The organism is Thiohalomonas denitrificans, from assembly GCF_900102855.1.
Taxonomy (GTDB): Bacteria; Pseudomonadota; Gammaproteobacteria; order Thiohalomonadales; family Thiohalomonadaceae; genus Thiohalomonas; species Thiohalomonas denitrificans.
On the sequence record NZ_FMWD01000001.1, the window covers coordinates 307,452 to 519,328 of the forward strand.

General features: G+C 61.1%; 203 protein-coding genes, 2 tRNA genes, 1 other RNA gene and 2 pseudogenes. 84 read left to right on the plus strand and 124 right to left on the minus strand.

Annotated features, from left to right (window positions below):
- Window positions 1-87 precede the first annotated feature (87 nt).
- The 3 genes from BLP65_RS01350 to BLP65_RS01360 form a co-directional block, all read right to left on the minus strand.
- On the minus strand, window positions 88-1,374 hold the full coding sequence (locus BLP65_RS01350) for an N-acetylmuramoyl-L-alanine amidase (RefSeq protein WP_092991825.1): 1,287 nt from the start codon (window positions 1,372-1,374) through the stop codon (window positions 88-90).
- Window positions 1,375-1,574: 200 nt separating this feature from the next.
- The gene (gene tsaE / locus BLP65_RS01355) at window positions 1,575-2,045 is read right to left on the minus strand and encodes a tRNA (adenosine(37)-N6)-threonylcarbamoyltransferase complex ATPase subunit type 1 TsaE (RefSeq protein ID WP_092991827.1); all 471 of its coding nucleotides are present in this window, start codon (window positions 2,043-2,045) and stop codon (window positions 1,575-1,577) included.
- Window positions 2,042-3,523, minus strand: coding sequence for an NAD(P)H-hydrate dehydratase (locus BLP65_RS01360; RefSeq protein WP_092992301.1), 1,482 nt, complete (start codon window positions 3,521-3,523; stop codon window positions 2,042-2,044). The genes tsaE and BLP65_RS01360 overlap by 4 nt, the downstream gene beginning before the upstream one ends.
- 19 nt (window positions 3,524-3,542) lie before the next feature.
- On the opposite strand from BLP65_RS01360, the gene queG reads away from it, so the two are divergent.
- On the plus strand, window positions 3,543-4,640 hold the full coding sequence (queG, locus tag BLP65_RS01365) for a tRNA epoxyqueuosine(34) reductase QueG (protein WP_245688195.1): 1,098 nt from the start codon (window positions 3,543-3,545) through the stop codon (window positions 4,638-4,640).
- Window positions 4,641-4,644: 4 nt separating this feature from the next.
- On the plus strand, window positions 4,645-5,520 hold the full coding sequence (locus BLP65_RS01370; protein WP_092991830.1) for a PfkB family carbohydrate kinase: 876 nt from the start codon (window positions 4,645-4,647) through the stop codon (window positions 5,518-5,520).
- A 69-nt stretch (window positions 5,521-5,589) separates the two neighbouring features.
- Here the strand turns inward: BLP65_RS01370 and nudF are convergent, their stop codons facing one another.
- Entirely contained in the window at window positions 5,590-6,258 is a 669-nt protein-coding gene (gene nudF / locus BLP65_RS01375) for an ADP-ribose diphosphatase (protein WP_092992303.1), read from the minus strand.
- 12 nt (window positions 6,259-6,270) lie between these two features.
- Here nudF and mobA point away from each other — a divergent pair, with 12 nt between their 5' ends.
- From mobA to lon, 4 genes are all read left to right on the plus strand, one after another.
- The gene (mobA, locus tag BLP65_RS01380) at window positions 6,271-6,876 is read left to right on the plus strand and encodes a molybdenum cofactor guanylyltransferase MobA (protein ID WP_092991831.1); all 606 of its coding nucleotides are present in this window, start codon (window positions 6,271-6,273) and stop codon (window positions 6,874-6,876) included.
- Window positions 6,873-7,412, plus strand: a complete 540-nt coding sequence (gene mobB, locus BLP65_RS01385) for a molybdopterin-guanine dinucleotide biosynthesis protein MobB (RefSeq protein WP_092991833.1) — start codon at window positions 6,873-6,875, stop codon at window positions 7,410-7,412. The genes mobA and mobB overlap by 4 nt, the downstream gene beginning before the upstream one ends.
- Window positions 7,413-7,480: 68 nt before the next feature.
- A complete protein-coding gene (gene moeA, locus BLP65_RS01390) occupies window positions 7,481-8,713 on the plus strand; it encodes a molybdopterin molybdotransferase MoeA (protein ID WP_092991835.1) in 1,233 nt (410 codons plus the stop codon).
- A 423-nt stretch (window positions 8,714-9,136) separates the two neighbouring features.
- Window positions 9,137-11,539, plus strand: coding sequence for an endopeptidase La (lon, locus tag BLP65_RS01395; RefSeq protein WP_092991837.1), 2,403 nt, complete (start codon window positions 9,137-9,139; stop codon window positions 11,537-11,539).
- 98 nt (window positions 11,540-11,637) lie between these two features.
- Here lon and hemH read toward each other — a convergent pair.
- From hemH to BLP65_RS01440, 9 genes and pseudogenes are all read right to left on the minus strand, one after another.
- A pseudogene (hemH, locus tag BLP65_RS01400) lies at window positions 11,638-12,609 on the minus strand (ferrochelatase); the annotation flags it as partial.
- A 337-nt stretch (window positions 12,610-12,946) separates the two neighbouring features.
- Window positions 12,947-13,603: an adenylate kinase gene (gene adk, locus BLP65_RS01405; protein ID WP_092991841.1), complete on the minus strand. Its 657-nt coding sequence runs from the start codon at window positions 13,601-13,603 to the stop codon at window positions 12,947-12,949.
- A 199-nt stretch (window positions 13,604-13,802) separates the two neighbouring features.
- Window positions 13,803-14,942: a hypothetical protein gene (locus BLP65_RS01410; RefSeq protein ID WP_092991843.1), complete on the minus strand. Its 1,140-nt coding sequence runs from the start codon at window positions 14,940-14,942 to the stop codon at window positions 13,803-13,805.
- Window positions 14,943-15,183: 241 nt separating this feature from the next.
- Complete coding sequence (locus tag BLP65_RS01415) at window positions 15,184-16,470, minus strand: vWA domain-containing protein (protein WP_092991845.1); 1,287 nt, start codon at window positions 16,468-16,470, stop codon at window positions 15,184-15,186.
- An 80-nt stretch (window positions 16,471-16,550) separates the two neighbouring features.
- Window positions 16,551-17,597, minus strand: a complete 1,047-nt coding sequence (locus BLP65_RS01420) for an AAA family ATPase (RefSeq protein ID WP_092991847.1) — start codon at window positions 17,595-17,597, stop codon at window positions 16,551-16,553.
- Between the two features lie 229 nt (window positions 17,598-17,826).
- Entirely contained in the window at window positions 17,827-18,270 is a 444-nt protein-coding gene (locus tag BLP65_RS01425; RefSeq protein WP_092991849.1) for an NUDIX domain-containing protein, read from the minus strand.
- 4 nt (window positions 18,271-18,274) lie between these two features.
- A complete protein-coding gene (gene trxA, locus BLP65_RS01430) occupies window positions 18,275-18,652 on the minus strand; it encodes a thioredoxin (RefSeq protein WP_092991851.1) in 378 nt (125 codons plus the stop codon).
- Window positions 18,653-18,777: 125 nt separating this feature from the next.
- The gene (locus tag BLP65_RS01435) at window positions 18,778-19,200 is read right to left on the minus strand and encodes an RNA-binding S4 domain-containing protein (protein ID WP_092991852.1); all 423 of its coding nucleotides are present in this window, start codon (window positions 19,198-19,200) and stop codon (window positions 18,778-18,780) included.
- The gene (locus tag BLP65_RS01440) at window positions 19,200-19,424 is read right to left on the minus strand and encodes a hypothetical protein (protein ID WP_092991854.1); all 225 of its coding nucleotides are present in this window, start codon (window positions 19,422-19,424) and stop codon (window positions 19,200-19,202) included. The genes BLP65_RS01435 and BLP65_RS01440 overlap by 1 nt, the downstream gene beginning before the upstream one ends.
- Window positions 19,425-19,612: 188 nt before the next feature.
- Between BLP65_RS01440 and rmuC the strand changes: the two genes are divergently transcribed.
- Window positions 19,613-21,148, plus strand: coding sequence for a DNA recombination protein RmuC (gene rmuC / locus BLP65_RS01445; protein ID WP_092991856.1), 1,536 nt, complete (start codon window positions 19,613-19,615; stop codon window positions 21,146-21,148).
- A gap of 23 nt (window positions 21,149-21,171) precedes the next feature.
- Here rmuC and BLP65_RS01450 read toward each other — a convergent pair whose 3' ends face one another.
- The 6 genes from BLP65_RS01450 to BLP65_RS01475 are packed head-to-tail and all read right to left on the minus strand — an operon-like array spanning window position 21,172 to window position 25,154.
- The gene (locus BLP65_RS01450; RefSeq protein WP_092991858.1) at window positions 21,172-22,518 is read right to left on the minus strand and encodes a sensor histidine kinase; all 1,347 of its coding nucleotides are present in this window, start codon (window positions 22,516-22,518) and stop codon (window positions 21,172-21,174) included.
- Complete coding sequence (locus BLP65_RS01455; protein ID WP_092991860.1) at window positions 22,515-23,180, minus strand: response regulator transcription factor; 666 nt, start codon at window positions 23,178-23,180, stop codon at window positions 22,515-22,517. Before BLP65_RS01455 ends, BLP65_RS01450 begins: the two co-directional genes overlap by 4 nt.
- A gap of 39 nt (window positions 23,181-23,219) precedes the next feature.
- Entirely contained in the window at window positions 23,220-23,573 is a 354-nt protein-coding gene (locus BLP65_RS01460; RefSeq protein ID WP_092991862.1) for a PepSY domain-containing protein, read from the minus strand.
- A gap of 4 nt (window positions 23,574-23,577) precedes the next feature.
- Window positions 23,578-24,183, minus strand: coding sequence for a diheme cytochrome c (locus BLP65_RS01465; protein WP_092991864.1), 606 nt, complete (start codon window positions 24,181-24,183; stop codon window positions 23,578-23,580).
- A gap of 12 nt (window positions 24,184-24,195) precedes the next feature.
- A complete protein-coding gene (locus BLP65_RS01470; RefSeq protein ID WP_092991866.1) occupies window positions 24,196-24,594 on the minus strand; it encodes a DUF1924 domain-containing protein in 399 nt (132 codons plus the stop codon).
- An 11-nt stretch (window positions 24,595-24,605) separates the two neighbouring features.
- Window positions 24,606-25,154, minus strand: coding sequence for a cytochrome b/b6 domain-containing protein (locus BLP65_RS01475; RefSeq protein WP_092991868.1), 549 nt, complete (start codon window positions 25,152-25,154; stop codon window positions 24,606-24,608).
- Between the two features lie 259 nt (window positions 25,155-25,413).
- Between BLP65_RS01475 and BLP65_RS01480 the strand changes: the two genes are divergently transcribed.
- A complete protein-coding gene (locus BLP65_RS01480; protein ID WP_092991870.1) occupies window positions 25,414-26,742 on the plus strand; it encodes a ferredoxin reductase family protein in 1,329 nt (442 codons plus the stop codon).
- A 217-nt stretch (window positions 26,743-26,959) separates the two neighbouring features.
- Here the strand turns inward: BLP65_RS01480 and htpG are convergent, their stop codons facing one another.
- On the minus strand, window positions 26,960-28,858 hold the full coding sequence (htpG, locus tag BLP65_RS01485; protein WP_092991872.1) for a molecular chaperone HtpG: 1,899 nt from the start codon (window positions 28,856-28,858) through the stop codon (window positions 26,960-26,962).
- Window positions 28,859-29,099: 241 nt separating this feature from the next.
- Between htpG and BLP65_RS01490 the strand changes: the two genes are divergently transcribed.
- The 4 genes from BLP65_RS01490 (at window position 29,100) to BLP65_RS01505 (ending at window position 35,258) form a co-directional block, all read left to right on the plus strand.
- Entirely contained in the window at window positions 29,100-30,731 is a 1,632-nt protein-coding gene (locus BLP65_RS01490; RefSeq protein ID WP_092991874.1) for an alpha-D-glucose phosphate-specific phosphoglucomutase, read from the plus strand.
- Between the two features lie 134 nt (window positions 30,732-30,865).
- A complete protein-coding gene (locus BLP65_RS01495; RefSeq protein ID WP_092991876.1) occupies window positions 30,866-32,806 on the plus strand; it encodes a sensor histidine kinase in 1,941 nt (646 codons plus the stop codon).
- A 151-nt stretch (window positions 32,807-32,957) separates the two neighbouring features.
- A complete protein-coding gene (locus BLP65_RS01500) occupies window positions 32,958-34,874 on the plus strand; it encodes a sensor histidine kinase (RefSeq protein ID WP_092991878.1) in 1,917 nt (638 codons plus the stop codon).
- A gap of 114 nt (window positions 34,875-34,988) precedes the next feature.
- Window positions 34,989-35,258 (plus strand): hypothetical protein, encoded by a 270-nt coding sequence (locus tag BLP65_RS01505; RefSeq protein ID WP_092991880.1) that lies wholly within the window; start codon window positions 34,989-34,991, stop codon window positions 35,256-35,258.
- A gap of 195 nt (window positions 35,259-35,453) precedes the next feature.
- On the opposite strand, the gene BLP65_RS01510 is transcribed toward BLP65_RS01505, so the two are convergent.
- The 5 genes from BLP65_RS01510 to BLP65_RS01530 form a co-directional block, all read right to left on the minus strand.
- Complete coding sequence (locus tag BLP65_RS01510; RefSeq protein WP_092991882.1) at window positions 35,454-35,870, minus strand: cytochrome c; 417 nt, start codon at window positions 35,868-35,870, stop codon at window positions 35,454-35,456.
- A gap of 31 nt (window positions 35,871-35,901) precedes the next feature.
- Window positions 35,902-36,765 (minus strand): HD-GYP domain-containing protein, encoded by an 864-nt coding sequence (locus BLP65_RS01515; protein WP_175452393.1) that lies wholly within the window; start codon window positions 36,763-36,765, stop codon window positions 35,902-35,904.
- Between the two features lie 73 nt (window positions 36,766-36,838).
- Window positions 36,839-37,234, minus strand: coding sequence for a hypothetical protein (locus BLP65_RS01520; protein WP_092991885.1), 396 nt, complete (start codon window positions 37,232-37,234; stop codon window positions 36,839-36,841).
- A 136-nt stretch (window positions 37,235-37,370) separates the two neighbouring features.
- Entirely contained in the window at window positions 37,371-37,964 is a 594-nt protein-coding gene (locus BLP65_RS01525) for a TetR/AcrR family transcriptional regulator (protein ID WP_092991887.1), read from the minus strand.
- Window positions 37,965-38,090: 126 nt separating this feature from the next.
- Window positions 38,091-38,765 (minus strand): YiaD family glycine zipper/OmpA-like lipoprotein, encoded by a 675-nt coding sequence (locus BLP65_RS01530; RefSeq protein WP_092991889.1) that lies wholly within the window; start codon window positions 38,763-38,765, stop codon window positions 38,091-38,093.
- A gap of 566 nt (window positions 38,766-39,331) precedes the next feature.
- Here BLP65_RS01530 and BLP65_RS01540 point away from each other — a divergent pair.
- Window positions 39,332-40,150 carry a sulfurtransferase gene (locus BLP65_RS01540; RefSeq protein ID WP_092991893.1) on the plus strand — a complete coding sequence of 273 codons (819 nt, stop codon included), beginning with the start codon at window positions 39,332-39,334 and terminating at the stop codon, window positions 40,148-40,150.
- Between the two features lie 17 nt (window positions 40,151-40,167).
- Here BLP65_RS01540 and lexA read toward each other — a convergent pair whose 3' ends face one another.
- Entirely contained in the window at window positions 40,168-40,629 is a 462-nt protein-coding gene (gene lexA / locus BLP65_RS01545) for a transcriptional repressor LexA (RefSeq protein WP_092991895.1), read from the minus strand.
- Between the two features lie 104 nt (window positions 40,630-40,733).
- On the opposite strand from lexA, the gene BLP65_RS01550 reads away from it, so the two are divergent.
- The 3 genes from BLP65_RS01550 to BLP65_RS01560 all read left to right on the plus strand — a co-directional run bounded on the left by BLP65_RS01550 (window position 40,734) and on the right by BLP65_RS01560 (window position 42,576).
- The gene (locus tag BLP65_RS01550) at window positions 40,734-41,393 is read left to right on the plus strand and encodes an SCO family protein (RefSeq protein WP_092991897.1); all 660 of its coding nucleotides are present in this window, start codon (window positions 40,734-40,736) and stop codon (window positions 41,391-41,393) included.
- A 5-nt stretch (window positions 41,394-41,398) separates the two neighbouring features.
- Window positions 41,399-42,256, plus strand: coding sequence for an archaetidylserine decarboxylase (asd, locus tag BLP65_RS01555; protein ID WP_399350784.1), 858 nt, complete (start codon window positions 41,399-41,401; stop codon window positions 42,254-42,256).
- 110 nt (window positions 42,257-42,366) lie between these two features.
- Window positions 42,367-42,576 (plus strand): DUF3330 domain-containing protein, encoded by a 210-nt coding sequence (locus BLP65_RS01560; RefSeq protein WP_092991899.1) that lies wholly within the window; start codon window positions 42,367-42,369, stop codon window positions 42,574-42,576.
- 153 nt (window positions 42,577-42,729) lie between these two features.
- Here BLP65_RS01560 and epmA read toward each other — a convergent pair whose 3' ends face one another.
- Both epmA and efp read right to left on the minus strand, forming a co-directional pair.
- The gene (epmA, locus tag BLP65_RS01565; protein ID WP_092991901.1) at window positions 42,730-43,689 is read right to left on the minus strand and encodes an EF-P lysine aminoacylase EpmA; all 960 of its coding nucleotides are present in this window, start codon (window positions 43,687-43,689) and stop codon (window positions 42,730-42,732) included.
- A 7-nt stretch (window positions 43,690-43,696) separates the two neighbouring features.
- Window positions 43,697-44,266, minus strand: a complete 570-nt coding sequence (gene efp / locus BLP65_RS01570; protein WP_092991903.1) for an elongation factor P — start codon at window positions 44,264-44,266, stop codon at window positions 43,697-43,699.
- Window positions 44,267-44,485: 219 nt separating this feature from the next.
- Between efp and epmB the strand changes: the two genes are divergently transcribed.
- Window positions 44,486-45,475, plus strand: coding sequence for an EF-P beta-lysylation protein EpmB (gene epmB / locus BLP65_RS01575; protein WP_092991905.1), 990 nt, complete (start codon window positions 44,486-44,488; stop codon window positions 45,473-45,475).
- Between the two features lie 81 nt (window positions 45,476-45,556).
- Complete coding sequence (locus BLP65_RS01580; protein ID WP_092991907.1) at window positions 45,557-47,632, plus strand: EAL domain-containing response regulator; 2,076 nt, start codon at window positions 45,557-45,559, stop codon at window positions 47,630-47,632.
- Between the two features lie 122 nt (window positions 47,633-47,754).
- On the opposite strand, the pseudogene BLP65_RS01585 reads toward BLP65_RS01580, so the two are convergent.
- The 3 genes and pseudogenes from BLP65_RS01585 to BLP65_RS01595 form a co-directional block, all read right to left on the minus strand.
- Window positions 47,755-48,126, minus strand: a pseudogene (locus BLP65_RS01585) (M48 family metalloprotease); the annotation flags it as partial.
- A 62-nt stretch (window positions 48,127-48,188) separates the two neighbouring features.
- On the minus strand, window positions 48,189-50,075 hold the full coding sequence (gene uup / locus BLP65_RS01590; RefSeq protein ID WP_092991911.1) for an ATP-binding cassette ATPase Uup: 1,887 nt from the start codon (window positions 50,073-50,075) through the stop codon (window positions 48,189-48,191).
- A gap of 151 nt (window positions 50,076-50,226) precedes the next feature.
- Window positions 50,227-50,811 (minus strand): DNA-J related domain-containing protein, encoded by a 585-nt coding sequence (locus BLP65_RS01595; protein ID WP_092991913.1) that lies wholly within the window; start codon window positions 50,809-50,811, stop codon window positions 50,227-50,229.
- A 147-nt stretch (window positions 50,812-50,958) separates the two neighbouring features.
- Here BLP65_RS01595 and BLP65_RS01600 point away from each other — a divergent pair, with 147 nt between their 5' ends.
- Window positions 50,959-53,598: a calcium-translocating P-type ATPase, PMCA-type gene (locus BLP65_RS01600; RefSeq protein WP_092991915.1), complete on the plus strand. Its 2,640-nt coding sequence runs from the start codon at window positions 50,959-50,961 to the stop codon at window positions 53,596-53,598.
- 190 nt (window positions 53,599-53,788) lie between these two features.
- Here BLP65_RS01600 and BLP65_RS01605 read toward each other — a convergent pair whose 3' ends face one another.
- From BLP65_RS01605 to BLP65_RS01735, 27 genes are all read right to left on the minus strand, one after another.
- The gene (locus BLP65_RS01605) at window positions 53,789-54,757 is read right to left on the minus strand and encodes a YihY/virulence factor BrkB family protein (protein WP_175452394.1); all 969 of its coding nucleotides are present in this window, start codon (window positions 54,755-54,757) and stop codon (window positions 53,789-53,791) included.
- Window positions 54,758-54,779: 22 nt separating this feature from the next.
- Window positions 54,780-56,315 (minus strand): class I adenylate-forming enzyme family protein, encoded by a 1,536-nt coding sequence (locus tag BLP65_RS01610; RefSeq protein ID WP_092991919.1) that lies wholly within the window; start codon window positions 56,313-56,315, stop codon window positions 54,780-54,782.
- Between the two features lie 282 nt (window positions 56,316-56,597).
- Window positions 56,598-56,674: transfer RNA gene (locus BLP65_RS01615), tRNA-Met, on the minus strand.
- Window positions 56,675-56,875: 201 nt separating this feature from the next.
- Window positions 56,876-56,951: transfer RNA gene (locus tag BLP65_RS01620), tRNA-Lys, on the minus strand.
- 66 nt (window positions 56,952-57,017) lie between these two features.
- On the minus strand, window positions 57,018-58,319 hold the full coding sequence (locus BLP65_RS01625) for a YeeE/YedE family protein (protein WP_175452395.1): 1,302 nt from the start codon (window positions 58,317-58,319) through the stop codon (window positions 57,018-57,020).
- A gap of 76 nt (window positions 58,320-58,395) precedes the next feature.
- Window positions 58,396-59,079 carry a 7-cyano-7-deazaguanine synthase QueC gene (gene queC, locus BLP65_RS01630; protein ID WP_092991921.1) on the minus strand — a complete coding sequence of 228 codons (684 nt, stop codon included), beginning with the start codon at window positions 59,077-59,079 and terminating at the stop codon, window positions 58,396-58,398.
- 124 nt (window positions 59,080-59,203) lie between these two features.
- Entirely contained in the window at window positions 59,204-59,881 is a 678-nt protein-coding gene (gene queE, locus BLP65_RS01635) for a 7-carboxy-7-deazaguanine synthase QueE (RefSeq protein WP_092991923.1), read from the minus strand.
- Window positions 59,882-59,889: 8 nt separating this feature from the next.
- Window positions 59,890-60,672: a tol-pal system protein YbgF gene (ybgF, locus tag BLP65_RS01640; RefSeq protein WP_092991925.1), complete on the minus strand. Its 783-nt coding sequence runs from the start codon at window positions 60,670-60,672 to the stop codon at window positions 59,890-59,892.
- Window position 60,673: 1 nt separating this feature from the next.
- Entirely contained in the window at window positions 60,674-61,213 is a 540-nt protein-coding gene (gene pal, locus BLP65_RS01645; protein ID WP_092991927.1) for a peptidoglycan-associated lipoprotein Pal, read from the minus strand.
- Window positions 61,214-61,224: 11 nt separating this feature from the next.
- Window positions 61,225-62,529: a Tol-Pal system beta propeller repeat protein TolB gene (tolB, locus tag BLP65_RS01650; RefSeq protein WP_317623044.1), complete on the minus strand. Its 1,305-nt coding sequence runs from the start codon at window positions 62,527-62,529 to the stop codon at window positions 61,225-61,227.
- A gap of 2 nt (window positions 62,530-62,531) precedes the next feature.
- A complete protein-coding gene (tolA, locus tag BLP65_RS01655) occupies window positions 62,532-63,497 on the minus strand; it encodes a cell envelope integrity protein TolA (protein ID WP_092991931.1) in 966 nt (321 codons plus the stop codon).
- Window positions 63,498-63,499: 2 nt separating this feature from the next.
- Window positions 63,500-63,922: a protein TolR gene (gene tolR / locus BLP65_RS01660; protein ID WP_217631866.1), complete on the minus strand. Its 423-nt coding sequence runs from the start codon at window positions 63,920-63,922 to the stop codon at window positions 63,500-63,502.
- 6 nt (window positions 63,923-63,928) lie between these two features.
- Window positions 63,929-64,609, minus strand: coding sequence for a protein TolQ (gene tolQ, locus BLP65_RS01665; RefSeq protein ID WP_092991933.1), 681 nt, complete (start codon window positions 64,607-64,609; stop codon window positions 63,929-63,931).
- Between the two features lie 45 nt (window positions 64,610-64,654).
- Window positions 64,655-65,059: a tol-pal system-associated acyl-CoA thioesterase gene (gene ybgC, locus BLP65_RS01670; RefSeq protein WP_092991935.1), complete on the minus strand. Its 405-nt coding sequence runs from the start codon at window positions 65,057-65,059 to the stop codon at window positions 64,655-64,657.
- The gene (ruvB, locus tag BLP65_RS01675) at window positions 65,052-66,116 is read right to left on the minus strand and encodes a Holliday junction branch migration DNA helicase RuvB (protein WP_175452407.1); all 1,065 of its coding nucleotides are present in this window, start codon (window positions 66,114-66,116) and stop codon (window positions 65,052-65,054) included. Before ruvB ends, ybgC begins: the two co-directional genes overlap by 8 nt.
- A 187-nt stretch (window positions 66,117-66,303) precedes the next feature.
- Window positions 66,304-66,915: a Holliday junction branch migration protein RuvA gene (gene ruvA, locus BLP65_RS01680; protein ID WP_092991939.1), complete on the minus strand. Its 612-nt coding sequence runs from the start codon at window positions 66,913-66,915 to the stop codon at window positions 66,304-66,306.
- Window positions 66,912-67,427 (minus strand): crossover junction endodeoxyribonuclease RuvC, encoded by a 516-nt coding sequence (ruvC, locus tag BLP65_RS01685; RefSeq protein ID WP_092991941.1) that lies wholly within the window; start codon window positions 67,425-67,427, stop codon window positions 66,912-66,914. The genes ruvA and ruvC overlap by 4 nt, the downstream gene beginning before the upstream one ends.
- Window positions 67,428-67,802: 375 nt before the next feature.
- Window positions 67,803-68,549, minus strand: a complete 747-nt coding sequence (locus tag BLP65_RS01690) for a YebC/PmpR family DNA-binding transcriptional regulator (RefSeq protein WP_092991943.1) — start codon at window positions 68,547-68,549, stop codon at window positions 67,803-67,805.
- A 203-nt stretch (window positions 68,550-68,752) separates the two neighbouring features.
- Window positions 68,753-69,127, minus strand: a complete 375-nt coding sequence (locus tag BLP65_RS01695; RefSeq protein WP_092991945.1) for an FHA domain-containing protein — start codon at window positions 69,125-69,127, stop codon at window positions 68,753-68,755.
- Complete coding sequence (locus BLP65_RS01700) at window positions 69,124-69,723, minus strand: FHA domain-containing protein (protein ID WP_092991947.1); 600 nt, start codon at window positions 69,721-69,723, stop codon at window positions 69,124-69,126. Before BLP65_RS01700 ends, BLP65_RS01695 begins: the two co-directional genes overlap by 4 nt.
- 27 nt (window positions 69,724-69,750) lie before the next feature.
- Window positions 69,751-70,470 (minus strand): Stp1/IreP family PP2C-type Ser/Thr phosphatase, encoded by a 720-nt coding sequence (locus tag BLP65_RS01705; protein ID WP_092991949.1) that lies wholly within the window; start codon window positions 70,468-70,470, stop codon window positions 69,751-69,753.
- The gene (locus BLP65_RS01710; protein WP_092991951.1) at window positions 70,467-72,776 is read right to left on the minus strand and encodes a protein kinase domain-containing protein; all 2,310 of its coding nucleotides are present in this window, start codon (window positions 72,774-72,776) and stop codon (window positions 70,467-70,469) included. Before BLP65_RS01710 ends, BLP65_RS01705 begins: the two co-directional genes overlap by 4 nt.
- Window positions 72,777-72,843: 67 nt before the next feature.
- On the minus strand, window positions 72,844-73,479 hold the full coding sequence (locus BLP65_RS01715) for an esterase/lipase family protein (protein WP_092991953.1): 636 nt from the start codon (window positions 73,477-73,479) through the stop codon (window positions 72,844-72,846).
- Between the two features lie 97 nt (window positions 73,480-73,576).
- Window positions 73,577-74,671, minus strand: a complete 1,095-nt coding sequence (gene nadA / locus BLP65_RS01720) for a quinolinate synthase NadA (protein WP_092991955.1) — start codon at window positions 74,669-74,671, stop codon at window positions 73,577-73,579.
- A 223-nt stretch (window positions 74,672-74,894) separates the two neighbouring features.
- Complete coding sequence (gene aspS, locus BLP65_RS01725) at window positions 74,895-76,685, minus strand: aspartate--tRNA ligase (RefSeq protein WP_092991957.1); 1,791 nt, start codon at window positions 76,683-76,685, stop codon at window positions 74,895-74,897.
- 305 nt (window positions 76,686-76,990) lie between these two features.
- The gene (locus BLP65_RS01730) at window positions 76,991-77,635 is read right to left on the minus strand and encodes a DUF502 domain-containing protein (RefSeq protein WP_092991959.1); all 645 of its coding nucleotides are present in this window, start codon (window positions 77,633-77,635) and stop codon (window positions 76,991-76,993) included.
- An 11-nt stretch (window positions 77,636-77,646) separates the two neighbouring features.
- Window positions 77,647-77,904, minus strand: coding sequence for an FmdB family zinc ribbon protein (locus tag BLP65_RS01735; RefSeq protein ID WP_092991961.1), 258 nt, complete (start codon window positions 77,902-77,904; stop codon window positions 77,647-77,649).
- A gap of 234 nt (window positions 77,905-78,138) precedes the next feature.
- On the opposite strand from BLP65_RS01735, the gene BLP65_RS01740 reads away from it, so the two are divergent.
- The 6 genes from BLP65_RS01740 to BLP65_RS01765 all read left to right on the plus strand — a co-directional run bounded on the left by BLP65_RS01740 (window position 78,139) and on the right by BLP65_RS01765 (window position 85,269).
- A complete protein-coding gene (locus BLP65_RS01740) occupies window positions 78,139-79,989 on the plus strand; it encodes an ABCB family ABC transporter ATP-binding protein/permease (RefSeq protein WP_092991963.1) in 1,851 nt (616 codons plus the stop codon).
- Between the two features lie 156 nt (window positions 79,990-80,145).
- Window positions 80,146-81,702, plus strand: coding sequence for a thymidine phosphorylase family protein (locus BLP65_RS01745; protein WP_092991965.1), 1,557 nt, complete (start codon window positions 80,146-80,148; stop codon window positions 81,700-81,702).
- 93 nt (window positions 81,703-81,795) lie between these two features.
- Entirely contained in the window at window positions 81,796-82,668 is an 873-nt protein-coding gene (locus BLP65_RS01750; RefSeq protein ID WP_092991967.1) for a ribose-phosphate diphosphokinase, read from the plus strand.
- Between the two features lie 353 nt (window positions 82,669-83,021).
- Entirely contained in the window at window positions 83,022-83,675 is a 654-nt protein-coding gene (locus BLP65_RS01755) for a DUF1614 domain-containing protein (protein WP_092991969.1), read from the plus strand.
- Window positions 83,676-83,791: 116 nt separating this feature from the next.
- Window positions 83,792-84,646, plus strand: a complete 855-nt coding sequence (locus tag BLP65_RS01760; protein WP_092991971.1) for an SDR family oxidoreductase — start codon at window positions 83,792-83,794, stop codon at window positions 84,644-84,646.
- Between the two features lie 119 nt (window positions 84,647-84,765).
- Window positions 84,766-85,269 (plus strand): retropepsin-like aspartic protease family protein, encoded by a 504-nt coding sequence (locus tag BLP65_RS01765; RefSeq protein WP_245688197.1) that lies wholly within the window; start codon window positions 84,766-84,768, stop codon window positions 85,267-85,269.
- A gap of 188 nt (window positions 85,270-85,457) precedes the next feature.
- Here BLP65_RS01765 and BLP65_RS01770 read toward each other — a convergent pair whose 3' ends face one another.
- Together BLP65_RS01770 and BLP65_RS01775 are read right to left on the minus strand one after the other, a co-directional pair.
- On the minus strand, window positions 85,458-85,784 hold the full coding sequence (locus tag BLP65_RS01770) for an EF-hand domain-containing protein (protein WP_092991975.1): 327 nt from the start codon (window positions 85,782-85,784) through the stop codon (window positions 85,458-85,460).
- A 121-nt stretch (window positions 85,785-85,905) separates the two neighbouring features.
- Window positions 85,906-86,364 (minus strand): hydrogenase maturation protease, encoded by a 459-nt coding sequence (locus tag BLP65_RS01775; protein WP_175452396.1) that lies wholly within the window; start codon window positions 86,362-86,364, stop codon window positions 85,906-85,908.
- A 362-nt stretch (window positions 86,365-86,726) separates the two neighbouring features.
- Between BLP65_RS01775 and BLP65_RS01780 the strand changes: the two genes are divergently transcribed.
- The 9 genes from BLP65_RS01780 (at window position 86,727) to BLP65_RS01820 (ending at window position 95,252) form a co-directional block, all read left to right on the plus strand.
- Window positions 86,727-87,092, plus strand: a complete 366-nt coding sequence (locus BLP65_RS01780; RefSeq protein WP_139181395.1) for a hypothetical protein — start codon at window positions 86,727-86,729, stop codon at window positions 87,090-87,092.
- Window positions 87,089-87,859, plus strand: coding sequence for a hypothetical protein (locus BLP65_RS01785; RefSeq protein ID WP_092991981.1), 771 nt, complete (start codon window positions 87,089-87,091; stop codon window positions 87,857-87,859). Before BLP65_RS01780 ends, BLP65_RS01785 begins: the two co-directional genes overlap by 4 nt.
- Window positions 87,856-89,727, plus strand: a complete 1,872-nt coding sequence (locus tag BLP65_RS01790) for a V-type ATPase 116kDa subunit family protein (RefSeq protein ID WP_092991983.1) — start codon at window positions 87,856-87,858, stop codon at window positions 89,725-89,727. The genes BLP65_RS01785 and BLP65_RS01790 overlap by 4 nt, the downstream gene beginning before the upstream one ends.
- Window positions 89,728-89,968: 241 nt before the next feature.
- Complete coding sequence (locus BLP65_RS01795; RefSeq protein ID WP_092991985.1) at window positions 89,969-90,319, plus strand: ATP synthase subunit C; 351 nt, start codon at window positions 89,969-89,971, stop codon at window positions 90,317-90,319.
- 1 nt (window position 90,320) lies between these two features.
- The gene (locus BLP65_RS01800) at window positions 90,321-90,617 is read left to right on the plus strand and encodes a V-type ATP synthase subunit F (protein WP_092991987.1); all 297 of its coding nucleotides are present in this window, start codon (window positions 90,321-90,323) and stop codon (window positions 90,615-90,617) included.
- Window positions 90,614-91,288 carry a hypothetical protein gene (locus BLP65_RS01805; RefSeq protein WP_092991989.1) on the plus strand — a complete coding sequence of 225 codons (675 nt, stop codon included), beginning with the start codon at window positions 90,614-90,616 and terminating at the stop codon, window positions 91,286-91,288. The genes BLP65_RS01800 and BLP65_RS01805 overlap by 4 nt, the downstream gene beginning before the upstream one ends.
- On the plus strand, window positions 91,281-93,035 hold the full coding sequence (locus tag BLP65_RS01810) for a V-type ATP synthase subunit A (protein ID WP_092991991.1): 1,755 nt from the start codon (window positions 91,281-91,283) through the stop codon (window positions 93,033-93,035). The genes BLP65_RS01805 and BLP65_RS01810 overlap by 8 nt, the downstream gene beginning before the upstream one ends.
- Window positions 93,025-94,401 carry a V-type ATP synthase subunit B gene (locus BLP65_RS01815; protein ID WP_092991993.1) on the plus strand — a complete coding sequence of 459 codons (1,377 nt, stop codon included), beginning with the start codon at window positions 93,025-93,027 and terminating at the stop codon, window positions 94,399-94,401. Before BLP65_RS01810 ends, BLP65_RS01815 begins: the two co-directional genes overlap by 11 nt.
- A 236-nt stretch (window positions 94,402-94,637) precedes the next feature.
- Entirely contained in the window at window positions 94,638-95,252 is a 615-nt protein-coding gene (locus BLP65_RS01820; RefSeq protein ID WP_092991995.1) for a V-type ATP synthase subunit D, read from the plus strand.
- Window positions 95,253-95,305: 53 nt separating this feature from the next.
- On the opposite strand, the gene BLP65_RS01825 is transcribed toward BLP65_RS01820, so the two are convergent.
- Window positions 95,306-95,722, minus strand: a complete 417-nt coding sequence (locus tag BLP65_RS01825) for a hydrogenase expression/formation C-terminal domain-containing protein (RefSeq protein WP_092991997.1) — start codon at window positions 95,720-95,722, stop codon at window positions 95,306-95,308.
- A gap of 342 nt (window positions 95,723-96,064) precedes the next feature.
- On the opposite strand from BLP65_RS01825, the gene BLP65_RS01830 reads away from it, so the two are divergent.
- Both BLP65_RS01830 and hypB read left to right on the plus strand, forming a co-directional pair.
- Window positions 96,065-96,457 carry a hydrogenase maturation nickel metallochaperone HypA/HybF gene (locus BLP65_RS01830; protein WP_092991999.1) on the plus strand — a complete coding sequence of 131 codons (393 nt, stop codon included), beginning with the start codon at window positions 96,065-96,067 and terminating at the stop codon, window positions 96,455-96,457.
- A gap of 179 nt (window positions 96,458-96,636) precedes the next feature.
- Entirely contained in the window at window positions 96,637-97,416 is a 780-nt protein-coding gene (hypB, locus tag BLP65_RS01835; RefSeq protein WP_092992001.1) for a hydrogenase nickel incorporation protein HypB, read from the plus strand.
- An 88-nt stretch (window positions 97,417-97,504) separates the two neighbouring features.
- Here hypB and BLP65_RS01840 read toward each other — a convergent pair whose 3' ends face one another.
- The 3 genes from BLP65_RS01840 to nfi all read right to left on the minus strand — a co-directional run bounded on the left by BLP65_RS01840 (window position 97,505) and on the right by nfi (window position 100,374).
- On the minus strand, window positions 97,505-99,166 hold the full coding sequence (locus BLP65_RS01840) for a potassium channel family protein (RefSeq protein ID WP_175452408.1): 1,662 nt from the start codon (window positions 99,164-99,166) through the stop codon (window positions 97,505-97,507).
- A gap of 39 nt (window positions 99,167-99,205) precedes the next feature.
- Window positions 99,206-99,589, minus strand: a complete 384-nt coding sequence (locus BLP65_RS01845) for a DUF6394 family protein (protein WP_092992005.1) — start codon at window positions 99,587-99,589, stop codon at window positions 99,206-99,208.
- Between the two features lie 116 nt (window positions 99,590-99,705).
- On the minus strand, window positions 99,706-100,374 hold the full coding sequence (nfi, locus tag BLP65_RS01850) for a deoxyribonuclease V (protein WP_092992007.1): 669 nt from the start codon (window positions 100,372-100,374) through the stop codon (window positions 99,706-99,708).
- Window positions 100,375-100,607: 233 nt separating this feature from the next.
- Between nfi and BLP65_RS01855 the strand changes: the two genes are divergently transcribed.
- The 4 genes from BLP65_RS01855 to BLP65_RS01870 all read left to right on the plus strand — a co-directional run bounded on the left by BLP65_RS01855 (window position 100,608) and on the right by BLP65_RS01870 (window position 105,578).
- Window positions 100,608-100,952 (plus strand): thioredoxin family protein, encoded by a 345-nt coding sequence (locus BLP65_RS01855; protein ID WP_092992009.1) that lies wholly within the window; start codon window positions 100,608-100,610, stop codon window positions 100,950-100,952.
- A 152-nt stretch (window positions 100,953-101,104) separates the two neighbouring features.
- Window positions 101,105-101,794, plus strand: a complete 690-nt coding sequence (locus BLP65_RS01860; RefSeq protein WP_092992011.1) for an ABC transporter ATP-binding protein — start codon at window positions 101,105-101,107, stop codon at window positions 101,792-101,794.
- Window positions 101,791-104,313: an ABC transporter permease gene (locus tag BLP65_RS01865; protein WP_092992013.1), complete on the plus strand. Its 2,523-nt coding sequence runs from the start codon at window positions 101,791-101,793 to the stop codon at window positions 104,311-104,313. The genes BLP65_RS01860 and BLP65_RS01865 overlap by 4 nt, the downstream gene beginning before the upstream one ends.
- 161 nt (window positions 104,314-104,474) lie before the next feature.
- Window positions 104,475-105,578, plus strand: a complete 1,104-nt coding sequence (locus BLP65_RS01870) for a lipocalin-like domain-containing protein (RefSeq protein WP_245688198.1) — start codon at window positions 104,475-104,477, stop codon at window positions 105,576-105,578.
- Between the two features lie 209 nt (window positions 105,579-105,787).
- On the opposite strand, the gene clpB is transcribed toward BLP65_RS01870, so the two are convergent.
- The 7 genes from clpB to rluD all read right to left on the minus strand — a co-directional run bounded on the left by clpB (window position 105,788) and on the right by rluD (window position 112,953).
- A complete protein-coding gene (gene clpB, locus BLP65_RS01875; protein WP_092992017.1) occupies window positions 105,788-108,376 on the minus strand; it encodes an ATP-dependent chaperone ClpB in 2,589 nt (862 codons plus the stop codon).
- 114 nt (window positions 108,377-108,490) lie between these two features.
- Window positions 108,491-109,150, minus strand: a complete 660-nt coding sequence (locus BLP65_RS01880; protein ID WP_139181396.1) for a lysophospholipid acyltransferase family protein — start codon at window positions 109,148-109,150, stop codon at window positions 108,491-108,493.
- A complete protein-coding gene (gene def, locus BLP65_RS01885) occupies window positions 109,147-109,674 on the minus strand; it encodes a peptide deformylase (RefSeq protein ID WP_092992021.1) in 528 nt (175 codons plus the stop codon). The genes BLP65_RS01880 and def overlap by 4 nt, the downstream gene beginning before the upstream one ends.
- A 6-nt stretch (window positions 109,675-109,680) precedes the next feature.
- A complete protein-coding gene (locus BLP65_RS01890) occupies window positions 109,681-110,202 on the minus strand; it encodes a glycine cleavage system transcriptional repressor (protein ID WP_092992023.1) in 522 nt (173 codons plus the stop codon).
- A 236-nt stretch (window positions 110,203-110,438) separates the two neighbouring features.
- Window positions 110,439-111,224: a ZIP family metal transporter gene (locus BLP65_RS01895; RefSeq protein WP_092992025.1), complete on the minus strand. Its 786-nt coding sequence runs from the start codon at window positions 111,222-111,224 to the stop codon at window positions 110,439-110,441.
- Window positions 111,225-111,229: 5 nt separating this feature from the next.
- The gene (gene pgeF, locus BLP65_RS01900; protein WP_245688199.1) at window positions 111,230-111,988 is read right to left on the minus strand and encodes a peptidoglycan editing factor PgeF; all 759 of its coding nucleotides are present in this window, start codon (window positions 111,986-111,988) and stop codon (window positions 111,230-111,232) included.
- Window positions 111,985-112,953: a 23S rRNA pseudouridine(1911/1915/1917) synthase RluD gene (gene rluD / locus BLP65_RS01905; protein ID WP_092992026.1), complete on the minus strand. Its 969-nt coding sequence runs from the start codon at window positions 112,951-112,953 to the stop codon at window positions 111,985-111,987. The genes pgeF and rluD overlap by 4 nt, the downstream gene beginning before the upstream one ends.
- Window positions 112,954-113,010: 57 nt before the next feature.
- On the opposite strand from rluD, the gene BLP65_RS01910 reads away from it, so the two are divergent.
- Both BLP65_RS01910 and BLP65_RS01915 read left to right on the plus strand, forming a co-directional pair.
- A complete protein-coding gene (locus BLP65_RS01910; RefSeq protein WP_092992028.1) occupies window positions 113,011-113,778 on the plus strand; it encodes an outer membrane protein assembly factor BamD in 768 nt (255 codons plus the stop codon).
- A 9-nt stretch (window positions 113,779-113,787) separates the two neighbouring features.
- A complete protein-coding gene (locus BLP65_RS01915) occupies window positions 113,788-114,309 on the plus strand; it encodes a nitroreductase family protein (protein ID WP_092992030.1) in 522 nt (173 codons plus the stop codon).
- Between the two features lie 164 nt (window positions 114,310-114,473).
- Here the strand turns inward: BLP65_RS01915 and BLP65_RS01920 are convergent, their stop codons facing one another.
- The 4 genes from BLP65_RS01920 to sucC are packed head-to-tail and all read right to left on the minus strand — an operon-like array spanning window position 114,474 to window position 118,534.
- Window positions 114,474-114,812, minus strand: coding sequence for a P-II family nitrogen regulator (locus tag BLP65_RS01920; protein ID WP_092992032.1), 339 nt, complete (start codon window positions 114,810-114,812; stop codon window positions 114,474-114,476).
- 37 nt (window positions 114,813-114,849) lie between these two features.
- Complete coding sequence (locus BLP65_RS01925; protein ID WP_281180139.1) at window positions 114,850-116,478, minus strand: NAD+ synthase; 1,629 nt, start codon at window positions 116,476-116,478, stop codon at window positions 114,850-114,852.
- A 14-nt stretch (window positions 116,479-116,492) separates the two neighbouring features.
- Window positions 116,493-117,365: a succinate--CoA ligase subunit alpha gene (gene sucD, locus BLP65_RS01930; RefSeq protein WP_092992036.1), complete on the minus strand. Its 873-nt coding sequence runs from the start codon at window positions 117,363-117,365 to the stop codon at window positions 116,493-116,495.
- Window positions 117,365-118,534 carry an ADP-forming succinate--CoA ligase subunit beta gene (gene sucC, locus BLP65_RS01935; protein WP_092992038.1) on the minus strand — a complete coding sequence of 390 codons (1,170 nt, stop codon included), beginning with the start codon at window positions 118,532-118,534 and terminating at the stop codon, window positions 117,365-117,367. The genes sucD and sucC overlap by 1 nt, the downstream gene beginning before the upstream one ends.
- A 66-nt stretch (window positions 118,535-118,600) precedes the next feature.
- Here sucC and BLP65_RS01940 point away from each other — a divergent pair, with 66 nt between their 5' ends.
- The 11 genes from BLP65_RS01940 to BLP65_RS01990 all read left to right on the plus strand — a co-directional run bounded on the left by BLP65_RS01940 (window position 118,601) and on the right by BLP65_RS01990 (window position 130,380).
- A complete protein-coding gene (locus tag BLP65_RS01940) occupies window positions 118,601-118,906 on the plus strand; it encodes a PP0621 family protein (RefSeq protein WP_139181397.1) in 306 nt (101 codons plus the stop codon).
- Entirely contained in the window at window positions 118,906-120,513 is a 1,608-nt protein-coding gene (locus tag BLP65_RS01945; RefSeq protein WP_092992042.1) for a sensor histidine kinase, read from the plus strand. Before BLP65_RS01940 ends, BLP65_RS01945 begins: the two co-directional genes overlap by 1 nt.
- 11 nt (window positions 120,514-120,524) lie before the next feature.
- A complete protein-coding gene (locus BLP65_RS01950) occupies window positions 120,525-121,871 on the plus strand; it encodes a sigma-54-dependent transcriptional regulator (RefSeq protein ID WP_092992044.1) in 1,347 nt (448 codons plus the stop codon).
- Window positions 121,872-122,191: 320 nt separating this feature from the next.
- Window positions 122,192-122,680 carry a pilin gene (locus BLP65_RS01955; RefSeq protein WP_092992046.1) on the plus strand — a complete coding sequence of 163 codons (489 nt, stop codon included), beginning with the start codon at window positions 122,192-122,194 and terminating at the stop codon, window positions 122,678-122,680.
- Window positions 122,681-122,754: 74 nt separating this feature from the next.
- Window positions 122,755-124,485, plus strand: coding sequence for a PglL family O-oligosaccharyltransferase (locus BLP65_RS01960; RefSeq protein WP_139181398.1), 1,731 nt, complete (start codon window positions 122,755-122,757; stop codon window positions 124,483-124,485).
- Window positions 124,486-124,694: 209 nt separating this feature from the next.
- A complete protein-coding gene (gene pilB / locus BLP65_RS01965; RefSeq protein WP_092992049.1) occupies window positions 124,695-126,407 on the plus strand; it encodes a type IV-A pilus assembly ATPase PilB in 1,713 nt (570 codons plus the stop codon).
- 3 nt (window positions 126,408-126,410) lie between these two features.
- Window positions 126,411-127,631: a type II secretion system F family protein gene (locus BLP65_RS01970; RefSeq protein WP_092992051.1), complete on the plus strand. Its 1,221-nt coding sequence runs from the start codon at window positions 126,411-126,413 to the stop codon at window positions 127,629-127,631.
- A complete protein-coding gene (locus BLP65_RS01975) occupies window positions 127,631-128,503 on the plus strand; it encodes a prepilin peptidase (protein WP_092992053.1) in 873 nt (290 codons plus the stop codon). Before BLP65_RS01970 ends, BLP65_RS01975 begins: the two co-directional genes overlap by 1 nt.
- Window positions 128,504-128,770: 267 nt before the next feature.
- Complete coding sequence (gene coaE / locus BLP65_RS01980) at window positions 128,771-129,367, plus strand: dephospho-CoA kinase (RefSeq protein WP_092992055.1); 597 nt, start codon at window positions 128,771-128,773, stop codon at window positions 129,365-129,367.
- Window positions 129,368-129,421: 54 nt separating this feature from the next.
- Window positions 129,422-130,186, plus strand: a complete 765-nt coding sequence (gene zapD, locus BLP65_RS01985; RefSeq protein WP_092992057.1) for a cell division protein ZapD — start codon at window positions 129,422-129,424, stop codon at window positions 130,184-130,186.
- Complete coding sequence (locus BLP65_RS01990) at window positions 130,183-130,380, plus strand: DNA gyrase inhibitor YacG (RefSeq protein WP_092992059.1); 198 nt, start codon at window positions 130,183-130,185, stop codon at window positions 130,378-130,380. Before zapD ends, BLP65_RS01990 begins: the two co-directional genes overlap by 4 nt.
- Before the next feature lie 394 nt (window positions 130,381-130,774).
- On the opposite strand, the gene BLP65_RS01995 is transcribed toward BLP65_RS01990, so the two are convergent.
- The 4 genes from BLP65_RS01995 to BLP65_RS02010 form a co-directional block, all read right to left on the minus strand.
- Window positions 130,775-131,746: a Nudix family hydrolase gene (locus BLP65_RS01995; protein ID WP_092992061.1), complete on the minus strand. Its 972-nt coding sequence runs from the start codon at window positions 131,744-131,746 to the stop codon at window positions 130,775-130,777.
- 145 nt (window positions 131,747-131,891) lie between these two features.
- Entirely contained in the window at window positions 131,892-133,106 is a 1,215-nt protein-coding gene (gene argJ, locus BLP65_RS02000; RefSeq protein WP_092992063.1) for a bifunctional glutamate N-acetyltransferase/amino-acid acetyltransferase ArgJ, read from the minus strand.
- 120 nt (window positions 133,107-133,226) lie between these two features.
- Complete coding sequence (secA, locus tag BLP65_RS02005) at window positions 133,227-135,938, minus strand: preprotein translocase subunit SecA (protein ID WP_092992065.1); 2,712 nt, start codon at window positions 135,936-135,938, stop codon at window positions 133,227-133,229.
- A gap of 513 nt (window positions 135,939-136,451) precedes the next feature.
- On the minus strand, window positions 136,452-137,369 hold the full coding sequence (locus tag BLP65_RS02010; protein WP_092992067.1) for a M23 family metallopeptidase: 918 nt from the start codon (window positions 137,367-137,369) through the stop codon (window positions 136,452-136,454).
- Window positions 137,370-137,442: 73 nt separating this feature from the next.
- Between BLP65_RS02010 and BLP65_RS02015 the strand changes: the two genes are divergently transcribed.
- Window positions 137,443-137,889: a DUF721 domain-containing protein gene (locus tag BLP65_RS02015; RefSeq protein WP_175452397.1), complete on the plus strand. Its 447-nt coding sequence runs from the start codon at window positions 137,443-137,445 to the stop codon at window positions 137,887-137,889.
- A 54-nt stretch (window positions 137,890-137,943) separates the two neighbouring features.
- On the opposite strand, the gene lpxC is transcribed toward BLP65_RS02015, so the two are convergent.
- The 19 genes from lpxC to rsmI form a co-directional block, all read right to left on the minus strand.
- On the minus strand, window positions 137,944-138,855 hold the full coding sequence (gene lpxC / locus BLP65_RS02020; protein WP_092992071.1) for a UDP-3-O-acyl-N-acetylglucosamine deacetylase: 912 nt from the start codon (window positions 138,853-138,855) through the stop codon (window positions 137,944-137,946).
- 100 nt (window positions 138,856-138,955) lie between these two features.
- Window positions 138,956-140,098 carry a cell division protein FtsZ gene (ftsZ, locus tag BLP65_RS02025; RefSeq protein WP_092992073.1) on the minus strand — a complete coding sequence of 381 codons (1,143 nt, stop codon included), beginning with the start codon at window positions 140,096-140,098 and terminating at the stop codon, window positions 138,956-138,958.
- Between the two features lie 58 nt (window positions 140,099-140,156).
- Entirely contained in the window at window positions 140,157-141,386 is a 1,230-nt protein-coding gene (gene ftsA, locus BLP65_RS02030; protein ID WP_092992075.1) for a cell division protein FtsA, read from the minus strand.
- 17 nt (window positions 141,387-141,403) lie between these two features.
- Window positions 141,404-142,153 (minus strand): cell division protein FtsQ/DivIB, encoded by a 750-nt coding sequence (locus BLP65_RS02035; RefSeq protein WP_092992077.1) that lies wholly within the window; start codon window positions 142,151-142,153, stop codon window positions 141,404-141,406.
- Window positions 142,153-143,082: a D-alanine--D-alanine ligase gene (locus tag BLP65_RS02040; protein ID WP_281180140.1), complete on the minus strand. Its 930-nt coding sequence runs from the start codon at window positions 143,080-143,082 to the stop codon at window positions 142,153-142,155. Before BLP65_RS02040 ends, BLP65_RS02035 begins: the two co-directional genes overlap by 1 nt.
- Window positions 143,079-143,984, minus strand: a complete 906-nt coding sequence (gene murB, locus BLP65_RS02045) for a UDP-N-acetylmuramate dehydrogenase (protein WP_092992080.1) — start codon at window positions 143,982-143,984, stop codon at window positions 143,079-143,081. Before murB ends, BLP65_RS02040 begins: the two co-directional genes overlap by 4 nt.
- A complete protein-coding gene (murC, locus tag BLP65_RS02050) occupies window positions 143,981-145,375 on the minus strand; it encodes a UDP-N-acetylmuramate--L-alanine ligase (protein WP_217631879.1) in 1,395 nt (464 codons plus the stop codon). Before murC ends, murB begins: the two co-directional genes overlap by 4 nt.
- Before the next feature lie 71 nt (window positions 145,376-145,446).
- Window positions 145,447-146,544 carry an undecaprenyldiphospho-muramoylpentapeptide beta-N-acetylglucosaminyltransferase gene (murG, locus tag BLP65_RS02055; protein WP_092992084.1) on the minus strand — a complete coding sequence of 366 codons (1,098 nt, stop codon included), beginning with the start codon at window positions 146,542-146,544 and terminating at the stop codon, window positions 145,447-145,449.
- Window positions 146,541-147,656: a putative lipid II flippase FtsW gene (gene ftsW / locus BLP65_RS02060; protein ID WP_281180142.1), complete on the minus strand. Its 1,116-nt coding sequence runs from the start codon at window positions 147,654-147,656 to the stop codon at window positions 146,541-146,543. The genes murG and ftsW overlap by 4 nt, the downstream gene beginning before the upstream one ends.
- Before the next feature lie 59 nt (window positions 147,657-147,715).
- Window positions 147,716-149,065 (minus strand): UDP-N-acetylmuramoyl-L-alanine--D-glutamate ligase, encoded by a 1,350-nt coding sequence (gene murD, locus BLP65_RS02065; protein WP_092992315.1) that lies wholly within the window; start codon window positions 149,063-149,065, stop codon window positions 147,716-147,718.
- 39 nt (window positions 149,066-149,104) lie between these two features.
- On the minus strand, window positions 149,105-150,187 hold the full coding sequence (gene mraY / locus BLP65_RS02070; RefSeq protein ID WP_092992088.1) for a phospho-N-acetylmuramoyl-pentapeptide-transferase: 1,083 nt from the start codon (window positions 150,185-150,187) through the stop codon (window positions 149,105-149,107).
- Window positions 150,187-151,560, minus strand: coding sequence for a UDP-N-acetylmuramoyl-tripeptide--D-alanyl-D-alanine ligase (locus tag BLP65_RS02075; protein ID WP_245688201.1), 1,374 nt, complete (start codon window positions 151,558-151,560; stop codon window positions 150,187-150,189). The genes mraY and BLP65_RS02075 overlap by 1 nt, the downstream gene beginning before the upstream one ends.
- On the minus strand, window positions 151,553-153,067 hold the full coding sequence (locus BLP65_RS02080; RefSeq protein WP_092992090.1) for a UDP-N-acetylmuramoyl-L-alanyl-D-glutamate--2,6-diaminopimelate ligase: 1,515 nt from the start codon (window positions 153,065-153,067) through the stop codon (window positions 151,553-151,555). The genes BLP65_RS02075 and BLP65_RS02080 overlap by 8 nt, the downstream gene beginning before the upstream one ends.
- Window positions 153,064-154,776: a peptidoglycan D,D-transpeptidase FtsI family protein gene (locus BLP65_RS02085; RefSeq protein WP_092992092.1), complete on the minus strand. Its 1,713-nt coding sequence runs from the start codon at window positions 154,774-154,776 to the stop codon at window positions 153,064-153,066. Before BLP65_RS02085 ends, BLP65_RS02080 begins: the two co-directional genes overlap by 4 nt.
- Window positions 154,773-155,039: a cell division protein FtsL gene (gene ftsL, locus BLP65_RS02090; protein WP_092992094.1), complete on the minus strand. Its 267-nt coding sequence runs from the start codon at window positions 155,037-155,039 to the stop codon at window positions 154,773-154,775. The genes BLP65_RS02085 and ftsL overlap by 4 nt, the downstream gene beginning before the upstream one ends.
- Window positions 155,036-155,977 (minus strand): 16S rRNA (cytosine(1402)-N(4))-methyltransferase RsmH, encoded by a 942-nt coding sequence (rsmH, locus tag BLP65_RS02095; protein ID WP_092992096.1) that lies wholly within the window; start codon window positions 155,975-155,977, stop codon window positions 155,036-155,038. Before rsmH ends, ftsL begins: the two co-directional genes overlap by 4 nt.
- A gap of 3 nt (window positions 155,978-155,980) precedes the next feature.
- Window positions 155,981-156,439 carry a division/cell wall cluster transcriptional repressor MraZ gene (gene mraZ, locus BLP65_RS02100; protein ID WP_092992319.1) on the minus strand — a complete coding sequence of 153 codons (459 nt, stop codon included), beginning with the start codon at window positions 156,437-156,439 and terminating at the stop codon, window positions 155,981-155,983.
- A gap of 316 nt (window positions 156,440-156,755) precedes the next feature.
- Window positions 156,756-157,125, minus strand: an RNA gene (gene rnpB, locus BLP65_RS02105) — RNase P RNA component class A.
- 164 nt (window positions 157,126-157,289) lie between these two features.
- On the minus strand, window positions 157,290-158,123 hold the full coding sequence (gene rsmI / locus BLP65_RS02110; RefSeq protein WP_092992321.1) for a 16S rRNA (cytidine(1402)-2'-O)-methyltransferase: 834 nt from the start codon (window positions 158,121-158,123) through the stop codon (window positions 157,290-157,292).
- Between the two features lie 122 nt (window positions 158,124-158,245).
- On the opposite strand from rsmI, the gene BLP65_RS02115 reads away from it, so the two are divergent.
- Genes BLP65_RS02115 through BLP65_RS02135 form a run of 5 tightly spaced genes read left to right on the plus strand, consistent with a single transcriptional unit; the run spans window position 158,246 to window position 163,053 of the window.
- Window positions 158,246-160,096 (plus strand): penicillin-binding protein activator, encoded by a 1,851-nt coding sequence (locus BLP65_RS02115; protein ID WP_175452398.1) that lies wholly within the window; start codon window positions 158,246-158,248, stop codon window positions 160,094-160,096.
- Complete coding sequence (locus BLP65_RS02120) at window positions 160,083-160,454, plus strand: YraN family protein (RefSeq protein WP_092992100.1); 372 nt, start codon at window positions 160,083-160,085, stop codon at window positions 160,452-160,454. The genes BLP65_RS02115 and BLP65_RS02120 overlap by 14 nt, the downstream gene beginning before the upstream one ends.
- A 13-nt stretch (window positions 160,455-160,467) precedes the next feature.
- Window positions 160,468-161,067: a phosphoheptose isomerase gene (locus BLP65_RS02125; RefSeq protein ID WP_092992102.1), complete on the plus strand. Its 600-nt coding sequence runs from the start codon at window positions 160,468-160,470 to the stop codon at window positions 161,065-161,067.
- Window positions 161,064-161,648 (plus strand): BON domain-containing protein, encoded by a 585-nt coding sequence (locus tag BLP65_RS02130; RefSeq protein ID WP_092992104.1) that lies wholly within the window; start codon window positions 161,064-161,066, stop codon window positions 161,646-161,648. The genes BLP65_RS02125 and BLP65_RS02130 overlap by 4 nt, the downstream gene beginning before the upstream one ends.
- Before the next feature lie 10 nt (window positions 161,649-161,658).
- A complete protein-coding gene (locus BLP65_RS02135; RefSeq protein WP_399350722.1) occupies window positions 161,659-163,053 on the plus strand; it encodes an FAD-binding oxidoreductase in 1,395 nt (464 codons plus the stop codon).
- 53 nt (window positions 163,054-163,106) lie between these two features.
- Here BLP65_RS02135 and BLP65_RS02140 read toward each other — a convergent pair whose 3' ends face one another.
- The 6 genes from BLP65_RS02140 to BLP65_RS02165 all read right to left on the minus strand — a co-directional run bounded on the left by BLP65_RS02140 (window position 163,107) and on the right by BLP65_RS02165 (window position 167,828).
- Window positions 163,107-163,502: a ClpXP protease specificity-enhancing factor gene (locus BLP65_RS02140; RefSeq protein ID WP_092992106.1), complete on the minus strand. Its 396-nt coding sequence runs from the start codon at window positions 163,500-163,502 to the stop codon at window positions 163,107-163,109.
- A 75-nt stretch (window positions 163,503-163,577) separates the two neighbouring features.
- Window positions 163,578-164,204, minus strand: a complete 627-nt coding sequence (sspA, locus tag BLP65_RS02145; protein WP_092992108.1) for a stringent starvation protein SspA — start codon at window positions 164,202-164,204, stop codon at window positions 163,578-163,580.
- Between the two features lie 145 nt (window positions 164,205-164,349).
- Window positions 164,350-165,084 (minus strand): cytochrome c1, encoded by a 735-nt coding sequence (locus BLP65_RS02150; RefSeq protein WP_092992110.1) that lies wholly within the window; start codon window positions 165,082-165,084, stop codon window positions 164,350-164,352.
- Window positions 165,081-166,292, minus strand: coding sequence for a cytochrome b (locus tag BLP65_RS02155; RefSeq protein ID WP_399350790.1), 1,212 nt, complete (start codon window positions 166,290-166,292; stop codon window positions 165,081-165,083). Before BLP65_RS02155 ends, BLP65_RS02150 begins: the two co-directional genes overlap by 4 nt.
- Window positions 166,293-166,300: 8 nt before the next feature.
- Window positions 166,301-166,894 carry a ubiquinol-cytochrome c reductase iron-sulfur subunit gene (gene petA, locus BLP65_RS02160; protein WP_092992114.1) on the minus strand — a complete coding sequence of 198 codons (594 nt, stop codon included), beginning with the start codon at window positions 166,892-166,894 and terminating at the stop codon, window positions 166,301-166,303.
- A gap of 184 nt (window positions 166,895-167,078) precedes the next feature.
- The gene (locus BLP65_RS02165) at window positions 167,079-167,828 is read right to left on the minus strand and encodes a Nif3-like dinuclear metal center hexameric protein (RefSeq protein WP_092992116.1); all 750 of its coding nucleotides are present in this window, start codon (window positions 167,826-167,828) and stop codon (window positions 167,079-167,081) included.
- Window positions 167,829-167,953: 125 nt separating this feature from the next.
- Here BLP65_RS02165 and BLP65_RS02170 point away from each other — a divergent pair, with 125 nt between their 5' ends.
- Entirely contained in the window at window positions 167,954-169,120 is a 1,167-nt protein-coding gene (locus BLP65_RS02170) for a S1C family serine protease (RefSeq protein ID WP_092992118.1), read from the plus strand.
- Between the two features lie 40 nt (window positions 169,121-169,160).
- Here the strand turns inward: BLP65_RS02170 and hisC are convergent, their stop codons facing one another.
- The 11 genes from hisC to BLP65_RS02225 all read right to left on the minus strand — a co-directional run bounded on the left by hisC (window position 169,161) and on the right by BLP65_RS02225 (window position 178,030).
- Window positions 169,161-170,240, minus strand: a complete 1,080-nt coding sequence (gene hisC, locus BLP65_RS02175; protein WP_092992325.1) for a histidinol-phosphate transaminase — start codon at window positions 170,238-170,240, stop codon at window positions 169,161-169,163.
- A gap of 136 nt (window positions 170,241-170,376) precedes the next feature.
- Entirely contained in the window at window positions 170,377-171,681 is a 1,305-nt protein-coding gene (gene hisD, locus BLP65_RS02180; protein ID WP_092992120.1) for a histidinol dehydrogenase, read from the minus strand.
- A gap of 238 nt (window positions 171,682-171,919) precedes the next feature.
- Window positions 171,920-172,558, minus strand: a complete 639-nt coding sequence (gene hisG, locus BLP65_RS02185; RefSeq protein WP_092992122.1) for an ATP phosphoribosyltransferase — start codon at window positions 172,556-172,558, stop codon at window positions 171,920-171,922.
- On the minus strand, window positions 172,555-173,856 hold the full coding sequence (murA, locus tag BLP65_RS02190; RefSeq protein WP_092992124.1) for a UDP-N-acetylglucosamine 1-carboxyvinyltransferase: 1,302 nt from the start codon (window positions 173,854-173,856) through the stop codon (window positions 172,555-172,557). Before murA ends, hisG begins: the two co-directional genes overlap by 4 nt.
- Window positions 173,857-173,877: 21 nt before the next feature.
- Complete coding sequence (locus BLP65_RS02195) at window positions 173,878-174,132, minus strand: BolA family protein (RefSeq protein WP_092992126.1); 255 nt, start codon at window positions 174,130-174,132, stop codon at window positions 173,878-173,880.
- A gap of 134 nt (window positions 174,133-174,266) precedes the next feature.
- Window positions 174,267-174,560 (minus strand): STAS domain-containing protein, encoded by a 294-nt coding sequence (locus tag BLP65_RS02200; RefSeq protein ID WP_092992127.1) that lies wholly within the window; start codon window positions 174,558-174,560, stop codon window positions 174,267-174,269.
- A complete protein-coding gene (locus BLP65_RS02205; RefSeq protein ID WP_092992129.1) occupies window positions 174,557-175,186 on the minus strand; it encodes an MlaC/ttg2D family ABC transporter substrate-binding protein in 630 nt (209 codons plus the stop codon). The genes BLP65_RS02200 and BLP65_RS02205 overlap by 4 nt, the downstream gene beginning before the upstream one ends.
- Entirely contained in the window at window positions 175,183-175,668 is a 486-nt protein-coding gene (gene mlaD, locus BLP65_RS02210) for an outer membrane lipid asymmetry maintenance protein MlaD (protein ID WP_175452409.1), read from the minus strand. Before mlaD ends, BLP65_RS02205 begins: the two co-directional genes overlap by 4 nt.
- Window positions 175,665-176,462 (minus strand): lipid asymmetry maintenance ABC transporter permease subunit MlaE, encoded by a 798-nt coding sequence (mlaE, locus tag BLP65_RS02215; protein WP_399350735.1) that lies wholly within the window; start codon window positions 176,460-176,462, stop codon window positions 175,665-175,667. Before mlaE ends, mlaD begins: the two co-directional genes overlap by 4 nt.
- Window positions 176,453-177,283 (minus strand): ABC transporter ATP-binding protein, encoded by an 831-nt coding sequence (locus tag BLP65_RS02220; protein ID WP_092992133.1) that lies wholly within the window; start codon window positions 177,281-177,283, stop codon window positions 176,453-176,455. Before BLP65_RS02220 ends, mlaE begins: the two co-directional genes overlap by 10 nt.
- Window positions 177,284-177,409: 126 nt before the next feature.
- Window positions 177,410-178,030, minus strand: coding sequence for a DUF72 domain-containing protein (locus tag BLP65_RS02225; protein ID WP_092992135.1), 621 nt, complete (start codon window positions 178,028-178,030; stop codon window positions 177,410-177,412).
- A 213-nt stretch (window positions 178,031-178,243) separates the two neighbouring features.
- Here BLP65_RS02225 and BLP65_RS02230 point away from each other — a divergent pair, with 213 nt between their 5' ends.
- From BLP65_RS02230 to yjgA, 19 genes are all read left to right on the plus strand, one after another.
- On the plus strand, window positions 178,244-179,026 hold the full coding sequence (locus tag BLP65_RS02230; protein WP_217631868.1) for an MlaA family lipoprotein: 783 nt from the start codon (window positions 178,244-178,246) through the stop codon (window positions 179,024-179,026).
- Window positions 179,027-179,381: 355 nt separating this feature from the next.
- On the plus strand, window positions 179,382-180,371 hold the full coding sequence (locus BLP65_RS02235) for a calcium/sodium antiporter (RefSeq protein ID WP_317623045.1): 990 nt from the start codon (window positions 179,382-179,384) through the stop codon (window positions 180,369-180,371).
- Window positions 180,372-180,403: 32 nt separating this feature from the next.
- A complete protein-coding gene (locus BLP65_RS02240; protein ID WP_092992139.1) occupies window positions 180,404-180,604 on the plus strand; it encodes a heavy-metal-associated domain-containing protein in 201 nt (66 codons plus the stop codon).
- Between the two features lie 20 nt (window positions 180,605-180,624).
- Complete coding sequence (locus BLP65_RS02245; RefSeq protein WP_092992141.1) at window positions 180,625-181,629, plus strand: KpsF/GutQ family sugar-phosphate isomerase; 1,005 nt, start codon at window positions 180,625-180,627, stop codon at window positions 181,627-181,629.
- 152 nt (window positions 181,630-181,781) lie between these two features.
- Window positions 181,782-182,306: a 3-deoxy-manno-octulosonate-8-phosphatase KdsC gene (gene kdsC, locus BLP65_RS02250; RefSeq protein WP_092992143.1), complete on the plus strand. Its 525-nt coding sequence runs from the start codon at window positions 181,782-181,784 to the stop codon at window positions 182,304-182,306.
- Complete coding sequence (gene lptC, locus BLP65_RS02255; protein ID WP_092992145.1) at window positions 182,303-182,869, plus strand: LPS export ABC transporter periplasmic protein LptC; 567 nt, start codon at window positions 182,303-182,305, stop codon at window positions 182,867-182,869. Before kdsC ends, lptC begins: the two co-directional genes overlap by 4 nt.
- Entirely contained in the window at window positions 182,853-183,359 is a 507-nt protein-coding gene (lptA, locus tag BLP65_RS02260) for a lipopolysaccharide transport periplasmic protein LptA (RefSeq protein WP_092992147.1), read from the plus strand. The genes lptC and lptA overlap by 17 nt, the downstream gene beginning before the upstream one ends.
- On the plus strand, window positions 183,356-184,102 hold the full coding sequence (lptB, locus tag BLP65_RS02265; RefSeq protein WP_092992149.1) for an LPS export ABC transporter ATP-binding protein: 747 nt from the start codon (window positions 183,356-183,358) through the stop codon (window positions 184,100-184,102). The genes lptA and lptB overlap by 4 nt, the downstream gene beginning before the upstream one ends.
- Window positions 184,103-184,356: 254 nt before the next feature.
- On the plus strand, window positions 184,357-185,829 hold the full coding sequence (locus BLP65_RS02270) for an RNA polymerase factor sigma-54 (protein WP_092992151.1): 1,473 nt from the start codon (window positions 184,357-184,359) through the stop codon (window positions 185,827-185,829).
- Between the two features lie 31 nt (window positions 185,830-185,860).
- On the plus strand, window positions 185,861-186,175 hold the full coding sequence (gene hpf / locus BLP65_RS02275) for a ribosome hibernation-promoting factor, HPF/YfiA family (RefSeq protein WP_092992153.1): 315 nt from the start codon (window positions 185,861-185,863) through the stop codon (window positions 186,173-186,175).
- A 25-nt stretch (window positions 186,176-186,200) separates the two neighbouring features.
- Window positions 186,201-186,665: a PTS IIA-like nitrogen regulatory protein PtsN gene (gene ptsN, locus BLP65_RS02280; protein ID WP_092992155.1), complete on the plus strand. Its 465-nt coding sequence runs from the start codon at window positions 186,201-186,203 to the stop codon at window positions 186,663-186,665.
- Window positions 186,666-186,746: 81 nt separating this feature from the next.
- The gene (gene hprK, locus BLP65_RS02285; RefSeq protein WP_092992157.1) at window positions 186,747-187,676 is read left to right on the plus strand and encodes an HPr(Ser) kinase/phosphatase; all 930 of its coding nucleotides are present in this window, start codon (window positions 186,747-186,749) and stop codon (window positions 187,674-187,676) included.
- Between the two features lie 2 nt (window positions 187,677-187,678).
- Entirely contained in the window at window positions 187,679-188,539 is an 861-nt protein-coding gene (rapZ, locus tag BLP65_RS02290) for an RNase adapter RapZ (RefSeq protein ID WP_092992159.1), read from the plus strand.
- On the plus strand, window positions 188,539-188,949 hold the full coding sequence (locus BLP65_RS02295) for a PTS sugar transporter subunit IIA (RefSeq protein WP_092992161.1): 411 nt from the start codon (window positions 188,539-188,541) through the stop codon (window positions 188,947-188,949). Before rapZ ends, BLP65_RS02295 begins: the two co-directional genes overlap by 1 nt.
- Window positions 188,942-189,211, plus strand: a complete 270-nt coding sequence (locus BLP65_RS02300) for an HPr family phosphocarrier protein (RefSeq protein WP_092992163.1) — start codon at window positions 188,942-188,944, stop codon at window positions 189,209-189,211. Before BLP65_RS02295 ends, BLP65_RS02300 begins: the two co-directional genes overlap by 8 nt.
- A 133-nt stretch (window positions 189,212-189,344) precedes the next feature.
- Complete coding sequence (gene ptsP, locus BLP65_RS02305; protein WP_092992165.1) at window positions 189,345-191,069, plus strand: phosphoenolpyruvate--protein phosphotransferase; 1,725 nt, start codon at window positions 189,345-189,347, stop codon at window positions 191,067-191,069.
- 511 nt (window positions 191,070-191,580) lie between these two features.
- Window positions 191,581-192,939 (plus strand): magnesium transporter, encoded by a 1,359-nt coding sequence (mgtE, locus tag BLP65_RS02310; RefSeq protein ID WP_092992167.1) that lies wholly within the window; start codon window positions 191,581-191,583, stop codon window positions 192,937-192,939.
- Between the two features lie 41 nt (window positions 192,940-192,980).
- Window positions 192,981-193,175, plus strand: a complete 195-nt coding sequence (locus BLP65_RS02315) for a hypothetical protein (RefSeq protein WP_092992169.1) — start codon at window positions 192,981-192,983, stop codon at window positions 193,173-193,175.
- Window positions 193,176-193,206: 31 nt separating this feature from the next.
- A complete protein-coding gene (gene yjgA / locus BLP65_RS02320) occupies window positions 193,207-193,731 on the plus strand; it encodes a ribosome biogenesis factor YjgA (protein ID WP_092992171.1) in 525 nt (174 codons plus the stop codon).
- Between the two features lie 162 nt (window positions 193,732-193,893).
- Here yjgA and BLP65_RS02330 read toward each other — a convergent pair whose 3' ends face one another.
- The 6 genes from BLP65_RS02330 to argE form a co-directional block, all read right to left on the minus strand.
- Complete coding sequence (locus BLP65_RS02330; protein ID WP_092992175.1) at window positions 193,894-194,727, minus strand: carbon-nitrogen hydrolase family protein; 834 nt, start codon at window positions 194,725-194,727, stop codon at window positions 193,894-193,896.
- Between the two features lie 37 nt (window positions 194,728-194,764).
- Complete coding sequence (locus BLP65_RS02335; RefSeq protein ID WP_092992177.1) at window positions 194,765-195,091, minus strand: hypothetical protein; 327 nt, start codon at window positions 195,089-195,091, stop codon at window positions 194,765-194,767.
- A 31-nt stretch (window positions 195,092-195,122) separates the two neighbouring features.
- A complete protein-coding gene (locus BLP65_RS02340; protein WP_092992179.1) occupies window positions 195,123-198,713 on the minus strand; it encodes a YhdP family phospholipid transporter in 3,591 nt (1,196 codons plus the stop codon).
- 140 nt (window positions 198,714-198,853) lie between these two features.
- Window positions 198,854-200,326: a ribonuclease G gene (rng, locus tag BLP65_RS02345; RefSeq protein WP_092992181.1), complete on the minus strand. Its 1,473-nt coding sequence runs from the start codon at window positions 200,324-200,326 to the stop codon at window positions 198,854-198,856.
- 136 nt (window positions 200,327-200,462) lie between these two features.
- Window positions 200,463-201,071, minus strand: coding sequence for a Maf family protein (locus BLP65_RS02350; RefSeq protein ID WP_092992183.1), 609 nt, complete (start codon window positions 201,069-201,071; stop codon window positions 200,463-200,465).
- A gap of 522 nt (window positions 201,072-201,593) precedes the next feature.
- On the minus strand, window positions 201,594-202,751 hold the full coding sequence (argE, locus tag BLP65_RS02355) for an acetylornithine deacetylase (RefSeq protein WP_092992185.1): 1,158 nt from the start codon (window positions 202,749-202,751) through the stop codon (window positions 201,594-201,596).
- 334 nt (window positions 202,752-203,085) lie between these two features.
- Here argE and argA point away from each other — a divergent pair, with 334 nt between their 5' ends.
- Together argA and BLP65_RS02365 are read left to right on the plus strand one after the other, a co-directional pair.
- Window positions 203,086-204,414 (plus strand): amino-acid N-acetyltransferase, encoded by a 1,329-nt coding sequence (gene argA / locus BLP65_RS02360; protein ID WP_092992187.1) that lies wholly within the window; start codon window positions 203,086-203,088, stop codon window positions 204,412-204,414.
- 149 nt (window positions 204,415-204,563) lie between these two features.
- The gene (locus tag BLP65_RS02365; RefSeq protein ID WP_092992189.1) at window positions 204,564-205,424 is read left to right on the plus strand and encodes a Dam family site-specific DNA-(adenine-N6)-methyltransferase; all 861 of its coding nucleotides are present in this window, start codon (window positions 204,564-204,566) and stop codon (window positions 205,422-205,424) included.
- A 447-nt stretch (window positions 205,425-205,871) separates the two neighbouring features.
- Here BLP65_RS02365 and ptsP (BLP65_RS02370) read toward each other — a convergent pair whose 3' ends face one another.
- From ptsP (BLP65_RS02370) to BLP65_RS02380, 3 genes are all read right to left on the minus strand, one after another.
- The gene (gene ptsP / locus BLP65_RS02370; protein WP_092992191.1) at window positions 205,872-208,142 is read right to left on the minus strand and encodes a phosphoenolpyruvate--protein phosphotransferase; all 2,271 of its coding nucleotides are present in this window, start codon (window positions 208,140-208,142) and stop codon (window positions 205,872-205,874) included.
- A gap of 111 nt (window positions 208,143-208,253) precedes the next feature.
- Window positions 208,254-208,778, minus strand: coding sequence for an RNA pyrophosphohydrolase (locus BLP65_RS02375; RefSeq protein WP_092992193.1), 525 nt, complete (start codon window positions 208,776-208,778; stop codon window positions 208,254-208,256).
- On the minus strand, window positions 208,771-209,052 hold the full coding sequence (locus BLP65_RS02380) for a hypothetical protein (protein ID WP_092992195.1): 282 nt from the start codon (window positions 209,050-209,052) through the stop codon (window positions 208,771-208,773). The genes BLP65_RS02375 and BLP65_RS02380 overlap by 8 nt, the downstream gene beginning before the upstream one ends.
- Window positions 209,053-209,079: 27 nt before the next feature.
- On the opposite strand from BLP65_RS02380, the gene BLP65_RS02385 reads away from it, so the two are divergent.
- The 3 genes from BLP65_RS02385 (at window position 209,080) to BLP65_RS02395 (ending at window position 211,835) form a co-directional block, all read left to right on the plus strand.
- Entirely contained in the window at window positions 209,080-209,733 is a 654-nt protein-coding gene (locus tag BLP65_RS02385; RefSeq protein ID WP_092992197.1) for a histidinol-phosphatase, read from the plus strand.
- A gap of 345 nt (window positions 209,734-210,078) precedes the next feature.
- Window positions 210,079-211,065, plus strand: coding sequence for a FecCD family ABC transporter permease (locus BLP65_RS02390; protein WP_092992199.1), 987 nt, complete (start codon window positions 210,079-210,081; stop codon window positions 211,063-211,065).
- The gene (locus BLP65_RS02395; RefSeq protein WP_092992201.1) at window positions 211,062-211,835 is read left to right on the plus strand and encodes an ABC transporter ATP-binding protein; all 774 of its coding nucleotides are present in this window, start codon (window positions 211,062-211,064) and stop codon (window positions 211,833-211,835) included. The genes BLP65_RS02390 and BLP65_RS02395 overlap by 4 nt, the downstream gene beginning before the upstream one ends.
- Window positions 211,836-211,877 lie beyond the last annotated feature (42 nt).

Here is a 211,877-nt window from a genome sequence, read left to right on the forward strand (position 1 = left end):
TGGCAATCAGAGCCCCGCATGGACCGGGCTACTAGCTACTAGCTACTCGCTACTCGCCACTCGCCACTCGCCACTCGCCACTGAGCGTTATCCACCACCAGGGATCTGCAAAACCTGTCCGACACGGATGGTGTTGTTGCTGAGGCCGTTGAAGCTGCGGATGGCATCGGCACTGACACGATACTGACGGGCGATCTCGGACAGCGTATCGCCACGGGCGATCACATGAGTCTGGCGTTCGGCCATTAGCGTGCCGGGCGGAGGATACTGCTGAAAATAGTTGTGAATACCGTTTTTAATGGCTCGCGCCATTTTATACTGATGATCCGGCGAGACCAGTGCACGCTCATCGGAAGGGTTGGAAATGAAGGCAGTTTCTATCAGCAGGGAGGGAATATCGGGAGCCTTCAGAACCCGAAACGCCGCACGCTCCACCTTGCGCTTGTGGATCTTTCCGACCTGTTTGATGTCACGGAGAACCTGTTCAGCGACGTGATAGCTAGCTTCATTACTCGCGGTCTGCGACAGATCGAGGAGCACGGAGGCAAGTAGATTATCCTTGCCGTCGAGGCTGACACCACCGATAAGGTCCGACGAGTTCTCTTTATGGGCGAGTAGTCGGGCGTGTTCACTCGAAGCGCCGTTATTGGAGAGTATGAAAACCGAAGCACCCTTCACGCGCGAATCCCGGAAGGCATCGGCATGGATGGAAACAAACAGGTCAGCATTGGCCTGCCGCGCCTTTTCCACCCGCTTGAGCAGACTGAGATAGTAATCGCCATCCCGGGTCAGAATTGCCCGCATTCCCGGTTCTTTGTTGATCAGACTGGCCAGTTTGCGGGCAATCGCCAGAACCACGCTCTTTTCCCGAACCCCGCTAGGCCCCGAGGCCCCCGGGTCCTCGCCGCCATGACCGGCATCGATGGCCACCAGCACTTCTCGCGCACGGGCTACCTGATTCAATCGCCGCACAGGCGATGATCCCCCGGATTTTTCCAGGTCGATCACCAGCCGATGTCCGTACTGGTCATTCGGGCTCAGTGCGAAACTCTTGGGCCGCGTCTCTTCATCCAGATCCAGGACGACACGCAAATCGGTTTCGTTACGGATGCCGGAGCGAATGCCTTTCAGCAACTTTCCGAAATCTCTGTCTTTCAGGGAAGTGGTCAAGGCGGCGTCTTCGATATCGATGACCACCCGCTCGGGGTTGGAGAGGGTGAAGAGTTTATGCTTTACCGGACCGCTCAGATCGAAAACAAGGCGGGTGTGATCGGGTGCCGGCCACGCTCGCAATCCATCTATCCGTTCCTGGGCGAAGCCTGAGGTACCGAACAGCAGCAGAACAAACGTGCATAGCACTTTGAACCAGCGCATCTCCCGTCTCCCGGTGTCAGGTCGCTGTCATTCCATTCGAAAGCACCCGGCACCTAACAATGATTTTTCTTGTTAACTAACGACTTAGGAAGTCTTCTTCGATTTCTTCATGAGCTTATGATGCTAACTTAGAATGAAAGGTACAAAAAATCAATATGAATAACCCCGAACCATTGTGACGGGAGCCTCACCCCTGCTGCTTACTGGTAGTTCAAACAGGTGATCAATCGCCGCGCAGCCTCCGTATAGGCCCGCAACGTCAGGTGACGTCCCGTCCCGGCGTATTCAATGAGTATTTCCACGTCAGGCGCCGGCAATACACCCGCGCCCCGCTCAGGCCATTCGATCAAACGCACCGTGTCGCCCTCGAAATAGTCACGGATTCCGAGAAACTCCAGCTCTTCGGGATCGCCGAGGCGGTAGAGATCGAAATGATAGACCGGCGGTTCGGTTGGATAGGGTTCAACCAGTGTGTAGGTCGGGCTCTTGACGGCCCCGGTAAATTGCAGCCCGCCCAGAAAGCCGCGCACCAGCGTGGTCTTTCCCGCCCCCAGCTCGCCATACAGGTAGACGGTCAGCGGTGCAGGCGAACACCTGGCCAGACGCTCCCCGAACGTCATCATTGCATCCCCTGACGCGACGGAGTATTCACTCACGTTTTGCTCACTCATGGATTCACCAACCTTCGCAGTTGCGGGATGAGGTCCGTGGCCAGCAGGCCGCGCTCGCCCGCTTCGGCCGCGGCCCGATCGCCCGCCATCGCATGCAGGTACACTCCCACCCGGGCCGCTTCCGCCAGTGAACACCCCTGCGCCAGAAGGCCGGCGATCACACCGGTCAGCAGATCACCCATTCCGCCCGATGCCATGCCGGGGTTACCGGCGCTGCAGAGCGAGATCGAGCTGTTTTCATCCGCCACCAGGGTCCCGCTGCCCTTGAGCACCACCACTCCGCCATAACGCTGCTGAAGGTTGCGGACCGCCTCGAAGCGGTCCGCCTGCACCTCGCCGGCTGCGTTGTTCAACAACCGGCCGGCCTCTCCCGGATGCGGGGTAAGTACCCATCGGCCCCTGGCTACCGGCTCGGCAGCGAGGGCATTAAGGGCATCGGCATCCACCACCAGAGGCTTTCGGGTTTCCAGCACCCGCGCCAGCATCTGCCGCCCCCAGGCGTCCCGGCCAAGCCCCGGACCGATGGCGATGACGGAAGCCCGCTCCAGCAGAGGCGACAGCTCCGGTCCCGGTTCCACACCGTGGGCCATGGCCTCCGGATACACGGCGCTGATCCAGGCGGCATGCTCCCGCCGCGTGGCGATGCTGACCAACCCGGCACCGACCCGGCCCGCTGCCTCGGCCGCCATGCGCGCCGCTCCGGCCATGCCCCGGTTGCCCCCAACCACCAGTACATGACCAAAGTATCCCTTGTGGGCGTTACGGGAACGTGGCTTGAGAGCAGCGATCAACGCCCCGGCGCCGATACGTCGGGCCGAAGGTTCGATAGAGGCGTAAACCGAAACTGGGACATCGAGGGCATCGAACCGCAACTTGCCACACTGCTCGGGGCCGTCGCCGGTCAGAAGACCCTGTTTGAGGCCAATAAAGGTAATGGTCGCCTCGGCCTTCACGGCGGCACCGAGTACCGTTCCGGTATCGGCCCCCAGCCCGGAAGGGATATCCAGGGAATAAGCCGGCGCCGGTGCAGCATTCAATGCCTCGATGGCCTGCCGAAAATCCCCCGCCACCTCTCCGCTCAACCCGGTTCCCAGCAACCCATCGACCAGCAAATCCTGACCCACCAGCATCGTTGGCGAACAGATCGCTTCCGGAACGCCGGCAGCGAGGGCGGCTTCCCGGGCCTGTGCGGCACTACCGCCCGGCTCGCGAACGCCGGCTATTTTCAGGACCATCGGCTCCAGACCGGCCTCACGGGCAAGCCGCGCCACCACATAGCCGTCACCGCCGTTATTGCCGGGGCCACAGAGCACGGCCAGCCGATTGGCGGCGGGCCAGAGCAGGCGCAACCCGTCGAATGCCGCCCTGCCGGCACGGTTCATCAGGGTGAGGGCACTGATTCCGCACTCCTCGATGGCAATGCGGTCCAACTCGCGAACCTGTTCTGCTCGATAAAGTTCCAGCGGTAATTCGGTCATAACCGTTATCATAGCGACTATGGCAATCTCATATAACATGGACCGGCAGAACCTGGAGCCGAACGACCTCGCCCGGCACATTCGCAGCTGGGGCCGGGAACTGGGCTTTCAGGCGGTCGGCATTACGGACATCGATCTCTCTGCTGCGGAACGGCGCTTCCTCGATTGGCTCAAGGCGGGTTTTCACGGCGAGATGGAGTACATGGCCCGCCACGGCACCCGACGTTCACGTCCCCCGGAGCTGGTGGAGGGTACCTGTCGGGTCATCAGCGTGCGAATGGACTATCGACCCGCAGGGGCGGCCGATGCCGATGCCGTACTCGCGGATTCACGCCAGGGCTATATCTCCCGTTATGCACTGGGCCGCGACTACCACAAACTGATGCGCAAACGGCTGGCCAATCTGGCCAAGCGTATCGAGGCGGCAGTGGGTCCGTTCGGCCACCGCGTGTTCGTCGACAGCGCGCCGGTACTGGAGAAACCGCTGGCCGAGAAGGCCGGGCTTGGCTGGGTGGGCAAGCACTCCAATCTGCTGCACCGTGAGGGTTCGTGGTTCTTTCTCGGCGAGATCTATGTGGATCTGCCACTGCCGATCGACACCGCAACCGAGCCACACTGCGGCTCCTGCCGGGCGTGCATCGACGCCTGCCCCACCCGGGCCATTGTCGCCCCCTATGTGGTCGATGCCCGGCTCTGCATCTCCTATCTCACGATAGAACTGCACGGCTCGATCCCCGAAGAGTTGCGCCCGCTCATCGGCAACCGCATCTACGGCTGCGATGACTGCCAGCTGTGCTGCCCCTGGAACCGCTTCACCGCGAATACGGCCGAGGGTGATTTTGAGCCACGCCACGAACTCGACAGCACTTCGCTGGTGGAGCTGTTTGCCTGGGATGAAGCCCGCTTTCTGCAGCGCACCGAAGGTTCGGCGATTCGCCGACTCGGGCACGAACGCTGGCTGCGCAACATCGCCGTGGCGCTCGGTAATGCACCTGCGGAACCGGCCATCATCGAGGCCTTGCAGGCCCGGCGCGAGGCTTGCTCGCCCCTGGTACGGGAGCATGTGGAATGGGCCTTGGGCCAGCATGGTATCGAAACCCCCGAATCAGCAGGATAAGGCAATGGCAAACATCCTGGGAGTGGGAAACGCCACCCTGGACATCATCAACATCGTCGACGGCTACCCGGCCGAGGACGACGAGGTCCGCGCCGAGGCCCAGCGCGTCTATCGCGGGGGCAATACGGCCAATAGCCTGGTGGTGCTCAGCCAGCTCGGACACCGCTGCCGGTGGGCAGGCACACTGGCCGATGAACGGGACGCCCGGCCCATTCTGGATGATTTCGAACGCCACCACGTCGATACCGCTGCCGCCGCCACCATCTCCCAAGGCAAAGTGCCGACCTCCTACGTGATTCTCAACAAGAGAACCGGCTCGCGCACCATCGTCCACTACCGCGACCTGCCGGAGTACGCATTCAAGCACTTTGCGCGCATCGACCTGCAGGAGCTGGAGTGGGTTCACTTCGAAGGCCGCAATCCGGAGGCGGTAAAACGAATGCTGCAACGGGTAAAGGCCGAACGCCCGGAACTGCGCTGTTCGCTGGAGGTGGAGAAGCACCGACCGGGAATCGACGCGCTTTTCCACCACGTTGATCTACTGCTGTTCTCGCGCACCTTTGCGGAAAGCCGAGGGGCGGACTCCGCGGAGTCTTTCCTCGACAGCATCCGCAATGAGGCACCGGAATCCGATCTCGTCTGCGCCTGGGGCGAACAAGGCGCCTGCGGATTGACCCGGCGGGGTCAGCCGGTGGCCACGCCCGCCTTCGTACCTCCCCGGGTGGTGGATACCCTCGGCGCCGGTGACGTCTTCAATGCCGGAATGATCGATGCCCGGCTTCGGGAACAATCGCTGCAGTCATCACTGGTTGCAGCGGCAAGGCTGGCGGGCCACAAGTGCGGGCAGGAGGGGATTGAAGGGCTTGTGGGTAGTGGGTAGTGGGGAATGGGGAATGGGGAATGGGGAATGGGGAATGGGGAATGGGGAATGGCGAGTGGGGAGTGGAAATCAAGGCGCTGCACACCAGAGGCGCTGTAATCGCTGCCGGTTCAGTCGCAGCCACTGCAGGGCAATAATGGGACCGGCGGAGTTGATGACGCCTTCTTCCAGCAAGGCAAGGACCTGTTCGAACGGCACCACGCTCACCCGGATATCTTCATTCTCGCTCTCCAGCCCATGGATACCGCCCAGGTTCCGGCTGTCCACGCGGCCACAGAACAGGGTCAATGTCTCCGAGGTGCCGCCCGGGCTGACGAGATAGCGACAGATCGGCTCCAAATCGGTCACGGTGCAGCCCGCCTCTTCCTGCGACTCCCGCCGCACCACATCCTCGGCCGATTCGCCGGGCTCAATGATGCCGGCCACCGCCTCCACCAGCCACGGACCTCCGGGCATATAGAGGGCGCCGATGCGGAACTGTTCCAGAAGAACAACCGTGTCCCGCACCGGGTCGTAGGGCAGCAGGGCCGCGGCGTGTCCGCGCTCGAACAGTTCCCGCTCGATAACCGGGCTCATACTTCCGTCAAACAGGCGGTGACGCAGCCGATAGCGCTCCAGGCGGAAAAAACCCTCGAACTCGACCTCTCGATCAATGATCTTCACACTCGGCCTCTCGGGTCCGCGACTTCCGCTCACTGCTGACTCCCTATATTCTTTCGGCCTACGGTAATCATCCATCATTGTTCCCATATGCCCCCGACTGCCGAAAACATCACCGCCATCATCCTGGCCGGAGGCCGCGGACAGCGTATGGGCGGCCAGGACAAAGGGCTGCTGCCGCTGGCCGGACGTCCGCTGATCGCACACGTCATAGAGCGCATTCGTCCCCAGGTGGGCGAAATCGTAATCAGTGCCAACCGAAACCACGAACACTATAGCCGCTTCGGTTACCCGGTGTTCGCGGATGCGGCTCCCGACTGGCCCGGCCCCCTCGCCGGCCTGCTGGCCGGTTTTGCGGTAACCGACTCGGAATGGGTCCTGACCCTGCCCTGCGACACTCCGCGACTGCCACAGGATCTCGCGGCACGCATGATCTCGGCTACCATGGAAGCGGACGCAGAGATCTGCACGGTGCAGGCAAGCGGTCGTATCCAGGCCGCCTTCATGCTGGTTTCACGCCGCCTGGAAGCGGACCTGCGCGACTATATCGATGCCGGAGGTCGCCGCGTCCAGAGTTGGCAGGAAGCCCATCACCGCGCCTTGGCCGAGTATCCGGAAGCAGATCGCGCATTTGATAACATCAACACCCCCGAACAACTGCAGCAACTGGAAAGGGAGTTGAAAGACAACCGATGAAGGACCTTTCGCCGACACCCGTCCTCGGCTTTATCGCGTTCAGCGGCACCGGCAAGACGACGCTTCTGGAGCAACTCATCCCACTCCTGCGTAAGCGCGGACTGGAAGTGGCACTCATCAAGCATGCCCACCATGATTTCGATATCGATATTCCGGGCAAGGACAGCTATCGCCTGCGCAAGGCAGGGGCGAGCCAGACGCTGGTGGCCTCCCGGAAACGTTGGGCCCTGATTTCAGAGCACGGGGAACTACCCGAGCCCGATCTGGACAGCCTGCTTCGTCAGCTCGACCACGACCGCCTGGATCTCATCCTGGTGGAGGGATTCAAGCACGAGGCCTTCCCGAAAATCGAAATCAGGCGCGAATCCCTGGGCAAGCCGAGACTCTACCCGGACGATGACGCCATCATCGCTGTGGCCACCGACCGGCCTGCAGCGATAGCCACCACTCGTTCTCTGTCGGTGCTGGATCTCAACCAACCGGATGCCATCACCGATTTCGTTCACCAATGGGTTATCTCCTCCGGCGAGGCATAACACGGTTTAGCCGCACGAGGGGATTGGGCATAATGGCCGCAAACCCAACCGCCATACGAGGTTACTGCATGAGTTCACAAGGTTCCGGGCTACTGCCCCTGGATGAGGCACTGGAAAAGATCCGGGCTGCGCTGAAGCCCGTTGCGGGCTACGCGCAAGTGACCCTTGCCGAGGCACTGGGACGGTTCCTGCACGAGGATATCCTTTCCCCCATCGATGTCCCCGGCCACCGCAACTCGGCCATGGACGGGTATGCCGTGGCGGGCAGTGCACTCCCCGAATCGGGAGAGAAGCGCTTCCGGGTGGCGGGAACCGCATTGGCGGGCGCGCCCTACGCCGGCAGCGTCGGCCCGAATGAAGCGGTCCGGATCATGACCGGTGCCGTGGTTCCCGAGGGTACCGATACCGTCATCATGCAGGAGAAGGCGCGCCGGGAAGGTGAAGACGTCTATTTCGAGGCGGGACACCGCAGCGGCGAAAACGTCCGTCACCCCGGAGAGGATATCGCCCGCAACACCGTGGTGCTCTCCACCGGCCGCCGAATCACACCCTCGGATGTCGGTTTGCTCGCCTCCCTGGGGATTGCCGAAGTGCGGGTCAACCGCCGGCTGCGGGTCGCCATCTTCTCCACTGGTGACGAGCTGGTGCCGCTCGGTCAAAGTTTGGGCGAAGGCGAGATCTACGACAGCAATCGCTATACCGTCGCTGCCATGCTGCGCCGGATGGATGTCGATGTACTCGATATGGGCGTTGTCCGCGATGACCCGAATGCCATCGAGCAGGCCTTCACCAGCGCTGCAGAAGTTGCCGATGTCGTCATCACATCGGGCGGGGTTTCGGTGGGCGAGGCTGATTTCGTCAAATCCACACTCGACAAGCTCGGCGAGGTGGATTTCTGGCGCATCGCCATGAAGCCCGGCAAGCCGCTTGCGTTCGGTCGACTCGGCAATGCCGCCTTCTTCGGCCTGCCGGGCAATCCCGTCTCCGCCGTGGCCACCTTCTACCAGGTGGTCCAGCCCAGTCTGCTGCACCTGACGGGAAGCAGCGATACCGGAAGATTGCGGGTAAAGGCGCACACGACCGAAAAGCTCAAAAAGCGACCCGGCCGGGAGGATTTCCAGCGCGGCATACTGGAGTCCGATGCCAGCGGCAATCTGGTCGTCCGCGGTACAGGCATGCAGGGCTCCCACGTACTCAGTTCCGTGAGTCGGGCCAACTGCTTCATTGTCCTGCCGGCCGAATCAGGCGATGTGGAGGCCGGCGATGAGGTGACCGTCGAGCCCTTTGCCGCGTTCATGTAATTCGTGCAAAAGGCCGTTGTTATGAAACGACGGCCTTTCTTCTCTCGATGTCGCGAGCCGTATCCCCCTGCTGCGCGGGCCCGAATCAATGAAGAACTGGTAACCACGGGGTACACGGGGACCACGGGGTAAAATAGGTTGTTCGGTTTTTTTCTCCCCCGTGCGCCCCGTGGTTCGAAATTCAAGGGGATAAATCGTTAAGTGCTTCAGGAGTGGCTGTCCTGCGGCTGCAGACACCCTTTCTCATCGACGCTGCATCCCCCTCCCGGTGTCGAATTTCCTCTCTGCAACTATGTTTGGCTTATTCGAAAGCATCCCCCGAAGCGTTGCAATCGGTTGGTTTCGACACAATGTAGTGGGTACAGCAAGCGCCCGTTAAGGACGGGTTCTACAATCGCCAGTGGACAAAAACGAGGTCGCTTCATGACGGACAAAGAGCCACTCGATGCCGAATATATTGATGAGGAAGGAGGCGCCGGCACCTCTTCGGAGCTCGCCCTTTCCGCCAACGTACTGCCCCATACGCTCCACCTGTTGCCGCTTTCGGAGCGGCCCTTTTTCCCGGCACAGACCTTCCCGGTGCTCATGGAGGAGGAGCTTTGGCTGGAAACCGTCGAAAAAATCGGCGAAACCACCCACCACATGGCCGCTCTTGCCCTGCTTAAACCGGGTGCCGATCCGGAGAAGATGAAACCGGACGATTTCCATCGGGTCGGCAGTGCGGTGCGCCTCCACCATCCGGCACGCTCCGATGGCAAACTGCAATTTATCGCCGAAGGTACCCGTCGCTTTCGCATCGTCAAATGGCTCTCCAAAACACCCCCGTTTGTCGTCCAGGTGGAGTATCCACGGGAGGAGAAACTCGGTAAAACGGACGAGGTGAAGGCCTACGGGATGGCCATCATCAACACCATCAAGGAGTTGCTTCCGCTCAATCCGCTTTACAGCGAGGAACTCAAGTACTTTCTCAACCGCTTCGGGCCTAACGAACCGTCACCACTGACGGACTTCGCCGCCGGACTGACCACCGCCGACAAGGAAGACCTGCAGGAGGTTCTGGAGACCTTCGCGGTCATTCCCCGCATGCAGAAGGTGATGGTACTGCTCAAAAAGGAGCTGGAGGTCGCCAAGCTCCAGAGCCATATCCGCGAGCGGGTCGAGGAGCGGATGACCGAACAGCAGCGCAAATTCTTTCTGCGAGAACAGCTCAAGGAGATCCAGAAGGAACTGGGTCTGGAGAAGGATGATCGCACCGCAGATATCGAACGCTTCAAGGGGCGCACGGAAAAGCTGGAACTTCCGGAGCAAGCCGAAAAACGCCTGGAGGATGAGTTGCAGAAGCTCTCGGTGCTGGAATCAGGTTCGCCGGAGTATACGGTCACCCGCAACTATCTCGACTGGATCACCGCCCTGCCCTGGGGCGTCTGCTCGGAGGATAAGCTGAATCTGAAACGGGCACGGCGGATTCTCGATGCGGACCACGATGGTCTGGAGGACGTCAAGGATCGCATCATCGAGTTCCTCGCGGTCGGTTCGCTGAAAGGCGAAGTCTCCGGCTCGATACTACTATTGGTCGGGCCTCCCGGTGTCGGCAAGACCTCCATCGGCCGCTCCGTGGCCAATACCCTCGGACGAAAATTCTACCGCTTCTCGCTGGGCGGGATGCGCGACGAAGCCGAGATCAAGGGCCACCGCCGTACCTATATCGGAGCCATGCCGGGCAAGTTTGTCCAGGCCATCAAGGACGCAGGGACCGCCAATCCGGTCATCATGCTGGATGAGATCGATAAAATCGGCGCTTCCTATCAGGGCGATCCCGCTTCGGCACTGCTGGAGGTGCTCGACCCGGAACAGAACCACCACTTCCTCGACCACTATCTGGACCTGGGTTTCGACCTCTCCAAGGTGCTGTTCATCTGCACAGCCAACCAGCTTGACACCATCCCGGCGGCGCTGATGGACCGTATGGAGATCATTCGCCTCTCCGGCTATATCGCCGAAGAAAAAATGGCCATTGCCAAGCACCACCTGTGGCCGCGGCAATTGGAGAAAGCGGGGCTCAAACCGAGCAAGGTCAAGCTCTCGGATGCCGCCCTGCGCCGGATCATCGAGGATTATTCCCGCGAAGCCGGGGTAAGGAACCTGGAGAAACGGCTCGGTGCGATCATCCGCAAATCGGTCGTGCAGCTGGTGGAGGGCAACAAGGGCCCGATCCGGGTGAGCGGCAAGGATATCGACAAGTATTTGGGCAAACCGCTTTTCCAGAGAGAGAAACCACTTACCGGGCTGGGTGTGGTCACCGGGCTGGCATGGACGGCCATGGGTGGTGCCACATTAAGCATCGAGGCCACCCTGGTACACAGCAAGAACCGGGGCTTCAAGCTGACCGGAAAACTCGGGGAAGTGATGCGCGAATCTGCCGAGATCGCCTACAGCTATGTCGCCTCGCATCTGGAGGAGTTTCAGGGACGGCAGGCCTTCTTTGATGAAGCCTTCGTGCATCTGCACGTTCCGGAGGGGGCTACGCCCAAAGATGGTCCCAGTGCCGGCGTCACCATGGCCACCGCTTTGCTCTCCCTCGCCCGCGGCCAGAAGGTCAAGCGCCCTATCGCCATGACGGGAGAGCTCACCCTTACCGGCAATGTCTTTCCGGTCGGCGGTATCCGCGAAAAGGTCATCGCCGCCAAGCGCTCCCGCATCAAGGAACTCATCCTCCCAGAGCCCAACCGTGGCGACTTCGAGGAGCTGCCAGACCATATCCGTGAAGGGATTACCGCCCACTTCGTCAGCCACTATCGGGATATGGTGCCGATCTGCTTCGGGTAGCGGCTGCGCCGCTAAACTTCTTTTGCCACAGAGCACACACGACTGCATGAATGCAGTCGTGTGTGCTCTGTGGCTGTCCTTACCCGTATTCAGTCGAGCCAGCTGCAGACGTTACGTTCGATCAGGCCTGCCAGGGCCTTGATGTGATCGCTTCGGTCATTCAGGGCAGGGATATAGTGGTAGGACTCGCCACCCGCACTCAGGAATAGATGGCGGTTCTCTTCGGCAATCTCCTCCAGGGTCTCCAGACAGTCCGCCGAGAAACCCGGGCATACCACATCCACGCTCTTGATCCCCTCCCCGGGGAGCCGTACCAGCGTCTCGTCGGCATACGGCCGTAGCCACTCTTCACGGCCGAAGCGGGACTGGAAGACCACCTGCCACTCCGCCGACTTGAGCGCCAGCCTTTCAGCGATACCCCTGGCCGTTGTCAGGCACTGCTGATAGTAGGGATCGCCTTCGCTGCGAAATCGCAGGGGCGTGCCATGGAAGGAGAAAAGTAGCCGTTGCGCGGCAGGCCGCCCCTCTCTTGCCTCGAGGATGGATGCTGCCATGGCATCCAGATAACCGGAATCGGTGTGGTAATCCCGGATGAATCGCAGGCCGGGCACATCCCGTTGCCGGCGAACCGCTGCGGCGATCGCATCCAGGGTCGAGGCGGTCGTGGAGCCGGAGTATTGCGGATAGAGCGGCAACACCAAAAGCCGGTCCACCCCCTGCCCGTGCAGTTCCTCCAGGGCCTTGGCAATGGAAGGGTTCCCGTAGCGCATGCCCAGAACCACGGGCACCTCCCGGCGCAGGCGCGCTGACAGTTCCGTCCGTATCTTGTCGGTCTGGCGTCGGCTGATGGCCATCAGCGGCGACCCCTCTTCGGTCCACACTTTCCGATAGGACGCAGCAGAACGTCTGGGCCGCGTACGCAGGATAAAGCCGTTGAGGATCAGCCACCATAGCGGCCGCGGCACGTCCACTACCCGGCGATCCCAAAGGAATTCGGCGAGGTAACGGCGAAGTGCCTTCGGTGTGGGGGCGTCGGGCGTGCCCAGGTTAGTTACTAGGATACCGAGCATGGCTCGCAAGTATACGGCCTGGAGGGGTTAGGTGGAAATACAGAAAACCGAATATGGGCAACACGGCAATACGACGGCCACGACCGAGGAGCCTAAGATGACGATATCCGGATCCCGGGATCTGCCTTGAACCCGGTTCGGGCGATCCTTCATCAGTGGCGCCGTTCGGCTCGAAGGTGGCTGATCAACGCCCCATTCTCTGCCGTATCTGCCGGTGATTCATTACACCTCGCATCGCTGCCATCGGCCCCGTAAGTTCGATGGAACGAACCGGCGCCGCCGCAACGAAAAACAGGCCCCGTAGGGCCTGTTTTTTATCATTCCGGAACGATAGCCCTCAAGAGAGCGCGGCCATCACCGCATCCCGGTTCTCCTCGACGCTCTTGCCGGTGCCCTCCACCTTGACGTACTTGGGCGCATTTGTCTCGCCACTTGCCGCCCACGTGGAGTAGAAATTCACCAGGGGCTTGGTCTGAGAATGATAGACATCCAGGCGCTTGCGGACAGTCTCCTCGGCGTCGTCGTCGCGCTGGATGAGCGGCTCGCCAGTGACGTCGTCCTTGCCCTCCTCCTTGGGCGGATTGAAGATCACGTGATAGGTGCGCCCGGAGCCGGGGTGTACCCGCCTGCCGGCCATGCGCTTGATGATCTCCTCATCGGCGACGTCGATCTCCACCACGTAGTCGACGCCGATATTCTCTTCCCGCATCGCTTCGGCCTGGGGAATGGTGCGGGGGAAGCCATCAAACAGGTAGCCATTGGCGCAATCGGACTCTTTGACCCGTTCCTTGACCATGCCCATGATGATGTCGTCGGAGACCAGGCCGCCCTCGTCCATGATCTTCTTGGCGGCCACACCCAGCTCCGTACCGGACTTGACGTGCGCACGCAGCATGTCGCCCGTAGAGATCTGCGGGATATCGTATTTTTCACAAATGAACTGAGCCTGTGTCCCCTTACCTGCCCCCGGGGCACCGAGAAGGATCAACCGCATGATTAGGTTACTCCCTTGTCTGTTTTATCAAATTCTTCGAATTAACAGCTAATTATGCCGCGCCCTCGCGTTCGGGACCAAACAGCCGTTTGAATGGGCCGATGCGGGATATTTATACCCACGCCCGGACCCGTCGTCCGAGCTGTACAAATCCGCTGCGCCGCGACCGCCATGCCACCGTTTGCCATCTTTGCAGCCGTCAGCCAGTGGCGCGCAGAATGGAGACCGCCCGGTTGACCGGCGTGGTCACCGGCTCGATCTTCTTGCGCATCACGGTTCCAATGGCATCGCTCAGGGCAAACACCGGAATCACAACCCCTTCATCGATGTGTGCCAGCTCGAGCATGGCGCGGAGTTCTGTCTGTAGTTCGGGAACTGCCGCCAAAACGGCCGCCAGTTCCTCATCCGGTTCGCTGAGCATCGACTCCGCCTGCTCCTGAACCGTCTCGATTTCGCGCAACTGCTCCGGGTTGCGTCTGGCCGCTGCCAGATACCGGCCGATGGCATTGAGCAGGGCCCCGACCACCTCCTGATCCGCCGGCCGGCGCAGGGCATCCAGAGCGACTGCCAGGAAGGTCTGTCCGGAGCTGTCCAGCAGTTTCAGAAGCAGGACCGCATAGGGATTGCCGGCTTCGGCCAGAGGCCCCAGCGCCGTCTGTGCCGCTGCCAGATCGTGGCGTGCTTGCATGGGCTCCGGCAGGTCATCCGGAACAGCCTCGAGAAAGCCCACGCGATAGGTCTTTCTGGAACGTCCGGCCTCCCAGAGCCGAAGGCGCCGCTCCTCGCTCAGCAGATCGGGCTGAAGCACCAGGCGCACGGTGTCCAGTATGTCACGGTGCTCGGTCTCGAACGGCAGGTGCTCGACCAGATGCTCGGCCAGAATACGGCCCATCTCGCTACGGACGATTTGCGGGCGCTCCAGCATCCGGCGGGCGTGCTCCGAGTAGGGAGCCACCCACCAGGCGCGGCGCGCCAACTCGTTATCGAGGCCCGGCGAGCAGACCACCGCCATCACCGCCTCCGGTTCACCAATCTTGAGCAGGCGATCCAGCTGTTCATTGTCGACCTGTCCCATTCGCGTCCAGCGGCGCAGAAATACCGGGTACCCGCCCGGCGAGTCCAACACCACCGCCGCCAATGTCTCACGCACACAGGTCAGATACTTGTCCGAGCGGCAGGTGGGATTGAGCGGCACTTTCATCTCCTGCTCACCGTTCAGTCCATAAACCGTCATCGCGCCCTCATCGATGCGTACCGCCTCGGCATTGGCGATAAGGACATTGAGACGCAGCGCATCCTCGCTGGAGAGTTCGACGTTTTGCCTTCGACTGCTTTTCAAGACCTGGCTCCTGAGAAAATTCGGCTTTTGTAAGGGTAAACCACAGAGGACACAGAGGGATTTTTAAACCGGAGAACACGGGGCGAAGGAAAACGCGCGTCTCCTGTAGGAGCGACGGAAGTCGCGATAATGACGGAAGTCGCGATACCGGTCAGCTTCGCGGCTTCCGCCGCTCCTACAGAAATCCGTTCTCTTTCTCTGTGTTCTCTGTGGTTTACATGCGAGTGTTAAGAGTACCGGCTCAGTTCAACTGGATCCGCTGGCCCCACGGCACCTGGCCTTTGCCCTTGACCAACCAGACGACGGGAAAAGTCGGCTCCCGCTCGGGGAATTCGCCCTGGCCGTCGGTGAAATAGATCAGCAGGTCCGGCGGCATGACCGAACGATCGACGGTCTCGAACACGGGCCGGAAATCGGTTCCGCCTCCACCCTTGAATTCCCGGGGCAACCGGAACTCGTCCCACGGCTCATAATGCCAGGGTCCGCCCTCGGCCATCTCGGTGTCGCACGCCATCAGGGTGATCTTCGCCCTGACCTGCCCCTTGATGGCATTGACCTCGGAGAGAAACTGGCGCATCTCGTCATCGCTTACCGAGCCACTGGTGTCGAGCGCCACGACTACCGAGACTTCGTGGCTACGCAGGCTGGGGAAAATCGCACTCCCTTCACGACGCGAGGGACGCGAATAATTGTAGTCGTCACGGGCAGTGACATTCATGTACTTGGCCAGCAGCATCCGCCATGGCAACTGCGGCTGCAGCAGATGATCAATCATGCGCGCCAGGGCGCCACCCATCTTGCCTGCCTGCATCGCCTGCTGGGCGGCCCCTGCCATTCGCTGTCGCCAGCTCACCGCGAGCTTGTCCCGCTCCTCCCTGGACAGGGGCGGAGGCTTGCCCGCCTTGCCATCACTACCGTCACGCGGCTGATCGGACCCGCCTTTTTCGTTCTCTCCCTCGCGGGGCTCTCTCCCGCCGCCCTCGCCGGTCTCCGTCGGCTTATCCGGTCGGCCCGTGCCGGCGCCGCGCTCGCGTCCCTCCTCACCGCTGCCGCCGCCGCGTGTTCCGCCTTCGCTGGAGTCATCGTCGTAGAGGTGCTGATCCGGAGTCTGGGAATCGGGATGATCATCGAGGCAGGGATAGATCTCCTCGGCAGTCATCTCGTTGAACTCTTCGACATAGAGCGCATCCTGGGTGGGGGTAAGCCCCTCGCTAATCAGGATGGGATTGACCGCAAGATCACAGGCGACGTCCCAGCGATGTTTCTGCCGATGCAGGCGTCGGGCGAAGTGCGACAGACCGCAGTGCAGGGCCTCATGGGCCAGGATGAACTTGGTCTGCTCAAGGTTCATCCCTTCGATATAGTCCGGGTTGTAGTAAAACGCACGCGCGTCCGTTGCGGTGGTCGGGCACCAGCCCTTGTCCGCCGCGATCATCGGCAACCGAAGTACCAGAGCACCGAGAAACGGCTTATCCAGGATAAGCCGTGTCCGCGCTGCACTCAGTTTGGTTTCAACATCGTTGCTCATGGCAAATTCCAACCACGGAGAATCATTTTATATCCGGGAACCCCGTGGTCCGAGTGCGTCCCGTGGTTAACAACAACCCATCACAGGTCATACAGCATCACGTCGGCGACGGACTGCGCCCAGGGGGCGAACTCCGGGACGGAGAAGAGATCCTGGCCGATGGCCCGGTGCAGATCCGATACCAGCATCACGCCCATCTCCCGTTCGGAGAAGCGGCCGGCGTAGTCGAGAATGGGTCCGTACACCGCCGGTCCGCTACCCTCGTTCCTGGCGCGCAGGGCACGACCGACCAGGGCCGACGCAACCGCGTACTGCAGATCGATTTCGCGGGGCACAGGGACCGCCTGGCGCTCCAGGATGGCGTCGATGTCGGGCAGGTTGTCCATGTTCTCGACAAAGGCCAACAGCTCTATCCCGGCAGCGGGGCCCACGCAGGCCTGCAGCGAACTGAGCAGCAGCTCGGGATAGTCACCGAATTTCTGCAGCGCCCGATGGGTAAATTCCCAGGAACGCGGCGAGGGGAAAGCCATGGGATTATGGGCCGGATCGAAGTCGAACAGCAGTTCCGGCCGGAAGCGCAGGAAGGCGATCACCCGCTCGTCAATGCCGTTGGCGTAGGCCCAGCTCACCCAGTCGTCCAGGTGAGTGTCCACCTCGAAGTGGGCAAAGCGATTCGCCAGCGGTGCCGGCATGACATAGGTCACGCCGCGATCCCCCTGGCGGTTACCCGCGGCGAAGATCGCCCAGCCGTCCGGGACCTGGTATTCACCCAGTCGCCGGTCGAGAATCAATTGATAGGCAGCGGCCGATACACTGGGTGGAGCCGACGTGATCTCGTCCAGAAAAAGAATGCCCTCGGGTCCGTGCCGCCGGGCATCCGGCAACAGGGCCGGCGTCGCCCACTCGACGTGCTCTCCGCTGCGGAACGGGATGCCGCGCAGGTCGCTCGGCTCCATTTGCGAGAGCCGGACGTCGATGACCGGGACCTCATGTCGCTGTCCCACCTGGGTCACCATCTGGGATTTCCCCACGCCGGGCGGACCCCACAGCATCACCGGAGTGTGATGTCCCTCGCGAGTACTGGAAAATTCACGCTCGAGAACACTGGTCACGTGTGCAGGACGCATGGACACTCCCCAAAAATATTCAAATCAGAAAAAACTCCGCCCCAAATAGCAGGATCACTCGACGGAGAAACCAACCAATAGTTTAGCAGAATTGTCGGAATTACGAAAAACCCTTTCGACCATGGGGAAGACGGAGCGCACGCCCGAAAAACCTGTTGTACCCCGTGGTTACAAGTTCTTCATTAATTCGGGCCTGCGCAGCAGGGGGGATACGGCTCGCGACCGGGACTCATCTTTCCGAACGAAGCGGAGCTAACTCGCCCGTGACGCGGAAGCGCCGATAGTCATCCAGGATGGTGGCATGATCAAAGGCAAGCGGGCCGGGCGGCTGGTCGGGGTCGTAGACTCCCAGTGCCTTGGCGTCGTCCCGCGCGACCGGTTCTCCACGGGCCTCGGCGACATAGACCGCGCTCACGGTATGCCCCCGTGGATCGCGCCCGGGGTCAGAATAGCAGCCAAGCAGCGTCTTGAGAGTGATATCGAGGCCGGTCTCTTCCCTGGCCTCGCGGACGGTCGCCCTCTCGAGGCTTTCTCCGACATCGACAAAACCACCGGGCCAGGCGTAACCGTGGGGTGGATTGCGCCGTTCGATGAGGACGATGGGACGCCCCGGCCGATCCACCAGTTCAATAATGGCGTCGACGGTCACCAACGGTGTCTCGGGGCGCCCCATTGGACTAGCCCTCCTGCTGACCTTCCTGCTGCTCGGCCACCTGCTTGCGGACATCGTCCATATCCAACTCGCGAGCCTTCTCGATCAGCTGCTCCAGCTGCGAACCCTGCAGTGCGCCCGGCTGGGAGTAGATAATGATCTGATCGCGGAAGATCATCAGGGTCGGAATCGAGCGAACCTGGAAATGAGCAGCCAGCTCCTGTTCCTGCTCGGTGTTCACCTTGGCAAAGACGATATCGTCATACTTCTCCGAGATTTCCTCGAAGACCGGTCCGAAAGACTGACAGGGACCACACCAGGTCGCCCAGAAGTCCACCACGACGAAATTATTACCGCCGATGATTTCGTCGAAGTTGTCTTTGGTTAGTTCTACAGTCGCCATATTGCATCTCCCCGTCGGTGAGCTCGGCGGTAATCACACCGCCCACAAAACAAAAGCAGGCCGAAGCCTGCGTCCTTTACTGATATCCCAGTATACACAAGGGGTCCGTTTCTAGCAGGTGCGGCTCACTCCTGCCCCTTGTTGAAGCGGATGATATGGCGACGTTGGCGCTTGTCGGGCCGCCTCTCGGGGCGGGGTTCACCAGCAGCCATTAACCTACGATTCTCCGCCTGGGCTGCACGACGTTTGCGGCTCTCCTCTGTCTCGTCATAGAGCTCCTGCGCCTCGGAGGCGGGACCGCGTCGGCCGGACAACTTCGTTACCACGATATCGAAACGGGTGGTCCCCTTGGTGATGGTGAGCTCGTCTCCAACACGTACGGAACGCGACGGCTTCACCCGACCCCCGTTCAGATGCACATGGCCGCCATTGATCGCCTCTGAGGCCTGGGGACGGGTCTTGAAAAAGCGTGCAGCCCAAAGCCACTTGTCGAGTCGGACCTCCTCCCGCCCTTCGTTTTCTGGCCCCTGCTTACGCTGTCTGGCCATCAATTCTCTCCGTTGGCTTCGGCTCGCACCAGCAGTTCCCGGTAAAAATCGAGGGGCAGCAGCGAGTGATCGACGGTTTCGCAGGCAGGGCAGCACTGCAACAACATGACCCCTAGTGCGTTGTCATCATCGTAGACTTCGCCCTCCAGATGGCGATACTCGATCATTCCCTCGTAGCCGCAATCGGTGCAGACACCCCACACCGAAAGCTCAACAGGTTTCATACAGATTCGATCCGGAATGGGCGATGGTTTAGTGTACCGGATCCACCCTGGCCACCCAATTTCAGAACAGGTCGCGGGAACGGAGGCGCGATTTGCATCACGGTTCGCGCCGGGCACGGCCCACGTCTGCAAGCCGCAGCCACATCCCGTTATAATCGCTCCACATCCAGCCATTGGCGAAATCACCCATGGAAGTTCTCTATCCCGCCCTTGCCCTGTTGATCGGTGCCGGTCTGGCCGCCGCCATCACTCATTTGCTGACGAAATCCCGCCTGCACGATGCGGTGACGGCGGCGGAGAACCGTGGCAGAGCGGAAATCGTTCACCTGGAACGGCTGCTCTCCGAGCGAGAGCAAACGCTCAGTCGCGTCGAACAGGAGACCGGTGAATTACGCGAACAGAAGGCGCGACTGGCGGAGGAAAAGGCCCGCCTGTCAGAAAAGGCCGAGCAGTCATCGGGGCTGAAGGAAGAACTCGAGCAGCTGCGGCAGAACCACCAAGCCGAGACGCGGGAACTGAACCAGGCGCTGGCGAAGGCCGGCTCCACCATCTCCACACTCAACACGCGACTCGAGGAACAGGAGAAAGCCAACGCCGAACGCTTCAAGCAACTGGAGGAGGCCAAGAGCAAGATGGCCGCCGAATTTGAAAACCTGGCCAACCGCATCCTCGATGAAAAGAGCCGCAAGTTCACCGATCAAAACCAGACGCAGCTCGGCACACTTCTGAAACCCATGCGTGAACAGTTAGACGGCTTCCGAAAGAAGGTGGAGGAGATCCATGTCGCCGATGTCAAGGAGCGCAGTTCACTGGGCGAGCAGCTCAATCAGCTGAGAGAGCTGAATCAACGGATTAACCAGGAAGCTATCAATCTCACCCGCGCCCTCAAGGGTGACAAGAAGGCCCAGGGTAACTGGGGTGAATTGATCCTGGAGCGGGTGCTGGAACAGTCGGGTCTGCGCAAGGGTACCGAATACGAGACCCAGGGGGCCTTCCGCAACGACGAGGGCAAGCTGCTAAAGCCGGACGTGGTGATTCACCTGCCCGAAGGCAAGGACGTGGTAGTCGACTCCAAGGTGTCGCTTCTGGCCTACAACCACTACGTAAACGCCGAAGACGACGAAGCCCGCGGGCTCGCCCTGCGCGAACACGTGCAGGCCGTCCGCCAGCATATCGATCAGCTCTCCGGAAAGGATTACGGCGCCCTGAACGGACTGCGCTCGCTCGATTTCGTGCTCATGTTCATGCCCATCGAACCGGCCTTTGTCGCCGCATTCCAGGCCGACGAAAAGCTCTTCGCCGACGCCTTCGAGCGGCGCATCGTCGTGGTGACCCCTACCACCCTCCTCGCCACCCTGCGCACCATCGAGAATATCTGGCGATATGAGCGGCGGAACGAGCATGCCCGTGATATTGCCGACCGGGCGGGAGCGGTCTACGACAAGCTGCGCGGTTTCGTCGAGGATCTCGAAAAGCTCGGCAACCAGCTGGACACCGTCCATGGCACCTACGAAGGGGTGATGAACAAACTCACCCGCGGGCGCGGTAATCTTATCAGCCAGTCACAGAAGTTCCTGGAACTGGGCGTCAAGGTCAAAAAGGAGTTGCCCAAGACGATTCTGGAGCAGTCCGATATCGGTCCGGAAGAGAACCGATCGCAGGAGACCGACCAGGCGGAGCCCAAAGAGATACCCGCGGTGCTGGCCGGGAGCGAAACGAAGTAAATCCCGAGAAAGGTGGCAGTCTGTTACCCCGACGATTCGCCACCATCCGGCAAGGGAAAGTGCACTTCCGAACGCAGGCCGCCAAGCGTCCTCGAGCGCTCCAGTTTCAAGGCACCCCCGTAATCCACGACGATGGCACTGACAATGCTCAGCCCGAGCCCATGACCGGGGCTGGACTCATCCAGCCGCTGGCCTCTCTCCAGCAGTGCCTTGCATTCGTCGGGTGGACACCCGGGACCGTCATCCTCGACGACCGCCTCCAGTACGTTGCCGCTCTCTGCCAACGAAATCCGGACCCGATGCTGGGCCCATTTGGTGGCGTTATCGATGAGGTTGCCGAACAGCTCGAGCATGTCGTCCCTATCCAGCGGGTAGGCCTTCCTTGAGGAGACCGACAGATCGACGTCCAGTTGCCGACCGCGGTGGAGCCGCTCGATGGTATTCACCAGGGGCGGCAGATCCTGTACGGGTCGAAACAGCTGACCCGGGCGACCGGCACCGGCCACCCGCGCCCTGCGCAACTCGCGGTCGATACGCTGGGTGATGGTATCGAGGGCCCGATGGATGGAGGTTCGATCCTCAGCGGGTAACGGCAAGGTGGGGTCACCCGCAATCTGGTTGAGATGACTGAGCGGGTTCTTCAGGGCATGGGTGAGATTACCGAGAGCATCACGGGAGCGCTGCAGCCGTTTCCCGGTGACGGTGAGCAGATGATTGATCTCGTCGACCAGCGGCCGGATCTCTTCGGGCACGTCGGTTGCGAGCTGATCGAGCTCTCCCGAATTGAGCCGTGATACCTGCCGGCGCAACCGGACGAGCGGAGCTAGCCCCCGCTGCACCAGCCGGCGCTGGATCAATAAGAGCCCGATCAGGGCCGCCAGAGTGACCAGGCCATAGGCGAGCTGAAACCCGCGAATGGGGGCGGCCAGCGGGGAGAGGTCCTCGGCCACAATAATCCGCACCGTTTCACCGCCCTTCTGGTATCGACCGGCAACCGCGATGAGCGGTTGGTCCTGCGGCCCGGAAATCTCAAAAGCCTGCTCACGTACGCTGGTTTGCGGCACCTGGAGGGTATCGTCCCACAAGGAGCGGGAATAAAACTCCCGGCCGGACATTTCGAGCTGATAGTAGTGTCCGGAAAATGGCCGCCGATAGACCGGGCTGATGGCTGTTTCGCTCAACTGCAGCTGCCCGTCGACACCCGGCTCCAGCAAGGCCAGTATGCCTTCGGCATCATGGAAAAGCCGTTCCTCGACATAGCTCTCGACAAGGTCGCGGGTGAAGAGGCTAATCGCCCCCCACTGAATCAGGAACAGCAGCACCAGGCTGATGCCGAGCCCGAGATCAAGACGACGCCGGAGCGAACTCACTGGGAGTCCCGAAAGACATAGCCCTGTCCACGCCGTGTCTCGATGTGCTCTTTGCCGAGCTTGCGACGAAGGCGATTGACGTACACCTCGATGACATTACTGTCGCGGTCGTCGTCATACTCATAGACATGGTCCGAAAGACGCAGCTTGGAAAGCACCTTGTTCGGATGGAGCATGAAGTAGCGCAGCAGGCGGAATTCGGTGCCGGTCAGTTCGTGTGAATAGCCCTCTTCATCAATGACCTGCTGCCGCTCCTCATCCAGCCGCAAACCGGCGCACTGCACGGAGCCCTCGGCCCGGCCGGCCATTCGACGCAGCAGTGCGGAAATACGCGCCAGCAACTCCTCGGTGTGGAACGGCTTGGCGACGTAGTCATCGGCGCCCGCCTGCAGCCCATCCACCTTCTCCTGCCAGCTATCACGAGCCGTCAAGATAATGACCGGCACCCGGTTTCCCGCCGAGCGCCACGCCTCCAGTACTTGCAGCCCCGGCTTTTTCGGCAACCCAAGATCGAGAATAATCAGGTCGTAGGGCTCTTCTTTTCCGAGGAATTCCGCCTCGATGCCGTCTGCCGCGATGTCGACGACGTACCCGGCCCGCCCCAGGCTCTTCTTGAGCCGGGTGGCCAGTTCGTTGTCGTCTTCAACCAGCAGCAGGCGCATGCGGATAACTATCGGTCATTCCGGAAGCGGAGATCTGCATCAGTCCTCGTCCTCGAAGCCGAGAAACTCCCCGGTGCCGGCATCGAACAGCAACTCCTCGACACGTCCCTCCGGAGTGAGCAACTTCAATTCGTAGCAATAGCCCTTCCGGCACTCCGGATAGTCGCGGTCCTTGCGGGGCTCCTCCAGTTCAACCTCCAGCACCTGGCCACTTTGAACCGCTCGTGCAGATTCGAGGATCTGTTCGAGGGACAGGAGCTGGCCCGACTCACGCAGCCGGCGTGCCGTTTCATGGTCGTCATCAGCCACAAGCGGCGGGCTGAGCAGTACGGCCAGAACAAGGATTGCCAGGATTCCCAAGAGCCACAGTGGTCGGCGGATGATCGTCGTCATCGGATTAGTCTACCCGCCCATATCCGGGGATCACAATCGAGTCATCATCGTAGATCCCCTTTTCCGCGCCCCGATGGCAGGCCCCACAATTGCTGAAGCTGCGGACTTCGGGATTGTCCTCGACCAACCGGCGCGGGACCTCATCGTGCTTGGCGAAGAAATAGCGGGTCTCGACAATGCTGATCGGACGCTCATCCGGAGCGATGCTGCGGCTGAACCGGCGGGAACGTTTGGCATCGGATTTTTCCGCAGAGTTGGCAACCATATAGGCAAGCAGTTTCTGATGCAGATCGGGCGGCAGTTCTGCGTTATCGCCGAAATGATCCGCCAGTCCCTCCATAAGCCGCTCCCAGGAGCGGGCTGGTAGCAAGCCGGGCTGATAGGCCATATGACAGGCACCACATTCGGATTGATACAGCTCGTTGTCCACCGGTACTACCCCGGGGGTGCTCTTGCCCCACGAGAAGAAACCTCGGTCACGGCCCTGTTCATACTCTTCCGACTGACGTTCCCGATAGTCGTTTTCGTCGCTCTGGACCATGCCGCTGAAGGCAAACAGTCCCAGAAGTCCAATTACCACCGCGCCCACCGTCATCATTGGTCCGTCCATTATGGTCTCCCCCTATTGCGTTCGGATGTAACTGAGAAAATCACCCTTTTCCTGGGCCGTGCAGGCGCGGCCCAGGGTCCACTTGCAGTTGCGATAGAGCCACTTGGTAATCTCCCGCCTTTCGGTCAACTGTTCCGGATTGTTCGATGGAGCCAGGGGCTCGATGGGCTTGCCGGTCCGGGCGTGCTTTCCGGACGCAGTCAGATCGTCGGTATGGCATGAGGCGCAACTGCGTCCCTGCTCGCCTTCGGCACGCCACAGGCGACGCCCCTCCTCGGCACTGAATTCACCGGCGCCGTCCCTCTGATACTCCTTGAGCAGGCCATCGACCGGCGCGCCGGCCCCAAGGACCGGCGCCGTTACCAGCAAACCGAAAAGGAACAGTGAACATGTGGATAACAAGCGATACATTTGCGTACTCCCTATTCGGGTTTGCGCCCTGTAACCATGGCGCGGATCAGATTTTCGCGATGCAGCAGGCTGCTGCCGACTACAGCCCCGATATGGATGATCACCAGCAGCAAGGTGAAATTGGCGAAGAACTCGTGGATATCCTCAAAGGCGCCACTCGCCAGTACCGTGCCCGCCAGCGGGCCGCCGCCTTCCGCACCGTAGGTGGCCAACCCGGTAAAAGTGGTTAGCAAGAGGCTACCGAGCAGAACCAGAATCATCGCACCACCGGCCGGGTTGTGGCCGATATAACGCGGCGCCCGTAGCAGCAGCAGCTCCTTCAGGTAGGCAAGCACCGCGGCCGGCGCGTACACGAAATCGGAAAAGCGGGCGTGGCGGGTACCGATGAAGCCCCACACCAGACGAAACAGCACCAGGCCGCCAACCAGATAACCCGCATAGACATGCAGCGTCATGAAGTCGTCTTCGGTGAGGTAGGCCAGGGTAAACGCCGCCACCAGACTCCAGTGGAAGAGCCGGATCAGCGGGTCCCAGACCTTGATGTCATTTCGTGCGGTCATCGACTCGCCCTCCAGTTCAACTGTGCAGGCAAGCCTAAGGGGTGAGCCTTAAATCAAGCTGAAAGCAAAACTCCAGAAAGAAATCTCAGAACAGCTCCGCAACGGTTCCGGCCCAACCATAAAGTAGTGCAAAGAAGCGCAAAGGCACCTCAGACCGGTGCCGCGAATTCCGGGTCGTACTGGTACAGTATGCGCACCCGGGTGGACCCGTCCGGAATCGCACTCCGGCGGCAAACCAGTTTGTTCAGGTATCAACGATATGAAGCGTATTCGGACAATCTATCTCTCGGCCCTGCTGTTGCCGGTCCTCCTCTGGGTGGCATCCGACCCTGAAATCTGGTCGGCCAGCGGCTTCTTCCCGATCCGCAAAACGCTGGTGCAACTGACCGGAATCATCGGCATGAGCGTAATGAGCGTCGCCCTGTTTCTTGCCATCCGACCCGCCCGCATAGAGCCGCTGTTCGGTGGGCTCGACAAGAGCTACCGCCTGCATAAATGGCTGGGTATCACCGCGCTGGTCGTTGCGGTGATTCACTGGCTCTGGGCGCAAGGCCCCAAATGGGCGGTGGGCTGGGGGTGGCTGGAGCGGCCGGCCAGGGGAAGGGCGGGCCCGCCGGCAGACGCTCTGGAACACTTCATGCGCAGCCAGCGGGGACTGGCAGAGAGCATCGGTGAATGGGCATTTTATGCCGCTGTGCTCCTGATTGTGCTCGCACTTCTCAAGCGTTTTCCCTACCGCTACTTCCACAAGACCCATCGGCTAATCACCATCGTCTACCTGTTCCTGGTCTTTCATGCGCTGATACTAATCAAAACCGATTACTGGGGAAGCGCCATAGGGGTGTTATTGGGGCTGCTCATGGCGGTTGGTGTGATTGCCGCCTTCACCTCGCTGTTCGGCAAGGTCGGTTACCGCCGCCGCGTAGTAGGGGTAGTGGAAGAGCTGGAGCACCATACAGAGGATCGCGTACTGAAGGTGGTGATTCGACTGATAGACCGCTGGGCGGGGCACAAGGCGGGACAGTTTGCGTTCGTCACCTTCGATCGCAGCGAAGGTCCCCATCCCTTTACCATCTCCTCGGCCTGGAGTGGTGATGGAAAGCTCCGGTTTCACATCAAGGCGCTCGGCGACTACACCACGAACCTGCCGCAAATGCTGCAGGTTGGAGACCTCGCCACGGTCGAGGGACCCTACGGCTGTTTCGATTTTCGCGGTAACAAACCGGGCCAGATCTGGGTGGCAGGCGGTATCGGCATCACCCCCTTTATCGCGCGCATGCAATCGCTGGCCGGACAGATGCACGGGCAGCCTGTGCATCTGTTCTTCAGCACCAATGCCCCGGATAAGCGCTTCATCGCAGACCTTCAGCAGCTGGCGGATAACGCGGGGGTGCGACTGCATGTCTACGTCCCTCACCGCGACGGTCATTTGACGGCGGAGCGGCTACTCGCGACGGTCCCGGAGTGGCAGCAGAGCGACGTCTGGTTCTGCGGTCCCGCTCCGTTCGGTGCCAGCCTGCGCCGGAGCCTCATGGCGCTCGGGTTGTCTGCCGACAACTTCCACCAGGAGCTGTTTTCCATGCGGTAAACCGGGCCGGAGCCCGTTTAGGAAGAACTGGTAACCACGGGGGACACGGAGACCAAGGGGTAAGACAGGTTATTCGGTTTTTTCTCCCCGTGCGCCCCGTGTTCCCCGTGGTTCCGAAATTCAAGGGGTGAATCGTTGAGTTCTTCAGGAGGGCGCCTATAGGCTCGAGCGGATACGAAAGAGGCGGCCGATTGGCCGCCTCTCCGTTCCTGGCTGGCTACCGCAGTTCCAGTAGCAGTTCGTTCAGTCGCCCAACGAAGGCGGCGGGATCTTCCAGTTGCCCGCCCTCGGCGAGCCAGGCCTGGTCGAACAGGATGTTGGTCCAGTCTCCGAACCGCTTTTCGTCCTGTTCCTCCTTGAGCCGCGACACCAGCGGATGCTCGGGGTTGAGCTCCAGGGTCGGCTTGATGTCCGGGGCGTTCTGGCCGACGGACTTGAGGATGCGCTCCAGGTTGGCGCTCATCTCGTCTTCGCCGGTGACCACACAGGCCGGCGAATCGGTCAGGCGGTGGGTGACCCGTACCTCATTGACCTTGTCGCCCAGGGTATCCTTTACGCGCTTGAGGACGTCTTCGAAGTCTTTGGCGACCTTCTCCTTCTCCTTTTTCTCCTCTTCGTCCTCGAGTTCGCCCAGATCGAGTTCACCCTTGGTGACGGACTTGAGGGGCTTGCCGTCATACTCGGTAAGCGAGGAGGTGAACCACTCGTCGACGCGCTCGTGCAGCAGCAGCACCTCGATGCCCTTCTTGCGGAAGATTTCCAGGTGCGGGCTGTGCTTGGCGGCGGCGAAAGAGTCAGCGGTGATGTAGTAGATCGCTTCCTGACCCTCTTTCATGCGCTCGATGTACTCATCCAGCGAGACGCTCTGCTCCTCGGTGTCCTTGTTGGTGGAGGCGAAGCGCAACAGTTTGGCGATCTGCTCGCGGTTGGCGAAGTCTTCGCCGGGGCCCTCCTTCATCACCGCACCGAACTGCGCCCAGAAGGTGGTGTACTTCTCGGGCTCGTTTCTGGCCATGGACTCCAGCAGGCCCAGCACCTTTTTCACGGAACCGCCGCGCATGGAGTCGATGACCTTGTTGTGCTGCAGGATCTCGCGGGAGACGTTGAGCGGCAGGTCGTTGGAGTCGATCACACCGCGCACGAAGCGCAGATAGGAGGGCATCAGCTGTTCGGCATCATCCATGATGAATACACGCTTCACGTACAGCTTCACGCCGCGGCGGCGCTCCCGGTCCCACAGGTCGAACGGCGCCCGCCCGGGAATGTAGAGCAGCGAGGTGTACTCGAGCCGTCCCTCTACCTTGTTGTGGATCCAGGCGAGGGGATCCTCGAAGTCATGGGCGACGTGCTTGTAGAACTCGTTGTACTCCTCATCCTTTATCTCGCTCTTGGGGCGGGCCCAGAGGGCGGAGGCCTGGTTGACCATTTCCTCTTCGGGTTCGGCCTTTTCCTCCTCTTCGCCGTGCTGCTCTTTCGGCATCAGAATGGGCAGCGTGATGTGGTCGGAGTATTTGCGGATAATGTTGCGCAGGCGCCAGCCGTCCAGGAATTCATCCTCACCCTCGGTCAGGTGCAGGGTAACGCTGGAGCCCCGATCGGGTTTGTCGATCGTTTCCAGGGTGTATTCCCCCTGGCCGTCGGACTCCCAGCGCACCCCGTGCTCTTCGGTAAGCCCGGCACGGCGCGTGGTCACAGTGACCCGATCGGCGACGATGAAAGAGGAGTAGAAGCCAACGCCGAACTGACCGATGAGCTGGGCGTCCTTGGCATTGTCACCGGTAAGCGACTCCAGGAAGGAGCGGGTACCCGATTTGGCGATGGTACCGAGGTTCTCGATGACCTCCTCCCGGTTCATGCCGATGCCGTTGTCCGAAACCGTGATGGTGCGGGCGTCCTTATCGTAGACAACGCGGATCTTCAGGTCATTGTCGCCCTCATAGAGGGCATCGTCCCCCAGGGCCTCGAAGCGCAGCTTGTCGCAAGCGTCGGAGGCGTTGGAAACCAGCTCCCTCAGGAAGATTTCTTTATTGGAATAGAGGGAGTGGATCATCAGGTGCAGGAGCTGTCTGGTTTCCGTCTCGAAACCGAGGGTCTCCTTGTGTGCTTCAACCGTCATGTTCGCTTTGTCTCCTCAAGTTGGTCTTGCCGGCCCCTGGGGCAGATGCAGGTTGGGCTTCGGCCCTATCGATGTATAGGCCTGAAGGCCGACCCGCAGGTGCCCTCACCGGCCCCCGAAAACATCGCAGAAGATGGGGGCATGGGGGTCGCGTTTCAAGCGGTCCGCTATGATTGGCCTGGAACGGCTTGAGGGCCTATCCTTCATAGTGCCGGAAATAACATCGATAAGAGGACATTGGATGAGCGTCAGCACGGTCAGCACACAGCCGTTCGAAGGACAGCGACCCGGGACGTCGGGCCTGAGAAAGAAGGTGGATGTGTTCCGCACAGGAAATTACCTGCCGAATTTCGTGCAGTCTGTATTCGATACCCGCCCCGATCTGAAGGGTGGCACACTGGTGCTGGGCGGCGATGGCCGCTTTTATAATCGCCATGCGGTTCAGACCATTCTCAAGATGGCGGCGGCAAACGGCATTCACCGGGTGCTGGTGGGCCGGGGCGGTCTGCTTTCCACGCCGGCCGTGTCGACAATCATTCGCAAACACCGGGCCGAGGGGGGGCTGGTGCTTTCAGCGAGCCACAATCCCGGCGGCCCGAACGGCGATTTCGGCATCAAATTCAATGTTTCGAACGGCGGTCCTGCTCCTGAAAGCGTCACCGAAGCCATTTACCGGCGGACGCAGGACATCGATCGTTTCTTCATTGATGACGCCGCCGATCTGCCCATCGACGAGACCGGTCACTACGCACTCGGTAGGATGCAGGTGACGGTCATCGATCCGGTGGCCGACTACGCCGATCTGATGGAACAGCTCTTCGACTTCGATGCCATTCGCGACCTGTTCGCCTCCGGCTTTCGCGTGCGCTTCGATGCCATGCACGCCATCACCGGACCCTACGCCCGCGAGATCCTGGAGCATCGGCTGGGCGCGACTGCCGGCACGGTCATCAACGGCGAGCCCCGTGAGGATTTCGGCGGCGGCCATCCCGACCCCAACCTGACCTACGCCGAGGCACTGGTCGAGGAGTTGTATTCCGACCAGGCGCCCGACCTGGGTGCCGCCTCCGACGGTGATGGCGACCGCAACATGATTCTCGGCCCACGCTTTTTCGTGACGCCCTCCGACTCCCTGGCGGTGATGGCCGCCAACGCCGAGCGTATCCCCGGCTATGCCGGTCGCATGACCGGTGTGGCCCGCTCGATGCCCACCAGCCAGGCGGTGGACCGGGTAGCCAAAAAGCTGGGGATCGCCTGTTATGAGACACCCACCGGCTGGAAGTTCTTCGGCAATCTGCTCGATGCGGGCCAAATCACCCTCTGCGGAGAAGAGAGCTTCGGTACCGGTTCGGATCACGTGCGGGAGAAGGATGGATTGTGGGCGGTACTCTTCTGGCTCAACATCATAGCCGAGCGGCGGGAATCAGTGATCGACATCGTCCGGGATCACTGGCGCGCCTACGGGCGCAACTTCTATACCCGTCACGACTACGAGGCGCTGGATGCCGGCAAGGCGACCTCCCTGTATACAGACCTCGCCGAAAAGATTCCCTCCCTGCGGGGGGGGACGCTTGCCGGCCGTAAGGTGCTATTGGCCGATGACTTCAGCTATACCGACCCGATCGACGGCTGCCAGGCCAGCGGCCAGGGGCTACGCCTGATCCTCGAGGGAGACTCCCGTATCGTATTCCGGCTCTCCGGCACCGGTACCGAGGGCGCCACCCTGCGCATTTATGTCGAGCGCTATGAGGCCAATGCCGGAAAGCATACGCAGGCAACGCAGGAGGCCCTCGCCGATCTGATGGAAGCTGCCACTGATATCTGCCAGCTCAAGGCGCGCACCGGCCGCAATACGCCCACCGTGATCACCTGATAGCAGCGATCGTTCGCCTGAGGTTTTTAGAAGGGGTATAAACCTAACATTTTGTTACAGTTTGTACCGATTACCCTCCGTACTCTAGGGCCATTGGACCACCAATGGTCTCCGTTCGGTACGAAGGGTGAGAAATGGAAACTCCGGCTGGAAATCTCATCTACTTTATCTACGGATTGGCCTTCATCCTCATGGGGCTGTCCATCGCCGTACAGCCCCGGCTGGAGTCGGACTTTGCCCTGGCTCGCCCCCTGCCTTTCCTGGCCGCATTCGGAATACTGCATGGCGTTCATGAATGGATGGAGGTATGGCATGTGGATGAGGGTTCGCCGGCGGCGAGGCAGACCGCCGCCGGCTTTCTGGCAGTTTCGTTCCTGCCGCTGCAGGAATTTGGTCGACGCCTGGTTCGCCTCAGCAGTCCGGCAGCAGGACGGTGGCAGAGAGTCGCCGAATGGTGCACACACCCCATCTGGTATCTGCCCGTAGCCCTCTTGCTGGCGCAGCTGGCCCTAAATTTCGAGCCCCATGACTTCGCCGTTGCCACACGTTATCTGCTGGCGTTTCCGGGTGCACTCACCAGTGCCATCGGGCTCCTCCTCTATTACCGGAGTGAAGCCGACAGGCTGCACCCAATGGGTCTCAAGCGGTACTTCTACTCGGCCGCCGGCGGTTTCGCCGGCTATGCGGTGGCTGCCGGGCTGCTGGTCCCACCGGCCGACTTCTTCCCCGCCAACCGCTACAGCAGCGAATACTTTTTTGATGCCGCCGAGGACTCTGTGGTGGGTCTTCGGACGCTGTTCGCCATTGTGGCCGCAGTTTCACTGGGCCTGATACTCCGGATGTTTCGCGCAGAAGTACGCTTGGGGGTGGAAAGGGCTATCGAACATGCCAGCCACTGTCTGTCGGAACTGACCGAGGTGACGCAGCGGCATGAACAGATCCTGCGCATCGCCGGCTCGGGCCTGGTGGGCATCAATCGGAAAGGTCGGTGCGTTTTTGCCAACCCCACCACCCTCGAAGTGCTCGGCTTTCCCGAGGCCGAACTGATCGGGCGCCCCTGCACCGAGGTGATCCGCTGCTATGATGCCAAAGGCGAACTGAAGAACTGCCCCTTCTGCGAGGCACTGCGCACCCGAAAACCGACCCACCGGAGCGAGATGCTGTTCATTCGACGCGACGGCACGTCGGTTCCCGTGGAGTTTGTAGCCGAACCGGTCGATGAACCAGGGGAGCTCGACGGCGGTCTGGTGCTCTCCTTTATCGACATCAGCCAGCGCTGGAAAGCGGAGCAGCGCCTCCGATACACCACCAGTTCGCTGCAGGAAAAAACCCGCAAACTCGAACGTGCCAATGCCGACCTGGAACAGTACGCTTACATTGCGGCCCACGATCTTAAGGCCCCTATCCGCGCCGTATCCATGCTGGTTACCGTCATCGAAGAGGATTTCCAACATCGTGATCCTCAGTCACTGTCGAAGCATGCCGGCCTGCTCCGTGAACGCGTGACCCGAATGGATCGTCTCATCAATGACCTGCTCCGCTATGCCCGCGCCGGTAGCGTGAACGATCCCCCGGAGCCGGTTGATACCCGGGCCATGGTCCATGAACTCATCCACTTTCTCGCCCTGCCCTCCTCGTTCCGAATCGAGGTCGATGCGGCGATGCCGTCACTGGTGACCTGGCGCACACCACTCAGCCAGATTTTCGCCAACCTCCTTGGCAATGCCGTCGCCCATCACGACCGGGAGAACGGCCACATCCGCGTCACCGCACACCCCTGCGGAAAGTTCTACGAATTCGAGGTGAGCGACGACGGGCCCGGCATCAGGGAAGAGCATCGTGAAACGATCCTGCAGGTGTTCCAGGTACTGAATCCGGGAGAGGGAACGCAACACAGTGGACTCGGCCTGGCCCTGGTGAAGAAACTGGTGGAGAGCCACGAAGGAGAATTATTCGTCGAGTCGGGAGAGAGCCGCGGTGCCACTTTTCGATTCACCTGGCCTGTGGCGGCAAACAGTTTGGCAGACGCTGTACCCCCGGCAGACAACCGTTCTCAAAGGATATCTGAAGTCTGAGCGCCTCCGATCCCCCTTACCCACGGCCCTGTTTACGACCCAACTTTGAATTGGTCCCAGAGTCACTGTTTTTTGCGACATAACGCGATAAGATGCAGGAAAACACTGGCTCTCGACCGCCGCCGGTATACACCTCCACCGGGATTGACCAATGTACGCTCCACCCGGGAGTTTCATTTACTTCTTTTATGGCCTGTCCTTCATCCTCATGGGGCTTTCCATTGCCATACAGCCCCGGCTGGACTCCGATTTTGCCCTGGCCCGTCCTCTCCCATTTCTGGCAGGGTTCGGGCTGGTACATGGCGTCCACGAATGGCTGGAGATGTGGTATCTGGAAAGGGAGTTCCCATTCGGTCTGCAGGTGGCCGCCACTCTACTAACCATCTCGTTCGTCATCCTGCTGGAGTTCGGCCGGCGCCTGGTTCGCCTCAGCAGTCGGGCGGCAGGCCGGTGGCAACGGGCCACGGAATGGTTCACACACCCCGTCTGGTATTTTCCCGTCGTGCTCCTGCTGGTACAAGTTGCCTGGATGCTCGGACCGCATGACTTTGCCGTTGCCGTTCGTTACCTGCTGGCATTGCCGGCCGCCTCGTTCACTGCCATCGGGTTCCTCCTGTATTATCGCGTTGAAGCCGAAAGGCTCCGTCCCATGGGCCTCAAGCCGTACTTCCATTCAGCCACCGGTGCCTTCGCTGGCTATGCCGTTGCCGCCGGCCTGCTGGTCCCGCCGGCCGATTTCTTCCCCGCCAACCTGAATCACAGTCAACGTTTTTTCGAAGCCGCCGAAGTGTCGGTGCCGGCACTCAGGACCGTGTTTGCCATCATCGCCACGGTGTCGCTGGTTCAAATCCTCCGCATCTTCCGCACCGAGGTACACCAGCGGGTTGAAGCAGCCTTGACCAGCGCCAACCACTACCTGGACCGGCTGACTCAGATGACGCTGCAGCATGATCAAATCCTGCGTATCGCCGGCTCGGGGCTGGTCGGTATCGACCGGAATGGTCGCTGCGTTTTCGCCAATCCCACCACCCTGGAAGTTCTCGACTTTTCCGAATCCGAGTTGGTCGGGCACTGCTTTTTCGATGTCATCCAATGCTACGACACCAGCGGCATGGTCAAGCACTGCCCGCTATGCGATGTACTGGAAAACCGGGAACCAACCCATCGCAGCGAAATCCAGTTCGTCCGCCGGGACGGTACCCCGGTCCCGGTGGAGTATGTGGCCGAACCGGTCGACGAGCCGGGTGAGCTCGATGGTGGCATCGTGCTCTCCTTTATCGACATCAGCCAGCGCTGGGAAGCGGAACAGCGCCTTGGGGAGACCGCCCGTTCGCTACGGGAGAAGACCCGCAAGCTTGAACGTGCCAATGCCGAACTGGAACAGTACGCCTATATTGCGGCCCACGACCTCAAGGCCCCCATCCGGGCCGTCTCCATGCTGGCTACCGTGATCGAAGAGGATTTTCGGCAAGGTGATCCCCAGTCACTGTCGCGGCACGCCGATCTGCTCCGCGATCGGGTGACCCGAATGGATCGCCTCATCGACGATCTACTCCGTTACGCGCGGGCCGGCTGCGCCGGAGACCCCCCGGAACCAGTCAATACCCGGGCCCTGATCACGGATGTCATTCACTTTCTCGCCCTGCCCGCCTCGTTCCGAGTCCAGGTCGATACGGCAATGCCTTCACTGATAACCTGGCGCACGCCGCTCAGCCAGATTTTTGCCAACCTCATCGGCAATGCCGTCGCCCACCACGACCGGGCGAGTGGCCACGTCCGCGTCGCCGCGCGGCCCTGCGGCGAATTCTACGAATTCGCGGTAAGCGACGACGGACCCGGCATACTGCAGGAGCACCAGCAAACCGTCCTTCAGGTCTTCCAGGTGCTCGAGCCGGGAGAGAGCGCGAAACACAGTGGACTTGGGCTGGCTTTGGTCAAAAAGCTGGTAGAGAGCCACGATGGAGAGCTGTTCATCGATTCGGGACAGGGCCGCGGGACAACCTTCCGGTTCACCTGGCCCGTGGTCGCAAAATGCATCCCGGCCGAAACGGCATCGCGCCCGAACTAATCCTGCGACTACCGGCGCCTACCCCTTTGGGATTAGTGCTTACCGGCAAAGGTGAACGCACAGCTGACGTGGTAGTCTCAAATTCAGTTTTAACGCCGATAACGGAGTGGAATCATGGGCAAAGGCGTAGCATTTGCATTTCAGATTGGAGGCCGCGAACTCGACCCGGCCCAGATGGAGGACCCGCAAGAGGCAGCCCTGCTTCAGGAGATTGTCGAAAGCGTGGTCGACCGGACCGAGTTGCTCCAGTGCTCCGAGCATGGCGAGCCACCGCGCTTCCTGTGCTCCGGCGAAAATATCAACGAACTTTCGCTCGAAGTCTTCGGTTGCTGTGAATCGCTGGTCGGTGAAGTCGAAAAACTGCTGAACGAGGCGGCGGAGTAGGTCGCGAACTCGGCAGCGTCCCTTATCGAAGCTGAAGGCCGACCTACAGCGGCACATCCCGTAGTTCGGGCTTCACGCCTTCGCCGAAAAAAAGCGGAACAAAGCGGGAAGGCCAGCCACAGCCACTGCAGGTCAGACTTTAGCCCGTCAACTCGAAAGCGTTAACAGCCTGAAACCCAACCTGCAGCCGCGCCGCTACTCCCTCATCAGCTCCCGTACCGGTTGGCGGTACTGGTCGTGGCAGGCAATGCACGCCTCCACGAGTTCGAAATAGTGCTTCACGACCCCCTCCCGATCTCCGGCACGGGCCACCTCACCCAGTTCAACAGCCTGGTCGTGAACCCGCGCATCCGCCTGCCGGAAGCCTTCCAGCTCATTGCCCATCCCCTGCAGGATCCGCCAGCGCTGTCCCAGGGAGGGACGCGGATGGTCGGCCACTGCCTGCGCGCCCTGGGCCACCTGCTCAAGGTCGTCTTGCATGATGCCGTCACTGACCTGGTGCATGTCACGGCCGAGCTGCGCCATGATATTTTTCAGATCGGCCGCGACGGCCAAGCCGGAAATGCCGGTAAGAGCACCGGTAATCAGAACAGCGAAAAACTTGCCTCCCATGATAACCCTCCTCTATTGAGTAATTAATTGCTCACTTTCGAGGCATAAAAGCCACCGAATCTTTAGCAGACGGAACTGCCGACCCATTAGTCCATCGCAGTGCGTCGATTTCCAAATCCATATACGTTTCCAGCGCGCGGGCGACCTCTTTAGCTAGTGCACAATCGATGACGGCCGGATCGAAATGGCTGCCGCGGGCTTCGCGGAGGAGCGCCAGTGCCTGTCCGGCGGTGCTAGCGCTACGGTAGCTTCGATCGCTGGTGACCGCATCAAAGACGTCGGCAACCGCAATAATCCGTGCCCCAAGGGGAATGGCCTCGCCCTTTAGTCGTGCGGGATAGCCGGCCCCGTCCCATCGCTCATGATGGTGGCGAACCAAGGGTGCCAATTCGCATAATTGTGGCAGCCCCTGCAGAATGTCAGCCCCTTTATCAGGGTGGCTGCATATGATTGCGGACTCACACTCAGTCAGTCGCCCCGGTTTGGTCAAGATGGCGTCCGGAATACCGATTTTCCCGATATCGTGGAGCAAGGCGGCCTGGTACACCTGTTCAAGCTCATCCTCCGAAAGCGACATCGCTTCGGCAATAGTCGCCGCATACAAAGCGACGCGCCGGCCATGCCCGCCGGTGTAGGTATCCTTGAGCGTTAAAGCGGAGTCATAAGCCTTGAGCACTGCTTCATAATGATGGCGATTGCGCTCCATTAACTGTTGAATCCTTATCCGGTTCACGTGCAGTAACCAGGCCCATAATGCCGCAGTTATGGTGATGTAGAACACGCCGCGCAAGAGAAACAGTTCGATCCCTATACGGTCCGCCACTTGAAAGTGTATCCCCAGCCACTCCGCCAGCGTGACGAACAGGAGACCGGCGCCGAAATAGAGCTGCAGCACACGGCGATCCCGCCGGACCAGCGCTTGTAATACGGGCGCATCGCGGAGTTGGCCGACTGGAAAGAGCGACATTTCAGCGACGTGCCCGCCGCTGCCTCAACTGCCAATAGGTGGCCAGCAGAACCAGCGTCAGTACACCACTTCGCAGCGACATAGCGGCTACTGTCCGCTCCTCGTAGGCACCACCGCCAGCTATGTGGAGTGCGAGAAGACCAAACACCACCAGTGATGCGACCCAAACGGCGAGGGCCCACGCAAAACCGGACGCCATATCGCGCCACAAGACAATGCCGATGAAGATATAGAAGAAACCGGTAAGAAAATTAAACCAGAGTACAAACGGCACGTAGTCGCCCGCGGCGCGTCGTGCTTCACCATCAAAAAACAGCACGCCGCCACCCTCTGTGAGGGTCAATAACCCGAACGCAACAGCGACGAGGGCAATACCCCTCAGCACATATTTGGACATTTTTTTCTCCCCTGACCCTCTTCACACAATGTGAGGTACTGCCGCTCGGCAAAGCAGCACCTGCGCGTGCATCTGACTGCCGGCGCGCATGCCACCGCCTCCCCAAAGGGCGGGCCGTAAACTTCGTCCCACAAACTCACCGATTATCCTTCAGGGCCGGTTCGATAAAGGCCCAAACCTCATCTGCCTTGTCCTCAAGAGGAAAGTCAAAGTCGTAGATCGACCACCGCATGACCAGGCCCTGAACAAGGGCGGCAATCCAGGAAGCGACCACATCCGGAGCGAGATCGGAACGAAAGCAACCGCTTTCCATCCCCTCCTGCAACAATGCCTCGATGCGTGCGATGTAGCGTTCCATTACCGTCCGCACCGTGCGTTTAAGCTGGGGAGACTCCAGGTGGAGCCGATCGGAGAAGAGTAAACGGGGAAGCCCTCTGGCACTTCCGATAAAGGCCAGTTGGCGGCGTATCAGCTGCTGCAACCGTTGGTCGGGGGGCGCCTTGCCGGCAAAGTCGCCCTCCAGGACCTGAAAGAGCCGTTCAGCTATGAACCCGATCGCTGCACTGAAAATGGCATCACGGCTTTTGAAGTGGCGAAACACAGTGGGCTGCGCGATCTTCACCTTGTCGGCAATCGCCTGAGTGGTCACCTTTTTGACGCCCCGCTCTCCCGCCAACTCGAGCGTTGCCTCGATGATTTCCTGTCGTCTTTCTTCGGTGGGTTTGCCCATGGCTCAACTTGTGAGTAATCAATTGCTTTAGTCTGCGTGCAAAAAAAGGGGACGTCAAGCATGGCCGGTCCCGTCCGGGAACGAAACCGACCCTTGGCTAGTGGTCCCGGAAAATAGTGTGGACCACTAGCGCTCGGCGAAATCCGCTTCGGGGCGCACAAAGACCTCGACGCGTCGATTCAGCTGCCGACCGGAGGCTGTGTTATTGCTTGCACGCGGCTCCGATTCACCACGCCCCTCGGCACGCAGGCGATAACGGCTGATCCCCTGATCCGTCAGATAGTCACCCACCGCGCTTGCGCGGCGTTCGGAAAGCCGCTGGTTATAGGCCTCCGAACCCACAGAATCGGTATGCCCCACGACGGTGACTTCCGTTCGGTCGTACTTTGCTAGCACGTTCGTCAGCTTGTCGAGACTCGGCTTGAAACTGGGTTTGATTGCCGCACTGTCGAAATCGAAGCTAATCTCACTGTCCAGGGTGAGTTTCAGCAGGTCTTCACGAACCCGCTGTACTTCGATCTGATTCTGACGCTGCTCTTCGGCCAGCGCTTCCTCAAAGGCCTGTTCCTGCTTGTCCATGTAATTGCCGACGGCAGCACCTGTCGCGCCACCGATAATGGCCCCGGCCACTGCACCACGGTCGCTGTCCATCTGGTGACCAATTACGGCACCACCTATGGCGCCCATGACCGCGCCGGCCGCTGTACGATTGGTCTGCGACTGACTATCGTCGCGAGGCCCCGGCGCAGCACACCCCACCAGCCCGGCTACGATGACCGACACAAGCAGTACTCTCTTCATATTCCAATCCCTCTCGATAGCAAAGCGGCCGTACGGGCCGTCACGACTTTCCGGATTAACCGACAAGCAACCACGAAGAGTACCGAAGGAGCCGCTGAAACGCACCCCGTAACAGCTGCCCCTCCAAACCACCCTATCATGCGCATGGCAGACAACCGCTTATCGTATCCGGAAAGTTTCGACGGCTTGTGAGGCGGGTCACGGTTTGCCGTTTCGGAAACATGGTGATTTCCGTATATTCAACGATAGAGCTTCATGACGGCAGGTAACCCCCCGCCCATTGAAAATGGCCTGCGGCAAGACTATCTAGTGTATGTTGCATGCTTGGCGATACTTTCAGAGCCCCCCAAAAACGTCAAGACAAGGCGCAGCGCGCAGGCAGTGTTATTCCATTGTCAAGCGCTGCACGAATCCGCCGGGAGCGGATTCCGACAGCCGAAGGCTGGCCCGAAGGGCGGACTCCAGGGATGGAGTCCGCAACGCCGTCATGGCGTTTTTGGGGGGCTCCCTTCGGACGAGCCAAGCATGCAACAGTACACGAGCGAGAAAGAGATGACGGAGTGAAAATGTCGCAAAAGCTGCCCCTCCTGGTAGAGCCCGAACAGTTGCAGCATCACCTGGGCGACCCGGACCTTCTCGTCGTGGACCTCAGCCAAATGTCGGTGCATACCGAAATTCACATTCCGGGAGCCGTACACCTGGATTACGGCTCGATCGTCGGAGGACACCGAAATACCGGCGGACTGCTGCCGGATGAGGGTGTACTCAGTGGGGTGCTATCAAACGTCGGTCTGAAGGCCGAACACCATGTGGTGGCCTACGACGACGAGGGGGGAGGCAAGGCTGCACGCCTTTTGTGGACCTTGGAGATACTGGGCCATGGGCGTTATAGCCTGTTGAACGGGGGTTTGCATGCCTGGGCAGGTGAAGGGTTTCCCCTGGAACGGGCGCCGACCCCCATCGAACCGAGTGCATACCATGCTGCACTGGACCGGGACTCCGAGGCCATTGCCGATGCCGACTACATCCTTGCCCATCTCGACGACCCTTCGGTAGCACTGCTTGATGCCCGCAGTCCCGGCGAGTTTGACGGCTCAAAGAAATTCGCCGCCCGCGGCGGCCATATTCCCGGTGCGGTAAATATGGAGTGGACCGAAGCCATGGATCAGAAGCGCAACCTGCGGCTCAAAGAGCCGTCCGCCTCCCGGTCCCGCCTGGAAAAGCTGGGGATTCGGGCCGAACAAACCGTGGTGGCCTACTGCCAAACCCACCACCGTTCCGCCCATACCTGGTTCTGGCTGAAATGGCTGGGCTATCGCGCCAAGGGCTATCCCGGCTCCTGGTCGGACTGGGGCAACCGGCCCGAGTTGCCGGTTGAAGGCTAGGAGCCTGAAGGCCAAACCTACCCCACCGACCGGATCACCCCGGTGACGATACCGAGGATCTGCACCTCTTCGTTCTTGAAGTAGATAGGGTCCATGTCGGGATTTGCCGGTTGAAGGCGAACGCCGTCGCGTTCAACATAGAACTTCTTGAGCGTGACCTGCTCGCCACCGATCATGGCGACCACGGACTGGCCATTTTCAGCCGTTTCGCGCTTCTCGATAATGACGATATCACCATCCTGAATGTTGTCATCGACCATCGAGTGGCCGCGAACCCGCAGCGCGTAGGTGTTTTTCCGCACCATGTTGTGCGGTACGGAGACACTCTGATTGTCTTCGTTGACCATTACCGGCTGGCCGGCCGAGATCCAGCCAAGCAGCGGAACCTCTAGGGTCGCAACCGGCGCAGCCGCCACTTCCATCAGATCGGGATGCCAGATCGACCTATTGCTCTTTGGGATGAGTATACTAACGGACATTTGAACGCCCTCAAGGGTCTACCCCGTCCAAATTACGTGCGATACCAGATGGCGTCAATACGGGCCCCGGTGCTCCACCCGCGTTTTTTGAGAGAATTACTGCTATGAACACAAATCACCAACTGCTGAAAACCGGTGCAATCGCCGCCGCACTACTCGTCATGATAGCGATCGGTCTATTGATGTTGCGCGGGGAAGCTGAAGCGCCTCCGCCACCCGAACTTCGCAACGCCCTCTATCCGGAACCCCGGGGACTTGGCGAATTCACGCTGATTGGCAGCGATGGGGAACCTTTCGGCCCCGCCAATCTCGAAGGGCAGTGGTCACTGATGTTCTTCGGCTATACCCATTGCCCGGACATCTGCCCAACCGCGTTGCTGACCCTGAATCAGTTCTACCAGGGACTCGAGGCACACCCCGAGGCAATGGCCAACACACGCATCGTGTTCATTTCGGTGGATCCAAAGCGCGACACTCCGGAGCATTTGAACCAGTATGTCGACTTCTTCCATAAAGACTTTCTGGCTGCGACCGGTGAGCGTGACCAGCTTGATCGCCTGGTGGAGGCCACCGGCGCGGTTTACATGTTCGAAGGGGATACTTCAGGCGACGACTATATCGTCAATCACAGCGCCGCCATCTCGCTGGTTGATCCCCGCGGCCGCCTGTATGGGCGATTTCCGCCGCCGCACGATGCAGGGGAGATGGTGCAAACCTTCCTGCAAATCCGGCGCCATTACGGCGACTTCTCGGATTCTGAATGATGCTCCTGATCGACTACCTCAAGGCGTGGCCGCAGTATGTGATGCCGGGTCACCTGCTCTCCAGGCTGATGTATGCGCTGACACGGGTGCGAATCCGGGCGTTCAAGAACCTGTTTATCGATACCTTTATCCGACTTTACAAAGTGGATATGCAGGAGGCGGTGGAGCAGAACCCGCACGCCTATGAGCACTTCAATGCATTCTTTACCCGAGCCCTGCGCCCGGAAGCACGACCGCTGGCCGATGGAGCCGGAGCGATTGCCTGTCCGGTGGATGGGTCCGTCAGTCAGACCGGAACCATTGCCGATGGCAGCATCTTCCAGGCAAAGGGCCACAGCTACAGCACGGAAGAGCTGCTGGGTGGCTCCCGAGAGCGGGCGGCGCCTTTCCACAACGGTTCATTCGCAACACTGTACCTGGCCCCGAGCAACTACCATCGCATTCACATGCCGTTCGATGGACGCCTGACCGGGATGGTGCATGTGCCCGGGCGGCTGTTCAGCGTCAGTCCGGCAACCGCACGTGCCATTCCACAGCTGTTCGCCCGTAACGAACGGGTGGTCGCCCTGTTCGAAACTGATGTAGGTCCCATGGCGGTGGTGATGGTGGGCGCAGTCTTCGTGGCGAGTATTGAAACGGTCTGGGCGAGACAGGTGACGCCACCGGCCGGCCGGATCATTCGCCAATGGAGCTATCCAGAGAACGAGGCACCCTGCTTCGCCAGGGGAGACGAGATCGGCCGTTTCAATATGGGTTCGACGGTCATCGTGCTGTTCGGCCCCGATGCCGTGAACTGGACTTCGGAAATCGGCCATGGCAGCGGGGTGTGCATGGGACAGCTGCTGGGGAAGACGCAGCGGTAATTACGGCCCCGCATTCTCAAGTGCTTGTGTCCGGGAGCGATGCAGTCTCGCGCCGGTGGTCGGCTTGGCTTATCCTTGGGAAAGAGCCGTCCAGACACCGGGAGACGTCCATGGATCCCAACAAGTTCAAGCGCCACGACCCAGAAGAGCCCGAACACGTCAGCTGTCACGTCTGCCTGAAGGAGATCCCCTCCTCCTCGGGCCACACGGCCGAAGGAGTGGACTACATCTACCATTTCTGCGGCGTCGAGTGTCTCGAGGAGTGGAAGCAGAAAGAGAAGCGGGATGAGGGGCCGCTCGACCACCCGGAAGATGTCTAGAGCACCGATCAAATAACAGTGGGACGGGGTGCAAGTCATTGATTTTCGGGACGCCATAAATACATCCCTGTAGGCTCGACGGCCCCAAATCAATGATTTGCACCCCGCTCGGGATTTTATCTGTTTGGTGCTCTAGGGGGAACGGAATCGGCTTCAGGCCCGCTCGACAGGAAAGGCGATTACGTCGGCGACTGAATCCAGGCCAAGGGTCCGCATGACCAGCCGGTCCACCCCGAGTGCCACACCGCTGCAGTCGGGCAGACCGTGCTCCAACGCTTGCAACAGGCGCCCATCGGCAGCGATATCCTCCTGACCCGCGGATCGCCGCTGCCCCCGTTCGGCGGCGAACCGGGAGCGCTGTTCCGCCGCATCGGACAGCTCATGGAAGCCATTCGCCAGTTCCACACCATCCACATAGAGTTCGAACCGTTCCGCCACCGGTGGATCGCCCTCACGTATCCGGGCCAGTGCCGCCTGCGACGTCGGATAGTCATGGACGAAGGTAAGTCCCTCAAGTACGGGCTCCACCCGATGGCTGAACAACAGATGGAGCCAGGCGTCCCGATCCCCCCCCAGATCGGGTAGCGATCCCAGGCCACTGGCGCACGCACAGGCAGCGAGCTGCGCGACATCCGCCCGGTGCGGGTCAAGTCCGACCACCTCTTCAAAGAGACGGGCGTAGGTAACCCGCCGGGCGGCAGGGTAGTCCAGGAAGCATCTGACCAGAGCCTCCACCTCATCCATCAATTGCGCCATGCCGAATCCCGGCCGATACCACTCGAGCAGGGTGAACTCGGGGTTATGCAGCCGCCCCGCCTCCCCCTGGCGGAAGACCTTAGCCATCTGAAAGATGGGTCCGCTGCCGGCCGCAAGCAGGCGCTTCATCGGGAATTCGGGCGAGGTATGCAGGTAGAGCGGGAGACCGCCAGCAGCACCGGGTCCCTGATAGCGGGAGACAAAGCTGTCGATGTGCGGATCGGTGGTCCCCGCCCGGGAGAGAATCGGGGTATCCACCTCCCACACCCCGCGCGCCTCGAAAAATGCCCGTATCCGGAAGAGGATACGGGCGCGCTCCTGCAAGGTGCCCAGCGAAGCCGCAGGTCGCCAATCCAAGCTACGGCTACTCCTTAGCGCGGGAGATGTATTGCCCCGTGCGGGTGTCGACCTTAAGCACGTCACCGATGTCGATGAACAGCGGCACTTGTACCACGGCGCCGCTCTCCAGCCTCGCCGGCTTGGTGCCTCCGGTCGCGGTATCGCCGCGGATACCGGGGTCGGTCTCGGTTACCGCGAGCGTCACGTGATTGGGCGGAGTGACACTGATAGGTGCACCGTTCCAGAGGGTTACGGTGCAGATATCCTGTTCCTTCAGCCACTGCCTGGCGTCGCCGACGGCAGCTTCATCGGCACTCACCTGCTCGAAGGTCTCGGTGTTCATGAAGTGCCAGTGTTCTCCATCGCTGTAGAGGTACTGCATTTCGGTGTCGAGAACGTCAGCAGCCTCGATGTTCTCACCCGATTTGAAAGTCCGCTCAATGACACGCCCCGTCTTCAGGTTGCGAATCTTGACGCGGCTAAACGCCTGCCCCTTACCGGGTTTGACGAATTCATTCTCGACGATAGCCGCCGGATCGCCGTCCAGCATCACTTTGAGGCCGCGTTTGAATTCGTTGGTGCTGTAAGTCGCCATACCTATCCTCTAGTGTTTAAACCCGAACACCCACTGCGAAAGGCCCAAAACCCGTTATGCTTTTGCAGCCTTTGGGTTTTTGCGGTGAATCATGAGGCCGAAAGACCTGCAGCCGCCGGGACTGTATAATCCGCCCGAACCTTCCGGCGCGGGTAACCGGCCGCCGAGTGAGACCCGAAAAGAGAGCGGTGCGGCACAAAGCCGCCGGATAAAGACGTAATGATAACCCGAAGCGAAGACTGGAAAAATGCCTTGGCCGACACAGTGCGGGATCCGGCCGAACTCATCGAGCTGTTGAATCTGCCACAAGAGCTTGTCGAGCCGGCCCGCCAAGCGGCCGCCGCCTTCCCGCTACGGGTGCCCAGGGGGTTTATCAACCGCATGAAGCCCGGCGACTCTTCAGATGCAGTGTTGCGCCAAATCCTTCCCCTCGGTGCGGAAAACACGCCACTGGCAGGTTATAGCACGGATCCGGTGGGTGACCGCTCGGCCGCGGCGCTACCCGGATTACTGCACAAGTATCACGGCCGCGTACTGCTGGCGATCACCGGCGCCTGTGCAGTTAATTGCCGGTACTGTTTCCGACGCCACTTCCCCTACAGCGCGGAAAATCCGGCTCAGGGGGATTGGCAGCAAGCGCTGGGCTACCTGCGGCAGCACGGGGAGGTGAATGAAGTCATCCTCAGCGGGGGCGATCCGCTGGTCTATGACGATGAACGACTGGCCGAACTGACGCAGCGACTGGCCGCTATTCCCCATTTGCAGACGCTACGCATTCATTCGCGTCTTCCGATCGTCCTTCCGGAGAGGATCAATGATCCGTTACTGACCTGGTTGACCGGCAGTCGACTGCAACCGGTGATGGTGGTGCACGTCAATCATCCGGCCGAACTGAATCACGAAGCCACTGCGGCGCTTGAGCGGTTGAGGAGTGCCGGTATTCCCCTGCTAAACCAGACAGTACTGTTAAAGGGCGTCAATGATCATCCCGATACCTTGGCTAAACTAAGTGATAAGCTTTTTGCCGCAGGAGTGATCCCCTATTATCTGCACCTGCTCGACCGCGTACAGGGAGCTGCTCACTTCGAGGTACCCGAAACGCATGCGATTGAACTCGTCGCGACTCTGCGGGCCCGTCTTGCCGGCTATCTGGTACCGCGCCTGGTACGCGAGATTGCAGGGGCTCCCGGAAAGATCCCAATCACCTGAGAAGTGGGAAACCATGGAGGGTTCCGATACAAGTAGGCCCCTGTCGAACCGGGGGAACCAGAACATAACGGATGAACGCCAGTGAAACACGAAGACATCATCCACATCATTGTCATTGACGACTCTTCGAACGATGCCGAAACCGTAGCGAACCGGCTGCGTAACGCCGGTCGTGTAGTCCGCGCCGTCCGGGCGGAGGATGACGAGGACCTGCGCAAGCACATGGCTGAGCACCAATGGGATTTGGTGCTCAGTAAACCCGAAATTCCCTATTTTACTGCCCATGACGCTCTGGACGTGATCGGCAAGATGAGAGTGGATCTTCCCGTCCTCATTATCGCGGATGATGCCTCTGATCAAACCGTAACCGACCTGCTAGAGTCGGGCGCCCGCGATGCGGTTTTGATGGCGCGTCCGCAACGGCTGCTGCAAACACTCCTTCGCGAGGTGGATGACGGCCACAAACGCCGGCAGTACCGAAATTGCGAACGGCTGCTGCAGGAAGCCAACAAAAGGGCCCAGGGACTGGTGGAAAGCTCGCGAGATGCGATTGCTTATGTCCACGACGGCACCCATGTCTTCGCCAATTCATCCTACCTCGGCATGTTCGGCTACTCCGATTTCACCGAGCTCGAAGGCCTTCCCATCATGGATATGGTTGCGCCGGAAGACCAGGGCAAATTCAAGCATTTCCTGCGCCGCTACACCAAGAGCAGCACCGGGGCCGGCACCATTGAAGTACAGGGTCTGAAATGCGATCAGTCCACGTTTAAAGTGGCCATGGAATTCTCTCCGGCAATGTACGAGGGTGAGAGCTGCATCCAGATCATCATTCGGGATCAATCCCTCAACAAGGCCCTGGAACAGAAACTGGATGCTCTCTCCAAACAGGACCTGCTGACCGGCGTCTACAACCACCAGTTCTTCCTCGACGCCCTGAAAAAGACCGTCGGAAGAACCGGGCAGCACGGTGCCGTGCTCTACATTCGACCCGACAATTTCACGGAGCTGCGGCGCAAGATCGGTATCGCCGCCAGCGATACGGTGCTTGCCGATATCGCCACGGTGATCAAAAACGAGCTGCAAGACGGCACCGAGGCAGTGGCACGATTCGAATCGAATATCTTTACCGCCATCCTGCGCGAGGCGGATACCGACAGGGCCGACAGCGTCTCACAGCGCATTCGGGATGCGGTAGCCGCACACATTTCCGAGGCCAGTGGCCGGTCTGTCAACACCACCTGCTGTATTGGCATAGCCCTTTACAATGAGTCTGTTCGCGACCCGCAGGCGATTATCACCCGGGCTGAAAAGGCCTACAGTCAGGCCGTCGCGAAAGGCGGCGGCAGCGTCAGCACCTATCGCCCGGGCAACGAAGAAATGGCCGACACGGAGCGCCTTACGCTTTGGGAGAAGCAGCTGAAACACGCGCTGCGCAGCAACAGCTTCCGCTTGCTCTACCAACCGGTGGTGCATCTCCAGAATAATGAAACGGAAAACTACGAGCTGTTGCTGCGAATGCTGGGGAGTGACGGTGCCGAAATCGACCCCGGCGAATTCATTCCAGCGGCAGAGAAGACCGGGCTAATGGTGGCCGTAGATCGATGGGTACTGGCCAACGCCGTAAAAGTGCTTTCAGAACAGCGACAGCCCGGCAAACACACCAACTTTTTCGTAACACTTACGGGGGCCTCCGTCCGCGACACCCGACTTCTGCCCTGGCTGCGCGATTTGGTCAGGTCCGCCCGGCTAAACGGCAACACGCTGACTCTGGCCGTCAGTGAATCGGTGGCCAGCAGCAATATCAAAGCGCTGAAGGTTATCGCCGAAGGTGCCAGGCAACTGCGGCTGCAGATCGCCCTGGAGAACGTGGGGCTGGCACCAAACTGCATGAACCTGCTGAAACATTGCGAGGCCGATTTTGTGAAGATCGATGGCAGCCTGATTAGCCGGATGAACCAGGACACGGCCATCAAGGAAACGATTCTGCAGATTACGGCCAGTGCCAAGGAGACCGATAAACAGGTGATCGCCGAATCCGTTGAGGATGCCCAGACACTCGCTACCATCTGGTCCTCGGGGATCGACTTCATTCAGGGCCATTTCGTACAGTCGCCATCATCAAAGATGGAGTACGACTTCAGCTCGGCCGGTTAACAACCACCCTTCAGAACAGCATTTACCACTGGGAACACAGCGGCAGGGACGATACAAACTTCAGGGCTCCCTGTGTCACCCAGTGGTTGCCATCCTGTACTCCTCCCCTGTACCCGGTTGGTTCAGGACCCGCGTTTGAGTGCGGCGATGCGCTCCTCGAGAGGCGGATGGGTCATGAACAGACGCTTTAGGCCCTGACCGATCACTCCATTGATACCGAACGCGGCCATGCGATCCGGCAGGTGAGGCTGTCCGGCAGTCAGGCGCAGGCGCTCCAGCGCGACGATCATGTTGCCGCCACCGGCCAAACGGGCGCCGCCGGCATCGGCACGGAATTCACGGCGACGGCTGAACCAGAACACGATCACCGAAGCCAGGATCCCGAGCACGATCTCGGCGATGATCGTTGTGATCCAGAAAGCCGGTCCATGTCCCCGCTCCACCTTGAAAACCACCCGGTCCACCACGTGGCCGATCACCCGCGAAAGGAAGATTGATATTGGGGATGCCATGAATACGTCCCTGTAGTCTCGACGGCCGCGGGTTGGTTTACCGTCTATGCCGACTCCAGACTCTCCCACTGCCGGTAAGCATCGGACAGTTCGTCTTCAAGGGCCTCCAGGCGCGCCTTGGTCTCGGCAATGTGCTGATTGGGAGCGCGATAAAAGTCGGGATCGGCCATCTCGTGGTGAATCGCATCGATCTGGCCCTCCAGTTCCTCGATTCGCTGCGGCAGTGCATCCAGTTGACGCTGCTCCTTGTAACTGAGCTTGCGGGAATCGGTTTTCTCTTGCCCGGCAGGATGCGGCTTTGCCGTCGGTGCGGGTCGTTTTTCGACCCGCTTGGGCGTCTTTCGCTGACGCAGCCACTCCTCATAGCCACCCACGTACTCCCCGATGCGGCCATCTCCTTCGAACACCAGGGTACTGGTGACTACATTGTCCAGAAAAGCACGGTCATGACTCACCAGCAGCAGAGTGCCGGAGAACTCATAGAGCCGCTCCTCAAGCAGTTCCAGCGTCTCCACATCGAGGTCATTGGTGGGCTCGTCCATCACCAGCACGTTGGCCGGTTTCAGGAACAGCTTGGCCAGCAACAGACGATTGCGCTCACCCCCGGAGAGAGTGCTCACCGGAGAGCGACAGCGCTGGGGAGCGAAAAGGAAGTCCTGGAGATAGCTCATCACATGGCGGCTCTGGCCGCCCACGGTGACCATGTCCCGCCCTTCGCCGACATTATCGATGACCGTTGCGGTCTCATCCAGCTGGGCGCGATACTGGTCGAAATAGGCCACCTCCAGCCGCGTACCCGGCTTCACCTGCCCCTGGTCGGGCTGCAATTCGCCCAGCAGGATCTTCAACAGCGTGGTCTTGCCCACGCCATTCGGGCCAATCAGTCCGATCCGGTCGCCACGGAAAATCGTGGTGGTGAAGTCGCGGATAAGAGTATGCCCCTGGTAACCGTGGCTGACGTTTTCCACTTCGGTGACGATTTTCCCGGAGCGCTCCGCATCATCGAGTTGAATCCGCGCCGTACCCACCCGCTCACGCCTTCCCTGTCGCTCCTTCCTGAGTTCCTGAAGGCCGCGCACCCGTCCCTCGTTACGGGTGCGTCGCGCCTTGATCCCCTGCCGGATCCAGGCCTCTTCCCGGGCCAGTTTCTTGTCGAAATTGGCCTGCTGACGCGCCTCTGCCTCCAGCGCCTCGGACTTGCGGCGCAGATAGGTGGCATAATCCCCCGGCCAGCTCGTCAACTGCCCACGGTCCAGCTCGACAATGCGGGTGGCCAGGCGCTGCAGGAAGGCACGGTCATGGGTGATGAACAGCAGGGCACCGGAGAAACCGCTCAGAAACTCTTCCAGCCAACGGATGGCATCGATATCCAAATGGTTGGTCGGCTCGTCCAGTAGCAACAAATCGGGCTCGGTCACAAGGGCGCGGGCGAGCATCACGCGCCGCTTGAGACCACCGGAGAGTTCACCAAAAGCGGCATCGCCATCCAGCGACAGCTTGGAAAGTGCGGTCTCAACCCGCTGATTCAGCTGCCAGCCACCTTCCGCCTCAAGGCGTTCCTGGACGCTCTGCAGGCGCTGGAGCAGAGCTTCACCGCCACTGGCGGCGAGACGATGACTCACCTCGTGGTACTCTGTCAGAAGCGCCCCTTGAGCCCCCAGCCCACCAGCAACCACATCAAACACATCGGAATCGACGCCCATGGGGACCTCCTGTCCGAGTCGGGCCACCACCAGCCCCTCGCTGCGGACCACGTCGCCCTCGTCGGGGATCAGCTCCCCGGAAAGGATATGCAACAGAGTCGACTTGCCGGTGCCGTTTCGGCCAACCAGGCAGACCCGTTCACCGGGCTCGATCTGCAGATCAACACCATCGAGCAGCAACGGACCGCCGAAGCCGAGTTTGATTTTTCGTAGGGTAAGCAGAGGCATGGGGCTGGTTTTCTTTTCCTTAAAACGTTCAGTGAAGGCAGCAATACTCGACAACTTCGATTCGATTGCGAATGGATAGTTTAATGGAAAGCAGGGTTAGGCGTCTGTGCCCGGAATCGTCTGCCGTCGGAACCCGCGCCGACGATGCCGCCTACTGGTGGTAATAGCGGCTCAATACACCCATGGCGTGGTTGAGGTCCTGAAGACGAACCTGGTCCCCGCCCCGATCCGGGTGATGGCGCATGGCAAGCTGGCGATAGCGGTGTTTGATTGCAGCGTACTCCACCGGCTCACTGAGTCCCATCAGGGCTAGCGCAGAACCCTTCTCGCCGTCGGCGTCGAGCCGCCCCCGAAAGCCATCCAGCAATACCAGTACCTCCTTTTCAGAGGTGCTGGTGAGCTGCGAGAAATCCAGGTAATACTCACGTAGCGGGTCGCTGGTCGCGATCGCTTCGGTACCGGAGCAGTACGGCTCAAGCACAATCCGCAACGCTCCGATGGCCAGTTCCCCCACCTGCTCTTGTCGATAGCGGTCCCGCAGCCGAAAGAGGATATGAAAAAGCAGAAAATGCCGCTTAAACAGGCCGAGAAAATCGGTGGGGTAAGTGCGCTCAAACTCCGGCCACCCCGCTTTGCGCAGGCGTGAAATTAACTCGAACTCCCCCAAGCCGGATGGATTGCGATGCAACTCATGGCCGATCACCCGCTCCAGCCGTTTGATGCGTTCTGAATCCATGTCAGGATCCTACCGGGTGGGGCACTCCCCTGCCACAGTGATTCGCCCTGCACTTGCTTTTCCTATGCTTAGGACACTCCTGACTATCCGACGCGATTTCGACGGATACTCTTCCGTTGCAATGCTGCGCCCCTACATGAGGAGCCAATGGAATCAGCGATACAGAACCGGAATGGCGACACACCCTGGCATGCGCTCTCTGCCGCGGAAGCGAAACGCCGGCTTCACGTCTCTTCCGAAAAAGGCCTCTCGGCTTCGGAGGCCGATGGCCGGCGTGAGCGTGAAGGACCCAACCAGCTTGAAGAGCCGCCACGCGCCGGTCCCGTTCGGCGTTTTCTCGAACAGTTCAGGGGTCTGCTGATCCAGCTGTTGCTGTTTGCCGCTGTGCTCTCCGCTGCCATCGGCCACCTGCAGGACGCCGTCGTCATCACCGCCGTCATCATAATCAATGCCTTCATGGGCTTTTATCAGGAGCATCGGGCCGAGCGTGCCCTGGAGGCTTTATCGGCGATGCTGGCGCCCGAGGCCGAGGTGCGCCGGGACGGACACCGGCAGATGCTGCCCGCATCGGAACTGGTCACCGGCGACGTGGTCCTGCTGGATGCAGGTGACCGGATCCCGGCCGATGGCCGCATCCTTTCCGCCCACGGGCTGGAAGTAGACGAATCAGTGCTCACCGGTGAATCCGTACCGCTTGGAAAGAGTGTCGAGCCGGTCGCACCCGAGGCGTCGCTCACCGAGCGCCAGAACATGCTTTACATGAACACCACCGTAACCCGGGGCCGTGCCGAAATGCTGGTGACTGCCACCGGCATGCGCACCGAGACCGGACGGCTGGCCCAGTCACTGACCGCACAGGAGGCCGGCCCGACACCGATGCAGGTGGAACTCGATGTGCTCGGACGCCGTCTGGCTGCGGTAGCCGGGGTTATCGTCGCCCTGGTAATGGTGAGCTCTCTGCTACGGGGGGCCGACCTCACCGAGACCATTATGCGTTCCATTGCCTTGGCGGTGGCCGCGGTTCCCGAAGGACTCCCTGCCGTTGTCACGGTCACGCTGGCACTGGGGGTCCACCGCATGGCGGCCCAGCACGCCATCGTCCGGCGCCTGGCTTCGGTCGAGACGCTGGGCTCCACCAATGTCATCTGTACGGACAAAACCGGCACGCTCACCCAGAATCTCATGACGGCCCGCATGCTCTATTTTCGCGGGAGAAAAATCGCTCTCTCCGAAGCCGGCAATGAGGCCGAACTGGACCCGATACTGGCGCCGCTTGCGCTTTGCAATGATAGCCAGATTCGACACGAACAGATCATCGGCGATCCGATGGAGGCCGCCCTGCTTCGTCTGGCGCGGGATAGAGGTTTTGAACAGGAACGACAGCTGGAGCGCTGGCCGCGAGTAGCGGAGGTGCCATTCGATGCAGCCCACAAGTACATGGCCACCTTCCACCTGGACGCCAATCGGGTCCGTATCTTCCTCAAGGGTGCCCCCGAAGCGCTGCTCCCGCTCTGCGGGAAATACCGGGGAGCAGAGGGCATATCGCCGCTGGATGAGGATTCCGTCCGGGCAATCCTGGACCTCAATACCGAATTCGCGAGTGCCGGACTTCGCGTACTGGGAGCCGCCGAAAAGGTCATCGATGCGGCTGAATTCGACGCCGGCGACGACCTCAAGGGCTATCTGCACGGCCTGACGTTCACCGGGCTGGTCGGGCTCATGGATCCTCCCCGTCCGGAGGCCCGCGAAGCGATCGCCCGTTGCGGCAAGGCCGGTATCGACGTCAAGATGATCACCGGCGATCAGAAGGTCACCGCTTCGGCCATTGCCCATGAACTGGGCATCCGGGGCGACGTACTGACCGGAGGAGAGCTGGAGAAGCTGAGCGACGACGCCCTGGCTGAACGAATCACGGCCATCGCCGTTTTTGCCCGCGTCAGCCCCGATCAGAAGGTCCGTATCGTCCGCGCCATCAAGAAGGCGCACCGCATCGTCGCGATGACCGGCGACGGCGTAAACGACGCGCCCGCCCTGCGCAGTGCCGATATTGGTGTGGCCATGGGGGCCGGCGGGACCGATGTAGCGCGCGAGGCGGCCGATCTGGTGCTGACCGACGACAATTTCACAACCATTGTCACGGCTGTGAAGGAGGGGCGAACCATCTACCAAAACATCGTCAAGTTCGTCCGCTTTCAGCTCTCCACCAACATCGGCGCCCTGCTCACGGTCGCCACGGCACCACTGTTCGGCCTGCCTCTGCCCTTCAATGCCATTCAAATCCTGTGGGTCAACATCATCATGGATGGTCCACCGGCCATGGCCCTCGGTGTCGATCCAGCGCGAAAAGACACCATGGCGCGGCCGCCGCGTGACCCGGAATCGAGCATCCTGTCGGCACGCCGGATCGGCAATCTGGCCAGCTACGGGACCACCATGGCGATCGGCACCTTGGGGGTTTTGGCCTGGGGACTCTCCTCAAGGGAGACCGACCATGCACTCACCCTGGCATTCACCACGTTCGTGCTGTTCCAGGTCTTCAACGCCTTCAACGCTCGCGCCGAAAGAATCTCGGCGTTCGGTCGTGACTTCTTCACCAATCGTTACCTCTGGACGGCGCTCTTTGGCGTCGTGCTGCTGCAAGTCATTGCCGTTAACTGGGCACCGGCCCGGGAGATCTTCGGGACCGTGCCGCTGACGCTGGCCGATTGGGGTATCGCCACCGGGGTGGCCGCAAGCGTCCTGCTGCTCGAGGAAGCCCGCAAACTGATCCTGCGCTGGATCGGCTAGTGGCGAGGAGCGAGTAGTGGCGAGTAGCTAGTGGCTAGTGGCTGAAACCGCAAGCGAAGATGAAGTTTCGCCCTCCCCTTGTGGGAGAGGGCCGGGGAGGGGGTAGTCCAAACAGTCCCGACCTTCCTTCGCCCCTCGTCTCTCGTCTCTCGTCTCTCGCCACTAGCTACTCGCCACTAGCCACTCGCCCTCAGGCCTTGAAGCGGTCCCGGTCTTCGCCCGCGACACGGTCGGCCGAAGTCGCACCGCGTTTACCCCGGGGGAGCGGTTCCCCGGTGGTTGTATCCGCCTCTGTCTGGATCTCCATTTCACTGTTCATTTCGGCGCCCAGCAGGACCACGAAGGCCGAGATGTAGAACCACATAAGCAGCACAACGATGGCCGCCATGGAGCCGTAGGTCTCGTTGTAGGAGCCGAAGTTGGAGACGTACCAGGAGAACAGCCCCGAGGCGATCAGCCAGAGTGCCGTGGCGGTCAGTGCGCCGTAGTTCAGCCACCGCCATCGGGGAGGACGGCGACTGGGCGCGAAGCGATAGAGAATCCCGATCCCGAATGCCGCAAGCAGTGCCAGGAGCGGCCATCGCAGCCAATTGACCAGGCTTTCTATCACCCCGGGCAGGTTTACGAAACTCAGTATTGCCGGCACCGCCACGACCATTCCGGTGGCGGCAATCACGGCGATGATCGCTCCCAGTGTCAGCAGCAAGGCGACACTGTTGAGACGAAAAAAGCCGCGATCTTCCTGCTCCTCGTAGACAATATTGAGCGCGGTCATCAATGACTTGGTACCCTTGGTCGCACTCCAGAGGGCCACGAGGACGCCAATCAACAAGCCGATACCCAGTTGCGATCCGGCACTTTGGACCACCTGCTGCAACTGGCTGGAGAGGATACTCGCCACCTCCTGAGGCATGATGCCCTCCATAGCGCCAACCAGCCGTTCGACATCGGTCGGACTGGCGACCAGACCATAGAGTGACACCAGGGCGATAAGGGCCGGGAACAGCGCCAGGAAGGCATAAAACGCCACGCCCGCAGAGACCACACTCAGATTGTCCTGGCTGACGTCTGCCTTTACCCGTTTTCCAACGGCCTTCCAGTCTCCGGCACGCAGCTGCCGCGGGCGCGATGCGTTGATTGCCTCATGATGATTCGCCATGGTTTCCATCCCTCCGATAGGGTTAGGCCGTCCACCTCATTCCGGCCAGCATTTTTCTCCTGACTTTCCCGGACGGTGTGGTCGGCAACTGATCCGAAAAAAGCAGTTCCCTGGGAAGCATGTGGGGCGGCAGGTGATGACGACAGAACCGCAGCAGCGTGTTGACGCCGGGGGACGACTCCGGGAGCGGCACGACCACCGCCCGAACGACCTGTCCCAGCAATTCGTCGTCGATACCGACGACGGCAACTTCCTTGACGTCCGGGTGCCTGGCGATAACCTCTTCAACCGCTCCCGGCGAAAACCGGTGGCCACCGCTTTTGATCATTTCATCAGCACGGCCGACCAGATAGAAGTAGCCGTCGGCATCCTGCCAGGAGAGATCACCGGTGTGCAGCCATCCGTCGCGCAAGACCTCGTCGGTCGCCTTCGGGTTGCGCCAGTATCCTGCCATGATGTTCTGCCCACGGGCACAGAGCTCTCCGATGCTACCGTGCACCACACACTTGCCCTCTTCATCCCTGATACTCAGTTCAACTCCGGGAATCGCCATACCGATTGAACCCCGCTTCTCGGTCCATCGCTCCGGGGGTAGCCAGGTGAGGCGGGCCGTCGCCTCGGTTTGACCGTACATCACGTAAAACGCGACGCCGGGCAATTGCGCCCTGACCTGATCGACGGCATCAGCCCGCATGCCGCCACCAGCCTGCGCGAGATAACGCAAGCGCGGCAGCGGCTGTGCGAACAATCCGTGCTGAAGCGCAAGGTAGTATGTCGTCGGTACGCCAAAAAATCCGCTCACCTCCTCCTGCGCCAGAAGCTCTCGCACCACATGTGGATAGGCCATTCCATTGCCGATAACGAGGCGTGCACCGGCGGCCATATGGGTGTTGAGAATGGAGGTGCCATAGGCATAGTTCAGGGGCAGCAGACAGAGACCCGTATCCTCCTGCTGCAAATGGAGATACCCCAGAATGGAACGGGTATTTGCCTCGAGATTACCATTGGTAATCATCACCGCCTTGGGATTTCCGGTAGTTCCGGAGGTGCAGGCAAGGGTGGTCAATCGGTCGGAATCGTTGAGGGCATCATAATCGGGGTCACTTGATCCCTCTGTCAGAATGGCATCCCAGGCAACCACCGGCGCATCCGACGAAACGCCAGGGAATCGGCTTCCCACCAGTACCACGCCAAGCGTCGGGGGCTGAGCGCACGACGCCTCCCGAGCATGGTCAGCCCCTTCCGTAATCAGCCATTTGGCCTCGACCCTGCTAGCCATCGCGGCAAGCTCCGAATTCCGCGCATCGGGCCTGAGCGGCACGACCACAGCCCCGGCGGCGATGATCCCGTAGTAAGCGGCAACGTACTCGACTCCGTTGGGCAGCGCCAGAATCACCCGGTCGCCGCGATTCACCCTCCTGCGGAAGAACCCGCAAACCGCACGTACCATCGACCAAAGCTGGTTGTAAGTAACCTCGAGCGCATCATGCCGAATGGCCCCCCGATCTCCGTGGGCAATTACCGAAGCCTCAAGCTGATGCACAATGCTCCTGTCCATGGAGTCCACCTTCCCGGAATCAGGCCGGTTCTGTCGCCGCGCGACACCAATCAGTGTCGCCAAGGCGATTGATAAACATAATGGCGTCACGCGCAGAAAAAATCCCCTACAGGTGCCGCTCCCCAGAAAATTCGGCAAGTACCGTTCAGGATAGCCGGTTTACCGCTCTTCAAGAACTTGTCCAAACATTCACCAAAGCAAACACCGACAGCAACAGCCGGCCAAAAGACCCTGCAAAAAAAAAACGCCGACACGGATGAACGTATCGGCGTTTCTTGAAGATGGTAGCGGGGGCAGGATTTGAACCTGCGACCTTCGGGTTATGAGCCCGACGAGCTACCGTACTGCTCCACCCCGCAACTGATAATCTCCCGGTACTCCGGGAGGAGCGAAAGGTTAGTGGCTGCACTCGCAACATGCAACCTCTAATTCAAAAACCTTTCATCTCCTGCTCGTCAGAACCCGTATCGATCACCCTTGCGGCGCCGAATTCCGATGAACCCCGGAGAATGAAAAAAGGGTTATCCTTGTAACCCTTTTTTCAATCCGTAAGCACTGATTGGTGGGCCGTGTTGGAATCGAACCAACGACCACCTGATTAAAAGTCAGATGCTCTACCAACTGAGCTAACGGCCCGTGAGAGGCGGCATATAGTACCGGACTCGCCAAAAAAGGCAAGCCCGGTACGCGACCGTTTTGCGCTTAAATGGCCTCGAGCTTGCGCATGGCATTGGGAACCAGACGCATGTCAGCCAGAGCGGTTACCAAGGCCTTCGGGAAAGTCGCTTCATCCTCGTAAACCATTTTGTAGTACTGGATTTTCATGGTTAGCGCGCTACCAAAGATGATCGAGGCCAGAGCCATCATCGAACCCACCGCGAGCGTGGAGAAACCGGTGATGCCTTGTCCAATAGTGCACCCCATAGCCAGTACACCACCGAACCCCATCAATATGGCGCCGATGAAGTGGTTCATGAAATCACGAATCGACGCGAACCACTCGAATCGGAAACCGCCACTGAGAATGGCCCAAATGAAAGAGCCGGCGACCACACCCAGGACCGCGACCACACCGAAGGTCAGGGCGGTCTTGGCGAACCCATCGGAGGCATAACCTAGCGTTTGTCCCATCGGATTGATGAAGGTGTAGGACTGCGGATTGAACGCCGAACTGCTGGGCTTGGCATCCCACCCCTCGTGAACAGCATCGTTCATGTCCCAGTGGGTCTTGGCCGGGTCAAGAAACTCACTGACCGAGACGGTCATTTCACCTTCAAACGAATCCTCGAAAGTGAGGCTGATGTTAGAGCTCACATACCAGGCGCCGACGATCGCGACGCCAACGACGAGACCGCCGAGTACGTTATCGAGGCTGCCGCGGAAATCGGCGGACTTGAATGCAAAACCGAGCAGCAGCACCCCCAGAGCAATACCTATCCACAGGCGCGCATCTCCGGCACCCTCGACACCGGCCAGAATAGTACCCAGGTCCTGCTGTCCACCCTCCAGATTGACCGCCAGTGGCCGAATCCAGTCGAGGAACAGCAGCGACATCAGCGTCTGGTCACTGCCCGGGAGCGGATTAATCATGAAGTAGGCAATCACGGCGATGACACCGAACACCATTACGGACTTCAGATTGCCGCCGCCGATGCGGATCAGCGTCTTGTTGCCACAACCCGAAGCGAGCGTCATCCCGATCCCGAACAGCAGCCCGCCAAGGATATTTTCGGCCCAAATCAGGTTCCCCGAACGATAGGGAGGGAAGGATCCGTCGGCCTGGACCAGGCCAACCGCTTCGAGTCCGGTCACACCGAGCAGTGCAATGGCAATAGCGAACATCCAGGAGCGCATGCGGCCCCAGTCGCCCATATTGACTGCGTCGGAGACGGCACCCATAGTGCAGAAGTTCGTCTTGTTGACGACAGCTCCCATGATGAGTGCGAGACCGAAGGCTCCCAAAAGCAGCGCCTGATGCGCCTGGGAAAAATTTTCGAATAACAATGTTCTCTCCTCCAGTGGTGTTCCTTATATCTTCGGGAGCCGTGCATGTCCGCACAATAGCCCGATAGGAATATCATTATGTTTTATAAGGCGTCGGATCGGGAACGCCCGCCTCATGGAAACCGGCCGCACGCAGCCGACAGGAATCACAGATACCACAGGCGTTTCCGCCGAAATCCGGATTATAACAGGACAATGTCAATCCATAATCCACACCCAACCTGTGGCCGGTGGCGATGATCTCCGCCTTGGTCATGGAAACGAGCGGTGCGTGAATGGAAAAGCATTGACCTTCGGCCCCGGCCCTGGTGGCCAGATTGGCGGTCTTTTGGAAGGCATCGATAAATTCCGGGCGGCAATCCGGATACCCCGAATAATCGACGGCATTAACGCCGATAAAGAGGTCCAGAGCACCCAGCACCTCGGCCCAACCCAGCGCCAGAGAGAGGAATATGGTGTTACGTGCCGGGACATAGGTGACAGGTATACCCTCCGAGGGCCCCTGCGGTACCTCAATGCGGTCATCGGTCAGGGCGGAGCCTCCGAACTGCCGCAAATCGAGCGTGAAGATGCGATGCTCCCGCACCCCCAGGCTCTGCCCCACCCGCCGGGAGGCCTCCAGTTCGATCCGGTGCCGCTGCCCGTAGTCAAAGCTGAGGGCATAGCACTCGAAGCCCTGGTCGCGGGCCATCGCCAGCGAGGTGGCGGAGTCCAGTCCGCCGGAGAGAAGGGCAACCGCTTTTTTGGGGAGACTATTCATAGACTGGCCACAGCCAAATTCACCGCCAAGATCGCGAAAGGATCTGTCATGGCAGGAACTGATTTCTTGTCCATCCAGCGACTCTTCTCAGCGAACGGTTACACCCATTTGCAATGGGTGTGATTTAACGGCCCGCCTCGTCATTCCACAGCAGCTTGTGCAGCTGGATCTGGAATCGGACCGGAAGGCGATCTTCGATAATCCAGTCCGCCAGCTGGCGCGGTTCGAACCGGCCGAATACTGGCGAAAACAGAACCTCGCAACGATCAGCGATTCGATAGCGCTTGATCACCGCACGAGCCCATTCGTAATCATTACGGTCGGCGATCACGAATTTTACCTGATCGCTGCCAGTCAGGAGCTTCAGGTTTTCCCAGCGGTTTTTGCTCTGCTCGCCGGACCCGGGCGTTTTCAGGTCCATCACGCGCACCACCCGCACATCGACATTGGACACATCAAGGGCGCCGCTGGTTTCCAGTGAAACCTGATAATCGGCATCACAGAGTCTGGCGAGGAGTTCCAGACAGCCCCGTTGGGCCAGCGGTTCACCCCCGGTGACACAGACATGCCGCACCTCACCATATCCCCGCGAAGCTGCGACCTGCTTCACCTCTTCCATGATGGCATCCAGGGTCATGGTATGGCCACCGGTGAATGCGTAGGAGGTATCACAGTACGTGCAACGCAGCGGGCAGCCGGTCAGACGCACGAACAGGGTGGGCCAGCCCGCGTCACGGGCCTCACCCTGCAGGGACAAAAATATCTCGGTGATCCGCAGCGTGGTGCGGGAGGCCCCTGCCATTAAGGTGATCAGCCGCCCTGCTTGCCGAGGCGCTTCAGCAGATTCTGCGCCTGGTCCGCCTCGGTGGTCCCCGGGTAGCCATTGACCAGCTGTTCAAGAACCGGTCGCGCCTTCCCATCCTGCTCTAGCTCGTGATAGCTGTAGCCGATCTTCAATAGAGCCTCTGCCACCTTGGGGCTCTTGGCGTGATTATCCACCAGGGCGCGATAGGCGGTGATCGCCTTGTCGAAATCACGCCGGGCATAGCTGGCCTCTCCCAACCAGTATTGGGCGATGTGAGCGTAGCGACCATCCGGGTGCTGCTCCAGAAAGTTTTCAAAGGCGTCGATCGCCTGCTCATAGCGCAGCTCCCGAAGGATATCGAAGGCTTCCTGATAGGCCTGTCGCTCGGCAGCCAGTTCAGCGGTGCTCGGGCCCTTCACGCCCTGCTCCGGCTTTGCCGCTCCGGTACCGGTTTCGCTATCGGGCCCGACTTGCGATCTGGCGTCCACGCCAGCAGTCGGGATACCCTCCCGCTCCAGACGCGACAGCCGCCGGTCGGTATCCAGGTAGAGGTCGCGCTGGCGTTTCTTGAGGGATTCGAGCTCGTGGCTCACCTCTTCCAGCTCACCACGGACCAAGGCAAGCTCCCGCTGCTGGCGGTCGATCCGGGTCAGCATCTCCATCAGCGACTGGCTCTCCATCAATCTCTCGAGCCGCTGAACCCGGTCTTGCAAATCGTTTCGCTCGGCCGCCTGAACCGGTAGGGCGGTGAGCAGCACGAAGGGGATCAGGTAGCGCAGCTTGATCATATCAATATCCCGAATAGAGCAATTCGACCCGGCGATTCAGGGACCAGGCTTCTTCATCGTGACCCATGGCGGCCGGGCTCTCCTCGCCGAAACTGATCACCTGCAGCTGGTCTTCAGCCGCCGCCTGTAAAGACAGGAGCCGCTCCACTGCCTGAGCGCGCCGCTCCCCCAGTGCCAGGTTGTATTCACGAGTACCGCGCTCGTCGGTATGCCCCTCCACTGCTACGGAAACCTCCGGATTGGAGGCGAGAAAGCGGCCATGAGCAACCAGGGCATCGCGATCGGATTCGGACAATTCGCTGCTGTCGAAATCGAAGTAGAACACCCGTTGCGATAATGGGCTTTCCGGGTCGTCCAGCGGACTACCTTCGAATGTACCATCCATTCGTGCACCCGCGGCCCGGGCATCGTCAGCCGCAGCCCGGTCGTCAATATCTTCGATGACAACGTCTTCACCGCCATCACCGCGTTCGGCGACGCCTGCGCAACCGGAAACAAGAACACTCGAAGCCAGCACTCCCCAAAACCAAACCTGTTTCATATTCAAATCCTCTATTCTGCAAAGAAAGGTGACCAGGCGGGTTCCCTGACATCGAACCCGGTCAGGTCCAGACGCTGGCGGGCGCTTCCATCGACCGAGATCGCCTCCAGCACGCCACGTCCTCTCCTTTCGGTGGCGAAGATGATCATCCGGCCATTGGGTGCGAAGCTGGGCGACTCGTCCAGTCGGGAATCGGTCAAAATCCGCAGATTCCCCGTCTCCAGGTTCTGCACGGCAATCTGGAAGCCGCTGCGGGACTGATGGACCATGACCAGATTGCGGCCATCCGGTGACACACTGGGCCTCGCATTGTAACGGCCCTCGAAACTGATCCGCTGCGGACGACCCACGGTACCCTGCGACCCCGTAGCGACCCGGTAGATTTGCGGCCTACCGCCACGATCAGAGGTAAACAGAAGAGCATTTCCATCCGGCATCCAGGTCGGCTCGGTATCTATCGCCGAGTGTCGGGTGATCCGCGTCAGCGCACGGGTGCGGAGATCGAGAATATAGATTTCCGGATTGCCATCTTTCGACAGGGTAAGTGCCAGACGCCGCCCGTCGGGACTCCAGGCAGGCGCCGAATTGATACCGTCATACTCGGCCACCTTCTCCCGCTTGCCACTGATGACGTTCTGTACATAGACCACCGAGCGGCGGGCCTCGAAGGAAACATAGGCCAGCTGCTTACCATCGGGCGACCAGGCCGGAGACATGAGCGGCTGTTTGGAAGTAAGGATGGTCTGTTCGTTGAAGCCGTCGGCATCCGCCACCGCCAGCCGGAAACGGCGCTCGCCCTCGGCGATATCTTCCACGGTGACATAGGTGATATGAGTATTGAAGGCGCCGCGCTCGCCAGTGAGCTCCTCATACACGAGGTCACTGATTTGGTGAGCAGTGCGACGCAACAGCGGCCCACGGGAAGGAATTGCGTAGCCCGCCAGCTGTTTCGCCCGGAGGACATCAAAGAGCTGGAACCGGACCTGATAGCGTCCATTGCCGTTTTTCACCTGGCCAACCAGCAGTGTCTCGACCCCCGCCGCGCGCCAGGCCGCAAAATCGATGGCATCGCCGTGAACCGGCCGCCCTGCCAGCTGCTCGTTCGATAGAGGTGCGAAACGACCGCTGCCTGCAAGATCTGTCTTGATGATGGCGGCGATATCCTCGCTGAGCACCTCATCGCCGTCCCAGCCGAAGGGCACGATGGCGATCGGCAGTGCGCCTTCAGCGCCGCCGGTGACGGTGACCTCCAGCCGCGCCTGGACCAGTGCCGGCACAATCAGCAGCAGCAATAAGAGCAAACGTTTTGCCAGCAACTTTATCTCCCTGGTTTGAAGGTGAATACGATTTCGCGATCAAAAACGTCCGGGTCCGGCGGCTCGGGGAGTGGCGAGGCCTTTCTCACTGCGGCCTCTACCGAACGATCCAGAGCTGCGCTGCCGCAACTCTCCACCACTTGTGCCTCGACCACCTCGCCGCCGGGAATCTGATGGACCATGACCTTACAGGAAAAGTCATCGGGCGTATCGGAGGGCCGTAGCCATTTTCGACCCACCTTGTCGGCAATCAGGTCGACGTACTCCGCCTCGGCCGTTTGGAGCTGGCGCGTGCGATCCGATTGCAGCTGCTGTGCCGCGGCCGCCATCTTCTGCTTGAGTGCCTCTTCGGCCTTCCTGCGCGCCTCCTCCTCTTTGAGACGGCGCTCCTCGGCCTGGCGCTTCTCCGCCTCCTGGCGCTTGCGCTCCTCGGCCGCCTTGCGGGCCGCCTCTTCCTCGCGGCGGCGTTTTTCGGCCTCGATTTTACGTTGCTCCTCCAGCTCGGCCAAGCGCTGCTGCTCCTTGCGCTTCGCTTCGGCCAGCGCCTTCTGCTCCGCCTTTTGCTTTTCAAGGCGCTCCTGTTCCGCCTGCCGCTGGCGCTGCGCCTCGGCACGTTGGCGCTCCAGGGCGGCCTGGCGCTCCTGCTCCTCTTGGGCACGCTGGCGCTTCAGGGCGGCCAGTTTCTCCTCTTCCTTTTTGCGGGCCGCCTCGGCCTGACGTTTCTCTTCCGCCAGCTGGCGGCGCTGCGCCTCTTCCTTTTCTTTACGCTGGCGCTCATCATCGCGAAGGCTCTCCAGTTCCGCCTCCACCTGTCCGGCATCAACGGCGACCGCCTCCATTGGCTGTACCGTTGGGGTAGTCGCAGCAGGAGGTGACGGCGATTGCAGCATACTGATGCCGAGCAGCGCCACCAGGGCCAGATGGATGGCGATGGAAAAACCGTAAGCGGGTAGCCACTCCCTCCACATAGTCAGCGATCCGATTCCGATTCGGTCAGCAGGCCAACACCGGAGGCGCCGGCCTTCTGGAGCAGGACCATGGCATAGACCACTTTTCCATACCCCACGCTCTCGTCCCCCTTGACGTAGACGGGGGTCTTCGGCTTCAGACGAAGGATGGCGGCCACCCGCACGGAGAGCTGTTCGGCATCGAGATCACGACTGATGGAGGTGTCGTGCTCCAAGTGATAGGCACCCTGGGCATCCACGGCGACTACCAGCGGGGCGTCGTTCTGGCCCTCGACCGGTTCGGCATCCGCACGCGGCAGATCCACCTTGACCCCCTGGGTGAGCATAGGCGCGGTGATCATGAAGATCACCAGCAGGACCAGCATTACGTCAATGTATGGGACGACGTTGATCTCCGCCATCCGCTTGCGTCGCTGCCGGGGCATACGTTGTCAACCTCCGCGGTTGTGGGCCTGGCGCTGCAACAGAGTGGTGAATTCTTCCTGGAAGGAGTCGAAACGGCTCTCGAGCCGATCCAGGTCGTTGCTGTAGCGGTTGTAGGCGATTACAGCCGGAATGGCCGCGAACAGCCCCATGGCGGTCGCGATCAGCGCCTCGGCGATTCCCGGAGCCACCATCGACAGGGTCGCATGCTGGGCAGTCCCCAGGGCGCGAAACGAGTTCATGATTCCCCAGACCGTCCCGAACAGGCCCACGTAGGGGCTGGTGGAGCCTACGGTAGCGAGAAAAGCCAGATTGCCTTCCAGGCGGTCCATCTCGCGGCGCAGGGTCACCCGCATGGTCCGCTGTGCGCCCTCGACGATGAATTCGGGTTCGACCCCCTGCTTGCGCAACCGGGCGAACTCCGCAAAACCGGCCTCGAACAGGGCCGAGGTCCCGCTCAGCCCATCGCGCCGTTTGGCAATCTGCTTGTAGAGTTCGACCAGGTCGATACCGGACCAGAAACGCTTTTCGAAGGTCGCCGCCTCGGCCTGCGCGCCCCGCAGCACCTGCCATTTCCGATAGATGACCGCCCAGGAGACGAGCGATGCGATCAACAGCAGCAGCATCACCAGCTGCACCAGCATGCTGGCCTCGGCAAACAGGCTGATAAGGGACATTTCAGGATTCATAGTTCGATAATCCGGTCTTTTCGTTTCAGCTCGATAAGTCGTTTGTCAGTCACTGACGCTCAGGCGCTCCATCACGGCCCGGGGGATGCGCCGCGGCTTCATGGTACAGGCATCGATGCTCACGATGGTCACTTCGCCCCGGCACAAGGTTTCAGTCCCGCGCCTGACTTCCTGACGAAACGTCAGGCATACACCCCGCTGCCCCACGACCTCTGCACTCACAGCCAGCTGGTCATTGAACATTGCAGGCCGCAGGTAGTCCACCCGGACGGAACGCACCGCAAACAGAATGCCCTCGTCCTCCCGCAATACATCCTGTTCAAAGCCCAGTTCACGTAGCCACTCGGTTCGCGCCCGCTCCATGAATTTCAGGTAGTTGGCGTAATACACCACCCCGCCGGCATCGGTGTCCTCGTAGTAGACCCGTACCGGAAACACGAAATCACTCACCGTCCGACTCTCCCTGCCCGAACAGGTCCATGTCCCGCTGACGCTGCGCCTCGGCAGTTTGAGGCGGCTTCAGCCCGAAATGCAGGTAGGCGCTGGAGGTCGCCAGGCGCCCGCGGGGCGTACGCATCAGGAAGCCCTGCTGAATCAGAAAGGGCTCCAGCACATCCTCGATGGTCCCCCGCTCCTCGCCGATGGCCGCCGCCACATTGTCCAGCCCGACCGGGCCACCGTCGAACTTGTCGATAATGGCCAGAAGCAACTTGCGATCCAGCATATCGAAGCCGTTTACATCCACGTCCAGCATGTCCAGCGCGCGGGTGGAAACATCGTCGGTAATCCTGCCGTCCGACTTCACTTCCGCATAGTCCCGCACCCGCCGAAGCAGGCGATTGGCGATGCGTGGAGTACCACGGGAGCGGCGCGCGATCTCCAGGGCGCCACTACCGTCGATGGCGACCCCCAGGATCTCCGCCGAACGCGAAACGATGGTTTCCAGCTCCCCCGCATTATAAAACTCGAGCCGCTGCACGATGCCGAAGCGGTCACGAAGTGGGGATGTCAGAAGACCGGCACGAGTGGTCGCACCAATCAGAGTAAAGGGCGGCAGATCGAGCTTGATGGAGCGCGCGGCCGGCCCCTCGCCGATCATGATATCGATCTGGTAATCCTCCATCGCCGGATAGAGGACCTCCTCCACCACCGGAGAGAGGCGGTGGATTTCATCCACAAACAGGACATCATGAGGTTCCAGGTTGGTCAGCAGGGCCGCCAGATCGCCCGGTTTCTCCAGCACGGGTCCGGACGTCTGACGCAGGTTGACGCCCAGTTCGTTGGCGATGATGTGTGCCAGAGTGGTCTTGCCCAGACCCGGAGGTCCGAACAGCAGGACGTGATCGAGCGCCTCGTTGCGTCCCCTGGCGGCATGGATGAAAATCTCCATCTGGTCCCGGACTGCCTGCTGACCGACATACTCTGCCAGCCGCCGGGGCCGAATAGCCCGGTCCTGGACCTCCTCCTCCACCTGCGGAACGCCTGCAATCAACCGGTCGGTTTCAATCATCAACGGGACTCAACGATAAGGCGCAAAGAGCGCAAGGCAAAAAAACCGCTTCCAGATCCGCAAACCCAGGTTCTGCACCTGTCTCTCCAGCCACGCTCCACGGTGCACGGTACATATTGAAGCCCGCGGAGTGCATCGGCCGCACAGGATCTGCTGGTACCCGAACGGAAACCTGCATACCGGGCTATCGGCTTACCGCCTGCTTCAAGGCTGCGCGGATAAGTGCCTCCGAGTCGAGGCCTTCGGTCTCGACTTTCGAGATGAGCCGGCTGGCCTCCTGCGGCTTGTAACCGAGGGATACCAGGGCGGCGATGGCATCCTTGATGCCGCCGCTGACCGAACCCTGGCCTGCACTCGCCACGGCTTCGATGTGGACGCCGCCGGGTATCTGCCAGTCATTGAGGCGGTCCCGCATCTCGACAATGAGCCGCTCGGCGGTTTTCTTGCCTACACCAGGCAGCCGCACCAGCGAAGCAGTGTCGTCATCCTGGATGCAGCGGGCGAATTCATCGGCGCTGATGCCGGAGAGAATGGTCAGTGCCAGCTTGGCCCCCACGCCATTGACCTTGATCAGGGTTCGAAACAGGCGCCGCTCCGTCTCGGAGGCGAACCCGAACAGCAGATGGGCATCATCGCGTACCACCAGATGGGTGTAGAGGACCATCTCGCTACCCAGGGCAGGGAGCTGATAAAAGGTGCTCATGGGCGCTTCGATTTCGTAGCCCACACCATTCACATCCATCAGCAATTGTGGTGGCTGTTTCTCGGCCAGCAGGCCACGCAGGCGTCCGATCATCGCCGCCGCCCTCCAGTCAGCGCCGCCGAGCGGTTGATGCGCCCCAGGGTCTGACCGGTGTGCAGATGGCAAAGCGCCACTGCCAGAGCATCCGCGGCGTCCTCCCGGGGAATACCGGGAAGCTTCAGCAGCGCCTGAATCATATGCTGGACCTGAGCCTTCGTAGCATTCCCCTTGCCAACGGTCGCCTGCTTGATCTCGGCAGGTGTGTATTCACTCACTTTCAACCCTTCCATCATCAATGCGCAAAGAGCCGCCCCGCGGGCGTGGCCCAATTTGAGGGCCGAATCGGGGTTTTTGTGCATGAAAACCCGCTCCACCGCAACTTGTTCGGGCCGATAGATGGCCACCACATCACGTACCGAGTCGAAAATCACCTTGAGCCGCCCGGAAAACTCGCCGGTACCGGCACGGATACAGCCGCTCTCCACATAGGCTACCCGACCCCCCACCCGCTCGATGATGCCAAAGCCGGTGATGCGCGAGCCGGGGTCGATCCCTAAGATGCGCATAACAACCAGTGGCGAGTAGCGAGTAGCGAGTAGCCAGGAAACCCGGCTCGCACGGCAGTTCCAGGACTCATATGCCTCCTCCTCGCTAATAACACCAGTGGCGAGTAGCGAGTAGCGAGTAGCTAGGAAACCCGGCTCGCACGGCAGTGCCAGTACTCATATGCCTCCTCCTCGCTAATAACACCAGTGGCGAGTAGCGAGTAGCGAGTAGCTAGGAAACCCGGCTCGCACGGCAGTGCCAGTACTCATATGCCTCCTCCTCGCTATTCACAACTCATAACTAGCAACTCGCCACTAGCCACTCGCCACTCGCCACTCGCCACTCGCCACTAGCCACTAGCCACTAGCCACTAGCAACTAGCAACTAGCCACTAGCTACTGTAACTGCTCGATGACTTCATCGGAGAAGTCGGCATTGCTGTAGACATTCTGCACGTCATCCAGGTCGTCGAGTACGTCCACCAGCCGCAGGACCTTTTCCGCATCCTCCAGTTCGAGGTCCACGGTGGTCGAAGGCTGCTGGGTCACATCGGCGATCTGCGGCTGGAGCCCCGCCTTGACCATCGCCTCCTTGACGTTCAGGAACTCCTCGGGCGTAGTCACCACATCGATGGAGCCATCCTCGTTGGTGGCGATATCTTCGGCTCCGGCCTCAAGGGCCGCCTCCATCACCGCCTCTTCGTCGGTCCCTTGCGGGTAGGTGAGAATGCCCTGCTTGGTAAACAGGTATGCCACGGAACCATCCGTCCCCAGATTACCGCCGGCCTTGGTGAAGGCGTGGCGTACCTCGGAGACCGTGCGGTTACGGTTATCGGTCAGGCAATCGACCATGATCGCCACCCCGTTGGGACCGTAGCCCTCGTAGCGGACCTCTTCGTAGTTCTCCCCCTCCATGTCCCCCGAACCGCGCTTGATGGCCCGGTCGATGGTGTCTTTGGTCATGTTGTTGGAAAGGGCGTTGTCGATCGCGGCCCGCAGGCGCGGATTGGCATCCGGATCGCCGCCACCCGTCTTGGCGGAGACGGTGATCTCACGGATCAGCTTGGTGAAGATCTTGCCCCGTTTGGCATCCTGGGCCGCCTTGCGGTGTTTGATATTGGCCCACTTGCTGTGTCCGGCCATGGTTACCTCGCATACTGGAAATACTGGGGAGTCTACCACTGCGGGCGATCGGCGCGGAAGCGGGCCTCAAGCGAGGGTGCAGTTTGTAACCATGGGGGACACGGGGAGCACGGGGAAACAGCTTTTTCTGTCGGCAATGGTCAACCACCGGGGGGGGGCAGAACTTTTTTCGGTTCAAATCCGGTGTCCCCCCGTGGTTGACTTCAGTCCTCGGCATCGGGGATCAGGATCACGGTCTGGTCCATCCCCCCCTCCTCCTGATACAGCAGTTCGTGGGCACCGATACGAATCCGGTCACCGGGGATCAGACGGTAGCGATCGATGCGACTGCCGTTGACCGTGGTCCCGTTGGTGCTGCCGATGTCGACCAGGTACGGCTCGCGATAACCCTCGAGAAAAGGGCTAGGTTCCAGCAATATCTCTGCATGAACCCCGCTGACTGCCGAATCGTCCAGCTGCAACTGGTTATCGGAGCGGCGGCCGATGGTCAGGCGCGTGTTCTCCAGGGGGTACTCACGTACCGTGACCCCACCCAGCCGAACCACCAGACTGCGCCGCGGCTCTTCGATCGCGCTCATGCCGGCACCTCCCGGAACCGCATCCGGGTGCCGGCGATGGTAATCTCGTCACCTGGCTTGAGTACCGAACCTTCGGCCGCGACCGGTACTCCGTTGACCATTGTCTTGCCGGCCCCCTTGCCCATTGGCAGCAGACGGTACTGGTCGGCCTCACGCATCACGAGGGCCACCTGGCCGCCCGGTTTGCCGATAGTCGCCCGTCCGTCGCGGACCTCGAGTACGGTACCGCTCTTCTCGCCACTGATCACTTCCAGCTGCGCCGGCCCCGTCCCCGGAGCGGAGAGTACGACAGTGGCGGTGTGGTCCTGGGCCCGTTCGTCGATGTATCTCAGTTCGTGCTGGCCGATGCGGATCGTATCGCCGTGCTTCAGGGCATGTTTACTCACCTGAACCCCGTTGACGAAGGTGCCATTGGTGCTGTCCAGGTCGGTGACCGCCGGTTCCGCGGCCATGGATACCGCAGCATGCTCGGAGCTGACGGTCTGGTCATCGAGCAGGATGTCATTGTCCGGACGGCGCCCGATGGTGTGGCGCTGGGCCGTAAGTGCATACTCCCGGAGACCGACTCCGTCCAGCGTGATCACGAGTTTCGGCATTGCTCGCTCCTGACTCCAAGAAAGGGATTAATGAATCTCGGCCACCAGGGCCGCAATGTTGTCTTTACCACCCGCCTGGTTGGCGAGCTCCATCAGTGCATTCACGGCGCGTTCGGGGGCAGGCTCACTCACCAGACAGGCGGCGAGGCTGTCATCGTCAACCAGGTCGCTAAGCCCGTCGGAGCAGAGCAACACCCGATCACCCGGACGGCTGTGGTGACTGACGACTTCCACCTCGACGGTAGCCTGGTGCCCCACTGCCCGGGTGATTACGTGTCGATGCGGCGAGTGGCGTGCTTCTTCGGCAGTGAGCATGCCGTCCTCGACCAGTTCCTGTACCAGCGAGTGGTCGCGGGTAAGCTGCGTCAGCTGGCCATCCCGCAGGCGGTAGAGACGGGAGTCGCCGACGTGGGCCACCACCAGGCGCCGAGGGGTAAAGCGCGCCAGCACGACCGTTGCCCCCATCCCCCGGTGGTGTTCCTCCAGCGTGGCCTTGGCGTGGATTCGACGGTTGGCCTCGGTCACTGTGCGGCGCAGCAGCCGCTTCATGTCATGCGACGAACGCCCATCAAGCAGCTCCCTGGCAGTCACCGCCACCAAATCACTGGCCACTTCTCCCGCCTGATGCCCACCCATACCGTCGGCCACCAACGCCCAGCCCTGTTCGGTACTCCATGCAACCGCATCCTCATTGCGTTCACGGCAGAGGCCCGGATCGGTCATGCCCCACATGCGCACCCGGTTCACGCCGCCGCCTCCATGGCTTCGCGCCGACAGCGGCGCAGTGCCTCGGCCATGGTCCTGCCGCTCTGGTAGCGGCGTCCGACCTCCTTGTGCAGGGCCTTGTTGATGAGACGGCTGACGCAAGCCGGCAGATTGCGGTAGCTGCGGATGTCCGCGTGACGCTCTTTGGCAATCAGATACATAAGGCTGGGCAGCGAGTCCGACTTGAACGGCAGATCACCGCTGAGCAACTGGAACAGTGTGGCTCCGAGAGAGAACAGGTCGGAACGGCCATCCAGACGCTTGCCGACCACCTGTTCGGGTGACATGTAGGAGGGGCTGCCAAGCACGGTACCGGTGCGCGTCTTGCTGGAATCGGTCAGACAGGCGACGCCGAAGTCGGTCACCTTGGCCACCGTCTCATCGCGGTCGTAGATAATGTTGGCCGGCTTGATGTCCCGGTGGATAACGCCCTGTTCATGGGCGTAATCGAGCGCCTCCGCCACCTGAATGCCGATGGCCATCACCTCGTCCAGCGGCAGCAGATTATCGGGTCGGCACCAGTTGGCGAGGCTCTCGCCCTTGAGATAATCCATGGCGATGTAGGCCAGCTCCTGCTCCTCGCCCACGTCATAGATAGTGACGATGTGGCGATGTTCGAGCCGCCCGGCGGTCTCTGCCTCACGGAAGAAGCGCTCTCGCACCGTGACGAGGTCCGCCCCCTCGAACTCCTGGGACAAGGCCATGGTCTTGATCGCCACGGCCCGTCCGATGCGGGGGTCGCGACCGAGATAGACCATGCCCATAGCTCCCCTTCCCAATTCCCGCTCCAGCTCATAACGGCCGAGGGTGGGTCGGGCCAGGCCGGCCGACTCGAGGATCACGGTGCCCGAGGGTGTGGTTGAACCGCGCTTGCCAAGCATGCGCTGCTCCGCCTCCCGATTGCGCTGCAGCCGCTCCTTCACATCCCGAAAATGGGGCGACGTGAAAGCGATTTGATGGAACACCGCTCCGGCCTTGGTGAAGTGACGCCGCCGCTCGAAGTCCACCCCAAGTCCATAAAGCCGGTCGAGAACCTCTTCATCGGGCGCACAACGCCGATAACGCTCGAGGGCGGCATCGAGCTGTCCCTGGGCCTGATAGGACTCGGCCAACAACCGGTTGGTAAGGCTCAGATCGGCCCGCAGGGCGCCGACTTGGGCAGCACCACGGGCCTTGAACCATAACAGTGGAGCACCCGCGAGCACCGCGATGCCGGGCATCAGCAGCGGTGTGTAGATCCCCTTGAGGACCAGAAGCCCGAATTCCGCCGTGAACACCACGACACTCCACAGCGCCAGCAGGATCGATCCGGACGTGACGCCCAGCCGCGGCAGCACCAGCATCAGCATCACGCCGGCGAGGGCGAAAGTGCCCAGATGGGCCCACCAGGACCAGGGTGGCACCGCCCAGTAGTGTCCCCCCAACAGTGCCGCCACCAGCCGAGCCTCGGCCTCCAGTGGCGAGATGTACCGGCCATCCGGCAGCCGCACCGGTTCGGCCGCCGCAGGCGCCATCGAGCCGAACAGGACCACCTGATCCTGCACGTCGATGGTTCCACTGAGCACTTCAGCGGCCGTGTGCTGTGCCACCTGCAGTTGCGCCAGGCGGGGGTGGACGCGATAGGCCACGTCGGTTTCGATAATGTCGTTGTCGAGTCGAATGGCCGAGCGCTCCAGAGGCGGGCTCTTCGGGTTTACCCCACGCGCCGCCATGACCAGGCGCAGTGCAAATCCGGGCAGCAGTTCATCCCCATAGGCATGCACCAGGGGGACCCGACCCGAAGAGGCACCCGGCGGAAAGTCCGCCGGAGCAGAGGCCGCACCATGGGAGAAGGAAGAGGTATCCAGCCAGGCGATACTCGGGGGCCGGCCGGTGATCAGTCCCGGCACCCGCGCCGGCCAAACCGGTGCTGGTGCCCGCGCGGCACTCCAGTTGGCGATCCCTTCCGGGAGCGGTGGGGGTTTGCGTGCGGAGCGTGAGAGGAAGGCACCGGCATGGACCAGCGGAAGTTCGCTCCCGACGCCGGGCAGCGCCAGCGAAGGCATTACGCCTATCCCCTTTGCGCCGGTCAACTGCTCCAGCAGCGGCCCACGCTCCATCGGAGCCAGGCCGTCGGCGTCCACCACCATGACTTTTGCACTCTCCGGCGGCGGCACAAACTCCCCGGCAAATGCCAGCAAGCGTGTCTCCAGCGTCACTGCCAGTGGGGTGGCGGTCAACAGCCAGAAGCTGATCAACGTCAGCAGGCCGGGAAGCCAGCTACGTCTTCGCTCGGGGCCTTCGCCCATGAAATCGTCCGCGTCGGAAACCTAACCTTTTTTACACGACAGGGTCAGTACCGAACCATGACCTGGTTCAAGAAATCCGGGATTGATTCCGCGAAAAGCGACCATGCTGAAGGAAGTGACAGGTCTCCGCCGCGACACTTGCGGCGACAATCAGGCCCATGTGGGAGACCGGCAGGTCGATCCTGTCGGTGGCGTTCTCCAGCGATGTCTCCTCGACGGCGACGACGCCGTCGTTGCTGGGCAGACGAACCAGGAAACGGCCCATGCCGAGCGCAAGGGTCCCGGCAATCACTCCCAGTTCCCGAACACCTTCCCATGGAGTCAGTTCAGAACAGAGGGCTTGTGCGCTGCGTCCCAGCAGCACCCGGCCTGCACGGAACCGTCGCAGGTACCTGGCCACAGCGCTGGCGTTGTGGGGAGTTCCGAGGGTGACGATACGCCCCGGGCGCTGCTGGGGAAACTGCTGGAACAGTTTCCGAATCACCAGTCCGCCAAGGCTATGACCCACAAGATGCACCGTGTCGCCCGGCACAGTCGCGAGGAATCGGTGGAGACGGTGTGCGTTTGCCGACAAATCCCTGCGCAACGAACGGTAACGAAACTGGTACGTCCGGTAACCGCAACGGGACAGACGCCGGCGCAGGAGCGCCATCTCGGCTCCCGTCATCCAGAGACCGTGAACCAGGACTACCGATTCCTTCATATCCGTGCGCCCCACCTGGAGAACAAAACCGCTTTACCGCACAGGCGCCAAGCTCCCGGCTTGGCGAACCTTGTGCTTTGGGTCAAACAAACGGCGGCTACGGAGAGACTTCCAGCATGCGCTCCAGAGCGAGCCGGGCCTGCTCGGCTTCGGTCTCGGGCACTTTGATCCGGTTGACCACGTTGCCCTCCGCCAGATTCTCGAGCGTCCAGGCCAGATGTTGGGGGTCGATACGAAACATGGTCGAGCACATACAGACGGTGGGCGACATGAAGTGCACACTCTTGCCTTCGTGCTGAAACTGCTCGTGAAGTCGATTTACCAGATTCAGCTCCGTGCCAACCAGCCAGCGGGTGCCCGGTTCGGAATCACGAACCGTGCGGATAATGACCTCGGTGGAACCGACATGATCCGATTTCTGGCACACCTCAAAGGAGCTCTCCGGGTGTGAGATGACCTTCGTCTCGGGAAAGCGCTCCTTGAAGCGGTCGATATGCTCGGGTTTGAACATCTGGTGCACCGAGCAGAAACCTTTCCAGAGAATGACCCTGGCTTTCCGGATCTGATCCGGCGTCAGACCACCCATGGGCTGATCGAAATCCCACTCCACCATCTCGTCCAGGGAAATCCCCATGTCGTAGCCGGTGTTGCGCCCCAAATGCTGGTCCGGGAAGAACAGCACTTTTTCGCGCCGGGAGAAAGACCAGTCCAGTACTCGTTGGGCATTGGATGAGGTGCAGACGATACCCCCGTGGCGGCCACAGAAGGCCTTCAGATCAGCGGCGGAGTTGATGTAGGTAACCGGCGTGACCTGCTCATCCGGCTCCAGCACCTCCAACAACTCCCGCCAGGCGCGCTCGACGTTGGCCAGGTTGGCCATGTCCGCCATGGAGCAGCCGGCGCCCAGGTCCGGCAGGATGGAGACCTGTTCGGGTCGCGAAAGGATATCCGCCACTTCAGCCATGAAGTGAACACCGCAAAACACGATGTACTCGGCACTGGAGTCCGCAGCCTGACGTGACAGTTTCAGGGAGTCGCCGGAGAAGTCGGCAAACTGGAAGACCTCCTGGCGCTGGTAATGATGGCCAAGAATCACCAGGCGATCGCCAAGCTGCTCCCTGGCCGCGGCGATACGCGCCTCGGCCTCGGTATCGTCAAGCAGGGTGTAATCCTGAATAGGCAGTGCAGTCATTCTCTTCTGTCCAACCTCCTTCAGTCCGGTTAGAGCCCCCGCTCTTCCCGTTTGTTCTGTTCGTGTTGTAACCACAGAGACCACAGAGGACTATAGATCAGGGTCTGATGAGGTCCCCTGTAGGAGCGAGCAGTCGCGATTCGACGTCTTTGCGGCTGCCGCTACCTAAAGAAACGGCATTCGATGTTTTTGGCCTTCTCTGTGCTCTCTGTGGTTAAAGCTTTTAGCCCTTTTTCTTTTCCTCGGCCCTCTTATAGTAGCGGATGCCCAGTTCCACCAACTGCTCCGGGGGCACCTCCGAGGGCGCCTCGGTCATCAGGTCGGCCGCGCTCTGGGTCTTTGGAAAGGCCATTACATCCCGAATGGAGCGGGCGCCGGACATCAACATGACCAGCCGATCGAGTCCGAAGGCGATGCCACCGTGGGGCGGACAGCCATACTTGAGGGCCGTGAGCAGGAAGCCGAACTTGGCCTGCGCCTCCTCATCACCGATCCCCAGCGCCTTGAGCACCCGTTTCTGCACCTCGGAGCGATAGATACGCATGGAGCCGCCGCCGATCTCGGTGCCGTTCAACACCATATCGTAGGCACGGGAGTAACACTTCTCCGGCTCGGAATCGAGCAGGTCGATGTGCTCCTCCTTGGGGGAGGTGAAGGGGTGATGCATGGAGTACCAGCGGTTGTCCTTTTCATCCCACTCGAACATGGGGAAGTCCACCACCCAGCACGGTCTCCAGCCCTGCTCGACCATGTCGAGATCGTGACCGATCTTGACGCGCAGGGCCCCGAGGGCCTCATTGACGACCTTGGCCTTGTCGGCGCCGAAGAACACCACGTCACCATCTTTGGCCCCGGTACGGGCCATGATCTGCTCCACCACCTCGTCCGGCAGGAACTTGAGGATCGGTGACTGCAGACCCTCGCGGCCGGCGGCCAGGTCATTGACCTTGATATAGGCGAGCCCCTTGGCGCCATAGATACCAACGAACTTGGTGTATTCGTCGATCGCCTTGCGGGAGAGTTCACCACCGCCCGGCACATGCAAAGCCGCGAGCCGGGAGTTCGGATCATTGGCCGGCCCGGAGAAGACCTTGAATTCCACCTCTTTCATCAGGTCGTCGACATCCACCAGCTCCAGCGGAATCCGCAGGTCCGGCTTGTCGGAGGCGAAGCGGCGCATGGCCTCGGCATAGGTCAGGCGCGGGAACTCCGGCAGTTCCACGCCCTGCACCCGTGTGAACAGATCCGCCACCATGCCCTCCATCAGCTCCATGATCTCCTCCTCGTCCATGAACGAGGTCTCGATATCGAGCTGGGTAAACTCGGGCTGGCGGTCGGCGCGCAGGTCCTCGTCACGAAAACAGCGCACGATCTGGTAATAGCGATCCACCCCGGAGACCATCAGCAACTGCTTGAACAGCTGCGGCGACTGCGGCAAGGCAAAGAAATGACCCTGATGGGTACGGCTCGGCACCAGGTAATCGCGGGCGCCCTCGGGCGTGGCCCGGGTCAGCATCGGCGTTTCGACGTCCAGGAAAGCGTGGTGGTCCAGGTAGTTGCGCAGTACCTGGGTGACCTGCGAGCGCAGCTTCAGGCGCTTGAACATGTCGGGACGGCGCAGGTCGACGTAGCGGTAACGCAGCCGATGCTCCTCGGAGACCTCATCGTCCTCGATATCCAGCATGAAGGGCGGGGTCTCGGAGCGGTTGAGAATGTTCAGTTCCTTGCCCAGCACCTCGATCTGGCCGGTGGGCAGATCCGGGTTGACGGTACCCTCCGGGCGACGCCGGACACGGCCTTTCACCTCCAGCACGAATTCGTTACGTACCCGCTCGGCAGTGGCGAAAATCTCCGGATCGTCCGGGTCGATGACTACCTGTACGAGACCTTCCCGGTCACGCAGATCGATGAAGATGACCCCGCCGTGGTCGCGGCGGCGATGGACCCACCCGTAAAGGTGGACGTCCTGGTCAAGATGTGTCTCGTGGAGATGACCGCAGTAATGGCTGCGCATACCGGTAGATCCCTACTCAATTCGTTGAAAAACAGGCCGGAAAGGTAAAGGCGGGAAATGTTACGTGGCGCCGGCGTGGTTGGCAACCGGGAACGCGGCCCCGCCAGTGTCGGTACAATGGACGACCCATCCGAAGCCAGAATGCAGGTTTTCGGGCGGATGCCAACAGGTGCAACCGTTTCCTCCCCGGCAATGATTTGCGCCCCCGCCCTTTTGCCGCGGCCGCCACCTTCAACCGCCCCCTAGGGCACAAAGTACCCGCGAAAGGTACTTCGCTTGATATTCGAAGCCGAGGAGAGGCGCGGCTACAGAATGACTTCGGCTTCCTTCTCCGTGAACGACTCCCGGCGCTCGGGCGGGACAACCGCCCCCATGGAAATGAGCATCTTCAGGCCCTCATCGACGCTCATGTCCAGCTCCACGATGTCCTCGCGCGGCACCATGATGAAATAGCCACCGGTGGGATTGGGCGTAGTCGGCACGTAGAGGTTAACCACCTCACGCGTGGTCCTGCGTTGGGCCTCTCCTACCGCCGTGCCGGTCAGGAACGCCACCGTCCACACATCCTTGCGCGGGAACTCCACCAGCACCACCTTGCGGAAGGACTGTCCGGTCGAGGAGAAGAGCGTTTCGGCCAATTGCTTGGCGCCGCCATAGACGGAGCGTACCAGCGGGATGCGCGCAAACACCGCTTCCCAGATCGATACCACCTTGCGGCCAAAGAGATTGGCCACTGCGGCACCGGTAATCACCACCACGGCTGCGGCGAACAGCAGCCCGAGGCCGGGGACGGAAAACCCCAGATAGGCCTCGGGCTGATAGGTCTCGGGCAGCAGCAGCAGGATTCGATCCATGAATCCCACCAGGAGTTTGATCACCAGCACGGTGGCTCCCAAAGGAAGCCAGACCAGCAGACCCGCGATCAGGTAGCGGCGCAAAGCCGAGAACATGGATAGCCGGCTCAATCGCAGGCGCAGCTGCCGCCGCAGGCCGGCGCCGGCGCCTTGCTCTCCGATTCGGCAACGTTCTTCTTACTGCCGCCCTTGAAGTCGGTCTCGTACCAACCGCCGCCCTTGAGGCGGAAGCCGGCCGCCGAGATCAGCTTGCTGAGCTCGTTCTTGCCGCAGGAGGGGCACTCGGTCAAGGGTGCATCACTCATTTTCTGGATGGCCTCCATGTGGTGGTTGCAGGCCTTACATTCATATTCGTAGATGGGCATCGCTTGAATAACCTCAGAATCTGACAGGGTCCGTTCCCCCGCATACAGATAGGGCCGCTCGGGGGGAAATCAAGGGGATGGAATCGAACCATTATAACCTATATTCGACACCAGCGGGTTCTTCGCCGAAATTCCGACGTAGCGTACCACCTGTTGTTGGGGAGCATAACCAGCTGTTCCGGCAAGAGATACCAAACGGATTTGCGACTGCGACCATTTTCAGCGAATACTTATATGACCATGCGAGTCCATCACACCGAAGCCCCCAACGCTCAGCGCAACGACTGGCGTACCGTTCGCTCCCTGCTGCCATATCTCTGGGCCTACCGGGGACGAGCAGCTATGGCGATCGGCTTTCTGATCCTGAGTAAACTGGCCAACGTCGGTGTTCCGGTCGCCCTCAAGGGAATTGTCGATGCTCTCGATACCCCCGAAGGCCGGCAGATTGCGCTTCCCATCGCCCTGCTGGTCGCCTATGGGCTGCTACGGCTGGGCAGTTCCTCCTTCAATGAGCTCCGCGACATGGTGTTTGCGCGGGTTCGCCACGGGGTCATGCGGCGCCTCTCTCTCATGGTGCTGGGACACCTGCACCGGCTCGGCCTGAGGTATCACCTCGAGCGCAAGACCGGCGCCATCTCCCGCGACCTGGAGCGCGGCACCAAGGCGGCCTCCTCGATGATGAACTACATGCTGTTCAGCATCCTCCCCACCTTCATCGAGGTGACGCTGATCGCTGGCATTCTGCTCATCAACTACAGCGTCTGGTTTGCCGTGATTACCTTTGTCACGGTGCTGCTCTATGTGGGCTTCACCTTCAAGGTCACCGAATGGCGGATGCGGTTTCGACACCAGATGAACGCCCTGGATTCCCAGGCAAACTCCCAGGCCGTGGACGGTCTTCTCAACTTCGAAACCGTCAAATACTTCAATAACGAAGATTTCGAGCACCGCCGCTACAGCCAGACGCTGGGAGATTGGGAAGAGGCGGCGGTGAAGACCCAGACCTCCATGTCGGGCCTCAATGTCGGACAGGGAATGATTATCGCCATCGGTGTCACCGCCATCATGACCATGGCAGCCCAGGGGGTGATGGCCGGCACCATGAGCCTGGGCGATCTGGTGATGGTCAACGCCTTCATGCTGCAAATGTTCATTCCGCTGAATTTTCTCGGCGTGGTTTACAGCCAGCTCAAGCATGCTCTCGCCGATATGGATCAGATGTTTCGCCTGCTGGGCGAAAAGCCCGAGATCCGGGACACACCCGATGCCCGACCGCTTGAGGTGGCTGACGGGTCGGTACGCTTCGAACACGTGGATTTCAGTTACAGCAGCGACCGGACAATCCTCCACGATGTGGATTTCGAGATCCCGCCGGGGAAGAAGGTGGCGGTAGTCGGCCACTCGGGGGCCGGCAAATCCACCCTGTCGCGCCTGCTGTTCCGGTTTTACGACGCTACCGGAGGGCGGGTCCTGGTCAATGGGCAGGATGTCCGGGAGGTCACCCAGGCCAGCCTGCGCGATGCCATCGGCATCGTCCCCCAGGATACGGTCCTGTTCAACGACACCATCTATTACAACATCGCCTATGGCGACCCGAACGCTTCCGAAGAGGCGATCATCCGTGCCGCCAGACTGGCCCAGATCCACGACTTCATCGAAAGTCTGCCGGAGGGCTACGATACCCTGGTCGGCGAACGCGGTCTGAAGCTGTCCGGAGGTGAAAAGCAGCGCGTCGCCATCGCCCGCACCATGGTCAAGGACCCGAAAATCCTCGTCTTCGACGAGGCCACCTCCTCCCTGGACTCCGCTTCCGAGCAAGCCATCCTCGCGGCCCTCCACCGCGTTGCCGCCGAACGCACCACCCTGGTCATCGCCCATCGACTCTCCACGGTGGTCGACGCCGACCAGATTCTGGTCATGGACCAGGGACGCATCATCGAACGGGGCTCGCACCGCCAGCTACTGGAGCGGAATGGGCAATACGCCCACATGTGGACACTGCAGCTCAAGCAGCAGGAAGCAAAGAGGGAACAGGAGACAGACCCGGCCGCAGCTGCGACCATCGTCGGTTCCGGCCGGTATTGAACCGATTCAGACCCGCAGGAGCGGCGGAAGCCGAGAAGGCTTACCGCCAAATCGAGACTTCCGCCGCTCCTGCCGAGAGAGGAAGAAGGACCATCCATTCACTAAACCGCTTCCATGCGGTAATCTGCAATTCGATTCAGCCCTCGTGATACCCGCATGATCCCTGTTAAACCGGTCCGCCCCGACGACACCCTGAAACTGCGCCGTGTCGCCATCGACACCTACCGTGAAAACGTGGCCTATATGCACCGCGAATGCGACTTCTATCGTGCGGAGGGCTTCCAGGCACTGACCAAGGTGGAAATCAGGGCCAACGGTTACACGATCTATGCGGTGCTGAATGTGGTGGATGACGAACACATCATCGGCACCGATGAACTCGGACTCTCCGAACAGGCCTTCGCACAGCTCAACATGGAGCAGGGCGAGCCCGTGCGGGTGGCGCAGGCGGAGCAGCCCGCCTCGATGGAGGCGGTACGGCGCAAGATTCTCGGCGAGCGCCTGACGCAGGAGGACTTTCGCGCCATTACGCGTGAAATCACCGATAATCGATACTCCAAGATGGAAATGGCCGCCTTCCTGGTCGCCTCCGGACAGACCGGACTGGATCGGGAGGAGATCCTCTTCCTCACCCGTGCCATGACCGAATCGGGAGAGCGGCTCGACTGGCATGAACCACTGGTTGTGGACAAACACTGCGTCGGCGGCATTCCCGGTAACCGCACGTCCATGATCGTGGTACCCATTGTTGCAGCTCACGGCATTCTGATGCCCAAGACCTCCAGCCGTGCCATCACCTCCCCGTCCGGAACCGCTGACACCATGGAGTGCCTGGCCAACGTGGAACTCACTCCCAAGGCGCTGCACGACGTGGTACGGAAGACGCGCGCCTGCCTCGCCTGGGGCGGGACGGCCCGGCTGGCGCCGGCGGACGACATCCTCATTTCCGTGGAGCGCCCGCTGGGTATCGACTCCCAGGGACAGATGATCGGATCAATCCTGTCGAAGAAGCTGGCTGCCGGCTCTACCCACCTGCTCATCGACATCCCGGTCGGTCCCACGGCCAAGGTACGCCACATGCGCGAAGCCCTGCAGTTGCGCAAGCTGTTCGAATATATCGGTGACCACATGGGCATTCACCTGGAGGTGATCATCACCGACGGCGCCCAACCCGTTGGGGGCGGGATCGGTCCGGTACTGGAGGCCCGTGATGTGATGCAGGTACTGAATTGCGATCCGGAGGCACCTTCGGATCTGCGTCAGAAGGCGCTGCGTCTGGCCGGACGCATCCTCGAGTTCGACCCGGATGTGCGCGGCGGCTATGGTTACTCCCTGGCACGCGACATCCTCGATTCAGGCAGGGCTTTGCGAAAAATGGAGGCGGTCATCCTGGCCCAGGGTGCAACCCCGAATCCGGGACCACCCGGACCGCTGACGTTCGAAATAACGGCCGAGCAGGACGGATTTGTAACCGCCGTGGATAACTACTGCCTGGCCAAGTTGGCTCGACTGGCCGGCGCACCCATGGACAAGCGGGCCGGCGTAGACCTCCTGAAAAAGCTCGGCGACGCCGTAAGTACGGGGGAGCCGTTATACCGTGTGCATGCCGAGCACCAATCCGACTTCAACTTTGCCCGTGCCTTTTCCGAAAAGAACAGTGGCTACACTGTGGGAGCCGAGGCGGAAATCTCAAAGACCTACTGGGAATTCTGACCACCTCTCCGACCGCGGCCAAGACCCATGATGATTCCGCGATGCGATAGCTGGAGCGCATCCCGGCATCTACTGAAAAAATGAACAACCGCCATGATTCTCGGATTTTCTGACTACGAAGCTCAGGGACGGCGCCTCGCCGAACGGCTCGAGCAGACATTTCAAGCCATTGATATCCACCGCTTCCCCGACGGGGAAAGCAAGGTGACGGTACCGGCCGAACTGCCCGAGCGGGTTATCCTCTGCCGGAGCCTCGACCGGCCCAATGACAAACTGATCGAGCTGATGCTCGCCGCCCGCACGGCCAGGGAAAGCGGTGCGAGGCATCTGACGCTGGTGGCCCCGTACCTGTGCTATATGCGCCAGGACATTGCCTTTTCTCCCGGCGAAGCGGTGAGTCAGCGGATCGTTGGACAATTCCTTGCCGGGCTTTTCGATGCGGTGATTACGGTGGACCCTCACCTGCACCGCATTGAACGGCTTGAGCAGGCAATCCCCACCGGGGCCGCTATCAGCCTGTCGGCCGCCCCTGCCATGAGTGCCTTTCTTGCCGATAATGAGACCGACCCGTTGCTGCTGGGACCGGATGAGGAGGCACGGCAGTGGGTTCGGGCCATCGCAGAACCGGCCGGTTTGGAATACGCGGTGGCACACAAGGAGCGCCGGGGTGATCGGGACGTGCGGGTAGTGCTGCCGAAGCACGATTTTGCCGGTCGGACGGTGATACTGATCGATGACATGATCAGTACCGGTCGAACCCTGATAACCGTCGCCAGGGCTTTGAAGGAGACCGGAGTCGGCTCAATCCGCTGCCTGGTGACCCATCCCCTGTTCGCCGACGATGCCACCCGCCACTTGCAGGAGGCCGGTGTAGACAGACTCTGGAGCAGTGACAGCATCACCCACGCGAGCAATGCGGTGGCCCTGGACCAGACACTGGCCAAGGCGATCAGGAGACTGGAATAGGACACCCTCGCGACTCCTTGCTTCGACGTAGGCGCTTGCCCTACTGTCCCAGCTCATCAGATGATTCACCGCAAAGACGCAAAGGACGCAAAGCTTTGATTACAATGCATCTTGCATTATCGCCGCGGTTCTGCAGTTTCCGTTGTTTTCGGTTATGTATACCGATAAGCAATTGAATTCTTTGCGCTCTTGGCATCTTCGCCTACATGGATGCAGGTCAGGGGCGTGAGCAGGAGCGGAAGCCTTGCGGTGAATTCGTGAATTTTCCGGGATAGGAGCCTGTCGGACGGCTTTTCGTCGCTAGATCGGTCAAGTCCGACAGGCTCCTAAAACTATCGAGAGTTCCTGTTGTAATGACGCCTTCGAGCATCATTTTTTTCCTCTTCGCGCTCACCTTCCTGGTGGCGTTCATTCAGGTGGGCCTGCTGACGATCGCCTTCGAAAAGCTGGGACTCTCCCAGGAGTCGGCCTTCCTGCTGCTGTTCAGTTCGCTGATGGGAAGCATGATCAACCTGCCACTATTCCGAATGCGTTCGGATCCGCCATCCCGGCCGCAGAATGACCCGATCACACCGCGCTGGTTTCAGCCGAAGCTCGAATACAACGGCCGTACGCTGATAGCCGTCAATGTCGGGGGCGGGATGATCCCGGTCCTGTTTTCCCTCTATCTAATGCAACACAACCCGATCGGTCTGCTGGAAATACTGCTCGGTGTCGGCGGAGTGGGAACGATCAGCTATCTCTTCAGCCGGCCGGTACCGGGGGTAGGTATCGGTATGCCCATCCTGATTGCGCCGTTGGCCGCCGCCCTGGTGGCACTTGTCCTGAATCCGGAGCAAAGCGCCCCGCTCGCCTACGTGAGTGGAACACTCGGCGTGCTAATCGGGGCGGATCTGATGCGATTTTCCGATATTCGCCGCCTGGGTGCACCATTGGCATCCATTGGCGGTGCCGGTACCTTCGACGGCATCTTCATCACCGGCATCGTGGCCGTGCTGCTGGCCTGAGCGGCTCGAAAAGCGGGCTCGCCCCCGGGGTCACCGCATGGTTGTCGGCACCACTACTCCCCATTTCTCTCGATCCGGTGTTAGGGTAGCGGCGAACCCGCCACTCTCGCACCTGCATGGAAACCGATCACACCCACAGCATACTCATTACCGGCTGCTCCAGCGGCATCGGTCGCTGCGTGGCCGAAGGGCTGGCAAAACGCGGCTACCGGGTATTCGCAACCGCCCGCAGGCCGGAGGATGTCGCGACGCTGAATGAATCGGGTCTGGAGGCGCTACAACTCGACCTCGACGACCCGGATTCCATCACCCGTGCCCTGGATGCGGTGCTGGAACGTACCGGTGGAAATCTTTATGCGCTGTTCAACAACGGCGCCTACGGGCAGCCCGGGGCCGTGGAAGACTTGAGCCGCGAGGTATTGCGCGCGCAGTTCGAGACCAATCTCTTCGGTACCCATGATCTGACCCGGCGGGTGGTTGCCGTCATGCGAAGGCAGGGATATGGCCGCATCATTCAGAACAGCTCGGTACTGGGACTGGTCAGCCTTCCCTTTCGCGGCGCCTACAATGCCAGCAAGTACGCCCTGGAGGGGCTGACCGACACCCTGCGCCTGGAGCTTGCCGGCACCGGCATCCGAGTATCGCTGGTGGAGCCGGGGCCGATAACCAGCCGCTTCCGAGCCAACGCCTGGGCCAAGTACCAGGCAAATATCGATGCCCGCTCCAGCCCGTTCCGCGAAATCTACGGTCGTATGGAAAACCGTCTCGCCAAACAGGGCTCCGCAGCGCCCTTTACGCTGCCTCCCGAAGCGGTGCTGAACAAGGTGCTGCACGCGCTGGAATCACCGCGTCCCAAGGTGCGTTATTACGTCACCTTTCCCACCTACCTGTTCGCAGCCCTTCGCCGACTGCTGCCGCACCGGGTGCTCGACAGCGTACTCACGCGCATCGGTTCACGGGAAAACCGGTAGCCGGACACAGTTCGACTGTTGTACGGTAAACGATGTGAGCCCGTTCACGGCTGTCGATCGAGAGGCCGTGGCAAGGTGATGGCGAATCGATACGCAAGCGGGTAACTCTAGAAATGGTCTTGAAAAAACTGCTCGCCGCGGGGGTGTTCCTGGCACTGGCGCCGGTGGCATTCGGCGGACAATATGACGCCACCATTCCGATGACGGACAAGGGATCCATCAGCTATTACGTACAGGGACACATCGACGGTGCGGGAGATACGGAATTCATGGTCGATACCGGTTCCAGTTACATGACCATCAACGAAGAAACTCTCGCCGCCCTCAAAAAAGAAGGCAACGTCCGCTACGTACGCAAACTGCGCGGCCGTCTCGCCAATGGCGCTGAACTCGAAGTGCCGGTCTACTCCGTCAAGACGGTACGGATCGGCAGCGGCTGTCACTTCAGCAATGTGGAAGCAGCCGTCTTTCCGGGCAAGACCCGGCAGATTCTCGGCCTGTCCGCCCTGTCCGAGGCCGCACCATTTGTCTTCTCCATGGACCCGCCTTCGCTGGTGTTGAGCCACTGCACAAAAGGTCCGGGGCAGGAACTCGCCGCAGCCGAACTGCAGCGTCTTCCGTAAACCGGCCAAGAGTCCGCGAACACTGTTTTGCAGGTTGGGGTGAGTTATGCGAACCCCAACGCTGATTTGTTGGGCTTCGTTCCTCAGCGCCAACCTACATATTGGGGTCCATTCCCCTTCTCCGAAGAGATTTGGGGGCAACAAGCGGTCGATGGAGCCACTTCTCCCGAAGCGCGGGTCCCAATTCGTTACTCTTCGGCAGCCTCCTCTTCCCTCTCCTGCTCCGGGGACAACTCGGGTGACGAAACTTCCCCCTCGAAGGCACTGAACTCCGCATCATCAATCGACCCGTCACCGTCGGTATCGGCAGCGTCGAAACGCTCACTCAACATCGTCGATTGCTGCGCCTCGTCTTCACTGATCCGGCCGTCGCCGTCCTGATGCAGCTCGGAAAACTCCGCCAGGCCCTCGTCCATACAAGCCGGCGTATCTTCGGCCAGCCGTTCGCCAGTCGGTGCTCGAAATGGCTCTCCACCCGTGTGCTCCAGGTGCTCTCTGCCGACATGTCCGGCCATTCCGAATCGGTGAAATGCGGTGCTTCGGTCAATCTTTCCTTCGAGATATCCAGTACCGGCGTGGCTACCCAATCTTCCCTGATACGCAACAACTATAGTGGGCCATGCGGACTTTTCCCGATTATTGCGGGGAAAAGCCGTAGTCACTCAGTAACCGAACCAGGCGGTCGACAACCACCTGATAGTTGCAGCTCACGACCGTCTCGCCATCACCCACTTCGATGGCGAGGATCACCAAGTGTGTGGGCAGTTCATCGAGAGCCTCGGCCATGGCCAGTGCTTCGGCGACGCCGAAGCCATGGGTGGAAAGGCTGGCATTTTCAGTCAATGCAGCCGCATCCAGGACTCGCGACTCTCCCTGCACGCCTCCGAGCAGCGCGTCGATGATGATGACCAGGTCCATGTCGGCAAACCACTCCATCAGCCGGGGGCCCGGGCGATCCAGTATCTGCCAATCAACACGGGGAAAAAGCTCCGGAAAGCCGGCCTCCTGCAGATACTCGACCACTCGCCAGCCAGTACTGTCCGCACCGAAGGGCGATCCCACACCAATGATGCGTCCGCGGGGCAATCGACTCATCGACGCACCATGCCACATCCATCGCACAGAAGATGTCGGGTTCTCATTTTCGCGTCACCAGATGTCGGGTTCTCATTTTCGCGTCACCGTTTCAGTCTGCGGCCGCAGCCCGGGAAGGACACTGTAGGCCAATTCAGGGCATCCAGCGGGCAAACGGCCCCGAGCCCCCCGAGCCTCAAGAGTTGGAAATAAAAGCGCCCTTCAGATTAAGGGATCTCTCCATTCACAGGTGGTACCGGTATCGGGGAACAGGCTCCGCAGACCGTTGGGGGTACCAGGGACCACGGCAGAATACCTTTCACCGGCCGGAGGGATGAATTACCCTCATCTATATACCAGGACCATTGAGCAACTTGTACGACATGGCTCAGGAAAAAGACAACTCCGTCCTCACCCCGGAAGAAGCCATGAACCGGGCGCTGTTGGCCGAACAGGAAGCGGCGGAGGCGATTCGGCAGTGCGAGGCAGAAGCCGAGCAGCAGATTACCGATGCGCGGATACAGGCCCAGCGTATCGCCGAGCGCACCGATGAACGCATCAGCCGACTGCAGGAACGCTGCACCGTGGCAATCCGACACCGGGTCGACGCACTTTCCCATGAACAGGCACACCTCAAGACATCACACTCGCCTGAACACCGGAGCAGACTGCTGAAACAGGCGGTCCGACAGCTCGCCGAACAGCTGACCACTGCCGAGCGGGAGGAGCAGGATAGCGGCACACCATGAGTCGACTCCAGCGCTTCGCCTATGCCCAAACCCGTATTCAGGCCAGCCACGCCTGCTTCCCGGGTGACGCCGAATGGCAGCGCCTGGAGGCCATCACCCATACCGAACATCTGCTCGACCGGTTGCGAAACAGCCCTTTGCGTCCCTGGGTGAGCAGCCTGAACGCCCGGATGGATGCCCACCAGGTGGAGCGCATCCTTCGAGCCCATTGGCGGGAACATATCGAAACAGTGGCACTCTGGCAGCCCCCGGAGTGGCGGGCTGCCGTGCAGTGGACTAAACAGCTGGCGGATACCACCGTCCTCCAGCACCTCCTGGAACACTCTGTCATCGCCGAGTGGATACGAAGCGACCCGGCCTTGCGACCCTTCGCGCTGGACGATCCGGACCGGCGGATCCGGGCCCTTCGCGAATCGGCCTATGCCCCTATGATTCAGACGTGGCGCGGTGAGCCGCGGCACCTTATCAGTGGCTGGCATCGACGCTGGCGGGCCCTCTGGCCCCGTACCTCCGCCGGTGAACGTCAGGCGCTGGAATGGCTGGCCGGCCGGCTCCATGAGCAGCACGAGGTGCTGGCCTCCGGTGAACTGCACGACAGCCGTGCGGCACGCCAACGGCTGTTAACGGGTCTCCTGCCGGAGTTCCGACAGCGGACCTTCCAGCCGGCAGCCGCCTTTTTACATCTGGCCATCACTGCCATCCACCTGGAGCGGTTGCGGGGAGTCCTCCTGCGGCTGCTTCTGTTCGGAGGCGAACGGGTGGCGTGAGCGAGGCTGTCGAAACCACCAACGTAATCCGCCGTCCCGGCTTCACTCTGCGGCCGGTACCGGCACGCTGGTTCGAGCTCCTGACCTGGCGCGAGGATCTCACCCGGGCCGTGGAGGCCCTCGCCCGTACCAACCGGGTGGAACTGGACACCCGAAGCGAAACCGCCATACCGATCATGCTTCCGGATCTCCAGCAGCACCTGGAGGAGTACAACCGGCTGGCACAGCGTTTCCGCAACTACTGGCCCGAAGAGGGTCTGGCACCGTCCGAGATTCCGGGTGACCCCGGCGTGACGCTGGAGAAGGCCCTGCGGCAGCTGCAGAGCTGGCGCACTGCAGCCGAGCCGATCGTGCGCGAGATCGAATCCCTCCGCGGAGAGCGTGCCGAACTGGACCTGCTGCGGGAGATGCTGAGTGGGCTGATCGGCAATCGACTCAAACTTTCGCTTCTGCCTCACGCCGGGCCCGCCCTGAGCGCCCGCGCCTTTGTGCTGTCCCATAGTGGTTCAATGAGCCAAATGCCCCCAGGCATCATCGCCACGCGTAGCGCAGGCAGTCACCACGGTTTTCTGCTGGCCGTCGGACCGCCGGCCGAGATGGATGGGCTCGAACAGGAACTCGGCATGCTCAAGGGTCGACGCATACAACTGCCCACCTGGCTGGAGGCCGACCCGGGCGCGGCGATCATGCAGGTGGATAGTCGGCATTCGGAGATCGACGGGCAGATCAATGCACTGTACGGGCGACTGGAGGCACTGGAGGGTCAACACCGGTTACGCGCCGCACTCGGGGACATCGATCGCATCGAGTGGTTCCTGACCCATGTCGGGGAACTACCGGTCACGGAAAACTTCGCCTGGATCACCGGCTGGACTTCCGAACAGGATATCGGGCTGCTGGAAAAGAATCTGCAAAAGGCCGAAGTCCGCTCACTGCTGCGTTTTCCCGAACCGCCGGCCGACAAGACGCCACCGATGGTGCTGAGCAACCCCGTTTGGGCCCAGCCCTTCGAACTCTTCGCGCGACTGTTAGGCACACCGGCCGCCAATGAGGCCGATCCGAGCCGTTTGCTGGTATTCATCGTACCGCTACTGTTCGGCTACATGTTTGGCGATGTCGGCCAGGGACTGGTGCTGTTTCTGGTCGGGCTCTGGTTATGGAAACGCTATCCGGCATTGCGGCTTCTGGTACCCGGCGGATTGATGTCGATGCTGTTCGGCTTTCTGTTCGGCAGTGTCTTCAGCCGTGAGGATTGGCTGCCCGCACTCTGGCTTCGGCCACTGGAGGAACCTCTACTGCTGCTGGTGATCCCGCTTTTTGGAGGAGTGCTGCTGCTGGTTCTGGGGCTCGGCCTCAGCGGCATCGAATCGCATTGGCGCGGCGTCATCAGGCAGTGGTGGCTCCTCGATGCCCCGCTGTTGCTTCTCTACCTGGCGCTGGTGGCTCTGGTCATCACCCCCTATGCCGCGCTGGTGGCCTCGGGTGCAGCCCTGTGGTATTTCAGCGGACGGGTTTACCTCGCCGGGGGCGATCTGCGGGTGCTGGGCGCTGCCGTCGGCCGGCTGCTGGAAGCGATGCTGCAGTTGCTGATCAACACCCTCTCTTTTACCCGCGTCGGCGCCTTTGCACTGGCGCACGCCGGGCTCTCCGCGGCGGTGGTCGGACTGGCCGATGCCACGGGACACGCTGTTTTCTACGCCATTGTCATGATCGTTGGGAATATTATTATCATGGTACTGGAGGGGCTGGTCGTATCGGTCCAGATTACCCGACTGGTCCTTTTTGAATTCTTCATCCGTTTCCTGCGCGGCGAAGGACGCACTTTCCACCCGCTCACCGCCCCGGAAGGACGGAAGGAGAAAACCTGAACCAAAAATTCACCGCAAAGACGCAAAGGGCGCAAAGAACGGAATAAGCTCGACAGAAGAAGAGCAATCTCCGGATTCCGTTTCCGACCTTTTAGGCCAACAGGAGCTTACATGCGACACAGAATCCAGGAACCGCAACGGTGCACCGAGCCAACCGGCTACATCCGGGCTACACGATTTGAAGTTTCTTTGCGCTCTTTGCGCTTTTGCGGTTAGAAAAATCTAAAACAAGGAGCACTCAATGAATCGGCGATACAAGACCGCCCTGGGATTAATAATGGTGGCCGGGCTGTTCAGCCTCGTCGGCTCACTGATGCTGTTTGTTCCCGATGCGGTGCAGGCGGCCGAGACCGGGACTCCACCCTTGCCGGAAAGCGTGTTGCGCTGGGCATTCATGGCAGCCGCATTGGCCACCGGGCTCTCTTCACTGGCGGCGGGTTACGCCGTGGCCACCGTCGGCAGCGCCGCGATGGGTGCGCTCGTGGAGAAGCCGGAGCTGCTGGGCCGCGTCCTGGTGCTGGTAGGGTTGGCCGAGGGTATCGCCATCTACGGCCTGATCATCTCCATACTGATCCTGAACCGGGTCACCTGAGGTGACGGCACCGGTCTTCATCGGTGATGAACTGAGTGCAGCCGGCTACCGGTTGGCGGGCGTGCGAACCTGGACGCCCGACGACGAGGAGCTGCTGTCCGTCTTCCGTCGCGCCCGCGAAGAGGCGGATCTGATCCTGCTGAATGTCGAGTACGCCCGCCGTCTGCCCGCGGCGGAAGTCCAGGAGGCGCAGCGGGCGTTGCGGCCCCAACTGTTCATTGTTCCCGATATCCGCCATCAACACTCCATGCGCGATTTGCTCAGCCGCATTCACAACCAGTTGGGGATGCAGCCATGACGACACCGGCCGGCATTGTCGACGCCCAACTGCACTCACTGCTGGAGTTGATCGAGCAGCACCGCAACGAGCGCTGCCGGGCTATTTCCGAGCAGGCCGAAGAAAGACGCCGGGAACTGCTGACGGAGGCACACAGGCGAGCTCGCCAACAGATGCACCGGGCCATCCAGAGCGAACGTCGGCGTGCCCGGTCGGAACTGAACGCCGCCCGGGCGCGGCTACAGACCCGTGCCCGACAGCAGCAGTACCGCATCGCCCTCGGACTGCTGCACGAGGGATGGGACAGGCTTCAGGAGATCGTCCGGGAACGCTGGTCAACGGCTCAAAGCCGCCGTCTCTGGATTCGCGCACTGGTTGCCGAAGCGATGGTGGTGCTGCCGCAATCCCGTTGGCGGATCGAGCATCCGGTCGGCTGGGATCCATCGGAAATGGAACAGGAGACCGTACGCATCACCGCCTATTGCGAATCGCCCCCCGAGTGGGTAGCCCGGAACGATATCGAAGCCGGACTGCGCTTTTCCACCGATGGCGCCTGTCTGGACGGCAGTGCCGCGGGCCTGCTGACCGAACGCACCGCCCTCGAGGCGCGTCTGCTCGCCGAAGTCAATTCCCTGCTGGGAGAGGACATCCTCAGCGGACCGCCCGAACGGAATCCACAGCGCGATGAGTGAGGCGGTTCTCAGTCAGGTCAGCGGACCGGTGTTGCGGGCGAGACGCCGGGGCGATTTCTTCATCAACGAGGCGGTCGCCATCGGCGAGCGCCGACTGCTTGGCGAAGTAATCCGCATCGAAGGCGAGGAAATCGTGGTCCAGGTCTATGAAGACACCAGCGGCCTGCGGCCCGGCGTACCCGTGATTGGCAGCGAAATGCCGCTGGCCATCCGCGTGGGTCCGGCCCTCCTCGGCCGTATCTTCGATGGGCTACTCCGTCCCTTATCCATGGATATCGGCCACTACGTCCGACCCGGTCTGGCCGAGTTGGCGCCACGCACCTTTCACTTCGAGCCACGGGTGGAGGTGGGGCACGTCATCCCCCATGGCGGAGTATTCGGCCGGATCGTGGCGGACAGCGCCCGCGAGCAGCACGCCCTGCTGGCGCCGGATATCGGTGGACGGGTGGTGTCGATCGCCCCGGCGGGTGACATCCGCGACGATGAGATGGTGTGTGAACTGGAGACCGAGAGCGGTGTACGCCACAAGGCGGCACTGAGCCACTACTGGTCGGTCCGCAAAGGCCGGCCCGTGGCTGAACGTCTGCCGGCGGAGAAACCCCTGCTGACCGGCCAGCGGATCCTCGATTCCCTGTTCCCGGTCGCCCGCGGGGGCAAGGCCGCCCTGCCCGGCGGCTTCGGCACTGGCAAGACGGTGCTCCAGGAGAGCCTCGCCAAGTGGTGCGATGCCGACGTCATCGTCTATGTAGGCTGCGGCGAACGCGGTAACGAAATGGCCGGCGTACTGCACGAATTTCCCGAACTCGAAGACCCCCGCACCGGCCGGCCCTTGATGGAGCGTACGGTCATCATTGCCAACACCTCCAACATGCCGGTGGCCGCCCGCGAGGCCAGCATCTATACGGGACTGACGGTTGCCGAATATTTCCGCGACCAGGGTCTGCATGTGGCATTGATGGCGGATTCCACCAGCCGCTGGGCCGAGGCCCTGCGGGAGGTCTCCGGACGCCTGGGTGAACTGCCGGGCGAGGGCGGCTATCCGGCCTACCTTTCCAGCCGCCTCGCGGACTTTTATGAACGGGCGGCGCGGGTCACGACCCTCGGTGGCGATGAGGGTTCACTGACCCTGATCGGCGCCGTAAGTCCGCCCTCCGGTGATTTCTCCGAGCCGGTCACCACTCATACCAAACGTTATGTGCGCTGCTTCTGGGCCCTGGATCGGAGCCGCGCCCAATCGCGGTTTTTCCCGGCCGTGCACCCACTGACGTCCTATTCCGAAGATGTCGAGGACCTCACCCCCTGGTGGGAGCGCGAGGGCAATACCGAATGGCCCCGCATCCGGCGCCGTTTTCTGACGCTGGTGGAACAGCAGGCGCATATTGAACGCATGGCGCGCATCATCGGCAAGGATGCGCTGCCACCGAAACAGCGCCTCACGCTGCTGGCGGCCGAACTGGTCTCGGACGGATTTCTGCGCCAATCCTCTTTCTCACCGACAGACCGCTACTGTTCACCTGCAAGGCAGACCGCCATGATGCGACTCATCGATCACTTCATTACCCTGGCCGACAACGCCGTGGAGCGGGGAATCGATGTGGAACGCATTCAGAAAATGTCCATTCTGCGCCGGCTGCGACGCATGGGCGAGGAACTCGGCGACGACCAGCTGGCGCGCTACAAGCTGCTGGGAACCCGCCTGGAAGCCGAATTCGCCCACCTCGTCAGGGAGGCCGGGCATGCGGGGTAACCTCTACTCCAGCGGCAACATAACCCGCATCGATGGGCCACTGATCTTTCTCAAACGTTCCGTCAATGTCGGCCTCAACGAAGCAGTAGCGGTAATTGGCCGGGATGGTCAGCCACGTACCGGGCGTATTGCGGCCCTGGACGAGGAGTATATGACCGTCGAAGTGCTGGAGAGCACCGAAGGGCTTTCCCTCTCCAACACCCGGGTGCGTTTCACCGGTAGGACTCCCCACTTCGATGTGGGCCCCGGGATCCTCGGGCGCATCTTCGACGGAATCGGTCGGGTGCGCGACGGTGGACCACCGATACCGGCAGAGCACAGCCTGCGTATCGATGGCATGGCCATCAACCCTGCGGCACGCGGCAAACCCTCCGACTTCATTGAAACCGGCATCACCACGATCGATCTGATGAATAGCCTGGTGCGAGGCCAAAAATTGCCCATCTTTTCCGGCGGTGGCCTGCCTCATGATCGCATCGCAGTGCAGATTGCCGGTCGTGCCCGGTTGCGGGGCCAGGAAGCAGGCGACTTCGCCCTGGTCTTCGTGGGTATCGGCGTGCCCCACCATACGGCGGAAAGCTTCCGACAGGCGATGGAAAACAGCGGAGCCCTGGAGCACACGGTGATGTTTCTCAATCACGCCTCCGAGTCCAGTACGCAAAGGCTGCTGACACCCCGCTTCGCCCTAACCGCTGCCGAATACCTGGCATTCGTGGAGGGCCGGCATGTACTGGTGGTGATGACCGATATGACCAATTACTGCGAGGCACTGCGCGAGGTCTCGGCCTCCCACGGCGAGATCCCGAGTCGCAAGGGTTATCCGGGCTACATGTATTCAGACCTGGCCGCCCTCTACGAGCGGGCGGGCACCCTGAGGGATCACTCCGGATCGCTGACACAGCTACCCATCCTTACCATGCCGTCGGATGACATCAGCCATCCCATTCCGGACCTCACCGGCTACATCACCGAGGGGCAGATCGTCCTCGACCGGGGCCTGGACCGAAAGGGGATCTATCCGCCGGTCCAGGTACTACCTAGCCTTTCACGGCTGATGAAGGATGGAACCGGTGAAGGCTATACCGATCCCGACCACCCGGCACTGGCCAGCCAAATCTATGCCGCTTATGCCCGGGCCGCACAGGTACGGGTGCTCGCCTCGGTGGTGGGTGAAGAGGGTTTGCCAGCTGTCGACCGCCAGTATCTGGCATTCGGCGATGCCTTCGAAACGGCCATCATTCACCAGGAGGATTCCCGTACACTCGAGGAGAGCATGGCCGCCGCCTGGCGGTTGCTGAACATGCTGCCCCGGGACGAGCTGAGCCGTCTTTCGGACGCCCAGGTAGAAAAACATCTGACCGCCTGATCTTTTGCGAAGCTTTAAGTGATTACCCAAAAATCCGGCAGCAAGGTCAAGGACCACGAAGGGACAGACGCCAGATCATCAGTTTTCTTGCGCTCCTGGCACCTTCGCCTACAGGGATGTAGGTGAGGGGCGAGAGCACGACTGCATGGAGGCAGGAGGTAGAGCAATGCAGGAGCAATTGCCGAGAAGCGGAAGCTTTGCGGTAAATGAGTGGAAGATTGAGGCAGGAGGTTTCGATGGCAGATGCTGGAGGACTTACACCGACACCCTCGGTTTTGCAGGAACTTCAGAATGAACGCCTGGTGGTTCAGGAAGGCTACGGTTTTCTGGATGAAAAGCGTCTGCTACTGGCGGCCGAGATCCTGCGCCAGCTCGACCGCTACAGGCACCTGCATCGGGAATATCTCGAACTGCATGAATCGGCCGCCGGGGCCCTGCGGGAGGCCGTGGTCCGGCACGGGCTGGAAGGGCTGCAGATCTATCCGCCGGCCACCGACCTCGAATCGGCCGAACTGCAGGGGGAAAGCCGTACCGTACTCGGCGTCACCGTCACGGACAGCCGGCTGCACGGCGAGACCAACCTGTCACCACCCCCCGCCGCCGATCCCTCTCCGGAGGCCCGCCGGTGCCGGGACCTTTTCAATGAACTGGTCAAACGCAGCGCCCCGCTTGCCGCCATCACCGGAAATCTCGAGCGGCTACTGGACGAGTACCGCCGCACCGAGCGCCGTGCCCGTGCCCTGGAAGATGTGTTGCTGCCCGAGATCGAACATCAACTGCGCGAGGTATCCACCCGCCTGGAGGAGCTGGACCAGGAGGAGACCGTCCGCACCCGCCTCAGTTTACGGTGACAGTGTGCGGTTGAAGAGCACTACGCCGGGTGCCATCGATACGCTCTGGACGACTACCGGCCGCGGGTGGCAAACGAGCGTGCCCGGAGACCGTCGAGCCCCGCCTTCACCTCCTCCATGGGGGCACTGAGGATCTCGGGGCTGTAGGCGACTTCAATGAACTGGGCCATGACTTCGTCCTCCTCGTTGAGGTGAGTAACGAACCACACGCCGGGAATACCGCTCTCACGAATGTGGGTCAGCCCCACCCCCTCCACTTCGGCCATGACCTCGCCTTCACCAAGTGCCTCGTTGAGCAGTTCATAATCCGCATCGGTCAGCGGCAGGCTGCCGAGATCGATGCTGGACTCCTCCCCCTTCTCCAGCAAATCGCGAAGCATCTGTTCGAGTTCGAGCAAAATCGCCCGTGCATGACCACCCTCGGCCCGGACGTTCGCTGTGTGTTCGATCCTGGTCCGGACGTCATCCATCGAATATACGGCCGCCACCCGCGGGAGAGGCGCCACGGAACATGCCGCTATCCCCCGAAAATAATGGTTCTGAATTACGCGATCGCATGGGTGTCCTTCACTCGCTCTGCGGATTGTTGCCGAGTCGGGCAACAGGCAGTGACAGAGACGGAAAATCTGTCTCTCCGTGGCATTTGCGGAAATGCCCTCTGCGCTGAACTCAACCTATAACACTGGATCGTCCCTTGTTCCAGTCGCCCGGCAATTGCCAATCAGCCCTGGCTCATGACTATACTGTGGAGCATTGCAGTTGCAAACATGCGGTTACAGGCCCCGGCATCCCGATGGAAAATCGTCACACTTATGCATGAACTCTCCGTCTGTCAGGGAATGCTCGGTCAGGTGAGCAATATCGCCCGGGAGCATGGCGCGGAATCCGTCAGCCGCATAACCGTGCGCATCGGCCCCCTCTCGGGAGTGGAGCCACGACTGCTGAAGGAGGCCTTCACCATTGCCCGCATGGGCAGCGTGGCCGCGGAAGCCGAGTTGCTTATCGAAGAGCTTTCGGTACGAGTCCACTGTAGCCAGTGCGGCGCGGATAGTAACGTGACGTCGAACCGGCTGGTTTGTGCCAATTGCGGCGACTGGCAGACACAACTTGTCAGCGGTGACGAACTGTTGCTGGCGAGCGTGGAACTCAACAACCCGACTCATGAAGAACCGCTCTCGCCAGGCCTGCAAAGCGAATCCCGATGAATGCTGCAGCGACAGTGAACTCGGCGGCCTCTGCAGCGCTGCGAGCCCTACCCCCGCTTCGCAGCTCCGAAGCAGTGAAGAACTGGCAACCACGGGAACACGGGGCGCACGGGGGAGAAAAAACCCGGACAAGCTGTTTTACCCCGTGGTTCGAAAAGACTGAATAAAGGAAATCAGTGATGTGTGATACCTGCGGCTGCAACATAACGTCCGGCAATCTTCATTTGGCGCAAGAGGCGCACGGCAATGATGGGCGCAATGCCGTCGAGGTGCTGACCGGACTTCTCTCGGCAAACGATCACAAGGCCCTGCACAATCGGGCACATCTGGACGCACACGGCGTGTTGGCCGTTAACCTGATGTCTTCACCCGGCGCGGGCAAGACCGCCCTGCTGGAGGCCACCATCGAGGCTGTCGGCGAGCGCTACAATGTAGCGGTGATCGAGGGCGACCTGGAGACCGAGAACGACGCCCGGCGGATTCGGGCCAAGGGAGTCCCGGCAGTACAGATCACCACCGGAACCGCCTGCCACCTGGATGCCCACCTGGTGCATGATGCACTTCATGAACTGAAGCTGGAGGGATTGGATATTCTCTTTATCGAGAACGTCGGCAACCTCGTCTGTCCGGCAAGTTTCGATCTGGGCCAGCACAGCAACGTCACCCTGCTTTCGGTCACCGAGGGCGATGACAAGCCGGCAAAATATCCGGTCATGTTTCGTGCCTCCGACCTGATGCTGGTCACCAAATCGGACCTCCTACCGTACCTGGATGACTTCCAACCGGAACGGGCCGAGCACTGCCTGAGGGAACTGGCCAGCGAGGTGCCGATGCTGACCCTCTCGGCCCGCAAGGCGGAGAGTCTCACCGAGTGGATCCATTGGCTCGACCAGCGCCTGATCGCCCACCGGACTGCCCTGTCCGAACGCCCTGCAGGAACACACCACCACCTGGGTTAACCACGGGGCGCACGGGGAATCCCGGGAGTTAAACCCCCGGTGCGCTCTTTGTGTGCCCCGTGGGTGCTTTTTCTTTCCGCGAGCCTAGTCAGAGGCCGCGATCGGCCAACCAGCGCCAGAACCACCCCTCCGGACGCTCCTCGCCGGTGAGCAGATAGCGCAGGGTGTTGGGGTTACTCAGGGTCCAGGCGATTCGTCGTGCCGTCCCGGAGCTGCCGCAAAAAAGGATTCGATCACCACTTCGCAGAACAAAATCGGGCTTGGGGATTACAAAAGTGGCGCTCCCCCGTGCCAGCATCAAGGGGATGCAGGGCAGCTCCTCGTTTCTATCCCCCGGGTCATGCAGCAGCAATCCGAGTCGGACCGATTCCGCCCCGGTCAGTGCCTCACGTACGGCTGGTGCCTGTTCCCGATCCAGCGTTATCGTCCAGATCTCCGGGACCAGATCACCGGTGACAGCGCTGATTCGGCTTACCAGTTCGTTGGCCCAGTCGTTACTCCGGGTGCGGGTTTCACGAAGGAATTCCGTAAGCAGCGGAGTGGTCAGGGTAGCCAGTATTTTGCGGGCAATGATCTCGCTCCGCTCCATCACCAGATCGAGCCGGGCAGCCTCGAAAATGACATCATTGTCCTGCCGATTCTGCCGTGCGACGCGAAACAGGTGGGGATTGATCTCGCCGGCGGTCATGACAATCGACAGGTTGTTGGCGTCGTCATCGGTGCCGGCAACGATTCCCGCAGCCTGGTCGATGCCCGCTGCCTCAAGGGTTTCCGCTTCAGTGCCCCGCCCCACCACACAAAACCCGGTACATCCGGTGCCTTCCGGATCCGCTTCAATGACGACACTCTCCACCCCCTCCCCTTCCAGGCTGGACTGCACCGCTTTTCCGAACCGGCCATAGCCACAGAGGATCCAGGCCCCGTGCGGAGGATAGAGCGGCATCGGCAGCGGGCTGTTGGGGATACCGGTCAGCCACTCCTCCAGCAGATGCGTACCGGGAGAGTGCAGAGCCAGGGCCAGCCGTTCACCGAAACTGTCAAAAGGATTGATGATGTATTCGGTCCCGAAGGAGGCCATATTGGCCTCTGCGGCATGAGATTGAGCGCGGCAGATCACCAGAAGATCGGGACTCAGCAGCTTGCTGGTGATTGCGATCTCGAGATTGATCTGGTCATCGTTGGTCAGGGCCACCACACCCCGGCAACATTCGTGTTTCAGTCCCGCCTCCAGCAGCGCAGCGGGGACGCTGGCATCGGCGCAAAGCCCCGGCACATAACCAGCCAGGGTCTGCAGTTTCAGCTCGTTGATACGCTCCTGATCCAGGTCGATTACCACCGAATGGAGGCCGCGCCGATCCATGGACCGCACCAGCATCCTGCCGGTGTCGCCATAACCGGCGATGATGAAATAAGGTTCGTTGATGCGTTTCACCGCCCGACTGAAATTGCGTTTGGTCACCACCCGCCGGAAGGTGACGTCCTGCACCGTGGTGAGGATCTTGCCGATGGCATAGAGCCAGGTGATGACCGTCAGGTAGATCGAGAATGCCGTCCAGAGGCGCTGCGCGGGTGTAAATTCGTAGGGGAGCTCGCCGAAACCGATGGTCGTGGCCATGTAGCTCACGAAATAGAAGGCATGGAAAAAATCCATGTGCCATTCCGCACCCTGCGCATCCCGGCCCGGGATCAGTACCAGACCCAGAATGGAAATGGCATAGGCGACGATGAGCGCCACCAGCGGCGCCCGCATGCGGCGCAGAATGAGAAAAACGATGGGATCCACGGTCCGTCAGCGGCGCAGGTTGACGGTTTCGGCGATGAGCAGGGTCACCGACGTCACGTTGGCCAGCATCGCCCCTCCGGCGAGTGAAACGATGCTGCTCATGGTACCGGGGCTGATACCGGCATCGGTCACCTGCCAGGCAAAACCCCAAATTACCGCGGCAGCCAGCAACTGCAAGTCGGCCACCAGGCTGGTAGCGAGCAGTACCGCGCCCATCTGGGTACGATCACCAAACTTGAGCACCGTGGCGATCAGATTGACCACAATCGCCGCGAACAGCTCATAGACATTGTGGTGGTGGGGATTATCGATTTCGCCGACGAAAAAACCGAAATTGAGTGTCAGCGCCAGTACGATGAAAAATCCGAAGACGACCTTTTCGAGGTTCATTGTTATCGGCCTTCCGGTTAGGGGCATGCATTAAGTGTATAGAGTCCTTGTCCTCAGACAAATGGAGGACACACCTTCGTAAGAGATTGGCTTCAGGTGCGGCAGACCGCCAGGAGTCAGTCGCAGGAGGCGAGGCGGTGTGCCCGGCGGGTGGTCTCGGGCAGGCGATAGCGCGTGGTACAGGCCATCACCCACTCCACCGCATGTTCCAGCCCCATCCGGTGACCGGGTGAAATAAAAAGCGGTTTGACGCGGGATCGCGTGCGCAGTACCGCGCCGATACGCTCCCCCCTGTCCACCAGCGGCACCGACTCCCCGCGCCCCTCGGGCACCGCATCATGCGTTCCCACCAGGCGTGTCTTTGCCACGCCGATAGCCGGCACATCGAGCAGCACGCCAAGGTGACTGGCAATCCCGAAGCGACGCGGATGGGCAATACCCTGCCCGTCGCAGAGCAGAAGATCGGGGCGACTATCCAGCCGCGCCATCGCCTCCAGGACCGCCGGAACCTCCCGAAACGACAGCAGACCGGGAATGTAGGGCATCCGAGTGGGCTGCCGGGCAATAGCATGCTCGTGCAACTCCAGGGAGGGATAGGCCAGCACGGCCACCGCCGCCCGAGTAATCGTATTCCGCGCCTCGAAACCCACATCGACGCCCGCCACCCAGCGGATCTCCCCGTACCGATCAGTGATCTCCACCCGGCCGCGGAGCTCCTGCTGAAGCGCAATCGCCTCCTTGGGCGTCAAATCCCAGCGATGTTCGAAAACGGGATGTAGTGCCAAGCCGGCACCTCGATTTAAATTCTAAAACCACAGAGGACACAGAGGACAGATTGTAATACGAAGAATGGCAAATCGGATCAACGCATCTCACATGCAGAATGACCCCAACGTTCACCTCTCACCTCTCACCTCTCGCCGCTCGCCACTAGCTACTCGCCACTAGCCACTCGAGACTAGCCACTCACCCGTCTCTTGCCGTTAGAATGGCGCTTTTTCCGGCATAGACAGCAATCATGAGCGATAAGAGTCCGTTTATCTTCGACGCCGACGTCGACAACTTCAATGAAACCGTCATCGAGGCCTCCCGCGAAACGCCCATCCTGGTGGACTTTACCGCGGACTGGTGCGGCCCCTGCCTCTCCCTCGGGCCCATTCTCGAACGGGTGATTCCTGAATACCAGGGGGCAGTCATCCTGGCCAAGGTGGATGCAGACGAAAACATGAAGCTTTGTGGCCATTACGGTCTGCGCGGCTTCCCCACCGTGCTGCTGTTTCGTGATGGTGAAGAAATGGAGCGCTTCAGCGGCGCCCAGTCCCCCTCCTTCGTGCGTGATTTCGTCGACCGGAATATCGACTGATCCGGCGCATCGTCTGGAACGAATCGCCGTCACACCGTTCCGGTCGGCAACGGGTGCCCCAACCTGCTGCGGCGCCGGGTGCTATCCTGCACCTCCATGGAGAAGCGGAAAATCGGGGCTGACCCTCTCCCATGTCTTGAGAACTGCCGTCGATGTTTCTGGAATTGCACAACCTTGCCAAAGAGTATCTGGAGGGTAAGCACCGACGCACGGTGTTTTCCCACCTGGACCTCGGGGTGGCATCCGGTGAACGGATCGTCCTGCTGGGCCGCAGCGGCTCGGGGAAGTCGACGCTGCTGAATCTGATCAGCGGTATCGATCTGCCCTCCGCCGGAGAGATCCGGGTGGGTGAGGCGCAGCTGACTACGATGAACGAGTCGCAACGAACCCGCTTCCGGCGTCGGCATATCGGTTTTGTCTATCAGTCCTTCAACCTGATACCGACCCTCACGGTGGAGGAGAACGTGCGCCTTCCGCTGGAACTGAACGGCCGACGATCGGAAACTGAACTGCGGCGTGCGGCCGATCTTCTGGAACGTGTGGAACTGGGTGACCGGCTCGACAGCTTCCCCGACACCCTCTCGGGCGGCGAACAGCAGCGGGTGGCACTCGCCCGCGCCCTGGCTCACCAACCGGCTCTGCTGCTGGCGGACGAGCCGACCGGCAATCTCGATGCAGAGACCGGGGCCCGCATGCTGCAGCTGATCGACGAACTAACCCGGGAGGAGCGTGTCACCCTGCTCATGGTCAGTCACGGCACCGAAGCCTTGCCACTGGCCGATCGGGTGCTGCGGCTCGAACAGGGTCGGCTGCTGGAGGGACTGCGGGAGCCACGGCCTTGACCCCTACACTCTGGCTGTCGGGGTTACGCTATCACCTCCGTCACCGCTGGCAGCTGGTTCTGGCAGTAGTGGGCATTGCTCTCGGGGTGGCGGTGGTGGTCGCCGTGGATCTGGCCAACGAGAGTGCACGGCGTGCATTCGCCCTCTCCATGGAGAGTATTGCCGGACAAGCCACCCACCAGATCGTAGGCAGCCCCCTCGGCATCGACGAAGCGCTGTACGCCCGCCTGCGCAGTGAGGGCCTGCACCCTTCCGCGCCCGTGGTCGAGGGGTTCGCCGAAAGCCGCGGACGCACCTTTCGTCTGCTGGGGCTGGATCCCTTTGCCGAACCGCCGTTTCGACCCCACCTCTCCTTCCGAAGCCGCAGCGAGATCGATCTCAACCGCCTGCTGACCGAACCCGGAACGGTGGTGATCAGCCGCTCCAATCTTCGTGAGCTGGAACTCGGCAGCGGCGATTCGCTGGAGCTGGACATCGGCGGCCGACCGGCCGTGGTGAAGATTGCCGGGACCATGGATTCGGACGATCGGATGGAGCGGCAGGCGCTGGATGGCATGCTGGTCGCCGATATCGCCACCGCACAGGAACTGCTCGACATGGTGGGACGGCTCAGCCATATCGATCTCATCCTCGAACCGGCCGAAGTCGAGCCCATACGGACACGGCTTCCCTCCGGGATTCACCTCCAGCGCGCCGAAAACCGTACCCGGGTAATGGAGCAGATGACCCGCGCCTTCTCGGTCAACCTCACGGCGCTCAGCCTGCTGGCACTGCTGGTGGGTCTGTTCCTGATCTACAACACCATGACCTTCTCGGTTGTGCAGCGCCGCCCGCTGCTCGGCAATCTGCGCGCCCTGGGTGCGAGCCGCCGGGAGATCTTTTGGCTCATTGCCGGCGAAGCCCTGTTCCTGGGGGCGGTGGGCACGGCCATCGGGATCGGCGTGGGCATCGCTCTCGCCCAGGGATTGCTGGGACTGGTCACCCGCACCATCAATGACCTCTATTTCGTCCTTAATGTCACCGCGCTGACCGTCACACCGACGGCTCTCGCCAAAGCAGTACTGCTGGGACTGGGGGCGACCCTGGCCGCAGCCGTTGCACCGGCCCTCGAGGCGACCCGCACCCCGCCCCGGCTGATCACCACCCGCTCCCGGGAGGAGATCCGCTACCGCACGGTCGCACCTCGGGCGGCCGCCATCGGCGGGGTGGCCATGGCGACCGGCGGCCTGCTCCTGCTCTACCCCTCGCAGGCCCTGGCTCCGGGATTCATCGCCCTGTTCCTGATCATCCTCGGTTTCGCACTGGGCGTGCCCTGGATCACCGGAAACATCGTGGCCCTCGCAGAGCGGCTCGGTCGCCGCCGGCTCGCAACACCGGAGCGACTCGCCCTGCGGGGCGTTCGCGCATCGTTGAGCCGCACCGCCGTGGCAATCGCCGCCCTGGCGGTAGCCGTATCGGTCAGCGTCGGCATGGCGGTGATGGTGGAGAGCTTCCGGCAAACCGTACACCAGTGGCTGCAGTTCACTCTTCAGGCCGACATCTATGTCTCTCCCGGTTCGGCGGTCTCGGCCCGCCGCTCGCCGCCGCTGCTCCCGGAGGTGATTTCGCGCGTGCGACAGACCTCCGGCGTCGCCGACCTCTCCACCTACCGTGGCCTTGAGGTGGGCAGCGAATTCGGTCCGATACAGCTGCAGGCACTACACCTCAACCAGCAGAGCCGCACCGGTTACCGGTTCCGGTCCGGGGAGCCGAAACGGATCTGGCCCGCCTTCGAAGAGGGCGCCGTCCTGGTCTCCGAGCCATTCGCGCATCGCTCCCAAGTAGTGCCCGGTGACCGGCTGAACCTCGATACCGCTAGCGGGGCCCGGACGTTTCCGATCGCGGGTATCTTCTACGACTACGAGAGCGACCGCGGCACGGTGGTGATGGCCCGCGCGGTCTACGAGCAGTGGTTCGCGGACCAGACGGTAAGCGGCTTGGGGGTTTACCTGGAGCCGGGGGCCGATGTGGAGCAGACCATGGAGCGTCTGCAGAGCCGGGTGTCCGATCTGCAAGGCGTGAGAATCCGCTCCAACCGGGATATCCGGGAGGCTTCCCTGGCCATCTTCGATCGCACCTTCACCATCACCGAGATCCTGCGCCTGCTGGCAGTGGCCGTCGCCTTCACCGGGGTGTTCAGCGCCCTGATGGCGCTCCAGCTGGAGAAGGCACGGGAGTTCGCCATCCTGCGGGCGATCGGCATGACGCCGGGCGAATTATGGCGCCTGGTTACGCTCCAGACCGGTGTGATGGGGCTGATTGCCGGACTCCTGGCCCTGCCCCTGGGTCTGCTGCTCGCCGCCATCCTGATCGAGGTCATCAACCGGCGCGCCTTCGGCTGGACGCTCTGGCTGCAACTCCCCCCGGAGGCGCTGATCCAGGGAGTGCTGCTCGCGGTGGCCGCCGCCCTGCTGGCGGGGCTCTATCCCGCCCATCGCCTGGCCTCCTCGCCACCGGCCACGGCACTACAGGAGGAGTAGCCAAATGAAAAAACGGTCCATAGGGCATGGCACAACAATGCACCACTGAGACGCAGAGGGCGCGGAGGAACAACATGAAAACTTTTCAGTCATTCAATTCTCTGCGTTCCTCTGCGTCTCCGCGGTGCAAAAAAATCAGTTTTTCCTGCGCGGTCCCTCTGTTGGCGCTCCTGCTGAGCGGGTGCGGACCGGCACCCGACCAACCGGCGGACGGAGGCAGTCTGGCCGTTTCGGAGGCGTTGGGCGGCGATATCGAAGGCTACGCCCGCGCCACCGAGCCACGCGAGTTCAAGTTTCCGGCGGATCACGGACCGCATCCCGAGTTTCGGACCGAGTGGTGGTATTTCACCGGCAATCTCGCGGATCGCCGTGGAGAGCGTTACGGCTTCCAGCTGACGCTGTTCCGGAATGCCCTCGCTCCGGAGCCGCTGGAGGGCCCCTCCCGCTGGCGAAAGCGGCAGGTCTATATGGCCCACCTCGCCCTGACCGATGTGGCGGGCGGACGTTTCGTGGCCGAGGAACGATTCGCCCGCGCCGCTCTGGGGCTGGCCGGTGCGCGTGCCGCACCCTTTCGGGTATGGCTCGAGGATTGGGAAGTCTCCGGCGGCGAGGGCCGCCACCCCTTTCCCGTGACCCTGCGCGCGGGCAATGATAAGGACGGCATTGAGCTGACCCTCGGTATGGAGAAAACACCCATCCTGCAGGGCGAGGCGGGCCTGTCGCAGAAGAGCGAGGAACCCGGGAATGCCTCCTACTACTACTCCTACAGCCGCCTCTCCGCTAGCGGCCGTATTACCATCGATGGCGTCCAACGACAGGTGGACGGCAGCGCCTGGATGGACCGGGAGTGGAGCACCAGCGCCCTGGGGCCGGAGCAGAGCGGTTGGGACTGGTTCGCGCTGCAACTCGATAATAACGTCGACCTGATGCTGTATCGGCTGCGCCGCCGGGACGGCTCCACCGATCCTGCCAGTGCCGGCAGTCTGGTGTCCCCGGAAGGCGAGCGCACGGCGCTCCGGGAAGAGGACTTCGAAGTCACTGTGACCCGTCACTGGGAAAGCCCCCGGGGCGGCCGTTACCCTGCTGGCTGGCGGCTGCAGCTTCCGCAACAGCAGCTCTGGCTCCGGGTGGAGCCCCTGCTGGCCGACCAGGAACTCGATCTGTCGGTCCGCTACTGGGAAGGCGCGGTGCGGATCAGCGGCGAGCACCGCGGGCAGCCGGTCGCGGGGTACGGTTACGTGGAGCTGACCGGCTATGCGGAGTAGCCAGTAAACACTTCCCACGCCAGACCGTGCTGCACCCCTTCCGTGACAGCGCGATCCGGAAAGGCTCCTGATGGAGTGTCCACCCCTCGAGACTTATGGAAAACCTGCAGTGTCAGGCCTGAACGGGATCCCGTCGGGTTGAACCCGACCTCCGGCAAAAACCGCAGGTCGGGCTTTAGCCCGTCATATCTCTGAGAAAGAATTGCGGATCAGACCGCTGCGGCTTCGCGTCCGAAGGCCATGCGCCCGTCGACAACATCGATGACGACAGTGTCCCCCGGGCCAAAATGCCCCGAGAGGATCTCCTGCGCCAGCGGGTTTTCCACCTGCTGCTGGATGGCCCGCTTCAGTGGGCGTGCCCCATACACCGGGTCGAAACCGGCTTCTGCCAGCCGGTCGAGCGCGGCCGGCGTGAGCCTCATGCCCATGTCTCGGTCCGCCAGACGCTGGCGCAGATAGTCGACCTGGATATCGGCAATGGCACGGATCTGCTCCCGGGCCAGCGGATGGAAGACCACCACCTCATCGACACGGTTGATGAATTCGGGCCGGAAGTGCTGCCCGACCACCTCCATCACAGACGACTTCATCTCGTCGTAGTGCTCCTCTCCGGCCATCTCCTGGATCAACTGGGAGCCGAGGTTCGAGGTCATCACCACCACCGTGTTGCGAAAATCGACGGTACGACCATGGCCGTCGGTCAGGCGACCATCTTCCAGCACCTGAAGCAGGATGTTGAAGACATCGGGATGCGCCTTCTCGATCTCATCCATAAGGATCACCGAATAGGGCTTGCGACGCACATGCTCGGTCAGGTAGCCGCCCTCTTCATAGCCGACGTAGCCCGGCGGCGCGCCAATCAGCCGGGCCACCGAGTGCCGCTCCATGAACTCCGACATGTCGATGCGAACCATGGCATCCTCGGTATCGAACAGGAACGCAGCCAGGGCCTTGCACAGTTCGGTCTTGCCGACGCCGGTGGGTCCGAGAAAGAGAAATGAACCGTTTGGCCGGTTGGGATCGGAAAGGCCGGCCCGCGAGCGGCGAATGGCATTGGCGACAGCGGTGATCGCCTCGTCCTGGCCCACCACCCGGGTATGGAGCATCTCCTCCATTTTCAGCAGCTTTTCCCGCTCGCCCTCCAGCATCCGGGTCATGGGAATACCGGTCCACTTGGAGACCACTTCGGCGATCTCCTCCTCGGTAACCCTGTTGCGCAGCAGCCTGGTTTCCTGCACCTCGGCCACCTGGGCGCTCTCCAGGGATTTCTCCAGGTCCGGGATACGTCCATACTGCAATTCCGACATGCGTGCCAGATCGCCGGCACGACGCGCCGTTTCCAGTTCCAGGCGTGCCCGCTCCAGCTCTTCCTTGATGTGCTGTGCACCCTGCAGCGCCGCCTTTTCCGATTTCCAGATCTCGTCCAGGTCGCCGTACTCCCTTTCGAGCCGGGCAATCTCATCCTCGATGTGCTGCAGGCGCTTCTTGGAGGCCTCGTCGGACTCCTTGGCCAGTGCCTCACGCTCGATCTTGAACTGGATCAGCTTGCGTTCGAGCCGATCCATCTCCTCGGGCTTGGAGTCGATCTCCATACGGATGCGCGAGGCCGCCTCATCGATGAGATCGATGGCCTTGTCCGGGAGTTGCCGGTCGCTAATGTAGCGGTGGGAGAGCGTCGCGGCGGATACGATCGCCGGATCCGTAATCTCCACCCCGTGATGGACTTCATATTTCTCTTTCAGCCCGCGCAGGATGGCGATGGTGTCCTCGACGCTGGGTTCATCGACCAGCGCCTTCTGGAAGCGTCGCTCGAGCGCCGCATCCTTTTCGATGTGTTGCCGGTATTCATCAAGCGTGGTGGCGCCGACGCAGTGCAGTTCACCGCGGGCCAGGGCCGGCTTAAGCATATTGCCGGCATCGACGGAACCCTCGGCCTTGCCGGCCCCCACCATGGTGTGGATCTCGTCGATGAACAGGATGATGTTGCCCTCCTGCTTGGCGATATCGTTCAGTACCGCCTTCAGGCGCTCCTCGAATTCCCCGCGGTACTTGGCACCGGCGATCAGGGCCGCCATGTCCAGAGAGAGCAGGCGCTTGCCCTTTAGCCCCTCAGGCACCTCGCCGTTAACGATGCGCTGCGCCAGCCCCTCGACGATTGCGGTCTTGCCGACACCCGGCTCACCGATCAGCACCGGGTTGTTCTTGGTGCGCCGCTGCAGCACCTGGGTCACGCGACGGATCTCGTCATCGCGGCCAATCACGGGGTCGAGCTTGCCCTGTTCGGCTCGCTCGGTGAGATCGACCGTGTACTTCTCCAGTGCCTGGCGCTGCTCCTCGGCATTCGGATCATCGACACTCTGTCCACCCCGCAGCTTGTCGATGGCCTGCTCCAGAGCACCTTTACTGGCGCCTTCCTTGCGGAGCAACTGGCCCAGCTGGCCCCGATCTTCGACAGCCGCAAGCACAAACAGCTCGCTGGAGATGTAGCCATCCTTGCGCTGCTGGGCGAGCTTATCGGTCTGGTTCAGCAGGCGCCCGGTGTCGTTGGAGATGTGCACATCGCCGCCGGTGCCCTCGACCCGGGGCATCCGCTCCAGGGCCTCTCCGAGCCGCGAACGCAGGCTGTTGGCGTTGACGCCCGCCTCACTGAGCAAATGGCGTGTGGTGCCTCCCTCCTGGTCCATGAGGGCATTCAGCACATGCTCCGGCTCGATATATTGATGGTCGCGTCCGACCGCAATGCTCTGGGCGTCTGCCAGCGCGGTCTGGAACTTGGTGGTCAGCTTGTCCATTCGCATCGGACAAATACCCCCTGAATTTTTAAGTGGTTTGCAATTACCCGATAAATGGGGCAGGAAGAGAGGAAAATCAATGCGGGGTCGAGAATGGGGTGATCAAGCGCTTGTAGCCGTTCAGAGTGTCGCGGCAATAGCAGAAAGCGGGTCCGGGGCCATCCCGATGGATTCGTACACGGCATCTAGGCAGGTCGAGGCATCGCCGGAACAGGTGATCGGCGGATGCGCGAAAACCCGGATACGGCTGCGACGCAACAGCGCCGACACGATACGTCCCTCTCCCGCTATGCCCTCGATATGCAGCGGATAGATGGGACACCCGGCGAGCTGTGCCAGTTTCCATACACCGCGTTTCAGGGGCGGACGCTTGTCGCCGGTATGGATTCCGCCTTCGGGAAACAGTGCCACCACTTCTCCCGACTGCAGCGCCTTGACGGCCTCCCGAAAGGCCCTCTCCGGTCGACCGGCCCGATCCACGGGAATGCAACCGACGGCCTTGAACAGCGCCCTCAGGCCCAGTCGCTCGTACTCCTCCTTGGCGATCAGAAAGCGCAGAGGACGCGGACTGGCAGCGATCATGACCAGCGGGTCCAGCCCGGAAAGATGATTGGCCACCACCAGGGCCGGTCCCTCCGCCGGCAGCGGCACCGGATCGGCCTGCATGCGATGATAGCCACGGCAGAAGGCGCTGTTGAGCCGGTCGATCGCATTCAGCCAGCGGGCTCCCCAGTCGGGCCGAACCACCTGTGAGACTCCCTCGGGCATGTTCGAACTCAAGCAGTTTTGCTCTTCTTCGGTTTCTGGTAGCTCTTGCGCCGGAACAGGTCGTTGCGGCGGCTGACCAGCCGATCCAGGAACAGCAGCCCGTCCAGGTGATCGACCTCATGCTGGACCGCCTTCGCCTCGAAGCCCTCAAAGCGATACTCCTGCGGCTCGCCACCGCGGTCCAGTGCGCTGACACTGACCCGTTCGGCACGAATCACATTGCCCGTGTAATCAGGCACCGACATGCAGCCTTCGCGACCCACCTCCATACCCTCCCACTCGATGATCTCCGGATTGATCAGGAACAGACGGCCGTGATTGGGGACCGGTTTGCGCGCCTTGGAGCAGTCCACGATGGCGATACGCTGCAGCCGGTCCACCTGGGGAGCGGCAATGCCGACACCACCGGGGCCTGCGTCCATGGTCTCTTCCAGATCGGAAAGAAAGGCCTGCAGCTCCTCGTCGAAGCGATCGACCGGTTCGGCGATGCGCTTCAGGCGTTCATCGGGATAGGTCAGAATGTCCAGGATGGCCATCTCTCCTCACCCGATCATGGTCTGGACAGGGGTCAGGCGCGCCTCGACGCCGCCTTCGGTCACGATCTCCAGCGCCGACTGCAGTGCCTCGACGCCCTCGGCGGCGTGGCCCTCAATGGTCATGACGTAAATCGGTTCGGCCTCGCTACCCGCCACATCCGACTCGAAGTCGAGGATATGCAGGCCTGCTTCCGCCAGGGCGCCGGTCACCCGGGCGACAATACCGGCCTTGTCGGCGCCATAGACGGTGATGCGCACATCCGGCTCCAGATGCTGATGCAGATGGCCTTCGATACGGTCGACGTGGTGATGCAGGTCCATCGACTCCGCCACCGGGGCGACCAACTCATCCAGCTGACGGGTGCGACCTTCGAACTCGACCATCAACATGATGGTGAAATTGCCGCCCAACCGCATCATTGAGGCCTCCCCCAGATTGCAGCCCCCCTCGAACAGCGCCGAAGTGAGGTGGGCGACGATTCCCGGTCGATCCTTTCCGACCAGGGTCAGCATGTACCAGTGTTTCATCTCAATTCCTCAGAATAACGTGGGCTAACCCGGATTTCTCACCGCAAAGACGCAAAGGGCGCAAAGCAAATGATTGCAAAAGCAATTCACCACAGTAGTCAGCATTTGCCGGTGACACCCAGTTTTGCCGCATACCCCGATAAGCCACGGACTACTTTGCGCTCTTGGCGTCTTCGCCTACATGGATGTAGGTGAGGGGCGTGAGCAGGAGCGGAAGCTTTGCGGTTAATGCTTTTTCAATGGGCCACACCGTGGGCCCAGTAAATCACCACCACGCCAAGACCGATCGCAACGATCTGCTCCACGATGGCCCGGGGCTCGAACCGGGCGTGCAATCCCGGAATCAGGTCGGCCACGGCGATGTAGATAAAGCTGGCGGCGGCCACCACGAGGACATAGGGCAGCAGACCCTCTGTCGCTCCCAGGGCAAAATAGGCCAGCACAGCGCCCAGCAGGGTCGTGCTCCCGGAGAGGATATTCAGAAGCAGTGCCCGCAAGCGGCTGCGCCCACTGCCCAGAAGCACCGCAAAATCGCCGAGCTCCTGCGGGACCTCGTGCGCGGCGACCGCCAGACTGGTGGCAATACCCAGGCCGATGTCAGTCAGGAACGCCGCAGCGATTAACACTCCGTCGACGAAATTGTGCAGCGCGTCGCCAAAGAGCACGAGAATACCGGGAGATCTCCCTATCTGGCCAGTCCCGGCACCCTCGACAGCGTGGGCATGACGGGTGCCGACGTGGCAGTGCCGCCAGAGTACGAATTTTTCCAGCAGGAAAAAACCCAACAGACCCAGCAGGGCAGCCAGCATCAGGCCGTGGGGGTCGACCTCATTGTGAAGAATGGCATCGGGTAGCAGCGCGAGAAAGGCGGCGCCGAGCAGGGCACCGACTGCGAAGCTGATCAGGTGCGGCATCGCCCGTTCGCGAAATCCGGCGGGCAGGACCAGGAAAAGCCCCGCAGCCAAAATACTGAAGACACTTCCGACCAGGGAGAAGAGCAGTATCCAGGCCAGAAGAGGCATGGTGGTCAGCCTTCCATCCAAATCAGGGTGGCCATGCGGCCCGTAACCCCGTCCCTTCGATAGGAGTAGAAACGTTCGGTGTCCGTGTAGGTACAGTAGCCCCCGCCATAGATCCCGCCGACACCGGCGCGTCTCAGCCGTCGGCGCGCCAGCCCATACAGATCCGCCCACCAGCGCCCCGAAGGCGATGGCCGAAAGGCCTCGCCTGCGCCCGGGTCGGACACCAGAAACGCCTCCCGCACCTCCGGGCCGACCTCAAACGCGTCCGGTCCGATGGCAGGGCCCAGCCACACAAGAATCTCTTCGAAGGGCGTATCGAAGGTGTCGAGCGTCGACTCGAGGATGCCCGCCTGCAGTCCTCGCCAACCGGCGTGTGCGGCCGCAATCCGGGTGCCGGCGCCATCGCAGAACAGCACCGGCAGACAATCGGCGGTCAGCACGGCGCATACACTCTCCGCTGTGTCGGCGTAGATCGCATCCGCCTCGCGATCCACCCCCTCCCTGGCAGAAACGACCCGCGTACCGTGTACCTGGCGGAGCCAGATGGGTTCGCCCGGCAGATGCAGCACCCGCCCGAGCCGCCGTCGGTTTTCGGCCACAGCCCGGGGGTCGTCACCCACGTGGTCGCCCAGATTGAGCGAGTCGTACGGCGGGGCACTCACACCCCCGATGCGGGTGGAGACGGCAGCCTTGACGCTGGACGGCGCCGGCCAGCCCGGCCGCAGGACCGTAAGCTCTCCGGTGCTTTCCAGGTAATCCGTCACGCGCTCTCCTCTTGCTCCGCGTCGTTTCTCAACACCTCCAGCAACCTGCACATATCGTCCGGAAGTTCCGCCTCCCACTCCATCGGCAAGCCGCTGCCGGGGTGTTCCAGTCCAAGCCTGCCGGCATGTAGCGCCTGTCGATGAAACCCGCGGAGTACCTGGCGCAGGTCCTCCGAACAGCCTTTGGGCAGCTTGAGACGTCCCCCGTAGACCGGATCCCCCACCAATGGATAGCGGATGTGCGCCATGTGTACCCGGATCTGATGGGTGCGACCGGTCTCCAGGCGGACCCTGATATCAGTGTGGCCCCGAAACCGCTCGACCACCCGATAATGGGTCACTGCCGGCTTGCCGTTGGGGGTCACGGCCATTCGCTTGCGATCGACGGCGTGCCGGCCGATGGGCGCGTCGACCGTGCCGCCGCCGGTCATGACACCGGCAACCACGGCGCGGTATTCGCGCGTCATGCTGCGCGCCTGCAACTGGGCGACCAGGGCCGTCTGGGCCTGCAGCGTACGGGCCACGACCAGCAGTCCGCTGGTCTCCTTGTCGAGACGGTGCACGATTCCCGCCCGCGGCACCGACGCCAGCTCCGGGGCGTGGTGCAGCAGGGCGTTGAGCAGGGTCCCGGCGCGATTGCCGACCGCCGGATGAACCACCAGGCCGGCCGGCTTGTTGAGCACGATGAGCTGTTCATCCTCGTAGCGGATATCGAGTGGAATCGCTTCCGCCTCCCAGCGCTGCTCGGGCACCACGACCGGCTCGAGATCGATCTGCTCGATCCCCTGCAACTTGTCCTTGGGACGCATCGGTTTTCCGTCTACCCGCACGCGCCCCTCTTTCACCCACTGCTGGAGACGGGAGCGGGAATACTCCGGGAAGAGTTCCGCGAGCACCTGGTCGAGTCGGCGGCCGGCCGATTCCAGGGGAACCGCCACCCGTCTCGGTGACTCATCTTGTTTCATTCGTTCATGACCCACGGTTATACTTCTTAACTTGGATATCCATAAAAATGAGTCGAGATGCGCATTTTCACGCTTTTACCCCTCCTCGTCCTGCTTCTGACCGCAGGCTGTGCCGGCCTCCCGGAGGCCGATGAGACCGCCGACTGGAGTGCCAGCGAGATTTACGAAAAGGCCAAAGCCGCCCTGGACAACGGCAACTATGAACAGGCGCTGGGCCTCTACAGTAAGCTCGAGGCCCGCTATCCCTACGGGCGCTTCGCCCAGCAGGCGCAACTCGAAACCATCTACGCCCATTACGAAGCGGACGAGCCTGAAGCGGCCATTGCGGCGGCGGATCGCTTTATCAAACTCCACCCCCGTCATCCGAACGTGGATTATGCCTACTACATGCGCGGGCTGGCCAGTTTCGATATCGGCGGTGGCTTCCTGGAGCGATTCTTTCCCAGTGATCCGGCGGAACGCGACCCTGCACGGGCTCGCGAGGCATTTCGACACTTCCGGGAGCTGACCACGAAGTTCCCCGAGAGCCGCTATGCAGAGGACGCCATCAAGCGCATGGCCTACCTGCGCAATAATCTGGCACGCCATGAAATCCAGGTAGCCCAATACTACATGAGGCGGGATGCCTACCTGGCCGCCGTTGAGCGCGCGCGCTATGTGCTGGAGAGCTACGAATCCACACCCGCCGTTCCGGATGCGCTGGGGATCATGGTCACCGCCTACCGCGCGATGGACATGCCGAAACTGGCCGATGATGCCTTGCGGGTACTGCGCCAGAACTACCCTGAACACAGGGTCACCACACAGCTGGAAAAGGACAACTGAGGCAAATCTATGTGGGATTTCTTCGAAACCGTGCGCCATCGCCACTCGGTGCGACGCTTCCGTAGCGATATGCCGGTCGAGCGGGAAAAGCTGCACGCCGTCCTCGAGATGGCCAGCGCCGCTCCCTCGGCAGGAGACCTCCAGGCCTACCGCATCGTAATCGTTTCCAGCGATGAGGGCAGAAGAACCCTGAGCCGCGTCGCCGGTGATCAGACCTTTCTCGCCGAGACATCGGCCTGCCTGGTGTTCTGTGCCGACCCGCTGCGTTCAGCCACCCAGTATGGGGAGCGGGGGCGGGAGTTGTATGCCGTGCAGGATGCAACCATCGCCGCCACCTACGCACAACTCGCCACCGTGGCCGCAGGCCTCGGCTCCACCTGGGTGGGCTCTTTCGATGAAAAAGCGCTGGTGGAAGGCCTGAAACTCGAGGCGAGCCTCCGGCCCGTGGCCATTCTGGCGGTCGGTTACCCGGCCGAGTGGCCGGATCCGACCCCGCGACGCCATCTCGACGAGATGGTCGAATATCGCTGAAACTCGGTTAGCACCGGGGGCGGCCCTCCTTCCGGTGAGCGGCGGCACTGAACAGGTAGGAGGCGCGCCCCCGCGGCGATTTCCGTCACGGACAGCATCGCGCCGGGGCGGCCCTCCTACCGGGAAATTCCCCGGGCAGGGGGACGCCTCGCGGCGATTTCCCGTCAGATCGCGGCGGGTCCTTCCTCTCCGGTGCGGATGCGCACCACGCGCTCCACGGCTGTAACAAAGATCTTGCCGTCACCGATCTTGCCGGTGTGGGCGGCGTTGGTGATCGCCTCGATGCACTCATCCACCTTGCCGGCCTCGATCACCACCTCTATCTTCACCTTCGGCAGGAAATCCACTACGTATTCGGCCCCGCGATAGAGCTCGGTGTGTCCCTTCTGGCGTCCGAAACCCTTTACTTCCGTTGCCGTCATGCCGGCGATACCGATCTCCGACAGCGCCTCGCGGACGTCATCCAGTTTAAAGGGCTTGATGATGGCTTCGACCTTGTTCATTGCGCGCTCCTCGACCGAAAATCAAGTGTAGGGTTGTTCAATCACGGTAGCCGTTGGTGATCGGGTAACGCCGGTCGCGGCCGAAGGCACGGCAGGTAACGCGCACGCCCGGCGGCGCCTGCCGGCGCTTGTATTCATTTCGATCGACCATTCTCACGACCCGTTCCACCGCGTCCCGATCATAGCCCTGGCGGACAATATCGTCGGGGCACAGGTCGCGTTCGACATACATTTCCAAGATGGGATCCAGTACATCATACGCAGGCAGGCTATCGCTGTCCTTCTGATCCGGCGCCAGTTCGGCAGACGGGGGACGTTCGATGACCCGCTCCGGGATCACCGGACGGAGGCGGTTGCGATAGCGGGCGAGCCGATAGACCAGCGTCTTCGGAACATCCTTGAGAACGGCAAAACCGCCGGCCATATCCCCGTAAAGTGTGGCATAGCCCACAGCCATTTCACTCTTGTTGCCGGTGGTCAGCACCATCTTGTGCTTTTTGTTGGAGATCGCCATCAGCAGCACCCCGCGGCAGCGCGCCTGGATGTTCTCCTCGGTCACGTCCGGCTCGGTACCGGCAAACTCGTCCGCCAAACTCGCCAGAAAGGCATTGAACAGCGGCTCGATCGGGATCGTCCGGCACTCGATGCCGAGCGCCGCGGCTTCCGCCCTGGCATCCTCCACACTCATATCGGCGGTATACCGGGAGGGCATGGTGACGGCCTCCACCCGTTCCGGGCCAATGGCATCGACGGCGACGGCCAGGGTGAGGGCTGAATCGATGCCTCCGGAAAGGCCTAGCACCACACCGGGGAAGCCGTTCTTGTCAATGTAATCGCGCGTACCCAGCACCAGCGCGCCGTAGGCGCTCGCCTCTTCGGACAGCTTCGGTGCGCATTCGGACGGCAGCGGCCGGACCGCGTCGCCGATGTCGAAGTCGGCAATCCAGAGCCCCTCTTCAAAGGCCGGGGCGCGCTGCACTACCCGCCCCCCGGCATCCATCACGAAGGATTCGCCATCGAAGACCAGTTCATCCTGTCCGCCGACCAGGTTCAGATAGGCAATCGGCAAACCGGTCTCCTCGACCCGTCTCTGTAGCACCCTCTCCCGCTCATCGCCCTTGGAGAGATGATAGGGAGAGGCGTTGATGTTGATGAGAAGCTGCGCGCCGGCGGCAGCGGCCTGGGCCGCGGGAGCGGGTTGCCAGATGTCCTCACAAATCGTAATCCCAACCGCGACGCCCTTCACGTTCACCACGCAGGGCTCGTGACCGCCGGTAAAGTAGCGTACCTCGTCGAACACGCTGTAGTTGGGCAGATGCTGCTTGTGATAGGTCGCGATCAGCTCCCCGTCCCGAAGCAGGGAGGCGGCGTTGTAGAGACCGCCCATGGCCATGGCCGGATAGCCGAACAGCATATCGATGCCGTGTACCGCGCGCTTAATCTCTTCCAGTCCCTGCAGGACCCGCAACTGAAACCCCTGGCGCATCAGCAGGTCTTCGGGTGGGTAACCGCAGAGGGCCAGTTCCGGGAACACCACCACATCGGCCTGGAGTTCATCGCGAGCGCGCCCGGCGGCAGCGATGATGCGCTGCACATTGCCGGCGATGTCGCCGACATGAAAGTCCAGCTGCGCCATCGCAAGCCGAAGCCGCGACCGAGTTGCCACGGTAGCTATCATCGTCAGCCCTTCAGGGCTTCGGCCATGCGCTCGCCCATCTCGGCGGGCGAGCGGGCAATAGTCACCCCGGCGGCCTCGAGGGCGGTAAACTTCTCCTCCGCGGTGCCTTTCCCACCGGCAATGATCGCCCCGGCGTGCCCCATGCGCTTACCCTTGGGGGCGGTCACTCCGGCAATGTAGGCCACTACCGGCTTGCTGACGTGATGGCGGATAAACTCGGCCGCCTCCTCTTCCGCCATCCCGCCGATTTCCCCGACCATGATGACCCCGTCGGTGCCGGGGTCCTGCTCGAACTGCGCCAGGCAATCGACAAAGCTGAGCCCGTGAATCGGGTCGCCGCCGATACCCACGCAGGTGCTCTGGCCCAGTCCCGCACGGGTGGTCTGATGCACAGCCTCGTAGGTCAGCGTGCCCGAACGGGAGACGATGCCGATACGCCCCGGGCTGTGGATCGCGCCCGGCATGATGCCGATCTTGCAGGCGCCGGGAGTAATGACGCCGGGGCAGTTAGGGCCGATGAGGCGCGATTCCGTACCGCGCAGTGAGGCCTTCACCTTCAACATATCGAGGACCGGAATGCCTTCGGTGATGCAGACGATGGTCTCGATGCCGGCGTCCGCCGCCTCGAGAATGGCATCAGCCGCGAACGGCGCCGGGACATAGATCATGGTGGCATCGGCACCGGTCTCCGCCACCGCGTCATGAACGGTATTGAACACCGGCCGCTCCAGGTGCATCTGCCCGCCCTTGCCGGGCGTAACGCCGCCCACCAGGCGGGTGCCGTAGGCGATGGCCTGTTCCGAATGGAAAGTACCCTGTTTGCCGGTAAAACCCTGGCAGATCACCCGGGTATCACTGTTGACCAGAATCGACATCAGGCCTTCCCTCCCGCGGCCATTACCGCTTTTTGGGCCGCATCCGTAAGGTCGGCCGCCGTATCGATGGCCAGTCCGCTCGCAGCCAGCAGTTCACGCCCGCGTTCCACGTTGGTCCCCTCCAACCGGACCACCACCGGCACGGCGGAGGACACCTCCCGGACCGCCTGGATGATGCCCTCGGCGATCAGGTCGCAGCGCACGATACCGCCAAAGATATTCACCAGAATGGCTTCCACGTTCTGGTCGGAGAGGATCAGTTTGAAGGCCTCAGCCACCTTCTCCGCGGTGGTACCGCCGCCCACGTCCAGGAAGTTGGCCGGTTCGCCGCCCTGCAGCTTGATGAGGTCCATGGTGGCCATCGCCAATCCGGCGCCGTTGACCATGCAGCCGATATTGCCGTCGAGACGGACATAGTTCAGACCGTGCTGCCGGGCGCGGCATTCGCGCTCGTCTTCCTGGGTGGTGTCGTGGAGTCCCGCCAGGGCGGACTGCCGGTAAGATGCGCTCTCATCGAGGTTGATCTTGGCATCCAGAGCCAGCAGGTGGCCCTCCCCGGTCACCACCAGAGGATTGATCTCCACCAGGGCGGCGTCGCGCTCCATGAAGAGCCGGTAGAGCGCCATCATCAGCTTGCCGAGTTCCTTGACCTGCGAGCCGTCCAGCTCCAGCCCGAAGGCCACCCGGCGGCACTGGTAAGGCTGCAAGCCAACCACGGGGTCGACCGCCACGCTGCAGATAGCCTCGGGGCGGGTTGCGGCCACCTCCTCGATGTCCATGCCGCCGGCCGCTGAGGCCATGATCGTTACCCGCTGGCTGGTGCGGTCCACCACCATGCCGAGGTAGAGTTCACGGGCGTTCGGGGAGACGGCCTCGACCAGGACCTTGTTGACCGGCTGTCCCTCCGTCCCGGTCTGGTGGGTCACCAGCCGGCTGCCAAGCAGCTCATCGGCCGCGGACGTCAATGCCGCCAGGCCTTCCACCAGCCTGACGCCACCCGCCTTGCCGCGACCCCCGGCATGGACCTGTGCCTTGACCACCCAGCGGCCTCCGCCCAGCGCCTGGGCCGCATGCTCCGCCTCGGCGAGGTTGGCCGCCACCTGCCCCTCCGGAACCGGGATGCCATAGTCGCCGAACAGACTCTTGGCCTGATATTCGTGGAGATTCATGCTTTCCCCGCCTCAACGAAAAAACGGTATTGTGTCCGAAAGCCGGGACCTTGGCAAAAGCCCGGCTTGGCCTTTTTGCAGCAGGACCGATACAATCCGCCGAGGCAATATTCCTTATTGAAAAGCGGGAATCCGAACAACATGGGACTGTTTCGTCTTCTTATCCTGGTGGCAATTATCTGGGCCATTTATGCCCTGGTGCGCCGCTTTCGTGATCGTCGCGCTTCGATTGCGCCTTCGCGCTCGAAACCGGAAATCGGGCAAATGGTGCGCTGCCGGCAGTGCGGATTGCATGTTCCCGAACAGGAAGCATTCAGGCGCGGAGAAGATTGGTTCTGCAGTGCCGAGCACAGGGATCAGGCAGACGGGTAATGGATGGCTCACTGACCACCGCTCCGCTATCGCTCTCATCGCCCGAAAACAGTGCCAAGACCTGGCAGCCGCTGCGCTTTTTCAACATCTACCGCCTGCTACTGAGCAGCGCCTTCGTCTTTCTCGCATCGGATCAGCGCCCGCCGATGCCCCTTGGCGCCCACGACCCCGGTTTTTTTCTTAACGTTAGTATCGCCTACGTCATATTTGCCGCCATTTCCATAATCCTCTCCGAACGACGGCAGCCCGCCTTCCCCATCCAGCTATATGTACAGGTCGCCGGAGACATTACCGCCTTGACCCTGCTGATGCATGCCAGCGGAGGTGTCGCCAGCGGATTGGGAATGCTGCTGGTGGTGTGCATCGCCAACGCAAGCATGATCACCGGGGGGCGAACGGCTGGACTATTCGCCGCAGTGGCAACGATAGCCCTGCTTCTGGAGCAGCTGTACTCGCATTTAACGGTACCTGATGCAGCCGTGGCCTACCCCCAGTCGGGCCTGCTGGGCGCTGCGCTGTTTGCCACTGCTGCATTGGCCCATGTACTCAGCCGCCACGCCCGCGCCAGCGAAGTACTGGCCGAACAGCGGGAGATGGATCTGGCGAACATGGCGCAGATGGCCGAATTCATCATCGAACACATGCAAACCGGGGTGGTGGTGGTCGACAACTACCAGCGTGTCCAACTGATGAATGTCGCGGCCAGGCGCCTACTCAGTTCTACAAGCAGCAATACCCGCTACCTGGGTGAAGTCTCTCCCGACCTGGCCCAGCGCGTCGCGCGCTGGCTACAGGGCGGGCAGCGACCACGCACCGTGAAACTCGAGGATGTCGATTACGAAGTAATCCCGCGCTTCATGAACATCGGCCCCGACGGACGCGCAGGGACCCTGATCTTTCTCGAGGATGCCAGCCTTGCCGCCCGACAGGTCCAGCAACTGAAACTCGCCGCCCTCGGACGACTGACCGCCAGTGTGGCCCACGAGGTCCGCAATCCGCTCGGAGCCATCAGCCACGCCGGTCAGCTACTCGCGGAGTCGCCTCACCTCGACAAGACCGACCAGCGCATGACCGAGATCGTCCTGGAGCAGTCACAGCGGGTGAACACCATCATCGAGAGCATCCTCCAACTCGGTCGCAAAGATCGCTCCAAGATGATTGCACTGACGCTGTCCCCCTTTGTGAAGACCCTTATAGCCGAGTTCTGTTACAGACACGACATCGATGCAGGGAAAATCCCGGTGGCAATCCCTCCCGATCTGGAAATCGGTTTCGATCCCACCCACCTGCAGCAGATCCTGAGCAACCTGCTCGACAATGCCGAACGGCACAGCCGCACCAGCGACTTCCCGCGGATCCGCCTGAAGGCGGGCTACTCAAAAACCGGACGGCCCTACCTGGATATCGTCAACAAAGGAGAGGGGATCCCGGACAGTGTCGCCAACCAGTTGTTCGAACCCTTCTTCACTACCCAGCGCTCGGGGATCGGACTCGGACTCTATATTTCAAGGGAGCTTGCCGAATGCAATAATGCAGAACTGGCCTACCTACCCGATAAGCGGGGCGGAAGCCGATTTCGCCTCTCATTCAGCCACCCGAGCCGTTAGATCCTCTCGCCATGAAGCAAGCCCAATACCACGCGTTGATCGTCGATGATGAGCCCGATATCCGGGAGCTGCTCGAGCTGACCCTCACCCGCATGGGGGTGGCTTGCGAGGGGGCGGAAACCCTGGAAGAGGCCAGAGACCACCTCAACCGTTCCGATTTCAATCTCTGCCTGGCCGACATGCGCCTGCCGGACGGTAGCGGCATCGAACTGGTGCGCCATATTCAGCAGCACCGGCCAGAGCTCCCGGTCGCCGTCATAACGGCCCACGGCAACATGAGCCTGGCCATCGAGGCCCTCAAGGCCGGCGCCTTCGACTTTGTGAACAAGCCGGTAGAACTGGCCACCCTTCGGGAACTGGTCAGTACAGCACTGAAGATGGGGCGAAGAGATGAAGCCCCCAACCCCACAAGCCCTTCAGGTCGACAGTTACTGGGTGAATCGGAAGTCATCCGTACCATTCGCGCCACGATCAACAAGCTGGCCCGCAGTCAGGCCCCCATCTATATCAGCGGAGAATCCGGCACTGGCAAGGAGCTAATCGCCCGACTGATCCATGAAAACGGCCCTCGCGCCGACAAGCCCTTCGTGCCGGTGAACTGCGGCGCCATCCCGGCAGATCTCATGGAGAGCGAGCTGTTTGGCTACTGCAAGGGGAGTTTTACCGGCGCCACCCATGACAAACCGGGCCTGTTCCAAGCCGCCCAGGGCGGCACGCTGTTCCTGGATGAACTGGCCGACCTGCCCCTTGCGATGCAGGTCAAGCTGCTACGGGCCATTCAGGAAAAGGCCATCCGGCCGCTGGGCGCACAGAAGGAGGTCCATATCGATGTCCGCATCCTCAGTGCCACCCACCAGGACCTCGCCACGCTGGTCCGCGAAGGACGGTTCCGGGAAGACCTCTTCTATCGCATCAACGTCATCCAGCTGCAAGCACCAACCCTGAGAGAGCGTCCGGAGGATATTCCGATCCTCGTCGAACACATCCTCGAGCGGCTCGCCGGCGAGCTGGGAGTCGAACCATTACAGCTCGATGATTCCGCCCGGGAAGCGCTGGGCTCCTACGCATTCCCCGGCAATGTGCGCGAACTGGAGAACATCCTTGAGCGTGCCGTAACGCTGTGCGAACAGGCCACGATCGGCGAAGAGCTCCTCCAACTCCCCGAAGGCGTGCCGGTTGCGTCCAGTGAAGTCGGCGGCGGGGACTTCGAACTGGAGTCCTACCTGATGGAAATCGAACGCAAGATCATCCTCAACGCCCTCGAAGAGACCCGGTTCAATAAGACCGCCGCCGCCAAACGGCTCGGCCTCTCCTTTCGCTCACTACGCTACCGCCTCAAAAAACTCGACATCGAGTAGACTCAAGGTGACAAATTTTGTCACCCAATGGACGTAGTTAGTCACCTAACGCCCAGTCCCTACACCTTTTTCTGCCCCTTTCCCGGCCCCCCCCCGCAGGGGTCGAAAGAGACACCGATGAAAAAGCCGCAGCAAAGTGCCGCGATGTGACCCACCGCACAATTTCTTTTTCCCTAACAATGCACATTCATGGTGCTGGAAACGCCATAGGTGATTGGCACAGTAACTGCATAACTTTCAAAGGAGTCCCGGCCCAGAAAAAACAACACCATGGCCGGAAAGTTTGCGGAATCGCTATTCAATGTCTGAGGAGAGAATTCATGAAGAACGTACAACAGGGCTTCACCCTGATCGAACTGATGATCGTCGTCGCGATCATCGGCATTCTGGCCGCCGTCGCGCTGCCGGCATACCAGGATTACACCGTTCGGGCCAAAATGTCCGAAGTGGTCCTCGCCGGCAGCACCTGCCGCACGGCGATTACCGAGGTTTATCAAACCATGGATGGCACGACCAGCCCTGGTGCAAGCAACTGGGGTTGCGAAAGCACCTCCGGCACAGCACCATCGAAATACGTAAAATCGGTAGACACTGATGCCAACGGCAAGGTGATCGTGACTGCTGATAACTTCGGCGACACCGCTATCGATGACAAGAAGATCGAGATGACGCCATATCACGATGACTCCACCACGAAGGATCCTACCACCTCCGGCCATCTCGGCTCCCCGGTCTATAAGTGGACTTGTGGTCCGGCCGCGTCCGATGGGGTTCCGAAGAAGTATCTGCCGGGCTCCTGCCGCAGTTAGGCCCTTAGGCTAGCACGAAGCAAAAACCCCTCTCTGAGGGGTTTTTGTTTTTCTTCAAACGGTTCCGCGACACCATGCACACCATTGATCGAGCTTCACAGCATTTTCCGGCTCGCCGTTATATCTTTGCGCTCGCCGGCCTGCTGATGGTTACCAGTTGGCTGATTCCCAACCACTACCTGCCCTGGAGCGCCTTCTACAATGAATTCATTGCGGCCGTTGCGCTGGTCATGCTGGCCGTTGCTACCTTCACCGGTGTTTCGCATTCGAACGATCATCAGGTAGGTACTCGGATCCCGCGCGGGGTTCTTGCGCTTCTACTGCTCGCTGCAATCCCTCCCCTTCAATACGGGTTCGGTTTGATCACCTTCTCCGGTGATGCCTGGACCGCGTCACTCTATCTGGCCGGATTGGCACTCGCCTATGCGGTGGGGTTCGCCCTTGCCGGTGAAAACCGTGAAGTCACTGCCCGGACAATGGCATGGGTCTTTTTGATCGGCGCGTTGCTGTCCCTGTTTCTGGCCGCAGCCCAGTGGCTCCATCTGAACCTGGGGGTTTGGCTGGTCGATATCGCACCACGCGGCCGTCCGTCCGCCAATCTGGCCCAGCCCAACAATCTAGCCACGCTGTTCTGCCTGGGGCTCGCCGCCGCGATCTACCTGAACGCCCGGGGCCACATGGGCCGACCGGTCGTCACTCTATGCTCCCTATTGCTTTTTGCGGGTATCGCGATGACCGCATCGCGCACCCCATTGATCATCGGGCTGGTCATCCTCGGCTGGACCCTGCTGCAGCGCAGACAGGTAGGCATCACCCTATCCAGCCTGCAGATTACCACTGGCTTTGCCGTCCTGGTTTCCCTGTGGTTTATCTGGCCGGTCCTCACCGATGCCATACACCTCAACTCAGTGCCTTCGGGGGCTCCCGCAGCATCCTTGCAGATACGGTCGGAATCCGGACTACGGCCGACGATCTGGCTCCAGCTCCTGGATGCTGCAGTGCGAGCACCACTGTTCGGCTACGGCTGGAATCAGGTGACCTTGGCTCAAGTCGCCGTGGCCGGCGACCACGGGCCCTCGGTGATGGTCGAGCACAGCCACAATATTGCGCTCGACCTTTTGCTCTGGAACGGTTTGCTGGTGGGCGGGGCGATACTCTTGCTGCTTGGGGGATGGTTCCTATCGCGAATGAAGCGGCGCCAGAACCTGGAGAGCTGGTTCGGCTTACTGGTGCTCATGGCCGTGTTTACACACGGCATGCTGGAGTTTCCGCTGGAATACACCTACTTTCTGTTTCCTCTGGGGGTTTGCGCCGGCATCGTCGATCGCTCGGTCGATATCCGAGGTATGGCCATGCCCGCCTGGAGCAAGCCGGCGGTGCTACTGGCAAGCGGGTTAGCGTTGGTTCTCGTGGTTTCCGAATACCGACTGCTGGAGGCGGATTTTCGCCACATGCGCTTTGAGGGCATCGGGATCGAAGCCCGAAAACCCGCCGATCAGACCACCCCTGCCAAGATTCTCACGCAACTCTCGGCCTATACCCGCTACGCCCGCACGGAAGCTTATGCCGACATGACGGCCGAACAAATCGCGTGGATGGGCCGCGTGGCCCACCGATACCCCCATCCACCGGCTCTGTTTCGCTATGCCCTGGCGTTAGCTCTCAACCAACGCTACACCGAAGCCGCACATCAACTTCTATTGCTGGAAAAGCTGCACCCCCGTCAGCGGGACAGTGCCAAGGCGAGTTGGGCTGCGGCAGTCCACCAGTACCCCAACCTTTCACAGGTCAAGCTCCCCGACTAATATCGCCAGAGCACTATCGCCTGGCATCAGCTGTTGAAACAGTCCGTGAACGGCAACACAAACCTGTAGCAACATACATGCAAGACTTGTCCTCTACAGAAATGCTAGGACAGCTCCCGGGTTTATTCGGCGACCGTTTCTCGTTTGATTGAACCTTTTCCCGGTATCAACGTAGTATTGGCACTATTTGCGGATTCGGCAGCTAGTCAATGGTAACTTCTACAGCAAAGATTGCGCTTAGCGGACTGGCTCGAAAGCTGGTCAGTGAGGGCTTACTGACAGAATCGGATGCCGAAAGCGCCCTGAAGCAGGCGAGCAAGGAACGGATGCCGCTGACCACCTATCTGGTGGAAAACGGCGTTGTTAGTGCCCGTGAAATCGCGATGGTGGCGGCCAGGGAATTCGGGGTTCCGGTCTTCGATCTCCGGGTGATGGACCTCGACACGGATGTGATCAAGCTCGTCGAAGAGAAACTGATCCGCCATCACCACGCCCTTCCTCTGCTGAAACGCGGCAACCGGTTGTTTGTCGCGGTTTCCGACCCCACCAATCTCAACGCCCTCGATGAAATCAAGTTCCATGTCGGGATGAATACCGAGCCGGTATTGGTGGAGGAGGACAAACTCAGTAGCACAATCGAAGCGGCCCTGAACGCCACGGATACGAGCCTGTCCGACCTGGGCGATGAGGACCTGGATAATCTCGATATCTCCGCCGAGGACAACAAGGAGAAAGAGGATAGCGCCGATTCGGACGTGGATGATGCGCCGGTGGTGCGTTTCATCAACAAGATCCTGCTGGATGCGATTAACAAGGGAGCATCGGACATTCACTTTGAGCCTTACGAGAAGATTTATCGCGTGCGGCTGCGGCAGGATGGCATCCTCAGCGAAGTCGCGAAACCGCCGGTGCAGTTGGCCAACAAGATCTCCGCCCGCCTCAAGGTCATGTCCCGCCTGGATATTTCCGAACGGCGCATCCCCCAGGATGGCCGCATCAAGCTGACGCTCTCCAAGAACCGCGCTATCGACTTTCGTCTCAGTACCTGCCCGACCCTCTATGGCGAAAAGATCGTCCTTCGTATTCTCGACCCCTCCAGCGCAAAGCTCGGCATCGACGCACTCGGCTACGAGGAGGAGCAAAAGCGGCTGTACCTGGACGCCCTGGCCAAGCCGTACGGAATGATTCTGGTCACCGGGCCGACCGGTTCCGGTAAGACCGTTTCGCTCTACACCGGTCTCAATATTCTCAATACCGCGGACGTCAATATCTCCACGGCCGAGGACCCGGCCGAAATCAATCTGCCCGGAATCAACCAGGTGAATGTCAATCCCAAGGTGGGACTGACCTTCTCATCGGCACTAAAGGCCTTTCTCCGCCAGGATCCGGACGTCATCATGGTCGGCGAGATCCGCGATATCGAAACGGCGGAGATCGCCATCAAGGCAGCACAGACCGGCCACCTGGTGCTCTCCACACTGCATACCAATGATGCCCCGCAGACACTGGGCCGCCTGATGAACATCGGTGTCGCCCCCTACAACATCGCCTCCGCAGTCAGTCTCATTATTGCCCAACGACTGGGACGCAGACTCTGTGACCACTGCAAGCAGCCCGAGGATATTCCAAAGGAGACGCTCCTGCAGGAAGGCTTTGCCCCGGAAGAGATCGGCAAGTTCACCCCCTACAGGGCCGTTGGCTGTGACCGCTGCAACAAGGGCTACAAAGGGCGGGTCGGCATCTATCAGGTGATGCCGGTTTCCGAGGAGATGGGCCGAATGATTATGCAGGGATGCACGGCGATGGATCTGGCCGATCAGGCGGACAAGGAAGGTATTCCGGACTTGCGGAAGTCGGGTCTGAAAAAGATCAAGGACGGCATAACCAGTCTTGAAGAGATTAACCGCGTGACGAAGGACTAAACTATGGCTGAAGCTGCCAAGCAGGACACCTTTATCTGGGAAGGTACCGATCGCAGTGGCAAACGGGTCAGCGGAGAGAGTGCAGGCCGCAACGTGACTCTGGTCAAGGCGAATCTTCGGCGGCAGGGCGTCAATCCTTCCAAGGTCCGGAAGAAACCGAAACCACTGTTCGGGGGACAATCCAAAAAGAAGATTACCCCCAAGGATATCGCCCTCTTCAGCCGGCAACTGGCGACCATGATGTCCTCCGGAGTTCCGCTCGTACAATCCTTCGAGATCATCGGACGAGGGCACGAAAACCCCAGTATGCGAGAGCTGGTCGGGGCGATTAAAGCGGATGTGGAGGGCGGCAACAACCTGGCGGCTGCGCTGCAAAAGCATCCCGATCAGTTCGATCGGTTAACGTGTAATCTGGTCCATGCCGGCGAACAGGCCGGCATCCTGGAGGACCTGCTGGACAAGATATCGACCTATAAGGAGAAGACGGAGGCAATCAAATCGAAGGTCAAAAAAGCACTCTTTTATCCCACTGCAGTACTCGCCGTCGCTTTTATCATTACCGCCATCCTTCTGATATTCGTCATCCCGGTATTTGAAGATGTATTCAGCAGTTTCGGTGGCGAGCTTCCCGCCCTGACGCTAGCGGTTATCGGACTTTCCGAGGTTTTCCAGAAGTGGTGGTGGGCAATCTTCGGGGCAACCGGTCTCCTCATTTACGCCTTTGTACAGGCCAAGAAGAAATCACGCGCCGTCCAGGAGGCGATGGACAAGATCTCACTCAAGATACCGGTAATCGGCGATATCCTGAACAAGGCGGCCATCGCCCGATATGCCCGCACGCTGTCGACCATGTTTGCCGCGGGCGTCCCGCTCGTGGAAGCGCTGGAGTCGGTCGCCGGGGCCGTGGGCAATGTGGTCTACGGTAATGCCGTTTTGGCGATGCGCAACGAAGTCTCCACGGGTACCTCACTTACCGATGCCATGACCCATACCAATGTCTTCCCCAACATGGTGGTGCAGATGACCTCCATCGGCGAAGAGGCCGGCTCGGTGGATCAGATGCTCGGCAAGGTCGCGGATTTTTATGAACAGGAGGTCGATGATGCGGTCGATTCGCTGAGCAGCCTGCTCGAGCCGCTCATCATGGCCATTCTCGGTGTCCTTATCGGTACACTGGTCATCGCCATGTACCTGCCCATCTTCAAGATGGGTGAGGTCGTTTGATGGGAGAAATTGCCACCTATTTCACGGCTTATCCGGCGCTGTTTGCCGGTGCCGTTTTCATCCTGGGCCTTGCCGTCGGCAGCTTCCTCAACGTGGTCATCTATCGTCTGCCGGTGATGATGGAGCGTGCCTGGAAGCAGCACTGCCAGGAACTGGTCGGTGAGACCGGGGCCCCAGCCGATTCGGAGCCTTTCAATCTGGCACGGCCGGCGTCCCGCTGTCCCCACTGCGGGCACAGCATCGGCCCCCTGGAGAATATTCCGCTTTTCAGTTACCTGTTTCAGAAAGGGCGGTGCAGGCATTGCCAGGGCCCAATTTCCGCGCGCTATCCCGCGGTTGAGCTCACTACCGCCATCCTCAGCGCAGTGACCGCCTGGCATTTCGGCTTCGGCTGGCAGGCGGGCTTCGCCCTTCTGCTGACCTGGGGGCTGGTCGCACTGACCTTTATCGATCTCGACCATCAGTTGCTGCCCGACGATATCACGCTGCCGCTGCTGTGGCTGGGGCTGCTGCTGAGCCTGGCGGGGGTCTTCGTTCCACCGACGACGGCGATCATCGGTGCGGCGGCCGGCTACCTTTCGCTCTGGAGCGTCTACCAGTTGTTCCGCCTGGCGACCGGCAAAGAGGGAATGGGTTACGGCGACTTCAAGCTGCTGGGCCTGCTCGGTGCCTGGCTAGGGTGGCAATCCCTGCCGGTGATCATCATCCTCTCTTCGGTAGTCGGTGCGGCAGTCGGGATCGGTCTTATCCTGTTCCGGGGTCACGAACGCGGCACACCGATCCCCTTCGGTCCCTATCTGGCGGCTGCGGGCTGGCTGGCCCTGCTGTGGGGCGAAGACCTGACCCGTGCCTACCTGCGTTTCGCGATCTGATGGTCCATGCGGGAAGTAGTGTCGCACTCAGAGCCCCGCTAATGGGCCAAGGCAAGGCGCACTGCGTAGGGAATGGCGTGCCCTTTTCAAGCAGCGCAACGCCGCATTGGCCCATTAGCGGGGCTCCCATCGGGCCGGCTCACAAGCACCCTCGGCTGCGTTGCAGTCACTTGAATTGGCTACAGCCAATCCTGCGCTCCTGCGCCTTGCCCAGAGCGCTTGTGAGACCGGCTGAGTGTTACACTACTTCCCGCATGGACCATTAGCATGCTGCGGGTGGGACTGACGGGGGGAATCGGCTGCGGCAAGTCTACAGTGGCCCGCATCTTTGCCGATGCCGGTGTTCCCGTCATCGACACGGACATTATCGCCCACGAGCTGGTGGCGCCGGGCTCTCCCCTGCTCACCAAAGTAGTCAGGACTTTCGGAAAGGATCTCCTCCACTGCGACGGCTCACTGGACCGGAGCCGTCTGCGCGAGCAGGTGTTTGCGGATCCGGATAAACGGGGGCAACTGGAATCGCTGCTTCACCCCGCGATTCGCGACGAGATGATTCGTCGGGCCGAAAGCGTGCAGAAGTCCTATGCGATCCTGGTGATCCCGCTTCTGGTGGAGAAAGGCTGGCAGGGACTGGTCGATCGGGTTCTGGTGGTGGATTGTCCGCCATCGCTCCAGCTCCAGCGCACCATCTCCAGGGATGACACGGATGAGAGGCAGGCGCGTGCGATCCTGGCCAGCCAGGCATCCCGCGAAGAACGACTTGCCGTCGCGGACGATGTAATCCCGAACAGTGGGACGCTGGACAAACTCCGCCAGCAGGTCCACGATCTGCATCGTTTCTACCTGCGACTTGCCGGAAATTAAATCCGCTAATGTTCACTCATCTTCGAGGCGGACTGCCGCCCTGTTGCCGATATCGTGCATAACGCCATTACCTACGAACATCCGGTCAACGAGAAGGTCCGCAATCTGCTGCGACTCGAGCACCTGTTCAAACAGGTGAGTCACTTCCTGCGCGGCCAGTCACCCTGGGACAGCCGTACAACCATCGTGACCTTCATGGAGATCCTCGACGTATTTGGCCGCGGTGACCTGAAGACGGAATTGATGAAAGAGATGGAACGGGCCACCGTCAACCTGGAGCCCCATCTGGAGCACCCGGATGTGGACCATGCGCGGCTAGGCAATATCCTGCGGGCGCTTGAGCGACTGCGCGGAAACCTCAACAGCTATCCGGGTCCGCTCGGGCAGGAACTGCGCGACAGTGAATTCCTGAATAGCATTCGTCAGCGCACCACCATTCCGGGAGGCGCGTGCGATTTCGACCTGCCCGGATACCACTACTGGCTGGAACAGCCCGCCGAAGTCCGTCACCGGGACCTCGAGCGCTGGTCCGCCAATCTCGATGCCGTACGCCAGCCGGTGGAGCTGTTGCTGAAGCTGATCCGCAACAGCGCCGACTTCCACCCCAGAACCGCTGAACGCGGGGCATACGGGCAGTCGCTCAGCGCTAGTCTGCCCTATCAGCTGATCCGCATTCGCGTTCCCGTAGAACAGCCCCATTTTCCCGAGGTCAGCGGTGGAAAACATCGGTTCACGATCCGTTTCATGCAACCCGGCGAGGGCCGACCGGTCCAAGTTCATGAGTATATCGATTTCCAACTGAGTTGCTGCAGCCTATGACCCAAACCGTTCATTGCCCGACCTGCGGCCGTCCCGTGCGCTGGGAGCCGGAACAGAAGTGGCGGCCGTTCTGCTCGGAACGTTGCAAGCTGATCGATCTCGGCGCCTGGTCCGACGAGGATCACCGCATTCCCGGCGAGCCGGTCGACCCCTGGGAGATCACCGATCGGCCACCCGATTCGGGTTCCCACTAAGGCATCCCCCGCGCCCGCCTCCCGCATATCGGCCGCTAGCGCCATTACGGTTTCGAACCACGGGGAACACGGGGCACACGGAGAGAAAATAGGACAACCTGTTTCTACTCCGTGGTTGCCTGTGGTTTCCATTCGCATGCAGAGAAATCCGTAGGATGGGGTGAATAAAACGAACCCCATCATTGGTTCGCATACGGTTGTTTCTTGATGGGGTTCGCGGGCTCACCCCATCCTACATTCCTGGCAAGCCCAAACGATGTTCGAACCACGGGCACACGGGAAAGAAAAAATAGGACAACCTGTTTTTACCCCCCGACCCCCGTGTTCCCCTTCGCTGTTGATTCGGAGGCGCGGAGCGGCGGTGCTCGCAGATACTGCTAGGGAGCTAGAAAATTCAACGGATGGGATTCCAGAGCGCCCGAATGGCGGCAATGCCCTGTGCGCCGGACTGCCAGGCACGCTGGCGATCGGCCGGTCCGAGTCCCCCCAGTGCATAGACGGGCACACGGCTCGCCTTGCAGAGGACCCTGAGGCCCTCCCAACCGAGGGTTGGCGCCCCGGGATGACTCGCCGTTGGGAGGACCGGCGACACGAACACGAAGTCCACCCCGATCGAGAGCGCCCGCTCCAGCTCCTCCAGGTCGTGACAGGCAGCGGATACCCAACCTTCCGGTCCCAGAGGCCGCTCCGTGAGCTCTCGCAGCCTGGCCCCGTTCAGGTGCACACCGGCGTGAGGAATGGCTTCAGCGGACTCCACCGGACCGTTGAGGAGCAGGTGAGCGCCAAATCGGTGGCATAGAGCGGCGACCTGTTCCGAAAGTGCCCGAAAGGCGCTCGGCTGTAACGCTTTGGCCCGCAGCTGAACTAGGCGAATCCCGCCATTCAAGCGGCTCTCCAACTTCCGGAGGAACGCCCCCCATTCCGCCGGGCGGCCAGGGTCCGGCGTGATCAGTCCCAAATCGGGCAGCTGTGCCGCGGTGACAATCGGTCGATTCGCCGCCGGGAATGCATATTGGCTCAACGCCTCCGGACACACCCAGGCAACCGGCTGACCTTCCCGCCCGTGGGCCACCCCCTCGAAGCCATCGACCCGCCAGACGTCCAGCAGGACCTGTCTGTCGCCATAATCGTGGGGGATTCGAATGAGCGGGCGGGCGTCGGTTATGGTAACACCCAGTTCCTCATCCAGCTCCCGCTGCAGGGCGCTCCCCACGGCTTCACCGGGCTCGATCTTGCCGCCCGGGAATTCCCACAGTCCCCCCTGATGGCGATGCTCGGCCCGGCGGGCGATCAGGATGCGGCCCGCCTGGTCACAAATGACCGCTGCGGCGACATGAAGGAAACGGGAGTAATCAGGGGTTTGCATTCAGGTGGCATTCGCCGCGGGGCGGACCCCGGTGGAAAGATTATGCTTCCGCGCCGCGACAGAGCGTTGCGGAATCGCCGCGGGGGCGCGCCTCCTACCTACCAATGGCCGCTGTTGCTCGGCTGAGATTGTCCCAGGCGCGACATCAGGTTCGGTATTCGGCGTTGATACGGACATAGTCATAGGAGAAATCGCAGGTCCAGACCGTCGCCTCGGCCGAGCCGCGGGAGAGATCGACGCGAATGGTAATCTCCTCCTGATCCATGACCAGCTGGCCCCTAGCTTCTTCGTAATCCGCTGCCCGGCCCCCATCGCTGACGATACAGACCTCATTCAGGTGAATGGTGACGGCCTGCAGGTTCAGGTCCGGGACTCCGGCCCGGCCGACGGCAGCGAGGATCCGGCCCCAGTTCGGGTCCGAGGCGAAGAAAGCGGTTTTCACCAGTGGTGAGTGGGCGATGGTATAGGCCACATCCGTGCACTCTTTCTGGTCGCGACCCTTCACCACCTTGATGGCGATAAACTTGGTGGCGCCCTCGCCATCGCGCACGATGAGCTGCGCCAGTTCCCGGCAGACCGCGGTCACCGCCGTCTCGAGGGTCTCGAAATCGTCGCTTCCCGGTTCGGGTTTCACACCGCTGGCGCCGGTGGCCATCAGCACACAGGCGTCGTTGGTCGAGGTGTCCCCATCGACACTGATGCGATTGAAGGAGAGGCCGGCGGCCCGCTTCAGCAGGCCATCGAGAACGTCCCGCTCAACGACCGCATCGGTGGCGATGAAAGCCAGCATGGTCGCCATGTCCGGCCGAATCATCCCGGCGCCCTTGGAGATCCCGGTGATGGTCACGGGTCGACCGCCGATCTCGACCTGCCGGGAAGACCCTTTCGGGACCGTGTCGGTGGTGAGAATGCCATCGGCGGCGTTCGCCCAACCCTCTGCCACGAGAGCGGAAAAGGCAGCGGGAATGCCTTGGGTGAGGGTCGCGACCGGCAGCGGTTCGCCGATCACGCCAGTCGAGAACGGCAGGACGTCAGCGGCTTCGCAGCCCCCACGGGAGGCAACCGCTTCACAGCAGGTCTGCGCGTCGACAAGGCCCTGCCTTCCGGTGCCGGCATTGGCGTTGCCGGTATTCACCAGAAGGTAGGAGGGTTCGCGGGCCGACAGGTGCTCGCGGGCAAGGATGACCGGTGCCGCGCAGAAGGCGTTGCGGGTGAACACCGCTGACGCCGTAGCGCCGCGAGCCAATTCAATCAGGACCAGATCCGGGCGGCCGGGTTTCTTGATGCCCGCAGCGGTTGTACCGAGGCGCACGCCCCCCACCGGATGCAGCTTCGGCAGCCCTTGGTAACCGACAGCCATGATTTCTCCTTAATCCTGCAGGACTTCACCGTAACGGTACAAAACGAGCCGGGAAACCCGATTCGCTCGCAACCCGCGCTGGAGTCACAACGAAGAGTTTTTTACAGTGAAGTCTTTTGGCTAACTCAACTGCCCGTGGCACTGTTTGTATTTCTTGCCGGAGCCGCACGGACAGGGTTCATTGCGCCCGACCTTCCGGCCTTCACGAACGAAGGGGCGGTGCTCCTCTTCGGTATCGCGCGGCTCGGAAGCGCCGGTGTCGGCCATGGCGGGGGCCTCGGCATGCTGGAACTCCATCTTGGCAGCCGCACGTCGCTGCTCCTCGACGGCCGCCACATCCTCCTCGGCTTTCACCTGAACCTTGGAGAGTACGCCGATCGTTTCCCGCTTGATGCGCCCGAGCATTTCGTCGAACAGCGTGAAGGCCTCGCGCTTGTACTCCTGCTTGGGATTTTTCTGGGCATAGCCACGCAGGTGAATACCCTGGCGCAGGTAATCCATTGCCGCCAGGTGCTCTTTCCAGTGGGTATCGAGCACTTGCAGCATGACCGCTTTTTCGAAGTGGCGCAGTACCGTGCTACCCGCCAGCTCCTCCTTCTCCTTGTAACGGGCGATCATCTCTTCAAGGATGCGCCGGCGCAGGTTCTCTTCATGCAGGTCGTCATCTTCATCCAGCCACTGGCGGATGGGCAATTTCAGCCCGAACTCGTTCTCCAGCGCCTCCTCCAGGCCCGAAACGTCCCACTGCTCCTCAATACTCTGCGGCGGGATGAAGCCGTCGATGACCTCGTTGAGCACGTCTTCCCGAAGGGTTTCGATGGACTCGGAGATATCATCCTGCGCCATGAGATCGTTGCGCTGCTCATAGATGACCTTACGCTGATCGTTGGCCACATCATCGTATTCCAGCAGCTGCTTGCGGATATCGAAGTTATGGCCTTCCACTTTACGCTGGGCATTCTCGATGGCGCGCGAGACCCAGGGGTGCTCGATGGCCTCGCCCTCCTCCATGCCGAGCTTCTGCATGATCCCCGCCACCCGGTCAGAGGCGAAGATCCGCATCAGATTGTCTTCGAGCGAGAGATAGAAGCGGGTTGAACCCGGATCGCCCTGACGCCCGGAACGGCCACGCAGCTGGTTGTCGATACGCCGCGATTCGTGGCGCTCCGTACCAATGATATGGAGGCCTCCGGCCTCCAGCACGGACTGATTGCGCCTTTGCCAATCCTCGCGCACCCGGGCCTTCTGCTCTTCCGTTGCCTCGTCACTTAACGCATCCAGTTCAGCGCTGAGATTACCACCCAGGACGATATCGGTACCGCGACCCGCCATGTTGGTGGCAATGGTAACCGCGCCGGGCATACCGGCGGCAATGACGATCTCCGCCTCGCGCTCATGCTGCTTGGCGTTCAGCACCTCGTGCCGAATCTTTGCCTTGTTCAGGAGCTGCGACAGGTACTCCGAGACCTCGATGGAGGTGGTACCCACCAGAACCGGCTGCTGACGCTGGTGGCAGTCCTTGATGTCCTCGATGACGGCGTCGAACTTCTCCTGCTGGGTGAGGTAGATCAGGTCACCCATGTCCTTGCGGATCAGCGGATGGTGGGTGGGGATCACCGCCACCTCGAGGCCGTAGATCTGCTGGAACTCGTAGGCTTCCGTGTCGGCCGTACCGGTCATGCCAGACAGCTTGTCGTAGAGTCGGAAGTAGTTCTGGAAGGTGATCGACGCGAGGGTCTGGTTTTCACTCTGTACCGGGACTCCCTCTTTGGCCTCGACCGCCTGATGCAGGCCATCAGACCAGCGCCGTCCGGCCATAGTCCGGCCGGTGAACTCGTCGACGATCACCACCTGGTTGTCCTTCACCAGATAGTGAACATCTTTCTGGAACAGGACGTGGGCGCGCAGGGCGGCATTGAGATGATGCATCAGCCCGATGTTGGCCGCGTCATAGAGGGTTTCACCCTCCTCCAGTAATCCCGCCTCGGTGAGCATCACCTCGACGTGTTCGTGCCCTTGCTCAGTCAGATGAACCTGGCGCGCCTTTTCGTCGAGGCTGTAGTCGCCCGGCCCCTCTTCCTCTTCCTGTCGTGTCAGTTCGGGGACCAACTGGTTCATGCGATGGTAGAGTTCAGAGCTGTTCTCGACCTGCCCCGAAATAATCAGGGGTGTGCGCGCCTCATCGATAAGGATCGAGTCGACCTCGTCGACAATGGCGAAGGGACGCTCCCGCTGAACCCGCTCTTCCGGCTTGAAGGCCATGTTGTCGCGCAGGTAGTCGAAGCCGTATTCATTGTTGGTGCCATAGGTGATATCGGCAAAATAGGCGTGGCGCTTGGACTCGTGGTCCATGCCCGGCACCACCACCCCGGTCTCCAGACCCAGGAAGCCGTAAAGGCCGCCCATCCAGGCGGCATCACGTCGGGCCAGGTAATCGTTCACGGTGATCACGTGTACGCCCTTTCCGGGCAGCGCATTGAGATAGGCGGCGAGTGTTGCGACCAGGGTCTTGCCCTCGCCGGTCTTCATCTCGGCGATCTTGCCGAGGTGCAGCACCATGCCGCCAATCAGCTGCACATCGTAGTGGCGCATGCCGAGGACCCGCTTGGCCCCCTCACGCACCACCGCGAAGGCCTCCGGCAGCAGATCGTCGAGACTGGCTCCCTCATCGAGGCGCCGCCGGAACTCGGGCGTCTTACCCTGAAGTGCCTCGTCAGAGAGCGCCTCGAGTTCCGCTTCCAGGCCATTGATGCGCGCGACATCCTTGCGCAGGCGCTTGAGCAGCCGCTCGTTTCGGCTGCCGAAAATCTTGCTCAACATGTTGGTGACCATAAACGTCCCGGATTGCTCCGAATTGGATCCTTGCGCTCAGCCGTGTCGACCGGGCCAAAGCAGACTATTTTAGCGAAGGCGGATGGTTTTGCGCAGTTTGGCGCGCACACTTTAGATACCCTGACGGAAGCAAAATTCCCCGGGCGGTCGATGATCGGGCGGGTCTGCACCAGACTTGCAGTTTTACGTGTTGACAGAACGAGTGGGCCATGCGGAAAAGAGTGTGACACTCAGAGTCCCGCCAAGGAGCCAAGGCAAGGCGCGTTACGCAGGGAATGGCGAGTCCTTTCCAAGGAGTGCAACGCAGCATTGGCTCCTTGGCGGGGCTCCCTCCGGGCCGTCCACAAAGCCCATAGTCGGCGTTGCACTCGCTTGACCGCTCCTGCGCATCCATGCGCTCGCGGCATTCGTGCATCCCTGCACATAAATTAGGCCCGCTAGTCCTGCGCTCGTGCGCCTTGCCTATGGGCTTTGTGGAACGGCTGAGAGTTGCACTCTTTTCCGCATGGCCCACTAGCCCGCCACCTTCAGGTACTTGGATGGATTAACGGTTTTGCTATCGAGAATGACCTCGAAGTGCACATGGGGTCCGGTGGAACGACCGGTACTGCCCATGGTGGCGATCAACTGGCCCTTTTTCACCGTATCCCCGACGTTAACCGTGATTTCCTTACAGTGACCGTAACGGGTCACGTAGCCATTGCCATGGGTCACCTCGACCAGATTGCCGTATCCGTAGCGATCGCCTGCCCATGTCACCACGCCGGAACCAACCGCCATCACATCAGAGCCTTCCTTACCGGCAAAATCGACGCCCTTATGGTAGTCCTTCTTACCGGTAAAGGGGTCGTTACGCCACCCGAAGCGCGAAGAGAGCCATCCTCCCTGGATGGGCTTTCCCCTCGGATGCACCTCAGCCTGGAGATTCCGATTCATCAGCAGGGTTTCCAGCACCGTGAGTTGGCGATCACGACTCTCCAACTGTTGAGAGAGTTCATCCAGTTGGCTCATGAAATCGGGTACCGAAAGTGCCGTCTGTTCAAAATCGCCTTCGGGACCACCCTGGGCCGGCAGGCTACTGAAATCGAACTCACCGTTGTCCAGTCCCCCGATCCGGGTGAGGCGTTGCCCCAGCGCATCGAGACGAATCACGTGGGCCTGCATCTGCCCCAGCCGCAGTGTGAGGGCGTTGAGATTCTCCTCGGCGGTGCGGGAGGCCTCCGCCACCTGGGCCCGCTGTTCGGCAATCTCCTGTTCGAGACCCTGGGCGAGAATCTGACTGGTGCCATGCTCCGTCCCGAGACGATAGCCGGCATAGAGGCCCGTTACAGGAAGCGCAACGGCGAAAACCACCAGGGCAAGAAAGGCATGGCCGCCCAGCTCGAGGCATTTGGAGCGTCCGGATTGTTTGGAAACCAGCAGGATATTCATAGTGTGCCTGTCTCGGTAACCTTTGTTCGTTTATTATTGGTTATTATGCTTGATTTGGCGCGCGGATCCCAAAGTGTTTCGACTTCGAATTCTCAAATCACTGCTTTCCGGCGGCCTGGGCCAAACGATTGATCGTGCCAGGGCGCTGATTCGACTGGAACAACAGGTAGTCGACTGTCTGGAGACAAAGCTGGCCGGCCACTGCCGGGTCGCCAATCTCAAGGACGGTATTCTGGTCCTCCAGGTGGACTCCCCCGCGTGGGCGGGCCGCCTCCGCCAGCAAGCCCCCAAACTGCCCGCCCAACTGCGGGAAACCGGAGGAGATCTGGCGTCCGTCAGACACGTCCGCGTGACGGTACGTCCCGTTGAGCACCGAAGCGTTCCCTTACGACATACAGCCCAGCTTTCAGCCAAAAGCGCCGAAGGCATCGAAGCAGCGGCTGAAACCATCGACGACGAGGCCCTCAGCGCCGCACTCAAACGGCTGGCCAGGCACGGCCGCCCATCCGGTCGCAGCTGACGAACAGGCTGTCAAACTAACCTTATATGCTGCTGCGGAAAAACGCTACAGACTCTAACCGACCGGCAGCGGCTGGACATAGGAAATCGGTGCACTCTTCGGCTCATCAAAGGTCACGACTTCCCAGGCCTCCTCGTCCGCCAACAGCGCCAGCAGCAGCTGGTTGTTGAGGGCGTGGCCCGATTTGTAACCATTGAAGGCCCCTATGAGACTGTGGCCCAGCAGATAGAGATCACCGATTGCGTCGAGAATCTTGTGCTTCACGAACTCGTTCTCGTAACGCAGACCATCTTCGTTCAAGATGCGGTAATCGTCGACTACCACGGCGTTATCCAGACTACCGCCCAACGCGAGATTCTGTGCCCGCAGCGCCTCGACCTGGCTCATGAAGCCAAAGGTCCTCGCCCGGCTCACTTCCTTGACAAAGGAGGTGGTGGAGAAGTCGATTTCCGAATGCTGGATATCGCTATTGAAGGCCGGGTGATCGAAGTCGATAGCCATTCCAACCTTGAAACCGTCGAACGGCTCGAAACGCACCCATTTGTCATCTTCGCGGACCTCGACCGTCCGCTTGATGCGGATGAATCGCTTGGCCGCCTCCTGCTCCTGAATGCCCGCCGACTGGATCAGGAACACAAACGGACCGGCACTCCCATCCATAATGGGAACCTCGGGGGCAGAGAGGTCAATGTACGCGTTGTCGATACCCATCCCCGCCAGAGCGGAGAGCAGATGCTCGACCGTAGAGATCCGCACACCCCCCTTCACCAACGTGGAGGACAGGGTGGTCTCTCCCACGTTGCGTGCTTTTGCCTCCACTTCCACCGGAATCTCAAAGTCCACCCGACGGAAGATGATTCCGGAGTCTATCGGCGCCGGCCTGAGCGTAAGATAGACTTTCTCCCCCGTATGCAGGCCGACCCCCGTGGCCCGAATGACGTTCTTCAGTGTGCGTTGGCGGATCACTGTAAGTTCCTGATTTTTTATAATTAACTCGGAATCATACCATGGGGAAAATCCCGTGCCTAGTGGAGGTTTTCACAGTAAACAAGTGCTACCCGTGCTGTCAGTCGGCCTGGCGGCGCAGGAAGGCCGGGATATCCAGGTAATCCATATCCCCCTCTTTCGCCTTTGCCTTGGCGGTTTCGGCTGCGCGCTGACGAAGCACCGTAGGCCGATCGTAATCCACATTGTCGGTACCGGTGGCCTGCTGGTTGACTACCAGTTTGACCGACTCCTCCGATTTTGCACCATCCGGTCCCAGACCGGTGGCGACGACCGTGACCCGCAGTTCATCCGACATCTCGGGGTCGATCACCGTACCGACAACGACCGTGGCGTTTTCAGAGGCAAATTCGGCAATGGTATCGCCCACATCCTGGAACTCACCCATCGACATATCCATACCGGCCGTCACGTTGACCAGGATACCGCGTGCACCCGAAAGGTTGACGTCCTCCAGCAAGGGACTGGAAACCGCAGCCTCCGCCGCCTGGCGGGCGCGTGTATCACCCGACGCAGAACCGGTCCCCATCATCGCCATGCCCATCTCGCTCATCACCGTACGCACGTCGGCAAAGTCGACGTTGATGAGGCCGGGACGGGTGATCAGATCGGCAATGCCCTGGACCGCACCCAGCAGCACGTCGTTGGCCGCTTTGAAGGCGTCCAGCAGGGTGGCGTTCTTTCCCATCACCGACAACAGCTTGTCATTGGGAATGGTGATCAGGGAGTCCACATGTTTTTTCAGCTCCTCCATGCCTTCAACGGCCTGGGCCATGCGTTTTTTACCCTCGAAAGGGAAGGGCTTGGTGACCACTGCCACGGTGAGGATACCCAACTCCCTCGCCACCTGTGCTACGACGGGTGCGCCACCCGTACCCGTGCCGCCGCCCATGCCAGCGGTGATGAAGACCATATCGGCGCCCGCCAGGACCTCCTGGATACGGTCCCTATCCTCCATGGCGGCCTGGCGGCCAATCTCTGGATTGGCTCCGGCCCCGAGGCCCTTGGTGATGTTGCTGCCGATCTGCAGCACTGTCTGGTTGGAGAGCTTCATCAGTGCCTGGGCATCGGTGTTGGCACAGATAAAATCCACGCCCTCGATGTTCTGCACGACCATATGCTCCACGGCGTTTCCTCCGCCGCCACCTACACCGACGACCTTGATAACTGCGTTCTGAGCCTGTGCATCCATTAGTTCGAACATGTCGTCACCTCCTGATTATGGTTATAGGGCAACGCCCCTTCCCCACTACTTCTTATTGTCAAAAATTTCCCTGGAACCAGCTTTTCATACGCTGGTAGACACTGCGCAGCCCGGCCCCGGCGAGATCCGGAGCCTGGCCACGGTTATGCTTGCCGAACAGCAACAGCCCGACGCCGGTGGAATAGATGGGATTCCGGACCACGTCGGACAGGCCGGCAACACCCTCGGGCAGCCCCAGGCGCACCGGCATGTGAAAGATCTCTTCTGCGAGTTCGACCACGCCTTCCATCTTGGCGGTACCGCCGGTGAGTACCACGCCTGCCGCGCAGAGGTCCTCATAACCGCTGCGACGTAGCTCTGTCTGTACGAGCGTGAACAGCTCGTCGTAACGGGGTTCCACCACCTCCGCCAGGGTCTGGCGTTCGAGGCGCCGCGCCGGCCGGTCCCCCACACTCGGCACCTCAATCGTGTCATCGGGGCTCGCCAACTGAGTGAGGGCACAGGCGTATTTGATTTTGATGTCCTCTGCATGCTGGGTCGGCGTACGCAGGGCCACGGCGATGTCGTTGGTCACCTGGTCGCCGGCGATGGGGATCACCGCCGTATGGCGAATGGCCCCTTCGGTGAACACCGCGATATCGGTAGTGCCCCCACCAACATCGACCAGACATACCCCCAGTTCCTTCTCGTCTTCGGAAAGTACCGCGTAGCTCGAGGCCAGTTGCTCGAGGATGATGTCGTCGACTTCCAGGCCGCAGCGGCGCACACACTTGATGATATTTTGAGCCGCACTCACCGCACCGGTCACCAGATGCACCTTGGCCTCCAGGCGCACCCCGGACATGCCGACCGGTTCGCGAATGCCCTCCTGATTGTCGATAATGAATTCCTGTGGCAGCACGTGCAGGATCTTCTGATCCGCAGGGATCGCTACGGCCCGGGCGGCATCGATCACCCGTTCCACATCGCTCTGGTGAACCTCCTTGTCCTTGATGGCAACGATGCCGTGGGAGTTCAGGCTTCGAATATGGCTGCCCGCGATCCCGGTGAACACCGAGTGGATCTGACAGCCGGCCATGAGCTCCGCCTCTTCCACTGCACGCTGAATGGACTGCACCGTGGACTCGATATTGACCACCACCCCCTTCTTGAGTCCCCGCGATGGATGCGATCCGATCCCGATGATCTCAATCTCCTGCCCGGCGGTGATCTCGCCGACGATGGCACCTACCTTGGAGGTACCGATATCCAGGGCGACGATCAGGTTCTTGTCCATTTTTTTCGACATACCTCCACTCCCCTGCCTCAGGCGCTCTTCTTCCACTGCACGGCAAATCCGTTGGTGTAGCGCAGATCGACGTATTCAATCGTTTCCAGATGCGGTGCAATCGCTCCGTCATAGGTGCGCACGAAGCGCAGTAGACGATCGTCGATCTCCCGCCGACCCAGGCGCAGTGTCAGACCGCTGTTCAATTGCATTCGCCAGGCCCGACGTGCATCCATCTCCAGATGGGTAATCGATGCACCAAGCGCTGCAAGCTTGCCCTTCATCCCCCGAAAACGGGCCATCACCTTCCCCTCTGAACCCTCCGGACCCGAGAGCACCGGCAGCTCCCCGTCCGCCAAACCTTGCTCTCCGGGGACGAAACGCTCCCCCCTTTCATTAATCAGGCCGCCCGGAGCCCATACGGCGGCAGCGCGCTGCTCCTCGATGGAAACCGCCAGTGCCGCCGGCCAGCTACGCCGTACCGATGCCTGGCGCACCCACGCCAACTCCTCCACCGAGCGGCGAATGCCGTTCATATCGAGCCCCAGAAACCCGGCTTTGACGAACGGCTCCACCGCCTGGCGCAACTCCTCCCGGTCCACATGGACAAAGGTGCCGCGGATGTGAACCGACCCGACCGGCAGGGTCGACGGCTGCGTCAACCAGCGACCCGCTGTAGCGATCACCGCAATGCCCGCAACCAGTGCCAGCGATTGGCCCGCCCTTTTCAGCCAGCGACGATTCCGCTGAATCTGTTCGTTCTTGCGTGCCGCCTGCCGTTTTGTCATCAGGCCGCCCCCACGCTGGTCTCGAGAATCCGCCAGACCAACTCGTCGAAATCGATGCCGGCAGCCTGCGCGGCCATCGGCACCAGACTGTGGTCCGTCATACCCGGAATGGTATTGACCTCGATCGGCCACAGACGGCCCTCGGCATCGGCCATGATGTCCACCCGGCCCCAGCCGGAGCCGCCGACACTCCGGAAGGCATCCAGTGCCAGTCGCCTGAGCTCCGCTTCGCGCTCTGCATCCAGCCCGCACGGTACGTGATAGCGGGTGGTGTTCGCCCGGTACTTGGCCTCGTAGTCATAAAAGCTGTGCGGCGTCTCCAGTCGGATGGCCGGCAGGGCCTCACCGCTCAGTATGGCGACGGTGTACTCGGCACCGGTGACCCAGGCCTCGGCAAACACCTCACGGTCATAGTGGGCCGCTTCCGCGTAGGCGGCGGCCAGATGTTCGGGCGATTCCACCCAGGACATGCCGATACTCGAACCCTCGCGGGCCGGCTTGACCATGAGCGGCAGACCGAGACGTGCGGTAACCGAAGCAAAGTCGCTATCCGCGGTCAGCACCTCAAAAGCCGGCGTGGGCAGACCGCCACCCATCCAGACCTGTTTCGTACGCAGCTTGTCCATGCCAAGCGCCGAGGCGAGTACGCCGCTACCCGTATAGGGCAGGCCCATCGTCTCCAGCGCCCCCTGGATGGCACCGTCTTCCCCGCCACGGCCGTGCAGTGCGATGAACACGCGGTCAAAACCGCCGGTTCCCAGCCGATCGAGGACATCACGGCCGGCATCGATGCCATGCACATCCACACGGCGGCGCTCCAGCGCAGCCAGGCAGGCGGCCCCGCTTTTCAGCGACACCTCGCGCTCTGCCGACAAGCCACCCATCAGCAGTGCGACACGGCCAAATGCCTTGGGATCGCTGACGCTCACCGCTTCACCTCCGGTTCGCCGACTATGCGCACCTCGGGCTCCAGCACCACCCCGGAGTGTTCACGCACACGATCGACCACTCGCAGGATCAGCTGTTCGATCTCTCCGGCGCTGGCCTCGCCCGTATTGATGATGAAGTTGGCGTGTTTGTCCGACACGCAAGCGCCGCCGATGCAGGTACCCTTGAGGCCGCTCACCTCGATCAACCGGGCCGCGTGATCACCCTCCGGGTTACGGAACACCGAACCGGCGCTGGGCTGTCCAATCGGCTGGTTGGCAGCTCGCCGGTCCAGGTAGCTGCGCATCTGCCGGGTCGAGTCTTCCGTATCACCCGCCGCAAACGCCAGTTCTGCCGCAACGAACCATTCACCGGCCGGCCCCTCGACGCTGCGATAACCGATGCGATAGTCAGCAGGCGACCGGGTACGAAGGTGCCCGAACCGATCGATCGTCTCCACTTCTACCACCCGCTCCCAGATCTCACTGCCGAAGCAACCCGCATTCATCGCCAGTGCCCCGCCAATTGTTCCCGGGATCCCGGCCAGGAATTCGGCCCCCGCCAGATCGGCCCGTGCACAAAAACGTGCCGTCTTGGCGCACGCAGTACCCGCTTCGATGCGGACTCGACCCCGGCCCCGGTTTTCAAGTCGGCCAAGGGTTCCGGCTGTGCTGATCACCGTGCCGCGGATACCGCCCTCGCGAACCAGCAGATTACTGCCCAGCCCTACCCAATAGAGCGGCTCATCAGCGGGGATGGAGCCGAGAAACAGAACCAGGTCGTCGATATCGGCGGGGCAATACCAGCGCTCGGCCGGACCACCGGCCCGCCAGGTGGTATGGCGCGCCATGGACTCGTTCTCGCGCAATTCGCCGCGCCATTCGAGCCGCTCCGCCGTCATCATGCATGCACCTCCAGCTGGTTCGGCAGGGCGGCGGCGATGCCGCCGATATCACCGGCACCCAGGGTCAGCACCACATCGCCGTCCCGCAGCACACCCAGCAGGGTCTCCGGCAGGTCTTCCCGACCGTGAACAAATACCGGGTCCACCTTGCCGCGGGCGCGAATGGCCCGACACAGGGTGCGGCTGTCCGCGCCCGCCACCGGTGTCTCGCCGGCGGCGTAGACCTCGAGCACCAACAGTGCATCCGCCTCGGTCAGCACTTCGGTGAAGTCCTCGAAGAGGTCCCGCGTGCGGGAGTAGCGGTGCGGCTGAAAGACCACCACCAGGCGACGCTCCGGCCATGCAGCACGGGCGGCCTTCAGGGTGGCCTCCACCTCTCTTGGATGGTGTCCGTAGTCATCCACCAGCAGAACCTGGCCCTTGGGCGTTTTCACCTCGCCATGGACCTGAAAGCGACGGCCGATGCCCTCGAATTTATCCAGGGCACTTTCGATGGCCGCATCGCTGACGCCGACCTCGTGGGCAACGGCTACCGCAGCGAGGGCATTGAGGACGTTGTGTTCTCCCGGCATGTTGAGGGTGACGTGCAGCCACTCCTCGGCGCCCGGCCGGGCGATGCGAAAGCGGGTGCGCAAGCCATCCTGCACCATGTCCAGGGCACGCACGTCGGCATCGGCGCTGAAACCGTAGGTGGTCACCGGGCGGGACATCTCGGGAATCAGCTCGCGCACTACGGGGTCGTCCAGGCAGACCACCGCCAATCCGTAAAAAGGCAGGTGGTGAACGAATTCCACAAAGGTTTCACGCAGCTTGGCAAAGTCACCGCCGTAGGTACCCATATGGTCCATATCGATATTGGTGACCACCGCCGTCATGGGCTGCAGATAAAGAAAGGAGGCGTCGCTCTCGTCGGCTTCGGCCACCAGAAAATGGCTCGCCCCCAATCGCGCATGGCTGCCTGCGCTGTTCAGGCGCCCGCCAATCACGAAGGTGGGATCCAGGTCTCCCTCGGCGAGGATGCTGGCGATAAGGCTGGTGGTGGTGGTTTTGCCGTGGGTGCCGGCCACGGCGATTCCGTGCCGGAAACGCATCAGTTCGGCCAGCATTTCCGCGCGCCGGACCACCGGGATACGGCGCGCCTTGGCCGCTTTCACCTCGGGATTGGCGTCGTTGACTGCGGAGGAGATCACCACCGCATCACAACCGTCAATCTGTTCGGCCTCGTGGCCGAAATAGAGTCTGGCACCCAGCGCCTCCAGATGTTGGGTGACGGTGTTCTCCCGCAGGTCGGAACCGACGATCCGGTAACCGAGATTGAGCAGCACTTCGGCAATACCGCCCATCCCGGAGCCGCCGATCCCGACCATGTAGATCGAGCGAATGCGCCCCATCACCGTCTGGTTGGCGGAGTAATTGGCCCTGTTGTTGGTCCCCGAGACCAGGTCGGTTTCGCTCTCAATGCTCATACATCACTCCCGGGACGCGCCAGTTGCAGGCACGCCCTTGTCACTTCATCTGTTGCCGCCGGCCGGGCCATCGCCCGGGCCGACCGCGCCATTGTCAAAAGCCGCTCGCGCCCACTGGCGGCGTCAGTGGCAAACTCCTCGATCCGGGCCGACAGGCCTTCGGCCGTCAGTTCCGCCTGTGGCACCAACAAGGCGGCACCGGCGTCCGTAAGATAGCGGGCGTTGCGCGTCTGGTGATCATCGACTGCATACGGAAACGGGACCAGGATCGCCGGTGCACCTGCAGCGGCCAGTTCGCTGACGGTCAGCGCCCCGGCCCGGCAAATCACCAGATCGGCCCAGCCGTAGGCCTCCGCCATGTCCTCCAGGAAAGGACGGACATCGGCCGTGATGCCGGCCGCCGCATAGCACTCCCGCGCCGGTGCCAGTTTCTTCTCGCCAGCCTGATGGAGAATCAGGGGCTGCCGATCGGGCGCTATCCGACCCAACGCCTGCGGAACGGTACGATTGAGGGCCTCTGCACCCTGGCTGCCGCCAATCACCAGTACCCGCAAGGGCCCCGTGCGCCCCGCAAAGCGTTCACCCGGGTCGGGCAGCGCGGTGATCGCTTCGCGTACCGGATTGCCCACCACCTCACCCCGTGTCAGTACATCCGGGAATGCGGTCAACACCCGCCGGGCCCAGCGGGCCAGCAGCCGATTGGTAAGCCCCGCCGCGGCATTCTGTTCATGAATCAGCAAAGGAAACCCGAGCAGCTTCGCGCCCAGTCCTCCCGGGCCGGCGACAAATCCGCCCATGCCCAGCACAACGCCCGGGCGGAACCGCCGCAGCACCGCAAGCGACTGTGCCAGTGCGCGCAGCAGCCGGACGGGAGCCGTGAGCCAGCCCAGCGCACCCTTTCCGCGAAGCCCGGCAACGCTGATGAAATCGATCGGGAAGCCCGCTGCAGTGACCACCCGCGCCTCCATACCGGCGCGGGTCCCCAGCCAGCGGACCTCCACGCCCTGCTCGGCGAGTGCGTGCGCCACAGCGAGAGCCGGGAACACGTGGCCGCCCGTACCACCGGCCATGATCAGGACACGCGCGGCACTCATCGGCGACCTCCCCCGGACATGCCAGCCAGTTGCGTCTCCAGTCCCACCCGCAGTACCAGTGCGATCGCCATACAGCTGACCAGCATGCTGCTGCCGCCGTAGCTCATCAGCGGAAGGGTCAGCCCTTTGGTGGGCAGAACACCCATGTTGACGCCGACATTGACGACCACCTGCAGCGCAATCCAAATCCCGACCCCGAACGCCAGGTAGCTGCCAAACTGCTGTCCCGCCTCGGCGGCACGGCGGCCGATCCGAAACACCCGCCAGAGCAGAACGGCAAACAGGGCGATAACACCCAGGGTACCCACCAGCCCGAGCTCTTCGGCCAAAACCGCCAGCAGAAAATCGGTATGCGCCTCGGGGAGATAGAAGAGCTTTTGCACGCTGTCACCGAGCCCTACCCCCAGCCAGTCACCGCGCCCAAAGGCAATCAGAGCCTGGGTGAGCTGAAAGCCGCTGTTGAACGGATCTTCCCAGGGATTGAGAAATGTGGTCAATCGCTCCAGTCGGTAGGGCGAAGAGACCGCCAAAACCGACAGTGCCGCGCCGGCCAGTCCCACGAGCAGTGCGAATAGCCACAACCGCACGCCACCCAGGAACATCATGCCCAGCGCGGTCGCCATCAACACTGCGGCGGCACCGAAATCGGGTTCGGCAAGCAGCAGCACGGCAATCAGCGTGACCAGCGACATGGGGATCAGGAAACCGGCCACCGTGGTACGCACCGCTCTGCCCCGGCGTACCAGATAGCCGGACATATAAATCACCACCGCCAGCTTCACGAATTCCGAGACCTGGAAGTTGAATGGTCCGACCATCAACCAGCGGGTACTGCCATTGACGGTCCGCCCCAGCCCGGGTACGAAGAGCATGGTCAGCAGCACCAGACCGCAGACCAAAAGGGCCGGTCCGCTCTTTTCCCAGACAGAAAGCGGAATGCGAAGGAGCCCGAAGGCCAGTGAGGCGCCCAACGCGATGTAGGTGAACTGCCGCAACAGGTAGTAGAACGACTCGCCGGTCTGTCGATCGGCAATGGCGGCCGAAGCCGAACCGATCATCACCAATCCCAGCCCGAGCAGCGCCACGGCCACGGCGGCCAACGGAAAGTCCATCAGCGGGCGACCGCGATGCCGCCGCGGCAGCTTGAGGTCGGTTGCCAGCGCCTGGGCGGTCATGCCGGCAACCTCCCGACCGCTTCCACAAAGAGATCGCCCCGTTCGGCATAGCCACTGAACATGTCGAAACTCGCACAGGCGGGCGAGAGCAATACCGCATCCCCCGTTCGGGCCAGATCGGCGGCCTTGCGCACTGCCTCCTCCATTGAGGCGACCCACACGATCGGCACAACGCCATCGAGCACCTCGGCAATCAATGCGGCATCCCGTCCCAACAGCACCGCGGCCCGCCCGCGCCGGGCGAGGACCGGAGCCAGCTCCCGGAAGTCCGCTCCCTTGCCGAGACCTCCCGCGATCAGCACCACCCGCTCTCCCGGCATTCCGTCTACCGCAGCCAGCGTAGCGCCGACGTTGGTCCCTTTGGAGTCATTGAAAAAGCGTATGCCCGCCTTCTCCGCCACATGCTGGCAGCGATGCGGCAGTCCGGGAAACCTCTTCAGCGCCGTCAGCATGGCGTCCATCGGCAGCCCGACGGCTTCACCGAGGGCCAGTGCGGCCAGTGCGTTGAGCCAATTGTGCCGACCGGCGATCCGCAGTATCGACACGTCCATCAGGGGTTCGCCCCGCCGGGCCAGCCAGACAGAACCGTCGCGCTCTGCAAAGTGGTAATCGGCCCCTTCGCGCTCGCCGAAACGGATCACCCGGCGTTCGGGATCGGCCATGGCGGCGACCAGCGGATCATCCCGATTGATGACCATCACGCCGTCGCTACCCTGGCGGTTGAATACCCGCTGTTTGATGGCCGCGTAGGTTTCGATATCACCATGGCGGTCCAGGTGATCATCACTGATGTTCAGCACCGTTGCCGCCGCTGCCTGAAGGGATTCGGTGGTCTCCAGCTGAAAGCTCGACAGCTCCAGCACGTAGAGATCGGGTTCGCTGTCGCCAACCAGCTCGAGTGCCGGGGTGCCGATATTCCCGCCCATGCCGATCTCGCACCCCGCCGCGCGGCCCATCTCGGCGAGGAGAGTTGTCACCGTGCTTTTGCCGTTAGAGCCGGTAATCACCGCCACCGGGGCGCGGGCAACTCGGGCAAACAGCTCGATATCACCCATCACCGGCACCCCCGCCCTGCGGGCGGCAACGATTGCCGGTTCATCCAGCGAGACCCCGGGACTGACAATCAGCTGGCCGGCCTTCGCGAACATCGCCGGATCGAAGGCACCCAGGCAGACTTCCGTATCCGGCTGCTCCCGCTGCAACTCCTCTCTGCCCGGCGGTGCTTGCCGGCTGTCGGCCACCATGAAGGCCTCGCCCCGGCCGGCGAGGAAACGCGCACAGGAGAGACCGGTCCGGCCAAGTCCGACGATGATCGTCGCTCCCTGAACCGCTTTGGCGGTCTGCATTGCGATGTCCTGTTGCGTGATCAACTCGTCACACTCCGGTTACCGAATCTTCAATGAGGACAACCCGATGAGCACCAGCACCACCGTGATGATCCAGAAACGCACGATGACCCGCGGCTCGGGCCACCCCTTCAATTCGAAATGGTGGTGGAGCGGCGCCATGCGGAAAATCCGCCGCCCGGTGAGCTTGAAGGAAGCCACCTGCAGGATGACCGAAACGGTCTCCATCACGAACACCCCGCCCATCACCAGCAGTACCAGTTCCTGTCGCACCACGACCGCCATGGCCCCCAGTGCCGCACCCAACCCGAGGGCACCGACGTCGCCCATGAACACCTGGGCCGGATAGGTGTTGAACCAGAGGAAGCCGAGGCCGGCCCCCACCAGCGCCCCGGCAATCACCACCACTTCACCCACACCCGGCACATAGGGAATACTCAGGTAGGAGGCAAAATTGACGTTGCCGGTGACGTAGGCAAACAGGCCCAGCGCCCCGCCGACCATTACCGTCGGCAGGATCGCTAGCCCGTCCAGTCCGTCGGTCAGGTTCACCGCGTTGCTGGTGCCGACGATGACGAAGTAGCTGAGGACGACAAAGCCGGCTCCCAGAGGAATGGCGATATCCTTGAAGAACGGTACGATAAGCTGCGTCTCGACCGGCGCTTCCGCCGTATAGAAGAGGAACAGCGCCGCACCGAGTCCCGCCACCGACTGGTAAAAGTACTTCTCCCGCGCCTTCAGCCCCTCGGAGCGACGGTGCATCAGCTTGCGCCAGTCATCCACCCATCCGATGCCCCCGAACATGAGGATGACACCGACGACCACCCAGATGTGACGATTGGAAAGGTCCGCCCACAGCAAGGTGGACAAAACCACCGCAAGGATGATCAGCGCGCCCCCCATGGTGGGTGTGCCCGCCTTGGCGAGGTGGGTCTGCGGACCATCGTCCCGCACATGCTGACCGATCTGCAGTTCGGTCAGGCGCCGGATCAGCACCGGTCCCAGCACCAGAGAGAATATCAGGGCGGTCAATGCGCCGAGGATGGCGCGCAGCGTCAGGTACTGAAAGACGCTGAAACCGGTCTGAAACTGTTCAAGATATTCGGCAAGATAAAGCAGCATCAGGCGTCCCCTCCCGCCAGTGCATCGGCCACCCGCTCCATGCGGGCCGTCCGCGACCCCTTGACCAAAACGGTCACTTCGGGTGAGAGCTCGGACCTGAGTGCGGCTACCAGCGCATCAATAGTGTCAAAATGGCGCCCCTGCGGACCAAACGCCTCTGCGGCGAAACGGGCCAGGGGTCCGGTGGCGTAGAGTGCATCGATATGCTTCCGGCGCGCATCCTCCCCCGCCCGGGCATGCAGTGCCGGCGCATCATCGCCCAGCTCCCCCATGTCACCGAGGGCGAGCACACGCCGTCCGGAGGCAGTGGCCAGGACCTCGATCCCCGCCCGCAGCGAGTCAGGATTGGCGTTGTAGCTGTCATCGATGAGTCGGGCTCCATTCAGTGCCGCACGCGGTACCAGGCGTCCCTTCACCGGTTGCAACGAACCGAGCCCCGCGGCGATATCGTCACCCGAAAGGCCCATCGAGATGGCGAGGGCGGCGGCGGCCAGGGCGTTCGCTACGTTGTGGCGACCCAGTAGTGCCAACCGGCATTCGACTTCGCCGTCGGGCAGCTGGAGCATCAGTCGGCTGCCGTCCGCTTCGGTGTTCCAGCTGGCAGTCAACTCTGCCTCCCGGTCGAGCCCGAAGCGCAGCACCCGTCGCTCACCGGCGAGTTCAACCCAGAGCCCCGCAAAGTCATCATCGGCGTTAATCACCGCCGTCCCGCTCTCATCCAGGCCGGAGAAGATTTCCCCTTTCGCCCGGGCCACACCTTGCAGGGATCCGAAACCGGCCAGGTGGGCCGCCGCGGCGTTGGTGATGAGCGAGGCGTCGGGACGGGCCAGCCTGGTCAGGTAGGCGATTTCACCGGCATGATTCGCACCCATCTCCACCACCGCGAAACGGTGTTCGGGCGTAAGCCGCAGCAGCGTCAGCGGTACGCCGATATCGTTATTGAGATTACCGTGGGTCGCCAGCACAGCACCCTTTCGGGAGAGAATCGCAGCGGTCATCTCCTTCACGGTGGTTTTGCCGTTGGAGCCGGTGATGGCCACCAACGGAGTCGCCAGTTCCCGCCGCCAGCCCGCGGCCAACCGTCCGAGAGCAGCCCGCGTGGAGGAGACCCGAAGCTGCGGCACCTCTATTTCCCCGGGCAGAGCAACCGGTGTTTCGACGAGAGCAGCGACAGCACCCTTTTCGATCGCCGCACGGAGATGATCGTGACCATCATGGTTGGGGCCACGCAGGGCGATAAATAGATTACCCGGGGCCACCCGGCGTGAATCGGTCGTCACGCCGTGAAAAACACGGCTCTCTCCCTCGAGGCGGCCTTCGCACCATTCGGCGGCGCGGACGAGTGTTGTATGGATACCGATTGACTCAGTCACTCGGCACCTCCTCGCCCAGCAGCCGCGCGGCAGTCTCCCGGTCGCTGAACGGCAGCGAACGGCCACCGATCACCTGCTGGCTCTCGTGACCCTTGCCGGCGATCACGACCACATCTCCCGGCACAGCGGCTTGCAGTGCCCGGGCCATCGCCTCGCCGCGGTCGCGGATCACCTGGGCGGCATCCGGGTCCGCCATACCCTGCTGGATCTGCTCGATGATTGAGTACGGGTCCTCATTGCGGGGATTATCATCGGTTATGACCACGAAATCGGCATAGCGCTCGGCAATCCGGCCCATGAGCGGACGCTTCTCGCAGTCGCGATCCCCGCCACAACCGAACACGCACCAGAGACTCCCCCGGCAGTGCTCACCGGCGGCGCGCAGCACGTGCTCCAGTGCATCGGGGGTATGGGCATAATCGACCACCACCAGCGGCCGGAGTTCGCCGCCGCCGAAGCGCTCCATCCGGCCGGGCACCGTTTGCACCCGGCTCAGACGTTCAAGGGCATCGTCGAATTCGAGACCGGCGGCCAACAGGGCGCCGAGCGCCGCCAGAAGGTTGTGAGCGTTGAAGCGCCCGAGCAGGCCGGTGGCCAGCGTCCCGCTGCCCCAGGGGGAGCGAATCGCAAGGCTCAGCCCGGTCTGCTCCAGGCGCACATCCGTGCCCAAAAGCCGCGGGGAGCGGCCGTGGCGCTCAGCCAGGCCGTAATCGATGATCTCCAGGTCCGCATCCAGATCGGCCAGCCAGTCGCTGCCCACCGGGTCATCGGCATTGATAACGGCCGTCTTGAGGCCCGGTTGCTCAAACAGCTGCCGTTTGGCGGCAGCATAGGCCTCCATATCACCGTGATAGTCCAGGTGTTCGTGGCTCAGATTGGTGAACACAGCCGTATCAAACCCCACCCCGGCTACGCGCTCCTGCACCAGGGCATGGGAGGAGACCTCCATCACGACGCGGCTGGCTCCTGCACGGTGCACGGAGTCGAGCAGCGACTGCAGGGTCACCGGATCCGGAGTGGTATGTCCGGTACTGTGCAGTGCACCGAAAAGGCCCGCCCCCAGCGTGCCCATCACTCCGCAAGGGGCCGATTGCTGGAGTGATGCGGCGATAAAATGGCTGACGGAAGTCTTGCCGTTGGTGCCGGTGACGCCAATCACATGCATTTGCCGCGACGGTTCTCCGTAGAAGCGCCCGGCGATCCGCCCCGCCTGCGAGGCCAGATGCCGAACCTTTATCAAGGGCACCCCCCGGTAGAGGGTTGCCGACTCGGCATCCGCCGATTCCGCGAGAATGGCAGCGGCACCGTGCGCAACGGCACTGTCCACGTACTCGAGGCCGTGCCGGGCGTGACCGGACAGCGCCAGGAACAGCCCGCCCTCGACCACCCGGCGGCTATCGAGGGCGATACCGCACACCACGACCGAGGCGAACCGGCCGGGATCGGCCAGGCCCGTCAGCAACTCGCCGAGGCGGATTCCGGGCGTCTGAATCTGCACGGCCATCATTGCGATGCCTCCGCCACAGTCACGCCCAGCGAATCGATATCGTCGGGAGGGATATCGAGCAGCCGCAGGGCTCCCTCCATCACCCGTGCAAACACCGGGGCCGCCACCTGACCACCGAAATACTTGCCGGCACTTGGTTCGTCAATCATCACCATCATCACCAATCGCGGACGGCTCGCCGGCGCCATGCCGGCAAATACCGCACTGTAGCGATCTTCGCTGTATCCGCCGACGATGGCTTTGTGCACGGTCCCAGTTTTGCCAGCCACTCGGTATCCGGGCACTCGTGCGGCCCATCCGGTTCCTTCCGGGCTGACGACCGCTTCGAGCATCCCACGGACCTGACGCACAGTTTTCTGGTCAAGAGCGGCTCTACCGGAGGGGACCTCCCCCGCCTCCAGAGAGAGGAAACTGACCGGCCGCAGACGGCCATCACCGGCGATCACCGAATAGGCATTGGCCAGTTGCAGCGGTGTGACGGAGAGCCCATAGCCGTAGGAGATGGTGGCGCGGGTTACGTTACGCCACTCGTTCCAGCCGCTCAGGGTGCCGGCCGCTTCCCCGGGGAATCCGCTGCCACTGTCGATTCCGAGTCCCACCCGGCTGAAAGTCTTCCACAACTGTTCCGGCTCGAGGTCCAGGGCGATGCGACTCGCCCCGACGTTACTCGATTTCTTGATCACGGTGGCGACATCAATCTCACCATAATTTTGATGATCCCGGATAGTGAAGCCTGCGAGTCGATAATGGCCCGGCGAAGTGTCCACCGCGGTTTCCGGCTCGAAGCGGCCGGTCTCGAGAGCAGCCGCTATCGTAAAGGGCTTGACCGTCGACCCGGGCTCAAAGACGTCGGTCACCGCCCGGTTGCGGTAGCGCCAGCTCACCAGGTCGCTGCGGTTGTTGGGGTTGTAGGCGGGCTGATTGACCATCGCCAGCACTTCGCCGGTACGGGCATCGAGTACCACGGCCGAACCGCCCTTGGCCCTGTGGCGGCTAACCGCCGCCTTCAGTTCGCGATAAGCCAGATACTGAATGCGACGGTCGAGGCTGAGGGCGATGTCGCGACCGGGGCGGGGCTCCTCGATGCTCTCCACGTTGGCGATGGTCTGACCGAGTCGGTCTCTGATCACCCGTTTGCTGCCACTGTGGCCGCGCAGATAACGCTCAAACTGCAATTCGAGCCCTTCCTGGCCCTCATCATCGATGTTGGTGAAGCCCACCACGTGAGCGGAGACCTCACCGGTGGGATAGTAGCGGCGATACTCCTTCTGGGCCGAAACCCCCGGGATCCCGAGTAGCAGTACTTTTTGCGCATCGGCCGGATTCATATGCCGCCGCAGGTAGACAAATTCACGACTGCGGCGCGACTCGACCTGTTCCGCCAGCCGCTGCGGCGCCATCTCCAGCGCGCGCGCCAATTCCGGCCAACGGTCGCGGGCCGTCATCAGTTTGGCAGGATTCACCCAGACGGACTGGACCGGCGTGCTCATCGCGAGCGGCTCCCCGTGCCGATCGGTAATCATGCCGCGATGCGCGGGAACCGAAACCACTCGCAGGTGGCGGGCATCCCCCTGCTCCTGCAGGAACTGGCGGTCCACCACCTGCAAATCCACCGCGCGCCAGACGAGCCCGGCCATGACCAGACACAATGTGCCCAGCACCACCGCGTAACGTCCCCGATAAAAGCGCACTGGATTGCTCTCGCTCATGGTTCGACAATCACCACCGCACCGATCTGCGGCATTTGCATGCCAAGTTCCTCCCGGGCGACGCGCTCGATACGACCATCTGTCGCCCAGGTACTCTGTTCCAGCTGCAGCTGTCCCCACTTCACATTGAGCTGGTCCCGCACCTCGACTAGGTCCTGCAGCGCCACAAAGTGTTTGCGGGCTTCGTGGGTGGAGAACACGACTCCCAGAGCGGATACGAACACCGCAGCAGCGAGCACCAGCACGGAGAGCCGCGCTGTCATGCCACCCGCTCCGCGACCCGCAACACGGCACTGCGTGCCCGCGGATTGCGCTCCAGTTCCTCTTTACCCGCGCGTACCGGTTTGCCGATCACCTTGAGTTGCGGCTGGAAATGGCTGGCCTGTACGGGAAAATCCGGGGGCAGTTCATCACGACCGCTCGCCTCGTCCCGCATGAAACGCTTGACCCGGCGGTCTTCCAGCGAGTGGAAACTGATCACGGCCAGTCGACCACCGGGAGCCAGCAGCTCCACCGTCTGCCCGAGCACCGCCTCCAACTCCTCCAGCTCGCGATTGATGTAAATCCGGATGGCCTGAAACGAACGAGTCGCCGGATGGCGGTCCCGCTCCCAGCGGGGATGCGCCTTGGCGATCACATCCGCGAGATGTGCCGTAGTCTTTATCGGACCCGCTTCCTCCCGGGTTCGCACGATGGCGCGGGCAATGCGTTTGGCGTAACGCTCATCGCCGTACTCTTTGAGAACGTCGGCGATTTCCCGATCGGACGCCCGTGCCAGCCAATCGGCGGCACTCTCGCCCGACGCCGGGTCCATACGCATATCGAGAGGGCCCTCGGTCCGGAAGCTGAAACCCCGGCGGGCATCATCGAGCTGGGGCGAGGAGACGCCCAGGTCCAGAAAAATTCCCCGAATCCTGCCGCTCCATCCCCGCTTCGCCGCTTCCTCGGCCAGCATGGTGTAGCTCCCCCTTACGATGGCGAATCGATCATCGCTCCCGAATCGCTGTCGGGCCGCCTCGACCGCTTCCGGATCCTTGTCGGTCGCCAGCAGGCGCCCGTCCGGTCCCAACCGTTCGAGAATGGCCGCCGCGTGCCCGCCGCGCCCGAAAGTCCCATCGAGATAGATGCCCTCGGGGCGGATATTCAGAGCAGCCAGTGCTTCCTCGAGAAGTACCGGCGCGTGTTGATTCTTTTCAGCCATTGTTCAGAGGGACAGCGATTCGAGTTCCGCGGGCAACTCGCCGTCGGCGACCGTCTCCTCGGCCAGCCATTCGTCCCGCTTCTGCTGCCACAGCTGTTCGTCCCAGATCTCGAATTTCTTGCCCTGTCCAATCAGCACGATGCGCTTTTCGAGGCCCGCGTACTGCCGCAAGGGCGGGGGCAGCAGCAGGCGGCCGTTGCCATCCATATCGACATCGGAAGCGTGTCCCATCAAAAGCCGCTGCACACGGCGCGCCTGAGGATTGAAGGTGGGCAGCGCATCGAGTTTGCGCTCGATTGCCTCCCACTCAGGCAGGGGATAAAGAAGCAGGCAGCGCTCGTCCGTGTCGATGGTCGCAACCAGTTGGCCCTCGCACCGTTCGGACAAACGCTCGCGATAGCGGCTCGGAATGGCCATCCGCCCCTTGGTGTCGAGATTAAGTTCTGCCACTCCCCTGAACAGCACCGGTATCGCCCTCGGGGACTTTGCCCCACTTTGATCCACTTTGATCCACGCAACCACACTATAGGTAGGCCCTAACCGGAGTGTCAAGCAAATACGGGCCGTAAAATGGGAGATTCCTACTTATTTCACAGTTACTTACGTGAAGTGGGACGTGGTGGACGATAGGTGGGAAATAATTCCGGACAATGTACGTTTGGCAATCAGCCGCTTGCTGATCAAACCTAAAGTAGATTGTAAAGTTAGGGAGGAAGGGGCGGACTGAGTGCCGAAATGCCGGGCCGACGGGCAATAACCCGCACCTGAAAAGAAAAAAGGAGGAAGCCGGCCTGTAAGCCGGGTTCTGTCGGGGACAGTCATTCATCTGGGCGACACGTCACCGTGCGCCTCAAGCGACCTACCCGGGAACCGTGCGGGCCACACGCGGCGATCGAAATCGCCTGTTCCCCTATTTGGTCTTGCTCCGGGTGGGGTTTACCTTTGCCGCGGCGTGTTACCACCCGCGCGGTGCGCTCTTACCGCACCTTTTCACCCTTACCTGTGCGCCTCCCGTGGAGGGCCATCGGCGGTAATTTTCTGCGGCACTTTCCATCGGCTCTCGCCGCCCAGGCGTTACCTGGCACCCTGCCCTGCGGAGCCCGGACTTTCCTCCACACACGAGGTGCAGCGACTGTCCGGCCGACTTCCGGAGGGTTAGTCTCCGGATTTCGGGGAAAGTTGCAAGGGTTTACTGCAAGTGGCGAGTAACTAGTTGCTAGTTGCTAGGAACTGCTCCTCAAGAGTAGTAGCTAGTAGCGAGTGACTGGTTGCTGGCAACTGCCCCTCGCCACTAGCCCCTCGCCACTAGCCACTAGCCACTAGCCACTAGAAACTGATAAACCGCATTCTTTTTCGCCCCAGTGATCTTCGCGGTCAATGCTGCGGCCTGTTTCACCGGCAGCTCGTCGGCGAGAATAGTGGCGATTCGCTCTACCTCTTCATCGAGTTCTCCGGATTTGGCCGGGGCACCTTCGACCACCAGCACGAATTCGCCTCTCCGCTGGTTGGGGTCGGCACCGACGAAGTCGCACAGCCCGGCCAGGCTGTTGTGGTGGACGGTTTCAAAGGTCTTGGTCAGTTCCCGGCACAGCGTCGCCCGCCGTTCACCACCGAGTACCCGGGCCATATCCGCCAATGCCGCCTCGATTCGGTGGGGCGCCTCAAAGAACACCAGCGTGGCCGTCCATTCGCGCAACCGTTCCAGTTCATTGCTCCGCTGACCCGGCTTGGGCGGCAGAAAACCGACGAACAGGAAGCGGTCAGTAGGCAGCCCCGCCACCGAGAGGCCGGCGATGGGGGCACTGGGTCCGGGAATCGGGACGACACGCAAGCCGGCTTCGAGGGCGGCGCGGGTCAGGTGGTAGCCGGGATCGCTGACCAGAGGCGTCCCGGCATCGGAAATCAGGGCAACGGACTCTCCGGATACGATCTTCTCGATCAGTTCGGGCCCGAGGCGCCATTCATTATGCTCATGGAAAGGGATGAGCGGCGTGTCGATCCCGAAATCACGCAGCAGTGGCGTACTGCGCCGGGTATCCTCGGCTGCAATCCGGTCGACCCCCTTGAGGGTTTCTATGGCGCGCGGCGACATATCACCCCGGTTGCCGATAGGGGTCGCCACTACATAGAGAATCCCCGCTTCAATTGACACCATCTCACCCCATTAACATACTGTGTCTTTCCGCACGGCGTACGATTCCCCGCCGCCTTATGATTGACCCCGCAAACTACTAACTATACATATCTATGCGCGCGATTTTCAGGTTAGTGCCAGTACTGGTCCTTTTAGCCGGCTGTGCCGGAGCTCCGGTAACGCCCGAGCCGGCTTCCGACAGAACGGCCGCCGAGGAGGCGCTGCAATCGGGTGACTATCACGCGGCTGCCCGTCTTTTCGAAGGCCTCGCCGAACAGGCCCGGTCCCCGCAACGTGAGGAGTACCGTCTGAAAGCCGCACAGGCCCTTATCCAGGCGGGACTAGCCGGTCCGGCGACCCGTCTCTTGCAGTCGGTCGACAGCAGCAGACTCCCGGCAGACCTCGCCATGCAGCACCAGCTGCTCCAGGCCACGGTGGTAGTGTCGGAGGATCCGGATCTGGCGCTTTCCCTGCTCGCCCGGCCCGCCGCACCGGAGAACGAAACCGCCCTGCACGCACGGTTCCACCAACTCCGTGCGCGCGCCTTCAGTGAACTCGGCAATCACCTGGACGCAGCCCGCGAATCGATCCAGAGAGAACTCTTTCTCACCGACATAAAGGATATCGAAGCCAACCAGCTGGTTATTTGGGAAGCACTTTCCAACCTGTCCAATCAGGCGCTGGAGCAGCTGCGCGTACGTCCGCCGCCCAGCGTGCTGAGCGGCTGGATGGAACTGGCACGCATCGCCAAGGATACCGAGCAGCCGGCCGTTCGGATTGCCGAACGCATTGATGAATGGCGGCAGCGCTATCCCGGCCACCCGGTCCTCGAGCCGATGCTGAAAGCCATCGAGATCAAAAGCAAGGCATTGGCGCTACAGCCGGGCCATATCGCCGTCCTGTTGCCCCTGGACGGTCGCTTCGCGCAGGCAGCGGAAGCGATTCGTGACGGCATCCTGGCGGCCTATTACGACAGTGCCCAACGACACAATGTCACCCTTCGCTTTTACGATGAAGGCTCCCCGGATGAAGTTCTGGCTCGCTACGATACGGCAGTAAACCAAGGCGCCGAATTCGTCATCGGGCCGCTGGGAAAGGAGGCGGTCCGTATCCTCGCCCGGGAGGAGCAACTGCCGGTACCGACCATTGCCCTCAACCATGCGGAGCCGTCTGCCTCCGAATCGCTGTTCCAGTTCAGCCTGGCGCCGGAGACGGAGGCGCGCCAGATCGCCGAACTAGCCTGGCTCGAGGGCCATAACAATGCGGCGGTTCTGGCACCCGCGGGGGCCTGGGGCGATCGGGTACGGGAATCATTCCTGCAGCGCTGGGAAGAGCTCGGTGGCACGATTGCATCGACCTCCGAATACGATGCGGAACAGAGCGATTTCTCCGACCCCATCAAGAGAATGTTAAGCATTGATGCAAGCGAAAGGCGCAGCATGGCCGTACGGGATGTCATCGGCCGGCAGGTCGAATTCGAGGCGTATCGACGCCAGGATGTCGATTTTGTATTCCTCGCCGCTTTTCCCCGCCAGGCGCGACTCATTCGTCCTCAACTCCGCTACCACCGTGCCATCGGGCTCCCGATCTATGCCACTTCACATGTCTATGCCGGCCATGTTGACCCGGCCCAGGACCGGGACATGGAGGGCATCATCTTCGGTGACACCCCCTGGACGTTGAACGCCGAAACGTCCCATGCCCCGCTTCGCCAGAAAGTCCGTACGGTGTTGAAGCGGCATACGGGTTCGCTGCAGCGGCTGGTGGCACTGGGTCTGGATGCCTATCTCCTGGTGCCGCGTCTGAGCCTACTGGATAGCTATCCCAATGACCGTTTTCAGGGTGAGACCGGCAATCTCCACGTCGCCCCTGATAACCGTATCCAGCGACAATTGGTCTGGGCACGATTCAAACACGGCGAACCGCAGGTACTGCCCCGCACCCTGTTTGCCGAGCCGATCGAAGCCGACGATGCCCGGGAGTGAAAGTACAAAGGTCCGGGGACAACACGCAGAAGAACAGGCGCTCCGGTATCTCACCGCACGGGGGCTTCGGTTGCTGGAACGGAACTACCGCTGCCGCTGCGGGGAGATCGATCTGATCATGCACGACAGCAACACTCTGGTCTTCGTAGAGGTGCGCTTTCGCAGCCACCGAAGCTATGGTGGTGCCGCTGCCAGCGTCGATGCACGCAAACAGAGACGCCTCATCAACACCGCTCAACATTACCTGCAGCGCCACCGCAAGACCGAAAGCCCTTGCCGTTTCGATGTGGTGGCAATAGGGCCTGCGGGCGACAACGATATCGAATGGCTACGAAATGCCATCATAGTAACGGGATAGAGCATCGCATTTGATGGATACGGTTGAACGAGTAAAAAGATTGTTCGCGGATAGCATTCGCAGCAAGCAGGAGGCGGTGGAGAGTCTGGCGCCGGTGATCGCCCGGGCGGCAAGAACGATCGGCGAACGACTACTGGCCGGTAACAAGGTATTGAGCTGCGGCAATGGCGGATCGGCGGGAGATGCCCAACACTTCTCTTCGGAAATGCTCAACCGTTTCGAAAGAGAGAGGCCGGCCCTGCCGGCGATAGCGCTGACCACCGACACATCGACACTGACGTCGATTGCCAATGATTACCACTACCATGAAATCTTTGCCAAGCAGGTTCGGGCGATCGGACAGCCGGGTGACGTTCTTCTGGCCATATCCACCAGCGGTAATTCCGCAAATATACTGCGTGCCGTTGAGACCGCCCACGATAGAGAGATGAGCGTGATAGCACTCACCGGCAAGGGTGGGGGGAGCCTGGTCGGAAAACTGGCCGGGGCAGACACCGAGGTCCGGGTACCCGCAAACTCCACCGCCCGAATTCAGGAAGTACACCTGCTGGTGATTCACTGCCTTTGTGACCTGATTGATACACAGCTTTTCGGGGAGGAGAACGGAACATGACCATCATCAGAATGGCACTCGTCGCCCTGCTTGCCAGCCTGCTGTACGGCTGTGCCACACCCGTGCTGTTGGCGGGTGCAGCCGGGGGCGGAACCATGGCCGCTCATGACCGGCGTACAGCCGGCAGTCAGATCGATGACCAGGTGATCGAGATGAAAGCCTTTGCCCGAATGCAAAAAGACGCCGCACTCGCCAAGTCGGAAAACGCGCATATCAACACCGTCAGCTATAACGGCGTGCTCCTCCTGACCGGCGAAGCACGCACAGCGGAACTGCGTCGCCGTGCCGAAGAATACGTGGTGAACATTCCCAAAGTCCGAAAGGTCCACAATGAAATCCGGGTGGCGGAACCCGCCAAGATCGGCTCCCGCAGCCGGGACAGCTGGATTACCACCAAGGTAAAGACAAAACTGCTAGCCAACAAGGCCATCGACGGGACCCGTATCAAGGTGGTTACGGAGAGCGGAACGGTTTACCTGATGGGATTGATTACTCGCGGCGAAGCCAATCTCGCCACATCCATCGCGAGTGAAACCAGCGGCGTAAAGCGCATTGTCCGCGCATTCGAATATCTCGACTGATACCGCGCAATTGAATAATTCTCAGCTGACCAACGACCAGCAGCAGCAACTCCTGGAAATCCTCGGATCGAAAGGGCTGCTACTGGAAACTGCGGACCGCTGGACCTACGGCTATGACAACAGTCGCCGGCACTGCACTCCCCTTGCCGTCGCCTTGCCCACAACCGTCGCCCAGGTCGTCGCCGTGGTGGCCCTGTGTAACGAAACGGACCTTTCACTGGTGGTACGCGGTCGCGGCACCGGCACTGCTGGCGCGGCGGTCCCCGTCGCAGGGGGACTGGTGCTCTCCACTGAACGACTTGACCGGATCATCAAGGTGGACCCGGACAACCGGGTCCTGGTGGTGCAGCCGGGGGCAACCAACCAGGCCGTCCAACAGGCCGCAGCTGAGCACGGCTTCTTCTGGCCCCCGGATCCCACCAGTGCTGCCGTCTGCACGATCGGCGGCAATCTCGCCTGCAACGCCGCCGGCCCCCGGGCCGTCAAGTACGGCACTCCACGCGAGAATACCCTGGGGTTGCGCGGGGTGACCGGGGATGGCCGCCCGCTGCGTACCGGCGTTTACACCACCAAAGGAGTGGTCGGCTACGACTTGACCCGCCTGCTGTTGGGATCCGAAGGTACACTCGGCGTGATTACCGAGGCCACCTTGAAGCTGACACCGCTTCCCGAAGCGCGCCGGACGCTGCGAGCCCTTTACCGGGGTACCCGGGCCGCGGCTGAAGCGGTCGCCCGCATCATGGCCCAACCGATCACCCCCTGTGCCCTGGAATTCATGGATGAAGGTGCCATCGGCATGATCCGCAACTATTCCGAAGTCACCATCCCGGAAGAGGTCGGGGCCCTGTTGATGATCGAGGTGGATGGTCCGGCGGAGTGTATCGAGCACGCCGCCACTGCAGTGGCGGAAGCCGCCCGCAACAGCGACTGCCTGGAGCTGACCGAAGCGCGCAACGCCCAGGAGATTCGGGCACTTTGGCAGATGCGCAAGGCCCTTTCACCGGCGCTGCGGAACGTAGCCCCCAAAAAGATCAACGAAGACGTCGTCGTGCCGGTCTCCCGCATGCCCGACCTGATCGACGGCCTGAACGACCTGGGACGCCGCTACGGCATCACCATCGTCAACTTCGGCCACGCCGGCAACGGCAATATCCATGTCAATCTGCTGGTCGATCCGGATGATCCGAATCAGATGGGCGCCGCGGCCGAGTGCCTCTCCGACATCTTCAATATGGTATTGGCCCTCGATGGCACCCTCTCGGGGGAACATGGCATCGGCCTCGACAAACGCGACTATGTCGTGCGTGAAACCGACCCCGTCGCCCTCGACCTCATGCATCGCATCAAGGCCCAGTTCGACCCGACGGGTATCCTCAATCCCGGCAAGAAGCTCCCGCCGCTTTGACGGGCCCGCAGAGCCTCCTGGCTACTCGCTACTCGCCACTAGCTACTCATTACTCACTTGACGACCTTAAGGCTGGGACGCTTCGGCTTATCATCGCCATCCCCTCCGCCGGGAGGTGATGGGGGCGGCTGATCGCCGCCCTCCTCATCCGTGAAAACCATCCCTTTTCCGTTCTCGCGAGCATAGATCGCAAGCACGGCCATGATGGGCACGCTGACCTGCATCGGACTACCGGAGAAGCGTGCATCCAGCAATACCCAATCATTGCCCAATTCCAGATTTCGGATGGCCGAGGGGCTTACATTAAAAACGATTTTTCCATTTTCCACGAACTGCTCGGGGACCTGGACATTCTCCTGTTCGGCATCCACCAGTAGATACGGCGTCATACCATTGTCGAGAATCCACTCATAGAGAGCGCGCAGTAAATAGGGACGGCTTGGAGTCATGGCAACTCTGGATTGGGATTGGAACGAAGGATGGCAGTGCGGGTGCGGGGCCGTTTGCCCCGCACCATTCGGACTTCAGCTTCGGAGCTCGCGCTCCGCTTCACTGAGGCTCGCCTGGAACGAATCACGCCCAAACAGCCGTTCCGCATACGCCACCAGCGGTGCCGCCTGTTTTGGCAGGCTGATGTTGTAGGCCGGCAGACGCCACAACAGCGGTGCGAGACTGCAATCAACCAGCGAAAATTCATCGGCCATGAAAAACGGCTTTTGTTCGAAGACGGGACTGACCACCACGAGACTGTCCCTTATCTCCTTCCGTGCCTTGACGGCCGCTTTTTCGGGACCGTTTTCCAGTACATCGACGTAGCTGTAAAGGTCCTTCTCGATTCGGTAGAGCATCATCCGGTTGTTGGCCCTGGATACCGGGTCCACGGGCATCAGTGGCGGATGAGGGAAACGCTCGTCCAGGTATTCCATGATGATCTGGGAATGGTAAAGCACCAGATCACGGTCCACCAGAGTAGGGACCGAGTTGTAGGGATTCAGGTCAATCAGGTCTTCTGGCAGGTTGTTGAGATCGACATCGACGATGTCGACATTGATCCCCTTCTCCGCAAGGACGATTCTCACTCGATGACTATAGATATCATTGTCACCAGAGAATAGCGTCATAACGGAACGTCGGTTGGCGACCACCCCCATGGGAAGTTCTCCTTGCTATCAAACGAACGGGGGTTTGGACTGCACGCCCAAACCCCTGGGTCAACCAATATGTGCGGCGCGCCGCGTTTTCAAGAAAACAGCGAGCCGGTCAGGCAGTATAGCACACCGGCCCGCAGTCCCGGCGTCAGTGGACGTCCCGCCAGTACTCTTTCTTCAACAGATAGGCGAAGACGAAGAACACGCCCAGGAAGCCCAATACCCACCAGCCGAGACGTTCACGCTCGGTACGAATCGGTTCCGCCATGTAGACCATGAAATTGGTCAGGTCAGCGGCGGCACGGTCGTACTCGGCCTCGGTCATGCTGCCCTCGGTAACCTGTTGGTAGCCGGTGATTACCTCGGTCTCCTCACCGCCGTGAACCACCTTCTCCAGGATGGGTTTTTTCAGACCCTCCAGTTCCCACAGCACATGCGGCATACCGACATCCGGAAAAACGGCATTGTTGACGCCAAACGGCCGCGAATCATCGACATAAAAGGTACGGAAATAGGTGTAGAGGTAGTCCGCACCCCGGGCACGGGCCAGCACCGACAGGTCCGGCGGTGCCGTGCCGAACCAGGTTTCGGCCTGGTCCGCAGACATGGCCACGTTCATGGTTTCGCCCACCTTGTCAGTGGTGAACATCAGATTCTCCCGAACCTGCTCGTCACTCATTTCCAGGTCCCGAGCCATGCGATTGAAGCGCATATACTGAGCCGAGTGGCAGCTCAGGCAGTAGTTGGCGAACAGCTGGGCACCGCGCTGCAGGGAGGCCTTGTCATGCAGGTCGATGGGGGCCTTGTCCAGCTGGACACCGCCGGCTGCGATGGTCAGTCCAGGCAGCGCCGCGATCAGTAGTGCATAGATAAACTTTTTCATTGCGTCACCCTTTCCGGAACCGGCTTGTTCTTTTCCATCTTCGTGTAGATGGGCATCAGCAGGAAGAACGCGAAATAGATAGCCGTCGCAACCTGGGCGATAAACGTTTTGACCGGCGACGGCGCTTCCATACCCAGGTAACCAAGCACGACGAAGGCAATCACAAACAGGGTCAGCATCGCCTTGAACTGCCAGCCGCGGTAGCGGATGGATTTGACCGGGTTGCGATCGAGCCATGGCAGGAAGAACAATATGACCACTGCGGCACCCATGGTGACCACACCCAGGAACTTGTCGGGAATGGCGCGCAGGATGGCGTAGAACGGCGTGAAGTACCAGACTGGCGCGATATGCAGCGGAGTCTTCAGCGGGTCGGCCGGCTCGAAGTTGGCATGTTCAAGGAAATAACCGCCCATCTCCGGCATGAAAAACACCACAATGGAGAAGAACATCAGGAAAACGACGACGCCGACAATGTCCTTGACCGTGTAGTAGGGGTGGAACGGAATGCCATCTTTCGGGATGCCGTTCTCGTCCTTGTTCTTCTTGATTTCCACGCCGTCGGGGTTGTTGGAGCCGACTTCATGCAGGGCAAGGATATGGGCCGCGACCAGGGCAACCAGTACCAACGGCACTGCGATGACATGGAAAGCAAAGAAGCGGTTCAGGGTCACGTCGGAAATCACGAAGTCACCACGAATCCACAGCGACAACTCATCGCCTACAATCGGGATCGCCCCGAACAGGGAGACGATCACCTGGGCGCCCCAATAGGACATCTGTCCCCAAGGCAGCAGATAACCAAAGAAGGCCTCGGCCATCAGCGCCAGGTAGATCAACATGCCGAAGATCCACAGCAGTTCCCGCGGCTGCTTGTATGAGCCGTAAATCAGCCCGCGGAACATGTGCAGATAGACAACCACGAAGAAGGCCGAGGCACCGGTCGAGTGTATGTAGCGGATCAGCCAGCCCCAGTTCACGTCGCGCATGATGTACTCGACAGAGCTGAAGGCGAGCGTCGCGTCGGGCTTGTAACTCATGGTCAGGAAGATGCCGGTGACAATCTGGATCACCAGTACCAGCAAGGCGAGAGAGCCGAAGAAATACCAGAAGTTGAAATTCTTCGGCGCATAGTATTCGGAAAGGTGCTCTTTCCACATCTTGGAGGCCGGGAAGCGATCATCGACCCAGCCCATTACGCTGTTCATGACGCTCATCAGGCTGCTCCCTTATCTTCACCCACCAGGATGCGGGTGTCACTCAGGTACATGTGCGGCGGCACCTCGAGGTTCAGCGGCGCAGGCACACCCGAGTACACGCGACCAGCCAGGTCGAACTTGGAACCGTGGCAGGGACAGAAAAAACCGCCTCTCCAGTCGTCGCCCAAATCGGCCGGCGCAATCTCCGGACGGTAGCTGGGCGCACAACCCAAGTGCGTGCAAATACCGATCATGACCAGGAACTCCGGCTTGATAGAGCGCTGGGGATTCTGGGCATACTCCGGCTGCTGCGGTTGCTCGGATGCCGGGTCACGCAATCTGTCGTTTATGGAAGGCAGATCATCGAGGTTGCGCTCGCTACGGCGAACGATCCAGACCGGTTTGCCGCGCCACTCATAGGTCACCATCTGGCCCGGTTCGAGCTTGCTTATGTCGGCTTCAACCGGGGCACCGGCTGCCTTGGCACGCGCGCTCGGCTGCATGGAAATTACAAAAGGGGCAGCTACAAAACCCACACCCACTGCACCCGCGCCTGCGGTAACAGTGGTGAGGAACCGGCGCCGACCCCTGTCTACACCTTCAGTGCTCATCAAGCCTCTCCCACTCGCTGGAAAGTTCAGTTAATCAACTCAAAGCAAAAAACCACCCACCGTCGGCGAGCGGTCAAGAAAATAGCAATATTCTATAATTGACCAACAGGCATTTTCCCCCATCGCCTAAATGAAGGTCAAGTTAGAGGTACCTCCATAGGGGGTAGTCGGACCCTTCAGGTAGTCAGACCGGGTTTGGCACATCGATGAAGCGGTGCTCAACCCCGAATTGTTCCGCCAGATGCCGCCCAAGGGCCTGGACGCCGTAGCGCTCGGTGGCGTGGTGACCGGCAGCGAAATAATCGATGCCGAGTTCCCTCGCAACGTGCACCGTCGGCTCGGAGATTTCACCGCTGATAAATGCATCGAGTCCCAGAGCGGCTGCGTCCGCCAGAAAACCTTGAGCTGCCCCGGTACACCAGCCGATGCGTTGCAGCTGCCGCTGCGCTCCGGGAATATGCAAGGGGACGTGATCCAGAGTGGTTTCCAGCCGCCGGGCCAACTCACTGGAGGCGATGGGCGTGTTCAGCACCGCGAAGTGGGCCAGATGATCACGCCCGAAGTGGCCGCCGGTCTCTAGACCCAGCATGGCTCCCAGGCGGGCGTTATTCCCCAATTCCGAATGCCCGTCGAGGGGGAGATGGTAAGCGAGCAGGCTAATCCCGGCGTCGATCAGGCAGCGAAGTCGCTGGTATTTCATGCCGATCACACGTGGATCTTCGCCTCTCCAGAAGTAGCCGTGATGAACAAGAAGAGCGTCCGCCCCGACCTCAGCGGCCTGCTCCAGCAATTCGCGACTGGCGGTGACGCCCGAAACGAGCGTATTGACCTCCTCCCTGCCCTGGACCTGCAACCCATTGGGGCAGTAGTCCTGGTAGTCGTCCACTGCAAGCAGATCATCGGTATAGGTGAGGATTTCGCTGAGTCGGGCCATCGTTGTCTCCCTTTCTTTCAGGGTTTCATCCCAATTCGATTCAAAACGCAGTTGCCCCTGAATGCAGTGGTCATTTGCCGAAGAGGCGTTAGACTGTGGAACTCAAGTCCCAATGGGAGCCGCGCATGAAGGGCTATAAACCGCTGTTGTTTCTGTTCCAGTCGATTACCGTAGGGCTTGCTGCTGCCTTTGTGGTCCTGATTTGGCATCCGGAACTGCTGGAAAACCAGACGGTGGTGGAGATCGTCGAAAGCACCACTTCGACCACCGTTTCTCCCGCAAGCGGTCCGGTATCCTACGCCGAAGCTGTCGCCCGCGCTGCCCCGGCCGTCGTCAATATCTACACGCGCAAGATCACAGCGGACGATCCCCATGGCATGTTCGACGATCCGATATTCCGCCACTTTTTCGGTGACAGCTTCCAGGTACCACCTCGGGAGCGCCAGGAGTCATCGCTCGGTTCCGGGGTCATTGTCAACGCACGCGGCTATGTGCTGACCAACAACCATGTCATCGAAGACGCCGATACCATACGCGTGGCCCTGCGGGACGGGCGCAAGACAGACGCCGAAGTGGTCGGCGCCGATCCGGAGGCGGACCTGGCGGTGCTCAAGATTGCCCTCGAGGACCTGCCAACGATAACCCTGGGTCGCTCCGAGGAGCTCCAGGTCGGCGATGTCCTGCTGGCCATTGGTAATCCGTTTGGTGTGGGTCAAACGGTGACGCTCGGAATCGCCAGTGCGACCGGACGCAACCAACTGGGCATCAACACCTTCGAGAATTTCATCCAGACCGACGCGGCCATCAATCCGGGCAACTCCGGTGGTGCCCTCATAAACGCCACCGGCGAACTGGTCGGTATCAATACCGCCATCTTTTCCCGTACCGGCGGCTCCCAGGGGATCGGCTTTGCCATTCCCATGACGCTCGCCAAGGGTAGTATGACCCAGATCATCGAGACCGGCCACGTCTCCCGCGGCTGGTTGGGCATCGAGATCCAGGAGATCACGGCCGAACTGGCGGAATCCTTCGGGCTGGAGAGTGAAAAAGGAGTCATTATTGCCGGCGTGCTGCGCGACGGACCGGCCTATCGCTCCGGTCTCAGACCAGGCGATGTCGTAACCGGAATCGGCAACGAGTCGATTACCGATCTGCGCGACGCACTCAACACCATCACCCGAGCCCAGCCCGGCGACCACATCCTCGTCCGGGGAACCCGCGATGGGCAGCCGTTCGAACTACAGGCAGAAGTCGCCGAACGGCCGCTGCAGACGACCTCCGAGGGACGCTAGTCCCAAAAACTGTCGGCTTTTGCGGTGCAACATCGCCGACTTACCCGAGACTTTCACGCAAGGCTGCCAGGAAGGCCTCGTTCTCTTCCGGTGTGCCGACGGTCACCCGCAGGCACCCGGAAAGTGCCCCGCCTGCCGGGTTCAGGTTCTTGATGAGAACGCCCCGCGCCTGCAAACCGGCGAATACCGCATCGGCATCATCCGCCACGCGGAACAGGATAAAGTTGGCCGCTGAGGGACAAGGGGTTACGCCCTCGATACCACCCAGTGCCGAGGCCAGCCGGCCCCGTTCCTCGCGGATACGGGCGGTCTGCTCATCCAGTACCCCCATATGGCTCAGTGCGAATTCGCCACTGACCTGGGTCAGTACATTGATGTTGTAGGGCAGCCGAACCTTGTCCAGTTCGCCGATCCACTCCCGCGGACCGGCGAGGAAGCCCAGACGCAGCCCCGCCAGTCCCAGCTTGGAGACGGTGCGCATCACCAGCAGGTTGTCCCACTCACCGAGGCGGCCCATGAAACTCTGTTCGGCAAATGCGTGATAGGCCTCATCCACCACCACCAGTCCGGGCGCGGCCTCGATAATCGCGACCATATCCTCCGGGTCGAAAAGATTTCCCGTCGGGTTATTGGGGTAAGCCAGATAGACGATCGCGGGCTGATGTTGATCGATACCCTTCAGCATCGCGTCCCGATTCAGGCCAAAATCCTCTTCCTGCAGCGGCACACCCACGTAATCCATTCCGGTGAAGGTGGCGATCATCCGGTACATGACGAAACCCGGTTCGGGGGCCAGTACCGTCCGTCCGGGGCCGCCCAGGGCCAGTGCCAGCATCTGGATGATCTCGTCCGAGCCGTTGCCGAGCAGCAGGTCCATCCCCGCCGGCACATCCATCGTGGCCCGCAAACGATCGGTCAGATGGCGCGCCTTTGCATCCGGATAGCGGTTGAGCGGTACATCGCGTAACGCGTCCAGCCACTCCTCCAGGAGTTCCGGCGGCAGAGTGTAGGGATTTTCCATGGCGTCCAGCTTGATCAGCCTGCCGGGATCCGGCACCGGATAGGCATTGATGGCCCGAATCTCCGGCCGAATCCATTTGTCGATGAGTTCTTTTTTCATAACGTCGGTTTTAACCACGGGGGACACGGGGAGCACGGGGGACTTCAGTTTTTCGCTGCAGAGTACGGGAAGAATGTTTTCTTGAGCAGTTTTCTTTATGGTCGAAAATTCCCCGTGTTCCCCGTGCACCCCGTGGTTAATGTTTCTTTATCCGATATTCGGCCGATCGGGCATGGGCGGTCAGGCCTTCGCCGCGGGCGAAGGTCGAAGCGATTTTCCCCATTTCCGAGGCACCCTCGGGAGAGAACATGAGGAGACTGGAGCGTTTCTGGAAGTCGTAGACGCCCAGGGGCGAGGAGAAGCGTGCCGTGCGCGATGTGGGCAGGACGTGGTTGGGTCCGGCACAGTAATCGCCCAGCGCCTCGGCCGTGTAACGGCCCATGAAGATGGCTCCGGCATGTCGAATACGGGGCGCCATCGCCTCCGGATCGGCAACCGACAACTCCAGGTGCTCAGGGGCGATGAAGTTGGCCACATCCACCGCCTCATCCATGTCCTTCACCTGTATGAATGCCCCGCGCGCTTCCAGAGAGGTGCGGATGATCTCCGCCCGCTCCATGGTGGGCAGGAGCCGTGCAATCGCTTCACCGACCCGGTCGAGAAAGGCGCCGTCGGGACACACCAGAATCGATTGGGCATCTTCATCGTGTTCGGCCTGGGAAAACAGGTCCATGGCAATCCAGTCCGGGTCCGTCTCCCCGTCACAGATCACCAGAATCTCGGAAGGCCCCGCGATCATGTCGATGCCGACCGTGCCGTAGACCATACCTTTGGCGGTCGCGACAAAGATGTTGCCGGGCCCGACGATCTTGTCCACTGCGGGCACGGTTTCGGTTCCATAGGCAAGGGCCGCAATGGCCTGGGCGCCCCCGAGAGCAAACACCCGGTCGACTCCGACCACCGCCGCTGCGGCAAGAACCAGATCGTTGATTTCGCCATCCGGCGTCGGCACCACCATGATCAGTTCACCGACTCCGGCCACCTTGGCGGGGATGCCGTTCATCAGAACCGATGACGGGTAAGCCGCCTTGCCGCCCGGCACATAGAGCCCGGCGCGCTCCAGCGGTGAGATCTGCTGCCCGAGCAGAGTGCCATCGGGCTCGGTATAGCTCCAGGATTCACCCTTCTGATGCTCGTGGTAAAGGCGAACACGGCTGGCGGAGAGTTCCAGCGCCTGGCGCTGCTCGGTGGAGATCGCCGCCAGTGCCTGTTCAAGCCTTTCCCTCGGGATCTCCAGGTCCCGGATGCTCTTCACATCCATCCGGTCCAGCCGGTTCGTCAACTCCACCAGCGCCGCATCGCCGCGCTCCCGAACCGCCTTCAGGATATCGCGGACAATCCCGTTGACCTTGTCATCAGAGACCCCTTCCCAGGAAAGCAGGGACTCCAACTCACTCCAGAAATCGGGTTGCTTCGTGTCGAACCTTCGGATATTCGGCATGGCTACTTTCAACTCGTGTTATTAACCGCAAAGGCGCAAAGACCGCAAAGAACTGCCTCATGATGCTTTTCGATGGACGGCCTGGAGCCAAGCGGCGAGGATGCTAACGCTAGCAACATCAAACCCGAATAGAGTTCCTGAACATGGTGCGTATCACCGCTCGGCAACCGGGTTTGAAATAAAAACTTCGAGTCGCTCTTTGCGCTCTTGGCGTCTTTGCGGTTCGAACGAATAGTTCCTAGGCGCGGCTCTCCACCGCCTGGGCAATGTCGTCGATGAATCGCTTGATGGTCACGTGCTTGGTCTTCATCGAGGCTTTGTTCACCACCAGGCGGGAGCTGATATCGGCGATATGCTCCAGCGGCTGCAGGCCGTTGGCCTTCAGGGTGTTTCCGGTATCGACAAGGTCGACGATGTAATCGGCCAGACCCACCAGCGGCGCGAGTTCCATCGAGCCATACAGCTTAATGATCTCCACCTGCTGGCCTTTGCGGGCATAGTACCGGCGGGTACTGTTTACAAATTTGGTGGCGATCTTCAGGCGGCGCTCATGCGCCGGTCCCTCTGTCGCTCCCGCCACCATCAAACGGCAACGGGCGATCTTCAGATCCAAAGGCTCGTACAACCCCTCACCGCCATGCTCCATCAGCACGTCCTTGCCGGCGACGCCCAGGTCTGCCGCCCCGTACTCGACATAGGTCGGTACGTCCGAGGCGCGGATAATCACCAGTTTCACTTCATCGTGATTGGTATCGAGGATCAGCTTGCGGCTCTTCTCCGGATCATCCACCGGCTCAATGCCTGCATGGGCAAGCAACGGCAGTGTCTCCTTGAAGATGCGTCCCTTCGAAAGGGCTATGGTCAGCGTTTCACTCATGGCATCACATCCAGCGCTGCCGAGCGGGTATACTGATGTTCGGGAATGCGGCGAATACAGGCACCCAGCTGCGAAAGCTTCTCCTCGATGCAGTCGTACCCGCGATCGATGTGATAGATGCGGTCGACCAGGGTGTCGCCCTCTGCCACCAGTCCGGCCAGAACCAGGCTGGCGGAGGCGCGCAGGTCGGTTGCCATGACAGGGGCAGCCGTCAACTTTTCCACCCCGCGAATAACGGCGGTGTTACCCTCCAGGCGAATATTGGCCCCCATGCGCTGCAGCTCCTGCACATGCATAAAACGGTTTTCGAACACGGTTTCGGTGATCGTGGCCGTCCCTTCCGCGACCGAGTTCATGGCCGTGAACTGCGCCTGCATATCCGTGGGGAAAGCCGGGTACGGGGCGGTATGCACATCGACTGCGCGCGGTCGGTTGCCTTTCATGTCCAGGCTGATCCAGTCGTCGCCGCACTCGACTTCGGCCCCGGCTTCCGTGAGCTTCGAAAGCACGCCATCCAGGAGATCCGGCCGGGTGTCCTTGAGCTTGACCCGACCTCCACTGATGGCTGCAGCCACCAGGTAGGTGCCGGTTTCGATGCGATCCGGCAGTACGCAATAGCGTCCACCACGCAAGCGTTCCACACCCTCGATGACAATGGTATCGGTACCCGCTCCGGAGATCCGTGCACCCAGTGAATTCAGGCAGCAGGCCAGATCCACCACCTCCGGCTCGCGGGCGGCATTCTCGATGACACTCGTGCCCTTGGCGAGGGCCGCCGCCATCATCAGGTTCTCGGTACCGGTCACCGACACCAGCTCCATCATCAGCTTGGCGCCCTTCAGTCGGCCGGGACTGGTGGCCTTTATATAGCCGTTTTCAACCCGGATATCGGCGCCCATCTGCCGGAGCCCATTGATATGCAAGTTGACCGGCCGCGAGCCGATGGCACAGCCCCCCGGCAACGAGACTTCGGCCTTGCCAAAACGTGCCAGCATCGGCCCGAGCACCAGAATGGAGGCGCGCATGGTCCGTACCAGTTCATACGGAGCGTAGAAGTTCCGAATGGTTGAGGAGCGCACCTCGATATTGAGCTTCTCGTCCACCACCAACTCGACGCCCATATTGCCGAGCAGTTCCATGGTAGTGGTGATGTCGTGCAGATGGGGGACATTGCATACTGTCACCGGCTCATCAGCCAGAAGGGTGGCGGCAAGGATGGGCAGGGCGGCATTCTTGGCGCCGGCAATGCGAATCTCGCCGTTCAAGGCAGCGCCGCCGGTAATGATAAGTTTGTCCATTCGGCAAAAGGTCCGGTCCGTTCAGTCGACCTTGAGCTTACTCGCCGTCGCCCATTGGGCCGGCGTGTAGCACTTGATATTAATCGCGTGGATCTCGCCGCTGGTGATCCGCTCGCCCAGTGTGGCGTAGATCATTTTCTGCTGTTCCACCATCGACTTCCCATCAAAAACGTCGCCAACGGCGGTGACGTCAAAGTGACTGCCATCGCCCTGGACGGTGACATCGACCCCCGGCAGCCCGGCTTCGATGAGATCTTTAACCGCTTCAGGTTCCATAGTGACTCCAGCGTCGACAATAGCCGCCCATCTTAACGCGCGTCCGAAGGTCCTGTCATCTGTCCTACGACCGAGATGAGTACGGCCGCATACTTTGCCCGGCAACGCCGCAGAAGCGGCGGGAGCCACGGCTCCTATTGCAGCAGCGGCTCCATGCCACTGGTGCGGGCAATCGCCCGCATCTGTTCGGGGATCTGTTGAAAATGGAGCTCCAGATCGGCCTGCCGGGCCCTTCGCAGCCATTCCATCAGAAGCGTGACACCCGCGCTGTCGGACCGTGTCACCCCTGAGAGGTCAATGACGAGAGCGCCACTGCCCGTTTTGAAAACCGAATCACTCTGCTTCAGGACATCGGTCACCGTTTCGAAGGTCAACTCCCCTTCCACCCGGCACGACCCGTCATCGACTTTGAAACGGCCGGTCATCATGAAGGCGCCCGGCCGTTCTTCTCGGACATGCGTTCAAGCAAGGTATCCATCCCCTCCCGCCGAACCACACTGTTGTATTCGTTACGGTAGTTGAGCAGCAGACTGACTCCGTCCACGCTGATGTCGTAGACCAACCACTTGCCGTCCGCCTGATGGAGCCGATAGTCGATGGGTATCGAGGGTCCGCCCCGGTCCGAAACGACTTCGGTGGGCACGCTGACCCGATCGGCGTTCTCTTCGGCATGAACCGGCCGATAATTGATCGTCTCGCCGCTGTATTCCAGAAGGGCCGTGCCGTAGGTACGCACCAGAAGACGACGAAACTCCTCCACAAACTGTCGACGCTGCTCCTCGCTGGCGGTACGCCAGTGCCGGGCGAGAACAAGGCGTGACATGGCCTCGAAGTCGAAGTGAGGCAGAACAATATCTTCGATCAGGGCGTAGAGCTCCTCGGGATTCTGCTGCAAGGTCTCACGCTTTGCCTCGAGCCGGGAAAGCACGGCATCGGTGGTCTCCCGTACCAGCGATTGCGCCTCCTCGGCCGATTGGGATTGGGCCGCCGCCGGGCCCGCACACAAAAACCATGCCGTCAGGCCCCAAAGTACTATCCCTCGAATCCGTTTCATGGCTCTGCTCCCTCCTTCGAATCATCCGATCCCTGGCTGAACAGGAACTGGCCGATGAGCCTTTCCAGCACCAGTGAGGACTGTGTCAGATGAATAACGTCCCCATCGGCAAGGTTGTCCAGCGCACCACCCGGTTCCAGCCCGACATATTTCTCCCCCAGCAAGCCGGAGGTGAATACCGAGGCGCTGCTGTCCTCGGGCAACTGGTCATACTGCGACTCGATGCGCATGCTAACCACCGCCTCGAAGGTCTTCTCATCGAAGTCGATATCGACCACCCGCCCGATACGCACACCGGCCATGGTGACCGGCGAACGGACATTCAGCCCGCTGATGTTGTCGAAGCGGGCCTTGATCTCGTAGCCGTCCGCTTCACCGACCGACGTCAGGTTGCTCACCTGCATTGCCAGCATGGAAAGCGCCGCCAGCCCACCGGCCACGAACACTCCCACCCAAATCTCAATCATCCTAGAACGCATCAGGGTTCCCCGAACATCAAAGCCGTCAAAATGAAATCCAATCCCAGCACCGCCAGCGAGGTGTGAACCACCGTACGGGTCGTGGCCCGGCTCACCCCCTCGGAGGTCGGTATGGCGTCATAACCCTCGAAAACCGCGATCCACGAGGCTACGAAGCCGAATGCCAGACTCTTGATGACACCGTTGTTGATGTCATCCCAAAAATTGACGCTGTTTTGCATCTGCGACCAGTAGGCACCCTCATCGACACCCAGCAGTTGTACCCCCACGATATAGCCGCCCATGATGCCGACGGCACTGAAAATCGCCGCCAGCAGAGGCAGGGAGAGAAAGCCCGCCAGGAAACGTGGGGCCAGGGTCCGCTTGATGGGGTCCACCGCCATCATCTCCATTCCGGAGAGTTGCTCGGTCGCCTTCATCAGTCCGATCTCCGCGGTCAGGGCCGATCCGGCGCGACCGGCAAACAGCAGCGCGGTCACCACCGGTCCCAGCTCGCGCACCAGCGTCAGCGCCACGACGGTACCCAGGGACTGCTCGGCCCCGAAGTCGACCAGCGTGTAGTAACCCTGTAGACCCAGCACCATCCCGACGAAGAGGCCCGAGACCAGAATAATCAGTAGCGAGAGTACGCCGACGCTGTAGATCTGCTGCACCACCAGCCCGAAACGCGGCACCAGGGCCGGCAGGCGGGCCAGGATCGAAAACAGCAGAAGATGACCGCGTCCAAGCCGCTCGAAAAAGCCCAATGCGCTGGCACCCAGAGCCTGGAACCAGCCGGCGGGTCCCTTCATTGCCATGCACGGCCCCCTTCACTGCCCGCCAGCAGGTCTTCAGCGAAGTCGGGCGCCGGATAGTGGAATGGCACCGGCCCGTCCGGCAGGGCCTTGAGAAATTGGCGCGCCCACTCGGAATCATAGTGCTCCAGCTCGTCCGGGCTGCCGTGGGCGACCACCTTGCCGTCCGAAAGCAGGTAGATGTCATCGGCGATGGCCGAGGTCTCCTGCACATCATGGGAAACGATCACACTGGTCAATCCCAGGGCGTCGTTCAGCTCCCGAATGAGCTTGACCAGTACTCCCATGGAAATGGGGTCCTGACCAGTGAACGGCTCGTCATACAGGATCATCATCGGATCCAGGGCGATCGCCCGGGCCAGTGCTACCCGCCGTGCCATCCCCCCCGAAAGCTCGGCGGTAGTGAGTCCGCGCGCGCCTCGCAGGCCGACGGCCTCCAGCTTCATCAGCACCAGGTCCCGAATCATCGATTCCGGCAAATCGGTATGCTCGCGCAGGGGAAAGGCCACATTGTCGAAGACGTTGAGATCGGTCAGCAGTGCCCCGCTCTGGAACAGCATGCCCATGCGCCGACGCAGCCGGTATAACTCCCGGGTACGGAGCTTCGGCACTTCAAGACCGTCGACGCGCACGCTCCCCTTGTCGGGCCGGAGCTGGCCACCAATCAGGCGCAACAGCGTCGTCTTGCCGGTGCCGCTGGGCCCCATGATCGCGGTGACTTTTCCACGACGGATGTCGATATCCACCCCGTCAAAGATCATCTTGCGCCCGCGTGCGAAATGCAGGCCGCGAATACTCACCAATGGCTCACTGTCCGAAGACATGCCAACCCCTTTTTCTTGTTAGATACAAAGTGTCCGCTATCCGTCGCCCAAGCGTCAACTCGACATGCCTGAAGGCAACAGGTGCAATCACTCGCACCGGACAGGCGTCACACTACGGAATTGACCCTACACGCCCAGCAGATCGGCAACGATCCGCGCCTGATGCATTGTCTCCGGAACATCGGGTTCCCGGCCGCACCACAGCAATCCCTCCTCCGCTCCGGTGGCGGCAAGCAGCTCCAGAAATTCACGCAGCGCCCGCGGCTCGACACGGCTCTCTGTGCAGCGGCGCAACGCCAGCCGCCCGGGTCCGCGACAACGGCTCCCGTCAGACGAACAGATGTCGACCTGTGCGTCTGCGCAATCCGCTGCGGCAATCAGACCAACCGGTGCCAGCGCGGTCCATTCGCCGGCAAGGAGGGCCCGTGGGGGGGGCTCACACCCGAAATCGGCGACCAACCCCCCCAGACGTTCACCCAGAGGTGCCGCAATCGCGCTCAGCCGGCCGGGCTCCATCGATGGTGCCCCTTCCCCCGGTAATTCCAGGTAGAAACGGAACTCTGCACTAGTGTCACTGCGCCATTCGTCCGCCATTTCCGGAGTCAATCCGATCCAGTCGGCAACCGGCACCACCACCGCCGAGAATTCACCCGCATAGTAGCCAAGACGCCATTCGGCCGGCAGATCATCCGGGTAAAAATGCCCCTGCCACCCGTCATGGTCCCAGCCATAGGCCCCAATTTGCACGAAGCTCCTCCTGCTACCCTGTAAAAGGCGGCAATGGTAACCTGCCCGGCTCTCTTCCTGCAGCATAAGCCGGCTGCAGGCGCGTCGGGACTAGCCTCTCCGACACCCGCAGTTTGGGAGAGAATCACGCGAGTTCACCAATCGGCCTTGATCACGACACCTCCGCCTGCGGATAATGCGCGTCCTTAGAGCCCGGGAAAGAAGGATATACAGGTGCTGCCAACCCGCACACCGGCCATGGCCGGAATACTGCTGCTGCTTGCCGGCGCTGCCGGTGCACAGGAAGCATGGCCCGAGGAGCCCAACGATCCGCTGGAAGGTTTCAACCGGGCCGTCTACCGTTTCAACGACGCCTTCGACCAGGCACTGCTAAAGCCTGTGGCCCAGACCTACCAGGATGTGCTCCCCAGGCCGGTCAACCGCGGCATCTCCAATTTCTTCGGCAATCTCGACGACGTGGTCACCCTCGTCAACAATCTGCTGCAGTTCAAATTCAAGCAGGCGGTGTCCGACGCAGGCCGCATAACCTTCAATACCACCGTGGGGCTTGGTGGACTCATCGACGTAGCCACGCCAATGGATTTCCTCAAGCATAACGAAGACTTCGGACAGACGCTGGGTTACTGGGGCGTGGGAAGCGGCCCCTATCTGGTGCTGCCGTTCCTCGGGCCCAGCACGCTGCGCGACGGCTTCGGCCGGATCCCGGATGGCTATGCCTATCCCGCGTACCATTTGGGTGACGATACTACCCGCTGGAGCCTGATTGGCCTGGAAGCGGTGGATACGCGTGCCGGACTACTGCGCGCCAGCCGCGTGCTTGACCAAGCCGCATTGGACCCCTACGGATTCATGCGGGACTCCTATCTGCAGCGCCGACAAAGCCTGATCCACGATGGCAGCCCGCCCATGACAGATTCCGATCCGTTCCTGGACGATTCATTCCTGGATGACTCTTTTCTCGACGAGCCCGCCCCTGCCGCGAGCGGTGAGCCCTAGTGTACTGTTGCATGCTTGGCGATACTTTCAGAGCCCCCCAAAAAAGTCAGGACAAGGCGCAGCGCGCAGGCAATGGTTATTCCCTTGTCAAGCGCTGCACGAATCCGCCGGGAGCGGATTCGGACAGCCGAAGGCTGGCCCGAAGGGCGGACTCCAGGGATGGAGTCCGCAACGCCGTCATGGCGTTTTTGGGGGGCTCCCTTCGGGCGAGCCGCTGGCCGGCCATCTGCTGCGTTACGTTTCTTGAAAAGGGCGCGCCATTCCCTGCGAAACGCGCCTTGCATCTGGCCGGCCAGCGGCTCGCTGAAAGCACCGCCAAGCATGCAACAGTACACTAACGGAGTTCGGAAAAGTCATGCTGCTGTCGTCTTCACTCGCCGTACTGGCCGGTTTCGCCCTGCTGGTATGGGGTGCCGATCGCTTCGTGGAAGGCGCGGCCGCAATCGCCCGCAACCTGGGCGTCACGCCCATGGTAATCGGCCTGACCGTGGTCGGGGTAGGCACCTCCGCCCCGGAAATACTGGTATCCGCCACTGCCGCCTGGGCCGGCAGCCCGGACATGGGAGTCGGCAACGCGATTGGCTCCAATATCACCAACGTCGCGCTGGTGCTGGGCGCTACAGCCGTAATCACGCCACTTGCGGTACGTTCGGAGACCCTGCGCCGCGAATTCCCGCTACTGCTGGTGGTGATGCTAATCGCCCTGGGACTGCTGCTGGACGGGCACCTGGGGCGACTCGATGGCGTACTCCTGGTGCTGGGCATGGGCCTGGTCATCTACTGGATAGTAAATCTGGCCCTTCGGCAGCGTGCCGGCGGGGAGACCGACCCGCTGGATGCCGAGTACAGCAACGAACTTCCCCCGGAAATGGGCACCGCCAGGGCAATATTCTGGCTACTGCTGGGCATAACGGTGCTGGTTGGCAGTTCACGGCTTCTGGTATGGGGCGCGGTCAATATCGCCCAGTGGTTCGAGGTACCGGACCTGATTATCGGGCTGACAATAATCGCCCTGGGCACCAGCCTTCCGGAATTGGCCGCCTCGATCATGAGCGCATTGAAGGGAGAGCACGATATTGCCATCGGCAACGTGTTGGGCTCCAATATGTTCAACCTGCTGGCGGTGCTGGGCATGCCCGGGCTAATCCACCCGGCCGTGCTGCAGGAAGATATCCTCACCCGCGACTATCCGATCATGATCGGCCTGAGCGTGGCGCTGTTCGCCATGGCCTACGGATTCCGCAAGCCCGGCCACATCAGTCGCACCGAAGGCGGTATCCTGCTGGCTGCCTATGTCGGCTACCTGTGGCTGCTGTATGAGAGTGTTCAGGGTGCCGGCGCCTGACACCGCACAATTCAACTGATGAGGAGTTCACGATGCAGACTGAACAGTTCACCGTCCAAAACGTCAAGTGCGCCGGTTGCGCGAGCAATATCGAAAACGGCCTCAAGGAATTGCCCGGTGTCAGCGATGTCGAGGTGGTGGTCGAAGGCGGCACGGTCACCGTAAAAGGGGATACTCTGGACCGGGATCAGCTCAGCGCCAAACTCACCGAGCTCGGTTACCCGGAGGCGTAGCTCTGAAAGTGCCAATTAGCATGAAACAGCGCACTGGCATGCCGCGAACGACCGACGATGTCCGTCTTTGCGATCTGGGCCGCGCGGTATTGGAGACGGAGTCCCGGGCAGTTGCGTGTCTGGCGGAACGCCTGGACGGTGAATTCGCCGCCGCCTGCCGACTGATGCTGGCCTGTGAAGGGCGGGTGGTGGTCACCGGCATGGGCAAATCGGGTCATATCGGGGCCAAGATTGCCGCCACCCTGGCCAGCACCGGCACCCCGGCTTTCTTTGTGCATCCCGGTGAGGCCAGTCACGGCGATCTGGGAATGATCACGCCCAAGGACGTGGTGCTGGCGCTGTCGAATTCCGGGGAAACCGACGAATTGCTTACCATCCTGCCGCTCATCAAGCGGTTGGCCGTTCCGATGATCGCCCTTACCGGAAAACCGGCTTCGCGTCTTGCGCAGACCGCGACCGTGCATATCGATGTCTCGGTGGAAAAAGAGGCGTGTCCACTGGGATTGGCACCGACCGCCAGTACCACCGCCACGCTCGCCATGGGTGATGCCATGGCCGTGGCGCTGCTGGAGTCACGCGGCTTTACCGCCGAGGATTTCGCCCGCTCTCACCCGGCCGGAACACTGGGCCGGCGCCTGCTGTTACGCATCGAGGATTTGATGCATACCGGCGAAGCCTCGCCGCAAGTACATGAAAATGCACGCCTTTCAGAGGCGCTGGTGGAAATGACCGAAAAGGGGCTGGGAATGACTTCGGTGGTTGATGCCGAAGAGCGGCTAATCGGTATCTTCACCGATGGCGACCTGCGCCGACTCCTGGACCATGGCGACTTCCACTTTTCCAACGTGCCGATTGCCGAGGTCATGCACCGCGGCAGCGTCACCGCCGGGCCCGCCATGCTGGCCGCGGAGGCCCTGCAAATCATGGAGTCCCGCAAGATCAACGCCTTGCCTGTGGTGGATGACGAGGGCAAGCTGCTGGGCGCACTCAACATGCACGATCTGCTGCGGGCCGGCGTGGTATAGACAGATACGAGGGACGAGATTCGAGATTTGAGATTTGAGATTCGAGGTGTTTGTGCGCTTCGCGCCGTTTGATCAAATCATCGTCGCCTAGCGACACATCCCCCCGTATCTCGTATCTTGTACCTCGAACCTCGCGAACGAAGTGAGCGATTATGCAGGATATATTGGAAAAAGCCGCCCGGATTCGCCTGGTCATCTTCGATGTCGACGGGGTACTGACCGACGGCAGTCTCTTCATCGGCGACGACGGTCAGGAGTACAAGGCCTTTTATTCACGTGACGGCCACGGGATGAAAATGCTGCAGGCCAGCGGGGTCGAGATCGGCATTATCACCGGCCGTACCTCCGAGGTGGTGCGGCTACGCATGGAGAGCCTGGGAATCCGACACGTCTACCAGGGGCGGATGGAAAAACTTCCGGCTTTTGAGGACCTGCTTGCGGCCAGCGGAGTACTTGCCGAAGAGGTCGCCTATGTCGGTGACGACATCATGGACCTTCCGGTCATGCGACGGGCGGGTCTGGCGGTGGCGGTTCAGGACGCCCATGCGCTGGTCAAGAAACACAGTCACTGGATCACACCCAACCCGGGCGGCCGGGGTGCCGGCCGGGATATCTGTGAACTCGTCATGGAGGCGCAGGGCACGCTCGATACCCAGCTCGCTCACTATCTGCGATGAATCGTCGTGTTCTACTCTTGATCGTATCCGCTCTGGGAGCGCTGCTGCTGAGCAACTGGCTGTCCCGGCAAGCGGAAGATGAGCGAGAGAGGCGCGAACAGGTTCACCGCCAGGTCCCTGATTACTTTCTGAGTGACTTCACCGCCACCACCATGGGGCCGACGGGCCAGCCCGAGTATCGGCTCTCTGCGGTGCGCATGGACCACTTTCCCGACACGGATACGGCCGAATTGGTGCAGCCGCGTGTCGTGCTCTACGGAGAGGGTGAAGCCAACTGGCACGCCCGCTCCGATCGCGGCCAGGTAGGCCCCGGGAGCGAAGTGGTGTACCTTAGCGGCAACGTGGAAATCCATCAGCCGGGCGGCGACGGCGGGCCTCCCCGCATGCTGCTGACCGATCACCTGCGAATGTACCCACAGAGAGATTATGCGGAGACCGATGCCGCGGTGACGATCACGGGACCGCAGACTCAAATCAACGGAGTGGGAATGCGGGCATATTTTGCACAACAACGTCTTGAACTGCTTTCCGAGGTGACAGGAACCCATGGGCCGCGCCGCTAATCTATTCTGGCTCCTGGTATTGTTCGCCCCATCCCTTGCGGGGGCGCTCTCCAGCGATCGCGAACAACCGATCCATATTCGTGCCGCCAGCGTCGAGATCAACGAAAAAACCGGAGTCAGTGTCTACACCGGCGATGTCAACGTGACCCAGGGCAGCATGGAACTTACCGCCGAAGAGTTGATTGTGCATTACCGAAACGGTGAAGTGAGTCGTATGGAGAGTAAGGGCCAACCCGCCACATTCCGACAGCAGCCGGATGGAGCGTTGCACGAAGTGCGTGGCGAGGCGCTGCGCATCGAGTATGACGCCGATGCCGAAAAGGCCTATCTCGTCGGGCAGGGCCATCTCTGGCGGGGAAACGATGAATTTCTGGGCGAACGGATTGTCTTCGACACTCTGGAAAATACTGTTCACGCCACCAGCGGTGATGATGATCGGGTGCACGCGGTCATTCAACCCAGGAAGGACACGGAGAACGATTCGCCATGACCGCTGCAGCCGGACAGCGGGCGCGTCTGGCCGGAATCGGGTTGGCCAAACAGTATCGCTCCAGGACCGTGGTCGACGACGTCTCCGTGGAAATCTACAGCGGCGAAGTGGTCGGGCTGCTCGGTCCCAACGGAGCCGGAAAAACCACCTGTTTTTACATGATCGTCGGGCTCATCCCCTGTGATGCCGGACGCATCCTCCTTGACGAAGAGGATCTCACCCGTCATCCGATGCACCGCCGGGCACGCCGGGGCGTAGGCTACCTCCCGCAGGAGGCATCCATCTTTCGCAAGCTCACGGTGGCCGAAAACATCCTGGCGATCCTTGAAACACGGGCCGATTTGGACCGCGGCGAGCGCAGGGACCACCTGGAGTCACTCCTGGAGGAGCTGCATATCGGGCACATTCGCGACAATGTCGGAATGAGTCTTTCGGGTGGAGAGCGACGGCGGGTCGAAATTGCCCGGGCACTCGCCACCGAACCCCGGTTTATCCTTCTCGACGAGCCGTTCGCCGGCGTAGACCCGATTTCGGTAATCGATATTCAGGGGATCATCAAGCACCTTCAGGAGCGCGATATCGGCGTGCTGATCACCGACCATAACGTCCGCGAAACCCTGGGGATCTGTGAACGCGGTTACATTCTCAACCAGGGCCGGGTAATCGCCGAGGGAAATCCCGACCAGCTGTTGTCCAATCAACAGGTACGGGACGTTTATCTGGGTCAACACTTCCGGCTCTGACGCCATTTTGGACCCGTCCGGGGGCAGGCAATTTTGCTGCCAATACCACAAACTATGCGTTAGAATGCCCCGGTCCCCGTGTCCGCCGAAATGAGCCGGTTACACGCGCCTTCTTTTGTCTCTGTCCGCACAAGGGATATTGCCCTGGTCGGCCGATACGCCTCTCCTTCGGAAAGTTCCGTGTGCGAACCATTTTTTGCGCGACCAGCGCGCCAATTTACAAAACGTCCAGGCTAGGGATTTCGCAGGTCGCTATGAAGCAATCGCTACAACTCCGCCTAGGCCAGAGCCTCACCATGACGCCCCAGTTGCAGCAGGCAATCCGCATGCTGCAGTTGTCGACGCTGGAATTACAGCTGGAGGTACAGCAGGCCCTCGAATCCAACCTGATGCTTGAGGAAACCGAAGAGCCCGAGGAGGAGAGCGAGGCGCGTGATGCCGAAAGGGAGGAGGCCGATGCGGCCCGGGAGTCGGACGAAAGGACGGATGACATACGACTCGATGAAGATGCCGGCATGCCGGATGAGCTCCCGGTGGACAGTGCCTGGGAGGATGTCTACGAGACACTGTCCACCACACCGGCTTCATCATCCGGCGAAGATGATGACCGCCCTGTCGAGTATGGCGACACCCGCTCTGAAAGCCTCCGCGAGCACCTCATCTGGCAGATGCAGATGACACCGATGTCAGCGGTCGACCAATCCATCGCCGAGGCGATTATCGACGCCGTTAGCGATGATGGTCTTCTGATGCTGCCGCTCGAGGAAATTCACGAAGGATTGGTACGCCAGGACCCGGAGATCGAGTTCGACGAAGTGGAAGCCGTTCTGCACCGGGTGCAGAACTTCGATCCTCCCGGGGTGGCCGGCCGCGATCTACGGGAAACCCTGCTCCTCCAGGCCCGCCAGCTCGAAGAGAGGACCCCGCGCCTGGAGATGGCGGTCCGACTACTCGAGGAGTTTTTCGAGCTACTCGCCAAGCGCGACTACAACCAGCTCAAGCGACGTCTGAAGGTCGATGAAGAGGAGCTGCTGGCGGTGATTCGTGTTATACAGTCACTCAATCCACGGCCAGGCAACACCATCGGCGCAACGAATTCGGAGTACGTGATACCGGACGTCATTGTCCGTAAACTGAAAGGACACTGGCGCGTGGAGCTGAATCCCGAAACGGCACCCCGGCTGCGTGTCAATGCCCAGTATGCGGCCCTGGTGAAGAAGGTGGAAAACAGGCGCGACTCGACGACGCTGAAAAACCACCTTCAGGAGGCGCGCTGGTTTATCAAGAGCCTCCAGAGCCGTAACGAGACTCTGCTACGGGTTGCTACCGCTATCGTAAAGCATCAGCAAGAATTCCTGGAACGGGGTGAGGTAGGCATGAAAGCCATGGTTCTGCACGACATCGCCGAGGAGCTTGCGCTGCACGAATCCACCATTTCGCGCGTCACCACCCGTAAATACATGCATACCCCTCGGGGCATTTTCGAACTCAAGTACTTCTTTTCCAGCCATGTCGGCACCGCCGATGGTGGCGAAGCCTCCTCCACCGCGATTCGAGCCTTGATCAGACAGCTGGTTGCCGATGAAAATGCGGCAAAACCACTGAGTGACAATAAAATCACCACCCTTCTCGGCGAGAAAGGGATAAAGGTGGCCCGCCGCACGGTGGCGAAGTACCGGGAGGCAATGGCCATCCCTCCATCCAACGAACGCAAACGCCTGGCCTGATGGGTCGGACTCAATACGAAAGGAGCGTACCATGCAACTCAACCTCACCGGTCACCACGTGGACATCACCCCGGCCCTTCGGGACTATGTTTCTTCCAAGCTCGAACGGCTGGAGCGTCACTTCGACCACGTTACCAATGTCCACGTTATCCTTACGGTCGAAAAGCTGTCCCAGAAGGCGGAAGCGACTATCAATATTACCGGTAACCAGCTGTTTGCAAATGCCGAGGACGAGGACATGTATGCCGCCATTGACGCGCTTGTGGACAAGCTGGACCGGCAGATCCGCCGCCACAAGGACAAGGTCACCGATCATCACCGTGACGAAGGCGCCGCCTTTAAATAGCCCCTGAGGAGCTGCAATAGATATCATGGAACTAGCCGATTTGTTGTCTCCCAGTCGCGTCAGCACCGGCCTGCCGGCTGCCAGCAAGAAACGCGCCCTGGAGAAACTGAGTGGCCTGATGGCTGCCGAGGATCCCGCACTGACACAGAAGGACATCTTCGACAGCCTGCTTTCACGGGAGCGACTTGGCAGCACCGGCCTGGGCCACGGAGTGGCCATTCCCCACGGGCGGCTGAAGAAGAGCCAACAGGTACTCGCCGCCTTTGTACGACTTGAAAACCCGGTCGACTACGATGCCGTGGATCACGAGCCGGTAGATCTGATGTTCGCCCTTCTCGTACCCGAAGAGTCGACCGACGAACACTTGCAGTTGCTGTCGCAATTGGCCCAGATGTTCAGCGACCCCGAACTGCTGGAGCGACTGCGCAGCGCCAGCGATTCCGATTCGCTCTATCGACTGATCAAAAACTGGCACTCCACAGGAAAATGACCATGACCTGTGTGCTGCGCATTGTCCTGGCCTTTTCCGAAGGCTCTGAATTAGCTCTAACCAGTACACCAGGGAGCTGACATGACGTCCCGGCCGGTCACTGCCGATAGCTTGTACGATGCTTACCATGAACGCCTGAAGCTGCGCTGGCTGGCCGGTCCGCACGGGGCAGGACGCCCCGTGCTGGAGGGAGAGGACACGGAAACCTCGCTGATCGGACACCTCAATTTCATCCATCCACACCGCATTCAGGTAATCGGCCACGCCGAACTCGACTACCTACACGGACTTGGCAAAAACTCGTACGAAGACACCCTTGCCCTCCTCTTCTCCGGCGAGATCGCCCTCGTCATCATTGCTGAAGATCAACCGCCACCCCGGCGGATGCTGGAATTGGCTGAACAGAAGAAAATACCGCTGCTGGGTACCCCCAAGGGCAGCGAAAGGGCGATCGACCATCTCAGCTACTACCTGACACACGTACTGGCGGCCAAGACAGTGCTACACGGTGTCTTTATGGAGGTAATGGGCATAGGCGTACTGCTGACGGGAAAATCATCCATCGGTAAAAGCGAGCTGGCCCTGGAACTCATTACCCGCGGCCATCGTCTTATTGCCGATGATGCCCCCGAATTCGTGCGAATCACCCCGGACATCCTCCAGGGGCAGTGCCCGGAAGCCCTGCGCGACTTCCTGGAGGTGCGGGGCCTGGGCGTGCTCAACATCCGCGCCATGTTCGGCGATACCTCCGTCAAGCGTCAGAAGTACCTGCGGTTGATCGTCCAGCTCACCGAGTTTCAGGAGCCGGACGAGGCGGACCGGTTCACCGGCAGCCGCCGCATGGAGCGAATTCTCGAGATCGATGTCCCCGAGATTCGGCTGCCGGTCGCCCCCGGGCGCAATCTGGCGGTCCTGGTGGAGGCGGCAGCCCGTAACCACATCCTGTACCGTAACGGCTATGACGCTGCCAAAGATTTCGTTGATCGACAGCGCAATTTGATGGAGAGATAGCGGTGAGACTCTTCGTTGTCAGTGGCACCTCGGGAGCCGGCAAGAGCGTAGTGCTGCATGCATTGGAGGACGCCGGCTTCTACTGCATCGACAATCTGCCCATGGGGCTGCTCCCGGCCTTTGCAAAGGAACTGGTCCATGCAGACAGTGAGAACTACCAGTATGCCGCCGTCGGGGTGGACGTTCGCGACCTTACCGGCGATTTGAGCAATTTTCCGCGGATCCTCGCTCGATTGACTGAGCTCGACGTGGACTGCCGAGTGATCTTTCTCGATGCGGATGACGCAACCCTCATCAAGCGCTTCTCCGAGACGCGTCGGCGCCACCCGCTGACTGACGAACAATTGACCCTTGCAGATGCCATCCGTCACGAACGGACCCGACTGGAACCGATCTCCAGCCGAGCGGATCTGAAATTCGATACCAGCCGAACCACCATTCACCAGCTGCGTGACTGGGTTCTGCAACAGGTGGGAGGGCCGCCGGGCGAGACCACCTCGCTGCTGTTCGAATCCTTCGGCTTCAAACACGGGGTTCCGGTGGACGCCGATTTTGTCTTCGACGTAAGATGCCTGCCGAATCCCCATTGGGAGCCCCATCTGCGGGGCCTTACCGGTCGTGATGAGGAGGTGGCCACTTATCTGCGAGGCCACGAGGACGTCACTCACATGCTTGATGATATCGCCGGTTTTCTCGACTCCTGGCTGCCTCGTTTCGAGGCCGACCGCCGCAGCTATGTCACCGTCGCCATCGGCTGTACCGGCGGCCAGCACCGTTCGGTCTACCTCACCGAGCGGCTGGCAGAGCGTTTTCGCCGCGCATACCCGCGGGTGCTGACGCGTCACAGGGAGCTGGTGCACTGATGAATACCGGTCTCTTGATTATCGCGCATGACCAGCTCGGTGCGGCTCTCCTGGAAACCGCGTCCAATACCCTGGGCTGCTGCCCGATCAATGCGGAGATCCTGTCGGTTTCGCGGGATCAGGACCCCGAGGCCCTGCGCACCGAGGCCCGACGGCTCGCCGACGATCTCGACAAGGGTGACGGACTCCTGGTTCTGACCGACATGTACGGCTCCACCCCCGGTAATATCGCCTGTAGCCTGCTTGGGCGATCCGCCGTGCGTGTTGTCGCCGGGGTCAACCTGCCCATGCTCATCCGGGTTTTCAATTATGCCGATATGGAGCTCGATGCCCTGACAACGAAAGCACTGTCGGGTGGTCATGACGGTGTGCTGCTCTGCGAGGAACCCCTGGAGGCCAAACATGCCTGAACGGCAAGTGGAGGTCGTCAACAAGCTGGGTCTGCACGCCCGGGCGGCAGCCAAATTCGTCAAGCTGGCGTCGGAGTTCGAATCCGATGTCGGACTGGCCCGGGACGGCCGCAAGGTCAACGGCAAGAGCATAATGGGCGTAATGATGCTCGCCGCCGGAAAGGGCAGCCGCGTTACGCTCTCTGCCGCCGGCCCTGATGAACAGCAGGCGCTCGACCGCCTGCAGTCACTCTTTGAAGAGCGCTTCGGCGAGGAAGCCTAGGAGCCTATCCGAGAATAGCGACCGTCACGAGCCGCAGCAGGTCAGTCTCTTCTCGGACAGGCTCCTAGCAGCCTGACGGCCGGCTGAGCCAAGGCGGCGGTGCCTGGCAATCCTGAATACGGGAGGTTCGACTATGGCCGTAGCGCTGCCCGGCACGGGTGTCTCCAGGGGAGTAGGCATCGGCAAGGCCCGTATCCTGCAGCGGGGCCGATTGGAAATCCTCGAATACGTGCTGCCCCAACAGCATGTCGAGGAGGAAGTCGCCCGTTTTCGAAAGGCCCTCGCCACCGCACGCAGCGAGCTGGAGGCAATCCGCGAACGTATTCCCTCCGACACACCGGAAGAGATCGCGGCGTTCATCGATACCCACCTGCTGATGCTCGAGGACACTACCCTCTCCGCAGCACCGGTCGAGTTGATCCGCTCCAGGCGCTGCAATGCCGAATGGGCCCTCAAGCTGCAGCAGAGTGCCCTGGAAAAGGTGTTCGATGCCATGGATGACGCCTACCTGAAGACCCGGCGCGATGACGTCGCTCACGTAGCGGGACGGGTACAGCAGGTGCTGTCCCACGGGGAGCGTTCGGCGGGCGTCCCCGAACCCGACGCCGGATCACGGATCGTCATCGCCATCGATATTGCCCCCAGCGACCTGCTTCTGCTCCATGAACAGCAGGTGGCGGCGATTGTGACCGAACGTGGCGGCCCGCTCTCCCACACAGCCATCCTGGCGCGCAATCTCGGAATTCCGGCGATTATGGGTGTAACTCGCGCCTACCAGTATATCAACGATGATGAACCGGTGGTCGTGGATGGGGAGCGCGGGGTCCTGATGGCGGGCCTGGACCCGGCAACACTCGATTTCTACCGACGCTATGAGCGAGCACGTCGGCGCGCCCGTGCATCTCTCAAAAAGCTGAAGGACCAGCCGGCCACCACCCGGGACGGCATCGAGATCGCCCTGCACGTCAACATCGACCTGCCCGGGGACCTGGGCCAAGTGCGAGGAGTTGGTGCCAGCGGCGTAGGGTTGTTTCGTACCGAGTTTCTCTACATGAACCGCAGGGCACTGCCCGATGAGGAGGAGCAGTATCGTATTTACCGGCGGGCGATCAAACGGCTTCGCGGCCTGCCCCTCACCCTGCGCACCCTGGACCTCGGCGCCGACAAAGGTACGCAGGCGGAAATCACAAGCTCGATTTCACCCCTCGGGCTGCGGGCGGTACGTTTCTGCCTCAAGGAAGTGGACCTGTTCCGTGCCCAGTTGAGGGCTGCCCTGCGGGCTTCGGCGCATGGCCCCGTGCGACTGCTGATACCCATGCTCACCCATATCGGCGAAGTACACCAGGTCCGGGGGCTGCTGGCACGCTATATGGAGGAGTTGACCCACGAGGGCAAGCCCTTCAACGCCAAAATCCCCATGGGCGGCATGATCGAGGTGCCCTCCGCCGCCCTGTGTTCCGAATCCCTGGCGAGTCACCTGGACTTTCTCTCCGTCGGTACCAATGACCTGATCCAGTACACCCTGGCCACCGACCGTATCGATGCCGCCGTGAGCCATCTCTATGACCCGCTCAACCCCGCCGTACTGCGGCTGCTCGCCATGATTCTCGATGCCGGGCGCCGTCGCGGCGTTCCGGTTGCCATGTGCGGGGAAATGGCCGGCGACCCGCTGTTCACCCGGTTGCTCCTCGGCATGGGCCTGAGCGAGTTCTCCATGCCTGCCGGGGCCCTGCTGGAGGTCAAAAGCATCATCATCTCCAGTGACGTTTCGAAAATCAGACACCGCGTCCATCGACTTCTGAAAAAGCACGATCCCCTTGAAATCGCCGACGCCCTGGAGACAATCAACCGGCTCTGAGGGCAAACCACAGAGGACACGGAGAGCACAGAGATCTTCAAACCACGGAGAACACGGGGGCCGCCGGGGTTTTTGTTTTTTTGGCTAGGAGCTTGTCGGACTTAGGTGCCCGTAGCGAGCAAGGTGGGAGAGCGGGGACCAAATTTTTACGATTTCGAGGCGCATAGTGGTTCTACGCAACGAGGAATCGGAGAAATTTGGGCCGCTCTCCCACCGGCACATGCCTACATGGATGTAGGTATTAGACAACGCAGGAGCATGTTGTCGAGTAGGAGCATCCTAAGTCCGACAGGCTCCTAGTGTACTATCGCCTGTGAACTGTCGTTATTCCTCCCACTTTTTTCGTCTCACTATCCCTATTTTTATTTCAACCCCGTGCTCCCCGTGTCCCCCGTGGTCAGCCTTATATATCTCTGTGTTCTCCGTGGTTTACCGGTTTTAAACGCCCCGATCGCTTCCCCGTAACAGCGGACGCTTGCTAAACTCCAGTGTCCACCCAGCCGGTGCTCCCATGACCGAAGCCATCGAGAAAGAGAAAACGCCCGATCGTCTGCAGAGCTTTCATGGCTTTCTATCGACGGGCGATACCGAGGGCATGCGTGAAGCGCTCGCAGATATGCACCCGGCGGAAATCGCCGTACTGCTGGAATCCCTGCCCACCGACCAGCGGCTTCAGGCCTGGAAAGAGGTGCCCTCGGAGCAGACCGGTGAAGTCCTCGCCCAGGTCCATGACAAGGTCCGCCTGACCCTAATCGGCACGATGGACTCGGATGAGCTCATCGCAGCCACCGAAAACCTGGACACGGATGACCTTGCGGATCTGCTGCCGGATATGCCCGACGAGGTCATCCAGCAGCTGCTGAATACGATGGATGAGCAGAACCGCGAGCGACTCGAGACGGTCCTGCCCTATCCCGAGGACAGCGCCGGCGGCCTGATGAACGTGGACACCATCACGGTGCGGGCGGACATCACCCTCGACGTGGTTCTGCGTTACCTGCGCCGCCGTGGCGAGATCCCCGAAACGACCGATAACCTGGTTGTGGTCAATCGCACCGGACATTATCTGGGACTGCTGCCGATCACTGAACTGCTGACCAACAAACCCGACCAGTCGGTGGCCGAGGTCATGCAGCGTGGCGTCGAGCCGATATCGGCCGATACCGAGGCGCACGAGGTCGCCCGGATCTTCGAACATCGCGATCTGGTCACCGCGCCGGTGGTTGATGCCGACGGCAGGCTGGTCGGCCGCATCACCATCGATGATGTCGTCGACGTCATTCGCGAAAGAGCCGATCACTCCTTCATGGGCATGGCGGGCCTCACCGAGGAGGAGGACATTTTCGCGCCGGTTATCACCTCGAGTCGCCGCCGCGCTGTTTGGCTGGGCGTCAATCTCATGACCGCTTTCCTCGCCGCCTGGGTGATCGGCCTGTTCGGTGCCACCATCGAACAACTGGTGGCGCTCGCGGTTCTCATGCCCATCGTCGCCAGCATGGGGGGCATTGCCGGTAGTCAGACGTTAACGCTGGTCATCCGTGCCCAGGCACTCGGCCAGATCGGTGCCAGCAATGCGCGTCAGCTGTTGCTGAAGGAGCTCACCGTCGGATTTCTGAATGGCCTGGTATGGGCCACGGTTATCGCGGTTGTGGCCGGACTCTGGTTCGATAGCGTGTGGCTTGGGGCGATTATCGCCATTGCAATAATGATTAATCTGGTGGTGGCGGCCCTCTCCGGCACAGTCATTCCACTCGTTCTGAAAAAACTCGGTGCCGACCCGGCCCTTGCCGGTGGGGTGGTCCTGACGACGGTCACCGATGTGGTGGGCTTTTTCGCTTTCCTCGGACTGGCGACGCTGTTCCTCGTTTAGTTCTTTACAGATGCCAACCGACACGTTTCATAGGAGAATCTATGGATCAGGAGAAACTGATCGCATTCGCGGAAGCGGTAAGGAAGTGCTGCGTGGAGACGGCCGAAGAGGCGTATGAACAGGCGTCGATCAGCGGGTTGTGCGGCAGTGGCGCATGGGAAGTCGCCCAGGGTGCCGTGAAAACCATGGATCTCGAGCCACTCGTCGTGGAGTTTCTCCCTGCCGATGAGCCCTGAACGGGGGCTGCAACCCGGGTATAATCCCCCCATGAATGAATCTGATTTCGAGTCCGGCATCGAAGAGCAGCCGGAACGCCCCAGCAAGAGCCACTTCAAGCGCGAGAGTCATACACTGCTGGAAGCGGCGCATCAGCTGGTTGACCTGCCCGACGCCAAGTTACAGCTGGTGCCAATGCCCGACGACCTGAGAGATGCGGTGGAACTGGGCCGGAAGATCCACAAGCATGGCGGTCGCAAACGGCAGATCAAGTACATCGGCAAACTGCTTCGCAGCATGGACGCAGAGCCCATCCTCGAGGCCCTGGAGACCGTCGACTCGCGGGCCGCCGCCGTAACCGCGCGGCACCATCTGGCCGAACGCTGGCGCCAACGCCTGCTGGACGAAGGGGATCAGGCTGTCAGCGAGTTTGTAGAAACCTATCCGCAGGTGGACCGCCAGCATCTGCGTCAGTTGATACGAAACACCCGCGCCGAACGCAAGGCAGAGAAGCCACCGCGGCACAGCCGCGAACTCTTCCGACTGGTTCGGGACACCATAGAAAAGCAGACGTAGGGTGGGTTGGCGAGGCGGTGGATCACGGCGCGTTTTCCGTTCCAGTCCCCTTCACTGCTGTGTGTCGCGCCTAACCCACCCTACCACCTACCACCTAGCCACTCGCCACTCGCCACTCGCCACTACCCCACTACCCCACTACCCCACTACCCCACTACCCCACTACCCACTTTCCGTCATGTCGCATGAGATGCGACAGTGGCTCAGGACGGGGAAGGTGCGACGGATGTCCGACAAGCGGTTGCGGTCGATCTCGGCGCTGACCACACCAGAGCCCCGCGGCAATCGGTCGGCCACGACGCCCCATGGGTCCACGATCATGCTGTCGCCGTGGGTCTCGCGGCCATTGGCGTGATAGCCACCCTGAGCGGATGCGACCACGTAACAGAGATTTTCGATGGCACGGGCCCGAACCAGCACTTCCCAGTGTGCCTTGCCGGTCACCGCAGTAAATGCCGAAGGCAGGGCGATGATCTCCGCGCCCTCGCCCGCCATGCGCCGGAACAGTTCCGGGAAACGAAGGTCGTAACAGACCGCCATACCCAGACGCCCCACCGGCGTATCGACCACCACGACCCGGCTGCCCGGCTCGATGGTTTCCGATTCGACGTACTTTTCGCCGCTCTCGGTGAGCTGTACATCGAACAGATGGACTTTGTCGTAACGGGCCCGCTGCTCACCGGCGTCGTCAAACAGCAGCGATGCCATGCGGACCTTGGAGTCATCATCTGTGGCGAGCGGGACGGTACCGCCTACCAGCCAGATGCCGCGCCGGCGAGCCTGGTCCGCCAGGAAATTTTGGATAACGCCGTCGCCCTCGCGTTCACGGATCTCGACCTTGTCCCACTCGGTCAACCCCATCAGGGCAAAGTTTTCAGGCAACACAACCAATCGGGCTCCGGCCTCCGCTGCCCGACCAATCAGTCGGCCCGCCTCAAACAGGTTGGCATGAATATTAGGGCCAGAGGCCATTTGTACCGCGGCGACACGAGTCACGGAATCAAGCTCCTCAACAAATATGGGAAGGTAACGACTAAAGCCTTATCTGCAGCTCAAGGACATCCGGGGCTGAACTGCCGGGAACCAGTTCAATGCGATTCGAGGCGATACCCAGCGCAATCAGCCAGGCCCTGACTTCGAGGGCCCACACGTTGCCTTCATCCCCACCCGGATAGCGAATCTCCAGAAGGGCATCGGGCTCTTCCAGGATTGTGCTTACCGCGTTCGACAGCGCCGCATGATTAATCAGCACGTCACCATTTCGCGGCTGGGCCCACTCCTCGGCGGTAATGGCCTCCGGATTAGCTATTGCAGAGGTGCATAGAGCGATTAGCGACAGCAGAAAAACAGCCTTATTCATAGGTGCAGAATAGCAGCGTTTCGGTGAGGGGTCATCCGGCATCAGTGCCCGGCAGACGCTCCATGACCGGTGCACTCCAGGGACCCTTGACCATGTACTGGAACATGGTGGCCTTGTCGATCTGCGAATGGAAAACCTTCTGCAACACCCAAATGATCGCCCCCGCCTGCGGTCCCAGGGCCAGACCACCGGCAACTGCCAGACTGTCACTAACGTTGGGAACCACACTGACCAGCATATCGTAGTCACGCTTGACCAGGCCGGTTCGACCACTCATGACCATCTGAGCTGATGCCGAATCGACCGCCAGGTTCTCGGTCAGGATATCACCTCCATACAGCCGGAGATCGCCGTCGATGCGATCAAAATCCAGGCCTTTTCGGAACACATCGCTGAAGTCCAGCCGTAAACGCTTGGGCAGTGCACTGAGACTGAAGAGGCCAAGCAGGCGACCGCTGCCCGGATCGACATCCTCGATCGTACCCTTGCGGATGTCCACCCGCAGCGTTCCATAAAGACGATCCAGTGCAAATTGCGAAGGTGACCCCTCCCACTCAAGGTGCCCTTCGGCACGGGTTTTGCCCTTTTTGATTACGCTGACGAAATCCAGGTCATCCATCATTCGCCCCAGATCAGGGGCCTTCAATTGGAGGTCGAACCGGGTGCGGTTGGTACTGCGCTGCCACTGCCCGTCGCCGACGATCCGGAAGCTGCCATTGCGAAGACCGACCTCGGTGAAATGTACCCTCCCCAGCCGGGGTTCGGCGTGGAATCGCAACTCGCCCAAGACCGCATCATCGAACTCCAGGCGCTGCACATGGACATCCATACGGGGGAATTCGACGGGCCGTGTAGTCGGACTTTCACCTTCCCCGCTCTCGAAAGGAGTCAATTGCAGGCGTTTCATGGCCACTTCGATCGGCAAGGCCGGTTCACTCCCTTTTCCTCCGTCTTTCGCCGGAAGCAAACGCCTCCAGGCCTGCGGAACCACTCCGGCGAGCTCGCCGGTCAGACGAATCCGCCGTGTATCGGGCAGATCCGGCATACCGGTGCCAAAATGGAGGCTGGCCCGATCAAGACCGCCACGGCTATCGAGCGCAACAGCCGCCTGAAAGCGCGACCCATAGGCGACACTCAGTTCACCGGAACGGGTGCCCGAGAGATACCGGGTCAGCTGGAAGGGGCGTGATTCTCCCTTCACCTTGTCAAAGGGCTCCGGCAAGTGGCTCGTCAACCCTTTGAAGTCCGAGTGAATCTGCAGTCTGGCTCCCCCGCTGCGGTCATGGGGAAGCACAAGGTTCGCCTTCCAGTCGGTTTCACCGATCAGCGCATCCGCAAACGGGATCTCGAGTTCTCCAAGCGCCTTGGCACCGGCCCGCCCCACGCCGGTGATCGTAGTGCGGCCATCTTCCGTGGCTACGGAAAACTGCACCGGGTATTCAAACAGACGTCCCTGGATGGCCTCGGCCCGAAAATCACTGTTGTCAAAATGCAGGGTGCCATCCAGCTTGCCGAACACCAATCGCTCGTCCACCGCAAACCGACTCCCCCTCAGCTGGAGTTCGCCCGCGGCCGAAAGCGGCGGCTGTTTTCGACTCGATAGCGGCACCTCCAAACGCAGTGCCAATCGGCTCTTTCCCTCTGCCCGAAAATCGGCCAGTGCACCCTCTCCGATACGCTCCGCCAGAGGTGTCTCCCGCAAGGTGCGTAACACGTCCGATAGCGGGCCAGCGGCCACACCGTCCACCAGCAGCCGTGATCGGCGCAGGTCGGGGATCTCCACCCGGCACCGCGCCACCTGGCTGTCCAGGAATCGAGCCTGGGAGCTGTGCAGCAGCATTTGCGTCCCGTCGAAAACCACTTCGACCTCTACATCATGCAGGTGAGGCCACTCGTCCCGGAATGCCAGTTCCACCTCTTCGGCCTCGAAACGCACCTCGAAACGGCCCTCGCGCTTACGGAAGGGAAAGTCACTGGTACGTCCGCGAAAAAGTGCCGTGCCTTCGGTGATGCGGCCTCGGCGAAAAGCCTGGTCGAGCCAGCGGACCGCCGGGGTGGGCATGATATGAGCCGGGAGGTAGCGCGGCACGCTGACACCCCGCCCGTTGCGGAAACGGCTGCGCAAATCGATATAGGGCGAACCGCCGCCATCCGGCAGCTGTACTTCGAGCTGGGCCTCGCCCTCCAGGTCCTCATTGGTGAAGACCAGCTGCTGCCCCTGTACCTGCCAGCCGGCGTCGGTCCGGCCGACCAGCACGTGGCCACGCAAACTCGCAATGGGCAACGATTCGCGAAAGAGGCGGGGGGCAATCACTTCGGCCTGTTCGGTCGCGAGCTCAAACCGGATACCCGCCTGATCCACGTAAAGCTCACCATCAAGCCCCCGAAAACCGGGGGAGCGTTCCCAGGGTTCGATCCCGAGGTCTTTGAAGCGCATCTGACCGGTTATCCGGCCATTGCTTCGCTCGACCCGCAGGTTTAGCAGATCACCTTCGGGTTTCAGTCCGGCGATCAGATCGCGCTGTTCATCCGCAAGGCCCGGTACGAATGTCAAAAGCCGTTCCGCATCCTCCAGACGCAGGAAATCGGCGGCAAGCCGGGTGGTTTCACCTTCGCGGCTCAATTCGAGCCTGGCCGCGGGCCAGCTTTTTCCGTCCCGTACCGCCGTCAGCTCACCAAGAGATGCGTGCCAGCCGTGGTCGTTACGCAGCCAGCGAAACCGGCCGCCCAATTCCTCCCAACGGATACTTTTGCTGCCGCTGACGGCTACAAGCCTCCTCCCCTTCGCCTCGCCTTCCAGTGATTGCAGGCTCCCACCCCGCCACTCGCTCCAGATTGAGGCATCGACACTGCCGTCACTCAGCTGCAGGCCGGGAAAATCCGCGATCGCCAACCAGGGGGCGGGGTGCACACCTTCGATACGCCCGAACAGCTGGCCGCTCCATTGTTCCGGCCGGAGGATATCGCCACTCATGTCCAGCGACACCGCCATGCGCGTCCCCAACTCCTCGGGCAATTGCAGGGACGCATTCAGTCGATGACGCTCGCCATCGTTGTCGAGTTCGAATTCGATATCCTCGAACTGGTAGGCGGGGCGATCCGGTTCCCGCCATTCCAGTCGGCTGTCCAGAACGGTGACGCGAGGCTGTGCCAGCAGCCAGGCACCGAAGCTGTCGGCATCCCTGGGCCCTTGCCCGTCCCGCCTCTGTGCACCGGTCACGTGCAGAATCCCCTCACGATCACGCTCGATCGCGAGATCCGCACCGGTAATCACCAGCGGGCCCAGTACCAGCTGCCCGCTTTTGAGACTGGCCGGCACATCGATATCGACCCGGAGGGATTCGGCATGGACCATTGGCCGTGTCGTGGTCGCACTGAGAAGCGCAATGCCGGTCAGTTCCAGTGACGGAGAAAATCCGGTCAGCCTGGCATCCATGCCGCTGATCGTAACCGGCTGTTCGAGGAAGCTGCTGGCCCAATCCTCCACCACGGCACGGTAATCCTCCATCGAGGGCAGCAGTAACCGGGCCAATGACAGCAGGACCGCCAGGGCGATGACCACTGCGGCCGCCGTATAGAGAGCGAAACTGTACAGCCGTCGTGGGTGGGGCAGACGCTTCACGTCACAAAAACACCGGACAGAGGTTCGCTCTCATGCTGCCACAGATCGCAGTCGGGAAAACAGAATGGTATCAAGATACCGACATTTATACGGCACTTCGTTCAATCCAACAGGGTTGTTCGCTATTTGATAAAGCGGCCCTACATAAGCACCACGTCGAACTGCTCCTGGGTGTACAGGTATTCGACCTGGAACTTGACCGGCCGGCCGATGAACTCCTCCAGTTCAGCCACGCTGGTGGACTCTTCATCCAGGAGCTTGTCGACCACCTCCTGGGACGCAAGCACCAGCATCTGGTTGGCATCGTACTGGCGCGCTTCGCGAAGGATTTCCCGGAAGATCTCGTAACAGACGGTCTCCGGCGTCTTCAGGGTGCCGCGTCCGCTACAGGTTGGACAAGTCTGACAGAGTACATGTTCCAGGGACTCGCGGGTCCGCTTGCGGGTCATCTCCACCAGCCCCAGGGTGGAAACCTCGGAGATATGGGTCTTGGCGTGGTCCCGCTCCAGGGCCTTCTCCAGCGAACGCAGCACCTGGCGTCGATGCTCAGGCTCCTCCATATCGATGAAGTCGATAATGATGATACCGCCAAGATTACGTAACCGAAGCTGACGGGAGATGGCCTGACTGGCCTCGAGATTGGTCTTGAAAATGGTCTCTTCGAGATTGCGGTGACCCACGAAGGCGCCGGTGTTGACGTCGATAGTGGTCATGGCTTCGGTTTGATCAATGATCAGATAACCACCCGATTTAAGCTGTACCTTTCGCTCCAGAGCCCGCTGGATCTCGTCCTCGATGCCGTAGATATCGAAGATCGGCCGTTCCCCCGAGTAGTGTTCGACCCGCGGGGCCAACTCGGGAATGAATTTGCTGGAGAACTTGTAGACCTTGAGGTAGGTTTCGCGGGAGTCGATGCGTACCTTTTCGATCTCGCTGTCCACCAGGTCACGCATGGTACGCATCACCAGCGGCAGGTCTTCATGGATAAGGCTTCCCGCCGGTGCCGTGGCAACCCGCTCCTTTATCGCCGCCCACAATTTGGCGAGGAACTCCATATCCTTGCGAAGCGATTCCTCATTGGCACCTTCGGCGGCAGTGCGCAGGATGTAGCCGCCTTCCACATACTGCGGCGCCCACTCGCTGATGATCTCTTTCAGTCGCTGCCGTTCCGCATCGCCCTCGATTTTCTGCGAAACCCCGATGTGCTGGCAGTCGGGCATCAGCACGAGGAAGCGGGCCGGGATCGATAAGTGGGTGGTCAGACGCGCCCCCTTGGTGCCCAGCGGATCCTTGACCACCTGCACGACAATCTCCTGCCCCTCCCGTATCAGCTGATCAATCTCCTCCACGGAGCGGCGTTCACGGCCGTTCTCATCAACGGTGCTTTCGGAAAGAATATCCGAAGCGTGAAGGAAGGCAGTACGCTCCAGACCGATATCGACGAAAGCAGCCTGCATGCCGGGCAATACGCGTGAGACCCGGCCTTTATAGATGTTGCCCACCAGACCGCGGCGGCGGGCCCGCTCGATATGCACTTCCTGGAGGACACCGTTTTCCACAGACGCGACGCGGGTCTCGTGGGGTGTCACGTTGATCAGCAGTTCTTCGCTCATGTTTTCCTTATACTGGTGAAAACCACAGAGGCCACAGAGTGGAAATTCATTCCAAGGGCTGTATCTCTTTTGCCTGCTCTGCAAGCGGTCGCACGGCAATACCCCTCCAAAAAACCTCGTTGGACTCTGTGGTTAGTTATTCTTCTGTCTTGAATATCTCGATGCCGAAATGTCCCAGCAACTCCGCCGTTTCAAAAAGCGGCAGGCCCATCACACCGGAATAACTTCCTTCCAGCCGCTCCACGAAAACAGCACCGAATCCCTGAATCCCATAGGCGCCGGCCTTGTCTAGCGGCTCACCCGTTGCCCAATAAGCCGCGATCTCTTCCTCATCGAGCGCCCGAAAGGTTACATGGCTGACCGAAAGTCGGCTTTCGGCCCGCTCATCGACACCCACCAGCGCCACCGCTGTGTAGACCTCATGGGTATGGCCCGACAGCTGCCGAAGCATGGCCAGCGCATCCTCCCGGTCGGCGGGCTTGCCCAGCACGTGTTCATTCAGGACGACCACAGTATCGGAACCGAGTACCGGCCGCGAATCGGAGGATGGCAGCCGCGCCCGACCCGCACGGGCCTTCTCCAGGGCCAGTCGCAGGCAGAAAACCTCGGCCACCTCCCCGGTCCGGCACACTTCCGTAATATCGACCGGAAACTGATTGAAAGAAACCCCTATTTGCTTCAGCAGTTCACCACGCCGTGGCGATGCGGAAGCCAGATGGATCAGCGGCTTGGCAGACAAATCGATTCTCCCTCGGGGACAAGCCGCCTATTCTAGCGGATCGTGCGGAAATGGGTCGGTTGGCGTTGGCAATCGCTCACACCTGTCAGACTCAGCTTTCCAGATGCAACGACGGCCTGAAGGCCGACCTACAGGAACGGCGGTCGCTGGCAATGTAGGTCGGGCTTTAGCCCGTCACAACACAACGGCGGCCTGAAGGCCGACCCACACGACAATCCCTCGCCACTCGTCCCTCGCCTCATCAGAGACAAACATGTGACCGTCATTGCAAGCCGTACCCGCCGCTACGGGGCCCCGAATCGATGACAAACTTCCCTCTTGTCATAGCGAGGAGCCTCAGCGACGAAGCTATCTCAAAGTGCCAAGTACCAGATTGCCGCGTCGCCTAGGCTCCTCGCAATGACATGGGGGTTCCCTCGCCACTAGCCCCTCGCCCCTCGCCCCTCGCCACTCGCCACTCGCCACTCGCCACTCGCCACTAACCACTAACCACTAACCACTAACCACTAACCACTAACCACTAACCACTTAGCCATCCTCACAGCAAAACCCGTGGATAAGCCCTTCCAGAATATCGACCATCGGCCGTAATCGATCCAGTGCCAGGTATTCATCAGGCTGGTGCGCCTGGGCGATGTCGCCGGGGCCGAGAATCAGCGTTTCCATCCCCAATTGAGTGAAATAGGGTCCCTCAGTGCCGAATGCCACCGCTTCGGGGACATGTCCGGTAAGGCGCTGAGCCTCCCGCACCACGGCGGAAGTGGCTGCGGTGTGCATGGGTGGTGTCCCGCCGAACAGTGAACGCCGCTCCCAACCCAGCTCCGATCCATCCAGAAGCCGTTGCAGACGCTGATCGAGCGTGTGGCGAAGGGCCTCCAGATCCATCCCCGGCAAGGGGCGCAAGTCGAAGTGCAACTCGCACGAGCCGCAAATCCGGTTGGGATTGTCGCCGCCATGGATGTGCCCCGGATTGAGGGTGGGTACCGGCACTTTGAACTGCGGATCGTGATGTGTTGCCTGTAGCTGGTCACGCCAGGCCAGCAGATCGCCCAGCACCTTGTGCATTCCTTCAAGGGCATTCACGCCCAACGCGGGGTCGCTCGAGTGTCCGGCCCTCCCACTCAAGTGCACCGCCTCCATCATGATGCCTTTGTGGGCATTCACCGGCCTCAATCCAGTGGGCTCACCGATGACGGCATAGCGGGCCTTGGGCCTGCCGAGATCCACCAGCGCCTGCGCACCCTCCATGGAACTCTCCTCGTCCGCAGTGGCGAGGATCAGCAGCGGCCGTTTCAAACGGGCGGGGTCAAAACGGCTCGCCGCCTCGATAGCCAGGGCGAAAAAGCCCTTCATGTCGCAAATACCAAGTCCGTATAGCCGACCCTCTGCCTCTGTCAGACTGAACGGGTCATGGTTCCAGCGCCCCTGGTCGTACGGTACCGTATCGGTATGGCCCGCCAGCACCAGCCCTCCCGACCCCTTCCCGAGCGTCGCAATCAGATTGGCCTTGTCGGGCTGGTGAGGAAGCGGCAACTCCTCGACCGAAAAACCGGCGTCATTAAGCCACTCCGCCAGAAGTGCGATGACACCCCGGTTGCTAGTATCAAACTCGGGACTTACGCTGCTCATCGACGGGACGGCAACCAACTCGGTAAGCCGTGACAAGAGATCGGGTAGCTGAGCCATACCACGATTCTGGACCAGTCGGTGGCTAGTGGCTAGTGGGGAGTGGCTAGTGGCTAGTGGCGAAGGAACCCCCTGTCATTGCGAGGAGCCTAAGCGACGAAGTAATCTCCTGCTCCCAAACCCCAGATTGCCGCGTCGCCAAGGCTCCTCGCAATGACGGTCACATGTTTGTTCCTGATGAGACGAGGGGCGGGTGGCGAGTGGTGAGGCACGGGCATATCCCAAATCTCGAAATCTTTATTAGTATCTCGTATCTCGTAAGTTACTTGTCAGCGAGCGTGCGGGCTCCGACAATATCGTTTTGGCTAGGCCCGAATTCTGAGGGAAAACGACGTTGACCCATCCTTCACAGACTGCTAACCACGACTACGTTCACTGGTTCCGCAATTCAGCGCCCTACATCAACGCCTTTCGCGGGCGTACGTTTGTGGTCGCCTTCGGAGGCGAGGTGGTGGCCGAGAAGCAGTTCGCCAGCCTCGTTCACGATATCGCCCTGCTCAACAGTCTGGGCGTGCGTCTGGTGCTGGTGCACGGAGCTCGACCGCAGATTGAGGAGCGCCTGCGGGAAAGGGGCGCGAAGATGAAGTATGTCAACGGTCTGCGGGTGACGGACGAGCAGGCACTGGCCTGCGTGAAGGAGGCGACGGGTACCGTCCGCGTCGAAATAGAGGCACTGCTGTCGATGGGATTGGCCAATTCGCCGATGGCCGGTGCCGAAATCCGCGTCGCATCGGGAAATTTCGTCACCGCCCAACCGCTGGGGATCCGCAACGGAGTCGATTACCTGCACACCGGGGAGGTCCGGCGCATCGCCGAGTCGGCGGTCCGCAAACAGCTCGATGACGGTGCCATCGTCCTGCTCTCGCCACTGGGGTACTCGCCAACGGGGGAAATCTTCAATCTCAGCGCGGAGGATGTGGCCACTGCCGCTGCGGTCGAGCTTGGTGCCTCCAAGCTCATCTATCTGGTGGACGGTCCCGGCCTTACAGACAAAGATGGAAATCTGGTGCGTGAGATCAGCCTTGACGAGGCGGCCGAGTGGTTTGACGGCCACGGCGACATCCCCGAGGGGATCGCCAAGTGTCTCTTCTCCGCCCAGTTTGCCGGCAGTGAAGGGGTTCGCCGTGCCCACCTGATCGACCGCCATCAGGATGGTTCGCTGCTGCTTGAATTGTTCACCCGCGACGGAGTGGGAACACTCGTTACCGCCGAATCCTACGAGGATACGCGGCCGGCGACCATCGACGATGTGGGAGGAATTCTGGAGCTCATCGCCCCGCTGGAGGAGGAGGGTGTGCTGGTGCGGCGCTCCCGCGAATGGCTGGAGATGGAGATCGATCACTTCATCGTCGTTGAGCGCGACGGCATGACCGTCGCCAGTGCCACCCTCTACCCCTTTCCGGAGGAGAGAGTCGGGGAACTCGCCTGCCTGGCGGTACATCCCGATTACCGGAACCTGGGGCGCGGCGACGCCCTGCTCGAGTATGTGGAGCGTAAGGCAAGAAAACTCGGCGTAGAGCGACTGTTCGTGCTCACAACCCGAACTGCCCACTGGTTCCAGGAACGCGGATTTCGTACCGCCACACTCAAGGAGCTACCGGTGAAGCGGCAAGAGATGTATAACTACCAGCGCCGCTCCAAGGTCTTTATCAAAGAGCTTTAGAAACCTGCCGCACGCGAACGCAAGGATACGGATGAATTGATGCATTTGAATGCAACCTGCAGGGCTGCTCTGCAGGGAACCGATCCGATCGATAATCCCTTCGTGCTCGCTGCGCCTCGCCTGCAGGCAGGCGGCGCATAATCCAGGCCATGACTATCTCTGCACCCAACGGTCAACCGTTAAACCGTCCCTTTCTCAAATGGGCGGGAAACAAATTTCGTATCCTCGACCGCGTCCGCAGCTGCTTGCCTGCCGGAAAGCGGCTGGTGGAGCCTTTTGTCGGCTCGGGCGCGGTTTTTCTCAACACCGATTACCCACACTATCTGCTGTCCGACAGCAATCGCGATCTGGTCGAGCTCTACAGCACGTTGAAAACACAGGGCGAGGAGTTCATCGAGTGCTGCTATGCGCTGTTCCGACCCGAGAACAATCGTGAAGAGACCTATTACCGGCTTCGCAACGAGTTCAACGATACCGACGATCCGGTGCGCCGCGCAGCGCTGTTCCTGTACCTGAATCGCCACGGCTACAACGGGCTTTGTCGCTACAACCGGAGCGGCGGATTCAATGTCCCGTTCGGACGCTACCGGCGGCCCTACTTTCCAGCCGACGAGATGAAGACCTTCCACCGCAAGGCCCAACGCGCCGTCTTCCGCCACGAGGATTTCGAAAAAACCATGTCGCGTCTGAAAACCGGCGATGTGGTCTATTGCGATCCGCCCTATGTGCCCCTTTCCGCCTCCGCCAACTTTACCGCCTATTCCGCCGGCGGATTCGATCTGGAAGCGCAGCGACGCCTGGCGGCAAAGGCCCGGCAGGCAGCCCGCAGCGGAATTCCGGTATTGATATCGAACCATGACACGCCTGAAACCGAGCGCCTTTACACCGGCTGCGACATCGAACGCTTTGAGGTGCAGCGCTACATCAGCTGCAATGGGGAAAAGCGGGGAAAGGCCGGAGAACTCCTTGCGCTGTACGAGCCCATCCACCGAAACGGTCAGGGGGTCTGACAATTTCGACACTCCACAAGTGGCAGTTCGCCATTTCTGGCACGTGCCGGCACGCTTGCAGCAACTACCATATTCGTTCGGTAAAAGTACTTACCAAATAAATCAGCGACTTGAGAGCGAATCCGACAATTTTCCGGATAGCTGGAAAACTGGCACGCGCCTTGCGATATATTTATCGGCAACAAGCGACATGGGGAGTACAAGACGGTCCCTTCCCCCTCCTGGCCGTCCTCCTCCCTAATCTACGCACGGCACGGAAGCCGTGCATTTTTTTTGCCCGAAATTCGAACCCGACACTTCACAGCTACGCCGCCAGCGCAAATCAATCACCGGCAGGCGATTAACCGCCCACCCAAAAACCCAAACCCACTTTTGCACCGGTAAGTCCGGACATCCGGGGTGATTCGGGGATTTTTCCCTCTCTTCTGCGGTGGCTACCCGCTTTGGTTACTTACCGGCACGCACCAGTCCACCGAGGCCGTTCTCTTCCAGAGCGGCATTCATACGCTCGCGAATGAGTTCCGGACGGTCCATCTGAAGTGCCTCGTCCAGCAGGCTGCGCGCCTGTTGCATGGAGATACTGCGAACGACCCATTTGATCCGCAGCAGACTGGAGGAGCTTACACTCAGCGAATCCATACCCATCCCCGCCAGCAGAATAGCCGCCGCCGGGTCGCCGGCCATTTCGCCACATACGCTCACCGGCTTGCCGTGCCGATGCGCCCCCTCCACCACCTGGATCAGAGCCTTCAGCACCGCCGGATGCAACGATTCGTAGAGTTCCGCTACCCGGCCATTGTTGCGGTCCACGGCGAGAAGATATTGGGTCAGGTCGTTGGTTCCCACCGACAGGAAATCCACCGACTGCGCGATTCGATCCGCCTGGAAGACCACCGAGGGCACCTCGACCATGACGCCGATGGCAGGCAGGATGACCTGCTCCCCCTCTTCCAGCAATTCGCGGTGGGCACGGTGGATCAGCACCAGCGCCTCGTCCAGTTCACCGACGGAGCTAATCATCGGCAGCAGCAGTGCGAGGTTGTTGTACCCGATGTTGGCCTTCATCATCGCCCGGATCTGGGCCAGGAAGATCTCCGGGTGGTCCAGGGTAATCCGGATGCCGCGCCAACCCAAAAATGGATTGTCCTCCTGAATGGGGAAATAGGGCAGCGCCTTGTCGCCACCAACATCCAGGGTACGCATCACCACCGGCCGCGGCTGGAATGCCTCCAGTACCTGACGATAGACCTGCCGCTGCTCCTCCTCACCAGGGAAGCGGTCGCGGATCATGAACGGGAATTCGGTCCGGTAGAGCCCCACGCCTTCGGCGCCGGAATGGATCGAAGGGCGGATGTCCGAGACCAGTCCTGTGTTGGCATAGAGCGGCACCCGGAAGCCGTCAGTGGTCTCCGACGGCAGATCCCGTATCGATAGCAGGCCCTCTGAAAGCTCCGCCTCCTCACGCTGGAGGCGGATATATTCCAGAGTGACCGTCTCTGACGGATTGATATAGATACGCCCGCTGTAGCCATCCGCGATGATGGTGCGGCCATCGACCTTGCCTACGGGGAGGTCTCTGACGCCCATTACCGCCGGGATCCCCATGGCACGGGCGAGAATGGCCGTATGAGAGGTACGCGAGCCCCTCACCGAAACCACGCCCGCGAGGCACTCGGGTGGTACTTCGGCAAGCATGGATGCGGTGATCTCTTCACCAATCAGCACGGTTTCCTTGGGATATTTGCGCTCTTTAGGCTTGTCCTGCTGCTCCATGCGGTAGAGGATCCGCCGCCCCAGATCACGCACATCCTCCACACGCTCCTTCAGATAGACATCCTCCATGGCGTCGAAGGCGCGCACATGCTCCGTGATGGTGTCACGCAGGGCTCCCGGCGCCCAGTTTCCCGCGTCGATCCGCTCCAGGGTGTCCCCGGTCAGACTGTCGCTGTCGAGCATCATCAGATAGGCATCAAAGAGGGCACTGTCCGCGGAAGGCAGGGTCCCTTCCATACGCTCAATCATTCCCTTCACATCGTCCCGCACCAGCAATACCGCATCCAGGAAGCGAGTCTTTTCCGCATCCGGGCTTTCAGCCGGTCGATCGGGGATGCCGTCGATATCGGCAAAAGGGTGCATCACCACCGCCGTACCCATGGCGACCCCGGCAGCGCCCGGCAACCCCGGCAGCGGCCGGGAATCCATCCTGCCGTTCTGCTCCTGAAGGCCGTCCAGTGCTCCCACGGCCTCGGCATGGGCAATGGCACCGGCCAACTGCGCCGCGATGGTGACAAGAAGAGTGACGGTGTCCTCGTCGAAACGACCTTCCGCGTGCCGCTGAACCACAAGGACTCCAAGGACCTTGCGGTGGTGAATGATGGGAACGCCCAAAAAGGCGTGGTAACGCTCCTCGCCAGTCTCGGGGAAGTAGCGAAAGCGACGGTGAGCGGGGGCGTTTTCCAGGTTGACGGGCTCGGCGCGTTCCGCCACGAGACCGACCAACCCCTCCTCCCAGGAGAGCGTCACCGTGCCCACGGACTCCGGATTGAGTCCGTCGGAGGCCATCAGCAGCAGTTCGCGGGCGCCGTTGTCGCTGAGATAGATCGAGCAGACATCCACCCCGATAGCCTCTTTCACCCGCCGGACAATGATCTCCAGCGCCTGATCGAGATTTCGGGCGGCGTTGACTTCCTGAACAATGGTCCGCAGCAGACTGAACATTAATCCTCGCCCATGGGCAGCTCATAAGGAAAACGAAGCGAAAAAACGGGGCCAGGATCCGCGAAGAGTAACTTTCTGCATTCAGTCGCCACAGAATGCTTTCACGGAACCTCAGCGCGCCGTGGTTTTGCGGCGTCCCGAGGCCATCCGGGCACTTTTCTGCTCAGGAAACAGCAGCGGGGCCAGCTCGTTGAGGGCTCTTTCGTAGACGCGGCGTTTGAAGAAAACGATCTCTTGCAGCGGGTCCCAGTAATCCACCCAGCGCCAGTCGTCGAATTCCGGCGCGTCGGTCAGATCGAGCTTCACCCTGGAATCCATACTGGTCAGCCGCAGAAGAAACCAGCGCTGCTTCTGGCCGATGCAGAGCGGCCGACTCTTGCGGCGAATGAAGCGCTTGGGGAGACGATAGCGTAACCAACCCCGCGTGCAACCAATGATCTCTACATCATGGGCTTCAAGACCCACCTCTTCCATCAGTTCGCGGTAGACGGCTTCTTCCGGCGTTTCGTCAAAGCGAATCCCCCCCTGGGGAAACTGCCAGGCATCCTGCCCATAGCGGCGGGCCCAAAGCAGCTTTCGCTCCGGGTTGCACAGTATGATACCTACGTTTGGGCGATAGCCCTCCGAATCAATCACTTGGTTTCACCGCCGAATGCTCTTCCCGGAAGTTTTTCACAAAATCCGGCATACCGGCAAGCTGTCCGCTTTTTTGCTTCGAGAAACGCCCACGCACTCCCTCCGGGCCCGATGGGGCTGGAGCAGCGGAAGCCGCAGATAGGAGCAGCCATAATCCGACAGGCTCCTGGTAAACCCTTTTCGCGGCTTCTACCGCTCCTACGCTGTTGAAACCTTGTGCTGCCGCCGCTTCCGCGGCCAACCCCTTGGTTCGCAGCAGGCGGCCGGTTACCATTCTCCCTCACCGAACGGGAGCACTGCAGTGGAACTCGCCATTTTCGACCTGGACAATACCCTGCTGGGCGGGGATTCCGACTACCTATGGGGCCGTTTTCTGGTCCGCAAGGGCCTGGTAGATGGTGAGACGTACGAACGGGCCAACCAGCGTTTTTACGAACAGTACAAGGCCGGCACCCTGGATATCCATGAATTCCTTCGTTTCAGCCTCAAGCCCCTCACTGAACATCGGCCGGAGACACTGGAAGCCTGGCATCGGATCTTCATGGAGGAAATGATAGAGCCGATTATACTGCCAAAAGCCCGTGCCCTGGTCGAGCGTCACCGTAACGAAGGCCGGCGCCCGCTGATCATCACCGCCACCAACCGCTTTGTCACCGCTCCCATCGCCGCGGCCTTCGGCATCGAAGACATCCTGGCCACCGATCCCGAGCAGGTGAATGGCCGTTACACCGGCAATGTAGCCGGACTGCCCTGCTTTCAAGAGGGCAAGGTAGAGCGTCTCAAGGCCTGGCTCGACGAGACGTCACTAACGCTCAAAGGTAGCTGGTTTTACTCCGATTCACAAAATGATCTCCCCCTGCTGGAGCAGGTCGAACACCCGGTCGCGGTCGATCCCGACGACACACTCGCAGAGACCGCACGCGCACGCGGCTGGGAGATTCTTTCGTTGCGGTAGTGGGTAGTGACGAGGGACGAGTGGCGAGTGGCTAGTGACAAGGGGCGAGTGGCGAGTGGCGAGGGATTAGGGCCTAGAGACGAGAGCCAGAGACGACTCGAATCTCGTGCCTCGTGTCCAGGCGTGTCTGTAGGTCGAACTTCAGGTCGTCATCGGCCTGTGACGACTAAAGCCCGACATTTTTTCCCGTATAATCGCGAACAGAATGGCGCGAGTGGCAAGGGATGAGCTCACGAGTGGCGAGGGATGAGGTTCGAATCTCGCACCTAGCCACTCGTCACTAGCCACTCGTCACTAGCCACTAGCCACTAGCCACTAGCCACTAGCCACTAGCCACTGAATCTAATGCGTACCCTGTCCTGGCTATCCGCTCTCGCTCTTATTGCCGGCCTCACCTGGCTGGGCGGGCTCTCTGCGGGTAGTTTTCCGATCACCTTTGCTGAGTTGTGGCAGGTCTTCAGTGGAGAGGGAGAACCACTGGCCCGCAGCGTCATCCTGGAGCTGCGCCTGCCCCGGGTCGCCGGTGCCTTCGCGGTCGGCGCCCTCCTGGCGCTGGCAGGGGCCTATCTCCAGGTACTGCTGGGTAATCCGCTGGCCGATCCCTACATACTCGGAACCTCCGGCGGCGCCGCGGTTGGGGCGCTTATCGTCCTGCTGCTCGGTGGAGGGGCCGTCCTGGTATCCGGCGGGGCACTGGCGGGCGCCCTGCTCTCGGTCGCGGTGGTGTTCACTCTGGCCGGGGCCGGCGGGCGCTGGTCCACCACCCGCCTTCTGCTGACCGGAGTGATCGTCGCCGCAGGCTGGGGGGCACTGATCAGCTTTTTTCTCTCGGTAGCGCCCGAGCGAGACCTGCGGGGCATGCTCTTCTGGCTGATGGGAGACCTGTCCCACATCACCACCCCCTGGCCCGCGCTGGCGCTGGCGATTGCGGCCCTCTTTCTGAGTCTGCCGCTGGCCCGCTCTCTGGACCTGTTGGCAAGGGGCGAACTGCAGGCGTCGGCGCTCGGGGTGGAGATCAGCCGTCTTCGTCTGGCGCTCTATTTCGCCGCTGCGCTACTGACTGCCGCCGCAGTCACCCTGGGTGGCAGCATCGGCTTTCTGGGACTGGTGGTACCGCACCTGATGCGGCTGGTGGTCGGCAGCGCACACCGGCTGCTGCTGCCGGCTGCGGCACTTTTCGGGGGGACCCTGCTGGTGCTGGCCGATACCCTGGCGCGCACCGCAATCGCCCCGCGGCAACTGCCGGTCGGGGTACTGACGGCGCTGATTGGCGTGCCGGTCTTTCTGTTTCTGTTGCAAAAAAGCGACCGCCGCAGGGAGTCACCCAAATGAGTCCGGCGCCGCTACTCACCGCCGAAGAGCTGACCCTGTCGGTGCCGGGAAAGACCCTTTGCCGGGACCTGGATATGGAGGTCGCACCCGGCGAACGCTGGACCATTCTGGGCCCCAACGGCGCCGGCAAGACCACCCTGCTGCTGACCCTGGCGGGGCTCCACCCACCCGATACCGGACGGGTATACCTGGACGGCCAGCTGTTGTCGGACCTGCCGAGGCGAAAGGTGGCGAAACGCCTCGGCATACTGCCCCAGGAGAGTCGCGACCCATTTCCCGCCACCGTACTCGAAACGGCACTGCTGGGCCGCCATCCACACCTTTCGCCGTGGCGCGGTGAAGGTCCGCAGGATCGCTCCCGCGCCATCGAAGCACTACACAGCGTCGACCTCGACGGCTTCCTGGAACGCGACGCCGCCTCCCTCTCCGGTGGAGAGCGCCGCCGGCTCGCGGTGGCCACGCTCCTCACCCAAGACCCGCAACTACTGCTGCTGGATGAACCCACCAACCACCTCGACCTGCGGCACCAGATCGCCATCCTCGACCAGCAGCGAAGGCTCTCGGAAAACGGCCGGGGTATCGTCATGGTCCTGCACGACCCCAATTTGGCCGCCCGCTATGCCACCCATGCCCTGCTGCTGTTCGGCGATGGCCACTGGGAGGCGGGCAGCGCCGAAGAGCTGCTCGAAGAGCAGCGACTCAGCACCCTCTACGGCTACCCCGTAGCCGCCGTAGAGGGCCCCGCAGGCCGCGCGTTCCTCCCGCGATAGAGCGAGTGGCGAGTGGCGAGTGGCGAGTGGCGAGTGGCGAGT

Excerpts from the sequence above, each read along its gene's own strand:
- BLP65_RS01605 (WP_175452394.1), bottom strand. The coding sequence starts at position 54,757 with ATGGCGAATCATCATGAGGCAATCAACGCATCGCGCCCGCGGCAGCTG.
- ybgF (WP_092991925.1), bottom strand. The coding sequence starts at position 60,672 with ATGATCAAGCTGCGCTACCTGATCCCCTTCGTGCTGCTCACCGCCCTA.
- BLP65_RS01530 (WP_092991889.1), bottom strand. The coding sequence starts at position 38,765 with ATGAAGAGAGTACTGCTTGTGTCGGTCATCGTAGCCGGGCTGGTGGGG.
- BLP65_RS02245 (WP_092992141.1), top strand. The coding sequence starts at position 180,625 with ATGAAACAGCGCACTGGCATGCCGCGAACGACCGACGATGTCCGTCTT.
- BLP65_RS01825 (WP_092991997.1), bottom strand. The coding sequence starts at position 95,722 with ATGGATGACGTCCGGACCAGGATCGAACACACAGCGAACGTCCGGGCC.
- BLP65_RS01455 (WP_092991860.1), bottom strand. The coding sequence starts at position 23,180 with ATGCGCCTGCTGCTGGTTGAAGACGACAACGAACTGGCCACCCGGCTC.
- BLP65_RS01960 (WP_139181398.1), top strand. The coding sequence starts at position 122,755 with ATGCACACCATTGATCGAGCTTCACAGCATTTTCCGGCTCGCCGTTAT.
- BLP65_RS02035 (WP_092992077.1), bottom strand. The coding sequence starts at position 142,153 with ATGACAAAACGGCAGGCGGCACGCAAGAACGAACAGATTCAGCGGAAT.
- murC (WP_217631879.1), bottom strand. The coding sequence starts at position 145,375 with ATGGGGCGCATTCGCTCGATCTACATGGTCGGGATCGGCGGCTCCGGG.
- murD (WP_092992315.1), bottom strand. The coding sequence starts at position 149,065 with ATGCAGACCGCCAAAGCGGTTCAGGGAGCGACGATCATCGTCGGACTT.
- clpB (WP_092992017.1), bottom strand. The coding sequence starts at position 108,376 with ATGCGAATGGACAAGCTGACCACCAAGTTCCAGACCGCGCTGGCAGAC.
- pal (WP_092991927.1), bottom strand. The coding sequence starts at position 61,213 with ATGAAACAGGTTTGGTTTTGGGGAGTGCTGGCTTCGAGTGTTCTTGTT.
- BLP65_RS01440 (WP_092991854.1), bottom strand. The coding sequence starts at position 19,424 with ATGAAACCTGTTGAGCTTTCGGTGTGGGGTGTCTGCACCGATTGCGGC.
- sspA (WP_092992108.1), bottom strand. The coding sequence starts at position 164,204 with ATGGGGGTGGTCGCCAACCGACGTTCCGTTATGACGCTATTCTCTGGT.
- BLP65_RS01755 (WP_092991969.1), top strand. The coding sequence starts at position 83,022 with ATGACGCCTTCGAGCATCATTTTTTTCCTCTTCGCGCTCACCTTCCTG.
- murB (WP_092992080.1), bottom strand. The coding sequence starts at position 143,984 with ATGATGACGGCGGAGCGGCTCGAATGGCGCGGCGAATTGCGCGAGAAC.
- def (WP_092992021.1), bottom strand. The coding sequence starts at position 109,674 with ATGGCCATCCTGGACATTCTGACCTATCCCGATGAACGCCTGAAGCGC.
- ftsW (WP_281180142.1), bottom strand. The coding sequence starts at position 147,656 with ATGGACTTTCCGTTGGCCGCCGTGGCCGTGGCGCTGCTCGGGCTGGGA.
- BLP65_RS01460 (WP_092991862.1), bottom strand. The coding sequence starts at position 23,573 with ATGACGACGATCATCCGCCGACCACTGTGGCTCTTGGGAATCCTGGCA.
- BLP65_RS01435 (WP_092991852.1), bottom strand. The coding sequence starts at position 19,200 with ATGGCCAGACAGCGTAAGCAGGGGCCAGAAAACGAAGGGCGGGAGGAG.
- mgtE (WP_092992167.1), top strand. The coding sequence starts at position 191,581 with ATGACCGAAGCCATCGAGAAAGAGAAAACGCCCGATCGTCTGCAGAGC.
- BLP65_RS02390 (WP_092992199.1), top strand. The coding sequence starts at position 210,079 with ATGCGTACCCTGTCCTGGCTATCCGCTCTCGCTCTTATTGCCGGCCTC.
- efp (WP_092991903.1), bottom strand. The coding sequence starts at position 44,266 with ATGGCGACTTACAGCACCAACGAATTCAAACGCGGCCTCAAAGTGATG.
- BLP65_RS01465 (WP_092991864.1), bottom strand. The coding sequence starts at position 24,183 with ATGGACGGACCAATGATGACGGTGGGCGCGGTGGTAATTGGACTTCTG.
- BLP65_RS01780 (WP_139181395.1), top strand. The coding sequence starts at position 86,727 with ATGGCTCAGGAAAAAGACAACTCCGTCCTCACCCCGGAAGAAGCCATG.
- BLP65_RS01810 (WP_092991991.1), top strand. The coding sequence starts at position 91,281 with ATGAGTGAGGCGGTTCTCAGTCAGGTCAGCGGACCGGTGTTGCGGGCG.
- BLP65_RS01945 (WP_092992042.1), top strand. The coding sequence starts at position 118,906 with ATGGATGGCTCACTGACCACCGCTCCGCTATCGCTCTCATCGCCCGAA.
- BLP65_RS01830 (WP_092991999.1), top strand. The coding sequence starts at position 96,065 with ATGCATGAACTCTCCGTCTGTCAGGGAATGCTCGGTCAGGTGAGCAAT.
- argJ (WP_092992063.1), bottom strand. The coding sequence starts at position 133,106 with ATGGCTGTCGGTTACCAAGGGCTGCCGAAGCTGCATCCGGTGGGGGGC.
- secA (WP_092992065.1), bottom strand. The coding sequence starts at position 135,938 with ATGGTCACCAACATGTTGAGCAAGATTTTCGGCAGCCGAAACGAGCGG.
- tsaE (WP_092991827.1), bottom strand. The coding sequence starts at position 2,045 with ATGAGTGAGCAAAACGTGAGTGAATACTCCGTCGCGTCAGGGGATGCA.
- ptsP (WP_092992191.1), bottom strand. The coding sequence starts at position 208,142 with ATGTTCAGTCTGCTGCGGACCATTGTTCAGGAAGTCAACGCCGCCCGA.
- ruvC (WP_092991941.1), bottom strand. The coding sequence starts at position 67,427 with ATGCGCATCTTAGGGATCGACCCCGGCTCGCGCATCACCGGCTTTGGC.
- BLP65_RS01560 (WP_092991899.1), top strand. The coding sequence starts at position 42,367 with ATGGATCCCAACAAGTTCAAGCGCCACGACCCAGAAGAGCCCGAACAC.
- BLP65_RS01695 (WP_092991945.1), bottom strand. The coding sequence starts at position 69,127 with ATGAGCGCGATCGAAGAGCCGCGGCGCAGTCTGGTGGTTCGGCTGGGT.
- BLP65_RS02010 (WP_092992067.1), bottom strand. The coding sequence starts at position 137,369 with ATGAATATCCTGCTGGTTTCCAAACAATCCGGACGCTCCAAATGCCTC.
- BLP65_RS01970 (WP_092992051.1), top strand. The coding sequence starts at position 126,411 with ATGGCTGAAGCTGCCAAGCAGGACACCTTTATCTGGGAAGGTACCGAT.
- aspS (WP_092991957.1), bottom strand. The coding sequence starts at position 76,685 with ATGCGCAGCCATTACTGCGGTCATCTCCACGAGACACATCTTGACCAG.
- BLP65_RS02120 (WP_092992100.1), top strand. The coding sequence starts at position 160,083 with ATGCCCGGGAGTGAAAGTACAAAGGTCCGGGGACAACACGCAGAAGAA.
- hypB (WP_092992001.1), top strand. The coding sequence starts at position 96,637 with ATGTGTGATACCTGCGGCTGCAACATAACGTCCGGCAATCTTCATTTG.
- BLP65_RS01500 (WP_092991878.1), top strand. The coding sequence starts at position 32,958 with ATGTACGCTCCACCCGGGAGTTTCATTTACTTCTTTTATGGCCTGTCC.
- BLP65_RS01610 (WP_092991919.1), bottom strand. The coding sequence starts at position 56,315 with ATGGACAGGAGCATTGTGCATCAGCTTGAGGCTTCGGTAATTGCCCAC.
- BLP65_RS01860 (WP_092992011.1), top strand. The coding sequence starts at position 101,105 with ATGTTTCTGGAATTGCACAACCTTGCCAAAGAGTATCTGGAGGGTAAG.
- trxA (WP_092991851.1), bottom strand. The coding sequence starts at position 18,652 with ATGGCGACTGTAGAACTAACCAAAGACAACTTCGACGAAATCATCGGC.
- queE (WP_092991923.1), bottom strand. The coding sequence starts at position 59,881 with ATGGCAGGGGCCTCCCGCACCACGCTGCGGATCACCGAGATATTTTTG.
- hisC (WP_092992325.1), bottom strand. The coding sequence starts at position 170,240 with ATGAAAAAAGAACTCATCGACAAATGGATTCGGCCGGAGATTCGGGCC.
- BLP65_RS02220 (WP_092992133.1), bottom strand. The coding sequence starts at position 177,283 with ATGTCTTCGGACAGTGAGCCATTGGTGAGTATTCGCGGCCTGCATTTC.
- hpf (WP_092992153.1), top strand. The coding sequence starts at position 185,861 with ATGCAACTCAACCTCACCGGTCACCACGTGGACATCACCCCGGCCCTT.
- BLP65_RS01415 (WP_092991845.1), bottom strand. The coding sequence starts at position 16,470 with ATGAGCAACGATGTTGAAACCAAACTGAGTGCAGCGCGGACACGGCTT.
- BLP65_RS02300 (WP_092992163.1), top strand. The coding sequence starts at position 188,942 with ATGCCTGAACGGCAAGTGGAGGTCGTCAACAAGCTGGGTCTGCACGCC.
- queC (WP_092991921.1), bottom strand. The coding sequence starts at position 59,079 with ATGAATAGTCTCCCCAAAAAAGCGGTTGCCCTTCTCTCCGGCGGACTG.
- BLP65_RS01710 (WP_092991951.1), bottom strand. The coding sequence starts at position 72,776 with ATGGGCGAAGGCCCCGAGCGAAGACGTAGCTGGCTTCCCGGCCTGCTG.
- lptA (WP_092992147.1), top strand. The coding sequence starts at position 182,853 with ATGGGCCGCGCCGCTAATCTATTCTGGCTCCTGGTATTGTTCGCCCCA.
- BLP65_RS01750 (WP_092991967.1), top strand. The coding sequence starts at position 81,796 with ATGATTCTCGGATTTTCTGACTACGAAGCTCAGGGACGGCGCCTCGCC.
- rsmH (WP_092992096.1), bottom strand. The coding sequence starts at position 155,977 with ATGGCTGAAAAGAATCAACACGCGCCGGTACTTCTCGAGGAAGCACTG.
- adk (WP_092991841.1), bottom strand. The coding sequence starts at position 13,603 with ATGCGGTTGATCCTTCTCGGTGCCCCGGGGGCAGGTAAGGGGACACAG.
- BLP65_RS01540 (WP_092991893.1), top strand. The coding sequence starts at position 39,332 with ATGTCGCAAAAGCTGCCCCTCCTGGTAGAGCCCGAACAGTTGCAGCAT.
- BLP65_RS02140 (WP_092992106.1), bottom strand. The coding sequence starts at position 163,502 with ATGACTCCAAGCCGTCCCTATTTACTGCGCGCTCTCTATGAGTGGATT.
- BLP65_RS01470 (WP_092991866.1), bottom strand. The coding sequence starts at position 24,594 with ATGTATCGCTTGTTATCCACATGTTCACTGTTCCTTTTCGGTTTGCTG.
- BLP65_RS01690 (WP_092991943.1), bottom strand. The coding sequence starts at position 68,549 with ATGGCCGGACACAGCAAGTGGGCCAATATCAAACACCGCAAGGCGGCC.
- nudF (WP_092992303.1), bottom strand. The coding sequence starts at position 6,258 with ATGGATGATTACCGTAGGCCGAAAGAATATAGGGAGTCAGCAGTGAGC.
- rng (WP_092992181.1), bottom strand. The coding sequence starts at position 200,326 with ATGAGCGAAGAACTGCTGATCAACGTGACACCCCACGAGACCCGCGTC.
- BLP65_RS02080 (WP_092992090.1), bottom strand. The coding sequence starts at position 153,067 with ATGATGGCCGTGCAGATTCAGACGCCCGGAATCCGCCTCGGCGAGTTG.
- hisG (WP_092992122.1), bottom strand. The coding sequence starts at position 172,558 with ATGAGTGAAACGCTGACCATAGCCCTTTCGAAGGGACGCATCTTCAAG.
- BLP65_RS02240 (WP_092992139.1), top strand. The coding sequence starts at position 180,404 with ATGCAGACTGAACAGTTCACCGTCCAAAACGTCAAGTGCGCCGGTTGC.
- BLP65_RS01795 (WP_092991985.1), top strand. The coding sequence starts at position 89,969 with ATGAATCGGCGATACAAGACCGCCCTGGGATTAATAATGGTGGCCGGG.
- ftsZ (WP_092992073.1), bottom strand. The coding sequence starts at position 140,098 with ATGTTCGAACTAATGGATGCACAGGCTCAGAACGCAGTTATCAAGGTC.
- mobA (WP_092991831.1), top strand. The coding sequence starts at position 6,271 with ATGCCCCCGACTGCCGAAAACATCACCGCCATCATCCTGGCCGGAGGC.
- BLP65_RS01475 (WP_092991868.1), bottom strand. The coding sequence starts at position 25,154 with ATGACCGCACGAAATGACATCAAGGTCTGGGACCCGCTGATCCGGCTC.
- tolQ (WP_092991933.1), bottom strand. The coding sequence starts at position 64,609 with ATGAATCCTGAAATGTCCCTTATCAGCCTGTTTGCCGAGGCCAGCATG.
- BLP65_RS02200 (WP_092992127.1), bottom strand. The coding sequence starts at position 174,560 with ATGATGACCGGCCGTTTCAAAGTCGATGACGGGTCGTGCCGGGTGGAA.
- ptsP (WP_092992165.1), top strand. The coding sequence starts at position 189,345 with ATGGCCGTAGCGCTGCCCGGCACGGGTGTCTCCAGGGGAGTAGGCATC.
- BLP65_RS01505 (WP_092991880.1), top strand. The coding sequence starts at position 34,989 with ATGGGCAAAGGCGTAGCATTTGCATTTCAGATTGGAGGCCGCGAACTC.
- BLP65_RS01715 (WP_092991953.1), bottom strand. The coding sequence starts at position 73,479 with ATGAAGGAATCGGTAGTCCTGGTTCACGGTCTCTGGATGACGGGAGCC.
- epmB (WP_092991905.1), top strand. The coding sequence starts at position 44,486 with ATGATAACCCGAAGCGAAGACTGGAAAAATGCCTTGGCCGACACAGTG.
- moeA (WP_092991835.1), top strand. The coding sequence starts at position 7,481 with ATGAGTTCACAAGGTTCCGGGCTACTGCCCCTGGATGAGGCACTGGAA.
- ptsN (WP_092992155.1), top strand. The coding sequence starts at position 186,201 with ATGGAACTAGCCGATTTGTTGTCTCCCAGTCGCGTCAGCACCGGCCTG.
- htpG (WP_092991872.1), bottom strand. The coding sequence starts at position 28,858 with ATGACGGTTGAAGCACACAAGGAGACCCTCGGTTTCGAGACGGAAACC.
- yjgA (WP_092992171.1), top strand. The coding sequence starts at position 193,207 with ATGAATGAATCTGATTTCGAGTCCGGCATCGAAGAGCAGCCGGAACGC.
- BLP65_RS01600 (WP_092991915.1), top strand. The coding sequence starts at position 50,959 with ATGGAATCAGCGATACAGAACCGGAATGGCGACACACCCTGGCATGCG.
- BLP65_RS02155 (WP_399350790.1), bottom strand. The coding sequence starts at position 166,292 with ATGAACAGCGTAATGGGCTGGGTCGATGATCGCTTCCCGGCCTCCAAG.
- lexA (WP_092991895.1), bottom strand. The coding sequence starts at position 40,629 with ATGTCCGTTAGTATACTCATCCCAAAGAGCAATAGGTCGATCTGGCAT.
- BLP65_RS01730 (WP_092991959.1), bottom strand. The coding sequence starts at position 77,635 with ATGTTCTCGGCTTTGCGCCGCTACCTGATCGCGGGTCTGCTGGTCTGG.
- lptC (WP_092992145.1), top strand. The coding sequence starts at position 182,303 with ATGAATCGTCGTGTTCTACTCTTGATCGTATCCGCTCTGGGAGCGCTG.
- uup (WP_092991911.1), bottom strand. The coding sequence starts at position 50,075 with ATGCCTCTGCTTACCCTACGAAAAATCAAACTCGGCTTCGGCGGTCCG.
- BLP65_RS01840 (WP_175452408.1), bottom strand. The coding sequence starts at position 99,166 with ATGCGGGCGCCGCTGGTGGCGCTCATCGTCGCCTATGCCATTTCCATT.
- BLP65_RS01915 (WP_092992030.1), top strand. The coding sequence starts at position 113,788 with ATGTGGGATTTCTTCGAAACCGTGCGCCATCGCCACTCGGTGCGACGC.
- coaE (WP_092992055.1), top strand. The coding sequence starts at position 128,771 with ATGCTGCGGGTGGGACTGACGGGGGGAATCGGCTGCGGCAAGTCTACA.
- BLP65_RS01550 (WP_092991897.1), top strand. The coding sequence starts at position 40,734 with ATGAACACAAATCACCAACTGCTGAAAACCGGTGCAATCGCCGCCGCA.
- BLP65_RS02150 (WP_092992110.1), bottom strand. The coding sequence starts at position 165,084 with ATGAAAAAGTTTATCTATGCACTACTGATCGCGGCGCTGCCTGGACTG.
- hprK (WP_092992157.1), top strand. The coding sequence starts at position 186,747 with ATGACGTCCCGGCCGGTCACTGCCGATAGCTTGTACGATGCTTACCAT.
- BLP65_RS01805 (WP_092991989.1), top strand. The coding sequence starts at position 90,614 with ATGACGACACCGGCCGGCATTGTCGACGCCCAACTGCACTCACTGCTG.
- BLP65_RS02270 (WP_092992151.1), top strand. The coding sequence starts at position 184,357 with ATGAAGCAATCGCTACAACTCCGCCTAGGCCAGAGCCTCACCATGACG.
- BLP65_RS01950 (WP_092992044.1), top strand. The coding sequence starts at position 120,525 with ATGAAGCAAGCCCAATACCACGCGTTGATCGTCGATGATGAGCCCGAT.
- petA (WP_092992114.1), bottom strand. The coding sequence starts at position 166,894 with ATGAGCACTGAAGGTGTAGACAGGGGTCGGCGCCGGTTCCTCACCACT.
- BLP65_RS01760 (WP_092991971.1), top strand. The coding sequence starts at position 83,792 with ATGGAAACCGATCACACCCACAGCATACTCATTACCGGCTGCTCCAGC.
- BLP65_RS01745 (WP_092991965.1), top strand. The coding sequence starts at position 80,146 with ATGATCCCTGTTAAACCGGTCCGCCCCGACGACACCCTGAAACTGCGC.
- BLP65_RS01855 (WP_092992009.1), top strand. The coding sequence starts at position 100,608 with ATGAGCGATAAGAGTCCGTTTATCTTCGACGCCGACGTCGACAACTTC.
- BLP65_RS02195 (WP_092992126.1), bottom strand. The coding sequence starts at position 174,132 with ATGGAACCTGAAGCGGTTAAAGATCTCATCGAAGCCGGGCTGCCGGGG.
- ftsL (WP_092992094.1), bottom strand. The coding sequence starts at position 155,039 with ATGACAGCGCGGCTCTCCGTGCTGGTGCTCGCTGCTGCGGTGTTCGTA.
- BLP65_RS01700 (WP_092991947.1), bottom strand. The coding sequence starts at position 69,723 with ATGCCGAAACTCGTGATCACGCTGGACGGAGTCGGTCTCCGGGAGTAT.
- BLP65_RS01490 (WP_092991874.1), top strand. The coding sequence starts at position 29,100 with ATGAGCGTCAGCACGGTCAGCACACAGCCGTTCGAAGGACAGCGACCC.
- BLP65_RS01845 (WP_092992005.1), bottom strand. The coding sequence starts at position 99,589 with ATGAACCTCGAAAAGGTCGTCTTCGGATTTTTCATCGTACTGGCGCTG.
- BLP65_RS01995 (WP_092992061.1), bottom strand. The coding sequence starts at position 131,746 with ATGCAAACCCCTGATTACTCCCGTTTCCTTCATGTCGCCGCAGCGGTC.
- BLP65_RS01955 (WP_092992046.1), top strand. The coding sequence starts at position 122,192 with ATGAAGAACGTACAACAGGGCTTCACCCTGATCGAACTGATGATCGTC.
- BLP65_RS01975 (WP_092992053.1), top strand. The coding sequence starts at position 127,631 with ATGGGAGAAATTGCCACCTATTTCACGGCTTATCCGGCGCTGTTTGCC.
- lptB (WP_092992149.1), top strand. The coding sequence starts at position 183,356 with ATGACCGCTGCAGCCGGACAGCGGGCGCGTCTGGCCGGAATCGGGTTG.
- BLP65_RS01350 (WP_092991825.1), bottom strand. The coding sequence starts at position 1,374 with ATGCGCTGGTTCAAAGTGCTATGCACGTTTGTTCTGCTGCTGTTCGGT.
- argE (WP_092992185.1), bottom strand. The coding sequence starts at position 202,751 with ATGGCTCAGCTACCCGATCTCTTGTCACGGCTTACCGAGTTGGTTGCC.
- tolA (WP_092991931.1), bottom strand. The coding sequence starts at position 63,497 with ATGTGGAGGGAGTGGCTACCCGCTTACGGTTTTTCCATCGCCATCCAT.
- ruvA (WP_092991939.1), bottom strand. The coding sequence starts at position 66,915 with ATGATCGGACGCCTGCGTGGCCTGCTGGCCGAGAAACAGCCACCACAA.
- mobB (WP_092991833.1), top strand. The coding sequence starts at position 6,873 with ATGAAGGACCTTTCGCCGACACCCGTCCTCGGCTTTATCGCGTTCAGC.
- BLP65_RS01520 (WP_092991885.1), bottom strand. The coding sequence starts at position 37,234 with ATGTCCAAATATGTGCTGAGGGGTATTGCCCTCGTCGCTGTTGCGTTC.
- BLP65_RS01920 (WP_092992032.1), bottom strand. The coding sequence starts at position 114,812 with ATGAACAAGGTCGAAGCCATCATCAAGCCCTTTAAACTGGATGACGTC.
- BLP65_RS01735 (WP_092991961.1), bottom strand. The coding sequence starts at position 77,904 with ATGCCCATCTACGAATATGAATGTAAGGCCTGCAACCACCACATGGAG.
- nadA (WP_092991955.1), bottom strand. The coding sequence starts at position 74,671 with ATGACTGCACTGCCTATTCAGGATTACACCCTGCTTGACGATACCGAG.
- BLP65_RS01740 (WP_092991963.1), top strand. The coding sequence starts at position 78,139 with ATGACCATGCGAGTCCATCACACCGAAGCCCCCAACGCTCAGCGCAAC.
- BLP65_RS01770 (WP_092991975.1), bottom strand. The coding sequence starts at position 85,784 with ATGGCCGGACATGTCGGCAGAGAGCACCTGGAGCACACGGGTGGAGAG.
- rmuC (WP_092991856.1), top strand. The coding sequence starts at position 19,613 with ATGGAAGTTCTCTATCCCGCCCTTGCCCTGTTGATCGGTGCCGGTCTG.
- BLP65_RS01785 (WP_092991981.1), top strand. The coding sequence starts at position 87,089 with ATGAGTCGACTCCAGCGCTTCGCCTATGCCCAAACCCGTATTCAGGCC.
- mraY (WP_092992088.1), bottom strand. The coding sequence starts at position 150,187 with ATGCTGCTTTATCTTGCCGAATATCTTGAACAGTTTCAGACCGGTTTC.
- BLP65_RS02335 (WP_092992177.1), bottom strand. The coding sequence starts at position 195,091 with ATGAATAAGGCTGTTTTTCTGCTGTCGCTAATCGCTCTATGCACCTCT.
- BLP65_RS01895 (WP_092992025.1), bottom strand. The coding sequence starts at position 111,224 with ATGCCTCTTCTGGCCTGGATACTGCTCTTCTCCCTGGTCGGAAGTGTC.
- BLP65_RS01370 (WP_092991830.1), top strand. The coding sequence starts at position 4,645 with ATGGCAAACATCCTGGGAGTGGGAAACGCCACCCTGGACATCATCAAC.
- BLP65_RS01510 (WP_092991882.1), bottom strand. The coding sequence starts at position 35,870 with ATGGGAGGCAAGTTTTTCGCTGTTCTGATTACCGGTGCTCTTACCGGC.
- murA (WP_092992124.1), bottom strand. The coding sequence starts at position 173,856 with ATGGACAAACTTATCATTACCGGCGGCGCTGCCTTGAACGGCGAGATT.
- BLP65_RS01420 (WP_092991847.1), bottom strand. The coding sequence starts at position 17,597 with ATGCGTCCTGCACACGTGACCAGTGTTCTCGAGCGTGAATTTTCCAGT.
- murG (WP_092992084.1), bottom strand. The coding sequence starts at position 146,544 with ATGAGTGCCGCGCGTGTCCTGATCATGGCCGGTGGTACGGGCGGCCAC.
- BLP65_RS01595 (WP_092991913.1), bottom strand. The coding sequence starts at position 50,811 with ATGGATTCAGAACGCATCAAACGGCTGGAGCGGGTGATCGGCCATGAG.
- BLP65_RS01360 (WP_092992301.1), bottom strand. The coding sequence starts at position 3,523 with ATGACCGAATTACCGCTGGAACTTTATCGAGCAGAACAGGTTCGCGAG.
- BLP65_RS01815 (WP_092991993.1), top strand. The coding sequence starts at position 93,025 with ATGCGGGGTAACCTCTACTCCAGCGGCAACATAACCCGCATCGATGGG.
- BLP65_RS02125 (WP_092992102.1), top strand. The coding sequence starts at position 160,468 with ATGGATACGGTTGAACGAGTAAAAAGATTGTTCGCGGATAGCATTCGC.
- rluD (WP_092992026.1), bottom strand. The coding sequence starts at position 112,953 with ATGAAACAAGATGAGTCACCGAGACGGGTGGCGGTTCCCCTGGAATCG.
- BLP65_RS01910 (WP_092992028.1), top strand. The coding sequence starts at position 113,011 with ATGCGCATTTTCACGCTTTTACCCCTCCTCGTCCTGCTTCTGACCGCA.
- pilB (WP_092992049.1), top strand. The coding sequence starts at position 124,695 with ATGGTAACTTCTACAGCAAAGATTGCGCTTAGCGGACTGGCTCGAAAG.
- BLP65_RS01425 (WP_092991849.1), bottom strand. The coding sequence starts at position 18,270 with ATGGGGCGCCCCGAGACACCGTTGGTGACCGTCGACGCCATTATTGAA.
- BLP65_RS02395 (WP_092992201.1), top strand. The coding sequence starts at position 211,062 with ATGAGTCCGGCGCCGCTACTCACCGCCGAAGAGCTGACCCTGTCGGTG.
- tolR (WP_217631866.1), bottom strand. The coding sequence starts at position 63,922 with ATGCCCCGGCAGCGACGCAAGCGGATGGCGGAGATCAACGTCGTCCCA.
- BLP65_RS02165 (WP_092992116.1), bottom strand. The coding sequence starts at position 167,828 with ATGGCCCGACTCAGCGAAATCCTCACCTATACCGATGATCTGCTTGCA.
- BLP65_RS02380 (WP_092992195.1), bottom strand. The coding sequence starts at position 209,052 with ATGGTAACCGGCCGCCTGCTGCGAACCAAGGGGTTGGCCGCGGAAGCG.
- BLP65_RS01890 (WP_092992023.1), bottom strand. The coding sequence starts at position 110,202 with ATGAAACACTGGTACATGCTGACCCTGGTCGGAAAGGATCGACCGGGA.
- BLP65_RS02235 (WP_317623045.1), top strand. The coding sequence starts at position 179,382 with ATGCTGCTGTCGTCTTCACTCGCCGTACTGGCCGGTTTCGCCCTGCTG.
- queG (WP_245688195.1), top strand. The coding sequence starts at position 3,543 with ATGGCAATCTCATATAACATGGACCGGCAGAACCTGGAGCCGAACGAC.
- hisD (WP_092992120.1), bottom strand. The coding sequence starts at position 171,681 with ATGCCGAATATCCGAAGGTTCGACACGAAGCAACCCGATTTCTGGAGT.
- BLP65_RS02365 (WP_092992189.1), top strand. The coding sequence starts at position 204,564 with ATGACTATCTCTGCACCCAACGGTCAACCGTTAAACCGTCCCTTTCTC.
- lon (WP_092991837.1), top strand. The coding sequence starts at position 9,137 with ATGACGGACAAAGAGCCACTCGATGCCGAATATATTGATGAGGAAGGA.
- BLP65_RS01480 (WP_092991870.1), top strand. The coding sequence starts at position 25,414 with ATGAAGCGTATTCGGACAATCTATCTCTCGGCCCTGCTGTTGCCGGTC.
- kdsC (WP_092992143.1), top strand. The coding sequence starts at position 181,782 with ATGCAGGATATATTGGAAAAAGCCGCCCGGATTCGCCTGGTCATCTTC.
- BLP65_RS02130 (WP_092992104.1), top strand. The coding sequence starts at position 161,064 with ATGACCATCATCAGAATGGCACTCGTCGCCCTGCTTGCCAGCCTGCTG.
- BLP65_RS01990 (WP_092992059.1), top strand. The coding sequence starts at position 130,183 with ATGACCCAAACCGTTCATTGCCCGACCTGCGGCCGTCCCGTGCGCTGG.
- ftsA (WP_092992075.1), bottom strand. The coding sequence starts at position 141,386 with ATGTCGAAAAAAATGGACAAGAACCTGATCGTCGCCCTGGATATCGGT.
- BLP65_RS02170 (WP_092992118.1), top strand. The coding sequence starts at position 167,954 with ATGAAGGGCTATAAACCGCTGTTGTTTCTGTTCCAGTCGATTACCGTA.
- BLP65_RS01820 (WP_092991995.1), top strand. The coding sequence starts at position 94,638 with ATGGCAGATGCTGGAGGACTTACACCGACACCCTCGGTTTTGCAGGAA.
- BLP65_RS01495 (WP_092991876.1), top strand. The coding sequence starts at position 30,866 with ATGGAAACTCCGGCTGGAAATCTCATCTACTTTATCTACGGATTGGCC.
- sucC (WP_092992038.1), bottom strand. The coding sequence starts at position 118,534 with ATGAATCTCCACGAATATCAGGCCAAGAGTCTGTTCGGCGACTATGGC.
- BLP65_RS01525 (WP_092991887.1), bottom strand. The coding sequence starts at position 37,964 with ATGGGCAAACCCACCGAAGAAAGACGACAGGAAATCATCGAGGCAACG.
- BLP65_RS02205 (WP_092992129.1), bottom strand. The coding sequence starts at position 175,186 with ATGAAACGGATTCGAGGGATAGTACTTTGGGGCCTGACGGCATGGTTT.
- sucD (WP_092992036.1), bottom strand. The coding sequence starts at position 117,365 with ATGTCGATTCTGGTCAACAGTGATACCCGGGTGATCTGCCAGGGTTTT.
- BLP65_RS02295 (WP_092992161.1), top strand. The coding sequence starts at position 188,539 with ATGAATACCGGTCTCTTGATTATCGCGCATGACCAGCTCGGTGCGGCT.
- BLP65_RS02085 (WP_092992092.1), bottom strand. The coding sequence starts at position 154,776 with ATGAGCGAGAGCAATCCAGTGCGCTTTTATCGGGGACGTTACGCGGTG.
- BLP65_RS01775 (WP_175452396.1), bottom strand. The coding sequence starts at position 86,364 with ATGAGTCGATTGCCCCGCGGACGCATCATTGGTGTGGGATCGCCCTTC.
- BLP65_RS02315 (WP_092992169.1), top strand. The coding sequence starts at position 192,981 with ATGGATCAGGAGAAACTGATCGCATTCGCGGAAGCGGTAAGGAAGTGC.
- mlaE (WP_399350735.1), bottom strand. The coding sequence starts at position 176,462 with ATGGCAATGAAGGGACCCGCCGGCTGGTTCCAGGCTCTGGGTGCCAGC.